This is a genomic window from Paenibacillus sp. PvR133 (assembly GCF_017833155.1).
GTDB classification, from domain to species: Bacteria; Bacillota; Bacilli; order Paenibacillales; family Paenibacillaceae; genus Paenibacillus; species Paenibacillus polymyxa_B.
The window spans coordinates 2,182,501-2,413,186 of sequence record NZ_JAFIBS010000001.1; the positions used below are offsets into that span (position 1 = coordinate 2,182,501).

Annotated in this window: 202 protein-coding genes, 2 rRNA genes, 3 pseudogenes and 3 riboswitches (2 of these 210 running past the window's edge); of the genes and pseudogenes, 160 read left to right on the forward strand and 47 right to left on the reverse strand. The window is 45.9% G+C overall.

Translation table 11 applies throughout. The features are described from left to right. From JOE49_RS09720 to JOE49_RS09740, 5 genes are all read left to right on the forward strand, one after another. Positions 1-1,700: ribosomal RNA gene (locus JOE49_RS09720) — 23S ribosomal RNA — on the forward strand; it begins 1,226 nt to the left of the window's first position. Between the two features lie 146 nt (positions 1,701-1,846). Further along, positions 1,847-1,963: ribosomal RNA gene (gene rrf, locus JOE49_RS09725) — 5S ribosomal RNA — on the forward strand. Positions 1,964-2,177: 214 nt separating this feature from the next. Further along, positions 2,178-3,170: a ketoacyl-ACP synthase III gene (locus JOE49_RS09730; RefSeq protein ID WP_075153732.1), complete on the forward strand. Its 993-nt coding sequence runs from the start codon at positions 2,178-2,180 to the stop codon at positions 3,168-3,170. 129 nt (positions 3,171-3,299) lie between these two features. Beyond that, on the forward strand, positions 3,300-5,435 hold the full coding sequence (locus JOE49_RS09735) for a DNA topoisomerase III (protein ID WP_209940983.1): 2,136 nt from the start codon (positions 3,300-3,302) through the stop codon (positions 5,433-5,435). 109 nt (positions 5,436-5,544) lie between these two features. Next, on the forward strand, positions 5,545-5,682 hold the full coding sequence (locus tag JOE49_RS09740; RefSeq protein ID WP_016819760.1) for a hypothetical protein: 138 nt from the start codon (positions 5,545-5,547) through the stop codon (positions 5,680-5,682). A 181-nt stretch (positions 5,683-5,863) separates the two neighbouring features. Here the strand turns inward: JOE49_RS09740 and JOE49_RS09745 are convergent, their stop codons facing one another. Together JOE49_RS09745 and JOE49_RS09750 are read right to left on the reverse strand one after the other, a co-directional pair. Continuing rightward, on the reverse strand, positions 5,864-7,030 hold the full coding sequence (locus tag JOE49_RS09745; RefSeq protein WP_103049934.1) for a type II asparaginase: 1,167 nt from the start codon (positions 7,028-7,030) through the stop codon (positions 5,864-5,866). 351 nt (positions 7,031-7,381) lie between these two features. Then, positions 7,382-7,510: a DUF4023 family protein gene (locus tag JOE49_RS09750; protein WP_081112528.1), complete on the reverse strand. Its 129-nt coding sequence runs from the start codon at positions 7,508-7,510 to the stop codon at positions 7,382-7,384. Between the two features lie 194 nt (positions 7,511-7,704). Here JOE49_RS09750 and JOE49_RS09755 point away from each other — a divergent pair, with 194 nt between their 5' ends. The 11 genes from JOE49_RS09755 to purF all read left to right on the forward strand — a co-directional run bounded on the left by JOE49_RS09755 (position 7,705) and on the right by purF (position 18,474). After that, positions 7,705-7,968, forward strand: a complete 264-nt coding sequence (locus JOE49_RS09755; protein ID WP_209940984.1) for a DUF1294 domain-containing protein — start codon at positions 7,705-7,707, stop codon at positions 7,966-7,968. A gap of 145 nt (positions 7,969-8,113) precedes the next feature. Then, positions 8,114-8,548: a universal stress protein gene (locus JOE49_RS09760; protein ID WP_061832065.1), complete on the forward strand. Its 435-nt coding sequence runs from the start codon at positions 8,114-8,116 to the stop codon at positions 8,546-8,548. 350 nt (positions 8,549-8,898) lie between these two features. Further along, a riboswitch (purine riboswitch) is annotated at positions 8,899-9,000 on the forward strand. 148 nt (positions 9,001-9,148) lie between these two features. After that, a complete protein-coding gene (gene purE / locus JOE49_RS09765) occupies positions 9,149-9,634 on the forward strand; it encodes a 5-(carboxyamino)imidazole ribonucleotide mutase (protein WP_160789755.1) in 486 nt (161 codons plus the stop codon). Next, positions 9,631-10,806, forward strand: a complete 1,176-nt coding sequence (purK, locus tag JOE49_RS09770; protein ID WP_209940985.1) for a 5-(carboxyamino)imidazole ribonucleotide synthase — start codon at positions 9,631-9,633, stop codon at positions 10,804-10,806. The genes purE and purK overlap by 4 nt, the downstream gene beginning before the upstream one ends. Before the next feature lie 2 nt (positions 10,807-10,808). Beyond that, positions 10,809-12,107, forward strand: a complete 1,299-nt coding sequence (gene purB / locus JOE49_RS09775) for an adenylosuccinate lyase (RefSeq protein ID WP_013308794.1) — start codon at positions 10,809-10,811, stop codon at positions 12,105-12,107. A gap of 39 nt (positions 12,108-12,146) precedes the next feature. Then, the gene (locus JOE49_RS09780; protein ID WP_209943721.1) at positions 12,147-12,419 is read left to right on the forward strand and encodes a hypothetical protein; all 273 of its coding nucleotides are present in this window, start codon (positions 12,147-12,149) and stop codon (positions 12,417-12,419) included. 488 nt (positions 12,420-12,907) lie between these two features. Then, positions 12,908-13,789: a phosphoribosylaminoimidazolesuccinocarboxamide synthase gene (locus JOE49_RS09785; RefSeq protein ID WP_025719826.1), complete on the forward strand. Its 882-nt coding sequence runs from the start codon at positions 12,908-12,910 to the stop codon at positions 13,787-13,789. A gap of 58 nt (positions 13,790-13,847) precedes the next feature. Then, positions 13,848-14,093 (forward strand): phosphoribosylformylglycinamidine synthase subunit PurS, encoded by a 246-nt coding sequence (gene purS, locus JOE49_RS09790; protein WP_013308797.1) that lies wholly within the window; start codon positions 13,848-13,850, stop codon positions 14,091-14,093. A gap of 4 nt (positions 14,094-14,097) precedes the next feature. Next, a complete protein-coding gene (gene purQ / locus JOE49_RS09795) occupies positions 14,098-14,787 on the forward strand; it encodes a phosphoribosylformylglycinamidine synthase subunit PurQ (protein ID WP_209940986.1) in 690 nt (229 codons plus the stop codon). Next, a complete protein-coding gene (gene purL, locus JOE49_RS09800; protein ID WP_160789190.1) occupies positions 14,765-17,008 on the forward strand; it encodes a phosphoribosylformylglycinamidine synthase subunit PurL in 2,244 nt (747 codons plus the stop codon). Before purQ ends, purL begins: the two co-directional genes overlap by 23 nt. Next, the gene (gene purF / locus JOE49_RS09805) at positions 16,993-18,474 is read left to right on the forward strand and encodes an amidophosphoribosyltransferase (protein ID WP_160789189.1); all 1,482 of its coding nucleotides are present in this window, start codon (positions 16,993-16,995) and stop codon (positions 18,472-18,474) included. Before purL ends, purF begins: the two co-directional genes overlap by 16 nt. Positions 18,475-18,886: 412 nt before the next feature. On the opposite strand, the gene JOE49_RS09810 is transcribed toward purF, so the two are convergent. Beyond that, entirely contained in the window at positions 18,887-19,072 is a 186-nt protein-coding gene (locus JOE49_RS09810) for a hypothetical protein (protein ID WP_139116758.1), read from the reverse strand. Positions 19,073-19,210: 138 nt separating this feature from the next. Here JOE49_RS09810 and purM point away from each other — a divergent pair, with 138 nt between their 5' ends. From purM to JOE49_RS09860, 10 genes are all read left to right on the forward strand, one after another. Continuing rightward, positions 19,211-20,251, forward strand: coding sequence for a phosphoribosylformylglycinamidine cyclo-ligase (gene purM / locus JOE49_RS09815; RefSeq protein WP_209940987.1), 1,041 nt, complete (start codon positions 19,211-19,213; stop codon positions 20,249-20,251). Next, positions 20,251-20,865, forward strand: a complete 615-nt coding sequence (gene purN / locus JOE49_RS09820) for a phosphoribosylglycinamide formyltransferase (protein WP_209940988.1) — start codon at positions 20,251-20,253, stop codon at positions 20,863-20,865. The genes purM and purN overlap by 1 nt, the downstream gene beginning before the upstream one ends. 130 nt (positions 20,866-20,995) lie before the next feature. Further along, a complete protein-coding gene (gene purH / locus JOE49_RS09825) occupies positions 20,996-22,543 on the forward strand; it encodes a bifunctional phosphoribosylaminoimidazolecarboxamide formyltransferase/IMP cyclohydrolase (RefSeq protein WP_209940989.1) in 1,548 nt (515 codons plus the stop codon). A gap of 70 nt (positions 22,544-22,613) precedes the next feature. Continuing rightward, entirely contained in the window at positions 22,614-23,879 is a 1,266-nt protein-coding gene (purD, locus tag JOE49_RS09830) for a phosphoribosylamine--glycine ligase (RefSeq protein ID WP_209940990.1), read from the forward strand. A gap of 124 nt (positions 23,880-24,003) precedes the next feature. Further along, positions 24,004-24,681 carry a TetR/AcrR family transcriptional regulator gene (locus JOE49_RS09835; RefSeq protein WP_209940991.1) on the forward strand — a complete coding sequence of 226 codons (678 nt, stop codon included), beginning with the start codon at positions 24,004-24,006 and terminating at the stop codon, positions 24,679-24,681. Between the two features lie 99 nt (positions 24,682-24,780). Then, a complete protein-coding gene (locus JOE49_RS09840; RefSeq protein ID WP_025723274.1) occupies positions 24,781-25,638 on the forward strand; it encodes a substrate-binding periplasmic protein in 858 nt (285 codons plus the stop codon). 85 nt (positions 25,639-25,723) lie between these two features. Continuing rightward, positions 25,724-26,371: an amino acid ABC transporter permease gene (locus JOE49_RS09845; protein WP_013308808.1), complete on the forward strand. Its 648-nt coding sequence runs from the start codon at positions 25,724-25,726 to the stop codon at positions 26,369-26,371. 14 nt (positions 26,372-26,385) lie between these two features. Further along, on the forward strand, positions 26,386-27,135 hold the full coding sequence (locus JOE49_RS09850; protein ID WP_081366795.1) for an amino acid ABC transporter ATP-binding protein: 750 nt from the start codon (positions 26,386-26,388) through the stop codon (positions 27,133-27,135). A 54-nt stretch (positions 27,136-27,189) separates the two neighbouring features. After that, positions 27,190-27,615: an OsmC family protein gene (locus JOE49_RS09855; protein WP_209940992.1), complete on the forward strand. Its 426-nt coding sequence runs from the start codon at positions 27,190-27,192 to the stop codon at positions 27,613-27,615. A gap of 183 nt (positions 27,616-27,798) precedes the next feature. Next, positions 27,799-29,052: a serine hydrolase gene (locus JOE49_RS09860; RefSeq protein WP_075153738.1), complete on the forward strand. Its 1,254-nt coding sequence runs from the start codon at positions 27,799-27,801 to the stop codon at positions 29,050-29,052. A gap of 40 nt (positions 29,053-29,092) precedes the next feature. Here JOE49_RS09860 and JOE49_RS09865 read toward each other — a convergent pair whose 3' ends face one another. The 5 genes from JOE49_RS09865 to JOE49_RS09885 all read right to left on the reverse strand — a co-directional run bounded on the left by JOE49_RS09865 (position 29,093) and on the right by JOE49_RS09885 (position 34,644). Next, the gene (locus JOE49_RS09865; RefSeq protein ID WP_053324655.1) at positions 29,093-30,070 is read right to left on the reverse strand and encodes a FecCD family ABC transporter permease; all 978 of its coding nucleotides are present in this window, start codon (positions 30,068-30,070) and stop codon (positions 29,093-29,095) included. Next, entirely contained in the window at positions 30,067-31,071 is a 1,005-nt protein-coding gene (locus JOE49_RS09870) for a FecCD family ABC transporter permease (protein WP_023987063.1), read from the reverse strand. Before JOE49_RS09870 ends, JOE49_RS09865 begins: the two co-directional genes overlap by 4 nt. After that, on the reverse strand, positions 31,068-32,048 hold the full coding sequence (locus tag JOE49_RS09875; protein WP_209940993.1) for an ABC transporter substrate-binding protein: 981 nt from the start codon (positions 32,046-32,048) through the stop codon (positions 31,068-31,070). Before JOE49_RS09875 ends, JOE49_RS09870 begins: the two co-directional genes overlap by 4 nt. A gap of 201 nt (positions 32,049-32,249) precedes the next feature. Then, positions 32,250-32,978: a response regulator gene (locus tag JOE49_RS09880; protein WP_075153742.1), complete on the reverse strand. Its 729-nt coding sequence runs from the start codon at positions 32,976-32,978 to the stop codon at positions 32,250-32,252. Continuing rightward, positions 32,971-34,644, reverse strand: coding sequence for an ATP-binding protein (locus JOE49_RS09885; RefSeq protein ID WP_023987066.1), 1,674 nt, complete (start codon positions 34,642-34,644; stop codon positions 32,971-32,973). The genes JOE49_RS09880 and JOE49_RS09885 overlap by 8 nt, the downstream gene beginning before the upstream one ends. Before the next feature lie 161 nt (positions 34,645-34,805). Here JOE49_RS09885 and JOE49_RS09890 point away from each other — a divergent pair, with 161 nt between their 5' ends. Both JOE49_RS09890 and JOE49_RS09895 read left to right on the forward strand, forming a co-directional pair. After that, on the forward strand, positions 34,806-35,099 hold the full coding sequence (locus tag JOE49_RS09890; RefSeq protein ID WP_013308817.1) for a putative quinol monooxygenase: 294 nt from the start codon (positions 34,806-34,808) through the stop codon (positions 35,097-35,099). A 44-nt stretch (positions 35,100-35,143) separates the two neighbouring features. After that, on the forward strand, positions 35,144-35,968 hold the full coding sequence (locus JOE49_RS09895) for an aldo/keto reductase (RefSeq protein WP_209940994.1): 825 nt from the start codon (positions 35,144-35,146) through the stop codon (positions 35,966-35,968). Positions 35,969-36,059: 91 nt separating this feature from the next. Here JOE49_RS09895 and JOE49_RS09900 read toward each other — a convergent pair whose 3' ends face one another. Together JOE49_RS09900 and JOE49_RS09905 are read right to left on the reverse strand one after the other, a co-directional pair. Beyond that, entirely contained in the window at positions 36,060-36,713 is a 654-nt protein-coding gene (locus tag JOE49_RS09900; RefSeq protein ID WP_076265192.1) for an SdpI family protein, read from the reverse strand. Continuing rightward, on the reverse strand, positions 36,710-37,021 hold the full coding sequence (locus JOE49_RS09905; protein WP_013308820.1) for an autorepressor SdpR family transcription factor: 312 nt from the start codon (positions 37,019-37,021) through the stop codon (positions 36,710-36,712). The genes JOE49_RS09900 and JOE49_RS09905 overlap by 4 nt, the downstream gene beginning before the upstream one ends. Positions 37,022-37,238: 217 nt before the next feature. Here JOE49_RS09905 and JOE49_RS09910 point away from each other — a divergent pair, with 217 nt between their 5' ends. The 10 genes from JOE49_RS09910 to JOE49_RS09955 all read left to right on the forward strand — a co-directional run bounded on the left by JOE49_RS09910 (position 37,239) and on the right by JOE49_RS09955 (position 47,710). Beyond that, on the forward strand, positions 37,239-37,850 hold the full coding sequence (locus JOE49_RS09910; RefSeq protein WP_053324659.1) for an alpha/beta hydrolase: 612 nt from the start codon (positions 37,239-37,241) through the stop codon (positions 37,848-37,850). Between the two features lie 73 nt (positions 37,851-37,923). Continuing rightward, positions 37,924-38,148 carry a small acid-soluble spore protein Tlp gene (tlp, locus tag JOE49_RS09915; RefSeq protein ID WP_013308822.1) on the forward strand — a complete coding sequence of 75 codons (225 nt, stop codon included), beginning with the start codon at positions 37,924-37,926 and terminating at the stop codon, positions 38,146-38,148. A gap of 240 nt (positions 38,149-38,388) precedes the next feature. Beyond that, on the forward strand, positions 38,389-39,681 hold the full coding sequence (locus JOE49_RS09920) for an ABC transporter substrate-binding protein (RefSeq protein WP_023987070.1): 1,293 nt from the start codon (positions 38,389-38,391) through the stop codon (positions 39,679-39,681). Positions 39,682-39,708: 27 nt separating this feature from the next. Further along, the gene (locus JOE49_RS09925) at positions 39,709-40,671 is read left to right on the forward strand and encodes a carbohydrate ABC transporter permease (protein WP_023987071.1); all 963 of its coding nucleotides are present in this window, start codon (positions 39,709-39,711) and stop codon (positions 40,669-40,671) included. Positions 40,672-40,674: 3 nt separating this feature from the next. Further along, a complete protein-coding gene (locus JOE49_RS09930) occupies positions 40,675-41,514 on the forward strand; it encodes a carbohydrate ABC transporter permease (protein WP_023987072.1) in 840 nt (279 codons plus the stop codon). Positions 41,515-41,848: 334 nt separating this feature from the next. Beyond that, positions 41,849-43,135 (forward strand): threonine ammonia-lyase IlvA, encoded by a 1,287-nt coding sequence (ilvA, locus tag JOE49_RS09935; protein WP_209943589.1) that lies wholly within the window; start codon positions 41,849-41,851, stop codon positions 43,133-43,135. Between the two features lie 220 nt (positions 43,136-43,355). Next, positions 43,356-44,330, forward strand: a complete 975-nt coding sequence (gene abnA, locus JOE49_RS09940) for an arabinan endo-1,5-alpha-L-arabinosidase AbnA (RefSeq protein ID WP_013308827.1) — start codon at positions 43,356-43,358, stop codon at positions 44,328-44,330. Between the two features lie 259 nt (positions 44,331-44,589). Then, entirely contained in the window at positions 44,590-45,609 is a 1,020-nt protein-coding gene (locus tag JOE49_RS09945) for a FecCD family ABC transporter permease (RefSeq protein ID WP_425325620.1), read from the forward strand. After that, positions 45,609-46,634, forward strand: a complete 1,026-nt coding sequence (locus tag JOE49_RS09950; protein ID WP_071559279.1) for a FecCD family ABC transporter permease — start codon at positions 45,609-45,611, stop codon at positions 46,632-46,634. Before JOE49_RS09945 ends, JOE49_RS09950 begins: the two co-directional genes overlap by 1 nt. Positions 46,635-46,762: 128 nt before the next feature. Next, positions 46,763-47,710, forward strand: a complete 948-nt coding sequence (locus JOE49_RS09955) for an ABC transporter substrate-binding protein (protein ID WP_053324662.1) — start codon at positions 46,763-46,765, stop codon at positions 47,708-47,710. Positions 47,711-47,871: 161 nt separating this feature from the next. On the opposite strand, the gene JOE49_RS09960 is transcribed toward JOE49_RS09955, so the two are convergent. Then, positions 47,872-48,303 carry a hypothetical protein gene (locus tag JOE49_RS09960; RefSeq protein WP_013308831.1) on the reverse strand — a complete coding sequence of 144 codons (432 nt, stop codon included), beginning with the start codon at positions 48,301-48,303 and terminating at the stop codon, positions 47,872-47,874. Between the two features lie 197 nt (positions 48,304-48,500). Here JOE49_RS09960 and JOE49_RS09965 point away from each other — a divergent pair, with 197 nt between their 5' ends. From JOE49_RS09965 to JOE49_RS09975, 3 genes are all read left to right on the forward strand, one after another. After that, positions 48,501-48,800, forward strand: coding sequence for a hypothetical protein (locus JOE49_RS09965; RefSeq protein WP_069080217.1), 300 nt, complete (start codon positions 48,501-48,503; stop codon positions 48,798-48,800). 271 nt (positions 48,801-49,071) lie between these two features. After that, positions 49,072-49,896 (forward strand): alpha/beta hydrolase, encoded by an 825-nt coding sequence (locus JOE49_RS09970; RefSeq protein ID WP_029517128.1) that lies wholly within the window; start codon positions 49,072-49,074, stop codon positions 49,894-49,896. Between the two features lie 92 nt (positions 49,897-49,988). Next, complete coding sequence (locus tag JOE49_RS09975; RefSeq protein ID WP_023987081.1) at positions 49,989-50,780, forward strand: dioxygenase family protein; 792 nt, start codon at positions 49,989-49,991, stop codon at positions 50,778-50,780. 73 nt (positions 50,781-50,853) lie between these two features. On the opposite strand, the gene JOE49_RS09980 is transcribed toward JOE49_RS09975, so the two are convergent. Both JOE49_RS09980 and JOE49_RS09985 read right to left on the reverse strand, forming a co-directional pair. Continuing rightward, positions 50,854-51,777 carry a hypothetical protein gene (locus tag JOE49_RS09980; protein ID WP_209940996.1) on the reverse strand — a complete coding sequence of 308 codons (924 nt, stop codon included), beginning with the start codon at positions 51,775-51,777 and terminating at the stop codon, positions 50,854-50,856. A 215-nt stretch (positions 51,778-51,992) separates the two neighbouring features. Beyond that, entirely contained in the window at positions 51,993-52,511 is a 519-nt protein-coding gene (locus JOE49_RS09985; protein WP_023987083.1) for a DoxX family membrane protein, read from the reverse strand. Positions 52,512-52,760: 249 nt separating this feature from the next. Between JOE49_RS09985 and JOE49_RS09990 the strand changes: the two genes are divergently transcribed. The 6 genes from JOE49_RS09990 to corA all read left to right on the forward strand — a co-directional run bounded on the left by JOE49_RS09990 (position 52,761) and on the right by corA (position 59,605). Continuing rightward, the gene (locus JOE49_RS09990; RefSeq protein WP_209940997.1) at positions 52,761-53,855 is read left to right on the forward strand and encodes a DUF3048 domain-containing protein; all 1,095 of its coding nucleotides are present in this window, start codon (positions 52,761-52,763) and stop codon (positions 53,853-53,855) included. A gap of 188 nt (positions 53,856-54,043) precedes the next feature. Further along, positions 54,044-54,658 (forward strand): DUF47 domain-containing protein, encoded by a 615-nt coding sequence (locus JOE49_RS09995; RefSeq protein ID WP_007428879.1) that lies wholly within the window; start codon positions 54,044-54,046, stop codon positions 54,656-54,658. 14 nt (positions 54,659-54,672) lie between these two features. Further along, complete coding sequence (locus JOE49_RS10000; RefSeq protein WP_023987085.1) at positions 54,673-55,662, forward strand: inorganic phosphate transporter; 990 nt, start codon at positions 54,673-54,675, stop codon at positions 55,660-55,662. A gap of 240 nt (positions 55,663-55,902) precedes the next feature. Beyond that, complete coding sequence (locus JOE49_RS10005) at positions 55,903-57,351, forward strand: amino acid ABC transporter substrate-binding protein/permease (protein WP_209940998.1); 1,449 nt, start codon at positions 55,903-55,905, stop codon at positions 57,349-57,351. After that, on the forward strand, positions 57,344-58,072 hold the full coding sequence (locus JOE49_RS10010; protein ID WP_023987087.1) for an amino acid ABC transporter ATP-binding protein: 729 nt from the start codon (positions 57,344-57,346) through the stop codon (positions 58,070-58,072). Before JOE49_RS10005 ends, JOE49_RS10010 begins: the two co-directional genes overlap by 8 nt. Positions 58,073-58,645: 573 nt before the next feature. Next, a complete protein-coding gene (gene corA, locus JOE49_RS10015; protein ID WP_160788977.1) occupies positions 58,646-59,605 on the forward strand; it encodes a magnesium/cobalt transporter CorA in 960 nt (319 codons plus the stop codon). Positions 59,606-59,611: 6 nt separating this feature from the next. Here corA and JOE49_RS10020 read toward each other — a convergent pair whose 3' ends face one another. Beyond that, the gene (locus JOE49_RS10020; protein WP_053324668.1) at positions 59,612-60,127 is read right to left on the reverse strand and encodes a hypothetical protein; all 516 of its coding nucleotides are present in this window, start codon (positions 60,125-60,127) and stop codon (positions 59,612-59,614) included. Between the two features lie 226 nt (positions 60,128-60,353). Here JOE49_RS10020 and JOE49_RS10025 point away from each other — a divergent pair, with 226 nt between their 5' ends. The 13 genes from JOE49_RS10025 to JOE49_RS10085 all read left to right on the forward strand — a co-directional run bounded on the left by JOE49_RS10025 (position 60,354) and on the right by JOE49_RS10085 (position 77,318). Further along, positions 60,354-60,644, forward strand: a complete 291-nt coding sequence (locus tag JOE49_RS10025) for a YerC/YecD family TrpR-related protein (RefSeq protein ID WP_007428885.1) — start codon at positions 60,354-60,356, stop codon at positions 60,642-60,644. Beyond that, a complete protein-coding gene (locus JOE49_RS10030) occupies positions 60,644-61,432 on the forward strand; it encodes a sirohydrochlorin chelatase (RefSeq protein ID WP_028542001.1) in 789 nt (262 codons plus the stop codon). The genes JOE49_RS10025 and JOE49_RS10030 overlap by 1 nt, the downstream gene beginning before the upstream one ends. A 173-nt stretch (positions 61,433-61,605) precedes the next feature. After that, entirely contained in the window at positions 61,606-62,487 is an 882-nt protein-coding gene (locus JOE49_RS10035) for a diacylglycerol kinase (RefSeq protein ID WP_013308843.1), read from the forward strand. Positions 62,488-62,705: 218 nt separating this feature from the next. Beyond that, positions 62,706-64,304: a 23S rRNA (uracil(1939)-C(5))-methyltransferase RlmD gene (gene rlmD / locus JOE49_RS10040; RefSeq protein ID WP_209940999.1), complete on the forward strand. Its 1,599-nt coding sequence runs from the start codon at positions 62,706-62,708 to the stop codon at positions 64,302-64,304. 1,011 nt (positions 64,305-65,315) lie between these two features. After that, positions 65,316-65,903: a restriction endonuclease subunit S gene (locus JOE49_RS10045; protein WP_348635851.1), complete on the forward strand. Its 588-nt coding sequence runs from the start codon at positions 65,316-65,318 to the stop codon at positions 65,901-65,903. A 4-nt stretch (positions 65,904-65,907) separates the two neighbouring features. Beyond that, entirely contained in the window at positions 65,908-68,964 is a 3,057-nt protein-coding gene (locus tag JOE49_RS10050) for a type I restriction endonuclease subunit R (protein WP_209941001.1), read from the forward strand. A 42-nt stretch (positions 68,965-69,006) separates the two neighbouring features. After that, complete coding sequence (locus tag JOE49_RS10055) at positions 69,007-70,203, forward strand: restriction endonuclease subunit S (protein ID WP_209941002.1); 1,197 nt, start codon at positions 69,007-69,009, stop codon at positions 70,201-70,203. Between the two features lie 18 nt (positions 70,204-70,221). Continuing rightward, entirely contained in the window at positions 70,222-71,838 is a 1,617-nt protein-coding gene (locus tag JOE49_RS10060; RefSeq protein WP_209941003.1) for a type I restriction-modification system subunit M, read from the forward strand. Positions 71,839-72,742: 904 nt separating this feature from the next. Beyond that, positions 72,743-72,991 (forward strand): N-6 DNA methylase, encoded by a 249-nt coding sequence (locus JOE49_RS10065; protein WP_348635897.1) that lies wholly within the window; start codon positions 72,743-72,745, stop codon positions 72,989-72,991. A gap of 360 nt (positions 72,992-73,351) precedes the next feature. Continuing rightward, positions 73,352-74,341, forward strand: a complete 990-nt coding sequence (locus JOE49_RS10070) for a tRNA dihydrouridine synthase (protein ID WP_209941004.1) — start codon at positions 73,352-73,354, stop codon at positions 74,339-74,341. Positions 74,342-74,395: 54 nt separating this feature from the next. Next, positions 74,396-74,965 (forward strand): SF0329 family protein, encoded by a 570-nt coding sequence (locus JOE49_RS10075; RefSeq protein WP_209941005.1) that lies wholly within the window; start codon positions 74,396-74,398, stop codon positions 74,963-74,965. A 306-nt stretch (positions 74,966-75,271) separates the two neighbouring features. Continuing rightward, positions 75,272-75,859, forward strand: a complete 588-nt coding sequence (locus JOE49_RS10080; protein ID WP_348635852.1) for a TetR/AcrR family transcriptional regulator — start codon at positions 75,272-75,274, stop codon at positions 75,857-75,859. A 136-nt stretch (positions 75,860-75,995) separates the two neighbouring features. After that, complete coding sequence (locus JOE49_RS10085) at positions 75,996-77,318, forward strand: metal-dependent hydrolase family protein (RefSeq protein ID WP_209941007.1); 1,323 nt, start codon at positions 75,996-75,998, stop codon at positions 77,316-77,318. Between the two features lie 2 nt (positions 77,319-77,320). Here JOE49_RS10085 and JOE49_RS10090 read toward each other — a convergent pair whose 3' ends face one another. Further along, positions 77,321-78,262 (reverse strand): AraC family transcriptional regulator, encoded by a 942-nt coding sequence (locus JOE49_RS10090; RefSeq protein ID WP_160789630.1) that lies wholly within the window; start codon positions 78,260-78,262, stop codon positions 77,321-77,323. 317 nt (positions 78,263-78,579) lie between these two features. Between JOE49_RS10090 and JOE49_RS10095 the strand changes: the two genes are divergently transcribed. The 3 genes from JOE49_RS10095 (at position 78,580) to JOE49_RS10105 (ending at position 82,317) form a co-directional block, all read left to right on the forward strand. Beyond that, entirely contained in the window at positions 78,580-79,599 is a 1,020-nt protein-coding gene (locus JOE49_RS10095) for a glycoside hydrolase family 88/105 protein (protein ID WP_160789631.1), read from the forward strand. Positions 79,600-79,611: 12 nt separating this feature from the next. After that, entirely contained in the window at positions 79,612-81,786 is a 2,175-nt protein-coding gene (gene gnpA / locus JOE49_RS10100) for a 1,3-beta-galactosyl-N-acetylhexosamine phosphorylase (RefSeq protein WP_160789632.1), read from the forward strand. A gap of 159 nt (positions 81,787-81,945) precedes the next feature. Continuing rightward, positions 81,946-82,317 (forward strand): hypothetical protein, encoded by a 372-nt coding sequence (locus tag JOE49_RS10105; RefSeq protein ID WP_226887842.1) that lies wholly within the window; start codon positions 81,946-81,948, stop codon positions 82,315-82,317. Positions 82,318-82,409: 92 nt separating this feature from the next. On the opposite strand, the gene JOE49_RS10110 is transcribed toward JOE49_RS10105, so the two are convergent. Next, positions 82,410-83,348, reverse strand: a complete 939-nt coding sequence (locus JOE49_RS10110) for a helix-turn-helix transcriptional regulator (RefSeq protein ID WP_160789633.1) — start codon at positions 83,346-83,348, stop codon at positions 82,410-82,412. A 112-nt stretch (positions 83,349-83,460) separates the two neighbouring features. Between JOE49_RS10110 and JOE49_RS10115 the strand changes: the two genes are divergently transcribed. Together JOE49_RS10115 and JOE49_RS10120 are read left to right on the forward strand one after the other, a co-directional pair. Beyond that, positions 83,461-83,907, forward strand: coding sequence for a VOC family protein (locus JOE49_RS10115; RefSeq protein ID WP_160789634.1), 447 nt, complete (start codon positions 83,461-83,463; stop codon positions 83,905-83,907). 107 nt (positions 83,908-84,014) lie between these two features. Then, positions 84,015-85,493 carry a protein adenylyltransferase SelO gene (locus JOE49_RS10120; RefSeq protein ID WP_160789635.1) on the forward strand — a complete coding sequence of 493 codons (1,479 nt, stop codon included), beginning with the start codon at positions 84,015-84,017 and terminating at the stop codon, positions 85,491-85,493. A gap of 104 nt (positions 85,494-85,597) precedes the next feature. Here JOE49_RS10120 and JOE49_RS10125 read toward each other — a convergent pair whose 3' ends face one another. From JOE49_RS10125 to JOE49_RS10150, 6 genes are all read right to left on the reverse strand, one after another. Continuing rightward, positions 85,598-86,014 carry a DUF4280 domain-containing protein gene (locus JOE49_RS10125; RefSeq protein ID WP_209941008.1) on the reverse strand — a complete coding sequence of 139 codons (417 nt, stop codon included), beginning with the start codon at positions 86,012-86,014 and terminating at the stop codon, positions 85,598-85,600. Positions 86,015-86,019: 5 nt separating this feature from the next. Further along, the gene (locus JOE49_RS10130; RefSeq protein WP_023987107.1) at positions 86,020-86,550 is read right to left on the reverse strand and encodes a hypothetical protein; all 531 of its coding nucleotides are present in this window, start codon (positions 86,548-86,550) and stop codon (positions 86,020-86,022) included. After that, positions 86,547-87,809, reverse strand: a complete 1,263-nt coding sequence (locus tag JOE49_RS10135) for a pentapeptide repeat-containing protein (protein WP_160789104.1) — start codon at positions 87,807-87,809, stop codon at positions 86,547-86,549. The genes JOE49_RS10130 and JOE49_RS10135 overlap by 4 nt, the downstream gene beginning before the upstream one ends. A gap of 12 nt (positions 87,810-87,821) precedes the next feature. Further along, a complete protein-coding gene (locus JOE49_RS10140; RefSeq protein ID WP_023987109.1) occupies positions 87,822-89,237 on the reverse strand; it encodes a phage baseplate assembly protein V in 1,416 nt (471 codons plus the stop codon). Further along, positions 89,234-89,914, reverse strand: coding sequence for a hypothetical protein (locus tag JOE49_RS10145; protein ID WP_209941009.1), 681 nt, complete (start codon positions 89,912-89,914; stop codon positions 89,234-89,236). The genes JOE49_RS10140 and JOE49_RS10145 overlap by 4 nt, the downstream gene beginning before the upstream one ends. 164 nt (positions 89,915-90,078) lie before the next feature. Beyond that, positions 90,079-90,954 carry an SDR family NAD(P)-dependent oxidoreductase gene (locus tag JOE49_RS10150; RefSeq protein WP_068938565.1) on the reverse strand — a complete coding sequence of 292 codons (876 nt, stop codon included), beginning with the start codon at positions 90,952-90,954 and terminating at the stop codon, positions 90,079-90,081. 197 nt (positions 90,955-91,151) lie between these two features. Here JOE49_RS10150 and JOE49_RS10155 point away from each other — a divergent pair, with 197 nt between their 5' ends. The 3 genes from JOE49_RS10155 to JOE49_RS10165 all read left to right on the forward strand — a co-directional run bounded on the left by JOE49_RS10155 (position 91,152) and on the right by JOE49_RS10165 (position 94,012). After that, positions 91,152-91,619 (forward strand): MarR family winged helix-turn-helix transcriptional regulator, encoded by a 468-nt coding sequence (locus JOE49_RS10155; RefSeq protein WP_068938566.1) that lies wholly within the window; start codon positions 91,152-91,154, stop codon positions 91,617-91,619. A 50-nt stretch (positions 91,620-91,669) separates the two neighbouring features. Then, positions 91,670-92,116 carry a GNAT family N-acetyltransferase gene (locus JOE49_RS10160; protein WP_028542025.1) on the forward strand — a complete coding sequence of 149 codons (447 nt, stop codon included), beginning with the start codon at positions 91,670-91,672 and terminating at the stop codon, positions 92,114-92,116. Between the two features lie 516 nt (positions 92,117-92,632). Beyond that, positions 92,633-94,012, forward strand: a complete 1,380-nt coding sequence (locus JOE49_RS10165) for an amino acid permease (protein ID WP_053324682.1) — start codon at positions 92,633-92,635, stop codon at positions 94,010-94,012. A 125-nt stretch (positions 94,013-94,137) separates the two neighbouring features. Here JOE49_RS10165 and JOE49_RS10170 read toward each other — a convergent pair whose 3' ends face one another. Both JOE49_RS10170 and JOE49_RS10175 read right to left on the reverse strand, forming a co-directional pair. After that, entirely contained in the window at positions 94,138-94,401 is a 264-nt protein-coding gene (locus tag JOE49_RS10170) for a DUF3953 domain-containing protein (RefSeq protein WP_049828455.1), read from the reverse strand. 193 nt (positions 94,402-94,594) lie between these two features. Further along, positions 94,595-95,635 carry an NAD(P)-dependent alcohol dehydrogenase gene (locus tag JOE49_RS10175; RefSeq protein ID WP_209941010.1) on the reverse strand — a complete coding sequence of 347 codons (1,041 nt, stop codon included), beginning with the start codon at positions 95,633-95,635 and terminating at the stop codon, positions 94,595-94,597. A 356-nt stretch (positions 95,636-95,991) separates the two neighbouring features. Between JOE49_RS10175 and JOE49_RS10180 the strand changes: the two genes are divergently transcribed. The 4 genes from JOE49_RS10180 to JOE49_RS10195 all read left to right on the forward strand — a co-directional run bounded on the left by JOE49_RS10180 (position 95,992) and on the right by JOE49_RS10195 (position 102,052). Continuing rightward, complete coding sequence (locus JOE49_RS10180; RefSeq protein WP_028542028.1) at positions 95,992-96,408, forward strand: MerR family transcriptional regulator; 417 nt, start codon at positions 95,992-95,994, stop codon at positions 96,406-96,408. A gap of 392 nt (positions 96,409-96,800) precedes the next feature. Then, positions 96,801-97,736 carry a hypothetical protein gene (locus JOE49_RS10185; RefSeq protein WP_209941011.1) on the forward strand — a complete coding sequence of 312 codons (936 nt, stop codon included), beginning with the start codon at positions 96,801-96,803 and terminating at the stop codon, positions 97,734-97,736. Between the two features lie 299 nt (positions 97,737-98,035). Beyond that, positions 98,036-98,758 (forward strand): hypothetical protein, encoded by a 723-nt coding sequence (locus JOE49_RS10190; protein WP_209941012.1) that lies wholly within the window; start codon positions 98,036-98,038, stop codon positions 98,756-98,758. Positions 98,759-99,139: 381 nt separating this feature from the next. Further along, on the forward strand, positions 99,140-102,052 hold the full coding sequence (locus tag JOE49_RS10195) for an S-layer homology domain-containing protein (protein ID WP_209941013.1): 2,913 nt from the start codon (positions 99,140-99,142) through the stop codon (positions 102,050-102,052). Between the two features lie 107 nt (positions 102,053-102,159). Here JOE49_RS10195 and JOE49_RS10200 read toward each other — a convergent pair whose 3' ends face one another. After that, the gene (locus tag JOE49_RS10200; protein ID WP_023987121.1) at positions 102,160-102,834 is read right to left on the reverse strand and encodes an NAD(P)H-dependent oxidoreductase; all 675 of its coding nucleotides are present in this window, start codon (positions 102,832-102,834) and stop codon (positions 102,160-102,162) included. Between the two features lie 144 nt (positions 102,835-102,978). Between JOE49_RS10200 and JOE49_RS10205 the strand changes: the two genes are divergently transcribed. Both JOE49_RS10205 and JOE49_RS10210 read left to right on the forward strand, forming a co-directional pair. Then, positions 102,979-103,377, forward strand: a complete 399-nt coding sequence (locus JOE49_RS10205) for a winged helix-turn-helix transcriptional regulator (RefSeq protein WP_053324687.1) — start codon at positions 102,979-102,981, stop codon at positions 103,375-103,377. A gap of 191 nt (positions 103,378-103,568) precedes the next feature. Then, positions 103,569-104,561 (forward strand): ABC transporter substrate-binding protein, encoded by a 993-nt coding sequence (locus JOE49_RS10210; RefSeq protein ID WP_209941014.1) that lies wholly within the window; start codon positions 103,569-103,571, stop codon positions 104,559-104,561. A 219-nt stretch (positions 104,562-104,780) separates the two neighbouring features. On the opposite strand, the gene JOE49_RS10215 is transcribed toward JOE49_RS10210, so the two are convergent. Next, positions 104,781-105,416 carry a cyclodeaminase/cyclohydrolase family protein gene (locus tag JOE49_RS10215; RefSeq protein ID WP_023987124.1) on the reverse strand — a complete coding sequence of 212 codons (636 nt, stop codon included), beginning with the start codon at positions 105,414-105,416 and terminating at the stop codon, positions 104,781-104,783. Next, on the reverse strand, positions 105,413-106,279 hold the full coding sequence (locus JOE49_RS10220; protein WP_023987125.1) for a bifunctional 5,10-methylenetetrahydrofolate dehydrogenase/5,10-methenyltetrahydrofolate cyclohydrolase: 867 nt from the start codon (positions 106,277-106,279) through the stop codon (positions 105,413-105,415). The genes JOE49_RS10215 and JOE49_RS10220 overlap by 4 nt, the downstream gene beginning before the upstream one ends. Positions 106,280-106,389: 110 nt before the next feature. After that, positions 106,390-106,473: riboswitch (ZMP/ZTP riboswitch) on the reverse strand. 213 nt (positions 106,474-106,686) lie between these two features. On the opposite strand from JOE49_RS10220, the gene desA reads away from it, so the two are divergent. The 15 genes from desA (at position 106,687) to JOE49_RS10290 (ending at position 120,974) form a co-directional block, all read left to right on the forward strand. Continuing rightward, positions 106,687-107,748, forward strand: a complete 1,062-nt coding sequence (gene desA, locus JOE49_RS10225) for a Delta(5) desaturase DesA (protein ID WP_209941015.1) — start codon at positions 106,687-106,689, stop codon at positions 107,746-107,748. Positions 107,749-108,039: 291 nt separating this feature from the next. Continuing rightward, positions 108,040-108,585 carry a PadR family transcriptional regulator gene (locus JOE49_RS10230; protein WP_068938576.1) on the forward strand — a complete coding sequence of 182 codons (546 nt, stop codon included), beginning with the start codon at positions 108,040-108,042 and terminating at the stop codon, positions 108,583-108,585. Then, positions 108,563-109,060 carry a hypothetical protein gene (locus JOE49_RS10235; protein WP_209941016.1) on the forward strand — a complete coding sequence of 166 codons (498 nt, stop codon included), beginning with the start codon at positions 108,563-108,565 and terminating at the stop codon, positions 109,058-109,060. Before JOE49_RS10230 ends, JOE49_RS10235 begins: the two co-directional genes overlap by 23 nt. Before the next feature lie 3 nt (positions 109,061-109,063). Further along, positions 109,064-109,186 (forward strand): hypothetical protein, encoded by a 123-nt coding sequence (locus tag JOE49_RS26665; RefSeq protein WP_256026584.1) that lies wholly within the window; start codon positions 109,064-109,066, stop codon positions 109,184-109,186. Positions 109,187-109,305: 119 nt separating this feature from the next. Continuing rightward, positions 109,306-110,439 carry a sensor histidine kinase gene (locus tag JOE49_RS10240; protein ID WP_023987129.1) on the forward strand — a complete coding sequence of 378 codons (1,134 nt, stop codon included), beginning with the start codon at positions 109,306-109,308 and terminating at the stop codon, positions 110,437-110,439. After that, a complete protein-coding gene (locus tag JOE49_RS10245) occupies positions 110,436-111,035 on the forward strand; it encodes a response regulator transcription factor (protein WP_013308918.1) in 600 nt (199 codons plus the stop codon). Before JOE49_RS10240 ends, JOE49_RS10245 begins: the two co-directional genes overlap by 4 nt. Positions 111,036-111,180: 145 nt before the next feature. Continuing rightward, positions 111,181-111,801, forward strand: coding sequence for a deoxynucleoside kinase (locus tag JOE49_RS10250; RefSeq protein ID WP_023987130.1), 621 nt, complete (start codon positions 111,181-111,183; stop codon positions 111,799-111,801). After that, positions 111,801-112,442, forward strand: a complete 642-nt coding sequence (locus JOE49_RS10255) for a deoxynucleoside kinase (protein WP_013308920.1) — start codon at positions 111,801-111,803, stop codon at positions 112,440-112,442. The genes JOE49_RS10250 and JOE49_RS10255 overlap by 1 nt, the downstream gene beginning before the upstream one ends. A gap of 197 nt (positions 112,443-112,639) precedes the next feature. Further along, positions 112,640-113,641 carry a Gfo/Idh/MocA family protein gene (locus JOE49_RS10260; protein ID WP_075153781.1) on the forward strand — a complete coding sequence of 334 codons (1,002 nt, stop codon included), beginning with the start codon at positions 112,640-112,642 and terminating at the stop codon, positions 113,639-113,641. A gap of 324 nt (positions 113,642-113,965) precedes the next feature. Then, positions 113,966-114,991 carry a methionine ABC transporter ATP-binding protein gene (locus JOE49_RS10265; protein ID WP_209941017.1) on the forward strand — a complete coding sequence of 342 codons (1,026 nt, stop codon included), beginning with the start codon at positions 113,966-113,968 and terminating at the stop codon, positions 114,989-114,991. After that, complete coding sequence (locus JOE49_RS10270) at positions 114,981-115,643, forward strand: methionine ABC transporter permease (protein ID WP_209941018.1); 663 nt, start codon at positions 114,981-114,983, stop codon at positions 115,641-115,643. The genes JOE49_RS10265 and JOE49_RS10270 overlap by 11 nt, the downstream gene beginning before the upstream one ends. A 43-nt stretch (positions 115,644-115,686) precedes the next feature. Beyond that, a complete protein-coding gene (locus tag JOE49_RS10275) occupies positions 115,687-116,574 on the forward strand; it encodes a MetQ/NlpA family ABC transporter substrate-binding protein (RefSeq protein WP_209941019.1) in 888 nt (295 codons plus the stop codon). A gap of 64 nt (positions 116,575-116,638) precedes the next feature. Further along, complete coding sequence (locus JOE49_RS10280) at positions 116,639-117,847, forward strand: M20 family metallopeptidase (RefSeq protein WP_068938578.1); 1,209 nt, start codon at positions 116,639-116,641, stop codon at positions 117,845-117,847. Positions 117,848-118,102: 255 nt separating this feature from the next. After that, positions 118,103-119,536 carry a purple acid phosphatase family protein gene (locus tag JOE49_RS10285; protein WP_209941020.1) on the forward strand — a complete coding sequence of 478 codons (1,434 nt, stop codon included), beginning with the start codon at positions 118,103-118,105 and terminating at the stop codon, positions 119,534-119,536. A 211-nt stretch (positions 119,537-119,747) separates the two neighbouring features. Next, complete coding sequence (locus tag JOE49_RS10290; RefSeq protein ID WP_209941021.1) at positions 119,748-120,974, forward strand: RtcB family protein; 1,227 nt, start codon at positions 119,748-119,750, stop codon at positions 120,972-120,974. 116 nt (positions 120,975-121,090) lie between these two features. Here JOE49_RS10290 and JOE49_RS10295 read toward each other — a convergent pair whose 3' ends face one another. Both JOE49_RS10295 and JOE49_RS10300 read right to left on the reverse strand, forming a co-directional pair. Beyond that, entirely contained in the window at positions 121,091-121,981 is an 891-nt protein-coding gene (locus tag JOE49_RS10295) for a shikimate dehydrogenase (RefSeq protein WP_209941022.1), read from the reverse strand. Between the two features lie 29 nt (positions 121,982-122,010). Further along, positions 122,011-123,201, reverse strand: coding sequence for an MFS transporter (locus JOE49_RS10300; protein ID WP_209941023.1), 1,191 nt, complete (start codon positions 123,199-123,201; stop codon positions 122,011-122,013). 216 nt (positions 123,202-123,417) lie between these two features. Between JOE49_RS10300 and JOE49_RS10305 the strand changes: the two genes are divergently transcribed. From JOE49_RS10305 to aroD, 3 genes are all read left to right on the forward strand, one after another. After that, the gene (locus JOE49_RS10305; protein ID WP_025721302.1) at positions 123,418-124,329 is read left to right on the forward strand and encodes a LysR family transcriptional regulator; all 912 of its coding nucleotides are present in this window, start codon (positions 123,418-123,420) and stop codon (positions 124,327-124,329) included. Positions 124,330-124,460: 131 nt separating this feature from the next. Next, a complete protein-coding gene (locus tag JOE49_RS10310; RefSeq protein ID WP_209941024.1) occupies positions 124,461-125,723 on the forward strand; it encodes an MFS transporter in 1,263 nt (420 codons plus the stop codon). A gap of 103 nt (positions 125,724-125,826) precedes the next feature. Further along, the gene (gene aroD, locus JOE49_RS10315) at positions 125,827-126,591 is read left to right on the forward strand and encodes a type I 3-dehydroquinate dehydratase (protein ID WP_023987142.1); all 765 of its coding nucleotides are present in this window, start codon (positions 125,827-125,829) and stop codon (positions 126,589-126,591) included. 103 nt (positions 126,592-126,694) lie between these two features. Here aroD and JOE49_RS10320 read toward each other — a convergent pair whose 3' ends face one another. Beyond that, positions 126,695-127,267 carry a shikimate kinase gene (locus JOE49_RS10320; protein ID WP_023987143.1) on the reverse strand — a complete coding sequence of 191 codons (573 nt, stop codon included), beginning with the start codon at positions 127,265-127,267 and terminating at the stop codon, positions 126,695-126,697. A 554-nt stretch (positions 127,268-127,821) separates the two neighbouring features. Between JOE49_RS10320 and JOE49_RS10325 the strand changes: the two genes are divergently transcribed. The 3 genes from JOE49_RS10325 to JOE49_RS10335 all read left to right on the forward strand — a co-directional run bounded on the left by JOE49_RS10325 (position 127,822) and on the right by JOE49_RS10335 (position 130,753). Beyond that, positions 127,822-128,514 (forward strand): pectate lyase, encoded by a 693-nt coding sequence (locus tag JOE49_RS10325; RefSeq protein WP_209941025.1) that lies wholly within the window; start codon positions 127,822-127,824, stop codon positions 128,512-128,514. Between the two features lie 189 nt (positions 128,515-128,703). Then, the gene (locus JOE49_RS10330) at positions 128,704-129,699 is read left to right on the forward strand and encodes an aminoglycoside phosphotransferase family protein (protein ID WP_209941026.1); all 996 of its coding nucleotides are present in this window, start codon (positions 128,704-128,706) and stop codon (positions 129,697-129,699) included. Between the two features lie 55 nt (positions 129,700-129,754). Then, positions 129,755-130,753, forward strand: a complete 999-nt coding sequence (locus JOE49_RS10335; RefSeq protein ID WP_209941027.1) for a glycosyltransferase — start codon at positions 129,755-129,757, stop codon at positions 130,751-130,753. A gap of 121 nt (positions 130,754-130,874) precedes the next feature. Here the strand turns inward: JOE49_RS10335 and JOE49_RS10340 are convergent, their stop codons facing one another. Beyond that, the gene (locus JOE49_RS10340; RefSeq protein WP_209941028.1) at positions 130,875-131,366 is read right to left on the reverse strand and encodes a DUF1036 domain-containing protein; all 492 of its coding nucleotides are present in this window, start codon (positions 131,364-131,366) and stop codon (positions 130,875-130,877) included. Between the two features lie 128 nt (positions 131,367-131,494). Beyond that, complete coding sequence (locus JOE49_RS10345; RefSeq protein WP_160789093.1) at positions 131,495-132,703, reverse strand: MFS transporter; 1,209 nt, start codon at positions 132,701-132,703, stop codon at positions 131,495-131,497. Positions 132,704-132,919: 216 nt separating this feature from the next. On the opposite strand from JOE49_RS10345, the gene cysK reads away from it, so the two are divergent. Then, positions 132,920-133,843, forward strand: a complete 924-nt coding sequence (gene cysK / locus JOE49_RS10350) for a cysteine synthase A (RefSeq protein WP_023987148.1) — start codon at positions 132,920-132,922, stop codon at positions 133,841-133,843. Positions 133,844-133,975: 132 nt separating this feature from the next. Next, the gene (locus tag JOE49_RS10355) at positions 133,976-134,953 is read left to right on the forward strand and encodes an aldo/keto reductase (protein ID WP_160789092.1); all 978 of its coding nucleotides are present in this window, start codon (positions 133,976-133,978) and stop codon (positions 134,951-134,953) included. A gap of 155 nt (positions 134,954-135,108) precedes the next feature. Here the strand turns inward: JOE49_RS10355 and JOE49_RS10360 are convergent, their stop codons facing one another. Further along, entirely contained in the window at positions 135,109-135,909 is an 801-nt protein-coding gene (locus tag JOE49_RS10360) for a WYL domain-containing protein (RefSeq protein ID WP_160789091.1), read from the reverse strand. Further along, on the reverse strand, positions 135,884-137,209 hold the full coding sequence (locus tag JOE49_RS10365; RefSeq protein ID WP_160789090.1) for a helix-turn-helix transcriptional regulator: 1,326 nt from the start codon (positions 137,207-137,209) through the stop codon (positions 135,884-135,886). The genes JOE49_RS10360 and JOE49_RS10365 overlap by 26 nt, the downstream gene beginning before the upstream one ends. 199 nt (positions 137,210-137,408) lie before the next feature. Here JOE49_RS10365 and JOE49_RS10370 point away from each other — a divergent pair, with 199 nt between their 5' ends. The 37 genes from JOE49_RS10370 (at position 137,409) to JOE49_RS10550 (ending at position 190,493) form a co-directional block, all read left to right on the forward strand. Continuing rightward, positions 137,409-138,974 (forward strand): limonene hydroxylase, encoded by a 1,566-nt coding sequence (locus JOE49_RS10370; protein WP_209941029.1) that lies wholly within the window; start codon positions 137,409-137,411, stop codon positions 138,972-138,974. Between the two features lie 19 nt (positions 138,975-138,993). Then, positions 138,994-139,812, forward strand: a complete 819-nt coding sequence (locus JOE49_RS10375; RefSeq protein WP_160789401.1) for a nucleotidyltransferase domain-containing protein — start codon at positions 138,994-138,996, stop codon at positions 139,810-139,812. A gap of 21 nt (positions 139,813-139,833) precedes the next feature. Beyond that, a complete protein-coding gene (locus tag JOE49_RS10380; RefSeq protein ID WP_160789400.1) occupies positions 139,834-141,303 on the forward strand; it encodes a 3' terminal RNA ribose 2'-O-methyltransferase Hen1 in 1,470 nt (489 codons plus the stop codon). Then, entirely contained in the window at positions 141,300-143,909 is a 2,610-nt protein-coding gene (locus JOE49_RS10385) for a polynucleotide kinase-phosphatase (RefSeq protein WP_209941030.1), read from the forward strand. The genes JOE49_RS10380 and JOE49_RS10385 overlap by 4 nt, the downstream gene beginning before the upstream one ends. A 20-nt stretch (positions 143,910-143,929) precedes the next feature. Then, the gene (locus JOE49_RS10390) at positions 143,930-144,727 is read left to right on the forward strand and encodes a TatD family hydrolase (protein ID WP_028542048.1); all 798 of its coding nucleotides are present in this window, start codon (positions 143,930-143,932) and stop codon (positions 144,725-144,727) included. Positions 144,728-144,771: 44 nt separating this feature from the next. Continuing rightward, positions 144,772-144,881: riboswitch (TPP riboswitch) on the forward strand. 250 nt (positions 144,882-145,131) lie between these two features. Further along, positions 145,132-145,728: an ECF transporter S component gene (locus JOE49_RS10395; RefSeq protein ID WP_209941031.1), complete on the forward strand. Its 597-nt coding sequence runs from the start codon at positions 145,132-145,134 to the stop codon at positions 145,726-145,728. Next, positions 145,728-147,191: an ABC transporter ATP-binding protein gene (locus JOE49_RS10400; protein ID WP_209941032.1), complete on the forward strand. Its 1,464-nt coding sequence runs from the start codon at positions 145,728-145,730 to the stop codon at positions 147,189-147,191. The genes JOE49_RS10395 and JOE49_RS10400 overlap by 1 nt, the downstream gene beginning before the upstream one ends. Further along, a complete protein-coding gene (locus tag JOE49_RS10405) occupies positions 147,166-147,957 on the forward strand; it encodes an energy-coupling factor transporter transmembrane component T family protein (RefSeq protein ID WP_025721333.1) in 792 nt (263 codons plus the stop codon). The genes JOE49_RS10400 and JOE49_RS10405 overlap by 26 nt, the downstream gene beginning before the upstream one ends. A 139-nt stretch (positions 147,958-148,096) precedes the next feature. After that, a complete protein-coding gene (locus JOE49_RS10410) occupies positions 148,097-148,822 on the forward strand; it encodes a methionine ABC transporter ATP-binding protein (protein ID WP_103744807.1) in 726 nt (241 codons plus the stop codon). Continuing rightward, positions 148,815-149,486, forward strand: coding sequence for a methionine ABC transporter permease (locus tag JOE49_RS10415; RefSeq protein ID WP_013308947.1), 672 nt, complete (start codon positions 148,815-148,817; stop codon positions 149,484-149,486). Before JOE49_RS10410 ends, JOE49_RS10415 begins: the two co-directional genes overlap by 8 nt. A gap of 271 nt (positions 149,487-149,757) precedes the next feature. Next, positions 149,758-150,615 (forward strand): MetQ/NlpA family ABC transporter substrate-binding protein, encoded by an 858-nt coding sequence (locus JOE49_RS10420; protein ID WP_160789396.1) that lies wholly within the window; start codon positions 149,758-149,760, stop codon positions 150,613-150,615. Positions 150,616-151,082: 467 nt separating this feature from the next. Then, positions 151,083-151,502 carry a hypothetical protein gene (locus tag JOE49_RS10425; RefSeq protein ID WP_023987163.1) on the forward strand — a complete coding sequence of 140 codons (420 nt, stop codon included), beginning with the start codon at positions 151,083-151,085 and terminating at the stop codon, positions 151,500-151,502. Between the two features lie 15 nt (positions 151,503-151,517). Next, positions 151,518-156,485, forward strand: coding sequence for a DUF4132 domain-containing protein (locus JOE49_RS10430; RefSeq protein WP_209941033.1), 4,968 nt, complete (start codon positions 151,518-151,520; stop codon positions 156,483-156,485). Between the two features lie 230 nt (positions 156,486-156,715). After that, positions 156,716-157,210 carry a GNAT family N-acetyltransferase gene (locus JOE49_RS10435; RefSeq protein ID WP_103744805.1) on the forward strand — a complete coding sequence of 165 codons (495 nt, stop codon included), beginning with the start codon at positions 156,716-156,718 and terminating at the stop codon, positions 157,208-157,210. Between the two features lie 140 nt (positions 157,211-157,350). Beyond that, a complete protein-coding gene (locus JOE49_RS10440; RefSeq protein WP_075153793.1) occupies positions 157,351-158,334 on the forward strand; it encodes a Gfo/Idh/MocA family protein in 984 nt (327 codons plus the stop codon). 512 nt (positions 158,335-158,846) lie between these two features. After that, a complete protein-coding gene (locus JOE49_RS10445) occupies positions 158,847-161,576 on the forward strand; it encodes a glycoside hydrolase family 3 C-terminal domain-containing protein (protein ID WP_209941034.1) in 2,730 nt (909 codons plus the stop codon). A 175-nt stretch (positions 161,577-161,751) separates the two neighbouring features. Further along, a complete protein-coding gene (locus JOE49_RS10450) occupies positions 161,752-163,269 on the forward strand; it encodes a glycoside hydrolase family 30 protein (protein ID WP_209941035.1) in 1,518 nt (505 codons plus the stop codon). 195 nt (positions 163,270-163,464) lie between these two features. Next, positions 163,465-166,383 (forward strand): S-layer homology domain-containing protein, encoded by a 2,919-nt coding sequence (locus JOE49_RS10455; RefSeq protein ID WP_209941036.1) that lies wholly within the window; start codon positions 163,465-163,467, stop codon positions 166,381-166,383. A 63-nt stretch (positions 166,384-166,446) separates the two neighbouring features. Further along, entirely contained in the window at positions 166,447-170,499 is a 4,053-nt protein-coding gene (locus JOE49_RS10460; protein WP_209941037.1) for an S-layer homology domain-containing protein, read from the forward strand. Between the two features lie 136 nt (positions 170,500-170,635). Beyond that, positions 170,636-171,124, forward strand: coding sequence for an RTX toxin (locus tag JOE49_RS10465; protein ID WP_069081283.1), 489 nt, complete (start codon positions 170,636-170,638; stop codon positions 171,122-171,124). A gap of 282 nt (positions 171,125-171,406) precedes the next feature. Next, complete coding sequence (locus tag JOE49_RS10470) at positions 171,407-172,408, forward strand: ABC transporter substrate-binding protein (RefSeq protein WP_209941038.1); 1,002 nt, start codon at positions 171,407-171,409, stop codon at positions 172,406-172,408. A 92-nt stretch (positions 172,409-172,500) separates the two neighbouring features. Beyond that, positions 172,501-173,514 (forward strand): FecCD family ABC transporter permease, encoded by a 1,014-nt coding sequence (locus JOE49_RS10475; protein WP_069081281.1) that lies wholly within the window; start codon positions 172,501-172,503, stop codon positions 173,512-173,514. Next, a complete protein-coding gene (locus tag JOE49_RS10480) occupies positions 173,511-174,554 on the forward strand; it encodes a FecCD family ABC transporter permease (RefSeq protein WP_023987174.1) in 1,044 nt (347 codons plus the stop codon). Before JOE49_RS10475 ends, JOE49_RS10480 begins: the two co-directional genes overlap by 4 nt. 13 nt (positions 174,555-174,567) lie before the next feature. Beyond that, positions 174,568-175,389: an ABC transporter ATP-binding protein gene (locus JOE49_RS10485; RefSeq protein WP_023987175.1), complete on the forward strand. Its 822-nt coding sequence runs from the start codon at positions 174,568-174,570 to the stop codon at positions 175,387-175,389. Beyond that, positions 175,358-176,140 carry an IucA/IucC family C-terminal-domain containing protein gene (locus tag JOE49_RS10490; RefSeq protein WP_053324715.1) on the forward strand — a complete coding sequence of 261 codons (783 nt, stop codon included), beginning with the start codon at positions 175,358-175,360 and terminating at the stop codon, positions 176,138-176,140. The genes JOE49_RS10485 and JOE49_RS10490 overlap by 32 nt, the downstream gene beginning before the upstream one ends. Before the next feature lie 332 nt (positions 176,141-176,472). Continuing rightward, the gene (locus JOE49_RS10495; RefSeq protein WP_209941039.1) at positions 176,473-177,462 is read left to right on the forward strand and encodes an ATP-grasp domain-containing protein; all 990 of its coding nucleotides are present in this window, start codon (positions 176,473-176,475) and stop codon (positions 177,460-177,462) included. Positions 177,463-177,818: 356 nt separating this feature from the next. After that, positions 177,819-179,534, forward strand: a complete 1,716-nt coding sequence (locus JOE49_RS10500; protein ID WP_245248613.1) for an IucA/IucC family protein — start codon at positions 177,819-177,821, stop codon at positions 179,532-179,534. Continuing rightward, complete coding sequence (locus JOE49_RS10505; protein ID WP_209941041.1) at positions 179,522-181,306, forward strand: IucA/IucC family protein; 1,785 nt, start codon at positions 179,522-179,524, stop codon at positions 181,304-181,306. The genes JOE49_RS10500 and JOE49_RS10505 overlap by 13 nt, the downstream gene beginning before the upstream one ends. Beyond that, complete coding sequence (locus JOE49_RS10510; protein ID WP_209941042.1) at positions 181,303-182,079, forward strand: HpcH/HpaI aldolase family protein; 777 nt, start codon at positions 181,303-181,305, stop codon at positions 182,077-182,079. Before JOE49_RS10505 ends, JOE49_RS10510 begins: the two co-directional genes overlap by 4 nt. Beyond that, on the forward strand, positions 182,076-183,329 hold the full coding sequence (locus JOE49_RS10515) for a type III PLP-dependent enzyme (RefSeq protein ID WP_209941043.1): 1,254 nt from the start codon (positions 182,076-182,078) through the stop codon (positions 183,327-183,329). The genes JOE49_RS10510 and JOE49_RS10515 overlap by 4 nt, the downstream gene beginning before the upstream one ends. Continuing rightward, on the forward strand, positions 183,289-185,211 hold the full coding sequence (locus JOE49_RS10520) for an IucA/IucC family protein (RefSeq protein ID WP_160789141.1): 1,923 nt from the start codon (positions 183,289-183,291) through the stop codon (positions 185,209-185,211). Before JOE49_RS10515 ends, JOE49_RS10520 begins: the two co-directional genes overlap by 41 nt. Before the next feature lie 218 nt (positions 185,212-185,429). Next, entirely contained in the window at positions 185,430-185,771 is a 342-nt protein-coding gene (locus JOE49_RS10525; RefSeq protein ID WP_023987184.1) for an iron-sulfur cluster biosynthesis family protein, read from the forward strand. Between the two features lie 415 nt (positions 185,772-186,186). Next, on the forward strand, positions 186,187-186,744 hold the full coding sequence (locus JOE49_RS10530) for an SLOG family protein (RefSeq protein WP_071559229.1): 558 nt from the start codon (positions 186,187-186,189) through the stop codon (positions 186,742-186,744). A 157-nt stretch (positions 186,745-186,901) separates the two neighbouring features. Further along, entirely contained in the window at positions 186,902-188,767 is a 1,866-nt protein-coding gene (locus JOE49_RS10535) for a rhamnogalacturonan lyase (protein WP_028542068.1), read from the forward strand. Between the two features lie 175 nt (positions 188,768-188,942). Then, on the forward strand, positions 188,943-189,176 hold the full coding sequence (locus JOE49_RS10540) for a hypothetical protein (protein ID WP_023987187.1): 234 nt from the start codon (positions 188,943-188,945) through the stop codon (positions 189,174-189,176). 111 nt (positions 189,177-189,287) lie between these two features. Further along, positions 189,288-190,157, forward strand: a complete 870-nt coding sequence (locus JOE49_RS10545; protein ID WP_023987188.1) for a DL-endopeptidase inhibitor IseA family protein — start codon at positions 189,288-189,290, stop codon at positions 190,155-190,157. 90 nt (positions 190,158-190,247) lie between these two features. Beyond that, complete coding sequence (locus JOE49_RS10550; RefSeq protein ID WP_023987189.1) at positions 190,248-190,493, forward strand: HPr family phosphocarrier protein; 246 nt, start codon at positions 190,248-190,250, stop codon at positions 190,491-190,493. 77 nt (positions 190,494-190,570) lie between these two features. Here the strand turns inward: JOE49_RS10550 and JOE49_RS10555 are convergent, their stop codons facing one another. Both JOE49_RS10555 and JOE49_RS10560 read right to left on the reverse strand, forming a co-directional pair. Further along, positions 190,571-191,359 (reverse strand): formate/nitrite transporter family protein, encoded by a 789-nt coding sequence (locus JOE49_RS10555; RefSeq protein WP_013308962.1) that lies wholly within the window; start codon positions 191,357-191,359, stop codon positions 190,571-190,573. 89 nt (positions 191,360-191,448) lie between these two features. Beyond that, the gene (locus JOE49_RS10560) at positions 191,449-192,231 is read right to left on the reverse strand and encodes a Cof-type HAD-IIB family hydrolase (RefSeq protein WP_165179406.1); all 783 of its coding nucleotides are present in this window, start codon (positions 192,229-192,231) and stop codon (positions 191,449-191,451) included. A gap of 198 nt (positions 192,232-192,429) precedes the next feature. Between JOE49_RS10560 and JOE49_RS10565 the strand changes: the two genes are divergently transcribed. From JOE49_RS10565 to JOE49_RS10635, 15 genes are all read left to right on the forward strand, one after another. Beyond that, positions 192,430-193,461, forward strand: a complete 1,032-nt coding sequence (locus JOE49_RS10565; protein WP_075153803.1) for a WXG100 family type VII secretion target — start codon at positions 192,430-192,432, stop codon at positions 193,459-193,461. Positions 193,462-193,978: 517 nt separating this feature from the next. Continuing rightward, positions 193,979-194,425 carry a tellurite resistance TerB family protein gene (locus JOE49_RS10570; RefSeq protein ID WP_209941044.1) on the forward strand — a complete coding sequence of 149 codons (447 nt, stop codon included), beginning with the start codon at positions 193,979-193,981 and terminating at the stop codon, positions 194,423-194,425. A 28-nt stretch (positions 194,426-194,453) separates the two neighbouring features. After that, complete coding sequence (locus JOE49_RS10575) at positions 194,454-195,047, forward strand: TerD family protein (protein ID WP_013308969.1); 594 nt, start codon at positions 194,454-194,456, stop codon at positions 195,045-195,047. 47 nt (positions 195,048-195,094) lie between these two features. Further along, a complete protein-coding gene (locus tag JOE49_RS10580; protein ID WP_013308970.1) occupies positions 195,095-195,670 on the forward strand; it encodes a TerD family protein in 576 nt (191 codons plus the stop codon). Between the two features lie 31 nt (positions 195,671-195,701). Then, positions 195,702-196,283: a TerD family protein gene (locus JOE49_RS10585; RefSeq protein WP_023987194.1), complete on the forward strand. Its 582-nt coding sequence runs from the start codon at positions 195,702-195,704 to the stop codon at positions 196,281-196,283. A gap of 102 nt (positions 196,284-196,385) precedes the next feature. Continuing rightward, the gene (locus JOE49_RS10590) at positions 196,386-197,654 is read left to right on the forward strand and encodes a TerD family protein (protein ID WP_023987195.1); all 1,269 of its coding nucleotides are present in this window, start codon (positions 196,386-196,388) and stop codon (positions 197,652-197,654) included. A gap of 26 nt (positions 197,655-197,680) precedes the next feature. Beyond that, positions 197,681-198,415: a TerC family protein gene (locus JOE49_RS10595; RefSeq protein WP_023987196.1), complete on the forward strand. Its 735-nt coding sequence runs from the start codon at positions 197,681-197,683 to the stop codon at positions 198,413-198,415. A 167-nt stretch (positions 198,416-198,582) separates the two neighbouring features. Further along, positions 198,583-199,770 carry an HpcH/HpaI aldolase/citrate lyase family protein gene (locus JOE49_RS10600; RefSeq protein ID WP_028542072.1) on the forward strand — a complete coding sequence of 396 codons (1,188 nt, stop codon included), beginning with the start codon at positions 198,583-198,585 and terminating at the stop codon, positions 199,768-199,770. A 52-nt stretch (positions 199,771-199,822) separates the two neighbouring features. Beyond that, positions 199,823-201,169 carry a phosphoribosyltransferase family protein gene (locus JOE49_RS10605; protein ID WP_209943591.1) on the forward strand — a complete coding sequence of 449 codons (1,347 nt, stop codon included), beginning with the start codon at positions 199,823-199,825 and terminating at the stop codon, positions 201,167-201,169. Continuing rightward, positions 201,166-202,317, forward strand: a complete 1,152-nt coding sequence (locus JOE49_RS10610) for a cysteine protease StiP family protein (RefSeq protein WP_209941045.1) — start codon at positions 201,166-201,168, stop codon at positions 202,315-202,317. The genes JOE49_RS10605 and JOE49_RS10610 overlap by 4 nt, the downstream gene beginning before the upstream one ends. Further along, positions 202,314-203,150 carry an HAD family hydrolase gene (locus JOE49_RS10615; protein WP_068938759.1) on the forward strand — a complete coding sequence of 279 codons (837 nt, stop codon included), beginning with the start codon at positions 202,314-202,316 and terminating at the stop codon, positions 203,148-203,150. The genes JOE49_RS10610 and JOE49_RS10615 overlap by 4 nt, the downstream gene beginning before the upstream one ends. A gap of 17 nt (positions 203,151-203,167) precedes the next feature. Further along, positions 203,168-204,199: an ATP-grasp domain-containing protein gene (locus tag JOE49_RS10620; protein ID WP_068938758.1), complete on the forward strand. Its 1,032-nt coding sequence runs from the start codon at positions 203,168-203,170 to the stop codon at positions 204,197-204,199. 58 nt (positions 204,200-204,257) lie between these two features. Continuing rightward, positions 204,258-204,938 (forward strand): hypothetical protein, encoded by a 681-nt coding sequence (locus JOE49_RS10625; RefSeq protein WP_068938757.1) that lies wholly within the window; start codon positions 204,258-204,260, stop codon positions 204,936-204,938. A 97-nt stretch (positions 204,939-205,035) separates the two neighbouring features. Further along, on the forward strand, positions 205,036-206,136 hold the full coding sequence (locus tag JOE49_RS10630) for a toxic anion resistance protein (protein WP_209941046.1): 1,101 nt from the start codon (positions 205,036-205,038) through the stop codon (positions 206,134-206,136). Positions 206,137-206,471: 335 nt separating this feature from the next. After that, positions 206,472-207,017 (forward strand): hypothetical protein, encoded by a 546-nt coding sequence (locus tag JOE49_RS10635; protein ID WP_023987205.1) that lies wholly within the window; start codon positions 206,472-206,474, stop codon positions 207,015-207,017. Between the two features lie 254 nt (positions 207,018-207,271). On the opposite strand, the gene JOE49_RS10640 is transcribed toward JOE49_RS10635, so the two are convergent. The 4 genes from JOE49_RS10640 to JOE49_RS10655 form a co-directional block, all read right to left on the reverse strand. Beyond that, a complete protein-coding gene (locus tag JOE49_RS10640; protein ID WP_160788892.1) occupies positions 207,272-207,652 on the reverse strand; it encodes a DUF3899 domain-containing protein in 381 nt (126 codons plus the stop codon). Beyond that, on the reverse strand, positions 207,652-209,295 hold the full coding sequence (locus JOE49_RS10645) for a peptide ABC transporter substrate-binding protein (RefSeq protein ID WP_160788891.1): 1,644 nt from the start codon (positions 209,293-209,295) through the stop codon (positions 207,652-207,654). Before JOE49_RS10645 ends, JOE49_RS10640 begins: the two co-directional genes overlap by 1 nt. Positions 209,296-209,491: 196 nt before the next feature. Beyond that, positions 209,492-210,442 (reverse strand): ABC transporter permease, encoded by a 951-nt coding sequence (locus JOE49_RS10650; RefSeq protein ID WP_023987209.1) that lies wholly within the window; start codon positions 210,440-210,442, stop codon positions 209,492-209,494. Between the two features lies 1 nt (position 210,443). After that, positions 210,444-211,370, reverse strand: a complete 927-nt coding sequence (locus JOE49_RS10655) for an ABC transporter permease (RefSeq protein ID WP_160788890.1) — start codon at positions 211,368-211,370, stop codon at positions 210,444-210,446. 318 nt (positions 211,371-211,688) lie between these two features. On the opposite strand from JOE49_RS10655, the gene JOE49_RS10660 reads away from it, so the two are divergent. The 5 genes from JOE49_RS10660 (at position 211,689) to JOE49_RS10680 (ending at position 215,602) form a co-directional block, all read left to right on the forward strand. Then, positions 211,689-212,456, forward strand: a complete 768-nt coding sequence (locus tag JOE49_RS10660) for an amino acid ABC transporter substrate-binding protein (protein ID WP_209941047.1) — start codon at positions 211,689-211,691, stop codon at positions 212,454-212,456. 40 nt (positions 212,457-212,496) lie between these two features. After that, entirely contained in the window at positions 212,497-213,156 is a 660-nt protein-coding gene (locus JOE49_RS10665) for an amino acid ABC transporter permease (protein ID WP_023987212.1), read from the forward strand. 15 nt (positions 213,157-213,171) lie between these two features. After that, complete coding sequence (locus JOE49_RS10670; protein WP_028542079.1) at positions 213,172-213,924, forward strand: amino acid ABC transporter ATP-binding protein; 753 nt, start codon at positions 213,172-213,174, stop codon at positions 213,922-213,924. A gap of 457 nt (positions 213,925-214,381) precedes the next feature. Then, positions 214,382-214,987, forward strand: a complete 606-nt coding sequence (locus tag JOE49_RS10675; RefSeq protein ID WP_209941048.1) for a VC0807 family protein — start codon at positions 214,382-214,384, stop codon at positions 214,985-214,987. Positions 214,988-214,993: 6 nt separating this feature from the next. Then, complete coding sequence (locus tag JOE49_RS10680) at positions 214,994-215,602, forward strand: TetR/AcrR family transcriptional regulator (protein WP_209941049.1); 609 nt, start codon at positions 214,994-214,996, stop codon at positions 215,600-215,602. Positions 215,603-215,732: 130 nt separating this feature from the next. Here the strand turns inward: JOE49_RS10680 and JOE49_RS10685 are convergent, their stop codons facing one another. Further along, on the reverse strand, positions 215,733-216,020 hold the full coding sequence (locus JOE49_RS10685) for a DUF6809 family protein (protein WP_209941050.1): 288 nt from the start codon (positions 216,018-216,020) through the stop codon (positions 215,733-215,735). A gap of 492 nt (positions 216,021-216,512) precedes the next feature. Between JOE49_RS10685 and JOE49_RS10690 the strand changes: the two genes are divergently transcribed. Then, complete coding sequence (locus tag JOE49_RS10690; RefSeq protein ID WP_209941051.1) at positions 216,513-217,151, forward strand: glycoside hydrolase family 11 protein; 639 nt, start codon at positions 216,513-216,515, stop codon at positions 217,149-217,151. A gap of 291 nt (positions 217,152-217,442) precedes the next feature. Further along, positions 217,443-218,135, forward strand: a pseudogene (locus JOE49_RS10695) (formylglycine-generating enzyme family protein). A 162-nt stretch (positions 218,136-218,297) separates the two neighbouring features. On the opposite strand, the pseudogene JOE49_RS10700 reads toward JOE49_RS10695, so the two are convergent. The 4 genes and pseudogenes from JOE49_RS10700 to JOE49_RS10715 all read right to left on the reverse strand — a co-directional run. Next, positions 218,298-219,507, reverse strand: a pseudogene (locus tag JOE49_RS10700) (IS110 family RNA-guided transposase). Between the two features lie 308 nt (positions 219,508-219,815). Then, on the reverse strand, positions 219,816-220,901 hold the full coding sequence (locus JOE49_RS10705) for a DUF3626 domain-containing protein (protein WP_209941052.1): 1,086 nt from the start codon (positions 220,899-220,901) through the stop codon (positions 219,816-219,818). 583 nt (positions 220,902-221,484) lie between these two features. Next, positions 221,485-221,937 carry a VOC family protein gene (locus tag JOE49_RS10710; RefSeq protein ID WP_160788887.1) on the reverse strand — a complete coding sequence of 151 codons (453 nt, stop codon included), beginning with the start codon at positions 221,935-221,937 and terminating at the stop codon, positions 221,485-221,487. Positions 221,938-222,001: 64 nt separating this feature from the next. Further along, positions 222,002-222,145: pseudogene (locus JOE49_RS10715) on the reverse strand (IS1595 family transposase); the annotation flags it as partial. A gap of 602 nt (positions 222,146-222,747) precedes the next feature. Between JOE49_RS10715 and JOE49_RS10720 the strand changes: the two are divergent. Then, positions 222,748-224,046, forward strand: coding sequence for a collagen-like protein (locus tag JOE49_RS10720; RefSeq protein ID WP_245248367.1), 1,299 nt, complete (start codon positions 222,748-222,750; stop codon positions 224,044-224,046). Positions 224,047-224,408: 362 nt separating this feature from the next. On the opposite strand, the gene JOE49_RS10725 is transcribed toward JOE49_RS10720, so the two are convergent. Together JOE49_RS10725 and JOE49_RS10730 are read right to left on the reverse strand one after the other, a co-directional pair. Then, a complete protein-coding gene (locus tag JOE49_RS10725) occupies positions 224,409-225,260 on the reverse strand; it encodes an aldo/keto reductase (RefSeq protein WP_209941053.1) in 852 nt (283 codons plus the stop codon). Between the two features lie 346 nt (positions 225,261-225,606). Further along, on the reverse strand, positions 225,607-226,089 hold the full coding sequence (locus tag JOE49_RS10730) for a MerR family transcriptional regulator (RefSeq protein WP_023987240.1): 483 nt from the start codon (positions 226,087-226,089) through the stop codon (positions 225,607-225,609). A gap of 176 nt (positions 226,090-226,265) precedes the next feature. On the opposite strand from JOE49_RS10730, the gene JOE49_RS10735 reads away from it, so the two are divergent. The 3 genes from JOE49_RS10735 to JOE49_RS10745 all read left to right on the forward strand — a co-directional run. Then, complete coding sequence (locus tag JOE49_RS10735) at positions 226,266-227,399, forward strand: NADH-dependent flavin oxidoreductase (protein ID WP_209941054.1); 1,134 nt, start codon at positions 226,266-226,268, stop codon at positions 227,397-227,399. A 55-nt stretch (positions 227,400-227,454) separates the two neighbouring features. Continuing rightward, entirely contained in the window at positions 227,455-228,186 is a 732-nt protein-coding gene (locus JOE49_RS10740; RefSeq protein ID WP_348635898.1) for an SDR family oxidoreductase, read from the forward strand. Positions 228,187-228,855: 669 nt separating this feature from the next. Then, a protein-coding gene (locus tag JOE49_RS10745) for a DUF5695 domain-containing protein (protein ID WP_209941055.1) crosses the window boundary here: on the forward strand, positions 228,856-230,686 show its 5' end (the start). It continues 2,195 nt past the right edge of the window; only the first 1,831 of its 4,026 coding nucleotides appear in the window; the start codon lies at positions 228,856-228,858; its stop codon lies beyond the right edge, outside the window.

The following is a 230,686-nucleotide window of genomic DNA, read 5'->3' on the forward strand; positions in this document are numbered from 1 at the left end:
AGGGGTAGGGGAGCGTTGAATGCGGGTTGAAGGTGTACCGTAAGGAGCGCTGGACTGCATTCAAGTGAGAATGCCGGTATGAGTAACGAAAAGATCTGTGAGAATCAGATCCGCCGAAAGCCTAAGGGTTCCTGAGGAAGGTTCGTCCGCTCAGGGTAAGTCGGGACCTAAGGCGAGGCCGATAGGCGTAGTCGAAGGACAACAGGTCGAAATTCCTGTACCACCGTAATCCGCTATGAGCAATGGGGTGACGCAGTAGGGTAGTGACGCGGACTGATGGATGTCCGTCTAAGCAGTGAGGCTGGTGTGTAGGCAAATCCGCACATCGTTAAGGCTGGGCTGTGATGGGGAGCGAAAATTACAGTAGCGAAGGTCATGATCTCAGACTGCCAAGAAAAGCCTCTAGCCAGGAGAAGGTGCCCGTACCGCAAACCGACACAGGTAGGCGAGAAGAGAATTCTAAGGCGCGCGGAAGAACTCTCGTTAAGGAACTCGGCAAAATGACCCCGTAACTTCGGGAGAAGGGGTGCCTCGGTAGGGTGAATAGCCCGAGGGGGCCGCAGTGAAAAGGCCCAAGCGACTGTTTAGCAAAAACACAGGTCTGTGCGAAGCCGCAAGGCGAAGTATACGGGCTGACGCCTGCCCGGTGCTGGAAGGTTAAGGGGAGTGGTAAGCCTTCGGGCGAAGCTATGAACCGAAGCCCCAGTAAACGGCGGCCGTAACTATAACGGTCCTAAGGTAGCGAAATTCCTTGTCAGGTAAATTCTGACCCGCACGAATGGCGTAACGACTTGGGCGCTGTCTCAACGAGAGATCCGGTGAAATTTTAATACCTGTGAAGATGCAGGTTACCCGCGACAAGACGGAAAGACCCCATGGAGCTTTACTGCAGCTTGATATTGAATTTGGGTACGATCTGTACAGGATAGGTGGGAGCCGTAGAACTTTGAGCGCCAGCTTGAAGGGAGGCATCCTTGGGATACCACCCTGATCGTATCTAGGTTCTAACTTGGTACCGTAATCCGGTGCGAGGACAGTGTCAGGTGGGCAGTTTGACTGGGGCGGTCGCCTCCTAAAGAGTAACGGAGGCGCCCCAAGGTTCCCTCAGAATGGTTGGAAATCATTCGAAGAGTGCAAAGGCAGAAGGGAGCTTGACTGCGAGACCTACAAGTCGAGCAGGGACGAAAGTCGGGCTTAGTGATCCGGTGGTACCGCATGGAAGGGCCATCGCTCAACGGATAAAAGCTACCCTGGGGATAACAGGCTTATCTCCCCCAAGAGTCCACATCGACGGGGAGGTTTGGCACCTCGATGTCGGCTCATCGCATCCTGGGGCTGAAGTAGGTCCCAAGGGTTGGGCTGTTCGCCCATTAAAGCGGTACGCGAGCTGGGTTCAGAACGTCGTGAGACAGTTCGGTCCCTATCTGTCGTGGGCGTAGGAAATTTGAGAGGAGCTGTCCTTAGTACGAGAGGACCGGGATGGACGTACCGCTGGTGTACCAGTTGTTCCGCCAGGAGCACCGCTGGGTAGCTATGTACGGAAGGGATAAGCGCTGAAAGCATCTAAGCGTGAAGCCCCCCTCAAGATGAGATTTCCCAATTAGTAAGACCCCTTGAAGACGACGAGGTAGATAGGTTGGGGGTGGAAGTGCAGTAATGCATGGAGCTGACCAATACTAATCGGTCGAGGGCTTATCCTAAGAATAAAACGCAAATGAGTTTCGGATCCAGTTTTCAGGGTGTAAGTTTTGTATTGTATAAGCTCAAGTGGCTTATATGAAACAAGCGAACACACAGCATTTGGCGATGCTGATTCCTGAAAAAGAATTTACGATGTAAATTCATGTTTGGTGGCGATAGCGGAGGGGTTCCACACGTACCCATCCCGAACACGACCGTTAAGCCCTCCAGCGCCGATGGTACTTGGACCGCAGGGTCCTGGGAGAGTAGGACGTCGCCAAGCAACAAACAAAAGAGACCATGATCTTCTGAAGATCATGGTCTCTTTTTTGCGTTAAAAGGCAGAGGGATTTTATTTAAAGTGAGTTTGTTATAAGTTCAACTGGATAAGTGGATATTAACTAGTAAATAAGAAGACGTTTTTAAAATAATTTAGTACCAGGTATTAGTATCTGGTGTTATAATGTGAATAAGGATTACAAAGGAGAGTGATCAGATTGTTGAATTCAAAAGCTAAGCTTACGGCCTTTGGCACTTATGTGCCTGAACGCATTTTGACAAACACCGATTTGGAGAAGCTTGTGGACACTAGTGACGAGTGGATTGTACAAAGAACGGGTATGCGTGAAAGACGAATTGCGGCTGAAGATCAATATGTATCTGATTTATGTATACAAGCTATTACACGTATGATTAACCTATACGACGTAAATATAAACGATGTTGAGATGATCATTGTAGCGACTAGTACACCTGATTACTACTTTCCAAGCACGGCTTCACGTATTCAGGCTCATTTTGATATTCCGAACACGGGGTCAATGGATATTAGTGCAGCATGTGCAGGTTTTTCCTATGGACTTCATTTGGCAAATGGCCTTATTACGAGTGGTCTGCATCGTAAGGTGCTAGTAGTGGGAGCCGAAACGTTGTCCAAAATTACAGATTATACGGATCGGACGACGTGTATACTTTTTGGAGATGGTGCAGGAGTTGCCCTTGTTGAATATGACGAGGATGAAGGATCATTTTTAACTTCTGATATAGGTACTTATGGGCAAGGAGGAGCACATCTTTACCGTGTGGGATTATCTGATCATTTGGATGGAGAGAAGCTGCAAGACCATGGATTTATTGCTCAAAATGGACGTGAGGTTTATAAATGGGCTGTTCGCTCTGTTCCAACGGGAATCGAACGATTATTGGATAAGGCAAATATGAAGAAGGAGGATCTTGACTGGTTTGTCCCTCATAGCGCTAATTTGAGAATGATCGAGTCCATATGTGAAAGAAGTACAGTACCTTTGGAAAAAACGCTGACCAGCGTAGAGTTGTATGGTAATACATCGGCGGCATCCATCCCGTTGGCTTTGCAGTGTGGTTTGGATGATGGACGTTTACGGTATGGACAACATGTGTTGTTATATGGATTTGGGGGAGGCCTCACCTATGCGGGTCTGCTATTAAAATGGAGTGTGCCTGATTTGTAAGTTATCCTAACCGATGTAGAAGCAATAGCAATAGTATGTACGATCATGTTAATAAGAGCCGTTGGCATTAGAATTTATCGTAAGATGGCAGGATGGTATAATTAACACTATGAGAGAAAGGAGCGTAACATGAAGGTATTGGTATTGGCAGAAAAACCGTCCGTGGCCAGAGAGATTGCACGTGTGATGGGTAGCCGCGAGAAGCATAAAAGCTATATAGAAGGACCCCAGTACGTGGTGACGTGGGCACTGGGACATTTGGTCGGCTTAGCAGAGCCGGAGGATTACGATTCTAAGTATGCGACCTGGAATTTGGAGGACCTGCCTATTCTTCCGAAGAGTTCAAAGTTAAAGGTGCTGCGCGAAAGTAACCATCAGTTCAAAGCTGTGCAGCAGCTCATGAAGCGGCAGGACATTGGAGAGCTTATCGTGGCAACAGATGCTGCTCGTGAAGGAGAATTGTTGGCACGCTGGATCATCCAAATGGCAAACTGGAAAAAGCCATTCCGGCGCTTATGGATCTCCTCGCAGACGGACAAGGCGATTAAGGCAGGTTTTGCAAAGCTATTGCCTGGTCAGCAGTTTGATCGTTTATATGAATCGGCTCGCTGTAGAGCTGAAGCAGACTGGATGATTGGTCTCAATGTAACTCGCGCGTTGACTTGTCGTTATAACGCCCAACTTTCGGCTGGAAGAGTGCAGACGCCAACGCTGGGGATGATTATGGAGCGTGAGAAAGAAATTACCGAATTCCGTTCTCAGGAATATGATACTTTGACGGCGGATTTCGGCGATTTTCAGGCAACTTGGCGGGCAGAGAGCGGGGATTCACGCATGTTTGACCGCACTCAAGCAGAGGCTTTGCGCCGCAGGCTTGAGGGGGCCAAAGGCACAGTTGCGAGTGTTAAAAAGAGCGAAAAGAACGAGCCTCATCCGCTAGCGTATGATCTAACAGAGCTGCAAAGAGATGCTAATCAGCGCTATGGCTTTTCGGCTAAACAGACGTCTAATCTGCTTCAGCGTCTGTATGAACAGCATAAGCTGGTGACCTATCCACGTACGGACAGCCGTTATCTGACATCCGATATGGTGGACACACTTAAGGAAAGGCTCAGTAGTGTAGCAGTAGGTCCATATGCTTCCTTGGCACGTCCGCTATTGCGTAACAACCTACCAATCACAAAGCGAATTGTGGATGACAGTAAAGTCACGGATCATCATGCGATTATTCCTACTGAGCAGACATTATTGCTTAATCAGTTGAGCCCAGAGGAACGTAAACTGTATGATCTGATTGCACGACGTTTTATCAGTCTATTCTATCCACCTGCACGTTATGATGCTGTAGCCGTATCAGTAACGGTGGAGCAGGAGACGTTTCAGGTAAAAGGCACAACGGTAAAAGATAGCGGATGGCGTGCTGTATATGACGCGAACCATTATGATATGGATGATGAAGAAGCAGAGGATCGGGAAAACAATGGACAAGGCGTTATTTTACCTGAGCTGCAAAAAGGAGATTCTGTTCGGTTACAGCGTTGTCTTGTACGAGCTGGGCGAACAATGCCGCCGAAGCGGTATACAGAAGCGGCCCTGCTCGCTCAGATGGAAAAACATGGACTGGGTACTCCTGCTACCCGTGCCGATCTGATTGAGAAGCTTGTCAGCTCGGATACGATTGAGCGTCAGGGGAACGTGATGCATCCAACCGGGAAAGGTAAGCAACTGATTGAACTGGCGGCTCCACAGCTTCGAACGCCCGAATTGACGGCACGTTGGGAAGCGGAGCTAGAACGGATTGCTCGTGGTCAAGGACAACCGGAACCGTTTTTGAATTCTATTCGTGCTATGGCGAAAGAGCTGGTTTCCACTGTGAAAAATAGCAGTGCGGAGTACAAGCCTCATAATGTGACGAATAGTCATTGTCCAGATTGTGGTACAAAGCTATTGGAGAAGAAGGGCAAGAAAGGCAAGTTCCTTGTATGTCCAAGTGCGGATTGCGGTTACCGTCGTTCAGGGGAAAAACGTTTGTCCAATCGACGTTGCCCGCAGTGTCATAAGAAAATGGAAATGAAAGAGGGCAAAGCAGGATTGTATGTAAGATGCCTGCCCTGTGGCATTACCGAGACGTTGGATAAGGACAAGCAACGGGTAAACAAACGGGAACAGCAAAAGCTAGTAAGACAATTTGAAAAGCAGGAATCTTTTGGCTCCAGTTTGGGTGATTTGCTTAAAGCAGCGATGGAACAAAAGCAGGGCAAATAGCAGGGCAAATAACGGATGACCAAAAGTGCTACAGTCACATAATCAGCAGGTATACGTCGGTATAAAAACGATCACTCCTTGGCATGGTAAGCCGAGGAGGTGAGTATTTATGCCCAAACATAAACCGCTTAAAATCAATAATCAGCAAAATAAATCAAGCATACTGGAGGAGGAAATTGCTGCTCATCCAGAGAAGCAAGCGAAATATCCTCCAAGCTTGAATGGGATTCCCAAACAGCAGTCTTGATGCTGCGTGGGAGGGACAACGAATTACTGTATAGAACCAAGACGATTGGACGTCAGATGAAGTAGTTACTATGCTAGACCTGTCTCGCAAAAAAAAGAAGCAGCAGTTACGGTGGTCAACCGTTACTGCTGCTTCTTTTGCATAATAAGGATGATGTTTTATTTGATTTGGATGACTACTTTTAGTATTCATTGAAAAAGGATTGAATTTGGTTAACATCGTGTGTTTGGGTCAAAGCAAGCATGAGCAAAATCCGTGCTTTTTGCGGATTAAGCGAATCGGTCGATACAAAGTTCGATGCCGCGTCTTTTGTTGACGGGGACACCACTCCACTTCCCACGCGGCTGGAGCGGGCAATGATCACTCCTTTTTTACCTGCGGCCTCTGCGCCTTCTGAGGAGGTCTTGGACAAGGAGCCATTACCGGAACCAGCTACGACAATTCCCTTGGCACCAGCTGCTACGGCTGCATCATACAGATAGCGACCATTGTTTTGATATTCGTATAAAATATCTACTTGTGGCAGTTGAGTCAGGTTAGAGATGTCGAATACAGAAGAAGTCGTATGCTTGTGTGTGGATTTGTTGTAGTAGTACACTTGATCGCCCACAACAGCTCCAAGGTATCCCTGCTCCACAGACTTGAACGTATCAACTGCTGTTGTGTTCGTTTTGGTGATGTATCTTGCTGCACCGATACGGTCGTTCAACAGGACGAGTACACCCTGACCTTTAGAGGCCGAAGCCCCGGCGACTTTCACTGCATTATAAAGGTTGAAGGGACCATCAGCACTGATGGCAGTAGCTGGACGCATAGAGCCAACGACAACTACTGGCTTATCGCTTTTGATAACAAGATTGAGGAAATAAGCTGTTTCTTCTAATGTATCTGTACCATGTGTAATGACAATGCCATCTACATCGTCTCTGGCAAGCAGTTCATTGGTACGTTTGGCAAGTTTTAAGAGGATCTCATTATTAACGTCGGGGCTACCTACATTAACAACTTGCTCACCACTGACATTTGCAATACTTTTCATCTCAGGAACGGCATTGATCAGAGTTTCCACACCCAACGCGCCTGCTTTGTAGCCGGTTGTATCCGTATTGACGGAAGATGATCCTGCGATGGTCCCTCCTGTGGCAAGTATTTTAATATTGGGTAAATGATTGGTTTGAGGATTTTCGGATTTGTCCGACGTTGTAGTGGTAGAAGCAGGTGCAGTTGTGCTGGTTGTAGCTGCTGCCGCAGCCGCAGCGTTGGCGGTAAATCCACCACTCCATAAAGTACTACCGAGAATAAAGCTAGCCAACAGGGGAATCATCGTCATTTTTTTCATGTTAGTCATATAAAGCTCCTCTCCAATCTTAAACCTCAAATATAAATGATAGATTAACTGACAAATATTTTGTCGAATTACGTTAATATCACGAATTATAGGGTGTAAAATTGCTTTTAGTCAACACTTATGTTAGGAAATATGACTTTAGAACTTATTTATTATAAATGTAATCGATTTCAAAAAAGACATTTGCAAAACAAAACAACAAGCAGATATCTCATAAGGAGTCTGCTTGCTGTTATTGTGGAAGCTAAACAACAGATTTTACCCTGTAATCAATTCGCATAAAAGGCTGCAGGGTTAAGTTGATACTTTAGGTTAATAACGCGGCTATACAGCTTAATGCAGATTCGTTGATCAAGGATTGTTGGAATGCTGTTTTGTCGGCAAGCTGGCGCTGGGAGTTCCTTTTCCTCGTTTACGGTTGCGTTCTGCCTTTTTTGCATTTTCTCGCAGCTTTTCAACGTATTCATGGGTGCTTTCCATCGCAGTTCCTCCTTTAAGACGAAATAGATGCACTCGGGGATCGCCCTTATGCCACCTTACTATTTCCGCAAAAGCGCTATCCAAGTCAGAAGAGGCGTTGTTTCTGTAAAAGGGGTGGGGTTATAATGAGGGGGAGAGCGCTATATAAGGCCTAATACCTGAACTTGGTACGGTGTGCAAAAGGAGGAGAGACATTGCAGACAGGCTTGTTGGTATGGCTGCTGTTTATCAATGCAGTAGGCTATCTGGTAATGTCGGAGGATAAAAAGAGAGCACGTAAACATTGCGATCGTGTACCTGAACGGACGTTGTTTTTCCTGGCCCTGATCGGGGGAGCATTAGGCGTTCTAATTGCCATGTACCGTAAACGCCATAAAACACGGCATATGAGCTTCAGACTAGGTATTCCTGCGTTGCTATTCATGAACGCATTGCTGTATGGGTATTTTTTACGGTAAAGGGGAGGAGTTTAGGTTCTCATAGGGAAGTTTAATGATGAGTGAGAAGACTATTCCAGCCATTCGGTGACATGGAATGAACAACCACAGGAATACATATTTCAGGCTTTGAATCAATAAACTGAATGAGGAAGAGGTGCATATTATGATATTTTCAAAAGTATTGCTTGCTTATGATGGTTCGGATGCATCCAACAAGGCTTTGTTAAAGGCGGCTGAATTGGTCAAGGCATCACCGTCCTCGAAGCTTGAGGTGGTAACGGCATTCGATTTTCCTCGGATCTTTATGGGCGAAGGTTTGGCTCCAATTCCGGCTTCAATAAATAAAGAATATTACGATTTGGCCGAACAAACTACGGATGAAGTTAAAAAACGACTTGCTGAGCAGGGTGTAGATGCCAAGGTGGAACTGATTCAAGGTTCTCCAGCCGAAGTCATTTTGGATTATGCCAATGAGAATGGCTTCGATGCGATTGTGATCGGCAGCCGAGGTTTAGGTGGTATCCGTGAATTTGTATTGGGAAGCGTAAGTCACAATGTGGTGCAGCATGCGCGTATTCCTGTGCTGGTCGTAAAATAACTGAATAAAAAAGTAAAAGTCGGTTTACTGCCTGTATAGGGAGTGCCGACTTTTATTTTTTTCAGTGGGATGCGTTGCGGTCGCTGTTATCAGGGGAGGGGAGCGATAGCTAAATATAATACAATAGTCCTGACCTGTGGGTATATAAGGGTACTGATTTCACTAAACACGAACATTCTATTGTATGATTATTCTAATGTTCGTTTTCAAGTTGACATAAGGTGTAGGGAATTGTTAAACTAGGAAGTGTATTGTCGATAAAAAATGAACTTTAGGTACAATTTAATAAGGTACACATGTTTGAGCCGAAACTGACCATGATCATACTTGTAAAGAATATCGTTGGGTATGGAATAGGCACAATGCTAACTCGTATAATGCCGGGGATATGGCCCGGAAGTTTCTACCTGGAAACCTTAAATTTCCGGACTACGGGAGACATACGGCTGAAGCCGCATTGGATGCGGTGGAAGAGGCTTGCTTTTGGCATGCCTTTAAGAGGCTCTGTCGTTTGTTTTTTCGTAGTCCGGTGTCTTGAAAATAACGTTATTTTCGAGTGCCGGATTTTTGGCGCTTATTGATAAACAGGGAGTGAAGGACATGTCAGTGCAGGTCGCTGTCATTATGGGCAGCACATCAGACTGGGACACCATGCAGCATGCATGTGCTGTGCTGGACGAGCTTGAAATCGGATATGAGAAAAAAGTAGTTTCAGCCCATCGTACACCGGATTTAATGTTTCGTTTTGCAGAAGAGGCCGCCGGGCGTGGACTAAAGGTCATTATTGCTGGAGCGGGTGGGGCTGCGCATCTGCCAGGGATGGTGGCTGCGAAGACATCCTTGCCGGTCATTGGTGTGCCTGTTCAGTCGAAGGCTCTGAACGGTCTGGACTCCCTGCTCTCCATTGTGCAGATGCCGGGTGGTATTCCGGTTGCCACTGTGGCAATCGGTAAGGCAGGTGCTACGAATGCAGGGCTGCTGGCAACACAAATATTAGGCGCTTTTGACGAAAAGATAAGCCAGCGGGTTTTGGCGAGACGCGACCGTATCCGTGATGAGGTGCTGGAAGGCAGTGACTCGCTATGAATGGGGCATGTGAACCCACAGGCCGTATCAGACCTCCTGGTACAACGATTGGACTTTTGGGAGGCGGGCAATTAGGAAGAATGCTTGTACTGGCGGGAACCAGTCTAGGATATCGCTTTGTGACACTGGACCCTACACCGGATAGCCCATGTGGACAGGTGTCAGAACAAATCCGCGCTGCCTATGATGATGAGCATGCAGCCAGAGAGCTGGCTGAGCGGTGCGATGTGATCACGTATGAGTTTGAAAATGTGGACGCGGGTGTGGCTGCACTTTTGGAACAGGAATCCAGCGTTCCGCAAGGCAGCAGTCTTTTGTACACAACCCAGCATCGTCTGAGAGAGAAGCGTTCTATTGAAGCTGCTGGTGTCCCTGTCGCTCCGTATCGTGAAATCAGTAGTCCTGCGGATATGGTTCAAGCGGTAGCTGAACTGGGTGTACCGTGTGTGCTCAAGACAGCAGTCGGTGGTTATGATGGCAAGGGACAAGTGGTCATTCGCCAACCGGAGGAAGCCACGGCTGCCTACGAACAACTGGCAGGAGGCGGTGCAGAACTGGTATTGGAACAGTTCATCCGTTTTCGCTGCGAAATCTCGGTGATTGTAGCTCGCAGCACGAACGGTGAAGCCAAAGCCTTTCCACCTGCCGAAAACATTCACGTGAACAATATTTTGCACACGTCGATTGTGCCTGCGCGTGTGCCAGAACCTGTCCAGGAGGAAGCGCGAAAGTTAGCGCTGGCTGTGGCAGAGTCGCTGGGTGCGGTGGGACTGCTCGCTGTGGAGATGTTTGTCACCGAAGATGGACAATTGTACGTTAATGAGTTGGCACCACGACCGCATAACTCCGGCCATTACACGATGGAGGGATGCGCGACGTCGCAATTCGAGCAGCACATACGTGCGATTTGCGGTTTACCCTTGGGCAGCACGAAGCTGCTGACTTCCGTCGTGATGGTCAATGTGTTAGGTGAGCATTTGGAGGGCGTGATTCGGCGGTTTGCGCAATCGGATGTTGAAGCTGAAAGATTGGATGTTGTACCCAAGCTGCATTTGTATGGAAAAAGTGAAGCCAAGCCAGGCCGAAAGATGGGACATATTAATCTATTGTGCCAGGATGCGGAACAAGCGCTGGAATGGATTGAACAAACCAATATTTGGGGGAATAAATAGTCATGATCGAACGCTATAGCAGACCGGAAATGAGAGCGATTTGGACGGAAGAAAATAAATTTAAAGCGTGGCTGGAAGTAGAGCTGTGTGCCTGTGAAGCTTGGGCGGAATTAGGGGTTATCCCAAAAGAGGATACTGTGGCTCTGCGTAAGAATGCAAGTTTTGATATTGAACGGATCTATGAAATTGAGCAGGAGACAAGACATGATGTCATTGCTTTTACCCGCACGGTGTCCGAAAGTCTTGGAGACGAGCGCAAATGGGTACATTATGGCTTGACCTCCACAGACGTAGTTGATACGGCACTGGGCTACCTGTTAAAGCAGGCGAATGAAATCCTGGAGCGCGATATCTTGAATTTTATTGAAATTTTGAAGGAAAAGGCATTGGCTTACAAGCACACACCGATGATGGGACGTACACACGGAGTACATGCTGAGCCAACAACGTTTGGACTGAAGATGGGATTGTGGTACGAGGAAATGAAGCGCAATCTGGAACGCTTTCGTTTTGCGGCTGACCAAGTACAATACGGTAAAATGTCCGGTGCAGTTGGGACATATGCCAACATTGACCCGGCCGTAGAAGAATTTGTATGCCGCAAGCTGGGCACCAAGCCTGCACCAATTTCTACACAGACGCTTCAGCGCGACCGTCATGCCGAATACATGGCAACATTAGCGTTGATCGCCACATCGTTGGACAAATTTGCTACAGAAGTCCGTGCTCTGCAAAAGAGTGAGTTCCGTGAGGTGGAAGAAGCTTTTGCCAAAGGTCAAAAAGGTTCTTCTGCGATGCCGCATAAACGCAATCCGATCGGCAGTGAAAACATCTCTGGCCTGGCACGCGTGATTCGTGGGCATATGGTATCTGCGTATGAGAACGTAACCCTGTGGCATGAACGCGACATTTCGCATTCTTCCGTAGAACGCATCATTCTGCCGGATGCAACGATGCTGTTGAACTACATGCTGAACCGTTTTGGTAATATCGTAAAAAATCTGACGGTCTTCCCTGAAAATATGAAGCGCAATATGGCCCGTACGTACGGCGTACCGTTCTCCGGTCGTATTATGACCAAGCTGATCGACAAAGGCTTTAGTCGTGAAAAAGCTTACGATACTGTGCAGCCGCGTGCTATGCAGGCGTGGGAAGAGCAACGCCAATTCCGCGAAATCGTCGAGGCGACCCCGGAAATTACTGCCGTGCTCAGCGCAGACGAAATCGAGGACGCGTTCAACCCAGCCTGGCATCTGAAGAACGTGGATACGATCTTCAAAAAGCTGGGATTAGGGGAGTAGGAGGGAAGGTTGGTTGGCGCTTGGGAGGGTATAAAGAGCGTGATGAGGCCGCTGCGCGAACGGATCATTCTTCCGATTGCTGTTGCCCCTGGATTCCTGGATTGGAATAAACCTGTAAAGGTTGGTATCCAGAGGCAAAGGCAAGCGCTAACGCTTCTCCAGAACGATTCCGTCCGCTCCGCTGCTTCCAGCACCAACCTTCATGAGGGAGCAGAACTAGGGGTGGTGCGGCACATAAGATGCCGCACCACCCCGAAGAACGATAGAAAAGCGTGTTCCACTGCTTTTCTATCGCAGGCAACGTGCTCGTGAGGGCTACCTAATTTGCGTAGCAAACAGCCCGCGGTCCTCACGAGCACGCGCAGGCTCAAGAAGCGAAGCCTTGAGCCACCGTATCCGTGCGCATGCGTAGCATATGCGCACAACAGGCGAAGCCCAATGCTCGCTGCATGGCATGCCGTGCTACGGCCACGGGCCGAATGGTTTGGCGGTATGTAGACGCTGAATCACGGTCGAGCTGTAAGCGGCATAAAACTTGTCGCTTAGAGTCGGAAGCGTTAATACATTGTTAATACGTAAAAACGTCGATCTGTACTAACGTAAAAGCGTTGCTGGATGAGGGCTTGTGCCAACAAGCCTTCATCCAGCGGAACGCGCTCACTCCACCGTAGCTCCAGTAACCCGCCATCCCCTGCTCACTAGCTAACCCTTGCGGGAGTCCCGAGGGCAGCAGCCCTGGGGGTCCTCCCTGAGGGGAGGATTTAGGAGGGGGAATACTCTTTTGAAAGAGGTGTAATGAAATGTCATTGTCTACTGCCGAAGGTCTGATCCATGCGCCGCTCTTGTACAAAGGCAAGGTGCGTGAACTGTATGATCTCGGAGAGCATTTTCTGATTGTCGTGACGGACCGAATTTCGGCTTTTGATTATGTGTTAGAGCCGCCCGTGCCCGAAAAGGGGAACGTGCTGAATAAGCTCAGCGCTTTCTGGTTTGAGCAGACGAAAGACTTGTTGGAAAACCATGTCGTGCACACCGATGTGAACAAGCTCGGGCATGTGATCGACGAACAGAATAAAGAGTTGCTGAAGGACCGTATCATGGTCACGCTGAAGGCTGAACGCATCGACATTGAGTGTGTGGTGCGCGGATATATTACCGGAGGCGGCTGGCGTCAGTATGAGCAGAACGGTGAGGTGAACGGCATTCCATTGCCAGAGGGGCTGCGTAAAAATGAGCGCTTTCCCAAGCCTTTATTTACACCGGCTGCAAAAAATGATGTTGGACACGACGAGGACATTTCTCTCCATCAGATGAAAGAGCTGGTCGGGGTTGAATTGACAGGCGAGCTTGAAGAAAAAAGCCTGGCGTTGTACGAATTTGCACGTGCTTTCTGTGAGAAGCGGGGGATTATTTTAGCCGATTGCAAGTTTGAGTTTGGTCTTGTTAACGGTAAGGTGATTTTGATTGACGAAATTTTCACTCCAGATTCATCCCGTTTTTGGGCGCAGGAAAAGTATGAGCTGGATGTTGAGATTGACAGCATGGACAAGGAGCCGGTACGAAGCTATTTGGCATCATCCGGTTGGGACAAGAATAGCAAGCCCGATCCGTTGCCTGCTGAGGTCGTAGAAGAAACAACTGCAAGATATACGGATATTTGGCGGCGTCTGACGGCACAGTAAATAGTAATCATAATTCAACCAATAGGATTCACTCATTCGGAGGAGGAACTGAAGGAACATGATGAAAGCAACAGTCTATGTCACGATTAAGCAAAGCGTTTTGGACCCGCAGGGGGTCGCGGTGCAAGGCGCACTGCATTCTATGGGTTTCGGAGAAGTGGACAGCGTCAGAATTGGTAAGTATATGGAATTGAATCTGGATACAACAGACCGCGAGAGTGCTGAAAAGCGCATCATTGAGATGTGCGAAAAGCTGTTGGCCAACACGGTCATTGAAGACTACCGCTACGAACTGGAGGGCTGATTCCATGAAATTTGCAGTTCTGGTTTTTCCGGGCTCCAACTGTGATATTGACTGCTATAAGGCGGTAGAGGACACGGTCGGTGAACCTGTCGATTATGTTTGGCATACTGCGACGGATCTGTCGCCTTATGATTGTATTCTTGTTCCAGGAGGCTTCTCCTACGGGGATTACCTGCGTTGCGGCGCGATTTCCCGGTTTGCTCCGGTGATGAAGGAAGTAGCCAAAGCGGCTGCCGAGGGGAAATACATTTTAGGTATCTGTAACGGTTTTCAAATTCTGACTGAAGCTGGGCTGCTGCCAGGCGCTTTGCGCCGTAATCTGTCGATGAAGTTCCGTTGCCATGATACGGTGTTGAAGGTTGCGAATAACCAAACACCTTTTACAAAAGATTACGCTGCTGGTGAAGAGATCGTCATTCCGATCGCCCACGGCGAAGGCAACTATTACTGTGATGATGAGACGCTGGCTCGCTTGCAGGCGAATAACCAGATCATATTTACGTATAGAGATAATCCAAACGGTTCCGTGACGGATATCGCAGGGATTTGTAATGAACAAGGAAACGTGCTGGGCATGATGCCTCATCCGGAACGCGCGGTGGACGCATTGCTCGGAACGGATGACGGCAAACGTATGTTTACATCTATTTTGAATGCTTGGAGGGATCGACATGGCGCAGCAAGTGTCCGCTAAGGAACCGACGGCAGAGCAGGTTGCCGAACATAAACTGTATCAGCAGATGGGTGTATCGGACAGTGAATATGCGTTGATCTGTGAATTCATGGGACGTCAGCCGAATTATACGGAGATTGGCGTATTCAGTGTCATGTGGTCAGAGCATTGTGCTTACAAAAACTCTAAGCCGCTGCTGCGTCGTTTTCCAACGAGCGGTCCGCGAGTTCTGATGGGACCCGGCGAGGGCGCAGGCATTGTAGATATCGGTGACAACCAAGCGGTTGTATTTAAAATAGAAAGTCATAACCATCCGTCGGCTGTGGAGCCTTTTCAAGGGGCAGCGACTGGGGTAGGCGGTATCATCCGTGATATTTTCTCCATGGGTGCAAGACCTGTCGCGGTGTTGAACTCTCTGCGTTTTGGGAAGCTGGAGAGCGACCGTGTGAAATATTTGTTCGAGCATGTGGTATCTGGTATTGCGGGATATGGGAACTGTATCGGTATTCCGACTGTAGGTGGCGAGGTTGTATTTGATGAAAGCTACGAAGGCAATCCGCTCGTTAATGCAATGTGTGTCGGACTGATTGACCATGATAAAATCCAGCGTGGTGTTGCTAAAGGGGTCGGTAACCCGGTGTTCTATGTGGGCCCGCCGACAGGTCGTGATGGGATTCACGGAGCGACATTCGCATCGGTTGAGCTGACAGAGGAATCTGAAGCGAACCGGACTGCGGTTCAAGTAGGAGATCCTTTTATGGAGAAGCTGGTTATGGAATCATGTCTGGAACTGATCGACAGCGGTATTGTGCTGGGTATTCAGGATATGGGTGCCGCAGGACTTACCTGCTCCAGCGCGGAGATGGCGAGTAAGGCTGGCAACGGCCTGGAGCTGTATCTGGATCAGGTACCGCAGCGTGAAGAGGGCATGACACCTTATGAAATGATGCTGTCCGAATCACAGGAACGGATGCTGTTCGTAGTAGAGCCTAAGGATGAAGCACAGGCACTGGAAATTTTCGAGCGTTGGGGTGTTATTTGTGCCAAGGTCGGTAAAGTGACGGATGACGGTCGTTTGCGTTTGTTCCATCACAATGAAGTGGTCGGAGATATGCCAGTGACGGCGCTGGTTGACGAGTGTCCGATTTATGACAAGCCTTCCGAAGTCCCTGCTTATTATGAGCAAAATGCTGCTATTGACACACTGCGTTACGCTGAAGTGACGGATTTGAACGGTGCGTTGAAAAAGGTGCTGTCTTCACCAAGTGTAGCCAGTAAGAAATGGGTATACGAGCAGTATGACTACATGGTTCGCACGAGTACAGCCGTTCGTCCGGGATCGGATGCAGCTGTTGTGACTGTGCGCGGAACTCGTAAGGGGCTCGCCATGACGACAGATTGTAACGGACGTTATGTATACCTTGATCCAGAGGTGGGCGGACGGATTGCAGTCAGCGAAGCAGCGCGTAACATTGTATGCTCCGGCGGCGAGCCGTTGGCGATTACGGATAACCTGAACTTCGGTAACCCTGAAAAGCCGGATATTTTCTGGCAAATGGAAAAAGCCGTGGACGGTATGGCAGAAGCTTGCCGTGTACTGGATACACCTGTTATCGGGGGCAATGTCAGCTTGTACAATGAAAATGCCAAAGGCTCCATCTATCCGACGCCTGTTGTCGGTATGGTAGGACTGGTTCATGATACAGATCATATTACGACACAAGGCTTCAAAGCCGAAGGCGATGTAATTTTCCTAGTGGGGGAAACAAAGGCCGAGCTGGGAGGCAGTGAGTTCCAAGCTGTCGTACACGGTGTATCCGAGGGACGCCCGCCTGAGCTGGATTTGAACGTAGAGAAAAAACTGCTGACTGCGGTACTGGGAGCGATTCAAGGCGGATTGGTACAATCTGCGCATGATTTGGCAGAGGGCGGATTGGCTGTAGCGCTTGCGGAATCCGGGATTAGCGGCGGATTGGGAGCACAGGTCAACGTAGAAACGAGCTTGCGTCCTGACCATGCTTTGTTTAGCGAAAGCCAATCCCGTATTTTGTTATCTGCATCGCCGGATAAAGCGTCTGCTCTGGAAGCACATCTGCGTGGTTTGGAAGTGCCAGTTACTGTATTAGGAAAAGTTGAAGGATCACAATTGACAGTTGAGGTGAACGGACAACCCGCTTTGAACGAGGCAGTCGCCAGTTTGAAGCAAATCTGGGAGGATGTCATTCCATGTCTGATGAAATAACAGCACGGACGTTGTGGACTGGAGATTATTATAATGAAGGCTCTGGTAAAGAGGGGCTGTTTGATAAATTAAAAGAGGAATGCGGCGTATTCGGTGTGTATAGACACTCCGATGCCGCTTCTCTAGCCTATTACGGATTGCATGCACTCCAGCATCGCGGGGAGGAAAGTGCAGGCATCTGTGTGAGCAGTGGCGACGAGTTCCATTATCATCGTGGAATGGGGCTTGTAAAAGAAGTATTCAATAAAGATTTGATGGCTTCGCTGACAGGCGATATTGCCATAGGACATGTGCGCTACTCGACAAGTGGAGACAGTAAGCTAACGAATGCACAGCCTTTGGTGTTCAAGTATCGTGATGGCGACCTAGCGGTAGCTACGAACGGGAATATCGTGAATGCTTTGCAAATTCGGCATGAGCTGGAGCAAGGCGGGTCTATTTTTCAAACGACCAGCGATACCGAAGTAGTTGCGCATTTGATCGCAAGGTCGTCCAAGGATTTGGTGGAGGCCGCGAAAGATGCATTGAAGCGTATTGTCGGCGGATTTGCTTTTCTCATTATGACCAACGATAAACTGCTGGTTGCTTCTGATCCCAACGGCTTGCGCCCGTTGACGATGGGCAGATTAGGTGATGCATACTTGTTTGCATCCGAGTCCTGTGCTTTGGAAACGATTGGGGCAGAGTTGCTGCGCGATATCGAGCCAGGTGAGCTGTTGGTGTTGGACAAAAATGGACTGCATGAAGATCGTTACACGGAAGAAAAGCACCGTAAAGCGCTATGTGCAATGGAATATATTTATTTTGCCCGACCTGACAGTGACTTGAATGGTTCTAATCTTCATGCTGCACGCAAAAGAATGGGTAGCCAGATGGCGCTGGAAGCTTTTGTTGATGCAGATTTGGTTACCGGTGTACCGGACTCCAGTATTTCGGCTGCGATTGGTTATGCAGAGCAGACAGGTATTCCTTATGAACTGGGCATGATTAAAAATAAATACACTGGACGTACCTTCATTCAGCCGAGCCAGGAGCTGCGCGAGCAGGGTGTGAAAATGAAGCTGAGCGCTGTACGCCGTGTTGTTGAAGGTAAACGGGTCATTATGATCGACGATTCTATCGTCCGGGGTACTACGTCCCGTCGAATCGTAAATATGCTGCGGGATGCGGGGGCGTTGGAGGTACATGTTCGTATTACCTCACCGCCTTTCAAAAACCCGTGCTTCTACGGTATCGACACACCGGATCGTCGGGAGCTAATCGCTTCGTCCAAAACCGTCGAGGAAATTCGTGAGGAAATTAACGCCGATTCGCTTTATTTTATGAGCGCCGAGGGTTTGATTGCCGCTGTAGGCGGATATAACGAACAGGATTACAAAGGCGGCTTGTGCCTAGCCTGTTTCGATAATGATTACCCGACTCAGGTAGATTTCAAAGGTGAAGAAAAGTTCGGATGTAGTTGTTGAGAAAAGGGAACAAAAGAGATACAGGTGGTGTATGGTACTAGTACGAATTGAAGGCGGTTCTGAGGGGGCCACTCCGCGTGTGGAAGGTTCTTCCGATCGCTGTTGCCGCTGGATTCCTGGATTGGAATAACCCATTACAGGGTTAGAATCCAGCGGCAAAGGCGAACGCTTTCGCTTCTCCAGAATCCTTCCACCCGCTCCGTTCCTCAGGTGTGCAGCATTTTGCAGCAGTGACTGTACCTCTTCTGTTCCCACGGGGAAGAGGATAGGTAAGGCAGTTAAAAACTCATGGCATAACTATTTCATGCCATGAGTTTTTAACGGAGCGGTGACTCACAAAAAGTCACCCTGCTCTTATAAGGTTGAGCCAGCGAAGCGAAGCTCAACAGCAGGCAAGGCGAAGCTGCCTGCCTCAATGGTCAAATAAGTAAGCCGCCCGTTGGCGCTGCTCACTTATTTGACCGGCACGTCCCCGCCTTTGCGAAGCAAACAGCCCGGGACGTGCCCCGCCGCCACTGCATAGGCGGCCTCGCACTAAAGCGTGTCCTTTGTATTCGCGGGTATAGCCCACGAATACAAAGGACAACACGCGACTCACAGCACGAACCAACCACCAAGCAGCACCCAACCTTACACATCTGACCGACTCTTGAGGGGTCCAGGGGGAGCAGCCCCATGGAATCCTCCCTGTTAGGGAGGACTTAGGAGGGTCAATCATTTGAAGGAGTGTTCATGAATGTCCGAAGCATACAAAAACGCAGGGGTAGATATCGCTGCCGGTAATGAAGCAGTAGAACGGATGAAAAAGCACGTTAAACGTACCTTCCGTCCCGAAGTGCTGACGGACTTGGGCGGATTCGGTGCGTTGTTCGGCCTGAATAAGGATAAGTACGATGAGCCTGTACTCGTTTCCGGTACCGATGGTGTCGGCACGAAGCTGAAGCTTGCTTTCGCAATGGATCGTCATGACACCATTGGTATTGACGCGGTTGCGATGTGTGTAAACGACATTATCGTCGGGGGCGCGGAGCCACTCTTTTTTCTGGATTACCTCGCTTGTGACAAGGTTGTGCCCGAGAAAATCGAAGCTATAGTCGCTGGAATTGCAGAGGGTTGCCATCAATCGGGCTGTGCGCTGGTCGGCGGTGAAACCGCAGAAATGCCAGGGATGTACAGCGAGGGTGAATATGATATTGCCGGATTCACGGTAGGGATTGTAGATAAAAGCAAAATCATCAACGGTAGCTCTATTGCTCCCGGAGATACCGTTATCGGACTGGCCTCCAGTGGAGTTCACAGTAACGGCTTCTCACTGGTTCGCAAGCTGTTATTGGAACAGCTGGGCTATGATTTGCATGACGAAATCGAAGGCTTGAACGGCAAACTGGGCGATGTACTGCTGGAGCCGACGAAAATTTACGTGAAATCCGTTTTGGCATTGCTGGACAAGGTAAAAGTAAAAGGCATGGCGCATATCACAGGTGGCGGTTTTATTGAAAATATCCCTAGAGTGTTACCGGATCACGTCAATGTGGATATAGAATACGGCACTTGGCCGATTTTGCCAATCTTCCAGCTCATGCAGGAAAAAGGCGCAATCTCCAACAAAGACATGTTCACAACCTTTAATATGGGAATTGGAATGGTAATCGTTGTAGGCGAAGAGCATGCACAGACTGCACTGGAAGTTCTGAAGAAACAGGGCGAAGCCGCATATGTGATCGGAAAAGTAACGGAAGGCAGTTCTATCGTGACCTTTACGGGAGCCGAGGTGTAATGAACGAGTACCGGATTGCTGTTTTTGCATCAGGCGAGGGGACGAATTTTCAGTCATTGGTGGATGCGGCTGCACGAGGAGAACTGGGCGGCGCCTCGGTAGAACTGCTCATCTGTGACAAGCCTGCGGCTCCTGCCGTAGCTAGAGCACAGAAAGCTGGAATTGCGTGCCATACTTTTCGACCCAAGGAATATCCTTCTCGAGAAGACTATGAGCGTGAACTGGTGACTTTACTGGAGCAGAAATCAATTGATCTCATCGTGTTAGCTGGCTATATGCGTTTGCTATCCAGTGTCATGGTTGATGCCTACGCAGGAAAAATCATTAATATTCATCCGTCACTACTTCCGGCATTTCCAGGGAAAGATGCTGTTGGACAGGCATTGACCTATGGGGTCAAGGTAAGTGGCGTCACCGTTCATTTTGTGGACGGGGGCATGGATACGGGTGCCATTATTGCCCAGCGTGTCGTGGAAGTTGACGACCATGATACAGCGGAATCCTTATCCGCAGCCATTCAATCTGTGGAACGTCAGCTATATCCAGAGGTAGTTGGAAAATTGGCCCAAGGTAAAATCCAATTAAATGGTCGCAAAGTGATTTCACTTCTCTAAGAATGATTGTAATTTGTCATATCATTGTCATATCAAGGATGCTGTACAGGCATTTTCCGATATTTCTCGGGAAATAAAATGATAAAAGAGAATTTTGCAAAATTCTGAAAGAGCTAAAGGAGGAGACAGGGTGAGTATTAAAAGAGCGCTCGTCAGCGTATCGGATAAGCGGGGGATCGTGGAATTTTGCCGCGAGTTGTCCAAATTGGGTGTGGAGATCGTTTCGACAGGGGGAACGAGCAGCTTGTTGTCGAAGGAGGGCATTCCCGTCATCGGCATTTCAGAGGTAACGGGTTTTCCTGAAATTATGGATGGACGTGTTAAAACACTCCACCCTGCGGTACACAGCGGCTTGCTGGCTGTTCGGGATAATGAAGAGCATCAGCGTCAGATGAAAGAACTTGGATTGGGTTATATAGATCTGGTCGTTGTGAATCTGTATCCTTTTGCGGAAACGATTGCCAAACCCGGTGTAACTTATGAGGACGCGATTGAAAATATCGACATCGGCGGTCCAACGATGCTGCGTTCTGCGGCAAAAAATCATGCTTTTGTCAGTGTGGTGGTCGATGCTGATGACTATAGCACTGTGTTGGAGGAAATCCGTAAGGATGGCGATACGGAACTGAATACCCGTAAGCGTTTGGCCGCAAAAGTTTTCCGTCATACGGCGTCATACGACGCTTTGATATCCGATTATTTGTCGAATGTGACAGGCGAGCCGTTGCCTGAGCGATACACCGTAACCTATGAAAAAATTCAGGATTTGCGTTATGGCGAAAATCCGCATCAGCAGGCGGCATTTTACCGTGAGCCATTGGCGGCAAAGGGTACACTGACAACAGCGAAACAACTTCACGGCAAAGAGCTGTCTTACAATAACATCAATGATGCTAATGCTGCTTTGCAAATCGTTAAAGAATTCAGCGAACCAACAGTAGTAGCAGTTAAGCATATGAATCCTTGCGGTGTGGGAATCGGCGGCAGTATTTATGAAGCGTACAGCAAGGCGTATGCAGCTGATCCAACCTCGATTTTTGGTGGCATCGTAGCGGCTAACCGGATTATTGATGGTGATACAGCGAATAAGCTGAGTGAGATCTTTTTGGAAATTGTACTGGCACCGGGATTTACGAAAGAAGCATTGGAGATTTTAACGAAAAAGAAAAATATTCGTTTGCTTGATCTGGGTGAGCTTTCCCGGTCTGAACAAGCAGAGAGCCGTTTCGTCGTGACTTCCATTGAAGGCGGCATGGTAGTTCAGCAAAATGACATTCACACTGTAGACTCGGATGCACTTACAGTTGTAACGGAGCGGGCACCATCCGAGGAAGAACTGAAACAGCTTTTGTTTAGCTGGAAAGTTGTTAAGCATGTGAAATCCAACGCCATCGTACTGGCGGCAGATAATATGACCATTGGCGTAGGCGCAGGACAAATGAACCGTGTCGGTGCGGCCAAGATTGCTATCGAGCAGGCCGGTGACAAAGCAAAAGGTGCCGTACTGGCATCCGATGCATTTTTCCCGATGGGCGATACGTTGGAGTTGGCAGCTAAAGCAGGCATCACAGCAGTTATTCAGCCGGGCGGCTCCATCAAAGACGAAGAGTCCATCAAGGTTGCTAACGAATACGGCATTGCCATGGTCTTTACAGGCGTACGTCATTTCAAGCACTAACTTGTATGAGTTGAGGATGCAGCAGCATTTTCACCTGAACAATCTAATGGGAGCGGGAGGAAACACCTGAATGGATATTTTGGTTATCGGAGGGGGCGGCCGCGAACATGCAATTGTGTGGGCGCTGAAGAAAAGCCCCAAGGCCGGGCAAATCTATTGCGCACCAGGCAATGCTGGTATCGGACAGTTAGCGGAGTGCGTGCCGATTCCGGTGAGTGACTTTGACGCGCTGACAGAGCTGGCGGAATCCAAAAAGGTAGGACTTGTCGTGGTTGGTCCCGATGATCCGCTGGCAGATGGCATTGTGGATGCTTTTGAAGCGAAAGGCATTCCAGTCTTCGGACCGCGTAAAAATGCAGCGGAAATTGAAGGCAGCAAAATCTTCATGAAGGATTTGCTCCATAAATATCATATTCCGACAGCAACCTATCGCAAGTTTTATACTTACGAGGAAGCACATGCATACTTGAAGGAGCAACCGATCCCAGTCGTCATCAAGGCAGACGGACTGGCGGCAGGCAAAGGGGTAACGGTCGCGTACTCAATGGAGGAAGCGGAAAAGGCTCTCTCTGACATTATGGTGGCCAAGGTGTTTGGTGAAGCCGGGGCACAAGTCGTGATCGAGGAGTTTCTGGCTGGTCAGGAAATGTCGATTCTCTCCTTTGTCGACGGTGAAACGGTTCGTCCGATGGCTGCGGCGCAAGACCACAAGCCAATTTTTGATGGTGACAAAGGGCCGAATACAGGTGGCATGGGTACGTATTCTCCGTTGCCTCACATAGCCAATTCCATTATTGAGGAAGCTATTGAGACGATTATTAAGCCGACGGCCAAGGCCATGGTTGCTGAAGGGCGCCCGTTCCGAGGTGTATTATTTGCTGGATTGATGATTTCGCCGGACGGCAAGCCGAAGACCATTGAGTTTAATGCACGTTTCGGTGATCCGGAAACTCAAGTGGTTCTGCCTCGTTTAAAATCCGATCTGCTCGATATATTTCTCGCTGCTGTAAATGGCACGCTGGATCAGATGGAGATTGAGTGGAAGGATGAAGCGGCGGTGTGCGTGGTGCTGGCATCCGGAGGTTATCCTGCAGCTTACGCCAAAGGCGTACCTATCCACGGATTGGAACAGGTAGACGAAGCCATTGTGTTCCATGCTGGAACAGGCATCAACGAACAGGGTGAGTGGGTAACGAACGGCGGACGTGTATTAGGTGTGGTCGGCTTGGGACGTGATATTGCCGGGGCACGGAACAAAGCTTACGAACAGGCGGATCGTATTACCTTTGAAGGTAAACAAAACCGTACGGATATTGCGGCAAAAGCATTGCTGTAGCAGTAATATATAGGATAAAGAGGACCTCTGAGGAGGTTCTCTTTTTCGTTTGACAAAAGTATACTTATCCTATAGGATTAAAAATACAAAACTGACTGACTGATCAATCGGGAGGAGGGAACCCATGCAGCCACGGAAGGCGAAGCAGTCCGAGACCGTCTCAAATGACCAACCTGCTGAGCACGCGGGAGAAGAAACAGACCGCAGAACACAGCTTCTTCACATTGCTTTGAAGCGGTTCGCCGAGCAGGGTTACCATCAAACGAAGATTTCAGATATCGTGGTAGAGGCGGGAGTAGCCCAAGGCACGTTTTATTGGTATTTTAAAAGCAAAGAGGCACTGGCGCTGGAGATTATCGCTACTGGTCGTGAACAACTACTGTCAGCGATCGGACAGGGATATCGCCGTGACGCGGGAACGCTGGCTGATATGGTTAAGGCATCAGAGGCGCTGTTTGTTCGGTTATTTGATTTTGCATTGGAGAACCGCTATCTGATGGGTTTGCTGCTGATCGGCAGCGGTGTCGATGAACCGGTGCGCCAGAGTATCCGAGAGACAAGGGCCGCGATGGAGCTGGCATTCCGGCGCAATATGGAAAGAGCGATCGAGCTGAACATGTTGCCTGCTGAATTGGATGTCGAATTAAGGGCGGCACTACTCATGAGTATGATCGAAGGTGTCATTACACGCTGGCTATTCGGTTCAGAGGGAACACATGACCACATCACGCAGATAACTGCTAAAAGATTGGCAGCAGAGGCGGCTAATTTTGAGTTTTATGGACTATTAGGTCAAAGCTAGATGTGCAACATCGCATGAATGGGGCGTTGGCAACAAATAATATAGCCAAATCACATAGAAGAACTCAATCATTTACATCCAGACAGGAGAGAACGATACATGAAAACACGTAAAAAAGGGTTCTTGGTAACTACACTCATGGCTCTGGCATTGTTCAGCCTTGTGCTGAGCGCTTGCGGTACTAAGCCAGAAGCTTCTAATACTAGTAATGGAGCGGGTAGCAGTAATGTGGCAGCGAGTAACCAGCTCGAAGCAATCAAGAAGGCTGGTGTAATTAAGGTAGGCATGATGGGCACCTATCCGCCGTACAATTTTTTGAACGACAACAAGGAATTGGACGGATTTGATGTGGATATCGCCAAAGAATTGGCGAAGCGGATTGGAGTGAAACCGGAGTTCACGGCACAAGAATTCTCGGGACTGGTTCCAAGTTTGCAAAAGAAAAAATTCGATGCAGTGATTAGCCAGGTTACGATCACAGAGGATCGTAAGAAGGCCATTGACTTCACTGAGCCTTATATCACAAACAATGTAAACATTATCGTAAACAGCAAAACAAATGATATTACCAAGCTTGAGGACTTCAAAGGCAAAACTATTGGTGTCGGCTTGGGAACGAATGATGAATCTTATCTGCGGAATGAAGTACTGCCGAAGGTAGGCGATTTTGAGATTAAAACGTATGATGATGTCATTACTTCCTTAAAGGATTTAAACTCTGGCCGTATTGACGCAACCATTAACAATCTGTATGCTCTCAAGCCCATTATTGATAAAAACGGGTTCCAAATTAAAGCCGTAGGCGAGCCGATTAAATCGGACCAAGCGGGTGTAGCTATTAACCAGAAAACTCCTGAGCTCAAAGAAGCCTTGAACAAGGCTTTGAAGGAAATGAAGGAAGACGGCACTTACAAAACAATTTTCAAAAAATGGTTTGGCGAGGAGCCAAAAGAATAACGTAAGCCTGTTAGAGGCGTCTGGCTCCAGTCTTGGCTTTTATGCTGACATGGGGCCACTCGTCTGAAAGAAGGGAATATAACCGATGCTTGAATTAATGTGGGAGAACGTCCCTTTTTTATTAAAGGGTGCTTATTATACGCTTTATATTACGATTGTCTCTATGTTTTTTGGCCTAATTATTGGTTTGGTTGTTGCTGTGGCCCGGTTGAAGGGGAATCGACCCGTTCGATGGCTGGCGCGCATGTATGTATCGATCATTCGGGGGACGCCGGTTTTGGTGCAGATTGCGGTCATTTATTATGGACTGGATGATTATGGCATATCATTCGGATCGCTGACGGCTGCTTGTCTGGCACTCAGTATTAATACAGGGGCGTACTTATCGGAGACGTTCCGTGGAGCTATTTTAGCCGTACCCCAGGGACAGACCGAGGCAGCTTATGCGACGGGAATGTCGCCCGGTCAAACGATGTGGCGCATTATTCTTCCTCAGGCGGTACGCATTGCAATTGCACCGATGGGGAATACATTTGTAGGTATGCTTAAAGAAACGTCGCTGGTGTCGGTTATCGGGGTCAGTGAATTGATGCGACAGGCACAGCTTTTACAGGCACAGTATTTGCTCTACATGCCGTTTCTGCTCGAAATTGGCCTGATGTACTGGATTATGAGCATTGGATTCTCCGCTATACTGGAGCGGGTGGAAAAGCGTCTGGCTCGAGCTTATTAAGGTGGAGATGATAGATGATGATAACAACAAACGGATTAGGTAAACGATTCGGACAGGTAGAGGTTCTGAAAAGCATTGATTTTCAGGTTGCCGCTCGTGAAATCGTCGTATTACTCGGCCCGAGCGGCTCAGGTAAAAGTACCTTGCTGCGCTGCCTGAACGGTCTGGAAGAGCTGTCTTCCGGCAAGTTTGAGGTGAATGGGATTGAGGTAGATGCTACGGCTCCCGTTCGTGTCCGCCAAGCAGCCATTCGTGATATTCGCAAACAGACGGGGATGGTGTTTCAGCAATTCAATCTGTATCCGCACAAAACCGCAATCGGCAATGTCATTGAAGGACTGCTGACAGTAAAAAAAATGCCGCGCGACAAGGCTATGTCCATCGGACAACGGTTGTTGGAGCGGGTGGGGTTATCGGATAAGCAGGATGTACATCCTTCACGTCTGTCCGGTGGACAGCAGCAGCGGGTAGCCATTGCACGTGCGCTGGCGATGGACCCGGCGATTATGCTGTTCGACGAGCCGACATCGGCGCTTGATCCCGAGCTGGTAGGGGAGGTGCTGGGTGTTATGCGAGAGTTGGCTCAAGACGGAATGACGATGGTCGTCGTTACTCATGAGATGAAATTTGCTCGCGAGGTGGCAGACAAGGTTATATTTATGGCAGATGGTATCATTTTGGAGGAGGCAGCGCCACAGGCATTTTTTGACACTCCCCAGCATGAGAGAACACAGAAATTTTTACGCCAAATCAGCGAATTTTAAAGTAAGATCGAGGATAAATCATAGATTATTAAGATGGAAAGAAGGCCTTTGAACATGAAAGTATCTACAACTTGGCACGGCAAACGCGCGTTTACTTCGGAGGGAACATCCGGTTATTCTGTAGGGATGGATGCTACGGCGGCTTATGGCGGTGATGGTAAAGGGATGACTCCCATGGAACTACTGTTGGCAGGTCTGGCAGGATGTATGGGGATCGATATCACAATGATTTTGGATCGTTTCTTGTCGGACATTACTCGTATTGATATTGACGCAGAAGGTACGCGCAAGGAAGAAATGCCGACAGGCTTTACAGCGATTGATCTGACATTCCACGTAGATGGAGATATTCCAGATTACCGCGTATGGAAAGCGATTCAGATGGGTAAGGAAAAATATTGTGCAGTATCCGACTCCTTAAAAGCGGAAATTCGGATGCACCTCATATTGAATGGAACCGAAGTACCCTATCCAGCATAAGTGTCGAAGGGTAATGAAAGAGAGTCAGCCTGTGTTATGTACAGGAGGCTCTCTTTTTTATGTTATTTGAAAATATGACACGTAATGAAACTTTTTGTACTGTGTTTTCGTTTAAAATAGAAATTGAAATATAAAAATGGGAAAATAAACCTGTGTATGAAGTGTATACAGGGGGAGGTTATAGTGAAACGAAAGCGCCTTATCATAGTAGCAACTATTTTGGCTACAGTGCTCATCGTTATGGGAGTGGCAACAGGATTACTATCTTTCATGCAGAATCAAGTGGCTAATCCCCCGAATACCGTCCGGCCCACAACTGCGATTGCAGCCGAGGTTGAGGGTGAAACAAAGGAACAGGATGCTGCCACGCGTTTACTTCATTTTGTGGAGGAGAATGCAGAAAAAGTTTCGATTACGATTCTGAGAGATGAAAAAAAGCTGGCAGGCCAAGAGGAAAACCGGATGATGCCTTTGGCGAGCACCGTCAAAACAATCATTGCGATCGAATATGCCAAGCAAGCGGCGGTGGATCAGATCAACCCGGATGACAGAGTGAAGCTGATTTCGCTGGAAAGGTTTTATTTGCCGGGTTTGGATGGTGGTGCTCATACGGCGTGGCTACAGAATATGGAGGCTAAAGGGCGGATACAGAATGAAACTGTATCTGTACGAGACGTCGCCAAGGGGATGATTCAATTTAGTTCCAACGCCAATGCGGAGTATTTAATGGACAAACTGGGGGTGGATGCGATCAATCGGACGAGAGCCAAAATGGGGCTGCAAAATCATGATCCCATTTATCCGTTTGTATCCTCCATTTTGATTCCCTACGAATGGATGAAGGAGAGACAAGGTGAGAATTGGAATAATACAAAGAATAATATTTCTGCCAAAGAAGCCATTCAGGCGATGTCGGACACGGAGTTTCGCCGATATGCCCGCGTGATTCATAACAAGCTGCGCCGTGATGTGAGTGGTTCTTACAAGAAAAACGCAGATATTGAGACCTGGTATGATCAGGATTATGACCGTATTAATACGGATCGTTTTATAGCTTCAACGACGGCCGATTATGCCTCTTTAATGAGTAAGCTGAACCGCCGTCAAGGGTTCACAAAAGCTGAGCAAAAGTTATTGTCCGAGGTCATGGAGGAACCATTTATGGTTCTTCCTGAAAACCAGCAATTCCTGAAACATACTGGGCAAAAAGGAGGCTCCACGGCTTACGTTTTGACACTGGCAATGTATGCGACAGATAAGGAAGGGCATTCGACAGAGCTAGCTGTCTTTTTTAACGATTTGGACCCTAGCACAAATGCCAGCTTTCCTGAAATGATAAATGTTTTTAAAAAGAGGTTACTACATGATGAATCGTTTAGAAAAGAAGTTAATCGGCGTATCGGTGTACAGGTAGCGCTGCTAAACGCTAGGGTATAGTGCAGCGCTTAGCTGCGCTGCGCAACTTCTTATCCTACTCCTATCCGCTGCCTTTCTGTTTGCGTTCCCGCAGCAATAGATACAGAAAATATGGCGCGCCAATGACGGCTGTCACGATGCCAGCGGGAATTTCTAGCGGCGGCCTCAGCCCCCGTCCCAACGCATCGGCGAGGACGAGAATCAGGGCGCCGATCATCGCCGAGCCGGGCAATAGATAGCGGTGGCGATTCCCAAATAACCGCCGTGCCAGATGCGGTGCCAGCAGTCCGATAAAGCCGATGGAGCCGATGGCGGCAACACAGGAGGCAGCCAAGGCGACTGACACGGCTAGCAGTCCTGTACGCACGCGTTTCACGCTAAGTCCCAGCCCAGCAGAGCTTTCTTCATCTAGGCTCATAATGTCGAGCTTACGCTGTAGGGTATAGGCGAGAGGCAGCAACACGATTAACCACGGCAGTAGCCCATACACTTCGTCCCAGCCTTTTCCCCACAGACTTCCAGCTAGCCAAGTGAGCGTGTCGCTGGCTTCGAGTGGATACTTGACCAGTATATAATCGGTCGCAGCCTGAAAAATAGCGCCCACCGCCAGTCCGGTCAAGGCTAGCATATTGGGACGCATGCCTCCCTTCATCGAAAGCTGTACGAGCAACAGTGCAGCTAGTCCGGCACCGACAAAGGCCGCTACAGGCAACAGCGCCACTGGGGATGAGGGTAGCAGTACGATGACGAGAACCGCCGCAAAGCCGGCCCCCTTGGATACACCTACCACATCTGGCGAGGCTAGCGGGTTGCGGATCATGCCTTGTAGCAGAACACCGGCTACTGCCAGCCCAGCTCCGGCCATGATGGCCAGCAGACCACGTGGCAGCCGATAGTGGTGAACGATGAACCAGGAAGAGGCATTCTGGTCAGTCAGAGCTGTGATCAGCTCAGAGGGCGTAATGTAGGTGCTGCCCACGCCTATAGCTATAAAAGCAACACCCAGCATTAGTGCGAGTAAAATCCACAGTTTTTTCATCGTGAAGTCCTCCCGTTCTTATGCGCCAGATATAAAAAGAAGGGCGCACCCACCAGCGCCGTTACAATACCAACGGGCGACTCATAAGGAAATGCAATGAATCGTCCAAGCACGTCTGCATATGTCAGCAGCAGAGCTCCGCAGATTGCAGACAGGGGAATGACCCGCTTGTAATTGTCGCCTGTAAACATCTTGATGATATTCGGCACCATCAGGCCTACAAAGCCGATGGACCCGGCTACCGCTATGGCAGAGCCTGCCAGCATAATCACTGAGGCCGAGGCCAGTAGACGGACAAGACGTACGTTTTGTCCCAATCCCTGTGCGACTTCCGTCCCGAGGCTCAGCACAGAGAGCGAGGGGGCCAACGCCAGCGCGAGGATCATACCCACGGCGAACCATGGCAGCACCAGACGCGTGTCGGCCCAAGTGGAACCATCGATGGCTCCGGCGAGCCAATACAGCACATCGGATATTTGCTCGTTGAACACGAGCAGTCCCTGGGTGATGGAGGCCAGCAACAGATGCACGGCCATCCCGGCAAGGGCCAGCTTGACCGGCGTCATGCCCGCCGTTCCGGCCAGCGCATATACGAAGGAGCCGCCTGCGATGGCCCCGGCAAAAGCAAAATAAATGCTGCCGGACGATCCGATATTCGGCAGCAGCACGACGGACAGCACGACAGCCAGCGAAGCGCCTGAGCTGACCCCGAATACCTGCGGCGAGGCCAGCGGGTTGCGTGTGATGGCCTGCATCAGGGCTCCAGCCACGGCGAGCCCCGCCCCGACGATTAGGCCAATAACGGCACGCGGTAGGCGTACCGTCAAGACAATGAGCTGATCCTTGGACGGATGCTCGGTGAACAGCGCAGTCAGCATGGTGGGGATGTCCATCCTGACTGGGCCAATCGCCACGCTGAGCAGCAATCCAGCCAGCAACGCAGCGATAAGTGCAAAGAAGACCGGCTTATTCAGCCGGTCGCGTGAGACTTGTCCGATCAACGGGAGCCGTCTCCTTTACTTTGCGCGGGATACAGAAGCGAAATGGCTTGCTCCAGTATTTTCTCGGCTGAGCCGAGTCCACGGTACCGGGTCCATAGTGCCCGGTTCACTTCGTAAACTTCCCCTTTTTTGACGGCCGTAATGTTTTGCCAAAGCGGGTTTTGCTTCCATTCCGCAATCAGCTTCTCATCGGCTTCCACCAAAAAGATCACATCAGGATCCGCTTGTGCAATCTGTTCCAGCGTCAGCTTGACGGTAGGCTCGCTTGTATTTTGAAGGGCATTGTGAATACCCGCTTGCTCCAGCAGTTGTCCATCAAAGGATGAAGCACCGTGAGCCGATAGTGAATCAGAGCGGAATACCCCTAGCAATACGCTACGTGACTCGCCAGCTTTGATGCCTTCTTTTAACTTTTCCATGGTAGCTTTATGCGCAGCGAGAATTTGCTCGCCTTTTTCCTTCTCACCCAACGCATCGGCGATGACATCGAAGGATGCCAGGTTTTGTTCATAGGAGGAATTGCGGCTCTTTAGAACAATGGTCGGAGCAATCTCGCTTAGTTCTTTGTATATGCTTTTATGACGATTCAGATCGGCAATAATCAAATCCGGCTTTAGGGAGCTAATCGTTTCCAGGTTTGGCTGTTTGCGCGTGCCTACTGGTGTGAAGTTGATTTTCTTACCGAGCAGCCCATCAATATCATCGTCATTTTCCTGAGCTATGCCGACAGGAGTAACGCCCAGTTGGGTTGTGGCATCGACAAAAGAGAATTCCAGGGTTACGATTCTTTTGGGTGTACCTGTAACCTTGGTTTCTCCCATCTCATGTTTAATCATTCGAGTGTCGCCTGTTGCTTGAGGTGCTGCTGCGCTGTTATCTTGTGACTGGCTTCCACATCCCGCCATAATGACCGTCAGTAGTGCCAGGATCGCTGCAAGCAGCATGCCTGTGCGCAGTGGTTGTTTCGGTGTTGCCATACGTTATCCCCCGTTCCAGTATGATTATCAGAGAAACTGATAATCATTATCAATCAACTAACTGTTGATCATTCTAGCAATCGGGAAGGAGGACGTAAATAATGTGGTCATTTAAACCGTTTTGATCGATTAAGTGAATTAAATTCAATAAAATTATGAATAGGAAGAGGGGGAAGTAACAGGACATCAGAGTTGGGCGGTTTATGCATCCCTCCGCTGTCGCCGATAGATACGCTCCGGTCTGCCGACGGTTCCGTACACCTGATCGTGGTGCGCGTCGCCACTTTCCACTAAATACTCCAGATACCTTCTGGCTGTAGAACGGCTCATACCCAGCTCAATTCCCACTGTACCTGTAGTCACCTCACCCCGTCGATTCAGGAGATCTAGCACTTTGTCGCAAGTTACTTTATCGATGCCTTTGGCCCATAATTCTCCGACTCCGTTCCCCGCCATCCGACCGGTGCCCGCGCTTTGAATCAAACTGTCAATTTCCGATTGCTCCACTGTGGATTGTTCCTCTTGCCATGTTGTAACTTGTCGCCGAAACCGGGCATATTCCTCCAAGGTCGCACGCAATCTCTCGAATATAAGCGGCTTCACGATAAAATCAAACACGCCTGCTCGAACGGCTTGTACCACTGTTTCAGCTTCTTTGGCGGCAGTCAGCATAATAACATCTGTACCCGGATAGTGTTGCTTAATGAACGATAGCAGGGTTAGACCATCCGTATCAGGAAAATAAACATCCAGCACGACTAGAGGAGGACGGAGCACGTCCAGTTGAAGTTTTGCCTCAAATTCGTTCGTTGCGATTGCACATACGGTGAACCCATCCACCTTTTCAATAAATCGGCGGTTAATCTCCGCAATTCGCGGATCGTCTTCAATAATAAGAACCTCAATTTCCGATAAAACCCGCTCATTCATGGGCATAACCTCCTTTTGCATCATTACTCATATCTGTCCTATGTAAAGGAATGTATACCTCAAAAATACTTCCACCACCAGGCCGTTCATGCACTTCAATAGAGCCGCCCATTCGTTCAGTGTACTCCAGCACGAGAGCAAGGCCATATCCATGTCCTGCATCTGCTTTGGTCGAAGCTCCCCTGACAAACAGCTTTTCTTGGATATCGTCCGAAATTCCCGATCCGTTATCCGCAACTTCGACGATGATGGCTTCAGTCGTTTCTTCAAGCCGGAACCAGACCTGTCCGTCAGAGATGGAGGACATCGCAACAGCTTCCATGGCATTGTCCAGCAGGTTTCCGGCTATGGAAGCGAGAAAGGACCACTCCAACGTAGGAGACTGGGTTGAGAATGCTCCTTTAATATCAAAATGGAGTAAAACCCCTTTTTCCAGCGCCTGTTTCTTCTTACCGATCAGTAGGCTGGCGATGATTGAATCGGTTAGGAGAGCTGTGCCAATCGGCCTGTGTACACGATATTCCTCTGATTCCTGGGTGATAAAGTCCACCGCTTCGTCATAACACTCCAACTGAATCAGGCCGGATATGAGATACAGCCGATTGGCGTATTCGTGTGTTTGTGATCGAAGTACTTCCGCGTAATCTTTGACCTCTGTCAACTGTTGTGTCATGTGGAGCAGTTCGGTCTTGTCACGCAGACTGGCAACTGTGCCCATGATGCGACCGGAACGATCCTGGATCGGCACACGGCTGACGACTACAATTCGCTGCTGGACCTCAATTTCCTTATTCCATATGTCCTGTCCCTGATCTGGCCCCATCGTTGAATGCTCTACTGTGTAATCGGCAACAAGCATATCAACCAGTACATCTGGAACACCTGTCAAGTGACGAAGGTCGCATCCGTAGATAGAGGTTTCCGCGGGGAGTCCGATCAAGCGAGCTGCCTGTGGATTGGCAAGTGTGATTTGTCCGTTACTATTAACCGCGATAATTCCTTCGCCGATGGACTCAATAATGGCTTGCTTTTCCTGGTACAGCCGTCCGATCTCCACTGGCTCCAGTCCATGCAGTGCGCGTCGAACCCGTTGCGCTATAACCAGGCTTCCCAATATGCCGATCATCAGCGCGCCCACCATAAACCAGAGCCATGCATATGTGTATGTACGAATATTTTGCTGCACATCTGTCATTAAAAAACCTACAGAGACGAGCCCGATGGCCTTACCTTGCGTATCATAAACGGCTGTTTTGGCGCGTATTGACGGTCCGAGAGAACCCGTCGATTCAGTGATAAAGGACTGCCCTTGCAGTACCTTATCATTCATGGGGTCTATCATAGGCGTGCCGATGCGCTCCGGGTTTACATGCCACTGCCGGATGAGATGACGATCAGCAATAGTAATAAAATCAGCGCCGCTGCTGGCTTGGACAGGCTTTATGACCTCGTTGATACGCGAACGCAATTGCGTCGTCTCAGTCTGCTCCAGAGCGTCTCTGACCTGCGCATCTACGGCGAGGGTATTGGCGACGGTGAGCGCCCTTTCTCCGATTTCATCATATAGAGCGGAGGTGATCATATATCGAAAGGATAATCCCAACAGCCCGGTAACTACCAGTACTAAAAGAGATATAAATACCATTAGCTTTGTCTGAAAACGCACATGCCTTCACCGCCGTTAAACAAAATATAGGAGGAACGGATCAGCTGATCTTCTCCCCCATACGATCTATTTTACTGTATTACAGAAACGCCCGCACTTTTATTCTGTCGAAAGAATGGTCTATAATAGAAATAGTTACATAATACGAGGAGGAACATAATATGATTATTATTCATGCCGATATGAAAGTTTTACCTGAAAAAAGAGAGACTTTTCTGCAACAAACCCAAGGGCTGATCAGCGCATCTCAAGCTGAAGAAGGTAATGTACGTTACACGTTAATGCAGGATCTGAATGATCCCAACGCATTTACGATGGTTGAAGAGTGGAAAGATGCTGCTGCTGTAGATTTCCATAATAATTCTGCCCATTTCCAGGCATTTGTTGCCGCGGCTAAAGAATTGTTGGCTGCTCCACTTCAAGTGAATGCTTTTCAGGATGCAACTAAACTGTAATCATCCCGTTGAATAATTCATAATCAGGAACAGGAGGAATAGACATGGGGAACATTGCGGATACAACTGTACTGAATAACGGAGTTCAGATGCCTTGGCTCGGTTTCGGTACTTACAAGGCGGAAGGCAATGAGGTCTACGAAGCGGTCAAAACAGCTATTGAGGTCGGTTACCGTCACGTTGATACAGCGGCGATCTACGGTAACGAGGAACTGGTTGGACAAGCCATTCGTGATAGTGGGACGCCTAGAGAAAATCTGTTTGTAACCACCAAGTTATGGAATCAGGATCAGGGCTACGATTCAACACTGCGTGCCTTTGAGGAAAGCCGTAAGCGGCTAGGTCTGGATATCATTGATCTGTATCTCATTCATTGGCCTGGCAAGGATAAGTACAAGGAAACCTGGAAGGCATTCGAACGACTGTATGAAGAAGGAAGCGTACGCGCTATCGGAGTTAGTAACTTCCAAGTTCACCATCTCGAAGACCTCCTCAAAGACAGCAACATGGTTCCTGTCATCAACCAAGTGGAGCTTCACCCTCGTCTGACTCAACAAGAGTTGCATCAATACTGCCGGGAGCACCAGATTCAGCTTGAATCGTGGAGTCCGCTGATGAAGGGGAAATTAACCGAGCAAGCGGACATCGTTGAGATTGCTGCCAAATACGGTAAAACCTCTTCGCAGGTTATTTTGCGTTGGCATCTGGATCGGGGGATTGTGACGATTCCCAAATCTGTAACCGCGCATCGTATTCGCGAAAATGCTGATTTATTCGACTTTGAATTGACGGCTGAGGATATTGAACGAATCAATGGTCTTCATCTTGATGAGCGTGTAGGCACGCATCCCGATAAGCTGGTGTTCTAATATTAAGATTAAATGTACAAAGAACCTCCTAATTCTACGTTTACGTGGATTGGGAGGTTCCTTTTTTAGGTTCAGGTTTGGCTTTGTCTGCTTACTGGTTTAGCTTACGATACAACAAGAGAGAATAGAGTATGGGAGAGATGACGGATATGATCAGCATGGATAGAAAAATGACCGTTCCCGCCACTCCATCGACCCATGCCGCCACCAAACCCGAAGCACCACCGAGCATCATCATAGGTCCACCGAAACGGTGCGTTTTACGCCATACCTCGGGGTTAGACAGAGTCCACGGAGTGCGGATACCGAAGGTATAGTTCGGCTGCACCTGAGTCATATAATTACCCATCACCAGCAGCAGCAGGCCTATTACCCCCAAAATTATAGTATTCATTTGCAGTCGTATGTTCAGGTTATACAGCAGCATCCCCCATCCAGCTACAGCCAGAACCAAAGAAATACCTGCACGCGTAACTTCATAGGCTTTTGAAAATTTCTCATAATTAGCTCTGTTGGGGTCCATGTAGCGTGCCAATCGAATGACCAGCGGTACTAGACCCAACAGCACGAGCATGATAATAGAACCACTTTTGCTCATATACCCGTCTGCTGTATTGTCAAAGCCAAAATGCGAGGCTAGAACATTGGGAAGTCGGTCGTACATCAATATAGCTCCTATAGCAGGTGATAAGGCAATCAAAGTCGTCAAAACATCTGTAAAGCTCCAATGTATTCGAAATTTCATTCAGATCCCTCCGTATCCTTGATATGATTCACATTTTTCTGGGCAGGGGTATCGGAGTGGGCGATGCTGAACATCCAACCGATGACATCCGCCACAACCGTTGTATGCAGGGTGTAGATAATGTTTTGCCCCTGTCGTTCATCCAGCACCAGCCCAGCCTGCTTCAGGATATTGAGATGGTGGGAGATGCTGGGCTTACTAATTTGAAAATGTTCAGCCACTTCACCTGCGCTCATACTTTTCTCCTTTAAAAGCTGTAAGATTGTACGCCGGGTCGGATCAGCCAAAGCTTTGAAGGCATCGTTCAAAATACATTTCCTCCTTTAGATATTTAGATAATATTCTAAATATCTAACACCATAGTAAAGTAGAGCTATACTACATGTCAATGGAACAAGGCATCATTTTAGAAAAAAGATGTAGATCAGGCTAATTAGGTTTGTAAAAGGCAGCGAAGTTGGCTATAATTAATTTATACTAAAAATAAGAATCTTAATTTAAAGAAAAAATGAGGAGGAAATATAAATGAAACACGTATTTCGTAAAGGAAATCATCCGCAAGCCCCGGTTATTTTGCTGTTGCATGGTACAGGCGGGAACGAACAAGACCTGATACCTTTGGCTGAGATGGTAGCACCGGGAGCTTCTGTATTAGGCGTGAGAGGAAATGTGCTGGAAAATGGGATGCCGCGTTTCTTTCGCCGTTTGGCAGAAGGAGTGTTCGACATTGAGGATCTCGTATTTCGCACCAAAGAACTGAGCGAATTTGTGGACACAGCTGCAGAGCAATACGATTTTGATCGTAATAACGTGGTGGCTCTTGGCTACTCCAATGGTGCAAACATAGCCGCCAGCATGCTCTTTCACGATGCAAAAGCGTTACGTGGAGCTATTTTGCACCATGCAATGGTGCCGTTGCGTGGCCTGGATTTGCCAGCTTTGAATGGTATCCCTGTATTTTTGTCTTCCGGTGAGAATGATCCCATTGTTCCGATTTCGGAATCTCAGGAGCTGCAAGCATTATTGGAAGGGGCCGGAGCGCAGGTGGAAGCATATTGGGAACGCAATGGTCATCAATTGACTCGGACTGAAGCCGAAGCCGCAGGAAAGTGGTTTGGTGAGCATTTTAATGCATAAAATGCTCCGATAGCGATCAAGCTACGGATTAGCGCTCTACTGAGCGACCCCATAATTAGGAGGCGACAAACGAATGGCAAAACCAGATAATCGAGCCGATAATGTTGAACATTTGCAACAAAGTATTCAGAACACACAGCAGAACCTGCATGAAGCTGAAGGATATCTAAACGAATTTTCCTCTGAAATCAGCAACGAGGAGCGTAAGCAGATCGAAGAAAAAAATAATCGTCGTAAAGAAAGTATTAGATCATTTCGGGAAGAAGTAAAGGACGAAGCAGCCCATTCCCAAGAGTAGTTAAAAAAGCGAGGCCCAACTTCGAGTTTCAATTCGAGTGGGGCCTCTTTTTTATGCAAAAATCATCATAGCCTCATTCAATTCATTTTCCCCCTATAATGCAAAGGAGACGCTAATCTGCGTTGAAAATAAATATTTTATAAATAATGTTGTTGTAAACTAATTTGTGTTGATGTTAAATAATAAAAGAAAGCGCAATCATTTACGAATTAGGATTTCATCATGCGAAGGGGGAAGGATATGCTGCTGCGAAGAAAACGCATGGCTTTGATGCTTATGGCGGTGGTTTTGATGGCTGGACTGCTGCAAGGCTGTTCTTTCAAGACCGATGAAAAGGATGGGCCGGGAACAGAACTTGTATTATGGACGTTCAATGAACTGCATGAGAAGTTTTTTCTGCAAATGGCTGACCAATGGAACCAACAGCACCCTGATGAATTGATTAATTTGAAAGCGAATACATTTCCTTATGATAACCATCACAGTAAGCTGTCGATTGCGCTGCAATCGGGGGTGGGAGCGCCGGATATCGCGGATATCGAGGTGAACAAGATCGGTAATTTCCTCAAAGGCATACCGCAGCTGGTCCCGCTCAATCCGGTGATTGACCCCGAGATCAATAACATTGTGCCTTCCAGAGTACAGATTTACGGCAAAGACGGTAAATATTACGGCATTGACTTCCACGTTGGGGCCGAAGTGATGTACTACAATAAAGAGATTATGGACCAGGCGGGGGTAAACCCGGATTCCATCGTCACCTGGGCAGACTATGCTGCTGCAGGCAAGCAAGTACTGGCGAAAACAGGCAAGCCCATGGCGACCTTAGAAACGAATGACCTATGGAGCTATTGGCCGATGATCTCCCAGCAAAATTCAGATTTTCTGGATGACAAGGGCGAGTTGACGTTGGATAACGAAACCAATATTAAAACACTCGAGTTTCTTCAACAGATGATAAAAGACAAAATCGCTATTCCCGCACCGGGCGGCGGGCATCACATGGAGGAATACTACGGATTTATGAACAAAGGTGGGGCCGCTTCGGTATGGATGCCGATGTGGTATATGGGACGTTTTACGGATTACATGCCTGACCTAAAAGGTAAAATTATCATCAGACCCATGCCAGCGTGGGAAAAAGGTGGTTTTCGCTCAGCGGGTATGGGTGGAACCGGAACAGTAGTCACGAACCAATCAGAGCACCAGGATCTGGCGATGCGCTTTCTGGCCTTTGCCAAGCTATCCAAGCAAGGGAATGTGGAGATCTGGAAGCAGCTTGGTTTTGATCCCATCCGTAGTGAAGTGTGGACCATGCCGGAAGCCAAAGCCAAGAATAAATTTACGGAGTATTTCGGAACGAATATTTTTGACACGCTCATCGAAGTCAAAGATGAAATCAATGCGGTGCATATCGGTCCGAAAACGCCTGATATCGCCAGTGCTGTGCGCAATAAAATACTTTATCGGACACTACAGAATGGCGAAGATCCAGCCACGGTGCTACATGAGCTGGCAGATGAACTGAGATAGACCCCAACAGGAAAGGGAGTGAGATTCATGGCAACGCCCGTTCATACGAACGCTAATGTACCGACAGGTCAGCCGCCACAGCCTCAGCGTCCGACCAGAAGCCGATGGAGTCGCTTTATTCATTCCAGCCGTACGGCACCGTATGTGTTTGTCCTTCCATTTTTACTGTCCTTTGCGCTATTTTTTGCCTATCCGGTCATATCGACGGTCATTATGAGCTTTCAGGAAGTCCTGCCAGGGATAACAACTTATGTTGGACTGGAAAATTATAAGGACTTAATCAATCCTACGTTTGGAAAGGCGATATTGAATAGCGTCCTGTACACGCTCCTTACCCTGGTCGTGCTGATTCCTCTGCCGCTGGTATTGGCGGTATTGCTGAATTCGCCTAAAATGCCGGGCAGAGGGTTGTTTCGCTCCGTGATGTTTATCCCTGCACTAACCTCAGTGGTGGTAGCAGGAACGATCTTCCGCCTCATGTTCGGGGAATTGGATGGTTCGCTGATGAACTCCCTGTTGGGGGTATTCGGTCTGGAGCCTTACAAATGGCTAATGAACGCGAACACCGGCTTTTTAGCGTTGATCGTGCTGGCCTTGTGGAGATGGTTAGGCGTGAACATGCTGTATTACATGTCGGGACTCCAGAACATTCCTCCTGAGTTGTATGAGGCTGCGCAAATTGATGGAGCCAGTCGTTTCGATTCATTTTGGCGGATTACGATTCCTATGCTGAAACCAGTAACGATCTACGTATTTACGATTAGCATTTATGCGGGGTTATCCATGTTCACGGAGAGCTACATGCTGTGGAACGGAAATAACTCCCCGAACGATATTGGTTTAACGATTGTTGGCTATCTCTATCGCCAAGGTCTGGAGCAGAACAGTATGGGCTTTGGAGCTGCGGTAGGCATTGTATTGCTTGTATTTACACTCGTGCTGAACCTGATCCAGCTCAAATTTTTCGGTATGTTCCGGAAGGAGGATTAAGCGATGGCTCAGAAACAAAAAGGCTCGTTATCCGCATTGCTCGTTGTCCTGTTCATTCTGTTTGCCGGGTTTGCCTTGTTTCCGCTATTTGCCGTGACGCTTGCCTCGTTCAAGCCATCGACGGAGCTGCTGCGCTACGGCTTGAATCTTAAGCTGGAGTGGGGCATCATGTCCTTGAAAAACTATGCGTTCATCTTTCAGGGGACGACGGATTATTTTCAATGGTACTGGAACAGTATTGTCATTACCGTCTTGTTTACGGTGTTATGTCTGATATTGTCCGCGATGGTTGGCTACGGTCTGGAGATGTACCGTTTTAGATTGAAAAATGTGATTTTCACACTGGTGCTGGTCGTGATGATGATCCCGGTAGAAATTATCATGCTGCCGCTCTACAAGCTAATGATTGGCATGAAGCTAATTAATACAGTATGGGGCGTAATTCTACCCTTCGTCGTCGCGCCGATCCCGATCTTTTTCTTCCGTCAATATTTGAGTGGTGTTCCCAAGGACTTCATGGATGCTGCGCGGGTTGACGGCTGTTCAGAATATGGCATTTTCGTGCGGATTATGATGCCTCTGATGGCGCCTGCATTTGCGGCAATGGCTATTTTGCAGGCGATGAACAGTTGGAATAACTTCCTGTGGCCGATGATTGTATTACGTACGAACGACATGCTGACACTGCCAATTGGACTGTCCAGTCTGCTGACGCCGTATGGCAACAATTATGATGTGCTGATCGCGGGATCCGTTTTGGCTATTTTACCGATTCTCGTCGTGTTCCTGTTCTTCCAGCGTTACTTTATTGAAGGGATGACGGCAGGCGGAGTAAAAGGATAATCGGAAAGGTATTAAATAGAGCAATGGAATACAAGAAATGTGCAACGTCAGAAAAGGCTGATCGGGCATTGTCCTGGTCTGCCTTTTTTTAGATTCGATTGATTTTCATTCTCATTTTCATGACTATCATCTGCACAAGCTATGGGTAAACGTGGTATGATATTTGAAAGATTTCAAATACAGTACTTTGCATAATTCGATTCCTAACGCTCAAAAGTACAATATATAGACGAACTAAACCGTTTCGATCTGTATATTGCTGATTTGAAATCGCTCTTGGGATTTATGCAAAATGCTCAAATACAGAAATATTCAGGCGGAGCGTGGAGAACCTATGGAACCAACAGAAACCCAGAAAACTGACCCGACCATGGCGTCAACCGTTGGCATGGAGGATATTGTACGAGCGCATCATATGCTGCGTGAGGTGATTGTACGTACACCTTTACAGAGGGATGCCGTCCTATCGGCCAAATATAACTGTAATGTGTATCTGAAAAGAGAGGATCTCCAAGTCGTGCGGTCCTTTAAAATCCGTGGAGCTTACAACATGATCCGTAGCTTGACCCCTGAGCAAATGGAAAAAGGAATCGTGTGTGCGAGTGCGGGGAATCATGCGCAAGGTGTGGCTTTTTCATGTAATGCACTTGGTATCCATGGTAAAATATTTATGCCGAGTACAACGCCCAATCAGAAGGTCAAGCAGGTTCGTCGCTTTGGCGGTAACAGTGTAGAGGTCATTCTGACCGGAGACACGTTTGACGATGCCTATGACGAGGCCATGAAGGTGTGCAGCGAGCAGGCAATGACCTTCATCCATCCGTTCGATCAGCCGAAAATTATTGCGGGCAATGGTACGATTGCGATGGAAGTGATGGAGAGCCTAGATACACCTATGGACTATGTGTTCGTAACGATTGGCGGCGGCGGTTTGGCGGCAGGCGTAGGTACGTATGTTAAAACCGTGAGTCCGTCCACCAAGGTAATTGGCGTGGAACCCCTCGGCGCGGCGTCGATGACGGAAGCGATGCGTTTGCACAAGGTGGTTACACTGGATCAAATAGACAAGTTTGTTGACGGAGCTGCAGTGAAGCGTGTGGGTCAGCTGACATACGATATTTGTAAACATACCTTGGACGATATTGTAAAGGTACCGGAAGGCAAAGCATGTACCGCGATTCTGGAGCTGTATAATGAAAATGCGATTGTTGTGGAGCCTGCGGGTTCACTGCCTGTTGCAGCACTTGATCTGTATCGCGAGCAGATTCAAGGCAAAACGGTGGTCTGTATCGTCAGCGGTGGTAACAACGATATAGATCGTATGCAGGAGATTAAGGAACGGTCCCTCATTTACGAAGGACTGAAGCATTATTTTATGGTGAATTTCCCGCAAAGAGCTGGGGCACTGCGTGAGTTTCTACAGGATGTGCTTGGACCAGACGACGATATTACTAGGTTTGAATATACGAAAAAGAATGATAAGGAAAATGGACCCGCTCTGGTCGGCATTGAACTGTTCCACAAGGAAGACTATCTTCCTTTAATTGAACGAATGAACCGCAAGGGGCTTAAATACACGGAACTGAACAAAAACGAAAATCTATTTAATATGTTAATTTGAAAAGGAGCCTATGGGCTCCTTTTTTGTATCAGGATTTTGCAAAATCCTCGTATGTATATTGTTATGCGTAGTTTATGAATTTCTTTTTATTTGAAATAAAGCGTTTACAAAACTGAATGTGATAGGTTAATATATGGGTAACTTCATAAGTATAAACACTAATGTAATAGGTGTGTCACCTGAATTTCATTATAAGATACTCATTCGGAGGTGCGAAAGAATGTTGAAAGCATGGAAAAAATCAGTACAGAGTAAATTGACCCGAACGGCGTTTGCTGCCGTAACCTCGGCTGCTTTAATGCTGTCAGTGATGCCATCTGCATCCGCAGAGCATTGGGCGTTAACTGGCGATGTGGCAGTGCATGATCCGTCCATTACGAAGGAAGGCAACGCATGGTATATTTTCTCTACAGGGCAGGGGATACAGGTTCAAAGATCGGACGACGGACGCAATTTTTACAGATTGCCGCAAATATTCCTGTCGCCGCCATCATGGTGGAAAACGTATGTACCTAAGCAAAAGACTAACGATGTATGGGCACCGGATGCTCAAAAGTATAATGGACGGGTATGGCTGTACTATTCCATTTCTACTTTTGGTGCCCGGACCTCGGCTATCGGACTAGCTTCCGCAACGAGCATTGGCGCGGGGAGCTGGAGAGATGATGGACTAGTGCTGCGTACGACGGATGCTAACGATTATAATGCTATTGACCCGAATCTCGTCATTGACGCTTCCGGTAACCCGTGGCTTTCCTTTGGTTCATGGAATTCAGGCTTGAAAGTGACTCGACTGGATAAAAATACGATGAAGCCTACGGGCCAGATCTATTCTATCGCCAAGCGTACGGCTGGTGGTTTGGAAGCGCCACATGTTACATACCGCGACGGCTATTATTATCTGTTTGCTTCCATTGATAACTGCTGCAAAGGCGTAGACAGTAATTATAAGATTATTTACGGTCGCTCTACTAGTATTACCGGACCGTATGTGGACAAGAGCGGCAAAAGCCTGATGGATGGCGGTGGAACGATACTGGATGCAGGGAATGACCGTTGGAAGGGACCGGGTGGACAATCTGTCTATAACAACAGTGTGATTGCACGTCATGCCTATGATGCCACTGATGGTGGAAATCCAAAGCTTCTGATTAGTGATTTGAAATGGGATTCGGCAGGCTGGCCTACGTACTAAAGAGAGGACCGTTTGGAGTCATTTGTGCAGTAAAATCATATAGATATATTCAAAAACTGTTCCTCCTAAGGGGAACAGTTTTTGGCTTGCAATGTCATAGAAACATGCTATTATGTATCAAGTTGATAATAATTATCATTATCGTTATAAGAAACGTGATGATTTTCAGGTATGGAGGGAGTGACCTCACCAAATGCAGTCCAAAGACAGCATGGACAAACATACAGCTCTGACAGAGAGGGCAGTTCCTGAAGTAGACATAACAGCACGTCCAGTGCTTCGAGCGGGTAGGGTTCGGCAGGCGTTGTTGTTCACAGCTTCGGCTGTATTGTTGGCTTTGGCCATATTCGCCGCCATTTCTCTCGGAGCCAAGGATTTGACCGTAAGCACCGTGTGGTCGGCAGTATTTCACTATGATCGTTCGCTAATGACCCATCAGATCATTCACGAGCTGAGATTACCGCGTGTACTCGGTGCAGCTGTTATTGGAGCTGCGCTGGCGGTGGCAGGCTCTCTGATTCAGGGTATTACACGCAACCCGCTGGGAGATACAGGTGTGCTGGGCATTAACGCAGGAGCGATGTTTGTAGTTGCAGTGAGTTTTGCCTTTTTCCCCAATCTACCTTATGGGACGTTAATTGTATTGTCGTTCCTTGGTGCGCTGATGAGTACCTTACTAGTATTTGGTCTGGGAGCATCTGCACCGGGAGGATTGACACCTATGAGATTGACGGTGTCTGGAGCTGTGACGGCTGCCTTGTTAGGTTCCATGACTTCGGGGATTGCGATTTATTTTGATCTAAGTCAGGATTTAGCCTTCTGGTATGCGGGTGGTGTAGCCGGGATTAAATGGTCGCAGCTTGAGATTCTTGCACCGATTTTGCTTATTGTGATCGTCTGGTCTATGGGGCTGGCACGTTCCATTTCGCTGATTTCGATGGGCGATGAGGTGGCGTTAAACCTTGGGTTGAATCTCAGGCGTATCCGGCTTTTGGGTCTGCTGACTGTAGTGGTACTGGCCGGCCTATCTGTATCGGCTGCCGGAGCCATCGGCTTTGTAGGTTTGGTTATCCCACATATCGCTCGCAAGCTAATCGGTGTGGATTATCGCCAGATCGTGCCGCTGTCTGCGTTATTGGGAGCCGTATTGCTGGTGCTGGCAGATTTGGGAGCGAGAATGGCAAATCCGCCAGAGGAGCTAGCTATTGGGATTATGGTGTCTTTTATCGGAGTACCCTTTTTCCTCTTTCTCGCCCGTAAGGAAAGGAGGGATTTATAGTGAGTCGCTCTTTAGGGATTGGGGACACAAGAACGAAAAAGGCTTGGCTCGTTTGTTTGGTATTGGCGGGGATCAGCTTTGCTGTCCTTGTTTTGGGTTTGAATACCGGAACAATTCGTATTCCACCGCTACGCGTGCTGGATACGTTGTTTGGCGGTGGCAGCGGACGTGATCACATCGTTCTGTTCGAATATCGTCTGCCACGTATTGCTGTAACGGTGCTAGCTGGAGCGGGACTAGGCGCAGCCGGAGCGGTCATGCAAGGCTTGTCACGGAACGCACTTGCTGATCCCGGAGTTCTGGGACTTCACGCAGGGGCTGCGTTGGGGCTGGTAATGTTCGTTAGCTTTTTTCGCGACCTGGACGGATCAGCCGCCGTTCTGATCCCCTTGTTTACCTTTGCAGGAGGTGTCATTGCGGCGGTGCTAATTGTTTTGTTGTCCTATAACCGCAGCAGAGGAATCGTGCCGGTGCGTCTGATTTTGTCCGGCATCGGTGTAGCCTCGGGTCTTAGCGCCATAACGCTGTATTGGTCGTTGCGGCTGGATGAGGATACGTACGCATTTACTGCACGTTGGTTGGCTGGCAGCGTTTGGGGCCGGGATTGGATACACGCAGCGGCTTTGTTGCCTTGGATAGTCATTGTATTACCCTACGTTCTGTCGCAGACGCGCAGTCTGAACAATCTGTCGTTGGGCGACGAGACCGCAGCTGGAATCGGCACAAATGTGAAGCGCCAGCGTCTATTACTGCTGGGCGCAGCCGTGGCTCTATCCAGTGCCAGCGTATCCATGGCTGGAGGCATCGGTTTTATTGGGCTGATTGCGCCTCATCTGGCTCGCCGTCTGGTTGGGCCGATGTACCAGCATTTGCTGCCAGTAGCCTGTTTGGTCGGGGTCGTTATTCTGGTCACCGCAGACACGATTGGGCGTTCGGTGTTTCAGCCGAATGCGATTCCCGCAGGTGTGGTGGTTGCTGTGGTAGGAGCTCCGTATTTTTTATTCCTGTTGTCCCGAACAAAATGACAGAAGGAATAGGTACATATGAAATCATATGATGCAAATGATGCAACCCGTTGAAATTAATAACTAAGCAGAAGCCTTCTATATTGATCATTATAATGTAGAGTTTCTGTAGCATAGGAGAGAGTAACATGAGAAAGCACAAATTTAAGGGTTCTGATTTTAAACGTTCATGGGTAGTCACAACTCTTGTTGTATGCATGATCATGCTGTCCGCTTGCGGACAAGCAGCCGACAAACAGGCTACCGATACGAAAGCGGCTGGCAGTGCGCAGACAACCATTAGTGCGGATTCGCGCATTGCTTCGATGTCTATTCATTTGACAAACAACCTGCTGGCATTGGGCATTACTCCGGCTGGTTCGGTCATTGGTGGAGATGTGAAGGATTTTCTGCCCCATGTAAAAGATCGTCTTCAAACTACACGTAAGCTAGGTGTTGTCACAGACCCGGATATGGAAGCGGTATTGGAACTTCAACCTGATCATATTTTTTTGGACAAAAAATATTCGGGAACCGATGTGGCCAAGTTTGAAAAAATTGCGCCGACCGAAGTTTTTGATCTGGATGAAGGCACATGGAAGGATCAATTGAAAAAAATAGCTGCTATGGTCAAACATGAAGCACAGGCAGACGCATTTCTAAAAGATTATGATACACAGAAGGAACGAGTCAAAAAGCTGATTCATTCAAAAATTGGGGACGGAACGGTTATGGCTGTACGTGTGACGGCGAAAGAGGTTCGTGTTATGGGGATGAAGCGTCCCGTAGGACCGCTGTTGTATCAGGACTTGGGCTTGAAGCCAGCCAAGGGTGTAGAAAAGATCAACAAGGCTTATCAAGTTGTTTCCCAAGAGGTTTTACCGGATTATGATGCCGATGCGATCCTTGTTATCATCAGTAAAGGCGCGGATGCCCAAAAGGTATACAAACAGCTGGAAGGAAATACAGTATGGCAAGGTCTCAAAGCGGTGAAGCAAGGGCATGTCTACATGTTGGACGGACAGCCTTGGCTGGACTATTCCGCGATGGGACATAAAATTGCTCTGGATAATGCAGAACAACTATTTTCCAAATAAGTTTTAAAGTATATCAAGCCGTATTCCCCCATGCAGCTTCTTGCAGGCCAGGAATACGGCTTTTTGGCGCACGCTCAAGCTGTAAGTCGGTTGCCTGATCGAAATGAAAAGGAGCTGCTATGATCCAAAATGAGGCAGCTCCATATAATGAGAATTGCGGGCTATGAACGCTTTTTACGCAGAAAAATCGGTTTGAGTCCAATAAAGCCGATGGCGGCGAGAATTAAATTTACCCAAGGTGAGATCCTGAATACCGGCAGTACACTGCGCAGCGCTAGTCCGGCGACAAGAATCACGACAACTAACACAACATACATCAAGATGGATTTAAGATTCATCTGGGGCTTTACAGGGGCATGGTCTGGCTGTTGTGTCTCCTCGCCTTCTTCGGGACGGTCCATAAAATTCATCAGGGCTTCAACGAGTAGAATGGCTCCTGCGGCGATGATGATAAGGGTGGATAGGCTGATTTTTTCAAAGGGTTTGATATCCCCACCTGTAAAGGTGACAAACCATCCGATAATTGCCTGTGTCAAAAAAAACATAGACAAGGCAATCCATGCAATAAGCGTATAATTTTTTGCTTTATTCATTTCTTCCTCCTGCTTTATGAGCGTATTCCGGGGTGATGGAACCGCCATTTCGTAACAAAGACAGTATACGTGAGGAAGCGTCGGATGGCAAAAGACTTTATCTATAAAATGTATATTACCGCTGCATTCTCCTCAAACTGGATACAGGGTGAGCACATAGAGCAACCTGAATATAAACGTTAAGAGGGTGTGGCATCATGAAACTGGAGAACCAGGCAGATTATTCAGTCCAAAAACGATTAGCAAACGCTTCGAACGGGAATAGCGGGGTGGCCTCGTCTACAAATGTGAGTCACCGGAGTGTTCAAGGAACTTCTCCAACCTACCGTATACTGGACGATATTGAAGTGGCTGAGGATACAGAATTTGCAGGTGAACTAGGTGCACAGAACTACCGCAGCCTGTGGCATGAGGATGAACATAACGGCGCCTCTTGTAAGCTGGAGTGGGAGGGACGAACGGAGACCCACCAAATGTTTAGGAACAGCTACGAATAACGAATGTCTACTTTAATGTAGTGGATTCACTCTAATAAGTGTAGTATAGCGTTCTCCGGAATCGCACCGGGGAGCGCTATTTGTTTACTTTTTTAACGATGTGAACTGACAGGTTGACAAGGAAGCAGGGCGATGATAGACTGACTTTACTATAAAACTTATTAAACTTATCGGAATTAAAGTGAATGAATATCCTGGATGGATATTCCACGTTACTATATGAGCTTGAATTCATAAATGTGTAGTGAAGCTTGAAACAGGGGGAATCAGGATGGAACGGCAAATTGGAATTCGCTTTGAACATGAAGAGCTGGCCGCAACAATTCATTATCCAAACCGTACAAATGAGGGAGAGCGTCAGAGACGAGTTCCCCTCGTTGTTATATGTCACGGTTTTGTGGGCAATCGTATCGGAGTAGATCGATTATTCGTCAAGACTGCGCGTGAACTGGCCGAAGGGGGATACTTTGTCCTGCGCTTTGATTTTGCCGGTTGTGGGGAAAGCACAGGTGAATACGGCAAGCAGGGGCTCGAATCCATGATTAATCAGACACGTACCGTGTTGGATTACGCCGTCAATTGTGCGGACATTGACCCAACCAAGGTGACGCTGATCGGTCACAGTCTGGGGGGCGCGGTTGCCCTTCTCACAGCCGTACGGGATAAGAGAGTACAAAATCTGGTTCTTTGGTCAGCAGTGGGCTATCCATTCAACGACATCGTCAAAATTACGGAGCGAAGCGTGTACGATGAGTCTGTTAAAACCGGTCATGCCGACTATTTGGGCTATAAATTTACGCCTGCTTATTTTGAGTCGTTAGCTCAATTTCAGCCGTTTCAGGAGGCCGTTAAATTTAACGGAGATGTGCTCGTTATTCATGGCACCTCGGATGATATTATTCCTGTGGATTATGCATTTCTGTTTCAAAAGATATTCTGGATGCGTCCAGAGGGGCGCTGTGATAAAGAGATTATTTTCCAGGGGGATCACACTTTCTCGTCAGGTAAAGAGCGGCAACGGCTCATTGATCGGACACTTGAATGGCTGGATGAACAGGAAAATATTCAACGGGATTGGCAGCACTGGATGATCTGATTTCAGTGTGTAACGGATTGTATTGGAAATTGCGCCTCCGCCGGAGTAAAATGGAAGAGTAACACTATACTGGCGTGTGGAGGTTGGCAGCGATGACATTACCCTCAATTTTTGTTGCGCATGGTTCACCGACACTGGCTGTAGAAAATAACGCATATACCAGCTTTCTTGCAAAGCTGGGCGCGAGCCTGCCCCGACCCAAAGGAATTGTCATTTTTTCCGCGCATTGGGATAGCCCCGATCAATGTATCGGCGCGGATGATCAGCATGCAGCGTTGCACGATTTCTATGGCTTTCCCGAAGAAATGTACTCAATCGATTACCCTGCACCAGGCGATCCGAAGCTGTATGAGGAGATAGAGCATCTGTTCAGTCAGCATAACCTGTTCCACCAGCCGGTTCGGAACCGAGGACTGGATCATGGAGCATGGGTGGTTTTGCGGCATATATATCCTGATGCGGACATACCGGTCGTACCCTTATCCATTGATTCTCGGCGCGCTCCCCAGGAGCAATACGAGATTGGACGGATGCTGGCGCCGTTGCGAGAACAAGGGATTTTGATTATCGGTAGCGGCGGATTGGTCCACAACTTGCGGACACTCAAGCAGACGAGTGAGCCAGCCGATTGGGCCGTTCAATATGATGACTGGATTGCACAGCAGCTTCAAGACTGGAATTTGCGCCACCTATTCCAATATGACAAAAAGGCTCCATATGCCAAACAGGCGGTACCTTCTTATGGAATAGAGCATTTTTCACCTTTGTTTTATGCGATGGGGGCTGCGGATCATGAGCGCTCTGCGCATAAGCTTTTTCAATCGTATGTCCTTGGCTCGTTGAGTCTCAATTGTTGGGCTTTTGGTCAAGAAAGTGATACGTAAATGTAAAAAAAGAACTTCCGAATCCACATGGTGTGTGGGAATGGAAGTTCTTTTGTGTATTTTGCGTTTTTGATTAATTAGAAGGCACGTTCTTTTTAAGCCAAGTGGATACCTGCGTGGTACGCTGATCTGCATTTTGATCCAACAGTGTCATAAATGCTTTCAGCTTTTGAATGTAGGTACTCTTCGAATCCATATTACGTTGAACGACGAATTGATACCCTTTTTTCGCATTCGGATGAATCTTCCCGGTATCATAATCGAATAATGGCGTATTGTTCGTGCCATAGAAAGTATAGAAGAAGTACAGATCGTGCAATTTTTTTATAGCTTGTGTACGGTTGGAATGTGGATATTGGTTTAAAAATGCCTCCTGTGCCAGCACTCGTCCGGCTAACTGTTGGTAGCCGATACGGAGCGCGGCATCCTTGGTAGCCGCCTGTCCGGATTCCATCGCCATGATGTCAATATAGCTGCGGATATCTGTCGTGGTGTGCTTCCCGAAGACTTTATATTTTTCATAGTTGATGACTGGGTAGTACATGCCTTCTGCAGTTTCAAGTTTGTAGCCGGCATCTCTTGTTTGAGTTAGCAACTTTTTCAGGTTCACATCGCTTGAACGGCTGATTACATTTGTGAACGAATCACCGGGTTTATAGATTTCATTTATCTTGGTTTGAACAGAGGCCGGGTATAAGGTCTTTGCATAGGAATCCAATTGCTGGTTCTGTGCATTTTCCAGATGAAGCACCATGATGGTAGCTTGAGAGGCTGGAATGGATTGAATATGCTTTTGCAAATAAGTGAATGCCTGAGGTAGCTTGCCGGGTTGGCGTAGTAGCTGCTCGAAGGTCTTGGAGATATGTTGTACACTTTCTGCCTGAGATGTCATAGTAGACGTCGCCGCTTTGGCTGATGTCGTATATCCCAATCCCATAGTTTGCACTGTGAAAGTTACGGCTGCGAGCATGAGATAGGCTTTGGTAATTTTTTTCATGATATAACCCTCCATTACGTTCTTTGATGTAACTGTAGTGTATAGGGTAAATGTATCGTGAGGATTCCATGTTGTATCCAACTTGTAAACGTTTGGAGGGGATGATGAATCCGATAAAAGAGTCCGAGTTAGAAGGAGCTGAAAGACCTCTTGTGAGCATAACAGCACAAAAAAAATAACCATTACCCCGGAGGATAACGGTTATTTTGGGATGTTTAAGCTATTTTTCGGCTAGGGTCCGCTGGAAAGGTATCTTTATTTTTACGAAACAGTCCACGCAGGAAGGGCAGTACCCAACGGTCAAAGCCAATTCTTCCGGCATTTGCACCAGCAACTACAAGGAAGATTTCAAACAGCAGGTAGATTGCATTGGTGCTTACTGTACCCGAGAACAGGAACGAGAAGTTCATAACCATAGCCATCAAAGCAGCCAGTGTAGTCAATGTACCGAGAAGCAGGCCAACCCCTACCAAGAACTCACCCAATGGGATCAGGACGTTGAACAAACCTACATTCGGCAGGGCAAAGGCTTCTAGGAACGATCCCCACCAGCCTTGTACAGCGGGATGGTCTCCACCTGTTTTAGCAATGGCCCCCGAGATAAATCCGCCTGCATCAAATCCACCTGTCAGCTTCTCAAGTCCGTGGGTCATCCATTCATACCCTAGATAAACCCGTACTACAGTCAGCAACCACATTGCGACTTTGTTCTCACGTAACCAGCTGTTAAACATTCAAACCACTCCTCTTTCTTAATCTATAATGTTGGTTGTATTTCATTTTGTTGGGGATGATCATCTTTGCTACACCTTTATTGTAGTAGGTTCAGTTACAGTTATTTGTGATAAAAATCACAAAGTCTAAATATTTTTTAAATTTTAATGTCTTCAGATAAGTATTCTATAGATTGGTCATGCTTCAATCAAGACAAAAACAGGAAATAAAGCTTATAATGAGAAAAATAACTAAGTGGAGGGATGAACTTGTCCGGGCCCATTTCCCAACGAAATCATTGGTTGCGTGTGATGGCCTCAGCTCTGTTATGCATGACGCTGATGTCTTGTTCTGCTATGTCCAATACGGGTGAATCTGAATCCGTTCCCCAACTGACCAAGCAAGAAACAGAGAAGGAGGTACTTGAACCGCCGAAGGAGCAGTCTATTCCGGCATTTACAGCTCCGCTCACCGGTCTTCCGGTGGAGCAGCCAGTTTTGGAGCGACCGCTCGCTGTCATGATCAACAATGCTCCGGCTGCACGTCCACAGGCAGGACTTAGCCAGGCAGACATGGTATATGAAGTTCTTGCAGAAGGTGGGATTACCCGTCTGGTCGCTTTTTTCCAAAGTCATGGCGGAGATGTAAAGATCGGACCGGTCCGTAGCATTCGACCGTATTTGATTGAGCTGGGCGAAACCTATGGTGCGTTGCCGATACACGCAGGGGGAAGCACAGATGCCTATGCGATTTTACAGCAGCAGCGGAAGGAACATCTGGATGAGATTTCAAATGGAGGGGCTTACTTCTGGCGAAGCAAAGATCGTCGTCCTCCACATAATTTATACACAGACGTGAACAGACTGCGCAAAGGAAGCGATAGTAAAGGGTATGCCAAGCAGACGGACGTTCCAGTATATTCTTATCTCAAATCCGGTGAAACCCCAGTTATGGTGGACGAGACTGCATCATCTTTACAAATCCGATTTTTGCTTAAAAGCTATCGGGTATCTTATACCTATGATCCAGCGGATCAACAATATAAGCGTTTTGTGAACGAAAAGTCACATGTGGATCAAAATAATAACCAACAGCTCTCAGCAGCCAATGTCATTGTGATGAGCGCTAGACATCGAACGTTGGATGATGTAGGCAGATTAAGTGTTGAGTTGGACGGTAGCGGAGAGGCCATGGTGTTTCAACAAGGACGGTTAATACAGGCTGAGTGGCAACATACACCAGGTGATGCGATTCGTTTTATGAAAAATGGGGTTGAAATCCCGTTAACACCAGGTACATCCTATATACATGTGGTACCTGCAGATACTTCACTAAAGGAACATGTAACGATAGAAGCAAATTAGAAAACGAAATACACCTTTTTAGGGAAAAAATGTCGGATAATGACCTTCCATGTCGGGCAATGTATACGTATATCATTAAATTTGCTTTTACAAACATTACAAAAACATTGATGAGTGTGATAAGATAGCAAAGGTTGTCTATTGCAGTCGAAACAGGTTGCGGATATTTTCGTAAAGGGGTAATCGTTATGAGATTGAAGAAAAAGGATATATTCTTCGAGACGTTGGAAAATATGGCAGATACGATCGTGCAAGCAGCCGATTATTTTGCCCAACATACTTCAAATCTTCAGGATGTAACTTTGTTTACAAATGAAATGAAGAAGTATGAAAATAAGTGTGATGATTACACACACACGATTATTACTGAGCTGAACAAGACCTTCATTACGCCGTTGGAACGCGACGACATCATGGAACTGACAACAACCATGGATGATGTGTTGGACGGTCTTGAAGCGACGGCTTCTCGTTTTTATATGTACAATATTACGGAGCCGGACGAGTATATTGTGCAGTTCGCTGATATTTTGCGTCAATCAGCTTACGAAATTCAGAAAGCTGTGCATTTGCTTTCACAGAAAAAATTGCTGGCCATTCGTGAATACACTATTCGCCTGAATGATTTGGAAAATCAGGGGGATGAATTGTTGCGTATTTGCATTAAAAACCTGTTTGCAACTGTAACTGACCCTATTGAACTGATTAAACGCAAAGAATTGTACGAACGCCTTGAAACGACAACGGATTCATGCGAGGATGTTGCAAATATGCTGGAATCCATCATTATGCGTAACTCGTAAGGGAGTCCTTTTACATGGATACAAGTTTATTGGTATTGGGTATTGTTATTTTTCTTGCTCTGGCATTTGATTTTATTAATGGTTTTCATGATACGGCGAACGCGATTGCAACTTCGGTATCGACCCGTGCATTGACCCCGCGACGTGCGATTATTATGGCTGCGGTCATGAACTTTCTCGGGGCAATATTGTTTACAGGGGTTGCGAAGACCATTGGTGGAAGTGTCGCTGATCCAACCAAGCTTACGAATGGAATTGATATCGTCATTGCGACGCTGATCGCTGCGATTATCTGGAACCTCTTAACCTGGTGGTTCGGTATTCCTTCATCCTCTTCTCATGCATTGATTGGTGCATTGGCTGGAGCGGTGTATGTAGGTGCGGGATCGGATAAATTAAACTGGAGCGGCTTCATCGGGATTGTTGAAGGACTTATTTTCTCCCCGTTGATTGCTTTTGTTGTCGGTTACATCGTGATGATGATTTTAAAATATATCTTCGCTCATCGTAGTCCGCATACGGTGAACAAAGGGTTTCGTACAATGCAGGTCATTACAGCAGCGCTTCAGTCGTTCACGCATGGTACGAATGATGCTCAAAAGGCGATGGGGATTATTACATTCGCACTCGTTTCGGCGGGGTATCAGGACCATTTGGAAGTACCCATGTGGGTAAAAATTTCAGCCGCAACAGCCATGGCGCTGGGTACGTCTATCGGGGGCTGGAAAATCATCAAGACGATGGGAACCAAGATTTTTAAAATCGAGCCAATTAACGGATTCGCAGCTGACATTTCGGGAGCCTCTGTTATTTTCACAGCTACATTGCTTCATTTGCCCGTAAGTACTACTCATGCCATTACTTCGGCTATTTTGGGTGTGGGTTCTGCGAAGCGCTTTTCCGCTGTGCGTTGGTCGCTGGCCGGTCGAATTATTATTACTTGGGTGATAACCATACCGATTGCTGCACTGTTATCTGGATTGATTTTCAAAATTCTTTTTTAGTTCATTATTATTTCTTGAAAAAAAGGTACACACTATAGAATACACAATAAGCTTCCGTCCGCTTTTTGCGGCAGGGGCTTATTGGCATTCTAGGATAAAACTGCTTCTTCAAAGTTCACACATCCAGATAGTTCCATGAAACGTTTTTCAAAAAATACCTGACATCAAAGTAGTCAATTTTTAATAACTCCTGTAGAATAAACAGAAAACTTTGAACCGTTCAACTGACTGGAGGAAATTATGCAAAAATCTAGAAAACTAATAGCACTCATGATTTGTTTGTTTTTTGTGGTTGCCCTGGCCGGTAATTTCGGTGTAGTGGCACATGCAGAAAATAAAACAAAGTATGATATCGGCACGGATACAACGTTCGCGCCTTTTGAGTTTGAAGATGTAGATGGTAAATTTGTCGGTATCGACATGGATTTGCTGGCAGCTATTGCCAAGGATCAGAATTTTGAATATACCATTAAGCCTCTTGGCTTTAACGCGGCAGTGCAGGCCCTTGAAACGAATCAAGTGGATGGTGTCATTGCCGGGATGAGTATTACCGATGAACGCAAGCGGAAATTTGATTTTTCCGAGCCTTATTTTGATTCAGGCGTCGTCATGGCGGTCCGCAAGGATAATGATACGGTTAAACGCTATGAGGACTTGAAAGGACAGCGTGTCGCTGTCAAAACAGGAACGGAAGGTTACACATTCGCAGAATCCATTAAGGCCAAATACGGCTTTACTACAGTACCGTTCGACGATTCTTCTCAAATGTATGATGAAGTTAAAACAGGTAATTCGGTTGCCTGCTTTGATGACTATCCGGTACTGGCATACGGTGTAAACCAGAATAACGGCCTTAAGTTGGTAACAGATAAGGAAAAAGGTGCTTCTTACGGGTTTGCTGTTAACCAAGGCAAGAACCAAGAGTTGCTGGAGAAATTTAATGCAGGGCTTGTTAATCTGCGCAATAGCGGGGAATACGATAAAATTTTGGCTAAATACCTTGGCGAATCGGGCAAAGGTGTGGCGCCTGTAGAAACCAGCCGCTGGGGCCTGATTTCCGCTTCGCTGCCTTCGCTGATTAAGGGCATGGGAAATACGTTGCTGTACACACTTGTATCTTTACTCGTAGCCTTTATCCTAGGATTGGTGTTTGGCTTTATGAAGGTAAGCCATAACAAGGTGTCCCGTGGTATTGCAACTGTTTTCGTTGATATATTCCGCGGTATTCCGCTGATCGTGCTTGCTTTCTTTATTTACTTTGGTATTCCACAGGCACTGGATTTCAAAATGCCGCTTTTTGTTGCGGCTGTATTGACGTTATCCCTGAATGCGGGTGCGTATGTAACTGAGATCATCCGTGGTGGTATTCAATCCATTGATCCGGGACAAATGGAAGCAGCTCGTTCGCTTGGTCTACCCTATCGGACGGCTATGCTTAAAATCATTTTGCCACAAGCTGTGAAAATCATGATCCCGTCGTTTATCAATCAGTTGGTTATTACGTTGAAGGATACGTCCATTTTGTCTGTTATCGGTTTGGTCGAATTGACCCAATCGGGTAAGATCATTATTGCGCGGACATTCCAATCCTTTGATATTTGGCTGGTAGTAGCGGTGATGTATCTTATCGTCATTACAGTCCTGACCAAAATTTCCAACCGTCTTGAAGGGAGAGTTCGCCGTGGGTAAAATTATCGTTAAAAACCTGAAAAAAAGCTATGGTAGTAATCAAGTGCTAAAGGGCATCGACATGCAAGTACGTGAAGGCGAAGTTGTGTGTGTCATTGGCCCGTCTGGTTCGGGGAAAAGTACGTTTTTGCGTTGTATGAACATGCTTGAAGAAATTACAGCAGGTGAGGTCATTGTCGATGACTACAACTTGAGTGACAAAAACGTGGACATTAACAAAGTCCGTGAAAATATAGGTATGGTATTTCAACATTTCAATCTGTTTCCGCATATGACCGTGCTCAAGAACATTATGTTCGCGCCGACTGAACTGGGCAAACAGTCCAAGGCAGAGGCCCGGGAAACGGCTATGAAGCTGCTGGATCGTGTAGGTTTGGTCGATAAGGCAGATGCATTGCCAGGACAGCTTTCCGGCGGTCAGAAGCAGCGTGTGGCGATTGCACGTGCGCTGGCAATGAACCCAGACATTATGCTGTTTGACGAGCCTACCTCGGCGCTCGATCCTGAAATGGTGGGCGAAGTGCTCGGCGTAATGAAAGATCTGGCGCGTGAAGGCATGACGATGATGATCGTAACGCATGAGATGGGTTTTGCACGCGAAGTAAGCGACCGTGTTGTGTTTATGGACGGTGGTTACATCGTAGAAGAAGGAACGCCACAAGAGGTATTTGGTAATCCGAAAAATGAGCGGACCATTAGTTTCTTGGAGAAGGTATTGTAAGTGGGCAAGGTTTGCCGTGAGTGCAGGTAAGGACGTAGTGTGCGATCGCTCCGCAGTCCATTTGATCTTTCGATCGCTGTTGCCCCTGGATTTTTTTGGATTATATAAGATCTTATAAGGTGAAAATTCAGGGGCAAAGGCGAACGCTCCGCTTCTCCAGATTCAAATGGAGCGCTCCGCTACTACTTGCTGAGCGCTCCTTTCTTCGCAAAAGCCTGCCCCATTTTAAATGGGTGGGTATAGGCAGAAGGAATTGGCGCAGCGCTTTGCTTGCTGCGCCGAGGGGGATATAGCGAGGTAAGCATCCGACCGCTTAGTGGCTTTTCGTGTGCATCTTTAATGAACGTGAGTGATTTTTCTTTTATGATGCTTATTTTCGTAAGTGGAAGGCTTGCTTTGAAGATAAGAACTACTCTGCACGAGGATAAAGGATATCTTGGGAGGCATGTTGGCCCGGAGATATCCTTTTCTTTATTAAAAGGAATTTAGAACTTGAGATTTGTATAATGTTAATTGGCTTATATAAAATATAAATAACATATCAGACGGAAGTGTAAGCGAGGGGGACGTACGGTGATACGTACATTGGCTATAGGTCATGATCATCAGGTAACAGTGGGAAAACCACTGGATCAGATCGTCATGGAGGATTATATATGGATGTGGGTAGATTTTAGCGAGCCTACAGATCGCGAGACGGAGCTGCTGACGAGTTATTTTCATTTTCACCCATTGGCTGTGGAGGATTGTATGCATGTTCTGCAACGTCCCAAATTGGATTATTACGAGGATGTGCAGTTTCTGGTCGTGCATGCGCTTGATGTAGATACGTTAGCTGCGGAAGAAGTGGATATGTTTATTAGCAGTCGTTTTTTGGTTACATATCACCATCATGAGTTAGAGGAGCTGGATCAAGCCTGGGAGCGGATTGTCCAGCATGCGAATGAACGCAAAATATGGTCGCGAGGACCGCTGGCTGCAGCCTACACGGTGATGGACAAGCTGGTAGATAACTATTTTCCGAGCCTTTTTATGATTGAGGATGAATTAGCTGAGCTGGAGGGCTTGGGCGGTCGCGAATCCGTAGAGGAATTAATGAAGCAGGTGTTTGACCTGCGTGGCAGGCTGCTCAAGCTGCGCCGTACCATCGTACCCATGCGTGATCTAATGTACCGAGTTTTGAATTCGCAGCATGTGCAGGGCCAAGGAGATCATATGGCTTATTTTACCGATATATATGATCATTTATTGAAGCTGACAGACATGCTGGAGGCCGACCGCGAGATGACAGCCGACCTGAGGGACAGTTATATATCGCTCAATTCCAATCGCATGAATTCAATTATGAAGACGCTGACCGTAATTACGACCGTTTTTATGCCCTTGACGCTGATTGCAGGAATCTATGGTATGAATTTTTCGAATATGCCCGAGTTGGGCTGGAAATATGGATATTTTGGTGTACTGTTCTTCATGTTTTTGTTGAGTGTTGCAATGGTGATCTGGTTTATGCGCCGAGGCTGGTTCAAATAGTATAGTCTACTTTCTTTTGCGTTTGCGCGGACGTCTGCGCGTGGTGGTGGTGCTTTTGCGCTGTGTCTTTTTCCGACGTGGGCGTGGTGGTGTGTATTCATCCAATTCCTCGGTGATATCTGTTGCAGAATTTTTGCTCGCGGATTTGCCGAATGCTGGGAGAGAGCCCATAATCAGCTTCGCCATTGGAGCAAATTGCTGCACACTGGACATGACCTTTTGCACCTTGCCGACCGTAGCAACAATTCCATCAATACCACCCATACGGTCAATGAAGCCTTTGATTTCGTTGAGATTACTGAGGTTGCCAAGCCCCCCAAGCAGTCCTCCTTTGGCTGGAACCGGGTCTGGTGTGACCACGGCAGAATCCGTAATACTCGCTGGCGCCTCGTAAGGAACCAGCCCGGAAGAACCGGCTTGCGGAACCTCGTTGTATGGATCGAGTCCGGGATAAGGAGATGAACTATACGGATCGGAAAGGGAGCGCTGTAGCGGCCTCCGATGATAGTAGTGTCCAGGCATGAGATCACATTCCTTTGCAGGTTGATACTCTACTGTATGTTACAAACGCACAGTGGGTTTAGGCGCGTGTCCCGAAATCGGGTATAAAAGCGGATTTGGGCATTCGTACGGTACGTTTCTATGGTCATAATGTTGTTCTGTAATGCGTGAAACCGTTAATGCTTGAAAAAGCGACTATTCCTCGGGTACAATGAGGAGAGATCGTAACCTTGGGAGATGATAATCCATGCAGCTTAAGAAGCTTAATGATAAAAGTATTGATCAATTGTTCGAAGCTATTTTAACTCTTAAAAATTTGGAAGAGTGCTATGTATTTTTTGATGATCTGTGCACGATTAATGAAATTCAATCCCTCTCCCAACGTCTAGAGGTTGCCCGTATGCTAGGCAAAGGCAGCACATATAATCAGATTGAAGCAGAGACAGGGGCCAGTACAGCCACCATTTCACGTGTTAAACGTTGTCTGAACTATGGTAATGATGGGTATAAAATGACTCTGGAACGTCTGGGACGCTAATGCGGAGCCCTGGGATACTGGTAATCAGCCACGGCTCTAGGGAGCCGTATTGGGTGGAACAGGTGGATCAGGCAGTTGCAAAGCTCCATTTGCCGGAAGAAATACCGGTAGAGGTTTCATTTTTGGAAACGGTTAAAGAAAGATTGATTCAAAATGGTATTGACCGTCTGGAAGCCTTGGGTGTAACAGATATATTGGTTATACCTTTGTTTGTGTCATCAGGCAGTACGCATGTAGATGAGATTAGCTATGCACTGGGTGTCAAAGATGCGCCGGACAAAGAAACAGATTTGAAGCCGTTTCGAATGAAGGCGCGAGTGCATTTTGGCAGCCCGCTGGATGACGGAGAAGATGTTGCCCGCATGGTGTGGGACAAGGTTCGCCCGCTATCGGCCGACCCTGCGAGAGAGGTTATTTTACTCGTAGGTCACGGCAGTGTGCACAACGGCTTTTTTCAGCGCTGGGAGCAGGGGATTTCTTCGTTGGCCCGTACGGTGCAAAGCGTGAGCGGTATCATCACGGACCACGCTTTGCTAAATCCCGAGAGTGTGTACGACAAGGCAGCGTATTGGAATCAGGAGCGGGGTCATGATGTTATTGTGGCACCGCTATTTTTGAGTTCTGGATATTTTACAAGTCACATAATTCCTAAACGCTTGCAGGGGCTCGAATACCGTTATTCAGGAGATCCTTTATTGCCGCATCCTTTGCTCACAAGCTGGATGGATAGACAAGTTCGTGAATTATTGCAAAGTGTGCAGAAGCAAGCAAGGTCAAGTCATAGGTAGTCTGGTTCGGCTATAGCGTCATATTAGCCTTAAATTTCCTTATTTGGTCAAAGTCTGGCTTCTTTTATTGTAAAAGAGGTCTTTTTCCAGTATGATGATATTTTGTACAGACTGAATGTGATGAACTGCAATGTGAATATAAATATCATTAAATATACGGGTGGCGTAACGGAATGAAAAGAGCTAGATTAATCTATAATCCGACCTCTGGGCGTGAGGAAATGAAGCGTCGTCTTGCGGATGTTTTGCAGCGCCTGGATGAAGGTGGTATTGAAGCCTCTTGCCATGCAACCACGGGTGAAGGGGACGCAACGCGTGCCGCAATAGAGGCCATTGAGCGTGGGTATGACATGATTATCGCCGCTGGTGGCGACGGTACATTGTATGAGGTCATTAACGGGATGGCTGAAAGAGAGAACCGCCCGCCCCTAGGTGTGTTTCCTCTGGGGACGACGAATGATTTCGCCAGGGCACTGGGCATCCCCAAGCACTGGGAGGATTATTGCGACCTAGTTATTCGTCAAAATCCGAAGCCACTGGATATCGGAAAAGCGAACGACCGCTACTTTATCAACATTGCAGGCGGGGGAACTTTAACCGAGCTTACGTATGAAGTTCCGAGCAAGCTAAAAACGATGATTGGCCAGTTGGCGTATTATTTTAAAGGCATGGAGAAAATGGTCAGCCTTGCTCCACAGGAGCTGATCATCAAGGCATCGGGTCAGGAAGTGATCCACGACGAGTTTATGCTCTTCCTGATTGCGAATACGAATTCGGTGGGCGGGTTTGAAAAGCTTGCTCCTGGGGCGACAATAGATGATGGGCTGCTTGACGTCATCGCTGTACGGAAATGCAATCTGGCGGAAATGATCCGATTGGTAACCCTTGCGCTGCGTGGTGAGCATTTGCAGGACAAGAAGATTGTTTATTTTAAAACAGATTACATGGAAGTGACCTCACCTGGCTATGTGCAGCTTAATCTGGATGGCGAACTGGGCGGTACCTTGCCAGCGACCTTCCGGAATTTACCTCATCATTTGAATGTTTTCCGGTGAGAAATAAGTAGGAAATGCTTCTGTTTCCGAGCGGCAACGCAATATAGTATACGGAATGCAGAGCAGGTAGTTGTTTTTGTGAACATATTGGTTCTTGCCGTTCTCCGTGGGGAGTAACGGCATTTTCGAGTTGATGTTTGTATGTTTAGATGACCATTCTAATTAGACGTCCGAATGAAAATACCGCATAAAAAGAAGATCAGAAAGAAGTGACAATCATGACGAATAACCGTAGCGGACGTGGAAAAAGCCGCCGGAATGCAGCAACAGCAACTCCATCCAATCGTTTTCGATCCAGTGTAGAGCGTAGCGATCTGCCTGTGCAAAAGAACGATGAGGCCGTGATAGACATCATCGGCATGAACCATGACGGCGAGGGTGTAGGACGTGTTGAGGGTTTTACGCTGTTCGTTCCAGGTGCGTTACCGGGGGAAAAGGTACGGGTCAAGGTGCTGAAAACAAAAAAACAATATGGCTATGCCAAGCTGCTGGATATCGCGCAGGCTAGCCCAGACCGAATTGCAGCTCCGTGCGCCATCTACGATCAATGCGGTGGTTGCCAGATCCAGCATATGAGCTACGAAGCGCAGCTGGGCTGGAAACGCCAGCATGTCGTGGATGTGCTGGAGCGTATCGGGAAGCTGAGTGTGGCTACAGAGCCCAGTGAGCATACTGCACAGGTTTTGGCTGCTTCTGCGGATACAGATGGTGAGGCCGATACAGTCACGACTTCTGATTCGGCCATGAATACGGATGGAAATGCCGACAGCATGTCGCGTGTACATGGCGTAGTCGTGCATCCTACACTCGGTATGAGTGAGCCTTGGCGATACCGCAACAAAGCCCAGGTGCCGATTGGTGTCACCGAAGGCGGGCTTGTCGGCGGCTTCTACGCACGCGGCAGCCATCGAATTGTGGATATGAACACCTGTCTCATTCAGGACGAGCGCAATGATGAAGTTGTGGCACGTGTGAAAGAGATTGGCCGAATGCTGGGCATCAGTGCATATAATGAAGAAACCGGACGCGGGCTGCTGCGTCATGTCGTTGTAAAGACCGCTTTTCGCACGGGGGAAATGATGCTGGTGCTCGTGACGAATGGGCGAGATATTCCGCACGCAGATGCGTGGATCGGCAGTATCCGTGAGCATATCCCACACGTGGCAAGCATTTGCCAGAACGTGAATACGAAGCGAACGAACGTTATTTTTGGCGACGAGACTCGTGTACTGTGGGGACGTGATGTGATCTACGATTACATTGGAAACGTACAGTTTGCGATTTCCGCGCGATCCTTTTATCAGGTGAATCCCGTACAAACAGAAGTGCTGTATAGCAAAACCGTCGAATATGCCGGGCTCACGGGCAAAGAAACGGTAATTGATGCGTATTGCGGCATCGGCACGATCTCTTTGTTCCTCGCTCAGCATGCGGATCAGGTGTATGGGGTCGAGATCGTCAAAGAAGCCATCGACGATGCACGGAGTAATGCGCTGTTGAATGAAATGCGCAATGTGAAGTTTGAGGTAGGCGCGTCCGAGGACGTCATTCCTGCATGGAAAGAGCAAGGCATCACCGCCGACGTTATCGTCGTCGATCCGCCTCGCAAGGGCTGCGATCCACGCTTGCTCGACACCATTCTGGAGATGAAGCCAGAGCGTGTGGTGTATGTATCCTGTAATCCAAGCACACTGGCGCGGGATTTAAGGATACTGGAGGACGGCGGGTATAGTACAGTGGAAGTGCAACCCGTAGATATGTTTCCGCATACGGTGCATGTGGAGTCAGTAATATTGATGGTTCGAAATGAGAAGTGACAGATTTGCTTAAGAAAGTAGTAAGACAAGCAAACCATACATGTTGAGAGTGTAGAATGGATATCTAGGGTAAAAGAGTAAGGGCTTAAAAGTCTTATAGGTAAGGTGTTTTGAGGTTTACGGGTTGGAATCCAGTGGCTCTAACATCCCTTTATAGTTACCGTAGAAGCATGTCCAAGTTGCAGGGGGAAGCGGCGTACAGAGCGAATTAGATGTCAGTTGTTAGTGAGAAAGCAGTTTAGATATCAGTCCTTAAATGAGAGAGCAGATATATGGAGAAGCGGGCATGATAAGCTAGATAGCAATGCGGAATCCTACCTATCATAGCTTTCGTGGGGCCTCATGTCCGCAAAGACTCCGTGTTAAATCGGGCTATTAGCCTAATTATTGTTAATCCTCCCATATTGTATTAGCGAAGAGCCACTACGAAGAAGAGTAAAACCATTTGGAAAAGTATAGGGGACTTGTGGCTGAAATCTTGCGTCTTAACTTCAATAGATGAGTCGCGTTATGGAAGTGCCTTATATTTCTTTTACAAGTGACAAGAAAGCCCTAAACAATCATCACTTTTGCCGCATCCCCAACATGAAAGTGGAGTTTAGTGCGGCACGTTCTCCTACATAATGCATTGCTAGAGTTAATATATGAATTAGAGCCTTGAAAATCTCCCAATATGGTGGTTTCAAGGTTTTTTCTCGTTTAAAGACTGTTGGATTTGATTGAGATGGGCATGTTTTTTTGTTATTGAAGCCGTCTCTAGAAACAGAATGACATTAAGAGGGAGTGGAGTGTTGCGGAGATGGTTTAGTGACTTGACGGGAGGAGAATCTTTTTGCGGCAGAGTGAAATAAAAACTTGGCTTGTAGATTAGTTCTGTAGGACTTTATTGAATTAATTATGAAATATATGAGTATTTCATATTATCGTTGACAAAATAAATACAAAGTGATTTAATTTGTAATATATAAATATTTCGAAAAATTATATCCGAAGTTTGGAGATGATTTAGAGGTGATTTATTTGGAGAAAAGAGGATTAAAGGAGTTCGTAACATTCGTTCCAGGCATAAATCCAACAAGGGCGCAAAAACAGTTTGGAATCCAAGCAATAAATTATTATGACCAGTCGTCTTTTGAAGCTGATTATAATCATAAGGACGTATTTGTTAAGGATGCGGAAAAATCTTTATCTCAAAATAACCCATCGTTAAATGAAGGTGATGTTGTTATCAGTAACTCATTACAACTTGCAACGATGGTCGGTAAAAATAATGTTGGTAAAGTGTTGTCTCTCAATTTCATAAAAATAGAGTTTGATAAAGAACAACTTGATAAAAGATATTTCCTTTTCTTATTTAATGCTTATAAAGATGTGAGGCGACAAAAAGAAAGGGAGTTGCAGGGGAGTGGCCCTGTTCTAAGAATTCCACTTCGTTCTCTAGAGGAGATTATTATTCCCGTCGTTCCTCTTGAGGAGCAGCACAAAGTAGGTGCTATTTACGTAGAAACATTGAAGCTACAAAGTAGGCTAAACAAATACGCAGACTTGATCGGACAGTTTACGAGCTCAATCATAGAAGAAACTTTAGAGGGGAAATAATCAAATGAAAAGCCAATCGGAATTAGCATTTGAAAATGAAGTCGTCGATTATTTGACCAAAATCGGTGGAGTAAAACAATGGGAATACAAAAAAGACATAAGAACAACCGAACAACTCTGGGATAACTTTAAAATGATCCTAGAACAAAACAATCGTGCTCGTTTAGATGAACCATTGTCTGTTACTGAATTTAACCAGGTGAAGAAAATCATCACTAGTATTGAATCACCTTACCATGCTGGACAATTTTTGTATGGTATTAACGGAGTTTCTGAAATTGAAGTTGACCTTGACAATGGTAAGCATGTTTTTCTGACAGTATTCGACCAAGCTCAAGTCGGTGGTGGGAACACTGTTTATCAAGTGGTAAATCAAATTAAACGGCCAAAAGTAATTGATGGTAAGCCAAATCGTCGATTTGATGTGACGTTGCTTATTAATGGTTTACCAATTATTCAAATCGAATTAAAGAAAGCACTTCACAGTACTACAGAATCCTTGAACCAGATGGAACAGTATATTGCTGAAAAACAATTCAGTGGTATCTTTTCAACCTTGCAAATTCTAATCGCGATGACGCAGTATGATATTCGTTACATGGCAAATACCCCGCTCAAAAGCTTTAACCGAGCTTTTGCATTCAACTGGCAAAATGAAGATGATGCTCGCCCTATTCGTTCGTGGAAGGTGTTTGCGGATAAAGTATTGTCAATTCCAATGGCTCATGATTTGGCAACACGCTACATGGTACTTGATGGTACTAAAAACAAAGAAAGTATCAAAGTCATGCGTCCTTATCAAGTCTATGCCACAAAGCGTGTGCTTGATAAAGTTAGAAAATTTGACTTCAAATATGATGATGGAAAATTAGGATACATTTGGCACACTACAGGTTCAGGTAAGACAATCACAAGTTTCAAGACAGCATGGCTTGCAAGTCGTCTAACTAATGTAGATAAAGTTGTCTTTTTGGTTGACCGAATTGCGCTCACGAACCAAACATCTGATGCATATAAAGCCTATGATCCTGTTGCGGGATTTGAAGGGAAAACGGGTGTGGTGGGTGACACTGCAAATATTTCAGACCTTCATCGCAAATTAACGAAGAAGAGTGATAAGAACATCATCGTCACAAGTATTCAAAAGATGTCGCGTTATGTAGCGCGAGATAGCTTCGAGCCATTGAATGAAAGTATTCTTTTTATTGTTGATGAAGCCCACCGTTCAACTGGAGACGGCACTGAAAATGATGGTATGCTTGAAACGATCCGAAAAGCTATTCCTAATTCTGCCTGGGTTGGTTATACAGGGACACCAAAATTCCCTGAAACACGGGAGATCTTTGGTGATATTCTACATGCTTACACCATCAAAGAAGCAATTGCGGATAAAAACGTCTTAGGGTTTAACGTTGAATTTAAGGAAACAATCGAGGCTCCCGTAGATCCAACCGAAGATGATATCGATGATAATGTTCGTGGTAGTGTTTACGACTATAGCCCAGAACATGTAGACTTGGTGGTTAATGACATCTTCGATAACTGGAAGAAACGTTCAAATGACCGCAAATATAATGCCTTGTTTACAGTCCACGTTGGCGGTAACAAAGCAAGTACACCAAGAGCGATGGAATACTTCGATAAATTTGCTGAAGAAAATGCGAATCGTCCCGTAGAGCAACGATTAAAAGTTGCGGTGAGTTTCTCAGCAGATACATCTAATAGTATTCATCAACTAAAAACGAACGAGAACTTGCATAGAGCCATTAAAGTCTATAACACATTGTTTGGCACAGCTTTTGATATGACGACAGTTAAAGCTTACACAGAAGACTTAGCACGACGTTTGAACAAGGCAGCTGATGATGGGAAGTATTTGGACTTGGTTATCGTTGTTGACCAACTTTTGACTGGTTTTGATGCTCCTGAGATGAATACGCTCTATATTGATCGAACACTTAAAGGTGGGAACCTGATTCAGGCGTACTCACGTACAAACCGAATGCATAACCTTGTTGATAAGCCTTGGGGAAATGTCGTTAATTATCGTTGGCCAGAGCAAAACGAGTATGAAATGAATAAGGCATTTGCTATCTATTCAAATCGTGCATCGGCTGCTGAACAGCTTTCACTTGAAGATTTGAAAGAAGGTAATGAAGAGTCTGGTATTATTTCGAAACCATTTAGTAAGGTTCAAGCTGAGATGCAAGAAGTCATCAAGAAGCTTGGGTCGCTTACAGATGATTTTGTACAATTACCACCGAGTGAAAAAGCACAGGATGAAGTCTTTGAAAATTTGAAAGAGTATAATCGTTTGCTTAGTCAGTTGAAACAATATACCGAAGATGATGACAAAAATCCTGTTTCTGCTTATGATCATCCTGAAGAGTTCTATGAACGTTTAGGGATTACTGAGGAGCAGGAAGTCATTTTAACAACTGTCATCGCCGGTGAGTTGAAAGAACGACGTGCTAAGCGAGAAAACATCGATATTTCGCAAGTCAATCTCTCTATGATTCATATTCACGACGTTACCATCAACTATGACTACTTGATTGATTTAATTGCTCGAATGGCTGACGAAGTTCATGCGAACTTTATGTCTAAAGCAGAAAAGACACGTGATGAAATCCATATTGAAATTGCCAAGTCAGATAATGAAAGAGAAAAATCTAAGATGCGCAACTTTGTATCTAAAATTTTCTCGAAAGAGTTTGAATTTGATCAATATCCAGCACCTCGAAGTGTTGAAAAAATGAACCAAGCGATGGATAGAGCACAAAAGGATACGAATATTCTACTTGTAACGAACTTCATCCGTACTTGGGGACTTGATAACAGCACAAAACCTAAGGAACTTGAAAGCTTGATTATGAGACACCGTTTAGGTCAAGAGGATATGGATAAACAAGGTGAGTTAACAGCAATCATGAATGACGCAAGAGCTGATTATAAAGAAATTGCAGATAAAAAGATTGCAGAATTATCTTGGGTACGATATCGCATTGAATTCCGTAAGGCATTTTACGAAATGGCTGACGAAATTAAAAAGGGAGAATAGTCAAGTGTTAAAATTAAGCAGACTACAAAGAGGAGTGCAGAAATGAGCGATAAAATAACAAAGTCACCTCAAATCAGATTTGCTGGATTTACAGATGCTTGGGAACAGTGGAAGTTGGGAGATATGCTAAAAGAATTTAGTATTAAGACAAAGACTGAAAATGAATATCCTGTTCTATCAAGTACAAATTCTGGGATGGAAATTAGAAATGGTCGAGTCTCGGGGACATCAAACCTAGGATATAAAATTATTGAAGATGGTGATTTAGTACTGTCACCACAGAATCTTTGGCTTGGAAATATTAACGTTAATGACATTGGTAAAGGACTTGTATCACCTAGCTATAAGACGTTTAAGTTTGTAGATTTAGATAGCCAGTTCATCGAACCACAACTTAGACTTCCAAGAATGATGGAAGAGTACAAAAATGCTTCGACACAAGGAGCGAGTGTTGTTCGTCGAAATCTTGAATTAGAGTCGTTTTATCAAATCCCTATACGAGTACCTAGTTGGAAAGAACAAAAGAAAATAGGTTCATTTTCCAAACAACTGGACGATACCATTACCCTTCATCAGCGTGAGTTGGAACTGTTGAAGGATACGAAAAAGAGTCTTCTTCAAAAAATGTTTCCGAAAGATGGATCCAATGTTCCTGAAATTAGATTTGCAGGATTTACTGATGCTTGGGAACAGCGTAGGTTGGGGGAGTTATATATAGAGAGGAAAGAACGAGGGGACGATTCTTTACAGATTCTTTCCGTTTCCATTCATCATGGTGTTTCAAATGAAGAATTAGATAGTAATACCTTAGGAAAAAAAGTGCGTAGAAGCGAAGATAAGTCCCTGTATAAACATGTTTATTACGGTGATCTAGTTCTTAACATGATGCGTGCGTGGCAAGGATCAATCGGAGTCGTAAAGTCAGAAGGGATGGTAAGTCCTGCATATATAACTGCTACCCCCAGTTCGGAACTGTATCCGCTATTTATGGATTATTGTTTACGCCGAGTTGAGACAATTAGTCAGATTGATAATCTCTCTTATGGAGTCACCGACTTCAGAAAAAGACTTTACTGGGACTCCTTTATAAATGTTATTTGTGAGATACCTTCTATTCCAGAGCAGAAGATGATTACGGACTTTTTTACTCATTTAGACAACCTCATCACCCTTCATCAGCGTGAGCTAAATTCGCTTAAAAATTTGAAGAAATCACTGCTTCAACAAATGTTTATATAAGAAAAGGAGATTACACAAATGAGTAATGCAACAGATATTACATCGAAGCTATGGGGAATGGCTAACAAACTGCGCGGGACAATGGATGCAAGTGAGTATAAAAACTATATTTTGCCATTTATGTTCTATCGCTACTTATCAGAAAATCAAGATGAATACTTGAAAGCCAATGATCTAGAAGAGTTCTACGAAGTAACAGATGACACTGACAAAGAAGATTACCTTGAAGAAATCAGTAAAGGTATCGGATATGCGATTGACCCAGCCTACACCTGGGATAAAATCGTATCAAAAATTGAAAATCACAGAATCAAAGCTAGTGATTTTCAAGATATGTTTGACTCGTTCAATACGAATGCCAAACGTAACGCAGTCGCAGAAGCGGACTTTGCTAACGTATTCTCAGATGTTAACCTCGGGGACACACGTCTTGGCTCAAATACAAATGAACGTGCGAAGGCTTTGAATGATATCGTTTTGATGATTAACGAATTTGCTTTCAAAGATGATTCAGGACGTGACATTTTGGGTGACGTGTACGAGTATTTGATAGGGCAATTTGCTGCCAATGCTGGTAAAAAAGGCGGGGAATTCTATACACCTCATGAGGTTAGTCAACTACTGGCAAGAATCGTCACGGTTGATGCAGCTGATAGTGACAATCAATTCCGTGTATATGACCCTACAATGGGATCAGGTTCACTTCTTTTGACAGTTCAAAAAGAATTGCCAAATGGTAATGAAGAAGGAAGCGTTGAGTTTTACGGTCAAGAGTTAAATACGACAACTTATAACTTGGCTCGCATGAACTTGATGATGCATGGGGTAAATTATCGCAATATGGAGTTGAAACGCGCAGACACTCTTGATGCTGACTGGCCATTCGCAGAAAAAGATGGCACACAAATTCCTTTGAAGTTCGACGCTGTCGTATCAAACCCCCCATATTCTCAGAATTGGGATACAAAAGACGTTGATCGAGAAAAAGATACACGTTTCAAGGGTTATGGTGTAGCACCTGCATCTAAGGCAGATTATGCCTTTGTTCTTCATGGACTGTACCATTTAGATAAAGCTGGAACAATGGCTATCGTGTTACCGCATGGGGTACTCTTCCGCGGTGCATCTGAACGTAAAATTCGTAAAAATATTATCGACAACAATCTGTTAGATGCTGTTATTGGGTTGCCAGCTAACTTGTTCTATGGCGCAAGCATCCCAACATGTGTGCTGGTGTTCAAAGGTCGTGAAGCTCGGAAAAGTAAAGATATTTTGTTTATCGATGCTTCAAATGAGTTCGAAAAAGGTAAGAACCAAAACAAACTCTCTGCTGAGAATATTAACAAAATTACTAAAACTTACTGTGACCGTGAAAATGTTGAGAAATATGCTCATGTAGCATCTTTGGAAGAAATCAAAGAAAATGATTACAATTTAAACATTTCACGTTATGTCGACACGTTTGAAGAAGAAGTAGGTATTTCACTTTCACAAGTGGCTCAAGAGTTGGCAGAAGTTAGAGCAGAAATTGTGAATTCATATGATATCTTGAATGGGTTATTGAATGAGTTGCAGGGGACAACTGATGAATCCAATAAAGAACTGAGCAAATTTATCAGTCTTTTAGGTAAATAATAGTAATAGAAAAGAGCTAAGGAGAATTTAAACCTTGGCTCTTTTCACGAGCGCGTGGGAACAGTGTATGAAAATAAACATTGCTTCTTCACCGTAAATAGGTTGCAGATCAACCGCTCCCCATTCGTATGCGGCTCTCTACTGGGAGCCGCTTTTGATTTTTACTAGGGAAGTGGAACAAATCGGTCGGGAAGTGGCATCGGCTGACTGCTAAAAATAGCGATAGAACGCTAAATTTCCTTCTTCTGTTTGGGGCTAATAAAATAAATAGGTATACCTATAAAAAGGAGCACTCGCTTCTCTTTAGATTGGCTGAATAAGAAAGGGCATTTAATAAATCAATAGCTGTACTTCAAGACTGAGAGTGTACTGATTGGAAGTAGTGCTAGCCCGCACATTGTATTGTAGAGTTGGAACTTCGCGCCGGAAGTCGCTTGCATGCGGAAAGCCTTGATGGATAAGGTTTTTCTCTGTTTCTGCTCCGTAGTCGTTCAGTCGCAGTTGCGCTAAAACTCCGCTCTCTTCTTCCCTCGCGCCAAGGCTTCTATCATATATCAGGTGTTGAACTTTTGATTTTTTTGTCATACAATTTTGGAAGTCCGAGAAGGAAAAAGGTCTGAAGTGGCAAGGTTTAGCGGCATTATGGTGTATATTTTGATGTGCAGTACCCCGTGGTTGTCAATCGTAGAGAGAAAACACGAGTTAATTGTAATCGGCAGGATCGTAAATGACCACGACTCACATCAGTTGATGTTTGAAGGGCAAAAACAAGCAAATGTCTCATATTTTCATGGAGCCTGCCCCAAAATGCCGGTTCAGAAGCCTGAATTCCCTATGAAAACAGCTTTTCCCGACGGGTATTTTTAGTTGCAAAAATCGCCCCCGATTCGGAACTGATAAAAACATCAATAAGATTATCGAAACGTACCGAAATCGTGTAGATGTTGATAAATATGCTCACGTGGCACCACTTGAAGAAATCAAAGCAAATGAGTTTAACTTAAATATTCCTCGCTACGTGGATACGTTTGAAGAAGAGCAAGTCATTGACCTTGCCGAAGTGAGTAAGCTTTTAGAACAAGATAAACAAGAAATCGCTGAACTTGAAGCCAAAATCAATGAACAGCTGAAAATTTTGGGTATTCATGTGTAGAAATTGATGAAAAGGGTCAAGGATATTATTCCTCGGCTCTTTTTTTAAGCCATTCGCTTGGGAACGGCGTAGGCTGGGGGAAGTTATGCCGTGCAGTATTTCTATGAACTGCGGTGCAGTACGTTATAGAAGATGGCAAGGAGGGGCGGCGCTCTTCCTTTTTTTGCGAGTCTTTTGGGGAGTATGCTCCTCTATTGAGTATGATATACTCATTTAGATGTCTATGCTTAACATATACGGCCGTCTGAACTACGTTGCTTAAACATGTTATATATGAAGAAGAAGCAAGGACATGAACAGGTTAGCTTTACCATTTTGGGACCAAAGATTTGTCCTGGTATTTATAGAGGAGTTTTTGATATGACGAATAATTTTTGGTGTGATTTGCCACGACCTTTTTTTATACTGGCACCGATGGAAGATGTGACGGATGTTGTGTTTCGCCATGTCGTAAGTGAAGCAGCCAGACCAGATGTGTTTTTTACGGAGTTTGCGAATACAGAGAGTTATTTTCACCCGGAGGGGAACAAAAGTGTACGCGGGCGTTTGACTTTTACAGCGGATGAACAGCCCATGGTGGCCCATATCTGGGGAGATAAGCCAGAATACTTTCGTGAAATGAGCATTGGTATGGCGAAAGAAGGCTTCAAAGGCATCGATATTAATATGGGTTGTCCCGTAGCGAATGTAGCCCAGAATGGGAAGGGAAGCGGCCTGATCTGCCGTCCCGAAATCGCAGCGGATATTATCCAAGCCGCGAAAGCCGGGGGATTGCCCGTGAGTGTAAAAACAAGGCTCGGTTTCACTGCCGTAGACGAATGGCGCGACTGGTTGACCCATATTTTGAAACAAGACATTGTAAATTTATCCATTCATCTGCGGACAAGAGAGGAAATGAGCAAAGTAGACGCTCACTGGGAACTGATTCCGGAGATTAAGAAACTTCGTGATGAGGTAGCACCAGATACACTGCTGACCATTAACGGAGATATTCCGGACCGTCTGACCGGCTTGAAGCTTGCTGAGCAATATGGAGTGGATGGCATTATGATTGGGCGTGGTATTTTCCAGAATCCATTTGCGTTTGAGAAGGAGCCGAAGGAACACAGCAGTGAGGAATTGCTTGAACTGCTGCGGCTTCATCTAGATCTCCATGATCATTATTCAGCGCAGGAGCCACGTTCGTTCAGCCCTCTTGCCCGCTTCTTCAAAATATATGTCCGTGGATTCCGAGGGGCAAGTGAACTCAGAAACAGCTTAATGAACGCCAAATCAACAAGTGAAGTGCGTACATTGCTTGATGAGTTTGGAAGCAAGGATCATGATGAGGTAGAGGAACGTGGAAATTAAATTGCCAAGTTGAGGGGCGGGCTGTTAGTAGGCATTGAAAACATAGGAGGGTATATGTCCTGGAGTAAATTGAAGCAACAACTGGAGAGCTTCCGCTGTCCTGTGTTAGATGGAAGAGTCGAATACCGAGCTACCAGTTACCGTTATTTACCTGATAAGTCTGGAATTTGTTATATAACTGTAGATAAGAAGAACATACTCAATATGAATGATATCACTAGTCCAATCAAATGGTATCAGACGGAGTTGGAGATCAAGAATGATCCAGATATCCAAGTTCCTATCAGCAATGAAGAAATTGAAGCGGTCAGAAAAGATACTAATGGGAACGTTCCGGAGGATCGTCTACAAGTAATTGCAAGAAGTAGAAAAATATCAGAGCATGCAAAGGAGCTTTTGTCAGCACAGGCCTCATTAAGCAAGTCTAATTTTAATGTTGTAGCTAATAAGTTTTTAACTACTTCTATAGAGGACAGCTTAGAGAGTAATGATATCTTATTGAATATTCTAGCTTTAGTGGACAGACGAGTTGGAAAAAAGCGAATATTAAACATGACCGAGAAGATGAAGTTAAAGCATCCCATTGTTCAGTATTTTTATGAGTTACGGCGCAGTACGTTATGAAAATAAATAACTTTCAATGATGAGGACACATCGTGTCAGGGTTGTTCTCACTGAAAACATGAATAAGGACTTGAAAGAAATCGGGGAAAAAAGTTGAGTGGAAAACGGGACAAACCCGCTTCCGTCATGTCTTTTCCCTGTTTTTTTATATTGGGCTATGCAATGGAATTATCACCTATCGTAACTGTCAAAGTTTCTGTTGTTTTGCTCCGGTTTGACAATTCTAAGCCACCCAACTACACTAAAAATGAATGATTTATTCATTATTGAATGAGGGTGTTCATCATACAGGCGAAAAAAGATGAAGTGAAAAAAGAAATTGAATCCGCCGCTTTAAAGGTATTTTTTCGAAAAGGCTTTGTAGATGCCAAAATGAGCGATATTGCGGACGAAATCCAAATTTCTGTCGGAAATATTTATACTTATTTTAAAAATAAAAAGGAGTTATTTTATTCGGTTGTTCCGCCGTCTTTAGTAGATTATTTGAAGAATGTGTTAGTGGAAAGCATTTATATCGATAACCAGACTTTTTTTGAAGAAACCCATAACGAAAAAAAATCGGCCATTGTTCAGGAGCAAATCAACCTACTAACTCAATATAGCATGCAGATCGTCATTATTTTCGAAAAAAATAAAGGCACGATTTACAGCAATGCAAAAAACGAACTGGTCGATCTGATGATTGAAACCAAGAAGCCCTATTTGAAAAACACTTATAAAAGGTATGAAATCGGAACTGATGAGAATATGATTTTGCTGAACATCATCGCCAATAATGTCATCCATATGACTTTGGATTTATTGAAGAGGGATATGAGTGCCGATAGCCGGAAACGGATTTTTGAGGCACTTAGCCTATACAGGCTGCATGGACTAAAAGGCTTGAATGAATAATGTCGACAAGTAGGAGGATATTTTCGGGACGGTCCATCATTTTTCTGGCATTAAGGCTGTCCCTATATTTTTTTATTCCAAAAATGAATAGATAATTCATTATTAAACAGCATGAGCGCAGCAGGAGGGAGAAACGATGGGAACAGGTTATGCACTTAAGAACTGCAATGTGATTTATGGAGACGCGAAAAAAGACGTTGAAAAAATGATGACGATTTTAATTCACGAAGACGGGCTGATTCAGGAGATCGGGAAGACAAGCGATTTGTCTATCCCCAGCCATTATCAAACGATCGATGTAGCGGGGAAATATGTGATGCCTGGCCTCATTAATGCGCACGTCCATCTTTTTGCAGATGGAAAGCCATTTACGCTGTCTGCAAGCGAAGGGCTGCTGAATTTTGCATTCCATCATATTTTGGATACGAGGCTGGGCCGAAGTGTGTTAAAAAAACGGGTGAAGAAAAATGCACTGACGGCACTGCATTCCGGTGTAACCACGATGCGCAGCGTCGGCGAGTTTTTTTATACTGATGTACAGCTTCGAGATGAAATTAATACAAACCGGTTTGTTGGCCCCAATCTTTTGGTGTCCGGGTATTTCCTGAGCGTAACGGGTGGTCATGGGGCACCCTATTTGGCTTTGATCGGCGATTCGCCATGGGAAGCGAGAAAAAATGTAAGGCTCAATGTGAAAAACGGAGTAGATATAATCAAAATATGCGTGACTGGCGGGGTTACCGATGCCAACATGGTCGGTGAAGCAGGCCGCTTGCAAATGACGGAGGAAGAGGTTGCCGCCATCTGCGAGGAAGCCCATAAAATCGGTATGCGTGTAGCGGCCCATGTGGAAAGTACCGAAGGCGTAAGAATCGCGCTAAAGGGCGGGGTGGATACCATTGAACACGGTGCGGAGATGGATGAGGAGATCATAAGTCTGTACAAAAACAATCCTAGGGCATTAAAGGGCTATACCGCCTTGATTCCTACGATGCAGGCTGCGTATCCCACTGCGAAGTTGGACACGAGCCTAACGAAGGTGAATGAGACTGTTAAGGAAAATTCCCGGCTTGTGTACGATTCTATGCTGAAGGGGCTACGACAGGCTGTGGAACATCATATCAAAATTGGGGTTGGAACGGATGCCGCAATGTCCTACGTCACCCACTATGATATTTGGCGGGAACTGGACCACTTTATGAGACAAACGAAACTGAACGCGAGTCAGGCCATCGAACGGGTAACAAAATCTAATGCGGAGATCTTAGGCATTGATCACCTTACAGGGAGCATTGATATCGGAAAACAGGCGGATTTAATCGTGATGGAGCAAAACCCTTTGGACAACATAAAAGCTTTGTCGGATGTAGCTATGGTCATGGTCAAAGGCAACCTTATACAAACACCATCGGTGGCCAGAATTCGAGAAGTGGACGAGCTGCTTGATTCCGTTTGGTAAAATCAAACCCACCCCGTAAACTCCAGTATAGACGCTTTCGCGGATTGGGCTTCGGATTGCGCCCCTTTACGCCATTCTTTTGGCGGCTTTCCCATAAGCCTGGAGAAGCAACGGTTGAAGCTGGAAATGGAATGAAAACCGACTTGTTCGGAGATCGAAAGAATAGAATCTTCCGTGCTTTTTAACTGCTTGCAAGCCTCTTCGATTCGGGTGCTGTTTAGGAAATCGAGAGGCGACGTCCCCATAATTTCATGGAATTTTCTTCGAAAATGAGTTGTACTTAAATGGCACAGGTCGGCCAAAAAATCCATAGTAATGGGGTTCATATAGTTTTTCGTGATGTACTCCAGAACCGGAGAAATGACAAAATCGCTTTTCAGGCTATGCTCTGTTTCTTGATCTGCCAACAGTTCATTCCTGGAATGAATTCTAAGGAGTTCTATGTAAAGGGATAGCAATAAGCCGTAGGCACTTTCCTGATAGTAAGGATTCTGCTGTTTTAATTCCTCTACGATTGAAGTCGCAAGTGTATAAACCTTGGGATGTTGCTCCTTATTCAATATACAGTTCGTTCCCTTCACCACCCACAAATTTGGCTCGAAGTTGCTGTAAGCACTTTTAAATGAATGTTGAAAGAGGTCCTCTGGCGAAAAAAAGATATAAGACCAAAGACTGGCTGTATTTGGCGAACTATACGTGGTATGAGGAAGATACCTGGGGATGAAGGTCACATCGCCCGCTTTGAAGGGTACAGATTCTCCTTTGATCTCCATGGTACCGCTATCTGAATAGCATATACCAATCTCCAAATGGTTATGGAAATGGAGATGCTCACTTTTAATATCTGAAATCTTCCAACGCTCACCGCTTAATAGCAAGACAGGGAAATTTATAGGCAAGCTGTAGTGCCGATATTCTATAACGGGCTTCTTTTTTCTGGGCATATTCAATACCCCCATGACTTTGATTTTAACCAGCAGATATACATCAGGATTTTGCAAAATTCGATTCCAATCGCTCCAAGGTGCAATATATAGACGAACTAGACCATTTCGATCTATATACTGTTTATTGGAAGTCGCTTATTGGATTTTTGCAAAATCATCACATAAATGATTGGAATTGCACAGTTTTGTTGCGAATATGCTTAGATGGAGACTATTTTACTGCGTACAATGGAGTAAGTAAAGCGTTTTCAAAACGGCGACAAACAGCTCTCAAGCGCCTTTGGGGGCGTGTGCGCTAGGAGAGGGGAATAAAGATGCTTCAATTGAATTGTGACAAGGAAGAGATATTAAAAGTTATCGACAAAGTCGTCAGAAAAACAATGGCGATGGATTTGACGTGGGACTGGCCTTGCGGTGTGGCTTATTATGGTGTATCCACGGCCTATACAAAAACAGGAAATAAAGACTATTTGAATATGCTTGTGCAATGGGCAGATGAATATATCGAGCTGGGGCTGCCGCACTGGACGGTAAACACATGTGCCATGGGTCATATGCTGATCACATTGTATGAAGAAACAGGGGACCAAAAATATTGGGATATTGCGATGAGCAAGGTGGATTATATTCGGAACCATGCTCTTAGGTTCGGAGGCAATGTTCTGCAACATACGGTATCCGTTGCTAATGATTTTCCAGAACAGGCATGGGCGGACACATTGTTTATGGCGGCATTTTTTCTGCTCCGTGTAGGAACCAAATTAAAGGATGAGGAAATGATCCAGGACGCCTTAAATCAATATTACTGGCATATCAAATACCTGCAAGACCCTAGTAGCGGTTTCTGGTACCATGGCTACAATAATGTCAAGCAGGATCACATGTCCGGATTTTTCTGGGGGAGAGCGAATGCTTGGGGAGCCTATACCATGTCGCAAGTTAAAATTCATTTGAAGGACTGGTATTTATATCCGCAGTGCATGGACGTAGAGTGTTCGCTTCGGGATCAACTGGCGGCACTAAAGGGTGTTCAAACGGAGAACGGCCTATGGCGGACGGTACTGGATGACGAGGAGTCCTACGAGGAGGTGTCTGCATCTTGCGGAATCGCGGCAGCCATGATCAATAACGGCAATCCGCTGCATACCAAATACGTGCAAAAGACATTGGACGGCATCTTGAACCATATTAGCGAGGACGGACGGGTACTAGGTGTGTCGGGCGGCACAGCGGTTATGAAAGATCGGGATGGGTATCGCAATATTCCAAAAGACTGGATTCAGGGCTGGGGACAAGGCTTGGCGTTGGCTTTTCTATCCGATATGTTGAATTAGGAGGGATCGAAGTTGTCTAAACAAACAACGGGGGCCTTTACACTACCGGGAGAATCTGGTTATGAGGCGCTGACCCTAAAATTAGCTGAACGGTGGGGTGCCGATGTCATTCGTGATAGTGACGGCACGCAATTGTCCGACGAGATTATTAACGCTGGGTACGGCATATATTCGACAATCTGTATCATCAGAGATCATAACGAGTGGGCGTCCCACAATCTTGACAAGCTGCAGCAGTGTTTTTTAATTACAAATCCGAAGGTAGCTGTACAAGATTATATATCCATCTATCTGATGGAGGATTTTTTTGCTGAACAATTCAAAGTGAATGATTCCAAAGAGGCATTTAACTACTGGCAGGTTTTTGACAGAACGACTGGGGAGGAAGTTCCAAGAGAACAGTGGAATTATGAAAGGGAATCCGGAAATGTGGTCATTACCGGAATTGTTCCTTGGCATAAATACACGGTAAGCTTCATGGCCTACCGGATCTGGGAAGAGATTTCCATGTACAATCACACAACGAATCATTGGGACAAAGAGCATTTGATGCAGATAGATCCCATCTATGTAGAAACGCAAAAGTATCTGCTGGATTGGATGGAAAATTGGTGTCTCCATCATAAGGAAACCACGGTTGTTCGGTTTACCTCCTTATTTTATAATTTCGCCTGGATCTGGGGTAGTAATGAGCGCAATCGCCATCTGTTCTCTGACTGGGGTTCATATGATTTTACGGTAAGTTCAAGAGCGCTTGATCTGTTTGCCAAGAAATACGGGTATTCGATGACTGCCGAGGATTTTGTGAATGGCGGGAAATACCGCGTCAGTCATATCCCGGCTGAGCAGCGCAAGCTGGATTGGATGGAATTTATCAATGATTTTGTAATCGAATTTGGCAAGAAATTAATTGACATTGTGCATAGGCACGACAAGCTGGCCTATGTTTTCTATGATGACAGTTGGGTTGGTATGGAGCCTTACAATGACCGTTTTCAAGAGTTTGGATTTGACGGGTTGATTAAATGTGTGTTCTCAGGTTACGAGGCGAGACTTTGCTCAGGTGTAAAAGTGAATACACATGAGATTCGGCTGCATCCATACTTATTTCCGGTTGGTTTAGGCGGGCTTCCTACCTTTATGGAAGGGGGGAACCCCACGCTGGATGCCAAAAAGTATTGGATTAATATTCGGCGCGCCTTGCTGCGGGAGCCTATTGACCGAATTGGACTGGGCGGATATTTGCACCTTGTAGAGCCTTACCCGGATTTTTGCGATTACATCGAAAAGATTGCCAATGAATTCAGAGAAATTAAGGAACTGCACCATGAAGGCAAGCCCTATCACATGAAGACGAAGGTAGCTATTCTGCATAGTTGGGGAAAATTGAGATCGTGGACATTGTCCGGACATTTCCATGAAACATATATGCATGATTTGGTTCATGTCAATGAGGCTTTATCCGGATTGCCGATTGAAGTGAAATTCATTGATTTTGAAGATATCCGTCAGGGAATTCTACAGGATTGTGATGTAGTGATCAATGCCGGCTCTGCTGGTTCAGCATGGAGTGGTGGGGAGTACTGGAATGACAACAAGTGTGTGGACTTACTGACCCAATGGGTTTATGAGGGGGGGACCTTTATTGGCATCAACCAGCCTTCTGCGGTCGAAGGCCACGACAGCTTTTTCAGAATGGCACATGTTCTTGGACTGGATGAGGATACAGGTTCCAGAGTAGGTCATGGAAGATGGGCATACGAGGTTAGGGATGAGCATGGTTTGGTGCCTGAAGGAGCCAGTATAACGCCAAAGAATAGCATTTATCTTACCGATGGGTCAGCTGCGGTAGTGGAAGAAACGAGTGGTATGATAACACTGTCTACTCATGCCTTCGGTAAAGGAAAGGGGATATACCTTCCTTCTTTCGAATTCAGCTGGGAAAACACAAGGTTGCTGCTGAATTTGATTCGCTTTGCAGGCAATGAGTTACATGAAACGAAGTACATTACGGATAACCTATATACAGAGTGTGCTTATTATCCAGAAAGTAAAATGTTGGTTGTTATTAACAATAGCGATCAACTTCAAAGAACGACGATTGATACGGAATATGGCAAACAAACCATGGAATTAGAACCGTATGACACCATGATCACCCATATCGGCTTAACAAAATCGGTATAGGAACGGAAAATATGAGAAGTAGCGGTATCAAGCCCTCCTTTATTTTAAGGAAGGGCTTTTTGTTTCAGCACCTCCAGAAAATCAAGCCAATTTACCGGGGATTTTGTCCATTCAAAAGTATCTACTCCATCATTAACTATAAGTAAAACAATTAAGGAGATGATTTCTTTGAGAAAGGCAACCTTAATGAAAATTAAAAAAACAGAAGCAAAGTTGGGAAAAAAACTGAAAAAAAATAGTCACGTGATTATGAATCTTAAAAAAGCCATTCGTGTAACTCAACTTGGAGATGGGTTCGCACGATTCACTTTCGCACCGATCACTATTTCTCCTAATAGCTTTAGAAGCACTACGATTAACGGTAACGCCTACAATCTGATTAGCGGTGCATGGACTTTCTCTGGAAATGAACAAGGGTTTCTTCTCAATAATTATTCCGCGGCCGAAGACAGATGGGTATTTACTGCATGGAATCCAACTGGATTCACAAGAACGGTATCCTATGCTGTTATCGCCAAACGGAAGCCATGATTCAAATGTCATAGCTAGTAAAGAAAAGGAGCTTGCAGGTTCCTTTTCTTTACTAGAATGTAGAGAAAATTTTGAACAAACCTTCGATGATCTTATAATTTTTGATAGTGGTTTAAGAGGTGCTCAACTCTATCTTTAATAATCTGTTTTAAAGATTCAGGCTTCACTGATCGTACATAATGACCATATCTCATAAAATATTGAGCTATAAATTCTTCTTCTCCTGGATTATAAAATCCCTTAATGACTGTCTTATCACCATTTTCTATTTTCATAGAAGGATAATGTTCTTTATAAAAAATATCCTTGGCTTGTTCTACAATCTCTACTTCAAAGTCAATGCTCTTCTCAGCTTGATACATTTCTAATGAACGACTAAGGAGTTCATCTATAGAAAAGCGAGAATTGTTCTCCTCTTCTTCTACAAAGGTGATTCGATCACATCTGAAAACTCTATATTTATTCGTATGTAACTCTATTCCAGTAGCATACCATTGACCAAACTTAGCAGAAATTTTGAAAAATTGAACATAGTAACTTTTTTTCTGATTATTTTTTACATATTTAACTTTACAGGTGCTCTCATTAAGAATGCTTGTTAGAATTTTATCTAAATAACGACTAACATGATTATGCTGATATATTTCAAATTGTAAAACCTTTTTCATTTTATGAATCTGGTTTAGTTGTATTTTAGAAAGACAGTGTTCAAACTTTTCATTGAGTTTATTAACACTTAAATGAAAGGGGGTGGATTGATAAGCTTCTAACGTCAACATTGCAAAGTACAGAGCATATACCTCATCCATTGTAAAAATAATGGGGGATAACAATCTATTTTTTAAGATACCATATCGTCCATGTCTGCCATGTTCCGAAAAAATAGGCATACCTAATTGTTCTAATGAATTAATATCACGTAGAGCTGTACTTTTTGAAATATGGTATTTATCCATTAGGTCATTTAAATTAAAGAACTCTCGACTGTTTAAGTATCTGATCATGTCATTTAATCTTTCCGATTTCTTCATCTAAATCTCCTTATAAAGGTGTCATGTTTTGATACCTTTTTATATGATAATAAGTTCAAGGGAATATTTCAAATTCATAAGATATCTACACATATAAAAGGAGATTGATACCATGAGTACAACACTGGAAGTAGCTATTTTCTTATCCATGAACGGAAAGGCAAAAGAAGCTATACATTTTTACAAAAAACACTTCAACGCAAAGGAATTGTTTCTTGTTACCTATCAAGACATGGCCCAACGTGACAGCTCCATACAGCTTACTGATGAAAATAAAAATTATATTTCTCATTCTGTCTTAACCATCGGAAAAACAAAGATAATGATAGCAGAAGATACAATGAATCCCGGTGAAAAATATACAGTAGGGAATAATACTTCATTATGTATTCAAAGTGCTGACCTAGAAGAAATTAAACGTTTTTATAATAGCTTAATTACAGATGATCGAGTGAAAATTATTGTGCCATTATCTAATAATATGTTTAGCCAAGCCTACGGTATTATTGAAGACCCATTCGGTATTCAAATACAATTAATGTTTGATAATCGATTATAATAAAAAAGCATATTCTATGTTCCATGTTTCATAATTGGATAATAAATGGGCAGAAGTAAAAACTAAAATGGGAAAACCTAAGATACCGCAGCAGAAAAGGAGACACTATGACGGAGAAAAAAGAAATAGCAGATAAAATAGGGTGGAACTTCGACAACAGTTACTCTCGTTTGCCGGAATCATTGTTTACAAAGCTCAACCTAACTCCTGTCCGCTCACCAAAGCTGATCATTCTTAATCATCCGTTGGCAGCATCACTGGGGTTGAACGGCACGGCGCTGCAAGGGAATGATGGCGTAGCGGAGCTGGCCGGCAACCAGGTTCCTGAAGGGGCTATGCCTCTTGCTCAAGCTTACGCAGGGCATCAATTCGGGCATTTTAACATGTTAGGAGACGGACGTGCTCTGCTGCTTGGCGAACAGATCAATCCCTTGGGTGAACGGGTTGATATTCAGCTCAAGGGCTCAGGCAGAACGCCATACTCCCGTGGTGGTGACGGTCGTGCGGCACTTGGTCCGATGCTTCGCGAATACATCATCAGTGAGGCGATGCATGCGCTAGGTATTGCTACCACCCGCAGCTTGGCGGTCGTATCCACGGGTGAGTCGATCATCCGGGAAACCGAGCAGCCCGGAGCCATTCTGACCCGTGTGGCTGCCAGTCATCTTCGCGTCGGAACCTTTCAATACGTCTCAGCATGGGGCACGTCTCAAGATCTCCGTGCTCTGGCTGATTATACATTGGAAAGACACTACCCGGAAGTTGCCAATGACGAAAACCGTTACCTTTCACTGCTTCAGGAAGTGATTAAGCGTCAGGCCGAGCTGATTGCCAAATGGCAGCTAGTTGGTTTTATTCACGGGGTGATGAACACCGACAATATGACCCTTAGCGGAGAAACCATTGATTATGGTCCTTGCGCCTTCATGGATACCTATAATCCTGAGACGGTGTTCAGTTCCATCGATAGGCAGGGCCGCTATGCTTATGCCAATCAGCCGCATATTGCTGCGTGGAATCTCGCGAGATTTGCTGAGACGCTCTTGCCACTGCTGCATGACAACAGGGAGCAGGCTGTCACACTGGCTGAGGATGCAATTTCAGATTTTGTAAAAATGTTCCATCATCATTGGCTTGCAGGAATGCGGGCGAAGCTAGGGATCTTTAACGAAGAGCAGGAGGATGAATCTCTTATTGAGGAGCTTCTGAGTATCATGCAGAAGCATCGTGCCGACTACACCAATACCTTCCGTGCCCTAACTTTGAACAAGCTGGAAGATACGGTTCTGTTCAGCGCTGCGGAATTCACCCAGTGGTACGAGCAGTGGCAGGCGAGGCTGGGCAGACAGCAGGAATCACAAGCCTCCTCGTATCAGCTGATGCGCAGCAGCAATCCTGCAATTATTCCACGCAACCACCGGGTAGAAGAAGCACTGGAAGCTGCGGTGGAACGAGAAGACTACCGTGTGATGGAGCGGCTTCTTGAAGTTCTTTCGAACCCTTATGCCTACTCTACCGAACAGGAAATTTACTCTACATTGCCTGAGGAATCCACCCGTCCTTACCGAACCTTTTGCGGTACCTGATGTGGAGCGAACGATTTGAAGATAACCTATATCATGCGTTGGTGGAGAAGATAGCCAATCTCTCACCAACGCATTTTGTTTTTATAGTGGTAGGTTGCGACTGATTAATCCAGTTCCTGACCGTCATTTTCGATCTGTATGTGTCCGCAATAAAGACATTGATGCGTACAGTTCTGCGTAAGAGCAGGCTGGCCTTCGATGCGCATGTCGCTTTTTCCGTTCAGCCAAGGCATCGTAAGGACAGGAATACACGGTGCCTTTTTCACCCCATAAATATCGACCATCTCACTGGCTTGCACAGCCGGATTCAGCGGACTGGAGCAATTCCCAAAAGATTTTATGTTCACTCCGGGCACATAATCTCCAATATTCATCTGAGCTTTATTTTTGACAAACACCCCATGGCTAAAAGGGCGCTTCAAACGCGTGGGCTGTGTACCGTAACTACAGCTTAAAATCGCACCTGCCACGACATAGCTTTTTTTCGCACCTGTTCCAGGCTGCACAATTGCTTCTTCCATACGGATTATTCCTCCTTTGTGGCCATCTCCACTTTTTGCACACGAACACCTGTAAATGGACGACGCAGCAGACTTTCCGCTACCGCGAGATTGATATAGATATGTGCTTCCAACAAGCCGGCAATCCGAAATATAGAGGATTCGATTTTCCCGTGTTTAAGTACCAGCTGCTTCAAGGTGTGGTCGGGATACCACTCGGTTTGTGAGGAAAGACAATCCACCACAGGTGGACGCAGTATCCAGTACACATCCTGCCTGGCTTTCTGAAAATCGGTAAGTATAGCGGCCTTCCATTCCAGCTCCGGCATATATTTTTCCAACAGGGCTTTCATGGAGTCTGAAACCAGTGGCAAAGGGAACTCCAGAAAATCCGGATATACGGTTCGTGGATCTGTATGTACTGCTAAAAACAGGGGAGTGTCCTCCGCCTGAAGGGTATGACCCGAAAGGATATCCTCCACCTGCAAGGGAGACAGGGGCGCAGTCTCCACCCGATGCTTTACGCGCTCGTCCACCATGAGTCGGTAATACCTCATGACATCCACTCTCCTTTACTCACTGCATCTGTTATCTGTGTAGCCAGGGGCGCTTCTATAGCAGCAAGGCCAATGGCTTCACTTAGTTGGTCATCTGTAAAGCTTACCCGGTGTAGTTTTGCTCCTGTAAAATTAGCGTTTACTAAACATGCACCTATAAACGAAGCGTCAGTAACATCGGCTCCTACAAAGCAGGCACCTGTTAGATCCGCGCTGTTAAATAAAGCTCTTTGCAGCGCGGCATCTTGGAAAGTAGCTCCTTGAAGCTGTGCATGTTGAAAACTAGCTCCCTGTAAATTAGCTCTTGTAAAATTCACTCCATCCAATCCTAACGGTTCCCAATCCAGCCAAGCATCCGATCCATATTCGCTATTGCTTATCACTTCGTCCAGTACAGCCTCTTGCAGGGAACAGCCACTGAAATCGGCTCCATGAAGCAGGCTGTGCGAAAGGTCGGTTCCATCTAGCTGAGCTTCTTGCCATACCGTGCCTACGAGGATACAGTGATGCAATTGACTTTGTTGCATCCCGATCTGGCGAAAGACTGTATAGCGAAAATCCAAGGAACTGTAATTTCCATCCGACAGTTGAACTTGAGACAGTGCTTGGTAGCTGTAGGCCGATTCTTCTTTTTCCTCCAGCCAAGACTTTATTATGTTTGCATCCACGGGTCTTCGATCTTCCCGATACACGGAGACACTATGATCCATATACTCTCCGACGCGAATCTCAAAAGCTTCTTCACGATCCAACGCCTCAAACTCTGGTAGGTGGACTGCTTGCTTCATAGCCTGACGAACTAGACTAACGATCATCGTATGAAGATATCCCGCTGCTTCCAGCATGATCTGTTCCAATTCAAGTTCGGAAAGGGAGACTTGTTGCTTCAAAGTTTCAGCCCCAAGTTGTTCACGTAATTGAGTCCAATAGAGAAAAATCCAACTTGCATCGTACTCCAACTGAACGGGCTCAGCATCAAGCATCCATAAGGCATCCGTAGCTTCAACAAGATAAACGGGCTTCTGTTCAAGCCATGTGGTGCGCAGCATAGAGTAGGTGATGTAACCGATATGACCTTTACGACCTGTGAGTTGTTTTTGCCGAACCAGCTCACAAAAGGCGCGAAAATGTTCTACTATATGCTGTAATCTTTGTGTTTGTGTTGATTTACATTTCAACGCCCATTCTTTGCGAATGAAAGACCAAGCCTGATGAAGAGCCGTTTGTTGTTGATCTAACACATCTGTTTGCTTTTCCATGTCTAATCATCCTTAATTCGACTTCACTTCGCTGCCTTTCATATCCGCCGATCCGCTTAATTCAATATGACTACCATTACAATCCATACGGAGCTGACTACCTGCGGACAGACTCATCGTCTTCCCCGCAGACAGGCTGAGATTGCCTCCCGCCGTAATATTCACCTGTTTGCTGCTCGCAATATGAATGCCTTCTTTATCGTCCAGTTTGATATAAATAGCGCCGTCCTTACCTGTAACGACCAGTTCATCCGGTCCCAGTCGAATTTCCTTGCCATGCGGGGTACGCCATATTTTCATTTGCGGATTGGAAAAATGGTTATGCGTACTCTTGCGATCTGCCCTTCTCACGGCACTACCTGCAACGCCGTCTTCTTCCCGACTACCGGGGAAATAGAGGGAAACTGAATCGCCTTTTTCTGGCATGACATACCAGCCGGTATGGCCACCGCCACTGTACACAGTAGAATAGTTGAACCAGTGTGCTTGGTTTGTGTCCTGTTGTTCATCACAATCCAGATGAATGCGCACCTGATCCTGACGTACGTCCAGCACAATACCGCTTAATGAGGCTCCTGCCAGCTTATCCTGGTAGTAGCTTTTTTGCCGAAATCCTTGGTAAGAACCCAACACATACTGATGCCGCAGCAGTCCCTGACTCATGGCGGTGTAGGCTTCCATCACATATAGGTTATGCCCCTGAAAATTCAACTGAGCGCCCAAGTCGAGTACCTCATCCGTTTCTACCTCATAAAAAATAAAATCGTGTTCACTCAGCTTGGTTTGCTCATTCTCCTGAAAATAACGAAAAGGAAGCAATTGCTTACGTACGGTATAACGGGTATGATCCAGTATCGCCTGTGCAGGGCTGTCCTCAATACCAAAATAAAATTTGGGACTATCAAAACGGGCTACAGGCATCAGACTCGTATGATAACGAGAGGCTATGCGTCTTAAAAACGCCCAGTCTGTCTCCTGATACTGAATGGCAAGCCGTCCGATGGCTTCTCCGCTGGTAGCCCCGTCGATCACATCCAGTCCTTCATAGTCCTTACCTATGTGCTCCAGCATTTGAGGAATCGTCATTTTCGTATACTGAAAAGAACGAGTACGCTGCTTCATGTCCATCCGGTAAGTATGGGAAATAGCTTCCACCTCCAGATAGTACACACCTCGCACGACTTTTACCTCGACCGAGAGGGCAATCCCACTAAATAGCGGTTTGCTTGCGCCAGATTCATCTTGTTGACTGACTTCAATGATGGTATTTTTTTCTGTCGTTTCCACATAACTGTCTTGCAAGTCTTCGGGGATAATACCTGTAAAATAAAGCCGAGTATGCTCGTTAATTTTTTTCGTTAAGGTAAGCTCCTCCAGATCAATTTGTTCATAAGGGTGAATTTGAATTTGATCGTATCCCAGACTCATGTTGTAGTCATTCCTTTCTCATTTGTACAATAGGCAGGGGGTGGAAGGACAGAAAGGGATTGAGCCCAGTATTCTGCTACAGGTAACCAGACTTCAAGATCTGCCTCCAGACAGCTAAAGGAACCTATGACAACTCGTCCATTGTGGATGAAGAGCAGCATTTCGTTGTATAGATTACCGTCGATCCCCGCCGCCACAAAACGAATCTGCCCAACTGAAAGTCCAGAACAGTTGGTGACCATTTCGGTACCTAACCAGTTGCGAATCGGTTGTACAGACCGTAAAATATCCGCCATTTGCTCTACAAAATCAGGCAGTTCTTCCGCTTCCAGAGCGGTATCTGTAGGATTAAAAGTGATATTGATGGTCTCCTCAGATGAGGTATAAATGACCTTTGGTCGATGCTCTGAAGGATATTTGATTATAGCTTGCTCCATTGGCATAGGAGTGAAGGACTTGGGGATGTAGAAACCAATCTCTCCGTGTAGTATTGTAATGGGCTCCAACGTGAGATAATCATTTTCAACATGAAGTAGCTTTGTTTCTTCAAACATGGAACCGTCCAGTTCCGATTTCTGGGTTTGAGCTTGGATGGATTTCACATTATCGTTATTAGCTGTCTTCTGATCCACCATTTTAGCTTTGAGGCTAAGTATATGCTCGTCTAGATAGTTCATAGAAAGCCCCCTTTTAGAAAAATACACGTTTGTACTTGAATATGTAAAGATGGGAGGAGATATTTAAGTACAGAACCAACATATGTATTTATCGGTTAAAAGAGAGATTTAGTTTACAAAATGAACCATTCGTTGGGGGACATTGTTCGATTTTAGATTCTATTTCATTCCATAACGCCTTTTTGCCGTAATAATTCGGTTGTAGTACTCCAAAGTAGGCGTTGCATCTTGATATCCCCACCAGGATATGCCGGCACAATCAGCTTACCAGTACCAACATTAAAATACCCGCCTGTCACTTCTTGATATTGGGATTCTGTTGCTAAACGAATAATAATTTCTGCTCCTCTCCGTGGGTCTCCGATATGCAAAGCGTTCAATATTTTTGCAAGTACCGAAGAAAATCCTAACTCACGGCCAAGGCCGGTAACGTTAAAGCCTGGATTAAGTGCGTTAACTACGATTCCGGTTCCATCCAATTGACGTCCAAGTTCTTCTGTAAACATGATATTAAGAAGTTTAGTCTTTCCGTATATCTTAGATGAACCTCTTGCGGTAAATGCAGATGTATCTATTAAATCCTCCGGTAATTTTAATTCACCATGGTTGCGTGACGCTTCAGAAGCTACATTGACGATCCTAGCATTTGTGGATTCCATTAGTGAATTGAGTAGTGTATGCGTTAACAGCCACGGGGCAAGATAGTTTACGGCTATCATTTCTGCCAAACCCTCTGAGGTTATTCGCTGTTCAAATCCATGTAATCCAGCATTGTTCACTAATACATCAATCTTTGGATAATTAGCTTTAATTTCATCCCCAATACGTTTGACATCTTTCATAAGAGACAGGTCCCCGAAAAAAAAGTCTACCTTTGTACTTGGCGCCAAGTCTCTCAGAATATTTCTAGTCGTTTCAGCACGCTTTTCATTTCTGGCTGTTAAGACTAGATGTGCTCCGCGTTGGGCTAATTCAATTGCTACCCATTGTCCAAGACCGTTAGTAGCACCAGTGATTACAATAATCGGGTATGTCGACATATAAATCATCCTCCAAATTCTCGATCTAATTACATTCTTATTCATGTCCACGCTTTACGGTTGTGGATGCTTTATACTGTAGATCTTCTGCTTGACACTTACCAAAGTTGAAAATATGATTGACATATATCAAGTATATGTATTTTGATTGATATATGTCAAATATATTCGTACTAATTTGAATAAGGTGGAGACATATGGATAATAAAAATCAACATCCAAATTCTACAAGAGAGCAATTAGAACTGAATCTTGGTGAACAACTTAATGCACTTATAAGCGCGTCACATGCACTCAATGTAAGAACTGCGGCACTTTTCGATCCATCATTACAACCTGCGGCTTTTCTGATCGTACGCTGTCTTCTTTCATACGGCCCGGTAAGCGCTACATTTTTGGCAGAATCCACCGCTATGGATCGAAGCTCTGTCAGCCGTCTTGTTACTCAGCTTAAGCAATTGGAATATGTAAAAAGTGAAACTCACCCTGAGGATCGCCGGGGTGTGTTGATATCCCTGACAGCTAATGGTCGTGGAAAAGCCTTGGAAGCTTTAAAAGAAAAAGAAAAAGAGTTTTATCAACGTATTTCAACATGGGAGGATTCCAAACTTGAAGCATTTATTGGGATGCTGAATTGTTTTAACGGTCAAGATTGTGAGGATTAATGAGTTTAGACATAAAGCATCGTATGATGAAAATAGGGGGTATTTCAAAAGTGAAAGAAAAAAATGTTAGGGAAATTAGGGTATCTGATTATCATGATATTTATTTGTTGAACCAAGATTTTAACCCCAATCTATATCTATTTCCTGAAGAAAAAGTAAAAGAGAAGATTGAATTGATTACAAAGGAATCAAAAGATATGATCTTTGTTTATGAAGAAAATAACGAGGTGTTAGGATATATTCATGGAAGCCCATATGAATTACTTTTTTCTGAATCTTTGGTAAATGTACTAGGATTTGTTGTTAAAGAAAAGTATAGAAATCAAGGTGTAGGTAGCATGTTGATTGAGCGTCTTGAACAGTGGGGAAAGTCCCATGGATTTTCTGGGATCAAACTATTATCTCACCCAAGTCGGATACAGGCTCACAGGTTCTATGAACGACGTGGCTATATGTTTACCAAGGATCAGAAAAATTTTATAAAAAATCTCAAATAAATACATATTCATTCATCATTGAATAAGCGGGTTCAAAAGCCTGATCTTTAGCTAGGCTTTGAACCCTTCAATTTTATAGATGAGATCCGCCACTTGCATCAATCCATTGACCAGTTATATCTTCATCTCGGATTTCAAATAGACTTAATATCGTGATATTTATCATTGAAGAAATATGTTTGTTTAGCACTCTAATGCATTACATTAAATTGACCATTGTTCAGAAAATATGAATAGCCTTCCTTTCCATTTCATGCATAAAAATGTCTGCTAATTAGCAGTTGTATTTAGGCGTTTTTTGTCATACAATGCATCTAATGCTACGGACTCGGTCTTAGAAACAGTAAGGTTTGGACGGTAAATAGGACGTGGTTTTCTGGTATATTTACGAATCGTGGAACTACTTTGTTGTCGTTCACTCACGACCACGTCAGTCTGAAAAGTTAATAATGTTTGGGGACAGTTTTCCGGATCATTAGCGTTTGATGATGAACATATACGAAGGGGAGCGTTCTTTTGGAATCGAAACAATTAACGAGAGGGCTAAAGCCACGGCACGTTGAGTTGATTGCGCTTGGAGGTACGATTGGCGTCGGTTTGTTTATGGGATCGGCAAGTACGATAAAATGGGCAGGTCCCTCAGTGCTGCTGGCTTATCTCTTAGCTGGGATTATTATGTTTTTTGTCATGCGGATCATGGGGGAAATGCTGATTCTTGAACCGGTGACAGGCTCATTCGCTACATTTGCTCATAAATATATCAGCCCTTTAGCCGGTTTCTTGACCGCCTGGAGCTATTGGTTTTTATGGGTTACCGTAGGGATGGCGGAAGTTACTGCGATTGGGGTATATGTGGGCTACTGGTTCCCAGATATCCCGCAATGGTTGCCGGCTTTGGCAGGTGTAATTATTATTGCATTGGCCAATTTGGCGGCTGTGAAATTTTATGGGGAATTTGAGTTTTGGTTTGCGATGATTAAAATTGTCGCCATTATCTTCATGTTAGTAGTTGGTACGGGGATGATCTTCTTTGGACTCGGTAACGGTGGACAACCGATAGGTCTATCCAATCTGTACAGCCATGGCGGCTTCTTTGCAGGTGGTTTGAAAGGGTTTCTGTTTGCACTCTGTATTGTAACAGCGGCTTACCAAGGGATAGAAATGGTGGGTATTACGGCAGGTGAAGCTGAAAATCCAAAAACGACACTGCGAAAAGCCATTAAAAACATCATCTGGCGTATTCTGATTTTCTACGTGGGTGCAATCTTTGTCATTGTTACGATTTATCCTTGGAACCAAATAGGCGAGATCGGTAGTCCATTTGTTCTGACTTTTGCCAAGGTAGGAATTGTGGCTGCTGCGGGTATCATTAACTTTGTTGTACTTACAGCTGCGATGTCTGGTTGTAACAGTGGTATTTACAGTGCGGGAAGAATGTTATACACGTTGGCTAAGAACGGACAAGCTCCCAAGTTTTTCGGGAAAGTTTCTCCAAGCGGCGTCCCTAGAAATAGTATAATAACGACCATTTCCTTGCTGCTGGTAGGGGTGTTATTTAACTATTTAATGCCTGATTCCAAACTGTTTCTGTATATTTACAGCGCCAGTGTTCTTCCAGGCATGGTACCGTGGTTTGCATTAGCCATCAGTCAATTTAAATTCAGGAAAAAGTGGAAAGACGAAATGAAGGATCACACCTTTAAATCTCGTTTTTTTCCGATCAGTAATTACATTACCATTATCTTTTTGTTGCTTGTGATCGTTGGAATGTGGTTTAATCCAGACACACGCTTGTCGTTGATTGTCGGGGCATCATTCATGGCGATCGTCATTGTTGGATATTTTGTCTTTGGCATAGGAAAGCGGCAGAGAATTGAAGAATTAGAGGAAAACTAAAAGATTGCTAAATACGTAACATTTGCCGAGCGCAATTCAGATGATCCTGAGTTCGCTCGGCTTTTCTTTTACATGACGAGGGAGGAGCTATGGAAGGGTTGTTACTGAGGTATAGAACCGTGTGGTTATCCTGTTCGCACTACAAGTGTAAATATAGAGACAAAAAAAGTGAGAAGGGAAACTGAGAAGTTGATAATTGCAATACTCTTACGGTTAGCCTTAAACTCTGTAATTCCAGAAAATAAAAATATAAACCCTAGAAAAAATTGCGCGATTTTGTATGAGTCCCTATAGGTGTCTGGGTATGCGAGTGATAAAGAGGAAGAGATCATAACAACTACAGCAAATATTAAAGTGAGGATTCTGTAAATATCCATTTTCTTGAACATAGATAAGTTCCCCCTTCCTATTTATTCCTAATGTATTATATTCTAAGGGTAGAATCTTTGAATTACAAATAAATACAAAAAAGAGGAAATGGACGATAAGATGGTACACAGAATAAAGTGAAGGTGTCCCAAGTAATACTTTGGGGACACCTTCAAAATTAAAATCACTTGTACAACTTATGATTTACATAGCTTACATTGTGCTAATGTCAATCACGAATCTATACTTCACATCAGAAGCTAACACTCGTTTGTAGGCTTCGTCAATCTGGTCGGCCGATATCACTTCAATTTTAGGAACAATATTGTGTTTTGCACAAAAATCCAACATTTCCTGTGTCTCACGGATGCCTCCTATCATTGAACCAGCAAATGAACGGCGATGTCCGATAAGGGACATCACATTTAGTGACAACGGCTCCCCAGGGGCACCGACATTCACCAAAGTTCCATCTAGATTGAGTAGTGCAAAATAAGCATCCATATCGATGGCAGCACTTACCGTGTTAATAATCAAATCAAAGTGCCCAGCAAGTTTTTCAAATGTTTCTGGTTCGCTTGTAGCATAATAGTGATCCGCACCAAATTGCAAGCCATCATCTTTTTTCTTTAATGTTTGTGATAGAACGGTTACCTCAGCACCCATAGCATGTGCAATCTTGATAGCCATATGGCCAAGGCCTCCCATTCCCACAACGGCCACTTTCTTATCTGGACCAGCACCCCAGCGGTTCAACGGTGAATAAGTCGTAATACCTGCACAAAGTAATGGAGCAGCCACGTCTAGCTCAATGTTATCTGGAATTTTCACTACAAAATCCTCAGTTACGACAATGTGGGTAGAATATCCGCCTTGTGTAGGCTCGCCGTATTTGTCAACACCAGCATAGGTAGGGACATTTCCTTTAAGGCAGTATTGTTCCTCTCCTTTACAACAGTTCTCACATTCTCCACAGGAATCGACCATACAGCCAACCCCTACCCGGTCACCAACTCTGTACTTTGTAACCTTAGATCCTACCTCCGTGACAATCCCTGCAATTTCATGTCCAGGTACGAGAGGGTAGTTCACTGGTCCCCATTCACCGTGAGCAGTGTGGATGTCAGAATGGCATATTCCGGCATATTTAATTTCAATCAGAACATCGTATGAATCAAGATCCCGTCGTTTAATTTCAGCCGATCGAAACGGTTTGTCTGGGCCATCGACAGCGCGTGCTTTAGCAGTTATCATAAATAGCCTCCTATTATTTGTATTTTTCAAGAGAATGCAGTTATATCGGTATAAATTGAAAACTAGCTGAAGTCGGTTGAAGTTACCCTTCATTCATTTCCATTTATACTTTTTCTCTTGCAAATCAATGTTAATCCTTATAGTTAACTCTAAGTCAAGCGCAAGTTTATATTCCTTTTGGGAATTTCTGCTCGTACAGGTTCAGGTTCATTACAGCTAATTATATTTCGTTAGATAGCATCTGATTCTACTTTTCCTATAAGGGGACTTTGACATTCAACAAATAACTTGATAGAATTCCCCTTACACCCTAGAGTTAACTCGAAGTCTATGTCATTAAAAATAGGAGATACATGATGAAGACATATTCTATCAGCGAAGTTGCAAAAGAATTGAATCTTACAGCATATACCTTACGTTACTACGATAAGGAAGGACTTATGCCTTTTGTAGAACGGACATCTAGCGGAACAAGATTATTTAAAGAATCCGATATCGACGCTTTAACAATAATTGAATGTCTAAAATCCACCGGGATGCCGATCAAAGAAATTAAAAATTTTATTGATTGGTGTTCTGGTGGGGATTCCACACTACAACAAAGATATGACATGTTTATGGAACGAAAAGCTACTGTAGAAGTACAAATGGAAGAACTTAAAAAAACAATGGAAGTAATTGAACATAAATGCTCATATTACAAAACTGCGTTGGAAGCCGGAACGGAAAATATTCATAAAAACAATAAAATTGGGAGTCTCTTTACTAACTAATAGAAAAGCATCTGTAATTCATCCATTTCTATATGAATTACAGGTGCTTTCGTTTGTAATATTCGATTTACTACAACCTACTGATTTAAAACAGAACGATCGGCTTTTGAAAACTAGGAACCAACTATAATGTAACTTGAACAGGCAGGAGTAGCACCGAGGATCAAGTATTCCGAAAGTCAACGGGCAATTTGCCCATTATATAGGTTGAGAGCCACGACTTTAGTTCAGAAAACAACGAATTACTATAGAATCATCGAAGATAATCAGGAGTATGGTCCAGTATTCCCTCATTTTTATTTTTTGATAAGATTAATTCCATATTATTGAAGGTTACAATCAGACCGCGAAGGTATAAAGAATGATACATAAGGAAATGAGGAAGATACTGAATGAAGGCAAAAGCGTATATTATTTTGTTGACTGCTGTAATAAGTTTAACTGCTATGCTGAACGCATGCGGTGACTCCAAAAAGCAAATTGAAGGTGAATCTACGACTGGAGCAGCAACGACTACGACTACACAGAATACCAAGGCGGACAATGCGGAACAGGCTGGTGTGGATGGTATTGTGAGCAATACTACAGACCAAGCTGCAAAAAGTAATGGGAAGACGTACTCAGATGTGGCTAAAGAAGCAACGAAACCCGAGCAGCCAGCAGGACAAATAGGGTTAAATACGACGCAGGAGCAGCTTCTTACCTTTGCGGATCGTTATGGACTGGTACGAGTACCGGATCATCCGATTCGGCGGGTTTCCGATCCAACCGGGAAACAGGTAAACATTGCAAATTACAGTGATTCTGTCGTGAATTTATATACAGAAGAGCCCATCCACCTGAATACAGATGAATTTATTCATGAAGCTTATACTTTTTTTACAGAGGGAGTTGCTCCAGGTGAGTCCTACAAGAAGTGGGAGGAAACCTCTAATACAGAAAGAGGACTCGTCAAAATGCTCTATTTGTCACGCGAGGGACTTCATATTTTAGAAGAAGCGATGAAGATGCATGATTACTCTAGTCCATCTGTCCAAAACGCGCTGGGCTTCTTTAAGGTTGCCTCGGAATTTGAATCTGTACTGCCTGTTGCACAAACCCCCACAGACATCAGCTTGTACAATATGTATGATCAACGAGTCAAACCGGAGTGGAAGAAACTGAGCGATCTTAAAAATCCTGCTGCAAATGAAAAAGTCTTCACTGCTGCCTATCGAAAAGCAAGAGATGAGACAAATAATCTCATGGGTCTGTTAAACATTATGGTGTCTACGGAAATGGAAAAACGTCTCAAAGCAGCAACCGATCAGCAGAATACAGGGAAATAGCTTATTCAATGCATGTTTTAACTTGATACCAATACGTATAAATTTCCGAAAATCCTAGCTTGGAAGAAAGCCGTTATAGACCCCAGTATTCTCTCTCCATAATGCCTTTATTATGTTCTGCTACCCATCCATCATAAAGTAAAGTGGACAGGGGCTGCCAGTTGTTCAAGGAAATTTTGTAGCTCATAGGTGACAAAAATCATCCACACTTTTTTCTAATATTTAACTGTTAATAGAACTGTTGAAAAGCTATAATGCTAATAATGATTTGAGTGTACTTTGAGAAAGAGGTTGAGGGTATGGTGTTGAAAAAATGGCCATTATTATTGATGATAGGTGTTCTCATGGTGGCATCTGTGAGCTGGAACAGTGGAGTATCTTATGCAGCTACAGAATATACTTGGGATAAGTACAAGGGCACTGAGGTCAAGACATATAGATTGACTGCGGTACCTGGAAGAGTCGAATATATGGATCAGGAAAGGTTTTTTGCAGCTTTAAGTCAAACCCCAAATGTGTATGGAGATTTCAGTGGCTATAAAACAGGGAAAACAACTGGAGTTGTAACCGAGAGTATAACGGATGATGTGTACAAATTTACAGTTACTGATTTTCTTCGCGATCAGGAGCCTGAGGTTGTAGAGTATATCAATCCCAGAGGCGGAATTCCTCATAGATGGAATGGAACTAGTGATATTCAAATTTTTATGAGAGGGTCAGAAGCGGCTTCTTTGTCTGAGCTGTTTTATGAGGGGACACCCAGTGAAGGACGCTTTCAATTTAATGCTAACGATATATATTTAGTTACATTCTGGTCCAGTACCGTAAGACTTATCAGTGGGATGTCTGCTGAGGCGCTAATAGAGGAAGGTCCTCACACGTTTAAGAATCGGGAGCTTGTAGGTCAAGTAACCAGCGAAGATCCTGCAGCTTATCCGCAAGACGGGATTTCAGAAGGTTATTATTATGTTTTTAAGGGTGCTGGCAACAAAGAGTCAACAGCTGATGGAGATAGCCAATAAAAACAAAAGAAGAGATAACATTGTGTATGGTGCTTTATACATGATGTTATCTTTTTTATTGTGATGCTCGCATTAGAAAATTTAGTAATGAAAAAATGCTGGAAATTTAATTCCCAATGAAAACCATTTTAAAAGATCGGGATATATGCCTTTAAAATAATGACAATTTTACGGATGGAACCGTAATCTATAACTACTTTTTTTGCTGTCTTTATTCAATCCTAGGGATATTATTCCGATAATTCAAGTATATACAGTTTGGTGTTAATTGAAATGAAATCCGTTTGAAAACAAAAGAGATAATTTTCAGAGTTGAAACAGAAGTGCAGGTGGAAGTGACCTGATGCTATATCGTAAAGGAGGTGCAAGGATCCAAATAATATGAAATGTGAAAAAAAGTTAAAACAAATTAGGCAGTACATCGCTGCTTTACTGGCTGTTTGGTTGTTCTGTATACATACTGTGCCTGTTTTTGCAGACAGGGTCTTTAACGATATCGAACATTCCTACGCAGCTGATGCAATTGAAGCCATGGCTGCTCAAGGGTATGTTACGGGTTATCAGGATGGTAGTTTTCGACCTGTGCATTTTATTTCGAGGCAGGAATGGGCGAGCATTTTCGTTAAAACCTTAAAACGAACTTCGGTTAACAAAAGCGTTGCTTCTTTTAGTGATGTGTCACCGTGGGCTCTACCCTATGTGCAGACCTTGCAAGCAGAGAACATTACCAAAGGAGTTAGTGATCAGTTATTCGGTGCAAAGCATAATATGACCCGTCAGGATATGGCGGTGTGGTATGCCAGGTATTTCGGCGTTTCTGAAGATACCCGCGCTTCCGATAGATCTAGTTTTGTGGATCAGGCTGATATATCAGACTATGCACAAACGAGCGTATGGCTGATGGAACGGTTGGAGCTGATCGAGGGGGATACGAATCATTATTTCCATCCCAAAGAGTCTGTGAGACGGCAGGATGCTACACTGGTAGCATATCGGATATGGCTAGGCGGTGACGGTCTGAGAGAACGTGCTAAGCGTTTGCTGGAATCATTAGGAAATGGAACTGCAATGACGAATCAGCCAGCCAGTCCAACGGAATCGAAGAAGATCGTGGTCGACCTGGCGCCGGAAATCAGTCACCAGCGTGCGAATCCGGAGATCGAAGAGCCTAAAAGCCATAGTCCAAGACCCGATCCACCGGTATCTCCGGTAACACCAACAGAGCCGAAGCCGGAACCGCCAATTATACGACCAGAACCTAGTCCCAAACCACCGGTGATACCACCAGTGACACCGCCAGTGATACCACCAATCATACCGCCAGTGACTCCGTCAGAACCACCGGATCATTCGTCGGATTTCGTGGTGGATGAGGTAGTAATCAAGGCGCCCGAGTTGGTCAATCAACCGGAAACGTATCCTTCGTATCAGCTGTCCTTTGATCTCTACAATAAAGGGCACTTGGTAAGCATTCCCGCTGTTAGCGTCACAAGTGTCACCTACACATTTAGTGATACATTAGGTGTATTTGATGAACATGGGAAAATTGCGCATTCCGAAAATATACCTGCTGCTGATGGTTATATTCCTGTAGAGATGGAAGTCACCATTGCTAAACCTTATCGGGTACTTAAAGCACAGACCAAGCTGATCGTGAGAGGGAAGACTCCTCCGGTAGAGGACCCGACTGTAATCAGGTCCGTATACTTGGCGACGTACACCATTTCACAGGCCACTACTCTAGACCCTACAGCCTGGAGCATGCCCTATGTATTTCAAAATGCAAAGGGAGAGGTCATACCGTCCGGTCTATTGCCGTCAGACTTGAAGCTTCGTATAGAGGATTCCAGAGGGATATTTGACGAGGATGGACATATTGCCAACCTGCATCTGATTCCTGCATTGAACTCTGTCATTCCATTCAAGATTGAGGTTGAATCACCCTCTCAGGGAATTCACTTCATATCCGATGCCGAGTTAACTGTAGTACCAGGAGCACGCAAAAAGCAATATTTTGCTATCTCCATGATGCTACAGGGAAAAGATGCGGGCAGTACGACCACGGTAGAGCAAATTGAGCAGTCGCGTCAATTGCTGATGGATCACTTTGGTACCAACTTAAAAGTGACGTGGGCCATGGAAAATAGATTTATTTTTGTGGAATCAAATCGTCCGCAGCTTAAAAAGGTTTTGGAATACGTGGATCAGTATGGCGATGAAGTCGGGATTTTGGATGGGTATCCGAATAATCTGTTTGATCTTCCTGAATGGGAAGCACAGATGAACGAGTGGTTGTATATGTATCGTTATAATGCCCTCAATGAGCTGCACCAATCTGGTTCGTTGGGATCACCTTCGGTGTTTGAAAGTATGGATACAGACCAATATCGGAAGTATCTGCCTAAATCATTGACCGGCTTTACGGTGAATCCTGAGCAGGCCCAATGGCTTAAGGATCATTTTAAGATTACCTCAGCGATGGGATGGTCGGCTACACAGTATAATGTGAACAACATGTATGGTGAGGGTTCACCTTTGATGCCTTACTGGTCCCATAAGGATAATCCGATTGTTCCGGCACAGGGGCTTACAAATAATAGCGGTATCGTATTTATGAACTCGATTACGATTGATCCCATCGGGTCGCGCTATACCAAAGATTCTTCACGCTGGACTCTCCATCCAGGTGATCCATATGTGACGGAAACGGATGCGGCACCACAACTGTATATAGCACAGCAATATTTAGATAACCCGTATCAACGTTTGAATACAGTAAACTACATGTCCATTATTTTGGATGTCAACTGGCTTGCCAAAAACCATAACATGTCTCAAATATGGGAAAACTTTGTGAAGCACTTCCCTGTTGACCGTGAGGTTGAGATTGTGGGCGTGGACGGGCTGAAACAGATTTATGAATCGATAGCTGGATTGAGTAATGATCATACGGAGTTTTCACTCATGTTTAGAGGCTCAGGTTTTAAGGCAGTTATGGACTCCAATAATTCACCAGCCAATCTGCGTTACTTGTGGACTGAAAACGCCTCACAGCGGATTATTTTATCCAAGGAGGATGGAGATGCGGCATGGTCCATTATTGACTTTACTGACTATACCCGAAATCCGATTCCGAAGATGGCCTACAATCTGGGTAAGAACACAGATGTAAGCTATGTCACTGGAAGGAACTTTAAGCTGCATCCTACAGCTCCGTTAACAGCAGATGAAATTCAGCGCGTAAAGGATCGTTTAAAGGAAATCTATTTCGCGGAAGAAGTAACTTATAAGTAAGGGTTTGGAATGACAGAATTTTTAAGACTTGAGGTTTTATGAAAAGGGGGTGTCCCAACAGCCATGGAAATGGTTGCGGGACGCCCCTTTGTTTTAGAAAAAAGGTTTTACACCCATTCAATAACCTGATCTACAGATCGCCGAGTTTTGCCACGCGGTTCGTTGAGACGGTATCCAAATGCCACCATACAAGAAATACCGAAATGCTCGGCATCCATAATGCCTTCCTCGGAGAGGATGCGTTCGATTTCCTGTTTATTAAAACCTTCGATAGGGCAGGAATCAATGCCGATTTGAGCTGCGGCAGTCATCATGTTGCCCAGTGCGATGTAGGTTTGTCGGCAGCCCCACTCGAACAAGGCTCTTTTATTTTCCTCCAGCCCAAAATCTGATTTTAGAAAGGCATCATACACTTTCTCTCTGCCTTGAATCACTTCAGCGGGTAATTGCTGCACGTTCTCCATCATACTCTTGATATAATCGGAGGAGGCTACCATATCTTCAGGAAGTCTAGAGAGGATGAGTACAAAATGGCTGGCTGTTGGCAGTTGTTTTTGGGCCCCCCAAGAGTAAGGCAGCAGCTTCTCACGCATAGCATTACTCTGAACGACAACAAATTTCCAGGGTTCAAAGCCAAACGAACTCGGGGATAAACGGCCTGTTTCAAGAATAAAATCGAAGTCAGAATCGCTAATTTTCTTATGGCTATCAAATTCCTTCGTTGCATGTCTGAACTCGTATGCAGATAAGATTTGATCTTTAGTAGTAGTTAAGGTTTCCATCGTTATTCCACTCCTTATGGATGTTGATTAAAATTGACGCTTACCAAGTGACATGCTTAATATTAGAATATACATGACCGTTTTTGAAGTACGCACATTAATGTGCTGTAGTATATAAAATGATACTAAGGAGGAGAAAAGCCTATGCGTAATCGGAAAGGCGGCTTTGGGGAATGTACCGCTGGAAATGATCAGGCGTGTCCAGTTGAGTTCACGCTGGACGTGATTGGGGGCAAATGGAAAGGGATTATTTTATATCATCTCATGTATGGGACTAAGCGATTTAGCGATTTTCGGCGGATCTGTCCGGGAATTACTCAGCGTATGCTGACACTCCAATTGCGTGAGCTGGAAGAGGACGGAGTCGTTCACCGTGAAGTCTACCAACAGGTTCCTCCTAAGGTCGAATACTCTCTCACCGAATTCGGAAAAACGCTCATCCCGATTATTAACTTGATGAAGGATTGGGGAGAAGAATATAAAACAAAACAGCGATCACCAGAAAGCAGCCTTCAACAACCTAGCCCCAATGGTAGGTTTTGAGACGGCTCCACAAAGAAGACCTGGCCATCATTTTGGCAGGTCTTTTCATTTTTAAAGTGAAATGATGCAAAGTTCGTTTTTCAGTTGACAGTAAGGACGACGCTTGATATATTTCTTACGATATTGATAATCATTATCATTATCATGTGTATCGGGAAGATCATCTTCACAATATATAGGGGGCTAATCAGTTGAAAAGAAAATCGTATTTTATGATGACAGCTATGTTACTTGTATTGTCTGTACTCATCAGCGCTTGCGGCGGAAATAATAATGGAAGTAATCCGGCTTCATCTTCAGGAGATAAGCAAGAGTCGGCTACTACTGGAGAGACTAGAAGCTTTAAAACGGTTAAGGGGGATATTCAAATTCCTGCTAAGCCCCAGCGTATTGTAACGGATTTTTACGGTGGAGAATTGCTGTCCGTGGGTGCTAACGTGGTGGGTGTGGAGCCGACTGCGTTTCAAAATCCTTTTCTGACCGATTTGCTGAAGGAAAAAGGAACCAAAGAGGTGGGTGATCCGACCAATTTGGAAAAGACGCTGGAACTCAAACCCGATCTGATCGTGGTTATGAAGGATACGAATTATGAGGCTTTGTCTAAAATCGCACCTACCCTATACATTCCGTACGGTACGACGACTAATATCTATGATACGGTCAAGCTGTTCGGAGATATCACCGGGGAAAAGGAGAAGGCTGAGCAATTTATTGCTGCATTTGATAAAAAGGCCGCTGAAGGTCGCGCACGTCTTAAAGGCGTGATTGACGAAAAGGCAACTTTCGGTCTGTATGAGCTGACGGACAAGCACGCACTTTGGATCTTTGGCGACAATGCGGGGCGGGGCGGACAAGCCGTGTACAATGCGCTTAAACTGAATATGCCAAAGAAAACAGCTAACTCCAAGGAACAAACGGTGCAGCTTTCGATGGAGGTATTGCCACAGTATGACGCAGATTATATGTTCCTGACTACGTATGACCCGGAGAAAAAGGGTGACGCGCTCAAGCAACTGAAATCGTCTGCTGTGTGGGGGAATCTTCCTGCGGTGAAGAACAATAGAGTGTTCTTTAACGATTTTGATACGTATTATCGCTATGATCCAATCGCTATTACCGGGCAAATTGATATGATCGTAGATATGCTGGTCGAAAGAGAAAAAGAGAATAAAGTTAAACAATAGGTGTGAGATTCTGCGTTGTGACGAATTGTCCAAAACAGATGGGAAGTCGCATAATACACGCAGTATATAGCATAAAAAACCAGTCCAACATGAATCATGTTTGGACTGGTTTTTTATTTACTATTTCGTCGTAATTTCGATAGTATCTTCTTTTTGTATCCAATCAGTTATTTTTTTGAAGAAATGTTTTAGAACAGGTTAAACACGGTTATGAGCAGACTAATTCGCTATTCGACTGCGCACCATCAACAAGGTTTGGTCTTTGATTTGTCCGATTTCACGGATGAGTGCGGCTGTCTTGGTCTCATAGGAGTATTTGACATCCAAGTCTTTCAGCGAAGCAAGGTTAATGTCGACGGTAAGCAGGGCAGATTGAGCTGCTGCTTCGAACAGGATCGCGCCGATGCCAAGATCTGAAATCACATTTTTATTGGACATTTCCACAATGTTATAGGCTTGCGACAATCCGTCCCGGCATACTTCCAGCAGGCGCATGGGTACCTCAATGGCAGCGATCACCGCTGTCTGTAAGGAATGGGTACGATAGCGCTTTTCTTCATCTGTTTCCTTGGGCAAACGCAGCGCGGTCATGTACTGTTCAAAGGATTGGATGTCTGCGACCATTAGTTCCTCACAATGTGTAGACAATCTTTCCATGCTGCTAATGACGTCCGTGATTTGTTCATGGATGTGCGCATATTTTTCTCCTTGTGAAAGGTTGGCGGTCATGGAGGTCATAGCCGCGCCTAGTGCCGCAGCTAGTGCGGATACACTTCCTCCGCCGGGGGTAGGCGCTGCACTTGCAGCCTCTTTCAGAAAATGTCCGATGGAATTGTTCCACGACAGTTCACTCATGAATAGACCACCTCTCTGGAGTAGTGTTGCAGATGTATCGCTTTGAGCAGATTTTTGTACAAAATCGCAGTCGTTAAGGTGCCAACACCGCCGGGAACCGGAGAAATGGCATGTACCTTTTCACCCACGTTTGAAGCAGCGTCACCCACGATTTTTCCTTCCAGCGTCTCGTTAATTCCTGCATCCACGAGAATCAGACCAGGATGGACCATATCCTGCGTAATCACATCAGGGCATCCGACTGCGACGAAGGCAATGTCTGCATGGCTCAGATGCTCTGCAATATCACGCGTACCTGCATGACAGGCGGTAACGGTGGCATTTTCTCTTTGCAACATGTGGAAAAGGGGAAGTCCCACTGTCTGCCCGATGCCCACGAGCGTGACATTTTTGCCTGCCAAGGTGTGACCGTAATGCTTGAGCAGCTCGATACAGGCTTGAGGTGTTGCGGGATATAGTCCGGCGTCACCTGTTACGGTAGCCAGCTTGTTATCAGGTGTTATTCCATCAATATCCTTGTAGGGGGCGATGGATTGTTTAATAACGGAGGCAGAAAGATGTTGGGGAAGCGGCAGTTCCAGCATAATGCCATGTACATGGGATGCATCGTTCAGACTGCCGATCAGGTGCAGTAGCTCGGCTTCGCTAACATGACGGTCAAAAGTATGGAGATGAAATGAGATGCCCAGCTTCTCCGCTATTTTTTGCTTGGTCCGTGCATAGTATGCAGATGCCGGATCGCCTTCTACCAATAGGGTCGCCAGATGGGGACGGTGTCCTTGCTGCTTCATTTTTTCTACCTGTGAACGGATCGTTGCATATACTTGCTCAGCTGCTTCTTTGGATTTCATGATTATAGCCATCGTCCGTGCCTCCTCTGAATTTATCGCATGATTTATCAACAGGGTGTCATGGTCTTAAAACGAAAAAAAGTATTTGCACAAGGTCGTCAAGACAGACGAATCCTCTGCAAATACTTCTCCCAGGCGAACGGTACGCTTTTTTGTATGCTCCCTCGTGGTTCATTCCACTGACTTCGCCAGTCACATACAGCGTTATTATACCTTATATTTTAACAAATAATCATCAGAAAAGAAACCCGCGAACATTTGGAAAACGGGTTGTGTTACTTGTCTATATGACAAATGTCATATACCCGAGCTGACGTTTATGACTACAGCGCCTAGAGGCTTTACCTTATACTGAGATTAGATCAACATGTACGCCTAACAGGATCAAGGTATAGGCGTCATTTTAAAGGAGGATCATAATGAGTATGACACAACTCCCATTAGCCCAATTGAAAAAAAATATGGCTCCCTACGAGAAAATAAACACAAAATCCAGCGTTCTGCAACTCATCAATACCTTGGGTCCACTGATCCTATTGTGGTATGCTGCTTATCTTAGTCTGTCGGTTTCGTACTGGCTGACACTTCCAATTGCCATTGTTGCATCGGGGTTTGTGGTACGGACGTTTATTATTTTTCATGATTGTGGTCATCAATCCTTCTTCAAAAGCCGCAAGCTGAACGACATTGTGGGAACGATTACAGGTGTTATTACGCTCTGTCCTTATCACCAATGGAAAAATAGTCACGCAATCCACCATGCAACCAGCAGTAATCTGGATAAAAGAGGCACAGGTGACATGTGGGTGCTTACGGTAGAAGAGTACACAGAGGCTTCCACATGGACACGGCTGGCCTATCGCATATATCGAAATCCTTGGGTTATGTTTGGACTAGGTCCGATCTATACTTTTTTGATTTCCTATCGGTTTAATATCAAGACAGCCAAACGCAAGGAAAAAATGAACACCTATGTGACGAATATATCCATCGTTGTATTGTACGCACTGTTGTCATGGGCTATTGGATGGCAGGCCTTCCTTCTCGTACAGGCACCTATCTTTTTTGTATCTGGTATGTTGGGAATCTGGCTGTTCTATGTACAACATCAATTTGAGGATTCGTATTTTGAGCACGATGAAGAGTGGAGCTATATTAATGCGGCCGTAGAAGGCAGTTCTTACTACAAGCTTCCTAAAGTATTGCAATGGATTACGGGCAATATCGGATTTCATCACGTTCATCACTTGAGCCCAAAAGTGCCAAATTATAATTTGGAAAAAGCACATGAAGCGACACCGTTACTTCAAAAGGCGACCACGATCACAGTAAGTAGCAGTCTGCAATCTTTGAAGTTCCGACTTTGGGATGAAAATACGAAAACCTTTTTGACCTTTAAACAAGTGAGGCCGCTTCTCAGCAAACGTGTTGCAGTTACGAAACCCATCCCTACACCTGTTGTAAGCACAGAAAGAAAATAACTTTGTACAAAACTCTTCTGAAGAGATGTTGAAAAATTGCAGTTTACTTTGAGAAATCTAAAGGGATAACATCCTTTTAGATTTTTTTTGTTTATATTGAAAATGCAGTACTTTCATTCTTTGTTTTAGCAAGCGCTATTGACAAATCGATTTTCAACCTTTACATTCTATATATCGAAACGATATATCTCGATTATATATATATATAAATTAGCTACATGTAAACAGAGATAAGTTCCCTTTGATTTCAGAAGGATAATTCACTATGCCAGGAAAGAAGGAATAGATTTTATGTTGATTTATGTAATACTTGGGTTCCTCTGCGAAAAGGATATGACAGGATATGAAATCAAGCAGAAGATGACGATAAGCACTTCCAACTTTATTGATGCCAGCTTCGGAAGCATATATCCTATGCTGAAAAAAATGGAAAAGGGGGAGCTTATCAAGTATGAAGAAGTGGTAGAGGAAGGCAGATTCAAAAAATCATATGGTATTACGGAAAAAGGGAAGAGTGAATTTATAGAATGGTTAAAAACACCATGTACTTTTTCCCCTTTTAATTATGAGTATTTGAGTAAGCTTTTCTTCTATAAATATCTTGACGACATTGAGGTTGTTCGTTTGATTGCCAGCTTTCAAACTACTGTCGCCTGTGAATATAACAAGCTTGCCTTGATAGAAGAGAAGCACGTTCATGAGATGGGTGTATATGAGCACGCGACGTTGATGTTTGGCAAAGAATATTTTCAAATGATTATGAATTGGCACGATGAACTCACAAGAAAAATTACAGGAAAGAAGGATAATGAAGATGAGAATGACAAAGAAATTTAAATTGCAGATTGCAGCTAAAAATGTGGATTTGTACAAATGGGTAACTGAGATGACTCCAGCTGAATATGAATCATTTTCAAAAGCTCACAAGGCAATGGGCAGTTATTTTGAAGATGGTGAATTCTATATGGTTAATGTTGAAAATATGGGGAATGAGATGATTGTTCAGCACTATCAATTAAAAGAGCACACAAAGGATCATTTGCGTTTCTACTCTGACAAGACAGAAGCATATATATGGCGATGGATACCCGCCATCGTTGGAGTTCCATGGGAAATGAAGGTCACGCCTGTTGCTAACAACTCTTGCGAATTTAGTTGTACGATTGGAGCGGACTTTCCATCTCGGCTACTGGCTTTTGCAGCATGGATAAATGGTTTTGGTGGATTCTTTATGAGAAAACATTTAGCCGATGAGGGCGGAAAATTTGCTAAAGATATAGAAAAGAAATTTAATAACGTTAGGTATGTATAATTCATGAACGAGCTGATCAGAAATATAGACCAGTCCCATTTCAAAGCACGATCTGGTGCAGTGGGTGGAGTGTACAGCGAATGGCTTAAGTTTGAGATCAGTTCCCGCAAAATGGACGGCTTCTAATCAAAGTGTTCATTTGCGGTTCACAGGAAAGGCTTTACCTTTGGTGCTTTCGAGCAGAGGAAACAGTGGTATGATAAGATAAGGGATATAAGTCATGTGAAGTAGAAGAGGGTGGCAGAATGCAAAAGTGGTATCAGATTTTCCAAAGAAATACAGGGCTTAGTCCTTATGTGTGGGTCGTCTTTTATATCCTGCCCTTTTACTACTTTAGCTCTTCATCTACAAGTCATATTATTCTGGGTACTGCTATTATTTTGGTATTCTTTGCATGTTATGTACTGGCTTTTGTCTCAAAAGGCTGGCTCATATACTTTTGGACCAGTGTACAGATTGCCATATCGATTACCATGACACTGCTGTTTAGCTATATGTATTTTTCCATATTTATCGCCTATCTGATCGGTAATATTAAAAGTAAGGCTGCATTTACGACGCTGTATATCATTTTAATGGTTATTACGATTGGATTGATCAATTACGGTTTTGTATCTCAGAATCCCGTTTTTATTAAACAGATTCCTTTTATCCTGCTCAATCTGATCGGTGTGATTCTCCTTCCGATTACGAATTTTAATCGCAACAAAAGCGATCGGCTCCAAGTCCAATTAGAGGATGCCAATAAGAAAATATCGGAATTGATTAAGCTGGAGGAACGGCAAAGAATTGCGCGTGACCTGCACGATACCTTAGGTCAGAAGCTGTCACTCATCGGGCTGAAGAGCGATTTGGCGGGCAAACTGATGGATCAGTACCCGGAGCGTGCTCATGCTGAAATTAACGATGTTCGTCTCACGGCGAGAAGCGCGTTAAAAGAGGTGCGGGAAATGGTTACTCAAATGCGAGGTATGCGACTAGAGGATGAGCTGTTACGTATTCGGCAGATATTAAAGGCTGCTCACATTGAATTGACCTTGGAGGGCGACCCGAAGCTGGAGCATACATCATTAATGAATGAAAATGTACTTAGTATGTGTATGAAGGAAGCAGTGACAAATGTGGTTAAGCACAGTGGAGCCACCGCTTGCTCCATCACTATTGAGCCGTCTCGTAAGGAACTAACTCTTCGGATTCAGGATAATGGAGTCGGTGCTACGAGAGAAAATGGTACCCTTCGTGGAAATGGCCTACAAGGAATGAAGGAAAGGCTCGAATTCGTGAACGGATGTATGGAGCTGCGCTCAGATCAGGGAACGACCTTGGTCATTAAAGTGCCCAATATCCCTGAAAAGCCGAATGAGGAGGTGGGGCCATGATTCGAATTGTTATTGCAGAAGACCAGCGTATGCTGCTGGGTGCTCTAGCCTCCCTGCTAGACTTGGAAGAGGACATGAAAGTAGTCGGAAAAGCAAGCAACGGGGAAGAAGCTATAGAACTGGTGAAGCTGCACCAGCCGGATATATGCATTATGGACATCGAAATGCCGATTAAGAGCGGATTGGATGCGGCTGAGGAACTCAAAGCCTTGAACTGCAAGGTACTGATTTTAACTACGTTTGCTCGCCCCGGGTATTTTGAACGAGCGATCAAGGCGGGGACACACGGTTATCTGCTCAAGGACAGTCCCAGTGAAGAGCTGGCTTCCTCCATTCGAAGTATTATGGCAGGTCGACGTATTTACGCTCCAGAACTGGTCGATGATGCTTATGCCGAAGTCAACCCGCTAACAGAGCGTGAAAAGACCGTTTTGGCGCTTATTGCTGACGGAAAGAATACAAAAGAGATTGCTGGTGAACTGTATTTAACGACAGGGACGGTGCGCAATTATATTTCAGTCATTCTCGATAAGCTGGGTGTCAGTAACCGGATCGAGGCGATTACACGTTTTAATGAAAAAGGTTGGTTTAAGTGAGAAACAGGGACGCTATGAAGCAAAATGTAGCGCTCTGTTTTTTTTGTTTATCCATAGATTTGGTATGCCTTTAGCGTACTACCTTGTGATACAATAGGATAGTTGTCCACAGGATGGACTGGAGTACAAGGAGGAGCAGAACTGCATGAAACAAGCCCCATTTATAGCCGTTGAAGGGCCAATCGGAGCAGGTAAAACGACGTTGGCTTCGATGCTTTCAACCGAGCTACATTTGCCGATAATCAAAGAGATTGTCGAGGAGAACCCATTTCTCGATAAATTTTATCAAAATATAGATGAGTGGAGTTTTCAGCTGGAAATGTTCTTTCTCTGCAATCGGTATAAGCAGCTGGAGGATACTGGTCTGCAATATATCGAGAAAGCTCAGCCCGTTATTTCTGATTATCATATCTACAAGAATTTGATTTTTGCTGAACGTACGCTTAAGGGTGTGAAGCTCGAAAAATATCGTCAAATCTATCATCTGCTCACAGATGATATGCCTAAGCCAGACATTATCATTTATATTAAAGCAGATTTGGATACCTTGCTGGGGAGAATTCGCAAGCGTGCACGCTCTTTTGAACAGGAGATGGACCCCGCCTATCTGGAGCAATTAATAATAGATTATGATAAAGGCATTCAGTTTCTCGCTGAACAGTCCCCTTCCCCTCGTATATTGACCGTGAACGGGAATGAAATTGATTTTGTAGAAAACCAGGCACAATTTAAACAAATTGTTTCCGATGTAAAGGAGCTTATATAGTGAATAATTACAACATTCCTGCGAATGCCCTGATTACGGTAGCGGGTACAGTGGGTGTAGGTAAATCCACGCTGACTGGTGCTTTGGCCGGACGCCTTGGTTTTAAAACCTCTTTGGAGCAGGTCGATCATAATCCCTATCTGGAGAAATTTTATCACGATTTCGAAAGATGGAGCTTTCATTTGCAAATTTATTTTCTCGCGGAACGCTTCAAGGAACAAAAGAATATTTTCTTGTCTGGTGGAGGTTTTGTGCAGGATCGTTCTATTTATGAGGACACAGGCATTTTTGCGAAAATGCATGCCGATCAGGGAACGATGAACCCTACCGATTATGAAACGTATACTAGCCTGTTTGAGGCGATGGTGATGACACCGTTTTTCCCGCACCCTGATGTGTTGATCTATTTGGAAGGCAGTTTGCCCTCCATACTGAGTCGGATTGAGGAGCGCGGTCGCGAGATGGAGATCCAGACCGAGCGTTCTTATTGGGAGCAAATGCATCGCAGATATTCCAATTGGATCAACGAATTTGATGCCTGCCCTGTACTGCGTCTGAACATTGATGAATATGATGTACACGACCCAGCTTCCATGGATGCCATTTTGGAAGAAGTAGGAAAAGTAATATCAAAAAAATAGAGATATAACCCCAAATAAATAACAGGGACTGTGGTACAATCAGTATAAATTATGCTGATAGACTACAGTCTTTTTTTGTCGAATGAACATGTTAAAGCATGAGATATGACTAACGGTATAGTGGACAAGTTTAGGCTGGAATGCGAGAATAGGTACATATGAATTGTAATGACTCACGGGAAGGATGGGATACTGTGATGCGTTTTGGTATTGTTGGAACCAACTGGATAACAGAGAGGTTTATTCAAGCTGCGATGGAGACGGACGAATTTTCCCTGACGGCGGTGTACTCACGCACAGAGGATAAGGGCAAAGCTTTTGCTGACAAATATAACAGCCAGCCGGAGGTTTTTACAGACCTGGCGCAAATGGCCGCAAGTGATCAGGTCGATGCCGTATATATTGCCAGCCCCAATTCCTTACATGCGGAGCAGGCGATCTTATGTATGAATCACGGAAAGCACGTGTTGTGTGAGAAACCTTTTGCGTCTAATACAGCAGAGGTGAAGAGCATGATCGAAGCCGCGCGCAACAACGATGTTCTGCTGATGGAGGCCGTTAAATCCACACTTATGCCTAACTTTAAAATAATAAAGGATCATATGTATAAAATAGGCCGGGTTCGGCGTTATTTTGCAAGCTACTGTCAATACTCCTCACGCTTTGATGCTTTTAAGCAAGGTAAGGTATTGAATGCGTTTAATCCAGCCTTTTCCAATGGTTCCTTGATGGACCTTGGAGTGTATTGTTTGTATCCTATGGTGACTTTGTTCGGCAAACCTGAGGAGGTTCGGGCGGTTGGTGTACTTTTATCCTCTGGTGTCGATGGCGAGGGCAGTATCGTGATGAAGTATCCTGATATGGATGCTACGGTCATGTATTCCAAAATTACAGATTCCTATCTGCCTGCTGAAATTCAGGGTGAGAATGGAACGATGGTGATCGACAAAATCAGTCAGCCCTATGAGGTGAAAATTCATTATCGGGACGGCACGATTGAAGATCTGACCAAAGCTCAGACGCGTGAGCCCATGTATTATGAAATTCAGGAATTTATTGATTTGATCAAGAGTGGTGAACGCAACAGTTCCATTAACTCCTTGGAGTGTTCACTTACAGTCGCTGAAGTGATGGAGGAGGCAAGACAACAATTCGGCCTTCGTTATGAAGCAGATTTGAAAAATACTTCTGCACATTAATCAGTGGAATGATCAAGATTACAATGCACAAAGGGCTGCCGATTTTGCAAACTTTGCAAATATACGGTTAGCCTTATTTGGCTTTGTAGCCCTAAAAGTGTAAGCAATTGTAATGACAGGAGTCAGAAGGCTATATTCATTTTTTATTGACAGATTCTCCTTCTTGTCTTAAGGTGTTAACAATGCAATATACAGTTAAATAATCCCACCTTCGTTCAAACGAAGATTAGGGAATTTTTTTAGGGTATAAATCCGATTAAATCCACCGGATTACTAAAATAGGATGGAGGAATACATACATTGTAGACGTAAGGAGGAAGCAGTTTGATAAAGTTTGAACAAGTTAGCAAAATATTTACCTTACCCAATCGTAAGGTAAATGCACTCGAAAAGGTTTCGTTATCGGTTAAAAAAGGAGAAATTTTCGGCGTGATTGGCTTTAGCGGTGCAGGTAAAAGTACGCTGCTGCGGCTTGTCAATTTACTTGAACGCCCCTCAGAGGGACGAATTGTCGTTAATGATCAGGATGTTACTCAGATACGTCCTAAGGAACTAAGGAATTTAAGAAGACGGATCGGGATGGTATTCCAAACCTTTAATTTGTTTAACTCTCGTACTGTATATGGGAATCTGGCTTATCCTCTAAAACTGGCTAAACTGCCCAAGGCACAGATAGATGCTCATGTTAAGGAACTGCTGCAATTTGTTGGATTGGAGGATAAAGCGGATTCCTATCCGGAGCAGTTATCTGGCGGGCAAAAGCAACGGGTCGGCATTGCCAGAGCACTAGCGAATTCGCCCGATATTCTCATCTGTGATGAAGCGACCTCGGCCCTCGACCCGGAAACGACAGAAGATATATTGAGGCTGCTGAAAAAAGTAAATGAAGAGTACCAGATTACGATCTTGCTCATTACCCATGAAATGAATGTGATTCGCAGTATTTGTGACCGTGTGGCGGTGATGGAGAATGGGAGGGTGATTGAGCAGGGCAGTGTGTTCGATGTATTTGCCAATCCACAGACGAAGACGACGAAAAATTTTATTCGCTCTGTACTGAATGATCAGCTCTCACCCAAACTGCTAAGCAAGATTCGGGAGCATCACGCTGGCCGATTGTACAGACTTGTTTTTCGGGATGGAACGACCAGTGAACCGGTGCTTTCTAGAGCGACACGGAAGCATAATCTGGATTACAACATTGTATATGGAAGCATTAGTGAGCTACAGGGAGCGCTGTTCGGAAGCTTAATTGTCGAGTTAATCGGTGCAGACGATGAAGTTAACAAAGTCGTGGAGGAACTACGAACGACGGTGGAAGTCAGGGAGGTCGTCGATCATGAGAGTTAATTGGGATACATTTTGGCTCAAGGTAGTGGAGGCTACAGGGGAAACGCTTTTGATGGTTGTTGTCACGCTGATTTTTGCCAGTATTCTGGGGCTTATGATTGGTTTAGTACTGTATGTGACACGTAAAGGGAGCTTGTTTGAAAACAAATTTGTGTTTATGTTTCTGAATTTGCTGATTAATATCATTCGCCCAATTCCGTTTATCATTTTTTTAGTGGCGATTAGCCCGTTTACGCGTTTACTCATGGGAACCACGATTGGAACCTCGGCGGCTATTTTCCCAATGACTATTGTAGCGGCCTTTGCTGTAGCGAGAATTGTGGAAAATAATCTGGTCTCCATAGATCCGGGCATGATAGAAGCTGCCAAGGCACTGGGTGCGACTCCATTTCAGATCATCACGGGTGTGTTGATTCGGGAAGCGCTGGGACCTTTGATTCTTGGGTTGACGTTTATTACCGTGGCCTTGATTGATTTCTCTGCCATGGCTGGTACGGTGGGCGGAGGAGGCCTTGGGAATCTGGCAATGACCTATGGTTATCAACGATTCGATACCTCGGTCATGATTGTCACGATTGTTTTGCTGATTATTTTTGTACAGGTCGCCCAATATGCGGGGAACTACTTGTCTCGTAAATTTCTACGGCGCTAATGGAAACAGAGTATTATACATAACGATTAAAGGGGAAATGAAAATGAAAAAAATATTTCGCTTGGGTTTACTGGCTATTCTTAGTGTAGCGGTTCTATCTGCTTGCTCAGCTAACGGTTCGGGCTCAAATGCAAATGAAAAAGTACATGTTAAAATCGGGGTTTCAGGATCTGAGGACACGTATTGGGATGTGCTCAAGAAGAAAGCAGAGGCCAAAAATATTGAAATTGAGCTGATCAGTTTCTCGGATTATACATTACCCAATAAGGCGCTCGCCAATAAAGAGGTAGATTTGAACTCCTTTCAACATTTGGCCTTTCTCAGTCAGTTTAATGTAGAAGATGATGTGAATATCGTCCCTATTGGTGCAACGATTATCGCTCCGATGGCACTGTACTCTGAAAAATTCAAAAACGTATCGGATATTCCTGACGGCTCCAAAATTGCTATACCGGATGATCCGTCCAATCAGGGACGGGCTTTAAAACTTCTCCAGTCTGCAGGGCTGATTAAGTTGAAGCAGGATGCGGGCCTGTATCCGACCACGGATGAAATCGAAGGGAATCCTAAAAAGCTGGAGATTGTCCCAGTTGTCGCCCAGCAGACGCCGCGCGTCTTGTCTGATGTAGCCGCTTCAGCTGTGAACAGCGGTGTTGCTACAGATGCCGGGCTCAAGCTGGATGGAGCCATCTACAAAGATGATGCAAGCAGCGAAGAAGCGATGCCATATGTGAACGTGTTTGCTGCCCGTGCGGAGGATAAGGATAATGCGACTTACAAAACGATCGTGGATTTGTACCATGATGCTGATGTAGCCGAGGCGGTAAAACAGGATTCCAAAGGAGCTAACGTCGTGGTAGACCAGTCTGCCGAAGAGCTACAGGCCACATTGGATAAGCTGGTAGCAGATGTTAAAGCGCAAAAGAAATAAGAATGTTGAACAGAAGTAGGGTTGGAAGCATACTAATCTATTTTCGAAACGAGGAGAGATTGCGATGAGTACAACGAACACGGTCGATACACATAGACAGCGGATTATTGAGGAAATTGAGGATTCTCGTCAGCTTTACACGGAAACGAGCCGGTTTATTCATGCTAATCCCGAAATCGGCAATCAAGAATTTCAGGCTTCCCAGGCACTGACGGGCATTTTGGAGCAAGCGGGGTTTGAGGTAACTCGGAATGTAGCGGGACACGAAACCGGATTTGTTGCCCGTAAGGCTTCTGCTAGACCAGGTCCGAAAATCGGATACTTGGCTGAATATGATGCATTGCCCGGTCTGGGCCATGCTTGTGGCCACAATATTATCGGAACCGCAAGCACGGCAGCAGCCATCGCCTTAGCGCAGGTGATCGACGAAACGGGAGGTGAGGTGTATGTGTTCGGTACACCAGCGGAAGAAGGCGGTCCTAATGGCAGTGCAAAAGGCAGCTTCGTGAAGCACGGGCTGTTCGAAGGGATTGATGCTGCACTGATGGTTCATCCATCTGGTGTGACCCGGCTGACCTCACCAAGTCTGGCAGTTGATCCGCTAGATTTTCATTTTTACGGCAAAGCGGCTCACGCCGCAGGATCACCAGAGCAGGGAATCAATGCGCTCGATGCGGTGCTGCAGTTGTTCAGCGGTATCAATGCTTTGCGTCAGCAACTGCCGACCGATGTGCGTATTCATGGCATCATTACGCATGGAGGAGACGCGCCCAATATCATTCCGGACTATGCGTCGGCACGCTTTTTCATTCGGGCAAGTACTTGGCAGCGCACAGAGGAGGTTTCCACGAAAGTTCGCCATATCGCAGATGCTGCTGCTTTGGCAACAGGAGCCACTGTGAAAATCGAACGTTTTCAAAATGAAGTGCGTGATTTCATTCTGAACGATACCCTGGATGAGGTAGTAGGTCGTGAACTGGAAGCGCTGGGAGAACAGCTGGATCGTGGCCCTCGTGCCGGACTGGGTTCGACGGATGCGGGAAATGTAAGCCATGTTATCCCGACTGCACATGCTTACATTAAGATCGGTCCGGATGATCTCATCGCTCATACGGTGGAATTCAGGGAAGCGGCTGGCTCTGAGAAGGGTGAGGAAGCCTTAGTGATTGGAGCCAAGGCGTTAGCCTTGTCAGGCTTGGAGCTACTGGTGAATGAAACACTACTGGTTGCGGTGAAGGAAGATTTTAAGCGTACGCATTCAGCGGCACAGTAAGCCAAGTCCACACATGGCATAGCAGAGCCGTCTAATATGAGTGTTATAGTTGAAGAGGATATCCTACAGTCTGTTTGGCTGCATGGATATCCTTTTTCATTTTCTTATAAGCTGCTATCATTGCTCCTCAATCGCTAGGTCACTCATAACCTCATTTTTACAAAGTACTATATTTCCAAAAACAACGTATTAACATTTGATTGTTATGATTATAGTTATAACTTTTACATATTAACTGCAAAGAGGAGTGTACACATGTTTAAGAAGTTTCAAAAGTGGTCAGCAACATCTATGTCTGTTGCTCTTGCACTAGGTTTGATTACTGGCATGTCAGCCTTACCTGTCCATGCTGAGTCACCAGGGAACACAGTTCAAGGGATTAGTAAAGTTACAGCTACATTTTATGGAGACACAAAAGTCTCCAAAGGATTTACTTGGTATACTTCAAAACTTTTCACGAACAGCACTGTTCAAGTAATCAAGAAAACGGCTTCTGAAGCTGATTATACGAGTGCTCTTACATTTGAAGGCACTTCCTCTCCATCGACCAATTCTGCAGAAGAGCTTGTCCATAAAGCTGTAGCTACAGGTCTTCAAGCGGACACAGCTTATTATTATCGTGTGGGTGATGCAGCGCGCGGGATATGGAGCGAAACAGGTACGTTTCAAACGGCTCCTAAGAGCGGTGAATTTACCTTCATCGATCTAGCTGATACACAAGCAAAAAGCGAAGATGAAGCCATATTGTCTTCACAGACGCTCGAAAAAGCACTTCAAACCGTAGAAAATGCTCAGTTTGTAGTCCACAACGGAGATATCGTAGATACGGGTACCAAAGAAGAGCAGTGGAACTGGCTGCTGGGGCATTCACAAAAAAGCCTTTTGAATACAACCATTGTTCCTTCAGCGGGTAATCACGAGGATGAGAACTACGCTTTTTATGATCACTTTAATATTAACGAACCTTCTGGTTCCGCTACTAAAACAGGAGCGTACTACTCTTATGATTACAGCAATGCTCACTTTATCGTACTGAACTCCAATGAGGACTCAGAGAAATATGCCAATTTTTCTGAAGCTCAAGTCGAATGGTTAAAGAAAGATGCGGCAGCAGCAAAAAGGGCAGGTGCAAAGTGGATCATTGTTAACATTCATAAAGGTCCTTACACTACCTCTAATCATGCAACAGATTCTGACATCATGGATAAGAATGGAGTTCGTAACCAAATCGCTCCACTAATGGCCGAACTTGATATCGACTTTGTCGTGCAAGGGCACGATCATATTTACGCTCGTACGAAACCAATCAACCAAGAGGGTAAAGCAACAACGCCAACAAAATTAAAAGATACATTAAATGATAAGACGATTGAATATAGTGTGAATCCAGATGGAAGTATCTATGTCATCCCAGCAACCGCTGGCCCCAAAGTCTACTACAAAAACCCAAGTGAAAAACTTGGAGATAAGTACTATAATCTCTTTGAACTAGCTGAAGAGAATCATGCGGCAGTATATGGCCCAGATCCGAGTGACAATCGTAGACCAACACGTGGACAGGTACAGAATTTTGTTGGCATTACTGTAGACGGAAATAAACTTACAGCCGTAACGTATGAAATTGATCAAAACAAAAATGATGCCAAGCCTTTTATTGTGGATCAATTCGGAATCATCAAAAAAGATTAGTATAATTGATTTAATAGTTTCTAAATGATCATAAAAGGATATCCTACAGTCTGGTTGGCTGCATGGGTATCCTTTTTCATTTTCTTAGGGGATATCTACTATTGTACTTGTAATACTTACGCCCTGTTCGGAAGCTGGTAAAACGTACATAATGCAATTAACGACTTTACAAGTTTAAACATGGAGTGACTTACAGGAGGATGAAACGACGATGGCTTATCAAGAAATCAATGGAGTACGCGTATGGGGAGCACCTGATCCAGGGGCATTATCTCAAGCTCATACATGTGCCGAAAACGGTAATGTGATTCAAGCGCTGCTGATGGCAGATCATCATAAAGGCTACAGCCAGCCGATTGGCGGTGTGATGGTGTATGACGGACAAATTTCGCCTTCAGGTGTCGGGTATGATATCGGTTGCGGAAATAAGGCGGTAAGAACCAAGCTGTTTGCAGCAGATATTATGCCGCGTATTTCAGCCGTGATGGATGAGGTTGCACGTCATATTTCGTTTGGCGTAGGTCGTGTGAATGCAATTCAGATAGACCATGAGCTGTTCGATGACCCGGATTGGGCAGTATATGCGGCGATTGGGAAACAAGAACATGACAAACTGAAGTCCTTGGCGAGAGAACAGCTGGGTACAGTAGGGAGTGGTAATCATTTTGTTGATGTATTCGTCGAGGAAGCGACAGGACAGGTCTGGATTGCCAATCATTTCGGCAGCCGGGGCTTTGGACACAAAACAGCAAGTGGGTTTCTAAATTTGGCCGCTGGACGAGAGTTTCTCGGAAAGGCGCCGGGAGAGCATATGGATCAGCCGCCTGTGCTGCTGGATATGAACAGTGAGTTGGGGGATATGTACTACCGTGCGATGCGCCTTGCCGGACGCTATGCGTATGCGGGACGTGACTATGTGATAGAACAAGTGCTTGGTATTATGGGGACCGAAGCGGACTTTACTGTGCATAACCACCATAATTACGCATGGAAAGAACAGCATGATGGGCGTGACACCATTGTGGTCCGTAAAGGCGCTACTCCCTCGGCACCTGGCCAGATGGGCTTTATTGGAGGAAGCATGGGCGATATTTCGGTGATTGTACGCGGAAAAGATTCGGTAGAAAATCGGGATTCCTACTATAGTACAGTTCATGGGGCAGGTCGTATTATGAGTCGTACCCAGGCAGCTGGTAAAATGAATTGGAAAACCCGCACACGGAGTGGTGGACAAATCACGGACGTACAGATGAAGGAGGCCGTTCGGAACTATAGTGTCGAGCTGCGCGGAGCCGGTACAGATGAAAGCCCGTTCGTCTACCGTAAACTGCGCGAGGTACTGGATGCTCATTCCGAGACCGTGGAAGTTATGCATGAACTGAAGCCCATTGGGGTATGCATGGCTGGGGCTAATGAATTTGACCCTTATAAGGATTAATAAAAAGACTATGCCAGGCAGAAGTGTTCATTCGCCGAGCATAGTCTTTTGAGTACATAAATGAGTATATAATAGAAGGAATTCATTGCTTGATGCGTTTGTTAGTAGCTTTATGTTTACAGCTTGTCAGCAAAAAGCTGTTCTTTAATATAAGCGACTGGCATTTCTTGGCCTGTCCACAGTTCGAACGCCAATGCACCCTGCCACAGCATCATGCCCAGACCGTTAATGGCAGTTGCACCTACGGATTCGGCTTGTTCCATCAGCTTGGATTTAGCTGGGCTGTACACTACATCGGTTACGATCAGATCGGAACGAAGCATGGACACATCTTCAATCACACTTTTGCCTTCTAACGGTTTCATACCAACCCCTGTACCGTTAGCGAGAATATGACTTGTGCGGATCTCTTCACGTAGCTGTTCTTGATTTTCCAATGGATAGATATTCGCCTTAACTTGGGCGTGTTTCATATCTTCATTAATAATACGGACATTCTCTTCTGCACGAGCAAAGAACTGATCGTTACGGGCAAAAATTGAAATTTCAGCCAGACCTGCTTGAGCCGCTTCAATAGCAATCGGTGTAGCTGCGCCGCCAGAGCCGACAAGTGTCATTTTCTTACCTTTCAGGTCAATGCCGTGTTCACGCAAGTTACGAACATAACCAGATCCATCTGTACTGTAGCCTTTCAGTTTACCATCTGTGTTCACGACGGTGTTGACGGCACCTGTAAATTTAGCGCTGTCGTCCAGCTCGTCAAGATACTGTAGAATAGCTGTTTTATTAGGCATAGACACGTTATAACCGCGTATGTTCAGAGCGCGCATCCCCCGTACCACTTCTTCAAGTTGTTCATTTCCTACTTCAAAGGCCATATACGCATTATTCAGGCCCAGCTTTTCAAACGCAAGATTATGCATAGCCGGGGACAAAGAGTGTCCGATTGGTGTAGCAAGCAGTCCGATTAGTTGTGTTCTTCCGTCAATACGTCCAGCATTTTTCATGATATAAGCCTCCAAGTAATCTGTGTAGTTTAATGAAATACTTTTTTATATCGATAAGCAACAAACACGGCCAGCAAAATACTGACTACAGCAATCGCAATATCCAGAATGAATACCGAGGTAATTCCCAAACTTTTGGACATGCCCCCGGTAGCCAAAGGCATCAGGATGAACGAAAGACTGGCTGCTATGTTCACGAGAGAAGTCGTAGTGCCTTTGTTCTTGCGGAAAAATTCCGTCATAACCGTGAGGGCAATTTGGAATATGCCTGCGGTAGACAAGCCGATCAAGAATGAACTGATCAAAGTAGCGACAGGATTGTGCCATGTAATTAAAGCCAACAAAGAAAGCAGGGCAATAAACGGATATACAATCATGACGGTAATCGGTTTAATGAATCTACCAAGTACCACAGCTAACAGAATAACGGAAACCAATGAACCTATACTATAGTAGCTCAGCAGTTTAATGGCACTGGCTTTGTCCATGCCCAGGGCCTCTTGTCCAAAGGTAGGAAGCCATAGCTGCACGATCATGAACAATACAGTAGAAGTAAAACCGATAATAATTAGAGATAAACCTTCTTGCCAAAACCTAGGCTCGCTGCGGAAAATATCTGTGGATTGGGCAGCCTCGGTTGGAGCCTTTTGTTCCTCAGCTTTGTGGTTGGGGAAAGCTGTCATCGATAAGAAGATACCGTTCAGCAGATAAATCCCTGCTGGAATAAAGAAGGAATATCCATAGAACATATCGTGATTAATAAAGAATGCAATCATGAACGGAATCACAATAGCACCGATAGAGATGGATGCTTTGACCAGTACCGTTGCAGATCCGGCTTTTTTTCCAAAGCCTTCAATTAATGCAGGATACGTTCCTGAATCCATCATAGAGTTGCAAAGCCCTGCGATAATGGCAAACACGAATGCCAGCGAATAGTTAGGTGCAAGCGGAATGCCAATCAGAAAGATTAAATAAGCAAATGATGCAATAACAATGAGTGGTTTTCTTCCGTATTTGTCTGACATTTTTCCGGCTACCCCGAGAGCGAGCAGCTTACCGATCCCAATCGCGGACACCAGATAGCCGATGGCTGCTTTATCCGTGTTCAATTGGACGGTCAGGAAGCTCATATTCGACGAGAGAATAACATTGATCATACCCAGAAGAAAATAGTTGATGTAAAGCCCTGCTGCCATTCTGATATAAGGATTTTTCATAAGTGTAACTCCCAACTTAAATTTTAGATCAATGGCCTAGGTAGGCATCGTCCAGCTGTATTAAATTACGCCTACAGATAAGTGAAATTATTCACATTCTTTCTATGTCATTATTATATAAGGAGTGTTATTATAAATCCAATGCATATTTCTATCGTTTTTCATAGTTTGGGTCTATAATTTAAAATATGAATTAAAGAAGGAGATTACATAATTATGAACCTGAAGCACTTACAATATTTTCGTGTACTTGCAGAGATGGAGCATTTTACCCAGGCAGCTATGCGACTATGTATTACTCAGCCCAGTTTAAGTCATGCGATTTCAGAATTAGAAAAAGATTTGGGAGTTCATCTGTTTGAGAAGCAGGGGAGAAATATTCGGTTAAACAAATACGGACGATTTTTCCTGAAGTATGTGGAGCACGCGATGGATGAATTAGAAAAGGGAGAACACAATTTACGGGAGCTAGTGAGTCCAAGCCATGGAAATATAGATTTGGCGTTCATTTACACGTTAGGCTCACACTTCATTCCAGCGATCATTCAAGCCTTTTCAGCTCTGGATGCCCGTAAAGATATCTCCTTTTCGTTTCACCAAGGGAATACGAACGATATTATCCAGGGGCTGAAGCAGGAACATTATGATGTGGCGTTCTGCTCTCACATGGAAAATGAACCGGATGTGGAGTTTATTCCGTTGGCTCAGCAGGAACTGGTTGTCATTGTTTCGCCTGATCATCCACTGGCGACTCTAGACCAAATTGATCTCAAGGATACAGCGGATTATCCGGTGATCTTCTTTAACAAAAAGAGTGGGGTTCGGCCCATTATTGAGAATTTGTTTGTCAAAGCGGGCGTTACGCCACAGATTATTTGCGAGATTGAAGAGGATACAGCAATGGCAGGACTGGTGTCTGTCAATTACGGAATTGGGGTTATGCCTCGAATTTCATCGTTAGATTATTTTAACGTCAAAACATTGCCTATTGTAAATCCAGAATACGAGCGTTTTATCTATCTGGCCAGCATCAAAAATAGATATTTATCCCCGGCAGTAGTGGACTTTCGGAACTTTGCACTAAGCTACGGCAAGGAGTTTTATCTGAAAACGCATCAGCGCGTCTAGGCCGGGGTCCCGCAATATTTAAACTTGATAAATCTTAAAATGTGTTCTATACTTCATCATCGACACAAGGTAATGTGAAATGATTCACATTTTTAATACTACAAGACTTACTTACAAAAGCAGGTGAATTCATGATGAAACGTTCTTCTTTTCCAGTGGCGACAGGCCTTTATGTAAACTATCTTTTGTTCGGCATGTTTAATATTATGCTGGCGTCCCACATGTCCTTTTTAACAGAGCATTTGCATACAGATCAGGCGGGCATCAGTCTCTTGGTTTCTGCGATGGGATTTGGCAGGCTGTTTACCCTGTACATATCCGGGGTGCTCTCCGACCGTTATGGTCGTAAGCCGTTTATTGTGGTAGCAGGGCTACTAATGGCTGTATTCTTGGTCGGTATACCGCTAAGTCCCAGCTTTGAGATGGCGATCGTACTGGCTGTGCTGGCAGGCGTAGCGAATTCTTTTCTTGATTCAGGTACTTATCCAGCGCTGATCGAAGCTTTTCCCCAATCCTCTGGTTCGGCTACAGTGTTGGTAAGAGGTTTTATATCCATCGGGGCGGCATTTTTACCGTTAATGATTATCTTTTTTATGAATCACGGCATTTTCTACGGATTCTCTTTCTTTTTACCAGCCCTCATATTTGCTTTGAATGCAATTTACTTGTTCAAGATGAAGTTCCCAGACATGCGGGTTCAGTCACCCAAGGAGCCAGTTGGTGATACTTCTGTATCGAGCGTTGAGCAAGCGGGAAAATTGGAGGCAAATGATCGGAGTAAGCCGCGGTTTTGGCAGGAAGGGGTATGCCTTATCTTGCTCGGATTTACCGGACCGACTTTGCTTTATATTGTGCAATTATGGCTGCCTACTTTTGGACAACAGTTTATCGGTATGACCCAATCAGAGTCTCTCAGATTATTAGTTTATTACAATGTCGGTTCACTGATTTCCGTGTTTGTATTGGTAATTGTGTTAAGAAAATGGGTTAAACCTGTTCACATTATTCTTATTTATCCATGTATTTCCCTGTTGGCTTTTGGAGCGCTTCTCTTATTCAAGTCAGGGGCTGCGGCCATTATTTGTGCGAGCGTCATTGGGTTTTCAATATCAGGTGTACTTCAGCTGACATTAACCGTAATGAGTGAATTTTTTAGTCAACGAAAAGGACAGATTACCGGGTTTGTGTATACAGCAACCTCGCTGTCATACACGGTCATTCCCGTGTTTACAGGCTTTCTTTTGAAACATTCTCAGATATCGAGTGTTTTTATGCTAGCTATTATTGTGAATGTGCTAGGGATCGTACTGGCGGTGTTTGTTAATTTTCGGTACAGTTTAGTTTTTCCAGCAAGTCGCAAATTGTCCCCTAAAATCGTACTTGATACCAAATAAATGACGACTGGACCTAATCATCTGCATGCTTATTCAGAATGCGTTATACTATGAATTATTGTACATGTTCGACTTGAAACTGTAATTTGGGAGTGAGATAGAGATGGCTAAAATCGTAAAGGTGAAAGATGTTCTGATCGGTGAAGGAGCGCCAAAAATTTGTGTGCCCATGGTGGGAGAAACGTTGGAGCAGTTGAAGGAAGAGGCCACTTATTTACGTACGCTCGACCTGGATATCGTGGAGTGGAGAGTCGATTTTTTCGAGCATGTGGAGGATCTGGAAAAGGTTAAAGCTGCCTTACATGAAATTCGGTCTATTTTAGCAAATGTTCCGCTCGTATTTACGTTCCGTAGCGCTCGGGAAGGCGGAGAAAAGGAAATCAGTGCAGCGAGTTATGTGGAATTGAACCGTACAGTAGCCGAAACGGGGCAAGTCGAACTTATTGATGTAGAGCTTTTTAATGAGGAAGCTGATGTGAAGACGCTGGTAGAAGCAGCACATAAGCATAACGTATATGTGATTATATCTAATCATGATTTTCATAAGACGCCGTCGAAGGAGGAGATTGTGTCCCGGTTACGTAAGGCGCAGGAATTGGGAGGCGATCTGCCTAAGATAGCAGTGATGCCAACCAATACAGCCGATGTGCTCACTTTGCTGGATGCCACGCGTACCATGGCAGAAGAGCATGCAGATCGGCCGATTATTACGATGTCGATGGCGGGGAAAGGTGTCGTGAGCCGCCTGACCGGAGAACTGTTTGGTTCGGCTCTGACCTTTGGTGCTGCTAAGAAAGCTTCCGCACCGGGGCAGATTCCTGTCACTGAACTGAGAGAGATATTGACGGTGCTGCATAACCATTCTTAAAAGATGGATAGGCATTACTCGCTAGTCAGTAATATATCCGCAGTGAACCAAAAAGGAAGGCCCCCATGCGGTAAGCATGCGAGCCCTCCTTTTTGTGTAACTCTTAATTCAATCCCCGAGTAGGTTCATACAACTCCCAACCTAGATTCAGCGTTTGAATAATATAGTCTGCGACTTCTTCCGCATCCAACTGATCCGTATCGATCTTGGAGTGATTCACCGCGTAAATGTCCTGTCTGGAACGGAAGAGATCCTCAATTTCCCCTAAAGTCTTGTTTTGTAGATTGGGACGGGTGTCAATCAGCATCTTGAGCCGATCTTTCCAGGAATCCCAATTTAAATCCAAGAAGAAAACAATCGATGAAGCCAAACAAGCTTGCTTCACCTCTTCCTGTAAAAATGCACCACCGCCAACGGAAATGATTTTGAGGCGTGTGTTGCTGCATAGCTTCAAAATATGCTCTTTTTCAATCTCACGGAAACGCTTCTCTCCATAAGTTTTGAAAATCTCTGTTGTTGGCATGTTGTATTCTCGTTCAATCTCCTGGTCAATATCCACGAAATCGCGATACAGCTTGCGCGCTAGATGGGAACCGATCGTTGTTTTGCCTACACCCATAAAGCCGATGAGCACAATATTTTGTTCTTTTAATGGAATCTCACTATTGTTTTGCACGATAACCACTCTTTTCTCACCAGTAATGTTGAGATGTAACGCTTCAAAGCACTAAATACATTATACGTTCATCAAACGTGTCATTCAATAGTATAGATCACATCAAAAATGAGGTATAGAACGAAATAAGGTTCTGATTACCATTGTAGTGACATAGAGCACGCATTAGAGACTAGATACTCAGTAATTTGATGCGTAAATTGTCAAAAAATAAACTTGTACAAGTATAAAAGAGGCAATATTGTGTACTTAATTGAAAAAAAGGACATATTTTGGCGGAAAATATATTGAAATTACTGGAAGTATGATTATAATAGAGTTATGCAAATTGTAAATGTAATCGCTCTCTTTACAATTTGTGCTTTGTATTATTTATAAGACAAGATTGCTTTGAACCAAAAACCAAGTATACATATGCAAATAGTTAAATAGTGCTTTATAGACATGTATCGGTTAATGGGTTCATTGTGCGAAGGTGGTGATACGGTCTACGCGTTCTAGTCAACGAAGAATTGGAACAATAAAAAAATTATCTACGAGAGGGATGAATTGAAATGAAAACAAACACAGCTAAAGTATTGAAAAAGGGAATCAGTATCGCTTTATCAGGAATGTTGGTCGCTTTATTTGTCGGCAATTATTCTGCTCATGCAGCTCCAGAAGTCGTTCATAAGACCATACTTGTTAAAGCTGGAGAAGTATACGATGGTAAAGGCAAGACTGTAGTGGCTGATCCTGATACCTTGGGAGACGGAAGCCAGAAAGAGGCTCAAAAGCCTATTTTCAAGCTTGAAAATAATGCAACACTGAAAAATGTGACCATCGCTGCACCTGCTGCGGATGGTGTGCATGTATATGGCAATGGAACTATCTCCAACGTAACGTGGGAGGATGTAGGTGAAGATGCATTGACGCTTAAAGAACCAGGCACGGTAAACATTACGGGCGGTGGAGCGTTCCATGCGTACGATAAAGTATTCCAAATTAATGCCGAAGGCACGATTAACATTAAGAACTTTAGAGCCGATGATATCGGAAAACTGGTTCGCCAGCTGGGGGACTCTACTTTTAGAGTGAATATGACTTTGGATAACTCGGATATTTCCAACGTGAAGGATTCGATCCTGAGATCGGACGGTCCTAACAGCAAAGCTAAAATTACAAATACTCGTTATCACAATGTGAAACAATTGTTCAAAGGTTTTAAATCTGGTAATACGAGCGAGTCCGGCAATACTCAATATTAATCGGTATAGAATAGAGTAAGGATAGGAGTACGGATGTGATAAGGGGCTGCCTAACAGGTCGTATGATCTGCTTGGACAAGCCCCTTTTTGGGTGCAATGAGTTACCCCTAGATGATCTGGGCTTCGTTCGGAACGAGGACTGTGATATGATCGTGCTATTACATTTTATACAAAAAAAGTTGGGTAGCTATGAATCCTTTTCATCAATATGTGAATGTTGACGGCACTTTGAATGATATGCTGGTGCAGAATCGTGAAATTTTATATACAGGTACGAATGGTCGGCATGTGGAACGTTTTTACGTGTCTTCCTCTGAAAGTTATATATTCAAACCGCTAACCAACGATGATCAGGAGGGGCGGGAAAGATGGGTGTATGAGCATGTGCTTCCTACGTTATCGCCGATCTATCCTCGATTGCTAGCCTGGTCTGATGCAGGTGCGGATGGCGGAGGAGAATGGATGGTTTTTGAGGACCTTGGTCCGTTACATCATCTACACGCAGACGAAACTTTATTGCGAGCTATTGGACTTGTAGCATGGTGGCATGCTTTGCCGACGGATCGTTTTGCTGGAATGCCGCTGCGGGGACCGAAGCCACTCATTCAGGAGATGGTTTCCGAGCTATACACGCGCAAGCCGGATGTGTTAAAGCTTTGCAGCTCACTGGGATTATCTAAGCAACAGATGCAGCGTATATATGTACAGCTGGAGCATTTATCTTTTTCACAGCAGCTAGTACTGTCTCATGGTGATCTTCATCCGGGGAACTATGCGCTGAGCGGGGAACGGCTTATGGTATTGGATTGGGAGCATGCTCATCTGAACACACCGCTGTGGGATGTATATCACCTGATCGACATGTCCCATCCGTTGTTTCCCCGACGGATGACGTCCGAATTGCGTATTCGTATACTGGACACATACGTGGAGCAGCTGGAGCTGTTGGGGATAAGAGTGGATCGAACGGCATTTATGCTGGAATATGGCATGTTTGCGGTGGTATTTTCGCTCTGGATGCTGTTGTTAATCACAAGTGATTTGCAAAGGATTGGAACGAACCTGCATAGAAACGGCGATAAATGGTCAAAAGAGCAATTAGAGTCCCAGTTGGATGAAACGTTAGCCTGTTTGAACCAATGTGCAGCGATGATGGATTGGGGACAAGCCCAACAATGTAGATAGTAGCTTAAGACATAGACTGTATTTAGTTAGTAAAAGAAGGTGGGGAAATAAATCCATGAAAAAAGTCGGTTTGGTCATGAGAAAAATACAATTTGCTGAAGCGCAGGGTCCTCGTATTTTTGCAGAGCGTCTGAAGCAGATTGGGGCGGAATTGGGCGTAGATATTGTATTTGTATCACCGGAGCGTCATGTGAGCAGCCATGACTGGCTTCCGGGTTATGAGCATGAAAAGGGTGACCTGGTTAATTATGATATCGTACTGGACCAGCTCCATGAGCAGCAGATTGAGCACGTTATTTATACGGTATCCGGCTTTACCTATTTGAACATGTTTTTTAAAAACAGCGTGCTTTTTCCGCATAGTTTTCCTGATCCGGCGCTTACAGGCTATGAGATGATGAAGCCTTTTTATCAGATCGTGAACAAGGCTATCGTACAGACTGCCTTTCTCAAGCAGGAGATGGCTTCGAAGTTTGGCGTAACCGATGTGACAGTCATCCCGATCGGATTTAATGAGCGGCTGGTGGAAAAGCATTTTGATCCCTCGCAAGTGGTAGAGAACCGGGTGATGTGGATTGGTAGAGATGAGGAGAACCGACGTCCAGATTTGGTGCTGGAGTATGCGAGGCATAATCCTGACAAGGATGTCTATATGGTATTTGGCGGTGAACGCTACAAGGAAAGTATGAAAAAGTACGATATCCCGGACAATGTTAAACTTCAATTTGCGTTGACGCAAGATGAGGTGTTTGCACTGATGAACACGGCAAAGGTGTATTGGAGCTGCTCCAAATTCGATACGTTCGCGATGCCACTGACCGAAGCGCTGGCTATGGGTAAAATCGTCGTGAAACCAGAGCATCCTTGCTATGGACATATCAGCTCTACTCATTCTTTTTCAGGGAATGAGAAAAACTGGTTCGAGCTGGTCAATATGGCTGCCGCCTCACCGCGTCGGGTTTCTACAGAAAATCAGGCATACGCTATGGAACAGTTTTCAAGTCAGGTGATGAAGCAGGGCTATCGGGACTTTTTTGATCATTGGTTAAGCTGAACGGCGAGGCAAAATACTGTGGCTGCAACAAGCGTCTGAATGTCCAGAGTGAAATAAAAATAACCCGCAAGGTGGTCACTTATTTTCAAAATATCCATCATGCGGGTTACGGTTCTTTGACTTATCGTTTGGACTTCACTGGAACCGGGGTTCCTTTTTTAAAGCGAGCCGGTCTTCTCGGAATTCTGCGAATGCCGGAGTCCTCCGATTTAGAAGGTAATGCTTTATGAGTTGTCTTTGTTGACAGTAAGCTTTGGCTTGTTCTGCCGAACTCGACAGTGTAACTGTCTACAGATGAGTCAATGGAAAGTCTACGCATCCCCACTTGTCTGGATGATCCGCTGCTATAGTTCCAACACCAATGAAAATCACTGCTAGTGCTTCTCGGAAGCCGTGTGCGGTACGTACCACGCCACGAATTGGAGTGATCTTCAGCATAATAGTAGAATGTGGTTCCTCCTACAGAACCGCTCCATACTTCTCTCGTATCACCAGGTTCTATCCGATACCAGCCCATTTTAGAATAATTGGTGGGATGACAGTCGGAACTAGGATAAGCATAGGCGGCATAGATGGTATTACTCGTGTTGTTTGTAAAAAAAAGGCTCATCATACACACTTCTTTCCTCATAAATTTGTATTACAATGTCATACTATGAGGAATGAGAAGAAGAGAGTGGACAATATCTCTCAATCTATGAAAAATGAACCATTAGTTTACTTCCAACCTACTAAATGATTCTATGACTGTATCTCGGCTATCGCTTCAGTATGAGCCGTCTTGCGATCCTCAATGTAGCTAACTATCATGAGTAGCAGACCGCCGACAGTGATTAGCGATGCAACCCATGGAATAGCGGCTAGCCCCATTTGATTAATAACAACTCCCCCGATAAAAGCACCGCCTGCGTTGCCCAGATTTAATGCGGAATGGCTGGAGGTAGAGGCAAGTAAAGGAGCCTCATATGCCAGATTCATGATGCGAACCTGAATACCTGGCATGATGCCGAACGCAGCAATGCCCCAGATAAAGACCGTGATGACGGCCAATACCTTGCTTTGAAGCGTAAATGTCAGAATGGCCAAAATAATAGCCAGCACAGCATAGTTTGCGATCAGGGATGGAAGTAGTTTCCAATCTGCGAGCTTGCCGCCAACGATGTTGCCGATCGTTACCCCTAGGCCAAACAGGACGAGAATCCAGGTAATGCTATGCTCGGCAAAGCCACTAATATCCGTAAGCAAAGGCGTAATGTACGTAAAGACAGTGAACAGGCTACCACAACCGACTGCACCTGTGAGCAGCATCAGTAGCACTTTTGGATTAAACAGGCTTTTGACTTCTTGTTTGAGACTGGAAGGCTTGTCCTGATGAATCACCGGAATGTAGCGAATGATACCAAAGAGAGAAATCAAGCCGATGACCACAATGGCTCCAAAGGAAGCACGCCAGCCGAGCTGTTGTCCGATAAAGGTACCAAAAGGCACGCCAATAATGTTCGCCACGGTCAAACCGGTCAGCACCATAGAAATAGCACCCGCGCGTTTGTCAGGACGAACCAGTCGGGCAGCGATCAGGGAACCGGCTCCCAAAAAGGTTCCGTGCGATAATGCAGTAGCCATACGGGCCGCAATCAGAAGTTCGTAATTGGGAGCAATGACGGAAAAAAGATTGCCTAAAATGAATATGATCATTAGCAGACATAGCAGCTTTTTCTGCGGTACCTTATGGGTTAATACAGTAAGCACAGGTGCGCCAATGGCCACACCAAGCGCGTAACTGGTGATTAACTGCCCGGCTTGAGGAATTGTAACATGAAGATCATGGGCTACATTGGGTAGAAGTCCCATAATGACGAATTCGGTCATGCCAATGGCGAAGGCACCAAGGGTCAACCATAGCAAGGAGGGGGGGAAGCGATTTGCTGTCATATTTTCTTGAGTACTCATAAGTGTCTTGTATCCTCCTGAAAAAATAGTAATGCGAGTATATCATTACAGGCGATATCTGGCGACCCATTTTGCAAGAATTTCACATACTAAGTTGATGAGTTTTATGTAATTTACAAAAGCGACAGGTAGGAAGGAGCCAAGTATGTTATTTTGGTAGTATGATATGAAGATCGTAAATAACGCTGTAAGAAACAATCTAAGGAGGATACAACGATGGCACCTAAAGTGGTACATAGTATTACAGATTTAATAGGAGATACACCTTGTGTAAGACTCCAACGGCTCACAAGGCCGCAGGATGCGGAAGTGTATGTGAAGCTGGAGTATTTTAATCCAAGCGGCAGTGTTAAAGATCGAGCGGCGGGCAACCTGATTGCCGAGGCGGAAAAGGCAGGACATCTAAAGCCGGGAGGCACCATTATTGAGCCGACGAGTGGCAACACGGGAATTGGTCTTGCGATGAATGCGGCAGCCCGAGGTTACCGTGCAATTTTGGTGATGCCTTCGAATATGACGAAGGAACGGATCAATATTTTGAAAGCCTACGGGGCTGAGGTCGTACTGACACCAGCGGAAGAACGGATGCCAGGAGCGATTCGCAAGGCACTCGAACTGGGGGCTGAAATTGAAGGGAGTTTTATCCCGCATCAATTTGAAAATGAGGCAAATCCGGATATCCACCGTACGACGACGGCACTTGAGATTTTGGAACAGACAGAAGGGAAGCTGGATGTGTTCGTCGCTTCTTCGGGAACGGGCGGTACCATTACGGGAACAGGTGAAGTGCTGCGTCAGCATTTGCCGGATCTGCGGATTGTTGTAGTTGAGCCTAAGGGCTCGCCAGTGCTATCTGGAGGAAAACCCGGTCCACATAAGCTGGTTGGCACCAGTCCAGGCTTTGTTCCCACCGTGCTGAATACGGAAGTGTATGACGAAATCGTGCAGGTTTCCGATGAGGATGCGATTGCAATGACACGGGCGATTGCTGCCCAGGAAGGGATTCTGGTTGGCCCCTCTAGCGGAGCTACGATATGGACGGCGATTCAGGAAGCTCGGCGTTTGGGAGCAGGCAAACGGGTACTTTGCATTGCCCCGGATACCGGAGAGCGTTATCTGAGCATGGGGATATTCGGATAAAAAGATGTGGATTGGGGCCAAAGTAATACACGACCGTAAGTAAGTGGTAAAATAGGTATGTGATAGCGGTTCCACGAACTATTCATATGTGGATGAAGCAGGGAATATTTTGAGGGTTGAAGGAGGAGCAGCATGAAGATTATGCCTTTACAGAAACGTGGAATCTCGGATAGTCGGCTGGCGCTCGGTTGTATGCCTTTTGGTGGAGAATGGAGCCATGCACCGTTTACGCAGGAACATGTCGTTGAAGCGGAAAGAGCTGTAGAAGCTGCACAATCCATTGGGATTACGATGTTCGATCATGCGGATATCTATCGTATGGGGAAAGCGGAAGAAATTTTCGGTCAGGTTTTAAAGGGACAGCCGGGCTTGCGTGAACAAATCGTTATTCAGTCCAAATGTGGCATTTTTCTGCCGGATGGTACGCTCCCCGGCCGTTTTGATTTCTCATATGCACATATTATGGAGTCCGTGGATGGTATTCTGAAGCGTCTGGGTACGGAATATTTGGACATCCTGCTGCTGCATCGCCCTGATCCGCTGGTAGAGCCGGAAGAAGTAGCGAAGGCGTTCAGCGAGCTTAAGACGTCTGGCAAAGTACGGCATTTTGGCGTTTCCAATATGAATGTAAGCCAAATTCGTTTTCTGGAGCGGAGCCTAACGGAGCCGCTGATCGCTAATCAGCTGGAAATGAGCCTGGCGCATCTGCATTTTGTAGATCAGACAGTACATGTGAACCAGCAGGCGGGAACGAATGTACATTTTGGCGAAGGTTTGCTGGAATATTGCCAAACCGAGGATATTCAGCTCCAAGCCTGGGGACCGCTGGCGCAGGGACGTTTTAGCGGAGGTTCTTTGAAAGGGGAGCCTGAGCATGTCGTTAAGACGGCAGAGCTGGTGCAGAAGCTGGCTTCTGAAAAGGAAACGACACGTGAAGCGATCGTCCTTGGCTGGCTTATGAAACATCCGGCACGGATTCAGCCTGTCATTGGCAGCGCCAATTCTGAACGAATTAAGGCATGTCAGGATGCGGAACGCCAGAGCGAGCTGATGACCCGTGAGGAATGGTACGAATTGTACGTCAGTGCGCGCGGACAAGCCTTGCCATAACTCGTATAGCGGACCAGCTTGTTACAACAGGCGTATGTGGATGTAAGTGTATGACTTCGTTTATACGAACCGTAGTTTAATAGCCCCTCCCTTCGTCTCATTAAAGACGGAGGGAGGGGCTATTTACATGGCTGCATCTCATATTGTCTCAGCAGCTATTCCTCTTCGTAGCGTGCAAGGGCCTTGGCCGTTGTTTCCTTCATTCGTGAAATCAGCCGGGAGCCTTGGACGACCTTGACACGTTTGCCAAGGAAACGGATTTTAGATAGTACATATTCACATTCGTCTGCCTGGAAAGTGAGCGTAATACGATAGGTATCTGCTTGCTGAACATATTCGACCTCTTTTTCAAAGCAGGAAAAAGCATATAAAATACGAGACATTTCCCCGTTGTATACAGGGATAATTTCGATGATGCCCTGTTCTTTTCGCGACTCCAGTATACCGAGTATACGTTGGGTGAATTTTTCGGCCTCTTCAGGCAGAAGCTCATCTTCCGTGACGTTCACGATATTAGACAGCTTGGTAGACATGAGCGCGCGGTGTCTGCGGTTATACCACAGCAGGCTCCAATCTTTTTTGACCATGGAGAACTCCAGCTTATATGGAAAACCGGATATCCGTTCATGCATACGCCCGTTGCGCAACCTGTAGCTCAGGCAGATGCCTGAACGGGAGCGTAGGATCGGACGCAATGTGAGTAGAAGCGGATGATATACGGAGACAGCAGGGATACCTGCTTTTTCCCGCAAACTTCCATCGGCCTCCAGAGGCTCGTCGTCTGCGAGCATCTGCCGAAGCTTATCAAGCGTAGACGGGGTGAAAGCCTCTATTGCTGCCGAGTCTGTCAGCATAGATTGGAGCCAGACTCTTTCCTGCGATGTGGTAGCAAAAGCGCCCGATTCATCCAGCCGAGAGACGATCTGGTAGTTAAATATTTTCTCGAACAGGCTCATAATAGGCTTGCAGCTCCTTCCATTCCTGTCTGAATTCCTTGCGCAGCCGCTGAGGCTCCAATACCTCACAGCTTGATCCGAAGCTGCGAATCCACGGTTTAATCTCGGTGATCCCATTCACTGTGATTTCATAGATAAAGGATTCACTTTCTTCCTCCGCGATCGTACCCCATTGTCCCTGTGACAGTACACGTTCCCGAATAAAGTTGCGCTTCGCGCCCTCAGGATTAAAAAAACGTACCCGTACCTTCACAGGACGACCGGTATCAACAAGCCAGCTGTACCGCATTTTTTCTTCCAACACCGCTAGCAGGTCGGCATGAAACTGCTCTGGTACAGGCTTGCCCTCCACCAATTGAGTCATGCCTTCCATACGAAACTTCATGATTCCTTTACCGCCTACATGACCCAGAACATACCAACGTCCATATTGATGATCATAGATGACTTGCAGGGGCAGAATGGTATGTTCACGGCCCTCCGTCTCTTTTTCAAACAGCGGGTTTGTGTTCTGTGACCCGTACATGCTTCGTTTGGACGTCGAAAAATATAAAAAAGCTACACAGCGACGTTGCCGAATCGCGTGTAGAAGCGGATGAATATGCGCTTCGTCCAGAATGCGTGAATAATAGTGGTATTTATATAAAAAAGGTTCGATTATATCCCGATCTCCGGCTTGACGGCGCATGGCCTTTTTAAGATGATCTCGCAACAGATATCCCTGCACAGAGGGAAGCTGGGTGTTGGCCATAATGTCTACAAAATCATATAAGTCCAGTAATTCCTCGTCCGTCAGTCCTGTCACCAGATCGTTGCGGACAGCATAGCGATAAGGTCTGCCGCCGGGTTCCTTGCGAACCACGCCGACTTCGACCAGATATTTCAGATCGGAACGAATCGTTTTCTCATCCGGCAGCGAACTGTCGGAAGGCAGCCCGTTGCAGCAAGCATCCAGCAATTCCATAGTGGTCAGAGGCTGTGACTGTAGCGCTGTCAGCAGAAGAGATAAGCGGACGCTTTCTGATTCCTTGAGCGATTTGGCCCGAAACAAGAATAGTAGTAATGGATCAGCGGATTCATAATAATTAAAGCGCAGCATTTCATTAAAATCATGTCCCTGGTCCTCAGGCAACTGCTGTTGTACGGATTGGACGATTTCCTTGAGACGCCGGATTGTTTTATCAAAGGTATGCACTGAAATGCCCAGTCTGTCTGCAAATTGCTGCCGATTATAAGCGCCGCTGGTCAGTGTGAGCATGCGCAGGAATTGAATTTCTTTATCAAAACTCTCTCTCGCCATGATGCATTCCCCGTTTCTGTTGCCGTTCTCCGAAAGCAATTATCCCTTTATTCTAACAGGGAAGGGATGCTGGAAAAAGGGAAATTATTCTTCTTTGTAATACTTTCACCATGTTCACGACTTCCAAAATAAAGCATCATAGAAATATAAGATAGCACGATGAAATAAGAAGCAATACATAACAGAAGGGTGATGCAACATGTTTGGACGACGCAAAAATGAAGTGTTATATCCATGGGTAGGCAAGCTTTCGATTTATGAAACGATTATGCAGGGAATGGATACTCAGGGCAGGCTTACTGATGATCAATTACCGGACGATGAAGAATATTGGGCAGGTCACACGATGCGTTGGGTGGCAGGAGGATTAGATGGAGCATTTGGGCATCATGGTGCTGGCGAGCATGTAGCCGATAAAATCAAGGATCTGGTGCAGCTGTTGTCCAGACAATGTCGTAAGCCAGGAATGAAGACGAGACGTGAGACGTATGTACGCTTGATGGAGGAAAATGCGCTCAGTCTGATTGATCCGTTGCTGGATGCGGTGCGCCAGCATCCAGCAATTCAGCCGGACCGATTGTATGAGGAAGCGCGTTGGCTGGCTGAACACGGAGCACACCGCAATGTGGTGAAGATAGGCATTGCGTTGCTTGGATTGCTGGAGACAGAGCAGCATCACGAGCTTATTTTAACGCTGGCAAAGCATGATGAATTCACGCTATATGCGGCTGTAGCTATCTGTAATATTTCGGAGCAAGCCAACGAACAGTTGTATACGTTAGCCCGCCAGGTACATGGCTGGGGACGTATTCACGTAGTGGAACGGCTGGAACCTACGCGTCAGGAAATACGTGATTGGCTACTGCGGGAAGGATTCCGCAATAATGTCATGTATGAATATCTTGCTTATGAGTGCGCTCATAAAGGCGAGCTGCATACAGCCATCGCCGTTCCGCAGATTGATCAGGAGTTGTTTGACGGAGCAGGCGAAATTCTGTCGGCTTTGCTGGCAGCAGGCGGACCTGCGGAAAGTATAGACGATTATGAGCATGCCGCTATGGTTATAGGTAACTACCTTCGTCATGCCAAGGCCATGTGCACGACGGTGCAGCATTTTACGATCATCATGGATATTGCAGACTTTCTGGATGAAGAGGACGATTCATGGGAGACTCGTTATGAGCATGAATGGACACCGGAATTGCGTAGACGTTACGCGTCGCTGTGCCAGCAGATGATGGACGATCCGCAGTGGGTGAAGCTGGTAGAGCAGGAGCTGCAGCATGCAGATTCACCGCATCTCCACTGTGCCATTCGCGCAGCTCAAATGCTAACACTAGATGTATGGCCCATGCTATTTGATCAATTAAGCAGATACCCAGTCAAGCCTAATCTGTACTTTGAACTCATCAAGACAGAGGATGAACAGCGGGTGCGCAAGTTGGTGGCTTTTGCAGAACAGCACTTGCCCTTGGGAGAGATTGCTTCCGGCCCTGCTAATCTACCTGGGTATGGACTGGAGTATGAAGCGCATCAATGTCTGGGTATGCTGTTGCAACTATTGTCTTCTCACGAAGGAATGGGACAAGAGCTAGTTGCTGCTGGGCTTTGGAGTCCGGTGACCTCCAATCGCCGTGCAGCGCTTCATGTACTCAAGGTATGGTCTTCTGAGATGTGGGGAGAGAAAACGACAGAGCGCCTTCGCCGCTTATCGGTAGCTGAAACGGAGGAGTCGATTAGAGAACAGATTCGGGAAATACTTTAATGATAAGGGAGGGAACAACATGACAGATGTGAAGCATGGGCAGGGTTTCATTCAACCGGACATGTGCGAGACGATTTTGCGTGAGCTGCGCGCGTTGGAGCAGGCGGAGCAGGTGCGCATTGTATACGCTTGTGAATCAGGCAGTCGGGCATGGGGGTTTCCTTCACAGGACAGTGACTATGATGTACGATTTATCTATGTAAGACCCGTAGAATGGTATTTATCTATCTTTGATAAGCGGGATGTGATTGAGCGACCCATCAGCAATTTGCTGGATATGAACGGCTGGGATTTGAAAAAGGCACTCCATTTGTTTCGCAAGTCCAATCCGCCTTTGCTGGAATGGCTGCAATCTCCGATTCCCTATCTGGAGCAGTATTCAGTGGCTGACCAGATTCGTGCGATATCGCCGTTAACTTTCTCTCCGAAGTCCTGTGTGTACCATTACCTGAATATGGCGCGGGGGAACTATCGGGATTATTTGCAAGGAGAACAGGTGAAGATTAAAAAGTATTTTTATGTACTGCGCCCACTGCTGGCCTGTGGCTGGATTGAACGTTACAACAGCATGCCTCCGATGGAATTCGTAGACTTGCTAGAGGAATTAATTCCGACCGATACAGAACTTTATCAGGTGATCGGGCATTTGCTACAACGTAAAAAAGCGGGCGAGGAACTGGATATGGAGCCACGGCTTTCGGTGGTGAATGATTTTATCCAGCAGCAAATTGCTTATTTTGAACAAAAGGCGCCCTTGCTTCAGCATGTGGAGAGTGGACGGGATCAGCAGTTGGATGATTTGTTCCGCACTGCGGTGAATGAAGTATGGAAAGCATAAGCTGGGAAGGAGAAGTGGAGTATGCACATCACGCTAAAAGCAACTGGAACCCATGCAGGGATGATTTCGCATTTGCTTGCTAAGAATCCTTACAATACGTATGATCGCACGGAAAAAGGCGCACGTGTACGCATGGTGTACACTGTTTTTACCGAGGAAGAGGCTGAGATCGTCATTCAGGCTTCGCCAGATTCGATTGATTTGGTCAAAAACAGTCCGGACAGCTATGACATTACACAATATATTAATGACCGGGAGTTTGTAACTAGCAGCTTATTTTGCACCTATATTCGTGGCTCGCTTGGCACAGCCCTGAACGGCAAACCCAAGGAAGACTATGCAGGATGGGTGACGCACCCTTTTGCGCTGGAGTTATCGTTTGGGCCCGTTGCTTCGGATTTACCGGATTCTGTGGTGGAGGGGCTATTCGCTCCGCTGGGCTATCAAGTGGCCATAGAACGAGGGGAAGCGGATTATTCTTTTCAGCTGAAAAATCGAAGCACCGTCAGATATGTCACGTTAAGTGGCCACCAGACGGTACAGTATGCGCTGCGTCAGTTATTGCTGTTGATTCCGGTGCTGGATAATTATAAGCATTACTATATTAGTGAAGAAGAGTTCGACAAGCTGAGACGTTACGGTGAGGGCTGGCTGCCAGAGCATCCACTACGCGAGCTGATCATTCGACGCACGCTTCGTTTTACCAATCTGATTGAGCAATTTGAGCAATCTGAGCAATCTGCTTCTGCTTCTGCTGAAACAACAGGTACAAAAAAACACATTGAAAAGGATACTGTCCAAGCTCAAAAGGATAAGCACGAACAGGTTCAACAGCCAGAACAGCCACAGGAGGAAGGGAAGCAGCAGCCTACTGTACGGCTGAATGAACTGCGATATCAAGCCATTATGGACGTGATTCGCAAGCTGCCTCGCAGACAGAAAATCGTAGATTTTGGTTCAGGGGAAGGGAAGCTATCGGCTCGGATGGCCCGAATGACGGGCATTGAAGAAATTTGGGCGGTGGAGCCGTCTGCGTATGCACAGGTGAGAGCCATGGAGCGTTTTGCCAAGCTGGAAAGGCATACCGACGCGATCATTCCTACACCCATGATGGGCTCACTCTTTTATTATGATGAACAATTGCGGGGCAAAGATGTGATGATCCTATGTGAGGTCATTGAGCATGTGGACGAGCATCGTCTGAACCGGGTGATGAAGACGATTGTGACGGAGTATCAGCCGGGCGTGCTGATCGTGACGACTCCCAATCGTGAATATAATGAAGTGTATCGTATAAATCAGCAAGAGCTACGGCATGGCGATCACCGTTTTGAATGGAGTAGAAGCGAGTTTCAGGAACGATGTGAGCAGTGGATTGCGGAAGCTCCTTATTCGGTAGCGCTGAAGGGGATCGGAGAAGAGGTCGAAGGCTTTGGACAACCGACCCAAATGGCTATATTTACGTGCAGAAAGGAGCAGAAGGAAGCATGAGCAATTCATCCAAACGTACGATTCATTTACCGCATGCTGGACTGGTTGTGTTGGTGGGGGCCTCCAACAGTGGCAAAACCACATTATTGGACAGGCTGGTGAGCGAAGGGATTCTACTGGAGACAGAAGTGGTATCCTCGGATCATTTTCGCAAGCTGGTCGGAGATACGGAATTTATAGACTGGAGTGGACTTCCAAGGCTGGAATCGGACGTACTGTTCTATGAGTATCAGCAAATGTCAGCCAAGGCGTTTGAGGCGATGGATACGATTCTGGCCATGCGCTGTCGCTTGAATAAGCTGACGGTTGTGGATGCCACCCATTTGTATGCTGAGGATCGCCAGAAATATGTACAGCTGGCAGCCAAGGCGCATGTTCCTGTTATGGCCTTGGTACTGGATGTACCCGAAGCTGTGCTGCTGGAACGTGATTTAGGCAGGGAGCATCCGCGTGGCCGCCAACGGGTCAAACAGCAGGCACAGCTGTTAAAGCGGAACCTGCGTGGTATCCGTGAGGAAGGCTTTAACGCTTGCTATGTTCTTAAGGATGTAGAAGAAATGAACTTTGTTCGCCGTGTGCAGCCACTGTTTCATGAGATTGGCTCAGGTATTGACATCATTGGTGATATCCATGGGTGCTACCGTGAGATGCTGGAAGTGATAGAGCAGCTAGGATATACGGAAGATACGGAAGGACTATACCATCATCCAGATGGTAGAAGACTAGTATCTGTCGGGGATGTGATGAGCCGTGGCCCAGAATCGTTACAAGCGGTGCAGTTCTGGAAAAAGCACGTGGATGCCGGACTAGCGTATATGATTGACAGCAATCATGGCTGGAAAATCGGCCGTTACCTCGATGGGAGAAAGGTGACTCTCAGTCATGGCGATGAACGATTTGCAGAGGAACTGGCCCAATATGAACAAAAAGCGGGCAAGACAGCGGCGGAACAGCTTAGAAGCGAGTTGAGAGATTTTCTGCTACATGCACCCTCTCATCTTATTTTTGGCAGAAATGGATTGCGACACGTGGTTGTGGCTCATGCCGGGATTAAGGATCATTTTATTGGCAAACAATCGGCACGTATTTCTGATTATTGCCGCTATGGAGATACGGAGGGGCAGGATGCGAACGGAAAACCGATCCGCAAGGATTGGTTCGTAGACCATGAATCGGGAGAAATAGTAGTATGGGGACATGATCCGAGACCGCAGCCTACCCTTGTGAACCAGACGGTGAATATTGATCAGGGTGTGGTATTTGGCGGTATGCTGACCGCTTATCGTTATCCGGAAAAGGAATTTGTTAGCGTTCCGGCACATGAGAATTATGCGAATGATCCCGATAGCCCACTTGTCCGGTGGCAGAGAAAACGGTTTTCCCCGCCGAATTTACGCAAGCTAATCGCTGGTTACAGTGTGCTGACGGAATCGTATGGCGAAGTGCGCGTACAAGGAGAATGGATCAAATCCGCTATAGATGCCGTGTCACATGTGACTGTACCCATGGAGGAGCTGGTGTATATTCCACCGACGATGAGTCCTGCTCCAGCGGTGTCTGCAGAGGAAGGATATCTGGAGCATCCACGTGAGGCGCTGGCTTATTATCGCGGGCAAGGAGTACAAACGATGGTGGCCGAGAAAAAACATATGGGTAGCCGGGCTATTTTGCTATTATTCAAAAACGAACAGGCCGCTGTTCAATATGTAGGCTACCCGACATTGGGCACGATCTATAGTCGGAGTGGGAGAGCTTTCTTTGAACAAAGCCTTGGGAAGCAAGTGATGGTGAAGCTGAATGTGGATCTACGGACTGCTGGATATTTTGAACGGAACCAGACGGATTTTGTATTGCTGGATGCGGAAATTGTACCGTGGAATCTCAAGGCTCGGGAACTGATTGCTGCACAGTATGCGCATGTGGGGGAGGCAGCTCTATTGGATCGCAGTAAGCTGGTAGACAAGCTGAAGCAGGCGAAGGTTGCAGGTCGAGAGGTTGGAGACTGGTTGGAGGAAATGGAACAGAAGTACGCGAATGCCGTAACGTTTCAAGAGGCTTTTCAAAAATATTGCTGGGATGTGGACGGTCTGGATGAAATTCGTATTGCACCGTTCCATACACTGGCACACAGCGGAAAGACTTTTTTCGACCATTCTCATATTTGGCATATGGAGCAAAACCGGGAGCTGGCTGGGCTGTCTTCCCTGTTTATGGAGACAGAGTACCGCGTTATCACGGACGAAGCAAGCGAGGAAGAGGTCATTCGCTGGTGGAACGAGATGACAGAGGATGGTCATGAAGGGATTGTGATCAAGCCGGAACGCTTTTTGATGAAAAATCGGGACAAGATGATTCAGCCTGCAATCAAGGTGAGAGGCCGGAAGTATTTGCACATCATTTACGGTATGGATTATCTTGCCCCTGAGAATTTAAAGCGTCTGAAGCAGCGTCGAACGAACAAAAAGGAGCGTCATGCCCTGATGGAAGGAGCGCTTGGTATGGAAGGCGTGGAACGTTTTGTCCGCAAGGATACGGTAGATCGTATTCATGAATGCGTCCTTGCCGCGCTATCTCTGGAATCGGAGCCGATTGATCCGAGATTGTAGTTTGCGAAGGAGGGAATGAGATGGAAAGGGGTACACCGTTAATTGATATTGGCGTGAACTTGATGCACCGTTCGTTTCATGCGGATCGGGAACAGGTGGTAGAGAGAGCCGCAGCTGTAGGGATTTCACCCCTGATTATTACCGGGACCAGTGTCCGCAGCAGTCGGGAGGCTTCTCAGTATGCAGCACGTTATCCGGGCAAGCTGTATGCGACAGCTGGCGTGCATCCCCATGATGCCAAAGACTGCAGCGCAGAGACGGTTCAGCAGCTCCGTCAGCTGGCGAGTCAGCCGCAGGTCGTATCCATAGGGGAATGCGGATTGGACTATAACCGAGATTTTTCGCCGCGTGATGTGCAGCGCCGATGGTTTGGGGAGCAAATCCAACTGGCGGGTGAGCTGAATATGCCGTTATTTTTGCATGAACGAGATGCACATGAGGATTTTGCCGCTATGCTGCGGGAGTATCAAGGGCTTGTCGATAAAGCAGTGGTGCATTGTTTTACAGGCACGGAACAAGAATTGCATACGTATGTAGAGATGGGACTGTATATCGGGATCACCGGCTGGATTTGCGACGAACGGCGTGGCAAACATCTGCGTGAACTGGTCAGAGATATTCCCTTGGACCGTCTGATGATTGAAACGGATGCTCCATTTTTGACCCCGCGTAATTTGCCCGTGAAGCCCAAAGAAGGGCGTAATGAGTCGATGTATCTCGCTCACATTGCTGCTACGATAGCCGAATGTACAGGCCGAAGCATGATGGAGATCGAAATCGCCACGACGGAGACAGCCAAACGTTTCTTCGGATTATAGGATTGTCAAAGCCATAGATGTGGTATATATTATAGTGAATTAAAAAAGCATTGTCGGGAGCTTGAGAAAGTCAGGCTGAGAGGGTGGCCCTTGCCACTGACCGTGAAATCTGATCTGGGTAATGCCAGCGTAGAGAAACCAAGAACACTATACAGGAATGCCGCTTGTTTCGCGGTTGTCGATAGATACAATGTATGTCCTAGCATTTTACCTTGACCCTGACTTTGGCTTGGTATCAGTGTAGTAGCTTAGACTACTGGTTATATAAGGCATATCGACGAATGATGTTTTGTATGGTGCTTCACCTTTTACTGCGCATAAAGCTTGCCTGGAGATTCAGCTCCAGACAAGCTTTTTTTTTATGGCCAAGAGGCCAATTATAAGGATAAGGGGAGCATGCAATAATGAATACTGCTGTAAGAGCGTCCAAAGGGTTGAAGCTGACTGATATTTTGGTCACGATTGTGATCGCTGTTGTGTTCGGGTTAGTCTACAAAATATGGGGACCTGCCTATGATTTGATGAAACCATTCGGTCTACACGCCGAGCAACTGATGTATGGCATGTGGTTTATGGCAGGCACGTTTGCTTATCTCATCATTCGCAAGCCGGGTGTTGCAATTTTGGCAGAGGTGGCAGCGGCAACGGTCAGTGCTTTTTTGGGAAGCGAATGGGGGATGTCCACCTTGTACTATGGCCTGCTGCAAGGCTTGGGAGCGGAGCTGTTTTTTGCGGCTTTTCTGTATCGGAACGCAAACCTGTGGGTTGCTTCGCTAGCTGCGGCCGGGGCGGCTGTCGCTTCTCTCATTTTAGACTTCAGCTACGGGTATATTGATCAGCTTTCGACCTGGAACTATGTTTTGTTTATTGGTTTTCGCATGATTGGCAGCATTGTGATTGCCGGGGTATTCGCGTTCTATCTGGCTAGGGCATTGGAGGTAACCGGAGTCACGCGAAGTTTGAGACCCGCAACGGAACAAGATTATAAGGGGCTGGATTGATGAGCCAGGCAACCGAAGATGTGGTGGCTTCGATCACCCGTCTTCGGTTGAAATTCCCCGGTGAGCAGGAGCTGCTTTTTCACAATATGTCTTTGTCTGTCCGCAAGGGGGAAAAGCTGCTGTTGCTGGGACCGAGTGGATGCGGTAAATCAACGCTGCTCCAAGTGTTAAGCGGTCTGATTCCACGCACGATAGAAGTGCCTATGAAATGCGATGCTGCTGTAATCCCAAGTGTCTCAGGTATTGTATTTCAAGATCCTGATACGCAGTTTTGTATGTCATATGCAGACGAGGAACTGGCTTTTGTGTTGGAAAATAATCAGGTTCCTCGTGAGCAGATGCGATCCCGTATTCGCGAGCTGCTGATACAGGTTGGTCTATCAACGGATGATATACACATGCCCATTGGCAGCATGTCACAGGGAATGAAACAGCGGCTGGCGATTGCGTCTGTGCTGGCTATGGAGCCAGAAGTGCTTTTTCTGGATGAGCCCACGGCTTTGTTGGACGAGGAAGGCACTACACAGGTGTGGGATACCATTCGAAACATTTCGGTAGACCAGACACTGGTGATCGTGGAGCATAAAATTAATGAAATTGTCCATGATGTGGACCGGATTGTGGTGCTTTCTGCTCAAGGGGAGATCATTGCGGATGGAAGGGCGGAAGAAGTATTTCATGGGCAGCGGCAGGCATTGTCCGAGTATGGCGTGTGGTACCCGGGAGTATGGAGTGAATCGTCTTCGCCGCGTTGGAGTGAATCAGTGACACAGCAGAATGGTACGGGGAATGGTACAGGGATTGATTTGCTGGAGCTGGAACATTTTAGTGGCCTCCGCGGTTTAAGTTCAGTGATTTATGTGGAGCATGCGCAGGTGAAGCCTGGCGACTGGATTGGCGTGGTCGGTGAAAACGGGGCTGGCAAAAGCTCACTGCTGTTCTCCATGATGCGCTTACTTCGCACACAGGGACGTTATAGCGTGCGCGGAATTGAGGCAGGCAGTACGGAACAACTGGCAGAGCGTATCGGGTTCGCGTTTCAAAATCCCGAGCTGCAATTCGTAGCACACACCGTACGAAAGGAACTAGAGTATTCGTTACCTAAGAGCTTGTTCACCGTTGAACAGTGTCGGGAACGGGTCGATCGGATGCTCGTACAGTTCGGACTGGAGCGGCTGGACGAGCGTCATCCGTATCAGCTTTCATTAGGCCAAAAAAGGCGGTTGAGTATTGCTACGGCTATGATCCGTGAGCCGGAAGTGCTGCTGCTGGATGAACCGACTTTTGGGCAGGATGCGCGTAATACCTTTGTCATGCTGGATATGTTGGAGCAGCTGAGAGCGGCAGGCACGGCCATTGTGATGGTCACGCATGACCCAGAAATTGTCCATCGATATTGTACCGATATATGGCGGATTCAGAAAGGGGAACTACAGTATGAACCTGTCCTTTCCCCATCATAAAACATGGCTGCATCGTGTGAATCCGGGCCTAAAGCTCGTTATGTTTTCCATACTGTTTGTGGTCGTTATAGTCATTCATGATCCGAATGTCATGTTTAATGTTGCGTGTGCTATGCTGCTGCTGCTTGTCTGGTCAGGCCATCCATGGAAGCGGCTGCTGCTGTATGGATCTCCCTTTATATTGGTGTTTATTTCAACCTCAACGGGCATGATGATGTTCGGCAAAGGGGTGACGACCTGGTGGACATGGGGCCTGATCCATATAACGCAGGAAAGCTTTTATCGGGGTATGCATCTGGGCTTTCGTGCGCTGAGTATGGCTGCGGTAGGGTTGCTGTTTGGTTTAACGACTCGTCCGGTGGACCTTTTTTATTCACTGATGCAGCAGTGGAGGCTCTCTCCAAAGTATGCGTATAGCTTTTTGGCAGCCATGCGATTGATGCCCATGATGGTGGAGGAATTCCAGGCATTGAGACAAGCCCATCGTATTCGAGGTTTACATCAGCATGTGTCCAAATGGAATATGTATGCCACGCTTCGCAGGTATGCAATTCCGCTGCTCGCTCAAAGTATCCGGCGTGCACAGCGAATTGCTATTGCCATGGAAGCCAAGGGTTTTACTAATGAAACCAAACGCACGTATTATTATGCGATTGGCTATTCGGCTGTAGATATTGTGTTCATATTCTATTTTGTCATCATGCTTACGCTGGCTTGGGGACTCGGTATCTGCTTTCCTTACGTGGGGGTGTGGGATGTACGTTAATTGTTGTCAAAAGGCTTTGCCCGTTTTCTGCTCTGTGGTATATTAATGCAATGGGAATTGACGGCTCGTACAGACCCGCCTGGGCTGGCGGGCTTATTACATTTTCCCTGAGAAATGGATCATCAGGAGGCCAGGTTTCATGATTACGCTGCATCAGGTAAGCAAGCATTATACCACCTCAAGCGGCCAATTTCATGCGGTTCAATCCGTGTCCCTTCAAGTGGAGGAGGGGGAAATTCACGGTATCATAGGTGCCAGCGGTGCCGGTAAGTCTACGTTGCTCCGGTTGATGAATGTATTGGAAAGGCCGGATGAGGGAAACGTGGTTGTAAACGGGGAAGATTTGACTCGCATGCCGGAAAAACGTCTCCGTGAAGCGCGGCGATCGATAGGGATGATTTTTCAGCATTATCATCTTGTTCACAATCGGACGGTCAGTGGAAATGTGGCAATGTCGTTGGAGCTGGCAGGTGTCGCGAAAAAAGAGAGAGCGGAACGTGTGCGCGAATGCCTGCAATTCGTCGGTTTAGCTGATAAAGCAGAACAGTATCCGGCACAACTGAGCGGAGGCCAAAAGCAACGTGTGGCGATAGCCAGAGCGCTGGCGAATCGACCTGCGGTGCTGCTGTGTGATGAGCCGACCTCGGCGCTTGATCCGCAGACGACCGCGGATATTCTGGGCGTGTTACGGGAGATCAACCGGGAACTGGGAGTTACCATTGTAATCGTAACGCACGATATGGACGTGGTACGCAATATTTGTACCCGTGTATCAGAAATGCGGGATGGGCAGCTGCTTTCAACGCAACGTGTAGCTGACGCTGCAGTAGGTTCAACAGCGGAAGCAGGTGAAGCTGATGAATGAAATGCTGAGCATCATTGCGCAATACCAGTCTGAGATATGGAAAGCCATCGGGGAGACGTTTATCATGGTGGGGATTTCTATCGCAGCAGCTGTACTGTTAGGGCTTCCGGCAGGAACGATTTTGTATTTGTGCGGCAAAGGACAAAAATATGAAAATCGACTGCTGTTCACCTTATTGAACAGTGTGGTCAATGTCATCCGCTCGTTCCCGTTTTTGCTGCTCGTCGTGTTTATGATTCCATTTACACGTCTGGTCGTAGGGACGGCGCTGGGCACGATGGCTGCAACGGTTCCCTTGTCAGTGGTGGCCATCGCCTATTATTCGAGGCTGGTGGAGCAATCATTGCTTGAGGTGCCCAAGGGTGTAATTGAAGCCGCTACTTCTATGGGGGCATCCACCCTCCAGCTTATTTTTAAATTTCTGTACGTGGAAGCTCGTTCCGGGCTTGTACTGGGTTTGACCACGTCCACCATTAGCTTCATCTCCTACTCCACGGTGATGGGCATTGTGGGCGGCGGCGGGGTAGGCGATTTTGCCATCCGCTACGGTTACCAGCGTTTTGAAACAGGCTTGATGGCGTTCACCATCGTCGTCATGATTATTTTCGTACAAACGATCCAGTTCACCGGAAGCACCATATCCCGCCGGATCGACAAGCGGTAAGAGGTTAATGAATCTCTTCATTAACAATTGCACCACCCACTATGGGAAATAAAAATGACTTTACAGTACCTCAAAAGCGGAGCGGGCAGAATTGTCTGGAGAAGCGTCAGCGTTCGCCTTTGAAATGGGATTCTAACCTATAAATTGTGTTACAAATCAGAGAGAATCCCATTTCAACAGCGATCAGAAGAACAATCTGCACGTGAAGCGGCTGTACTGTAACTCATTTTTTATCTTCCCAATTACAATTTACTTGGAGGTTCCTCATCAAATGAGTCGGAAAAACAACATGAAAACGAACTTGAAACTACTCACACTATTTGCTGTCGTTATGCTACTGGTTGCCGGATGCGGTGGTCAAAAGCAGGCTGCTCCAGAAACACAGTCTAAAGAAGCAACTTCCCAAAAAGAAGTGACCTTGAAAGTAGCAACGCTAATCCCACCGATGACAGATGTGCTGGATATCGTGAAGCCGCTGCTTAAACAGGACGGAGTCAATCTGGAAATCGTCGTGCTTTCAGATAATATCCAACCGAATAACGCATTGGCAAGCCATGAAGTGGATGCTAACTTCTTTCAGCATGCTCCTTTTATGCAACAATATAATGAAAGCAACAAGTCCAATTTGGTAGCGGTAAAACCAATTTACAATGCCATTTATGGCGCGTACTCCAAAAAATACAAGAACATTAAAGACCTGCCCGAAGGTGCGACCATTGCTATTGCCAATGACCCGGCCAATACCGGACGCTCTTTAGTAATGATGGAGCAAAACGGTTTGATCAAGCTTAAAGAAGGCGTAGGCTATAATGCTACACAGGCTGATATTATTGAGAATAAGAAAAAATTCGTGTTTAAAGAAGTGGATTTGTTGATGCTGGCGCGTTCACTGGATGATGTGGACATGGCTGCCATGTATCCCGCATATGCCAAGCCGCTCGGTCTGACACCGAAGAAAGACGCGCTGATTACCGAAAAAGACGATACGCACTTTGCCATTAATCTGGTAGCGCGTAAGGATAATGCAGATTCCGATGCTATTCAAAAGCTGGCAAAGCGAATGACTGGACCGGAAGTACGTAAATTTTTTGAGGATAATTACAAGGACAGCGTTGTTCCAGCATTTTAAATAAATGAGGATTTTGCAAAAATCCAATAAGCGACTTCCAATGAATAGGATATAGATCGAAATGGTTTAGTTCGTTTATATCTTGCACGTTGGAGCGACTGGAATCGAATTTTGCAAAATCCTGAAATAAGTATGTTGAAACATCGTTTTATGATGAAATACGACCTGTATAATGGAAGGAAGTCTGTGAAGAACAGATGGTCTCCCTTGTGCAGGTCTTTTTTTCATCCTTAATATGGAAAGGAATGATCGAAAACAGGGTATAAAGTCTTATTTTTTAAGATTTTAGGGTGTTACACCGCTGCAAATTTTGGTCATAAAGGGCGATGGAGTAATGATAAGGAACATATTAAAATAAATATACGAACAAACATTCGTTTTCGATTTCGTTAACGGTGTTTTTAAACGGGTCAAAAAATTCAGCTGACAACGGGCCAAAAGCGTGAATAAAAAGGAAGGGGAACGACATGAAGCTGTTTGTAACTGTAAAAAGTTTGGGAAAGCGCAAGCCCGCACTCGCACGACAGGAATTAGAACTGAGTCCTGCTCCAGAAACATTGCGAGATTTGATTACTGCAACCGTTGCTTTGAATGTTCAAAAGCTACGGGAAAAGCAGGAGAGTGTCGCGCTGATTCCGTTCCTCACGGGAGAGGAAGTTCAGGCACAAGGCGAGATAGGCAAAGTAGGATTCGGTTCCATATATAATGAGGGTGTCCCGGATATTAAGGATGCTGTGAATACGGCGATGCAGGCTTTTGAAGATGGTTTATACAGAGTTTTTGTATGTGACGAGGAAATTATTGAACTGGATGCTCCTTTGTCACTTAAGGATGGGAATGAGATTGTATTTATACGCTTCACAATGCTGGCTGGAGGCCTATGGTAGAGGGGGAAACGAAATATGCATCAAGAGAACAATGAGCAAGAATATTTCACCACACTGAAGGAGCGCGCGGCGCAACTGGATGGACAACAACAGGAGTTGGCTCAGTATGTTGTGGAACTGGGTAAGCTTCATTACATACAGGAGAACGAGGAGCCATTTAACGAATGTCAGCGAATATTAAAAGAACGGGCGACAGAAAGCGGAGAACCGCTGTTTAAGCCACTGACAGAGGTATTACGTGCTCTAATTGGACAAACAGCGGGCGATGTATTCGCCCATCTAACAGAGCATGTGACTGAATATCCATACAGCACAGGGTATGCGCGAAAACCGTTTCGCACTTCGGATATTACGGCCCATACTTCCCGGATTTATAAAAGAATGGTGCAGTTGATCCGAATGGACTGTATCGGGTTCTCTGTAATGGATTATTTAACAAAAAAGGATTATGAACCAGGCAGGGATTACCGGATTCAGGAAACGATTGGTGACTGGATTGCTTATGAGCTGGATAACGGTAATTCGCAGGTGCTTGAGGCGTTAAAAGCTATTATTTATGGGGATAATCAGGCTGCGTTACTTACGCGCAATATGATTAAAGGCATGCTCCTGAGTCATCAGGAGGAGAATTATCGCATGATCGGCGAGCTCTTGGCAGCCGCCAAGCTCCAGGAGGGATTGCGCCAAAGTATCGTGGAACAAATGGATGAAGGAACCCCGGAGGCTCTAATATATCTGTTAAAGGTGATCATCGACCAAGGCTTCATTCGTTACAGCTCGGTAGTGCGGGCGCTTGCAGTATGGACAGGCATGGGGCTGGAGTCCGCCAACCAGCGGGTCGTTCGTCAACTGATCGAGCAGGCATATGAAGCATTGACTCGTAGTGAACTGCGCCAAGAATGGCTGACCAGCTCAAATGCTAATGAAGTATATATGAGTTTGTGGGCTACCGCAGTACATGAGGAACGTGATTTGTATGGACAGGTTCAGAAACTCATGGAGCAGGGAGCACCTTACCAGAAGATCGTAGCGCTTTATGTACTGTCTAACAGTGAAAACAAGGATGTGCGCCTCGGAATCGCGAGAGAATATTTGGATGAAACGGACCCGGAGCTTCAATATTGGATATTGACGAACTATACAAGCAATTATTTTTATGAATGGATAGAAGGCGGGACGGTCGCGGATCGGATTGTTAAAGTGGTGCGCACTCCTTTGCTGGAGAGCAAAGAGGAGCGGCGTAAAGATTTTGAACGACTTCATAACCTGTTTGTACATATGAAAAAGGGTGAGTCCACCGAGCCTTCCAAGGTGCTGGATTTTGTTAATCTGTATCACCGCTCAGATGCACCTATTCAAAAAATGCTGTATCTCGCTGGTTATGATATGGACGCTTCCTGGATTGGGGAAATCATAGCCTTAAAGGAACAGATTAGCCCTAATCTGCGTGGCGAACTGTTGAACCATTTTGTGCAAAACCCTGAGGATACGGTACAGCGTGATTTTATTTTTTCCAGTTTGTCTGACAAAAGTATGAGTATCCGTGAGTTCGCTGTGGCCAAGGCGCGTAAGCTGACGCTGTCGGAACCAGAAATGCAACAAATGGAAGCCTTATTAAAGCTCAAGACGGGATCGTTGCGACAAAGTGTCATTGGTGTGTTGCTCTCACAATCGGAAGGGCCGCTGGCTGGCTCATTGGAACGCTTGCTTCGTGCTAAGGCGGAGCTGCAACGATTGGGTGGACTGGAAGTATTGACGAAGATATATGCAGACCCGGATCGTGCCGAACAGTATGAAAGCCTGCGGCCTTTGGCGGATATCATTCAGCAACCCACAGCCAAAGAGGAGCAACTGCTGTCCAAGCTGGGACAGGAGGATGCTTATACAGGGGCTAACGGTTTTGGCCTGTACGATCCGAATGTCAAGGAAGCTTGGTTGGAAGAGAAAGTTGATCTGGGTGATTTTCGATTGTCCGATGTTTTTGTTAGTCCATTGGAGAAGCTCAAGCAGTTCTTGAGCGGACTGGATGAGCTTGTTCATCATCATCGTGATGTGGAATATACTGCGGAGTATTATTCGGGCTACAAAGATACATTGCTTATTGGGACGAACCTTCGTCCTCTACGGCTGGTTCAGGTCGATGAAGAAGTAGATTCTAGACTGTCTTTATATCCTCTCTATGAGGAGTGGGACCGTTATTTGCAGGAAAGCGGCATGGAAGCGCGTGAACTGCTGGAGCTTGTTTTTTATGACCGATTGGAGCCTATGGACCGAACGCTGGATCGCTACTATCGATACTTTTCTTTTAACATGAACTATTCAGAACAAAGCAAGCACAAGCTGCTGGAAGGATGGCGTAAAGACTTCGCTGAGCAAATGTATCCTTTGGATCGGATTAACGAGGTTCAGAAGTGGATGGCAGAGCTGACCTATTCCGATCAGGTAAGCACATTAGTTAATGCTTATTTTATGGACACATCCGGTGACCAAACATTTGACGTAATTGACCTTGCTTTAAATTCACTAATGCAGGGCGTGCCTAAGGACAGACCTGCTGAGGATATGGGAATGCTCCATCTATTGTCCGGCCCGTGGGTGGCACTGGAGAAGGGGCAGGTTCATGATGGTGAGTCCTTTAAGCGCTTTTTCCATACCTTTGTGAACTACGCAGAACTGCCAGGAGCGGAAAATCGTTTTTATTCTCCGCTGGATCTGGAGGATTATTTCAAAGCATATGAAAAAGGGTTGATCGGTGTAGGGGAAGTCTATCGGGAACTGCTGGCCGGTAGTGAAAGCAGAAGACATATGAGTTCCTTAACCAATGCCCGCAATACATGGATTTCTAGCAAACATGAATTTTTGGAAATACGTCGCACGGTTATTGATCGACTGTTAGAGGTTGAATTGGTTCGAGGAGATTTGCCTACCGAGGCTACGCCAAAGGTTATGGGATTGAGCCAATTTGAAGGTATGGATTATTTCATCCGTATTCTGGAGGGTCTCGACAAGGAAACGTTTGTGCGTGGTTATGTGTACGGCTACGGTGATCGTATTACCAAAAAAGAATCGTTCAGCCACTTGCTCAAAGCATGTTATCCGAGTGATGGCGAGGATGCCACATTGCTCAAGGAAAAGCTGAAAAACACTAAAATTACGGATAAACGTCTGCTGGAGGCTGCTATGTATGCTCCACAGTGGATTGAGATTGTAGCAGACTATCTCGGTTGGGAAGGGCTTCGCAGTGCCGCATGGTATTTCCATGCACATATCAATGAAGGTTTTTCGGCCGAGAAGGAAACGATTGTAGCCCATTATTCGCCGATTGCTCCGCAAGATTTTAATGATGGTGCCTTCGATATTCACTGGTTCCATGAGGCCTATGAGACGTTGGGCGAGGAACGTTTTGATCTGCTGTACGATTGTGCCAAGTATATTTCGGCTGGAGCCAATCATCGTCGATCCCAGTTGTTTGCAGATGCGACGCTGGGTAAGCTCAAACGGAGTGAAATGGAAAAATCAGTGGAGGACAAGCGAAACAAAGACCATTTGCTGACCTACAGTCTGATTCCACTTGCTCAGCCGCCTGAACCAGATGTACGCGAACGTTATGATTTTATCCAGAGGTTTCTGGAACAAAGCAAAAAATTCGGAGCACAGCGTAAGGCCAGTGAGGCACTCGTTTCACGGATTGCACTCGGGAATTTGGCACGTAACGCAGGTTATGATGATGTAACCCGTCTCGTATGGGACATGGAAGCTCGTAAGCTGGATGATCTCCGGTCTTATTTTGAGCCACATGCTTTGGACGAGGCTACAACGGTGCAGCTCGTCATTGATGCTGAAGGAGCGGCAGATATTGAAATTGTCAGTAAAGGCAAAACGCTGAAATCCATTCCGGCTCGTTTCAAGAAGGATGAGTATGTTACGTCGCTGAAGGAGCTTAAAGGAGATCTAGTGGATCAGTACCGCAGAGCTCGCAAAGAATTGGAACGCTCTATGGAGTCTGGTACGACCTTTATGGTGAAGGAATTGAGAGGACTGCTGGGTAATCCTGTGCTTGCTCCGTTGGTGCGAACACTGGTTTTCAAGGCCGATGATCACCTCGGATATTTTAATGAGGAAACGTTGGTATTGACGGCTCCTTTTGCTGAACAGCATACTATAGGAGAAGAGGACAAGCTGATTATTGCTCATCCCCTTCATTTGTTCGAAAGTGGTCGTTGGAGCGACTTCCAGAAGGACTTATTCGACCGCCAGATACGCCAGCCATTTAAGCAGGTGTTCCGTGAGCTGTACTTGCTGAATGCTGATGAACGTGCAAATGCGACAGTTTCCCGTCGATATTCAGGACACCAGGTACAGCCGAATAAAACGGTATCCCTATTGAAAGGTCGCCAATGGACAGTCAGCTATGAGGACGGACTCCAGAAGGTGTACTATGCCGAGAATCTGATTGCGAACCTGTATGCCATGGCAGACTGGTTCTCACCAGCGGATACCGAGGCTCCTACGCTGGAGACAGTACAGTTCTTTGATAGGACAACGTATAAGAGCGTACCGTTGGACGAAGTTCCTCCTGTTCTGTTCTCCGAAGTTATGCGGGACGTGGATCTGGTCGTCAGTGTTGCCCATGTAGGCGGCGTTGATCCAGAGGCCAGTCTGACGACCATTGAAATGCGTAGGGTGATTGTGCAGGAATCACTTCGCCTGCTGAAAATTAGCAATGTACGCTTGGATGGGAATTATGCACGTGTAGATGGGACTCTTGGCGAATATGCTGTGCATCTGGGAAGCGGGGGTGTCTATAAGCAAGCGAAGGGAGCACTGCATATTATTCCGGTGCATTCGCAGCATCGTGGACGTATCTTCCTGCCGTTTCTGGACGAAGACCCAAGAACAGCGGAGATTCTATCCAAAATTGTGTTGTTGGCCGAGGATCAGAAGATCAAGGACCCGCAAATTCTTACACAGCTTCAAGCGTAGAATAGAATTCTGATATATAGAGATTCATAATTAACTCAACGTTCGCACCTAGACAATGGTTTCAAATCCTCTACTGTGTAGGTGGAAACTTAGTCTAGTTGCGGAGGTTGAATTATTTAATATTGAGCGTGTATCGAGCGCGAATAAGGAGATATGGGTAATATTTTAGGCTCTGTGGTTTGATGAGAATCTAACAGTATAACAATTGACGATAATAGGAGAACACAACGATGATTAATAGTATCTTTCTAAAAGAGTACTCAACCGAGTATCAATCACAAGTTGTCGATTTAATTTTACATATTCAAAAAGATGAATATAATATCGCCATAACCAAAGAAGATCAGCCAGATTTGCTTGATATTGAAAACTTTTATCAGCGTGGTAACGGCAACTTCTGGGTAGCTCTTAGTGAAGAAACCGTAGTAGGGACTATAGCTTTGTTAGATATTGGGAACCGTAAGACAGCACTCAGAAAAATGTTTGTAAAACAAAACTATAGAGGTAAAACATTCAATGTTTCGAATCAATTATTGCATCATGCCATAGGATGGGCCAGGGTAAGGTCTATTGAAGAAATCTATCTTGGAACAACACCACAATTCGTAGCAGCTCATCGTTTCTATGAGAAGAACGGCTTTGTTAGTATAGCTCCAGGAGAATTGCCGATTGGTTTTCCAGTCATGAAAGTGGATAAAAAGTTTTACAGATACGTCATTCAATAATGGGTATAAATGAAGATGCTGCTGGGTCACAAAAGAAACCGTCGTCTAGCAAATGTTTCTTTTGTTTAGGACAGGCGTTTGCTAGAATAAAAGGGTATGTTGCAAGTAACGTTAACCAAATTGCTGGGAGGGACACAAGTATGAGCAAAAAGATCAAATGGGGAATTGTCGGCACAGGCTGGATCTCAGATCAATTTGTGGCGGATTTGGCGCATGTTTCGAATGGAGAAGGGTATGCTGTTGGATCACGCACTATTGAAAGCGCTACCGAATTTGCAGCTAAGCATCAAATATCAAGGGCTTACGGGAGCTATGAGGAATTAGCACAAGATCCCGAGGTAGATGCTATTTACGTAGGGACTCCCCATCCTTTTCATAAAGAAAATGTTCTGACGGCTCTTCGGGCGGGCAAAGCAGTCTTGTGTGAGAAACCCTTCACCGTCAACAGCAAAGAATTGGAGGAAATGATCGGCTTTGCACGTGAGCGTAAGCTATTCCTGATGGAAGCAATGTGGACACGTTTTTTGCCTCCGATTCGCCAAGTGCGGGAGTGGATACATGCGGGACACATTGGCGAGGTAAAGCTGGTTAAGGCGGAATTTGGTTTTCGAATAGATTGGAACCCGGAGGGGCGGCTTTTGAACCCTGAGCTGGGCGGAGGTGCTCTATTAGATGCAGGAATTTATCCGGTTTCTTTTGCTTCAATGGTCTTCGGTCCTGAACCTGAGCATGTATGGAGCACAGCTCATATCGGGGAGACAGGCGTTGACGAGACATTTTCGATCTTGCTGGATTATGGAAAAGGACGCACGGCTATGCTTAACGGGGCAGTCCGCCTCGGATTGACGAATGAGGCATACATCCATGGAACAAAGGGCTATATCCACATTCCGTCATTCCTGAACAGCACATCGGCTACTTTAGTTGTGGACGGTAAAGAGGCACAAAACTTTCAGGATGACCGATCCTCTACAGGCTATGCCTTTGAAGCAGAAGAAGTCGGGCGTTGCTTGAACGAAGGTTTGCTCGAAAGTTCTACTATTTCTTTAGATGAATCGTTAGGAATTATGAAACTGATGGATCAGATTCGTTCACAGTGGGGGCTTCGGTATCCGTTTGAATAATTACATTAATTCCAGGAACCTTTCAGGTTCTCTGGAATTTTTTTGTTTATGAGCGTTATTTTTTATACCAGGATTTTGCAAAATCCTTATACATAAGTATTTCCAATTCTCAAATAGCGACTTTGGTCGCACGCTAGGTAACGCCATATGAGTAAGTCAAGAGTGGGACATATGAATCATTTTTTGTGATTAAAATTAGTTAAAGACCTGTCATTAAAAAGTTACAAAAGTGTAATTTTATTATCGGTTAACTGAATTGTTAACGCTCTCTTTTCATGAAAAAGAATGAAGGTCCTAGTGTTGTACTTCCAAAAACTTTCAATGAAATTTTCGAAAATGTACGGTAGGGTGGTAAACGTGTCACTTGAGCCATTGCGGCTTTTGCTGACTTGCTTGCTTATCCCGTGGCTCTGGATTCTTGTCGGAGCTCGCAGGATCGAGAGCCTTTGCAAGCCTGTGAGAGTTGAATAGGCATTCACCTCATGACCTAACATCAAGGAGGAATTACAAACGTGAAAGTGAAATCAACATGGTTGTTCCGTATGGTGATGATGACAGTTATCGCGGCTGTTGTGATCGGACCTATGAATATTGCAGGAGCGGCAGGAAGCCAGACAGATCGGCCTTGGATGAACACGGCCCTGTCGGCTGAGAAACGGACAGCGTTGCTGCTGCAGGAAATGACGCTGGAAGAAAAAATAGATTTGGTGACTGGCAAGGTCAACAATTACTATGGATTCTATAATAATTCGATGGAGCGGTTGGGCATTCCGGCGCTGACGATGGCAGATGGACCAGCGGGTGTGCGTATCGCTAATCCAGATGTGCAGGACCAGCAATCTACTGCGTTGCCTGCTCCAATTGCGTTGGCTGCAACGTGGGATACCCAAGCTGCCAAACAGTATGGTGATTTGATTGGAGACGAGGCTTTTAATACAACTCATAATGTTGCGCTTGGACCGGGGATGGATATTGCCCGTATTCCATGGGGATCGCGAAACTTTGAATCTATGGGTGAGGACCCGCTACTGCAATCGCAAATGGCGACCGCTTATGTCAAAGGTATACAAAGCCACCCTGTTTTGGCGACTGCGAAACATTATCTTATGAATAATCAGGAAACAGAGCGCTTCACGACGAATGTCAAAGTCAGTGACCGTGCGTTGCATGAGATTTACATACGCCCGTTCCAAGAAGTCATCGCCGAGGCAGATTTGGGAGGGGCAATGTGCTCCTTTAACAAGGTCAACGGTGAGTCTGCTTGTGAGAACAAAACTCTTTTGACGGACCTCTTGAAGAAGGAATTGCAATTCAAGGGCTTTGTGATGAGTGATTACGGTGCGAACCTGAGTACAGTCGAATCGGCAAATAGCGGATTGGACCTGGAAACACCGGGGACCCCTTATGGTAAATGGGGAGATCAGCTGCTGACGGCTGTCAAAAATGGTAAGGTAAGTGAAAAAACGATTGATGATAAGGCTGGGCGCATTCTGGTGCAAATGTTCAGCAAAGGTTTATTTGACCACCCGGCTCAAAATAATCAAATTGATGCCCGTGACCATGGCAAGACAGCCCGTCAATTGGCTGAGGAAAGTATGGTACTGCTTCAAAATAAAAATAATGCATTACCGTTGTCTAAAGATAAACTCAAGTCCATTGCTGTGATTGGCCCCGATGCAGATAACGGCACTGTGGCAGGCGGAGGCAGTTCGTTGGTGAACCCGACGTATACCGTGAGTCCGTTAGAGGGCATCCGCAATCGTGTCGGCAAAGGTGTTACCGTCCAATATGCACCGGGTACAGACCCGATCTCTGCAGGAGACATTATGCCTGGCCCATCGGCTGTTCCGTCTTCACTGTTGACTACATCTGATCAGAAAGAGGATATCAGTGTTGGATATGCGACTTATGGAGATGGCGAACAGGGGCTTCGAGGCGAATACTGGAAGAATAACAAGATGGAAGGAAATCCGATTCTTGTACGCAATGATGACCAAGTCAATATGAACCTTGGATTTTATAATTATCAGGGCTTCAATGCGAAGTCCCCTAAAGTTCCAAATACACCAACGACACTGAACGGCTTGATATCTGCACGCTGGACAGGGGCAATTGCAGCTCCCAAGGATGGTGACTATGCATTGTCATTAACCAGTTTGGGATCAAGCAAGCTGTATCTCGACGATAAGCTTTTCGTGGACAATCAAGGTGAAAAGCTGGGCACTACGAAGAAAAGCATCTCCCTTAAAGCGGGTGAAAAGCACAAGATACGTATTGAATACCGCGCTGATTATCCGACAAATGGTCGTGATTCCGGTGGTATGGTTCGTCTGGGCTGGGAACCTCCGGCAGATACGTCAGATAAGTTGATTGACAACGCTGTGAAATTGGCGAAAAAATCGGATGTTGCGATTGTTGTTACGCGTACGTATGAGAGCGAAGGATATGTTGAGCGTTCCGATATGGAGCTGCCAAACAATCAGGATCGGCTGATCCGTGCGGTTGCGGCTGCAAATCCGAAAACTATAGTCGTACAAATGAGCGGCAGAGCCGTGCAAATGGATACCTGGCAGGACAAAGTCCCTTCCATCGTACAAGCATGGTTTGCTGGACAAGAGCAAGGGAATGCTATAGCACGCGTCTTATTCGGGGATGTGAATCCTTCGGGTAAGTTGCCAGTAACCTTCCCGGTTAACGAGCAGTCTACACCCGTGTCCTCACCAGAGAAGTTTCCGGGTGTGAATGGTATAGGTGACTATTCAGATGGTATTTTTGTAGGCTATCGTGGGTATGAGAAATCGGGTATTCAACCGGCGTTCTCCTTTGGACACGGTTTATCCTATACGACATTCGGATATAGCGATCTGAAAACAAAACAGCATGCGAGTGGAAAAAAATCCGATCGTACGAGTTCCGTCGAAGTTTCGCTAAAATTGAAGAACACGGGCAAAACAGCCGGAGCTGAGGTTGTACAGGTGTACAACGGTAAGCTTCCGACAAACGTAGAGACTCCATCCCGTCAACTGGCAGGCTGGTCCAAGGTAGAATTAAAGCCGGGTCAAGAGAAGAAGGTTCGCATTGAGCTCGACCCGAAAGCTTTCTCATATTGGGATGAAAAGTCCAAAGCATGGGTTATGCCAGCGGGTGAAGTGCCCATTTATGTGGGCAGTTCCTCTCAGGATTTACGACTGACAGGAAGTGTTACGATTCCGGCAACCTCTACAGAAAAGGCAAAAAAGTAATCCCGTTACATTTGTTTTAAAATGGTTATATTCAAGAGAGCGCGGGCACAAGCACCGGCTCTCTTTTTGCTATCGGTATGTAAACGTCCAACAGGTATGCAAAGGGAAACCCAAGTGAAAGCTGAAATAGTAGGGAGGATGGGGACAGGATAATGATGGGGAGAGGAGGATATAGATGAAAAAACTCCAAAAGCAACGACGTACTGACATCTGGCTGCTTATAGCTGCAGTAGCCATTTTGATCTGTGCGGTCCTGGCCAGTATGGCTATACGGAATGTTCCGGGGCCGAAAGCAGAAAATAACGTCAACATGTGGCTAACAACACCCGATCCGGCGAATCGCCTAACCCAACAAACCCCGATCCGTTGGGATAAGGATAACAGTAAAGAAAATGCAGCGAATGCGGATACACTGACGATTGAGATTAAGCCAGATATTCGTTACCAGACGATGGAAGGGTTTGGAGCAGCGGTGTCCGGTTCGTCCGCATACCTGATGAATTATGGCATGTCTGCCAATCAGCGTGATCAGCTGCTAAATGATTTGTTTACAGCCAGTGGCATTCAACTGAGTTATATTCGCCATACCATTGGAGCCTCAGATTATTCCGTAGATGAGCAGGGACAGTCTGGCAGCTATACCTATGACGATGTGGCAACAGGCAAGGACTATGAGCTGAATCATTTCTCCATCGCCAAGGATCGGGATGTGATCGATGTGCTGAAGCAAATCCTGAGAAGAAACCAGGATTTAAAGATTATGGGAACCCCATGGACAGCTCCGCCCTGGATGAAATATGGGGAGCAGATTTATAACGGCTGGTATTTGGACTATACCGATCCGCGTGTCTACCAGGCGTATGCTGACTATTTTGTTCGTTATCTACAGGCGTATGCGAACGAGGGAATTCCGATTCAGGCGATTTCCATTCAAAATGAGCCAGAATTCACTACGCCCAAGTATCCCAGCATGAGTATGGGAGCAGCAGAACAGGCGAATTTTATTAAACAATATCTGGGCCCGACCCTAAATCGAAACCATTTATCTACTCACATTATTGCCTTTGACCATAACTGGGATACAGGGAGCGAATATGCCAAGACCGTGTTAGGAGATGAACAGGCTCGAAGCTATACGCACGGAACGGCCTTTCATTGCTACAAAGGAGAGCCCACAGCGATGACAGATGTGCATAATGCTTTTCCTGATAAGCCTGTATATATGACAGAATGTAGTGGGGGGGCGTGGAGTCCGGGCTTTGGAGATGATTTGAGCTGGGATATGTCCAAGTTGATCATTGGTGCACCCCGAAACTGGTCGCAAAATGTCCTCTTTTGGAATATCGCACTTGACCCGTCCGGGGGTCCGACCAATGGGGGTTGCGCCAACTGTAGAGGTGTAGTGACCATCGACCCGTTAAGCGGTGCAGTTACGAAAAATGTGGAGTACTATGCGATTGGGCACGCCAGCAAATTTGTCCGTCCAGGTGCAGTACGTATTGATTCTACACATTATAGTGGAAGTATCGAAACGGTCGCTTATCGCAACCCCGACGGTACGCTTGTCCTGATTGCCGCCAATACGGGAGAGAACACAAAGACATTTAAGGTTCGGCAGGGAAATAAAGTTTTCAAATCTACCCTTCCCTCCAAGTCCGCAGCTACCTTTCAATGGAATCCTACGGTTTCCTGACAAGGCATGTACATCAACGTTTTATAGAAGTTTTAGAGCGCTTAGCCCATCTGGCTGAGCGCTCTTTTTTCATTTGCTACAAAGTCCAGACTGTGAAAAAGATAAAATTTTAATATTGTTCAGAATTGGTTCAGAGGCGGATGATAAGATCTTTTCACTAATAACAAGAATGAACCGTTCACGGGGGAGAGTCTGATGAATCAAGAAACGAATAAAGAATGGCAAAAAGTGCTGATGGTGACGTTGCTGGCAGGTATGGCATGGGGGCCCCAGCTTGTTCATGCGGAAACGAAAGGGGAGACGTCAGCGATTGTGACTAAAGCCAGTACAGTATCTTTTACAGATCAGTCCACTATGTCATCCCAGGCATTACAGGCGGTACAGGAGGCTGTGAAGCAAGGACTGATCACGGGTTATCCAGATGGTTCTTTCCGTCCAGATCAACCGTTAACGCGTAAGGAAATGGCAGCTTTGCTGGCTAATGCACTTAAGCTTGACGCAACGGAGAAAGCAGTAACTTTTAAGGATACGCAGGGGAGTTGGGCAGCTTCTTATATAGAAGCTGTACGTGCGGCAGGTCTAATGACCGGAGATGAATCAGGTGCTTTCCGCCCGGATGCTGCAGTGAGTCGTGAGGAATTGGCAGCCATTCTGGTGAGAGCGATTGGAGGAACCCATGTTCAAGGCGGAGATGTTCAGGACATTTCTGATGGGGATCAGGTGAGCGCATGGGCCAAAAGCAACGTAGAGGCAGCTCTCAAACTGGGATTAATGGATACGCCGGATAATCGGTTTGACTCTAAAGTACAGGTAAAACGTCAGGATATCGCATCCTTTTTGGTGAATGTATTCCAATCGGGTGAACGGACGGGAATCCTATCTCGTATCGACGGGGATATCGCCTATATGGATGGAAAGCCCTATTTGATCGGACAGCAATTGAAGCAACTGTTTGGAGCAGACAATGTGCCGGCGCTTCAAGGGGCTACCCTGACCTATCAGGCATCGAACCGAAACGTAGCTGATCTGTCAGCACTTCAAATTGTGCAAAGTGGTACAGCCCAACAACCGGTGACTTTGTATAGCAAAGGGACAGAATTTAAAGGCAAGTTAGCTATTGCAGCAGATTATGTGCGTATTCAAGGTGATACGTTACCTCAGGTAACCCTGATGCGGGGTGCCAAAAATGTAGAGATTCATGCAGACGTAAACGAAATGATCGTGGATACGCATGAGCCTATTCAGATTCAGGGAAGTGGTATATGGCAGCAGCTTAAACTGAATTTTGCCGATACACAGGTACGTCTCGCCAATGGGATACAGACTGTACAGACCCGTCTTGCGGAGCGGGGAACAGAGACTCAAATTATACGTGATACCACGTTGGGTGCATCTTCGGATACATCCTCAACAAGCACTAAAAAAAGTTCATCTGGTGGTGGCGGTGGCAGTTCTACAACGAATCCAACGCCAACATCTAATCATGTACCTGTCTCAGCTATCGTTCCTGCCGATCAATATGCCATTTTGGGTTCTGGAGATACGCTAGTGGATTTGAAAAATGTGTTTTACGATGCCGATCAGGATGAACTGTCGTACCATGCGGTCACTTCGGATGTATACATAGCAGAAGCAGAAGTGGCAAATCAACAGCTTACACTAAAACCTAAATCAGTAGGAAGCACACAGGTATTTGTTACGGCAGAGGATGGAAAAGGCGGTAAAGCGAGCGTGTTTTTCAGCTATACAGTGACCAGTTCTACTTATGAGGAGGACATTAATCACAGTCCTGTCGCGAGCAACAGCCTAAATGACATTCCTTTGCTCTTAAATGAAGGTGGCAAGCAGATTAGCCTGTCTGACTTGTTTAACGATGAGGATGGCGATGCACTGACCTACACGGTGGAATCGGCTTCGCGAGAAGTGGCCACAGGAGAAGTAACAGGCGATCAGCTTATGCTTACGCCGCTTCAAGCCGGCATTAGTCTAATGACGATAACAGCCCATGACGGCAAGGGAGGTACAGCCTCGCTTCAGTTTGCTGCTATGGTGAATGCGCCTTTGCCTGATCCGCAGCCTGAGAATCACATACCTGTGGCTTTACCTCATTTACCTATCGTAGTTGCTAATGTGTTGCAGGACAAGCTGATGCTGTATCCGGGCTCGTTATTTATGGATCAGGATGGCGACACCTTGACGTATACCATAACTTCCTCCAACCCCCTAGTAGGCAGTGTGGCGGAGAATGGAGAAGATTCATTTGTAACACTGCATAATGCTGGTATTACGATGATTGGAATTACGGCGAATGATGGCCGTGGGGGCGTTTCTTTCACTTCATTTATGCTGCAAGTTGAAGCTCCTCAACCAGTAAATCATCGTCCGGTAGTGACCCGTGTGCCTGAACCTCAATATTTGGACCCGGGAGATGGTCAGCAAATATTGCAGCTGAATGATATGTTCTCTGATGAGGATGGAGACACGCTGACCTATACTGTGGTGTCTTCTGATCCATTGGTGGCAGGGGGGCAGGTAGAAGGGAATGCACTTTTCATACAACCTTTGCGTAATGGTCTGACGTTCCTTACGATTACAGCAAATGATAATCGGGGTGAAACGACATCTTTTACGATTCCAGTGATTGTTGAGAAAAGAGACTTGTTCATTTCCGAAGTCGTGTGGCAAGGCGAACCGGATTATCTGGACCAGGCGATTGAATTGTATAACCCTACAAACAGACCGTTGGAGAAAAATAGAATATGGATTGAGCGATCCGACCAACCAGACCCGATTATTATAAATGCCAATGACGGAGATGTAATTATGCCTGGGCAAACATTTGTTATTGCGGATGATCTGAGTTCATTCGTATCGGAGGAGTGGTATTTTACCTTCCTGCAGTTACAAAATAACAATTCGGAACCTGTTACGCTTAAGCTGTATTACAACAACACGCTTATAGATATCGCAGTTATTGGTCAAGGGCAGGCTTTGGGACGGAATAGCGGTACGGTCATTGGTAATCCAGACCATTATCAATCTGGTGAATGGAATGTGGAAGGGACGAACTACCCTGTTAATTTAGGAGACTTTATCGGTCGTCCTCGGCCGTAAAACATACGTATCCTAAGATTTTGAATACATGATTACATTTATCGGTGGGGAGAGAATTGCACCATGAAAAATAAGAAGTTAACCGCTCAGCTGGCAGCTGCTTTGCTGCTGCTGACCCCCTCGTTTCCTGCCGGAGCAGAGCAAGCTACCGTGATAGATACGGCTTCCGTATCCAAGGGGTCCACACGGAACAATACTGCCACCTGGACGGATGTACAGAAGCTTACAGCACAGCAATTGGAACAACTACAAAAAGCCCGTGAACTCGGGATTATCCAAGGCGATCCCGCCGGAACGCTCAGACCTGAGCAGAAGCTCACACGTCAGGAGCTAGCCGTGCTGCTAGTCAAAGCGTTGCAGCTTCCGACGGGCAACTTGGACGGCGCTGCCTCCTTCACGGACGTGCCCGCCGATAGCTGGGGGCGCCCGGCTATAGAGGCAGCCCGTAAGGCCGGGCTGATGCAGGGCGACGCCAACGGACACTTCCGTCCGAATGACCTGATCAGCGCCCAAGAACTGGTCGCGCTGTTGGTCAGGTCCGCTGGGACGGGTACGTCTGCGGGCACGCCCGCCAGCACAACCGACTCGCCGTCGGCGCAGACGCTGCCGACGGCGTGGAAGGACGCCAGCCCGTGGGCGACCCCGATGATTCGGGCGGCGCTGAATGACGGGCTGATGAGTGAATTTGGCGGAAATCTGCACGCCAAAGACTCGGTAAGCCGCGTAGATGCGGCCAGCCTGCTCGTATCTGCTTTGTTTCCACAGGAGCGTGCTTCGCAGCTCCAGGAAATGGACGGCAAGCAGATACGGATCAATGGCATCGCTTATGACGTTGCAGAGCCGCTGCGCGGCATTTTTCACGCGGATAATCAGGCCGCGCTGCGCAACGCAGGCATTCGTTTCCATGCCATAGGCCGGACGGTGGATAAGGTCACTTGGCTGGAGCTTCGCAGCAGCGGGAGTTCGGCTCGTGACGGCGAAGCGGAGTTCAGCGGCAACGTTGTGCTGGACGGACACGGCTCTACGTTAAACGGAGATTTGGTGATTGCCGGGGATTTTACATCGGTGCTGCATTTGAAAGTGGAACAGCAGTTAACGGTGGATGCCCGGGTGCAGCAGGATTTTTATGCACAGGATGTACAGGTACAGGGACAGACCCATATTAACGGCGGAGATAACAATACAGTTGTATTTGATAGCTCAACGTTGACACAAATGGATGTCACAAAACCGGACGTTCACGTTGTACTCAGTGGTACCGCAAGCGCGACAGTCATGAACGTGCAATCCAACGCAAGCATTGAGGTTAGCGTCGATGCATCCTTGCCGCAGCTGAATGTTAATGAAGGGGCGAACAAAGTCAATCTTCAGGGAACGGTTCAGACCGTTCAGGTAAATGGCAGCCAGTCCGTCGAAATGACAGGTAATAGCACGATCCAGCAGCTGACCGTCACAGGGACGGGTGCCTTGGAATTGAAAAATACAGGTAGTATTGAAAATATTCAAGTCAGCAACCCGGCAGCAAGGGTGAATGTGAGTGGAAATGTACAGGTATCTGCGGTCACACTGGGTACAGGAGTAGCTTCCAACGCTGTTACGGGTCTAGCTGTGGCAAGTGTAACAGGTACGTCCTCATCTTCTGGAAGCTCATCCGGTTCATCTAGCAGCGCTAACCGTTCACCGGAAGTCGTGAATGCTTCTGTAGAGCGTGTAATTACAGAAAGCGCTGGTGAACAATTGTATGATTTACGCCAATTCTTTACCGATCCTGATGGGGATATCTTGACCTTCTCGGCAGCTTCTCTTCAATCCGGCATCGTACGGGCGTCCGTATCGGGCAATACATTAAAGCTTACGCCGGTCAGTGTCGGAAAAGCATCCATCAGTGTATCGGCTAATGATGGACGGGGAAAAAGGGTGTCGTCTACCTTCAAAATTATCGTGAATGGCAATCCTGTATCTGCAGATATACCAGATCAGGCGCTTACTGTGGGACAGTCCGACTCGGTACTGCATTTGAACGACTATGTTCAGGACCCGGAAAATGCTAGCTTAACGTATCAGGTTACTGTTGATAATCCTGCTGTAGCGTCGGTGGTGCTTACAGGAGATGAATTGCGTTTGAGTCCGCTTCGCGCGGGCAGTACGATCGTTCATGTCACTGCCAATGACGGACAGCAAGGAGAAGATGGCAGCACAGGACAAAAGCAGATTGAATTCAAGCTAATGGTTCAGGGCACTCCTAACCATGCGCCGCATGGACAAGCTCCTCAGCCATTAACCGTCACTTTGGGCCAGCCTAATACAACGCTGGATCTTTCAACGATATTTACGGATGTAGATGGTGACCCGCTGGTGTTCACAGCGACCAGTTCGGATGCTTCTATCGTGCAGACTGCCATAACGAGCGATCAGCTATCTTTGCAGTCGCTGCAAGCGGGGAGCGCAAGTATTACCCTGACGGCAGACGATAGCAAGGGTGGAACAGATACAGTTACCTTGATTGTAACGGTTTTGCCTATACCGAACAGTAGCCCGGTGGTTACCCGTGCACCAGACGCGGTACATCTGATTTTAGGCAAGGCTGACGGAACCGTGGATCTGTCCACTATCTTTGCCGACCCGGATCATGATCCGATTCGTTATGAAATCAGTTCGTCTGATCCAGCCGTGGCAGATGCTACAGTTCAAAATGATCAGCTTGTCATTCATGGGCTGACTAGCGGCAATACCGTGATTACCATCACGGCTAAAGACGATAGAGGCGGAGAGATTAGCACAGACCTACAGGTCCATCTATTGGAAAATGCGGTTATTACAGCGATCCCTGAGCAGTTGCTTCAATGGGGAGATGCTGCCTCAGAACTGGATCTCTCGCCGTTCCTGTTGAACTGGGATCTAGCATCCCTGTCAGTGACAGCAGACACGTATGATCCAGGAATTGCTACGGCCCATATGAATGGTCAGAAACTACAGCTAAACCCAGTGAGTGTAGGGACCACAAGTGTAACACTCAGTGTGTATGATCAGTACGGACGTGCAGAGGGAGCGACGTTCCCGGTTACCGTCAGCATGCCTCAGCTTAATCAAGCTCCTCAAGTCATAGCGGCTATAAACGAGCAGGTATTGACTCCCGGAGTTACACAGCAAAGGGATTATGATCTGCAACAACTGTTCTACGACGAGGATGGGGATGAGCTGCGATTTACAGTCAGCTCCAGTGATCCGACGTTGGTGAGTGCATCGCTTAATGGCAGCATTTTATCACTGGCTTCGGGTACAGGCAGCGGCCTTGCTGAAATTACTATTACGGCTGCGGATGATCGGGGTGGCTCAGTTCAATATACGTTGAATACACGCAACGCGGAGCTGGTTTCCGGCGGTATCACTCCGATTGGGGTTAAATATGGCTTGCCGCACAGAACCGTGGATCTGTCCAGTTATTTCCCAGGACAATCTAAATTCCTGGTATATAGAGGAACACCATCATCGACATTCCTCGGTCCTGTAGAACTCATGGGCACCTCCATCCCCCTTTCCCCCGAACCTTTACTGGTATGGGTAGTAGGAGCAGATGGAAGGGCTGCTGTGTTTCAGGTCCAACAGGAACCACAGCAAGCGCCTGCAGTATATTTCTCGCAATATGTGGATGGCGGGGATGGAAGAATTGTTTTGCAATTGCATTATAACGGGAATGGAGACCCTTCCCATCGGGCAGACGGTTACTCACTTGAGTTTCATCAATGGATGAAGAAAACAAACCAAATGAAAGTTACCACTTTACCGATTAATCCGCTTTATCCTGCCATGCCATATATAATCATCGACAGTATCTTTTATGATTTCATGGATATTACGAATGCTTGGTATTTCAATGATGAGGGCGATTTCTACAACCCGAGCGAATTTAATACCGTTGCATATGTTTTAAAATACCAAGGACAAGTGGTAGATGTATTAGGAAATCCAAATTCGCATGAGCAGTTTGCACCGCAAGGAGGAACGTTCGTCCGCAAGCCAGGAATATCCTACGGATCGTCTGCCTATAATCAGCCAGATGAGTGGAATGCGTTTCCGAAAGGGACCTATCAATATGTCGGCACTCATACACCATAAACGGTATGCTTTGCAGCACCAAGGAGACTCCTGTCCCCTCGAGAATTTTTTAAGAGTCCAGCTTAAGTAGGTCGTAGGAGTTGCTGGCAGAGCGGCTATATTTCAGGTTCATCAGGAACCACAGGAGGCATTTCTTTTGTTTTTTTCACAATATGTCGATGGTGGAGACGGTCGCATCGTGCTGCAATTGTTTTACAACCGAGAATGTGACTTCTCTCATAAAATCGAAGGATATGAGCTGGAGGTTCACCAATTCATGAAAAACAAGAACCGTATGAACGTATCCAGCATAGCGCTATATCCGGTTAATCCAGTAATCCCGTATCTGATCATAAACAGCATCTTTTACGATTTCATGGATGTCACGAATGTTGCCTATTTTAATCAAGAGGGTCATTTCTACAACCCAAGTGAATTTAATACGGTCGCATATGTACTGAAATATCATGAAACTGTGGTAGATGTGATTGGAGAGCCTCATTCGCAGAATCAATTGTTTCCTCAAGGTGGGACATTTGTTCGTAGACAAGGTATATCATGTGGCTCACCCGTTTTTAATCAGCAGGATGAGTGGATTGCATACCCGAAAGGTACTTATCAATATGTAGGCAGACATACACCTTAATTGGTATGTTTGTCTGCGATCGCTGTCTGTTGAAGACAGGTCATGAATTACTTATAAAGGTGTAACCCAACAACTATGGAGGGTTACACCTTTTTGTATACTGAGCATTTTGTATTCATCCAAGCCTTTACTGTACAAGGAGATTTTCAACATGAAACTAGAGGCACGGGGAGTTCTTCCACAGCAGTATCAATATGCTTGAACAATGTACTCAACTGAATTACAATACAATTGATAATGATTTTTAATATCAATTAGGATGAGAAGGGGGAGTTGAACTACATGTTTGGATTGACCAAAAAGCTACATATTTATATAGCACTTATTCTGATGATATCGGTGCTGGCTGGTTGTGCCTCGGGTGGAACTAGCGGGACAACTGACCCTTCAAGCAAGTCTGCAAGTGGTAATAAGAGCAATACAGTAGGCAGTGGTGCGGACGAGCAGACCAGAGTTATCAAACATGCCATGGGTGAAACGACAATTAAGGGAACTCCGAAGAGGATTGTAACCTTGTTTCAGGGTGCCAATGATGTTGTTGTTGCACTTGGTGTGAAGCCAACGGGTGTTGTGGAATCCTGGGTTCAGCAACCCGTATATAAATATTTGAAAGCGGATCTGGATGGCGTGACGCAGGTAGGTCAGGAATCACAGCCGAATCTGGAAGAGATCAACAAGTTGAAGCCGGATCTAATCATTGCCACCAAAACAAGACATGAGGATATCTATGATCAACTGTCCCAGATTGCTCCAACGGTAGTTACCGAGACGTTGTTTGACTGGAAAGAGACGGTAAAGACGACTGGTGAAGCGATGAATATGAAGGAACAGTCGGACAAGTTGCTTGCCGATTGGGATGCAAGGGTAGCGGATTTCAAAGGCAAAATGGGTGACCGTCTTCCCATTGAAGCGACTATTACGAATTTCAGAGCCGATCAGGTTCGCATTTTCTATATGGGATACGCCGGGAAAATTTTGAAAGAGCTTGGATTTACCAGACCGCCTGGACATGATGAAGACACCTGGGGTGTGGAGTTGACTTCGAAAGAGAACATCCCGGATATGAACGCAGATATGATCTTCAACTTCAATTCAGGTACGGAAACAGAAGCTATTGAGAAAAATTATAAGGATTGGACCAGCAGTCCGCTCTGGAAAAATCTCGATGCGGTAAAGAATAACCAGCTGGTACAGGTTGATGAAGTGGCCTGGAACATGGGAGGCGGATACACATCGGCCAACATGATGCTGGACGACCTATACAAGCAGTTCAATCTGAATTAATGGGAGCAAGACCTGCCATGCACCAGGACATCGTATACGAAGTGTATGGGCAGGCAGGTCTTTTTGCATTTCACGAATGAAAGAGTGAGAATATGTTTCCCCTTTTTACGAAGGCAAGTACGAAGATGTATGGACTATCCGGCTTATTCATTTTACTATTACTCGCCTGTGTAGCCAGCATGATACTGGGACGCACACACATAACATTTCAAATAGCAGTGGATGCACTACAACACTATGACGAAAGCTCAGTGGAGCATGTCGTACTTCTGACAGAACGTTTACCACGCACAATTATTGCCGCTGTTGTTGGTGCAAGTTTGGCGGTGGCGGGAGGACTCATGCAAGCGCTAACTCGTAATCCGCTCGCTTCACCAAGTGTGTTTGGGATCAATGCGGGCGCCATCTTTTTTATCGTTATTGCCATCGTTGTGCTGTCGGTGTCCTCGCTCAGTACGATGATGTGGTTTGGTTTTGCCGGGGCAACCATTGCAACAGTGATTGTGTACGCGCTTGGGTCCATCGGTCGTGATGGTCTGACTCCCATCAAGATTGTGCTGGCGGGTACCGCCATCTCTGCACTTTTTGCTTCGTTCACGCAGGCAATCCTGGTGCTGGATGGAACGGGATTACAGGACGTGTTGTTCTGGCTTGCAGGTTCAGTGAGCGGTCGGACACTCGACATGCTGTATCCTGTACTGCCATATATGACGGTTGCCACTGTAGTATCCCTGTTTATGGGCCGGGCGATCAATCTGCTCCTGACCGGTGATGATATCGCCAAAGGCATGGGACAGAACGTGCTACTGGTTAAGCTGCTTATGGGAGTCGTTACGGTATTGCTAGCCGGTGGTTCTGTTGCGGTGGCCGGTTCAATTGGTCTGGTAGGATTAGTTGTACCGCATATCATGCGGGCGTTTGTTGGCAACGACTACCGCTGGCTTGTTCCCTACTGCATTCTGGGCGGCGCCATTTTGTTATTGGCGGCGGATGTTGTTGCACGGCTGATCATCATGCCGCAGGAGGTTCCACTTGGCGTTATGACAGCACTCATTGGTGGTCCCTTCTTCGTCTATATTGCCCGCAAGGGGGGGACGAAGATATGAGGAAGATGATTACTTTTCGCAATAAAAAAGATACGTTATCCTTGCAAATGGAGCGCAAATCGCTGTTCATCATCGGAATCTGTATGGTTTTGGTATTGATTGCATCCATTCTAGGAACCAGTGTGGGTAATGATTTCATATCTCCGCTGAATGTGCTGCAGACGATTTTCGGTCTGGGCGCAGGCGATCATGACTTTGTCGTGTTGACGCTAAGGCTGCCGCGTGTGCTGTTATCGTTGCTTGTTGGTGCAGCACTGGGCATGTCCGGTGCCCTATTGCAGGGGATTATCCGTAATCCGCTCGCTTCACCAGATGTGATCGGGATAACGGGAGGAGCTGCCGTTGCCGCTGTAGGTTTTGTCACCCTGCTGGGTGGAACCATCAGTATCAAGCTGTTGCCGCTGTTTGCCATTATGGGAGCGATGATTACCACAATCATCATATATCTTCTTGCCTGGAAAAAAGGAGTAAGCCCGATTCGACTGGTGTTGATCGGAATCGGAGTGTCAGCCATTACGGGGGCCGGGACGACCTTCATGCTGATTCTTAGTCCATTCTATACGGCTGGTCAGGCGTATATCTGGCTGACGGGGAGTGTGTATGGCGCATCGTGGACCGATGTCAGAACGATCATCCCGGTGATTGTAATCGTGCTTCCGTTGGCGATCTGGTTTGCCCGTAGTCTGAACGCACAGGAATTCGGGGATGATCTAGCCACCGGGCTGGGGGTCACTGTACAGCGTCATCGTTCAGCACTGCTACTGTGCAGTGTACTGCTGGCCGGGGGTGCTGTAGCTGTCGCGGGGACGATTGGTTTTGTCGGTCTGATTGCGCCGCATATTGCCCGGAAGCTGGTAGGGCGTATGTTTGGCAGCATGCTCATCGTTTCGGGACTGGTCGGTGCCCTGCTTGTATTTGCTGCTGATCTGATTGCCCGTACGGTATTTCTGCCGCTCGATGTTCCGGCAGGGGTATTTACCGCCGGGGTAGGAGCACCGTTTTTCCTGTATCTGTTGTTCAAGAATCGAAATCAGTTTTGAGGAGGAGAATGCTGTGAGTATTCTGGAAGCCAAGGACCTTACGATCGCCTATGGCGCAGAGCCTATTATTGAGAATCTGAACCTGACTATTCCCAAGGGGAAAACTACTGTCCTGATTGGCAGCAACGGTTGCGGGAAGTCCACCTTGCTGCGAACGATGGCGCGACTGCTGAAGTCCAGTTCAGGCTCGGTGCTGCTGGATGGCGAGGAGATTGCGAAGTTGCCTACCAAGGAAATTTCAAGACGTATGTCCATTCTGCCGCAAGGCCCTTCTGCTCCAGAGGGACTGACAGTGAACCAACTAGTTCGGCAAGGACGGTACCCACACCAGACCTGGCTGAAACAGTGGTCCGGTGAGGACGAACGCATGGTCAGGCTCGCGCTGGAATCCACACATCTGACTGCTCTGGCTGATCGGCCCATGGACGCATTATCCGGCGGACAACGCCAGCGTGCCTGGATTGCGATGACACTCGCACAGGGAACAGAGACCTTGCTGCTGGATGAACCAACGACTTATCTGGATATGACCCATCAGATTGATATTCTGGATCTGCTGTTCGATTTGAATGAACGGGAGGGGCGCACCATAGTGATGGTTCTTCATGATCTGAATCTTGCGTGTCGCTATGCTCACCATATCGTGGCTGTCCACAACAAGTCCATCTACGCGGAAGGAAAACCGGAAGACATTGTTACGCAGGACATGGTCCGCGCGGTCTTCCAGATGGAGTGCGACATTGCGGTTGATCCGCTGTTTGGCACACCAATGTGCATTCCGCACGGGAAGGGAAGGAAGTTAAATGAAACCACACGCTACAGCCACTTGGCTTGATGATCAAGAGATGCAGGCCTTGGCTGCCGAATACCGTTTGACCTGGGAGCCTTCGACAGATCGTACATTTTCGATGCCATTTACGGACTTGCTGGACCCGTCCAAAAGCCTGAACTATTTGCAAGGGGTGAGTAGCATCTTTGAGACGGATTCTGAAACGGCTACTGTATCTCTCTTTGCTAAACGGTATGCTTACTTGATTTTGGCTTCGGGTCTCTATGCCATGTCACGCTTCAACAAAGGCCTAAATTATGAGATTGCCAACGGCACGATCGAATCCAGTTATCAGGGGGAGGCATGGCTCCCCAAGGCTCGTCTGACTAATTGGCAGACGACCTCACCGGAGGCGGATCAGCGTGGCGTATGGAGAGATCAGGTGATTGAACAGATGTTCGCCGGTAATCTGGCCAAGGTGTGGCAATCGCTGTCCAAGGCAACGCGGGTTTCACGTTCAGTCCTGTGGGAGAACACGGCCATTTACGTATACTGGCTCTATGAGAACAAGTTTGCTGAAGGAGCCACGCCTGAAGAAAAGCAGCGTGTCGAAGAGGACTTCCATTATCTAATTCGTGATGCACCTGCACATCTCTTTGGTGAATCCCGTAATCCGCTCAAGCAGTTTAACACGCCCAAGCGGGCAACAGCTGTCTCAGATACACCCATTCGTGTGCGCAAAACCTGTTGTTTCTATTATCTCGCTGCAGATGATCCAGAAGATTACTGCCCAACCTGCCCCAAATTAAAGCATTAATGCCGATGATCATCATCCACATCCCCAGCCTATACTTCATTGCATCTCAATACAGCGAATAGCACAGGCAAGCTTATGACATAACGAAATTCAGAGCTTGCCTTATTTGTTGTGCCCATTGTTCCATGAACACTCCTTCATTTGGGGATTCTCCCCCTGCAAAAACCATCTTATTTTTCCTAAAAAGCTTATTATTGACAAGGTGACTGAAATTGCCATAAAATAGATTTTGTTTGAAACTGATAATCATTATCAATATTATTTCCATCAAATCAATCCGATGAAAGCACAACCAGGAGCGAACGCCTTCATTCGGTCGGGGAGGATTTTCATTGTTTCCGAAAGGAATTCATAATCTGCAAAACCGACTCATCATAAGCAAAGCAAGAGAAATGGGAATGACCTGCGAGCCACTTCTCGCAGAATGTGAAGATTTTTTGGAATTATCCTATGGGGATAAGCGCAGAGTCATTAATAAAACCAGATCGCATCGTCTACCCTTGATCGCTGGACTGCTCGCCAAGAACAAGCAGGTTTGTAATATGCTACTGCATGAGCGGGGAATGCCTGTGCCGCCGTTTATCGTTATCGAGGCAATGGGTGACAAGGCAACGCAGTTTCTGAAACTGCATCGTTCCGTTGTAGTGAAGCCGCTGGACGCAAGCGGCAGTGCAGGTGTGACACTGGACGTTCGAACAAACGAGGAACTGGAAGCGGCTATTGCCCGGGCGGGTACCCATAGTAACAGCATCATGCTGCAGCAATTCGTAACGGGTGTGGATTACAGGGTACTGGTCATTAACGGGGAAGTGGCGGCAGTAAATGAGTATCGACCTGTCTATGTAGAAGGGGACGGCACCTCAACCATACGGGCGTTGATTCGAATGTTGAATCAGCAGCGAATCCAGCATACCAGTATAGGGAAGTTCGAGGCCTTTCCCAAGATTGATGAAGACGCAGAGCCTTTGCGAAAGGTTCTGCTTGGACAGGGAATCACGCTGGAGGAGGTACCTGCGGCAGGAAGAGAGATCGAGCTATATGATCTTCGCAATTCGGACGCCGGGAACATCAGTGAATTTTATATGGACTGTACGGAAGCGATTCTTCCTGACAATGCACAAATGGCAATTGAGGCCGCAGGAGTCCTCCGGATTGATGTGGCTGGCATTGATATCCGTTGTGAGGATATCCGCCAGCCGCTGACAAGAGATCAGGGAGGCATTCTGGAAGTCAACGCATTGCCGGACCTGACCCACCATGTCTTTCCTTTTGGGGGGACCACACGTGATGTTGTCCGGTTGTACCTGGAGTATCTTTTTTAGATGGAACATCATTTCGAAAAGTCGATTGCAGAATAAGGGCAAATCATTGCTTGTTCTGGCTGAAAGGCCCGCTTGCGTTTTGCGTTGTTCTTGCTCCTATGGTGTGATCGGTATATTCGAATGTACGTGCCTGCCCGCCGCAAGCGGTGGCATCCATCCAGCATTCCGCTGCTGGTCAGCAGTGTAGGTACTCTAGATGGATTGGTCTGCTAATGGTTCAACGGGTCAAAACACCAGCAGATACGGCCAGATGGGCGGCACTGAAAGAGATTAGTATGGGTCTCGGCTGTGCCATCCTGTGACCTTGTCCCTTGTTTTATTTATAACCCGAAAGAAGGTTGGCAACATTGTTCGAGATGGAAAACAGGCTCAGGTCTGAAGCAGAGCAGCAGGCGAATATACACTCTTGCAAGCTGCTGCTCAATTGTTATATCCGAGAGCTTTCGGTGGAGAAGGAGGGCGACATTCAGATTGATCCGAATGCGATGACGTACGCAGTTGCTTTTCAGGCCAGCGGGGTGACGATAACCGGACAATTAGCGTATTACTCGGCTATGGGAGAGCATGAGTACCGAAGCGTACAACAGCGCGGGCAAGCAGTGCATTATCAGGACCTGGTTCGCTGGATCACACGGGAGTTGAGTGAAGACACGGCGTATGGAAACAGCCGGCATGAGCAAGGCAGGTTGACCCATGCGGCTGATGTGCGTGATTTTGCGGAAAAGGTAGATAACAGCGTGAATAATCTTGCGCTGTATATCGAGCAGGCTGCTGGACTTGGCATATATGATTACTGTACTTCTGAACAGTCTCTGGTATATGGTCATCCCTTTCACCCGTTTCCGAAAAACTCCAAAGGCTTCACCGAACACGACGTACGGATGTACAGCCCAGAACTGCGTACCTCGTTCCAACTCTGTTACGTTGCTGTGAGGAAGGATGTGTACATGCAGGAATGGGTGGATGATTACACTAGGATCAATCTGCATGCCAGCCTGCACGGGCATGTGGAACAAGCTTGGGAAGCAGAGTGGGGTGAGCATGGGGATGAGTATGAACTACTGCCTATCCATCCCTGGCAGTATGCGTACGTGTTGGGCTTGTCCGAGGTCCAGCAGTATATTCTGGATAAGAAACTCATTCCGATGGGCAGCGGCGGGCCGAAGGCCTACCCGACCTCCTCGGTACGCACCGTCTATATTCCAGAGCTGAATTGCAATATCAAGCTGTCGCTAAACATGCAGATTACCAACATGATTCGCACCAATAGTGCGGAGCAGATGCGAAGGACGCTGGACGCCTCCAGGTACGTCAGGCAGCAGAATTGCTTCGGTGCAGATCAGCATACGCAGATTGCCTATGAGACAGGTGTAGCTACTTGTGACTTTCAGGAGGGAGAATTAACGAGTCTGTTTACCGTCGCATACAGACCGATTGAGTTTGACCCGGAATGTACATATGTCCTGTCGAGTCTGGTAGAAGCCCCCTTGCCGGGAATGCAATCACGACTTATGACGATGCTGGGTGGCGTACGTGCTGAAGCCGAGCGCTGGTTTGCACGTTATCTGACCTTGTCTTTGCTGCCCATTGTACGAGCGGCCGGAGAGCGCGGCATTCACTTTGAAGCTCACTTGCAAAATACTCTCGTGACGCTAAGGGACGGAATGCCTGAGGCATTTATCGTGCGTGACTTGGAAGGAGTCAGTGTCGATGAGGAGCTGATCCATGAAGTGGATACCGATCCCTCCAGATTGTTGTTTTATCCACGGGACAAGGCTTGGGCGAGGACATCCTATTACTTTATCATCAACCATCTGGGTTCCCTCATTCATGCAATGGCAAGGGATGTGAACGTACCGGAGGAGCATTTCTGGGCAAAGGTCCGCGAAGTGCTTGTGAAGGAACTGGATCGAACTGGAAACGTGTATGTGCAGCATTTGCTGACCGCGGACAGTTTTCTGGCGAAACAAAATCTGGTGAGCTGTCTCAGGGGGATCAGTCAGACCCCGGCGTATGTGCCGGTGAGCAATATAATGAACCGAATAGGGAGTGAAGTGGCGTGGGGTTCATAGGGTACAGGGCTGAGAAAGGTCACAAGACGGCAGTATACACGGATGTACAGGAACGGATCATGCGGCAGGCACTGGAAGCCATGTGGTTCGAGGGTATCCTTGACTGTAAGGTGGATGGGAACGAATGGCGCACTGTGGGGCGGAATACGTCAGGGCAGGCTGTGACATACAGCTGTGAGGCGGAACAGAAATTTTCATTTGGCCGAGTGAAGGTGGCGAAGGGTTCGATTCGAAGAGAGGGTGCGCCCTGCACCGATCTGGATCTGTTTCTGGAGGAAATGGTACTGAACCTTCTGGAGGGTGCGAATGTGACGGCCTTCATTCAGGAATTGCTGGAGACGATGGCGAAGGACAGTCAGTGCCGGGCTTTGCTGTCTGAGAAGATTCCGGATGAAGACCTGCACTATGATGCCCTCGAAAGCCATATGAGCGATGGTCATCTCTACCATCCAAGCTACAAATCGAGGCTTGGCTTCACCCTAAAAGACAATCTTGCCTATGGTCCAGAGTTTAACTCGGATGTGACCGTATACTGGATTGCCGTGAAAGAAGGACTTGTGCAAACGTCTCTTTCCACAGGCTACACGTCAGAACAGTTGGTGAGACAACATCTCACAGAGGAGGATATCAGCCGATTTAATCGGATACTTCAGTCGGAAGACACGGAGGGTAACCGCTATATATTCATTCCTGTTCATCCGTGGCAGTGGGAACACCAGCTGGAATCGGTGTTTGCCCGGCAACGAATGGACAGAGATATCGTTTTTCTCGGCCCTTCGGACTCAACCTATCGCGCCCAGCAGTCCATTCGTTCCCTGTCGAACCGGATGAATTCGAAGGCACCGTATCTCAAGCTGTCGCTGAGTATTACCAATACATCGAGCATACGCATTTTGGCACAGCACACGACCCAGAATGCACCGCTAATCAGCGACTGGCTGGAAGCACTCATTCGAGAGGATGAGTTGTTGCAACGGGAAGAGTTTTCCATTCTGAAAGAGATCATGGGACTCTCGCTCCGGTACGAGAATTTGCCTGCAATCCAGTATGGACGGGCGTATGGCACAACAGGGGCGATCTGGCGTGAAAATGTATCTGTTCATCTGCAAGAAGGCGAGACTGCCTGGCCCTTAAATGCACTTATGCTGGTACAGTCGAACGGGGTACCGTTTATCCATGGTGCAGTTGAGCATCATGGCATTCAGAAGTGGAGTGAAGCGCTCGTTAGAACGGTATCGCTGCCTATTATTCATCTGCTCTATGCACACGGCATCGCGCTGGAATCGCATGCCCAGAATATCATTTTGGTGCTGGAAAATGATCTGCCGAAACGGATCATCATCAAGGACCTTCATGATGGTGTCCGCTATGTACCCGAGAAGCTGCTGAATCCAGAACGAGCCCCGAAGCTGCACCCCGAACCGGAGACCCACCGCAAGTTCAATCGGTATTCCTTTATCTACGCGGGTGACGTGTCGGAAGTCCGGGACTATACGTATGATGCGTTCTTTTTTATTTGCATGACGGATATTGCGCTGACGCTGGAGAATTTCGGTCTGACGGAAGAAGCGTTCTGGCAGCTGTGCGCGGCCACGATTGTGGACTATCAGCGAGAGCACCCGGAGTACGAGGAACGGTTCGAGTGGTTTGATCTTTTTGCCGAGGATGCGCTGATTGAAGAGATGACCAAGCGCCGCCTGTATGGGGATGGGGAACTGTATTTCCGTAAGGCCAGCAATCCGCTGAAGTTGGCGAAGGACGTTCTCGGATGAGAACCAACACGCTGAAGGAGAAAATTGAACGTAAACAGCCGGTGTTTGGCCTCTTTGTCTCTATCCCACATCCGGTCATCATTGAGATGATTGGACATGCGGAGTATGATTTTGTAATTATCGACCTGGAACATGCCGCAACGAATATGGAATCGGTGGAAGAGCTGGTTCGTGCTACGGAGCTGGCAGGAATGACCCCGCTGGTACGCATCTCGAAGGTAGAGCGAACAGAGATTCTAAAGGTATTGGACTGCGGCGCACAAGGCATCGTCATACCTCATGTGGAACAGCGGAAGCAGGTGGAGGAAGTGGTTCGTCATGCGTATTATCATCCGCTTGGCATGCGGAGTCTGAACAGTGGGCGTCCGGGGGTATTCGGCAAGTATCCACTCACCGGGTATATTCGGGAAGCGAATGAACAAGTGATGGTTGTACCGATGATCGAAAGTGTGGAGGGCATCCGGCAAAGTGCGAGCATTCTGTCTCATCCCCAGGTGAGCTGGGTACTAGAGGGGGCGGCAGACCTGTCGCAATCACTTGGTGTACCGTGGCAGACGGAACATCCAGACGTGCAGCGTGCGCTAGGCGCATTATACGAAGCCACGAAGCAGTGCCAGGTACCGTATGCAACGGTGGCCAGAAGCAAGAAAGGCATGGCGCTGTGGGCCGAACGAGGGGTATACATATACGTGTTGGGCGATGACCGGAATACGGCTTTTCGGGCATACGAACAGAAACGGAATGACTATGGAAATGCGGGTGGACTGACATGAAATCAAGCGTATGGAATATGATTCATGAACTGCAAAGGGATAGTGAAGACCCGGTATGTGCTTATGTCTACGATCTGGCTGGTATTCAGGAGCAGGTCCGTCACATGCTGCACACGCTGCCCAGAGGCACACGGCTGTTCTATGCCATAAAGGCCAATCCGGATTCCCGAATTATTGAGGCTTTGCTGCCCTGGGTTCACGGGTTCGAGGTAGCTTCCATTGGCGAGTTGCTCAAGGTGAGGAGCGTAAGTAGCGAGGTTCCAATCCTGTTTGGCGGTCCAGGGAAAAAGGAGAATGAGTTGAAGCAGGCTATCGAGCATCAGGTGAGTTTCATTCATGTGGAGAGCCTGCTGGAACTGCGGCGTGTCATCGCCATTGCTACAAGGAGAGGAGAGGAAGTCCGCATTCTGTTGCGGATCAATCTGAGAAGCAGCACATTGCCACGGACCCGGATTGTAATGGGCGGTGGTCCGAGTCCATTCGGCATGGATGAGGAGAGCGTGGAAGAAGCAGTCCGGGTCATTCGTGAGGAAGGCGCGGGTTCGGTGCGTTTATGCGGATTTCATTTTCACTCGTTATCGAACAATGTAGACGCAAGACTGCATGCCGAGATGATCGAGCTGTATTTGCAAAAGGTGGAGATGTGGCAGCAGGCATATGACCTGCATCTTGAAGTAATTAACGCCGGAGGCGGGTTTGGTGTCACATATGATGGTAGCCCCGGGTTCGACTGGTCCCTGTTCACATCCCTGATTGAGCGAAGTGAGGCCAGAGGGCGCCTTGCTTCATGCGGCATACAGTTGTATTTTGAGCCGGGTCGCATGCTTGTCGCTGACCACGGTTATTATGCGGCAGAGGTTACGGACATCAAAACATCGCATGGTCAGCATTTTGCCGTGTTAAGAGGGGGTACACATCATAATCGTTTGCCCGCATCATGGGGACACAACCATCCGTTTCACATTATGTCTACGGACCGTTGGGGGCATTCGTTTGCAAGACCAGAGGTACGGGACAACAAAGTTCACGTGGTCGGAGAACTGTGCACACCCAAGGATCGTATGCATTCAGATGCGGAAGTAGAGCGGCTGCGGGTAGGCGATATTGTTGTATTCGAAAAGTCGGGAGCCTATTGCTGGACCATCTCGCATCATGATTTTCTGGGTCATCCGCACCCGGCATTCCATTATTTGACGGAGGACAATAACCATGTCAACAGTGATGAAGCGTGCCAGTCTGCAAGACGCTGAGCGCCGGATTATGGAGGATCTGATCAATGCATTTCTGGCCGAGCAATTGCTTCCGCTGGAAGGGCATCCGTTCATTGAACTCTCTACTTCACCAGAACCGTTCCGCCGAATGTTTCTGGGGGATGGTAATGGAGGTCCTTCGCAGAGCAGATGGGGAACGGGGAACGGAACCGACGGCAATGTCGCAGGTAAGGATAAGCAGGATGAGAATGGGGCAGGTAGACATAGTGGACAGCTTATGCTGCATCAGAAAGGGATTTTGTTTCTGGTGAAAGCAGGCAAAAGGCAGGGATATCAATGGGTACAAGGTTCACCCGTCTATGGAGAGACACCGGATGGAGGCTGGAAGCTTCTTGAATCTCCAGCAGTCGTAGGACAGGCTGTGCTTCGGATGACGCTTTCGGATGAAGCATACGCGCATCCCGGGGTTGCGGAATTCTTCGCAGGCGTGAAAATAGCCACCGAGCAATTGGCACTGGGACTCCAGCAGGTACAACGTCTGAGAGAACAAGTTCCGTTCAATGCCTACGATTGGTTTATCAAGGGAGAGCAGGTTGCAGCGCTGCGAGATCGTCCATTTCACCCCACCTCCAAGGCCAAGGTGGGGTTCACAGAAGCGGATGTGACCCGGTATGCAGCGGAATTCAGGAAGGAGATCCCGCTGCGATGGGTGGCGGTGCGTTGGGATGCCGTACAACAGGGATGTGAGGAAGGGCTGTCCACACTGGATGTACTGGATGAAGAACAGCGGAGCAGGCTGGAAGCAGAATTGGCCCGGAAGGGCCTGAATCTGCAAGAATACATGCCCATGCCAGTACATCCATGGCAGATGGAACATATCATCTTGCCACGTTTCAACGGAGAGATCGCGGACGGTACCATCGTTGTACTGGATATTGAATTGGGAGAGGTTCAGGCGACATCGTCCCTGCGCTCGATGGCCCCGATGGAAGAATCCACACAGATGCTCAAGCTTCCGGTCAGTGTGTTATCTCTTGGGGCCGCCCGCTATCTCCCGGTAGTGAAGCTGCTGAATGGTCTGGCTGGGGAGAAGATGTTACGACAGGCGGTGGCCTGCGATGAATCGCTTACAGGTAAAGTGTGGCTCTGCGAGGAACGGAACTGGTGGGGATACATGCCGGAATCCATGGGATTGTTCGATGATCATCCTCGCCATCTGGCCGCCCAGATTCGCATCTATCCGCCAAAGTTGCTGGAAGAAGGTATGCAGGTCATTCCCATGGCTGCGCTTGGGGTGACGCTGGAAGGTCGCCATATGTTATCCGACCTGCTGGGCAGAGAGTTAACCAGTGAAGAGGTTATAGGATTCTACACCGATCTGACGGCGTTATTCTATGATGTGGTGATGCGGCTGTTCAAGGTAGGCGTTGTACCCGAAATTCACGGTCAGAACTGCTGTGTGGTCCTGCGGGACGGACGGGTGAACGGCCTGTTATTCCGTGACCACGACTCCGTACGTTTGCATCAGCCGTATCTGGACAAACACGGCATTGCGGACCCAGGTTATCATATCCGGCCGGGATACTCGAACAGCTTGTATAATGAGACGATCCGCAAGCTGATCTTCTACGTGCAGTCGCTGGGCACGCAGGTGAACCTAGCTGCGATTATGGAAGCGCTAAGCGAGGTGTATCCTATCCCGGAAGCGAAATTATGGGATATCACCGAGCAGGCGTGGAAGGAAGCGCTACGGGTGGTGCCGCTTCCTGAAGCTGACCGGGCCGAGCTGTTCCAAGCGGTATTCGAGAGCAGGGAATGGCCGGTGAAGCTCATTGTCCGTCCGCTGCTTGAAGCGGACGGGGTGCCTGGGGCGATGCCATCGGGCAAAGGCACAGGTCATAATCCTTTTTACAAAGGATAGAAGTTGTGACTAGAATGTTGGTTTAGATAAGATGAGAGATGACGGAGGTGACCCGGTGTAATCGGGTTGCCTTTTTATGTAAGAGTTCATTGATAGCAGTGAGTGCAGTCACATAGACACATTCGAAAACATGACTATAATGAACACATAGTTAAAATTTAGTCTTTATGGAGCTGACGGTTCCAAACATCTCATTTACAAAGGAGAGAATTCATCTCATGAGCATACATTTAGAATTGGATTCCTTGTCCGTTGAAAGACTAGAATTGGCTCTTTCAGGACGACCGGGAATGTTCAAGTTGTTTTATGACACCGAGGATTGTGGATGCAATGGCGTACTCGTCATCTTGGTTGTCACTACACCGAATACAACTGATAAAGTAGTTCAGTCTGAGCCTTATTCTTTTTGGGTAGATCAGCAGCAGGAGCAGCAGTTCGATAGCAGAATGCGGCTTGAGGCAGACCCTAGTTACCCGTCATTCAAGCTAAGTAGTGATGCCGGTTTATTTAGTAGCAACATTAGAATTAAAGATGTCCGCATAAAATCGTCTGAGGAGTGATAGGGAATGGAAAAAAATAATCTTACCCAATTTCAATAATATCAGGAGAACAAATTCACCAAACGTATTATTCGTAAGGAAGCGGCGGTAGTCAAAGGGGATATCATTCATATCACTGGGGACGAGCATTTTGCTTATCGCAACGGCGCAGATACCACGTCCAGCCTGTATGTCGTTTTAAAGAAAATACCAAGTGAGGATTATGCTCAGAAGAGATAATAGGAATTCATTAGGCACCCAAAAAGCAGTTCTGAATGACACCAAACTCCAAAAGACGAACCTGATCCAGCCCAATTGGAAGAGGTTCGTCTTTTGCGTTATATTCAATTCGTTCCTCCAAAAAATGAAGTGTTTAGTGGTCTGCTCTGAAGTGGTACAATAACCTTTATGATAATCGGAGAAGGACGTTGAGAAGATGAAAAACTTGCTTGTTTCGGGCTATCGTGCCCATGAACTGAATATTTTCAGTCAGAAGCACGAAGGCATTCCATATATTAAAAAGGCGATTGCAGGCAGGCTTATTCCCCTGGTCGAAGAAGGGTTGGAATGGGTGATTACCCCCGGCCAATACGGGGTGGACTTGTGGGCCTGTGAGGTCGTTACTGCACTAAAACAGCAATATCCCCACCTCAAATGCTCTATTATGATGGCTTATCAAAATATGGAAGAAAAATGGAAAGAGGACAAAAAGGAATATTTTGAGCAGATTTGTGCCGAAGTTGACTATGTGGGAGTAGTCAGCCGCCAGCCTTATCAGGGAATATGGCAACTTAAGGCACGGGATGAACTCCTTTTCCGCAAAACAGACGGTTTATTGCTTGTTTACGATGAGGATGCGGGAGAGGGCAGCCCACGTTTTATGAAGGAACTTGCATTGAAAAAACAACAGGCAGAGGGCTATCAGTATATCAGCATCAGTTCGGAGGATATCCAGAGCATTGCGGATGAAGAACGATTATTCATGGACCTCTGATTTTTAAAGCATTAGCCCGGATTTTTGAACAAAAAGGACGTATTCGTCCCTTTACATTTATGTAAGCGCTATCATAAAATTTAAATAACAATAACTTATCAGTCACATAAAATAAATCTATTGAAAATACAAACCATGAAAGGAGCTAATGATTCAGATGAACAAAAGGTTTCGGTATACTGCGTTGCTCTGTCTCGGTGTAATGTTGAGTGGAGTGGTCACCCCGATGGATAGCCAGGTCTCTGCTGCCTCTACGAGGCAAATGGAAAAGCTAAGCCGGGGAGCTGTCGCTGTAAAGGTGCCTGAGGGTGTACTGGTGAGCTGGCGCTTGCTGGGCACGGAAGCGGATTCGGTCGGCTTTAATTTGTACAGAGGGACAAGCAAGGTAAACGATGCGCCGATTACATCGAGAACCAACTTTTTGGACAAGGCAGGTACGACCTCATCTTCGTATACCGTTCGTGCCGTGGTCAATGGAGCAGAGCAGGCTGCTTCTCCTGCGGTGAAGGTATGGAACAACAACTACCTGGATGTTCCGATCCAGCAGCCCGCGGGAGGCACAACTCCGGATAATGTGAACTACACATACCATGCCAATGATGCCAGCGTAGGGGATCTGGATGGGGATGGCGAGTATGAGATTGTGTTAAAATGGGACCCTTCCAATGCCAAGGATAATTCGCAATCCGGTTATACGGGAAATGTATTTTTGGATGGCTACGAGCTGGATGGAACACGCAAATGGCGGATCGACCTGGGACGGAACATACGGGCTGGAGCTCACTACACGCAATTTCTCGTCTACGATTTTGATGGAGATGGTAAAGCAGAGATCGTATGTAAAACAGCAGACGGCACGGTAGATGGTGTAGGTGTAAAGATTGGGGACGCTTCGGCTGATCATCGAAACACGAGCGGATATATTTTGCAAGGTCCTGAGTTTCTAACTGTGTTCTCAGGTGATACAGGCAAGGCTCTTAGTACGATTGACTACGTGCCACCGCGCGGAACGGTATCGAGCTGGGGAGATAATTATGGTAACCGTGTGGATCGTTTTCTCGCCGGGGTTGCTTATCTGGATGGCGTGAGACCCAGCATAGTGATGGCACGTGGTTATTACACCCGCACCGTTCTGGTCGCATATGATTGGCGGAACGGTAACCTGAGCCGACGCTGGACCTTTGACAGCAACAGCTCCACCAATGCCGGGACGGCTGGACAGGGGAACCACAGTTTGAGCGTGGCGGATGTGGATGGAGATGATAAGGATGAGATCGTGTATGGCTCGCTGGTTGTAGACGATAACGGAGCGAAGCTGGCTAACACGGGGATGGGACATGGAGATGCACTTCATGTTGGCGATCTGGACCCCGACCGTTCAGGTTATGAAGTGTTCAAGGTGAACGAGGACAAAAATGCCACCTACGGAGCTGCCATGTACGACCCGCGTAATGGAAATATTTTATGGGGCGTAAATACAGGCAAGGATACCGGAAGAGGCATGTCGGCAGACATTGACCCGCGGACCAAAGGGAACGAGCAGTGGGCACCGGGTATTGGTTTGCGTTCAGCCAAGGGGCAGCTCATCACCAACACGCTACCGTCTTCCATTAATTTTGGCATCTGGTGGGATGGGGATCTCCTCCGTGAACTGCTGGATCATACCTCATCAAGCGCTGGAAAGATAGACAAGTGGAACTATACGAACTCGACTACTTCCAACTTGCTTACGGCAACAGGAACGAGTTCCAATAACGGAACCAAAGGAACACCGTCCTTGCAGGCCGATCTCTTCGGTGACTGGCGTGAGGAAGTCATTTGGCGCAAAAGTGATAATTCGGCGCTGCGGATCTACACAACACCATACGAGTCAGAACATCGATTCTATACGCTTATGCATGATCCAGTGTATCGCCTGAGTGTTGCCTGGCAGAACGTAGCTTATAATCAGCCGCCGCACACCGGGTTTTATCTCGGAGAAGGGATGTCCAAGCCCCAGCAACCGAATATATATACTCCTTGATATGTCGTTCGAAAGTGGTCTGAAAGCAGGTAGAATGAACAAAAACAGAGAGGGCTCCTAGCTAATTGGAGCTCTTTTTGTCATGAGAGCCCAAAAGATAACGTATGATTTCCATAAAAATGGGAACATTAGTTCTTATTGATGGAACATATGTATGAAAAAGGAGGCGGAATCTGTGAGTTCTTTAACGACAGAAGGCATGATCGAGCTCGTAACTAATGTCGGATTCCCTGCTGCATTGAGTCTGATTCTGTTAAAATACATCCTCGTCACTTTGAGTCGCAGATTGGAGGAGCTGGACCGATCTGTTAAGCAACTGTCACTATCCTTGGAAGAGATGGAGGCAAAGCAGTTGAAACAATCAGAACAGCCGTCCCCGGCAAATACGGACAAACTTCGTGCAGAATGAACAAAAAAAGGCAAATAGAAACAATTTAGCAACCCAATCGAGAAGCGAAATTCTTATAATAGAAACGTGTGCAGTTTATGCAGACATATGATTATGGAGGTGTATATGAGTATGAAAATAAATACGAAGCTATCCGCGCTGTGCATTGCGGCCACACTAATGAGCGTGGCACAGGCCGCCGCTGCCGCGCCCGCCGTGACCGCTCCAGCGGAAGCGACGCAACCGAGCGTGGCCAATCCGGCTGCATCCGTCCCAGCCCAGGTGCCAGCACCAGCAGCGTCTGCATCGGCTACGATGCCAGCCCCGGCGCAAGCGCCATCGGTTCCAGCCGCCTCGACCCCGGCTGCAGCCGCAGGTTCTGCCAAAGCCGCTACACCAGTAGCTCCGTCTGCACCAGCACAGCGTCCATCTACATCGGTAGCACCAGCGGCTGCTCCGTCCGTACCGTCGACTGTGAAGCCGTCTAAGCCGCAACAGCCGTCCACTTCGGCGCCAGCAGCCGCGGCTACCAGCGTGAAACCGACGCAGCTGGACAAGCTGAACCACGAGAGTGCGGTTCCGCTAGTGCTGGAGGCGCAGTCTCGTTATCAGTATGCGATTAGTGGTGGCAGCCCGGTAGGTGAGTCGTTCCAGTTGAACGGTAAAAGCTACCGCTATCTGTCCGAGGACATCGGCACGAAGACCAAATTGATCAGCTATCTGACGCAGGCTTACACAAAGCAGGCCAGTGAGCAATTTGTCGGTAAATTTTTCGTTGAAGTTAACGGCAGGTTAGCTCAGTTGAACGCAGATGGTGGCAATTTGCTAGAGTTCAGCCGGGCTACGGCGAAAATGGTAACCATGACTCCGGTGAAGCGCAGCTACCTGCTAACCGTGCCTTATCCGGCAGAAACCAAGCAGCCGAATGCGAAAATCACCGTGAATTTTGAAAAGGTCGGCAGCTACTGGAAAATCAGCTCCGCGCCGCATGTCATTTTCTAAATTAAGATTTTGCAACAGGCTTCATATGGGGTAAAGTGATGTTAAGGCTTGTTTCGTAAGCCCCAATTCAATACAGGGGAGTGCTGTGCAATGATGACACCCATCAAGGTAAAAGACGTGAAGGATATTGAAAAAATCAATCAAATCGTTTCGAATTATACCTATGACATCTGGATTCATGGCAAAAGCGGCATGGCAGATGCCAAATCCATTTTAGGCATGTATGTGCTGAAGCTGGATGAGCCGCTAACTCTGGTTGTACCTGACAATGTTAATCCCAAGAAGCTGTTCAAGGAGTTGGAGGAGTTTATCCATTTTCCTGCTCAAGAAGGATAAAAGGCAAGAAAGCACCTGCTCTATTACTAAAATAAAGCAAAGAAGCCGTGGAACCAAAGTCCCACGGCTTCTTTTTTTTAGTGTTCTTCCTCGTCCAAAAACGGGAGATTCACCGAATAGTACATAACCCCCATAAGCAACACGCCACCAACCAGATTTCCGAGCGTAACCGGAACGAGATTATGGATCACGCCAGCGACAGAAACCGTACCCGGATGATCCAGCACGAGCGCAATGGCGAAAGTACACATATTAGCCACGCTATGCTCATATCCCGAAATGAAAAAGCAGAATACAAACAGCATCATGGCAAACATCTTTGCACCATTTTCCTTCATAAACATTGGAACAAAAAAGGCAAGACAGACCAGCCAATTACACAAAATAGCTCGGAAGAATAGCTGCATTGCAGGCGCTTCCATTTTATGCTCAACCACGTTCAGTAGAAAGCTGTTCACGCTGGAGGAGTCAAACAGCCCGGTCAAGTAAATAAGGAGTGCAAATACCCCTGCACCCAGCAAATTACCGCCATAGCTAGCAGCCCATAATCGAAGCACCTGCCCCCAGCGCAGCTTTTTACGGAGCGCAGCATACGTGTAATAGAAGGTGTTACCTGTAAACAAATCCCCGCCGCCGTAAGCGATTAGAATGATGGCCGCTCCGAATGTGAGCGCCGCCATGGGATAAGTGAATGGAGAATGCTCCATGTAAAAAAAGTTGCCCGTCTTGAAGGCTACAATAACGCCGAACCCGATGAACATACTCGCCAGCATGGAACGTGCCAAATACCGGAGTAGGCTCTGCTTGTAAATTTTGTACTTCTTCATGGCTAGCTGTTCGACATTGCGTAAGCCTTCCGTCTCCATATTTAAGGACAACCTCCTATTTTCTCATATGTAAGTCTTTAAACAGACTTTATTTTTCCCGAAACATGCCCAGTCTATCAGCAATCCTGTTAGCTTAACAAACCAAGCTTTTGCAGTCCGTACAAAATACCGTCTTCATCTGCGCGTTTTGTGACCATTTTAGCTGCGGCTTTGGCTTCATCACAGCCGTTGCCCATCGCGACGCTGTTATGTATAGCTGTCAGCATCTCCACATCATTTAAGCCATCGCCAAAGGCGTATTGATTTTCATCGGCAATGCCCAGTCTGGACGTAATTTCGCGGATGCCCTTCGCTTTGGAGCCAGAATGAGGAACAACGTCCACAGAACTCGGATGCCAGCGCACAAAGTCAAACGCCTTGAATACCGCTTCATAGAAAGGCTCTTCTTCTGCTGTACACATCAACAGCGTCTGATAAATATCTCTTCCTTGGAAATAGAGTGGATCGTATCCAACTGAAATCTTGGCCTTAAGCGTTTGGACCGATCTCTCCACAAGCTCATCGTTAGGGATATTGGCCTTCATATCCATATGATCCATATATACGAGAGCATGATTATGCGTGAGAGCCAGATCGGTCATCGCTTGCAACGCTTCTCTGTTCAGCGGATTGGTAGCGACCACTTCCCCGCGAAGCACGACATATTGCCCATTAAAGCTAACGTAGGAATCAATTTCTAACTGCTCGCGAATATCTTTGAACATAAAAGGCGCACGGCCTGTTGCGATGGCCACCTCATGTCCCAGATCTTTCAAAGCAAAGACGGCCTTTTCTGCCGTTAACGGCATTTTCTTGTCATCGTCCAGTAATGTACCGTCGATATCGAAAAAGATAATTTTTTTGTCTGACATGTCCCTACACCTGACTTTCAATAATGTATTGTCGAAATAAACTCATATGGATTCATTATATCAAAGGAACTGCTTCTGAATACACAAATACGTATAAATCCTCATGAATGTCCGACCTCTATAGCTTACAATATGAAATAAGGATTACTGTAAAATATAATTTCTATCTCCTATTTTCATAGATGGGATGTGATCACCATGACAAAAATCCAAGTCACACCGGAGCAGCTGGACAGCGTGGCCTCCCAATTTGCCAATGCCCACGGCACACTGTATAACCAGTTAAACGGCCTGGATAGCACAATGAACCGCCTTCACAGCCAGTGGGATGGTATGGAGAGGAATCGTTTTTATAATGACTATCGTACGGCTAAATATACACTTTCTTCTGTATTAAATAAGGTTCAATCCATTGAAATTGAGCTGAAAAGCATCGCTTCGAAGTTTAGAAATGCGGATGGTGAAAGCACACGTGGCTTCTGGACAGCCCTAGCAGCGGCAATGAACGCTAGCGCAGCGCTGGCAGGCAGTGGAGAGGCTGGAGATGCTGGTGGAGAAATTGCCAAGCAGCCAAAAAATATAGACGAATGGGATCAGGCAGACGCGGATAAATATCATCAATATGAGGAATTACTGAAAAACGCCGAGGCCATCGGCGACAAGCAGGTTATGCAGAAAATTCACGACCAGATGAATGTCCTGCGGCTGCAATATGAGGACTCAGTTCCCCGTACAGATTACAATACAGGAGAGACCTCCAAGATCACATCCGATTCCCTTGTCGCCGTCACCGAACTGACAGGTAAAGACGGAAGCAAAACGGATATATCTATCGATAAAAAAGGGAATGTTGTGAGTTATGAGCAAAATACGGATAAATACGATTACTGGGTCCAAAAGCATACCCAATCAGCCGGAGAGCACGCTCTAGGTAAAACGGCCCAGACCGTCACCGGATATGGAATAGGTCTTATTTTGTCGCGCGGGGCTGGAGTTAGTGGGGCAGGTTCGGGCATCGGTTCTGGCGCAGCCTCCGGGTGGGGGGAACACGTCGTCGGCATTGGTGGCGGCATGCTCAGTGACAAAGTACTCTTCTCTGTACCCGATGAGGGCGAAACTCGTACCATGATCTACCGAACGAATAAAGAAACCGGACATATTGAAAATATGATCATCGTCACCAAAGGTGAGAATGAAATGGAGTATCGCTATTGGGAGGATTATAACTAGGTCTTGAGCTGTGAACGATAATAGCGTGAATAGGAGTATCTATAAAATCTACAGTCTTTTTTTCTGGAACAGGTGAGCAGCAGGTGGAAACTGTAAACTCGCTAGCTGGAGAAGTCTGTAGATTTTTTGGTTTACCAATTTTTTCGGAAAACCGATATATTAAATAGATAGAATACATATCCAAAGAGGAGTGCAAATTTAGTAGAACTAAATTTATAGATGGATAAACCGTGGATTATGATCAAAGGCACAGTGCTTCTGTTGAAATTGGAAGGCTGTGCCTTTCTATCAACTCTACCATTTCACAGACTTGCAATTGGGGTACCAAATGATGGATGATGGAAGAGAGGGTTTTATGTAGAAATAGGGCTAAAGATAGAGAGGATACCAATAATAAATAGATCGGATTTACCGTATTTTTGTATATTATTGTAGAAAAAGATCGTAATTCAGGTTATAGTAAAGGAAGAAATTAACTAGGATACCTTTACCCAAATACGTAATTGTGGAGGGAAACATGAGTACATTTAAAAATTGGTTGAATACAACTAAAAAAGGACTTGGAGACCAAGTTAAGAAGTTTAAGAATAAAGATTTTATGGAAGCTGTTGTTGCAGGCTGTGCGTTAGTAGCATTTGCTGACGGTACGATTAGTCCGGAAGAGAAAACAAAAATGGCCGGATACATAAATATCAGTGAAGAATTGAAAGTGTTTGATATGGGTGAGGTCATCAACCGTTTCAATCACTATGTAGCGAACTTTGAATTTTCACCTGAAATCGGTAAACAGGAAGCACTGAAGGCGATTGGTAAATTGAAAGGTAAGCCTGAAGTAGGCCGACTTGTCGTTGGTGTATGTAGCGCTATTGGCGCAGCTGATGGTGACTTTGATGCCAATGAGCAGCGAGTTGTGGCTGAGATTTGCGGCGCGCTTGGTTTGAATCCGTCTGAATTTAGTCTGTAAATTTTACGGAAGGGAGGTGTGTTAATCAGTGGCTGTAATTAATCTGGTCAAGGGCCAGAAAATTGATTTGACCAAGGGAAACACAGGACTAACCAAGGTTATAGCAGGATTGGGATGGGACCCTGTACAGTCCAAAGGATTTTTTGGCTTCAAGAAGCAACCCAATATTGATTGTGACGCTTCTGCCATTTTGCTGGACGCCAACGGAAAACTGACTCAGTCAGATAACGTAGTGTGTTTCCACAATAAAAAAAGTCCATGTGGCTCTGTCGTGCATTCCGGTGATAATCTGACCGGACAAGGCGACGGTGATGATGAACAAATTGCGATTGACCTGGCACGTATTCCTGCCAATGTCGACAAAGTGCTTGTTGTTGTGAATATATATGATTGCGTAAACCGGAAACAGGACTTCGGCATGATCGAGAAAGCGTATATCCGCATTCTGGATGGTGCTAATTCCAAGGAACTGGTGACGTTTAATTTATCTGATAATTATGAAGGGCTGACCGCACTGGTCTGTGGAGAACTCTATCGTCATAACAACGAATGGAAGTTTGCTGCAATCGGTGAAGGAACCCATGCCGTACATATTGATGTGCTGGCTCAGCGTTATATGTAATTTTAGGTTGCTCATACAAAACTTAATGTGAAAAGGGGTTCTTACTCATGGCAATTAACTTATCCAAAGGTCAAAAAATCGATTTGACGAAAACAAATCCAGGTTTGTCCAAAATCACAGTTGGTCTCGGTTGGGACACAAACAAATACGATGGCGGTAAAGATTTTGACCTGGACGTATCCGTATTTTTGGCTAATGCGGAAGGTAAAGTAGAATCCGATAAGAACTTTGTCTTTTTTAATAACCCACAAAATGAGAACGGCTCTGTCGTTCATACAGGGGATAACCGCACAGGTGATGGCGACGGAGATGACGAGCAAATTAAAATTGATCTGGGTAGCGTGCCAGCTAACGTTGAAAAGATCGCTTTTACGATTACAATCTATGAAGCACAAGAACGCAGCCAAAACTTTGGACAAGTGTCCCGTGCTTACGCTCGTATCGTAAACGAAGCAAACAATGAAGAATTGGTCCGCTTTGATCTGGGAGAAGATTTCTCGATCGAAACAGGCGTTGTTGTAGGCGAACTGTATCGTCATAGCGGTGAGTGGAAGTTCAATGCCATTGGCAGCGGTTACCAAGATGGTCTTGCAGGATTGACGCGCGATTACGGTTTGGCGTAAAAAATCTATACAAAGAAAGCAGGTATGCGGAATGACCATTAGCCTTTCCAAAGGACAACGTATTGATCTGACCAAAACGAATCCCGGCTTGACTCGTGTCGTTGTAGGTCTTGGATGGGATACGAATAAATACAGTGGTGGCGCGGACTTTGACCTGGATGCTTCGGCTTTCCTACTTTATGAAGACGGTAAAGCCAAAGCTGCGGATGATTTTGTATTTTACAACAACCCGACAGGCGGAGCAGGATCGGTTACTCATACAGGCGATAACCGCACAGGTGAGGGCGATGGGGATGACGAGCAAATCATCGTTGATTTCTCGAAGATTCCTGCGAACATCCACCGTATCGGGATCACGGTTACCATTTATGATTACGAGGCACGCGCGCAAAACTTTGGTCAAGTGTCCAATGCTTTTGTACGTGTGGTAGATGCGGCAACGGATCGTGAAGTGCTGCGCTACGATTTGGGAGAAGATTTTTCTACCGAAACGGCCGTCGTATTCTGTGAATTTTACCGTCAGAATGCGGACTGGAAATTCCAGGCTATCGGTAGTGGCTTTGCTGGTGGATTGGGTGCGCTTGCTAAAAACTATGGCTTGGACGCTCAATAATATCCACTTGGGGTGGTGTCCATAGGGCGCTACCCTTTCTTTTTAAGCTATTACATTAGCGTACGCTGACACATGACAAACGGACAGAAAGGTGACACAATCATGGCTGTTATCGTAGTAAAGGGACAGAAGGCGGATTTGACGAAAACAAATCCGGGCCTGACCCATGTCAACGTAGGGATTGGCTGGGAGTCCCCAGCGTCTCTGGAGCTGGATACTTCGGCATTTTTGCTGGGTCCTGGAGGAAAAGTATCGGGCGATGAGGACTTAATTTTTTATAACAATCCGACCACGCCCTTTATCACCTATTCAGACGGACAACAGTCCGGTGACAAAAAGCAATTTGCCCTTGATCTGACGCGAATTCCTGCAAACATCGAGAAGATTGCGTTTACGCTAACGATTTATGATGCGGATCAGAAACGGCAAAATTTTGGACAGGTTCAAGGTGGGTTCATTCGTTTTGCTCATCCGGTTAGCGGAGAGGTTTTGCGGTTTAATTTGGACAGTGGATTTACAGTGGAAACGGCGATTGTCATTGGTGAACTGTATCGTCATAACGGGGAATGGAAATTCAACGCGATTGGCGCAGGTTTTTCCGGTGGATTGGATGCGTTGTGCGTTAATTTTGGGATTGAAGTGGAAAACAGTCCGGCTCCTCCCACGCCAGTGCCTACACCTCCGTCTCCAGCGCCTCGACCAGCACCAACGCCGCCACCAGTACCACCTGCTCCGAAGCCAGAGCCATCTGCAACACCGGTGAATCTGAATCTGCGGAAAATTGAGCTGAAGAAGAAGGGCGACACCATCAACCTGAAAAAAGGCTCAGGCGGATTGGGTGAAATCCTGATCAATCTGAACTGGAATCAGGTGCAGCAAAGCAAGGGCTTTTTCAATCGCGGCTCCAAGGGTGTCGATCTGGATCTGGGCTGCTTGTATGAGATGAAGAACGGAGATAAAGGCGTTGTGCAGGCGCTCGGGGAAGTTTTCGGTTCTCTAAATCGCTTCCCGTACATTGCTCTGGATGGCGACGACCGTACAGGCTCTGTGAAAACAGGGGAAAATCTTCGCATTAATGGTGCTAAAATTTCTGAAATTAAGCGAATTTTGGTGTTCACCTTCATCTATGAAGGAGTCACGAACTGGTCACAAGCGGACGGGGTAGTCACGCTGTACCAGAAGGATGGGCCGGACATTATCGTTCACATGAATGAACATGACAATCGCAAAGGGATGTGTGCGATTGCCATGATTCAAAATGTAAACGATGAAACGTTCAGCATTGAAAGACTCGTGCAGTTCTATGGCGGTCATCGTGAGTTGGATCGGGCCTATAACTGGGGCATGCGCTGGTCGCAGGGTAGCAAATAAATTGAATTATCGGAGGCACTCTTTTCATGTTGAATGATTTGTTTAAAAATATCAGCGAAAACTATGGCCATTTCTTTTCATGGAGTGATGTTGTAGCTACGCTTACTGATCCAGTGAGTTGGGGGATTATAGGAACTCTCATTTTGCTGGAAGGACTTTTATCGGCGGATAACGCCTTGGTTCTCGCAGTTATGGTTAAACACTTACCCAAGGAACAACAGAAGAGAGCCTTATTTTACGGGATTTTGGGTGCGTATATATTCAGGTTCCTGGCTATCGGCTTGGGTACATTCCTGATTAAGTTTACGCTGATTAAGGTACTGGGTGCGGCTTATCTGCTCTATATCGCTTATAAGGGCTTATTCAAGTCCGAAGGTGATGGAGAAGTGAAAAACAAACCTACTTCTTTTTGGAAAACCGTATTAATGGTCGAACTGATGGATATTGCCTTCAGTATTGACAGCGTCATTGCCGCTTTCGGTGTGAGCGAGAAAGTATGGGTTCTGTTCCTGGGTGGTATTCTCGGCGTTCTGATGATGCGTGGTGTTGCTCAAGTGTTCCTCAAGCTCATTGATAAATTTCCGGAACTGGAACAGACAGCCTTTATTATGATCGCCATTATCGGGGGTAAAATGCTGGCTGCTGCTTTTGGCTTTCATATGTCGCAGGTTTTATTCTTCGGCATTTTGATTGCTGTCTTTGTAGGCACAATGGTTATCAGCTCGGCGAAAAGAAAGAAAAAGGCCGACAAAGAGGCTTAATGTACAAAGTATAGCGAAATCCCTCCTGAAACTAAGGGGGGATTTCTTTTATACCCGAAGCACAGGGCTTCAGTCAGGCAAGAAAGAGCAAGAGGAGGGGAAGGGCCCTGAAATATTTTAATGATTTAACCTCTGAGGAAGTAGAAGCGATCTTTTATACTCCACCGTTGGAGTTTCATAACCGTTCTCCCAAAAGTATATTGGCTTATGCAATAGGAGCTGCTTTGTACATGCCAGCGACCCGCTCGGAAGTAGCAGAAGAGATCAAAAATGGAAAACATGAAGGACTAACAACGGTCATTTTGGATTTGGAGGATGCTATAGGGGATCACCAAGTCGGACAGGCAGAACAATCGCTGGCACAGCAGCTGCTTCAACTATTATCCTATGTACGGACGGGGATGATGAGTGAACAGCAATTACCTTTGTTATTTGTGCGTGTGCGCTCTGTAGAGCAGTTGGAACGACTACTGAACGGTTTGGGTGAATCTTTGTCGCTGCTCACGGGCTTTGTCTTACCTAAGTTCTCTTCTGATAATGGACGGGCGTATTTTGCACTCATTTCCGAATATAACCGGAATATGCATACAGGGGCAGGAAACGCAAGCGACATGCCTGTGCTGTACGGATTACCGATTCTTGAAAGCTCCAAAATCATATATCGGGAAACCCGCTGGAAAGAGCTGCTGTCAATTAAGGAAATTTTAGACGAGTACCAGGAATATGTGCTCAATGTACGAATTGGGGCAACCGATTTCTCCAGTCTGTATGGCTTGAGACGCAGCCCGGATATTACGATTTATGAAATTGCCGTCATTCGGGATTGCATCGCAGATATTATTAACTTGTTTGGACGCGTGGGCTCAAATTATGTCATTTCCGGTCCTGTATGGGAATATTTCTCTCACCGAGAACGTGTCTTTAAACCTCAATTAAGAGTGTCCCCTTTCGAAGATGCACTTGGAAAGCCGGGAAGACACTTGCGGATGGACTTCATCTCAGATGCCGTAGACGGACTGATTCGAGAAGTCATGATGGACAAAGAGAATGGGATTATCGGCAAAACAATTATTCATCCCTCCCATATTAAACCGGTACAGGCCATGTATGCGGTGACACATGAAGAGTATATGGATGCACTTGAAATTGTTGAGCGTAACGACGGCAGTCTGGGTGTATTCAAAAGTACCTATGCCAACAAAATGAATGAAATTAAGCCGCATTTGAATTGGGCTCATCGAATTATCAATAGATCAAAAGTATACGGGGTGTTACATGAACAACAACATTTTGTCAGTCTCTTACCCAACCACGAAAACACATCTGCTGCCAATCCTGGAGCAGTTCAGCGTTAAAATTACGGAGACGCATAATCCATTCCGCCTTCCTGTGGACAAGCTGTTTGCGATGGCGGCACGGGTCAATAAAAAGCGTTCGTTTTTGTTTGTCAGCAAGGTGCTGGGTAAGCATATTCCGGTAAACCCATACACTTCTCTGCTCAGTGGTGCGGCGCTGGCGATTCTACTATATAAGGAGCTTGTCCCACAGGCAGGACAACAAATGGATGAACTGATTGGAGAGGCTGTGAGAGGACTTCTTGACCCGGACTATGCGAAAGAGGCCTACCGAAAGCTGATGGATGAACGTTTAGCTTTTGCTTTTACGGAGCCGATCAAGTTTGTTGGTTTTGCCGAGACGGCTACAGCACTGGGACACAGCATGTATCGGTTGTTTGACGACGGAGCCTCGTATATTCATACGACGCGCGAGGATATTCCGGGCCTTCGGCCTATTATTCGGTTTGAAGAAGAGCATTCGCACGCTGTTGACCATCGTTGCTATGCACTGGATGAAGATGCTTTTGCGGGAGATGGCCCGATTGTGCTGGTAGATGATGAAATTACGACGGGAAAAACAACGCTTAATATCATACGGGATATTCAGGAGCATTTTCCGCGTAAGCAGTATGTGATTGCTTCATTATTGGATTGGCGGACAGACAGCGATGAGCAGGCTTTCACTGATCTGGAGGCAGAGCTAGGCATTACGATTACGCCTTTAAGCTTGCTCAAAGGAAAGATTGAGGTACAGGGAGTACCCATACTGGATCACGCAGAATATGCTGCACAGGTTGGGCACCCAGAACATGCAGCCACTAGCATGGCAGAGGTTAATAAAGACGCTTCTGGGATAATTGACCACCGTTTTGAAAAGGATACTTCCGGTTTTGAGCGGGTAGTACACAGTTCCATGTCAACGGACGGATACGCCAATACAGCTCCTTATCTAAAATATACAGGCCGTTTTGGTCTACAATCCGCTGACAATTCAGCGTTGGATGAAGAAATCACGCGTACAGCTGAACGACTGAACGAACTTCGTTCTGGGCAACGCACGCTGGTTATGGGCACAGGCGAATTCATGTACATTCCAATGCGGATTGCAGCAGAGTTAGGTCTGAATGTTTATTTTCAATCGACGACACGCAGCCCGGTGTATCCCCATCGCGAAGAAGGGTATGGAGTCGCCTGTGGCGTGACATATCCATCACCTGAAGACAGTACGATACGCAATTTTATTTATAATGTAGACCCCGGTCAGTATGACGAAATATTCGTTTTGATGGAAAGGGAGTCGGACCCAGAGCGGATGAACCCCTTGCTGGAGGCTTTGACCCGTCTGGGCTGCGATAAAGTGCATGTCGTTTATTTTAACGGTTTAACTAGTCAGGAGAGTAAAGGAGCGCGGATATGAAGCAAGCACTCATGGAGCAAATACAGCAGAAGAACATTCATCCGCCCGAACCGCTGGGCAGTTATCCTGCCTCGGATGTCACTTTTTTATTGAAGGATTTGAGCCGGGTTACGTTGGAAAAAGGGACGGAGGATCGTGAAGAGGCGATTCAGTCGGGAGTCCATTATTCAGAAATGCTGCCAGTGGAATACGAGCCCACAGCAGAGTATATTGCACTGTTTCACGAAACGCTTGCCCAATCTGCCAAAAAGGTTGCATTAGCGGCAGCTTCTGTGGCTGAGATGATTGTGAGAAAAAGAGGCCTGAACACGGCGATTGTTTCTCTTGCCAGAGCAGGGACGCCCATTGGTATCCTGATCAAGCGTTATATTGACTGGAAGTATGGCGTATCCTTGCCGCATTACAGCATTTCTATTATTCGTGGCAAAGGCATTGACCGGAATGCGATTTTATACATTTTACAGCAGCATGGACTGGAGATTGAACTTCAGTTTGTCGATGGCTGGACGGGGAAAGGGGCGATTCGCCAGGTATTGATTGAGGCCTGTCGTGAGATGAACGCGGATTACGGGTTGCGTCTAAATGATGATCTGGCGGTGCTGGCCGATCCGGGCAGATGTTCAGAAACCTTTGGTACACGAGAAGATTATTTGATTCCAAGTGCTTGTCTGAATTCGACTGTATCAGGTTTGATGAGTCGGACGGTATTACGTGACGATCTCATAGGCCCTGACGATTTCCATGGGGCCAAATTTTATGAATCCTGGCGGTCAGTGGATCAGTCCAATACGTTTGTGGATACGGTATCCGGGTACTTTCAAGACGTGGCTGAAACGGCCGTTGCATATGCTGAACAAATGACATTGAATCCGCCTGCGGTGACATGGCAGGGCTTACGGGATATTGAAGCGATTCAGCAGGCATTTGGTATTCGGGATATCAATTTGGTCAAGCCCGGAGTGGGGGAGACGACTCGTGTACTGCTGCGCAGAGTGCCGTGGAAAATTCTGATTGACCGCGAAGATAATCCGAATCTTCAGCATATTATGCTGCTGGCAAAGGATCGTGGAGTGTCTGTAGAGGTATTTGAAGGATTGACTTATTCCTGCTGCGGAATTATCAAGCCGCTCAAGGGGGGACAAGAATGATCTTCGCAAGTGACTTAGATCAGACACTGATTTACTCCAAACGTTCGCTTGGCGTACCGCTGGAGTCCCCTGGTCTGTTGCCTGCGGAACAGATAGACGGGGCAACGTCGGCTTTTATTTCTGAACAAGCCCTGCAATTGCTAAGGACACTGCCTGAAGATGTGATGTTTATGCCCGTGACGACTCGGACGATAGAACAGTATAGACGAATCACTGTGTTTCAGACGGAGTTGGTTCCCGCATATGCCGTGACGAGTAATGGTGGAAACATCATCGTCGGAGGCGAGGTGGATCGAGAGTGGAATCGGCGTATTCATGAACAAGTACGCCGTGATGGTGCTCATGCGGAAGAAGCTCGTCAGGTGTTCGGACAGGTGCTGGATGAAGACTGGGTCGTAAACGAACGCTTTTGCGACGAGTTATTTTATGCTTTCATGATTGAACGGGATCGTATGCCGCTGGAACAGGTGCTGGAGAAGGCGCGAATCATGCGTGAAATGGGCTGGGAGGTATCCATTCAAGGTCGTAAGATATATCTGGTGCCTGCGGCTGTGAATAAACAGGCAGCCGTGGAGCATATCCGTAATCTCACGAATGGAGGGGCTGTGGTTGCGTCCGGTGACTCTTTGCTGGACCGTTGTCTGCTGGACTATGCCGATTATGCGATTGCTCCCCGTCATGGTGAATTGTATCGGGAACAGCTGCGAGATAAGCTGGAGGTCAATTACCGTTTTACAGAAGTGTCGGGGGTGTATGCAGCGGACGAAATCATGGCGTATGTTCATGCAATACACCGGAGTGTATTCGCAGTTCAGACTTCATTTTCAGAATAGATAGGGGACGTGGCTCTGTGAAGAAGGTTAAGGTGTATTTTAACCGCTGGTTTTCAGTGGCGTATCATTATATGAATGCTATTCGTAACAATGAGGACGGTATTCCGTTCGAGATCTATGCGACGCACTCAGATCCGCAGCACATGGCGCTACAGGCCAGTGATATAGCTGAAGTAGAGCCTCGCACCAGTGGTGTGGAGTACGCACGGTTTTGCGCTGATTTTTGCAGGCGGCACGGAATTGATGTCTTTATCCCCCGGTGGAATATGCTCGATATTAGCAAGCATCTTTATTTGTTCAATGATATTGGGACAAAAGTGATGGTATGCCAAGATACCGAACTGCTGGAGCAACTGATGGAAAAGGATTTGTTTTATGAATCCATTCGTCAAAAGGACATTGTCACGATTCCCGATTATGCCATTGCCAGCAATGCCGAGCAATTTAAACAGGCATATGAGTCGTTAATAGCACTTGGACATAAGGTATGCTTCAAGCCATGTAATGCAGAAGGCGGAATGGGCTTTCGTATCATCGACAATGAACGTAATCCGCTGGAGGAACTGTTCGGCCATGCGCTGAATCATATTTCGTTCGAGGAAGCACACCGCGTATTGTCATCCACAGAATCATTTCCCAATCTGATGGTGATGGAGCTGCTGGAGGGATACGAATACAGTATTGACTGCCTGGCTGACCGGAACGGAAAGCTGCTAGCGGCGGTTCCGCGTAGGAAGGCAGGAGGACGATTACGGCTGCTGGAGCAGCATCCCGAGCTGTTGGAGGTGGCACAGAAGGTCGCTGAGGCGTATCACATTCCGTACAATTATAACATTCAGGTAAAATATAACGGCGAGCATGCCAAGCTGCTAGAGATCAATCCGCGGATGTCCGGAGGACTTCATGTATCATGTTTGTCCGGTATCAATTTTCCTTATCTAGCGGTGAAATCGGCTTTGGGTCATGAGATCGGTTCACTTCATCCGCAATACGACATTTTAGCCAGTCATATCGAGCAGCCAATCACCATACGTAAATCCGTACATTGACACACACAAATATTGTTTTCTACAATATGGTAAGGGTTTACGTCAGGAGGTACAAGCTATGACGTCAAAAATGTGGGGTGCCACGATTGCTGTGGTTAGCTACCTGATTGCGCTTTTACTAAGTTTTTGGTTGCCACTGTTTGTGTGTTTGGCGATTCCGATCATTGGTTTGGGAGGATACAGCGCCATCATGGCTGTTCGCCATCCTCGCCCCAATCTGACCGGTTCCGTGATTCCGGTGGTGCAGGAGCAGGTCGCTGAGACACATCAGCATGAAAAGGAAGCTGCCGTTCGACCGGAGTCTATGACAGGACAAGTACGTCAACCAGATCAGGTGAGCAGTGAATTTGCTCAGGTGATGGAGTATTTGGAGGTACTGGAGGATATGGTGATCTCCGAGGGACAGAAGGATGCGCTTGATAACGAGATCGTCGAGAAGGCGCTGGCTCTATTTGCACGTTTGCAGCGGGTCATTCCACTTTTGCATGAACTGAACAACAGCGAAGTGAATCATACGGTTCGGAGATTGATTTTGAAGGATTTGAACGGACTGATTAATCCATTTCTTCGGCTCAGCGGCGATGCGAAGCGGACCAACCGGAGGACATTATTAAACGGATTACGGGATGTGGACAGTAAAATATCAGTAATTGTATCTACGGTGGAGCATAAGGATCTGTTGGAATTACAGAGCAAAGCGGAGCTTATTCACCAGCGATATAGCAGTTCCGAATTGTAGGCGATTTTTTGAGAAAATAAAAAAGTAGCAGTATAGCTGCTCTGAATAACAACGATTAGACTTGGGTAACAGTTGTTTTCAGAATAGGAGGTAGCGTATGGCGACCCCATGGGCTGAATTGAAAAAAGAAGATGAACAAAAGGTGACTGAGGAGGCTTCACAGCTGATTCAGAAGGTATCACAAAGCGATGTCATGAGCCTGGATACCTTAATGGATGATATCGGTAAGCTGGGGGTTAAAACGCAGGAACGTGCGGGGCAAACCCTTAAAATGCTGGATCGTCCGGTAAACGACCTCATGTCCGGTGATCGGGCTGAGGTATCCAATATGATCTTAAAGCTGCGTGATGAATGCGAAACGCTCCAGCAGAGCAAAAATGTGAGCTTTTTTGGCAAGCTCCTGCGTAAAAGCCCGTTAAAGAACTACATTTACAAGTATCAGTCGGTGAAGACGAACATCGAGAAAATCATTACTGCCTTGAGAGATGGTAAGGATAATCTGGAAGAAAACATCGTCAGCATGAGACAGTTGAAGAAGGCTTCCATTGAAGAAATCTACAATTTACAGACGAAGATTGCCTTTGGTAATCGCTTGAAAGAACTGTTTGAGACCGAGATTGCCAAGCCGGAAAACGAAAACCGTAAGCCACATCTGGAGCGGGGATTGCGCAAGGTGGTTACTCGTACACAGTCGATGACAGAAATGATTTTGTTATACAATCAGGCGATTGCAGCAACAGATATTATTAATGATAACAATGATAAACTGATTGATTCTGTAAATAATGCGATTGATAAAACATCGAATCTGATCACTGTATCGGCTATGATCGCGATGGCGCTGGCGGATCAGGATAAAATCATTTCAGCCGTCGATGCGACCAACCGTACGATTGAAGATCAATTCAAGGAAAATGCAAAGCTTCTCAAAACGACGACCGAGAGAACGACAGATCTGCTTAGCAAGCCTTCTATGTCACTGGAGGCTGTGAATCAGGCGATTGGTGATTTGGTATCTGCTTTGGATCTGTCTGAAAAATCGAATCGCCAAATTATTGAAAGCTGCCATGAATACACAAGTAAAATGACAGCAATCAATGCCAACCTTAGCCAACGCTTGGGGATCGAAGGGAAAGAACCATCCAAAACACTGAAGGATAGCAATTCTTCTGAGGGTTTAAGCTCGTTTTTGAACTGATGACAATGTAGAATAATAGACCCAATCTATTAAAAGACGCCGGATGACTCCGAAAGGCGTCTTTTTTGGTTTGGCAGCAGCTAATAAAGGACATGATGAACATACATAGCATTCTCGTGCATAAACTCTTAAAAAGCGAATGACAAAAGGAGAGAGCGAGCGTATGATGTCCTTTATTTTAGGGTGTGTGATTGTCTATTTACTCGTGGCTGCCAGTAGCGAAAAAGCAGATTCAATTGTGGAGTTAAATGATTCTGTGAAATAAAATTTTTTATTGAAAATCATGTATTTTCTGATAGGATAGAGTTAAATATTGGAATCCCAAAGGAGAATGCATGCTGGAATTTTCATTTGAAATCATCGACGAATCGAAAATCAACATTGTATATCAGTATGGAAGCAGCAACTTCAATTTTAATTTATTTTTTAACTACGGTGTGTGGACGCTGCATCCATTTGACGGGATTCTGCTCCAGAACAAGGAAATGTGCCGTCTGATCGTTACGGATCTGTTTAAGAACAAAGATTTTCATGTCATGCTGGCGCGTGAAAATATTTTATTGTCAACCTTGCGTACCTCTATTGATCTCAATCCTGAAACTCGGGGAGAGCGATATCAGGAACAGGAGTTTGATGAGCTGTCTGATTTTGCTGAGACACACAGCTTTGAAGAGGTACTGCAAATCGAGCAGGATTCCGTCCGCGAACGTATGGATTTCTTCCAAAACATCATTCAAAAAATGTATATGGAAGGATTCGGCCCGGAAGACAATGATTTTAACAAGGTACAAGCTATTCTTCGCATTTATAAGGCTGCACATGACCAACTCGGAGAATTGAGCGACTTTCCCCTGAGAGGCGACGAACGACGCAGATGGTAGATTTATTGAAACAAAAAAGGGAGAGTCCCACGAACTAGCTCCGCGGAACTCTCTCTTTTTTGTATTGTCTAGGGGTTAGGCCAAGTTAAATCACTTGGCCCACTAATCTTTCCACTCCTGCACACCTCTAAAACGTATAGAAGCTCTACGGCGGTTGCCAGCGGAGCGGGCAGAATTGTTCTGAAGAAGCGTAGCGTTCGCGATCGGAAGAACAATCTGCACGTGCAGCGCCCACCAACCGCGAAAAAGCCTAACTAGCTTATCCCCATTAATATCATCGAGCAAAGGATAAGCCCTGTCCCGCACCCCGAAGTATATACCTTGAGGTGGCGGAACATGGATGTTTTCCAGGCTGACAGAGATTCATCGGAACGCAAACGCTCATTTTCCTCCCGTAATGCCTTGGATTGACGAATGAACAACTGTCTGATGTCGGCAAATCCCCGCAGGAAGAGGGTTAGAAAACCGCTTTGCAGAACGTGGAAGATTGCACCGATCACCAAGCCCAGCAACCCCAACAGGAATAACAGATTTGCAGTAGCCATGTTTTCACGACCATACAAGAGATGGGGGATGGCGTACAGAAATCCTAAGGTACCGACAATCAGGGCAGTGATCCCGAAACGTAAAACCATTATTTTTCGACCCGTTTCGCAAAGCGCAGGTCTGGGTTCGAACGAGCATCAAATACGATACCTTGAATCTTAGGACTGATTAATGCCGTGTCCGCAGAGAACTGGATCGGAATAATCGGCAGATCTTCCATCAATACGTCTTCTGCCTGATGGAGCTGTTCAAAGCGTTTTGCCGGATCAAGCTCAAAGGTTGAGGATTCGATCAGTTTGTCATACTCCGGGTTGCTCCAGTTGGTAAAGTTGTTCGAATTTTTGGAAGTGTAATGCCCCAATACGCCAAGTGGATCCAGGAAGTTTCCTTCCCAGCCCATACGGGCGATCTGGAAGTTCTTCTGTTTAAAGGTATCAATGTACGTTTTCCATTCCTGATTCTCCAGCGTCACTGCAACGCCCAGGTTCGTTTTCAGCATTTCCTGAATCGCTTCAGCTACTTTTTTATGCTTGTCCGAAGTGTTGTATTTGAAGGTAATCGGTGGCAGCTTGGTCAAACCTTCTTCTTTCAGACCTTCGGCCAGCAATTGTTTCGCTTTTGCAGCGTCAAACTCATAGTATTTTTTCGGTGCTTCATCACGGAAGTCTTTGCCGGATGGCGTTGTTGTTCCGTATGGAACATAACCGTAAGCCGGAGTTTCGCCACCTTTGGTTACGCTGGTAGCCAGTGCTTCGCGGTCAATCGCGTAGGCGATGGCCTGTCTGATTTTTTTATTGTCAAACGGCTTTTGTTTTACGTTAAAAGAATAGGTGTACACACTGAAAGATGGATGCGACAGGAATTCCTTGTTGCTCTTTTCCTGATCCAGTGTATCCACGGGAAGGCTCAAAATCAGATCCAGATCGCCCGTTTTATACATTTGATAATAAGTTGTGGAGTCTTGAACCATTTTAAAATTAATCGTTGCCATCGTAATGGCATCTTTGTTCCAGAATTGATCGTTTTTAGCCAGCGTAATTTGCTCGTTATGTTTCCATTCCTTGGCTACATACGCACCGTTGCCGACAATTGTGCCCGCTTCAGCTGCCCATTTGTCATTTTTCTCAACAACCGATTGGTTTACTGGCAGATAGGCATGACCCACTGCGATCGTTGGGAAGAAGCTCAGCGGTGATTTCAGCTCAACTACAAGAGTTTTATCATCTTTGGCTGTAACACCCACGTCTTCAATTTTACCTTTGCCTGTGTTGTACGCTTCGGCACCTTTGATGTAGTAGAGGGCAGAAGGATCGTAGGCAGCTGTTTTCGGATTCAGTACCCGTTTCCAGGAGTATTCAAAATCCTTAGCTGTCAGTGGGTCACCATTCGACCATTTTGCACCATCACGGATAGTAAAGGTGTAGGTTTTGCCGTCAGGAGATACATCTACTTTGCTGGCAGCGCCTTCTACGATTTTACCGGCCTTATCGTATGTATACAGCCCTTCATACAAGTTATCAATCACAAAGTAGGACGTTGTATCTGATGCGAAAGCAGGGTCTAGCGTATAAGGCTCCCCACCTGCCAGATTGGCAGTAATTTCTTGCGGGATATCTGCTTGAGGCGTAGCGGACGGGTCGTTGCTTGCTGTTTTGTCCGAAGTACCCGAGCATCCAGCTAAAGCCGTTACGGCCAAAAGTAAGATGATCGTCATCCAATGCATTTTTTTCATCGTGGTTTTCCTCCATTACTGTGATTAGTTATGCCAAAAATAAGGTACACCGTACCGGGATTTATTCATCCTCCTTTCCCGCAGGTATGCCGCGTGTGCGCACTTCGATAAAGGAACTGCCGTTTTTCCTGCGGTTAGGCGAGAAGCTGCGGATCATGGTGACACCCCTCCTTGTCCAATTTGGATCTCTCTGTTGTTAATGTTGTGAGCGCGGGTCAAGTGCATCCTGAAGTCCATCTCCAAGTGTATTGAACGCCAGCATGGTGAGCGATATCATCAGTCCGGGGAAAAATAGGCGCCACCATTGACCGCTTAAAATAACGCCAAGTGAATCGTTAGCCATCGTCCCCCAGCTGGCCGAAGGAGACTGAATCCCCAGACCGAGAAAGCTCAGGAACGATTCGGCAAAAATAGCCGACGGAATAGTGAACGTCAAATTTACAATAATGATTGCCGCTGCGTTCGGTAGCAAATGTCTGAAGATAATACGCGAATGAGATGTCCCCAAGCTACGGGCTGCTAACACATATTCTTGCTGCTTCAGCTGTAAGATTTGCCCACGCACTACACGGGCCATACCGACCCAGCCAGTAATAGATAATGCAATAATCATCGTGAGTAGGCCTGGCTTCATAATGACGAGCAGCAGAATGATGACCAGCAGATAAGGAATACTATACAAAATTTCAATAATACGCATGAGAATGCTGTCGATCCGGTCGCCCGTTTTACCGTGCCCAGCACAATAGCCAGCAACACAGCCGACGAGAATGCCAAGCACCAAATCAATGGCGGCAGCGGCAAAGCCGATCATGAGTGAAATTCTAGCCCCGGCCCATGTCCGTGCCCATACGTCCCTCCCCAGATCATCCGTGCCAAACCAGTGCTCTCCCGAAGGAGAAAGATTCGTCTTCAAAAGGGATTGATCACTGGGTGCATAAGGAACCATGGAAGGTCCAATAATCGCCAGCACAATAATAATAATAAGTAGAGAAAGCCCCAACAGAGCAAGCTTGTTGTTAAAAAGTCTGCGTAGCCGATCCCGCCAGGGTGATTCTTTGGGTCTGGTCAACGTGGGGGTGGGGATCTGGCTACGGTCTACAAGACTGAACAGGCTGTCCTTTTCGACAGTAGGTGCTGCTTTCATGTTAATCTCCTTTGCTGTCTAATTTGATTCGCGGATCGACAAGGCGATAGGATATATCAATTAAAAATAAAGTAACGACCAGAATGGCACTGTAGAAAATGGTCGTCCCCATAATCACTGGATAATCCCGGTTAAAGATACTGTCTACGAAGTATTTACCGATGCCGGGAATGGCGAATATTTTTTCAACGACAAAGGTACCTGTAATAACGGAAGCGAAAAGCGGTCCGATAAAGGAAAGCACCGGAATCAACGCATTACGTAATCCGTGACGAATGACTACTGCCCAAGAGGACAACCCTTTTGCTTTGGCAGTGCGTATGTACTCCTCATGCATGACTTCCAGCATGCTCGTCCGCATAAAGCGGGCGATAACGGCAAGCGGTGAAACAGCGAGAGCCAGCGAAGGAAGCACCGTATGCTGCCAGGTTCCCCATGAGGCGACCGGAAGCAGGTGCCATTGGACAGCAACATACTTGATTAACAGCGGTGCCAATATGAAGCTGGGTACGGAAATACCAACAATGGCGATAAACATCGAGATATAATCCAGTGGTCGATTATGGTGTAAGGCAGCCAGTGTTCCGAGCGAAATACCGGCAATAATCGCGACCACGATGGATTGAATACCCAGCAATGCAGAAGGTGGAAAACCTCGGGCGATGAGCACATTGACGTCCGTCGTTTTCGATTGAATAGACGGGCCCATATCCAGCACTAGCAGATTTTTTAGATACAGCACATACTGCACAGCGAGCGGCTTGTCCAGATTGTACCTGGCACGCATGTTTTGCAATACCGCTTCCGGAATGGTTTTGGAATCGTTCGAAAATGGATCACCCGGAATGATGTGCATGATGATAAACGTTAAAGTGACGATAATCCACAACGTTATGAACATCGTAAAAAGACGCTTTAAAATGTACATGGGGCTTTATTTCTCCTGTCTATCAAGCTGATTTACATACTATTGCTGCTGAAATTTTAAAATAAATAAAAGTATATAAGAATACTAGGAAATAATAAGACGGTTTAGGTGACATGTCAAGGTAAGGTTTTACATTATAGAACACAGGTCAAATTTTCGTCACAGGTTTTCCATTTATATAAGGCTAAGATTCCGCTCATTCCTCTCGACGAGTATCCTGCGGTGTGTTATGATGATACTCTGATAACGTGTTAACGAACTAAAGCGTTTGCCACCTGTTCTTGGATACGGGGGTCACCATTGTTGGAGGGGAATAAGATGAGAAAAGCAGCCATGTTTACGATGTTAATTGGATTGATGATGATCGTGTTGGCCGGATGTTCCGGCGGTAAGGATAACAGTAAATTGATTATTGGAATTGATGATAAATTCGCCCCGATGGGCTTTAGAGATGAAAATAACGAGCTGACCGGCTTTGATATTGATTATGCAAAAGCGGCCGGGGAACAAATGGGTAAACAGGTGGAATTTCAGCCGATTGACTGGTCTGCCAAGGAATCCGAGCTGAACAGCGGACGTATTGATCTCATTTGGAATGGATACACCATTACGGATGAGCGTAAGGAAAAAGTGCTGTTCACGAAGCCATATCTGAAAAACAGTCAGGTGATTGTCATTCCGGCTACTTCCAGTCTTTCCAAGCTGGCTGATCTGGCGGGCAAAACGGTGGGACTCCAGACGCTGTCTTCAGCAGCCGATGCATTGGATGCAAATCCGATCAAAAGTAAATTGAAGCAAGTGTTCGAGTTCCCGGATAATGTTCTCGCTTTGACAGACTTGAAAACCGGACGTCTGGATGCGGTTGTCATTGATGAAGTTGTTGCCAAGTATTATATGTCGAAGGAACAAGGGACGTATAAGCTGCTTGATGAATCACTGGCCCCTGAGGAATACGGCATCGGCGTGAAAAAAGGAAATGAAGAGCTGTTGACGCAGCTGCAATCCGCTTTGGATGAGCTGCACAAGAACGGAAAAGCTGCTGAAATTTCGAAAAAGTGGTTTGGTGAAGATAAAGTATTAAATTAATACGTAGTGTATTGAACTAAGGGTTTAGGAGTCGAAGGTCATGAGTATGGAATATATTTTGCGAATTATGAAGCCTATGCTTGAAGGGGCACAGATGACGGTTATTTTATTTTTCATCACGCTCATCTTGTCTATTCCATTGGGTTTTATCGTTACGTTGCTGGCCAAAAGCCGGATTAAGCCAATCGCCTGGCTGATGCATACGTACATTTATGTTATACGCGGTACGCCGCTATTGCTGCAATTATTGTTCTTTTGTTTTGGTCTGCCGATGTTGCCTGTCATTGGGGAGTATCTGGTCTTGGACCGGACAACGGCTGCGGTACTGGCATTTGTACTGAATTATGCAGCTTATTTTGCAGAAATTTTCAGAGGCGGGATGTTGTCGATTGATAAAGGGCAATACGAGGCTTCGCAAGTGCTGGGCTTGAGCAAGTCGCAGACGCTGATTAGAGTCATTGTGCCGCAAATGGTACGGATCGCTTTGCCTGCGGTAACCAATGAAGCGACAACACTGGTAAAAGATACGGCACTACTGTATGCAGTAGCGGTACCGGAACTGCTACATTTTGCGAATACGGCTGTAAACCGTGATTTCTCGATTGTACCTTATGTTGTAGCGGCGGTTATTTATTTGTTGTTAGCTTTGGTGCTGACGCTATTCTTCAGGGCGCTGGAAAAACGTTTTAAATTCGAGTAAAAGGAATGTCGGGATATGAATACTAATGCAATAGAAGTAACCGATTTGAAAAAATCGTTCGGCAAGCTCGACGTTCTGAAAAGAGTGAGCTTTAACGTTAAAGCAGGCGAGGTTGTAGCCGTCATCGGTCCTTCAGGTTCAGGAAAAAGTACCATGCTCCGTAGTTTGGTGCACCTGGAAGATGTGACAGGCGGGACGATCCGCATTCATGATAAAGCACTGGTGGAAAACGGTCAGTACGCTCCGGCAGGTGATATTAAGGGCATTACCACCGGTATGGGCATGGTGTTTCAGCATTTTAATCTGTTCCCTCACTTGACGGTGCAGGATAATCTGGAGCTGGCTCCGAAGCTGGTGAAAAAGGTGAGTAAGGCTGAACTGCGTCGCCAAAGCGCTGAGTTGCTGGCTAAAGTCGGATTGGCAGATAAAGCAGATGCGTATCCATCCCGACTGTCGGGGGGACAGAAGCAGCGTGTGGCGATTGCCCGGGCAATGATGATGAATCCCGACATTTTGCTGTTTGACGAGCCGACCTCGGCCCTTGATCCTGAGCTGACAGGCGAGGTGCTGCGAGTTATCAAAAAGCTGGCTGAGGAACATATGACGATGGTCATTGTGACCCACGAGATGAACTTTGCGAGAGATGTGGCGGATCGTGTCATTTTTATGGATAATGGAGAAATTGCAGAATCCGGTACACCAGAGCAGATTTTCAACAATCCGCAGCTGGAACGGACGAAGGTGTTTTTGAATCGGGTGGGGGATTAAAAATAGTTACTGGTGGTGCGGGGAGGCGCTGCGCGTGCAGATTGTTCTTCCGATCGCTGTTATCCCCGGATTTTTTCATGGAATAGAAATTTAAAGGTGAAAATCCGGGGATAAAGGCGAACGCTCCGCATCTTCAGAACAATTCTGCCCGCTCCGCTCACTGACCATCTGGCAAGTAATATGTTTTTAAGCAAGTAATGTGGAGTTAGAATAAGAGAGGGAGATGGCCAGCGCCATCTCCCTTTTTGTAGTTGCAGGGATGTGAACTGTGTAACCACATTTGGGCAATATGTAGATTTAAGCGCGAGTACAGCTAACTTAGTGAGGGGGAGAAATCCTTAACTGGTATATAGGATAGAGATTAATATTTTTTAATCTTTACACACCTACCGAAGGTATGTAAAATAAAAGATACCTACCGAAGGTATGTTTTAAATGATGAGAGGATGAGTCGATCATGAATAAATCTCGCAACGAAATCATCTTTACGTTAATCATCAACCTCGTATTGCCTTATTTGACTTATCGTCTATTAATTCCACACACAAGCAGTCTGATAGCTCTGTCCATCGCTGCACTTGTACCGCTATGCGACTCAATCTACAGCCTTATACGGACCCGTAAAGCAGATGCTTTCTCCGGATTCATTTTTCTCGGCCTAATTCTTAGTGTTGTTGCTGTTCTCTTGGGCGGTGATGAACGCTTCATTTTGCTGCGCGAGTCTTATGTGACTGGTATTATGGGGGTGGTGTTTCTAGGTTCGCTGTTTTTTAGCAGACCATTAATTTATTATTTTGCCGAAAGATTCACAGGCCATAATCCTCAGATGAACGATAAATGGGGGAAACTTCCGCGCTATCGCTTTAATTTCCGCCTGATAACGGCGGTGTGGGGACTCAGCCTGTTGCTGGAAGCCTTCATCAAAGTAGTGCTGGTATATTCGCTGTCCATATCGACCTTTCTGGTCGTATCGCCGTTCTTCACCTACGGGCTTATTGGTTTGACGATCTGGTGGAATATAGGTTTCATTAAACGAATAAAAAGACAGACAAACGGGAGGTAAAAGATTATGCAAGACAAAGCGATGAACGACAGTCTAAAAAAGCTGCTTGAGATTGCCGAAAAGATGATTATGGAGAAAGGCTGTCGGGCGACGACACTACAGGATATTGCGGACCGCAGCGGACTGACTAAAGGAGCCATTTACCATTATGTCAAAAGCAAAGATGAATTGTTCGGTATGATTCTGGAGGCGGGAATGGAGAAAACCAATCAGCGCTTTTTTGAATCTGTCGCCCGGACTCCCGCAGGACCAGAAGGAATCAAGTCCCCGCTTAACACCTTAACTGAACGGCTTCGTAACATTGGTAGTGGGGACAGCGCTGCCAGCCTGATTTTTATTTATCTACTCAGCCAACAGGATAAGCCCGCCGTGGCTGGCATTCTGAAACGTTATCATGAAGCATCTATCCTCACTGCCAAAACGTGGATCGAAGTCGGACAGCAGAATGGAGCTATCCCTATTTCAATCGATGCGGACAGGACAGCTCGGATGTTCACCGTGTTCAAGAACGGACTGCAAGTTCAGCATAACATAGTGACCGATGGCGATAAAATCAACGAACTGGAAATTTACGAGTTCTTGATGAATGCGCTGGGGGGCGTAGGCAGAGGCTAGGGAGCCCCTCCATTCGTTTTGTTATCCCCGGATTTTTAATTTTATTTACTGAGGAAAAATCTAGGGATAACAGCGATCGGAAGAACAATCTGCATGCGTAACGGGCTCACCACCATAACTCCTCCATCATCTATCTATTACGATCAACAATTTCTTTGTCCTCGCTAAATACTTCAATCATCGTTAATGCCCCCGCCCGGTACCCGTGAATGAATGCTGCTGCGGAGTGCAGGGAAGTTGACTCGCTTAATAAATCAAACATGACTTCAATTGACTCAAAATCGACTGCTGGTAATTTGCTTTTCAACATCTCCATGAGATCACTAATTTTTTGATTCACTTTTTGAGATTCAGGGTCGGTTGAATGTATCTGTTCACTGGGACGCCATTTCCCATAGTACATATCCTCCAAAATCATTTTTATCATACCTCCTTATGAAAAGTTAAGTGTTTGTCCTCACGTGAATCGGGGATTCATTTATGCGCTGCTAATCACCCAAGCACATTTTACAGCATGCGATGGATGTATATTGATATTTATGCGTTATTTGCATAAAGTTTTTTTAGTATATAAGTTGAGTTGAAAATGTACCTGAGGCGCCACTACGCGTTTGAGTGGTGCTTTCCCTCGCTGTAATGCTGGAATTATTCGTTGAATCGTCCCATCATAACCGTATTGTGGAGCTTACTTTCCTCGACAGCTTCTATAAATTTTAAAGAAAGCTAAACATAATAGAGTTAAAGCTTTAATTTGCTAGGTTTTTATGCAAACGCTATCATTCTATAATTTACTCAGAAAGGAGGTAAAAGTAAAAAAACGGGATATGACACGGATAAGCAATGTACTGCAAAGAGAACCAACTAACAAGCAGGTGTATGGGACAAACACAAAAATTTTAGGAGGGAAAGTATGTTTAAGTTTAGTAAGAAAATGATGACGGTAGTTCTTGCAGCTTCCATGAGTTTTGGGTTGTTTGCAACAACCTCAAGTGCAGCGACAGACTATTGGCAAAATTGGACCGATGGCGGTGGGACGGTCAATGCTGTTAATGGATCAGGCGGTAATTACAGCGTAACATGGAAGGATACCGGGAATTTTGTTGTCGGCAAAGGCTGGACTACTGGATCGCCAAACAGAACGATTAACTACAATGCCGGTGTCTGGGCGCCGTCCGGTAATGGATATTTGGCTCTCTACGGGTGGACGAGAAACTCACTCATCGAATATTACGTCGTTGATAGCTGGGGGACTTATCGACCTACCGGAACGTATAAAGGTACGGTGACCAGTGATGGGGGCACATATGACATCTACACAACAATGCGATACGACGCACCTTCCATTGAAGGCCAAAAAACGACGTTTATTCAGTACTGGAGTGTTCGACAGTCGAAGAGACCGACGGGGGGTAACTCCACGATCACTTTCAGCAACCACGTGAAAGCATGGGCGAGCAAAGGAATGAATCTGGGAAGTAACTGGTCTTACCAGGTGTTAGCAACAGAGGGGTATCAGAGTAGTGGGAGCTCTGACGTAACGGTGTGGTAACCACTCAACTGCAAGCTGTTCAACGAACAGGCGCGGTTGGGACTGTCTCACGGGATAAGCGGGTTTTGAGAGCTGTCTGATAGATAGGGTTTAAATGAATCGATCATGGAGGACTCACCGAGTCCTAAGTATTGTAGGCAGGCCGATGGCCGTTCTCCTCCAGTCTATCCGTCAGTGCGGATGCGTTGCAGGCCGTTACCTGCTAGACGAACGGCCTTCGACGCTGCTGGAGGAGAATTGCGGGCCGTCATGGCCTATGATTTTCCCTACCAGCTTAAAGGAGATATATCAATGAGAAAGCTATTAATTTTCCTTTTAATAGCACCAATGGTTGTGATCAGCGCATGTTCGTAAGATAAGCCTGAAAAAAAGGATAACCTTGTATACGTGGAAGGTGGAACCTTTCAGAACAACAAGTCCAACAACTCTGGAAAAAGCGTGACCCTAGCGAACTTTTATATCGGCAAATACGAGGTAACTCAAAAAGAGTGGGTTGAAGTCATGGGAAGTAATTCCTCGGTATTTGTAGTCGACAATATGCCGGTAGAAAACCGTATTACAACATAAATAAGGATAAAAAAGACCCGAATAATAAGAATGATAACGATAATATAAAATGGACAGTAACGATTAATGAGGAAGCTAACGGTTACCGTTTGCCCACAGAAGTGGAGTGGAAATATGCTGCAGGCGGAGGTCAGGCGAGCAAGGGCTACACATACAGCGGAAGCAATAATGCCGACGAGGTCGCATGGTATTGGAAAAATGCCGGAGACAAGTACTTATCTGGAGACTGGAACTGGCCTATCATAGAGAGCAACAATAATAAAACAAAATCGATCGGTACCCGGAAACCCAACGAGTTAGGAATTTACGATATGTCTGGCAACGTAAGAGAATGGTGTTGGGACTGGTATAGAGACCAGGTTTGATGCGAATGGCTTTGGACCCGATCAAGGGTTTCGTGTAGCTCGTAGAGATTAGTCGGAATAAGGCACAACAAACGAAGGTAAAACTATACCAGCTAATAGCTTGTCAAGATTACCAGTAAAGTGATTCTAAATCATGTGGTATAGTTAAAATGAGCATGCCAAATAACCCTCCAATTTCTATTTTGTCTTGGAAGGTTATGCCAATAATAATCTTTTAAATTCGACGGAATTCCTTTTTGTTTTTCAAGATTGCATAGAGCCAATGGACGAGCTTATTTGCACATGCGATTAGAGCTACTTTATGTGGTTTTCCTTCTGCTCTCTTGCGATCATAGAACGCTTTGATTCGTATATTTCGGGAGCGTATAAGTCCACACTGGACAGCCATTACCAGTGCGTAACGCAACTGCCTGGAACCACGTTTCGTGATTCGGTTTCGAGTTGCTGTAAATTTACCGGAAGCAAAGACACTCGGGTCAATGCCTGCAAAAGCCACTAGCTTTTTAGGATGATCAAATCGGTCGACTTCTCCAATTTCAGATAAAATTGTTGCAGCAATTCTATGCCCAATACCGGGAATCAATTGAATTAATTCATACTCTTCAATTTCTTCAGCCAGAGCATCTATGTTCTGTTCCAGTTCAGCAAGATGCTCTTGGTACTGAAGAATAAGGGTAATAAGAACTTTCAAATTGAATTAAGTGGCTTGCATACATGGTTTGCTGAAATGGGTTTTGCTTTGCCGCGTCTAGCAGTCGCTGAACCCGTTGGTTAATCCAGCCCTCTGAACGCCCCCGTTTCGAAGAAAGTAATTCTTTCATCTTAGCTTTGAGTGTAATTTCATCCGTCTGCAAAACTGAATATGAGGTTGGAAATTCACTTAAAAACCGTAGTGAAATACGGGAATACATAGCTCCAAAGACGCCTTTGTAAGCTGGGAAAACCTGATCTAAAACGGCTTGGAATTGCAGCTTCGTCTGTACACACATCTTTGAAAGGGACTCATACTGTCTTGTAAGATAGCGCAGATTGAGAAGTTGCATACCTCTTTTCTTAAAAGGTTCAAACTCTTCCTTGTAGTACAACTCTCCCAATAGGTAAGCGTCCGCAGCATCCGTCTTTACTTTACGAAGTTGAGACTTTCTAAGCCGATTTGAGATGAGCGGATTAATGACAATGTAAATGTAGTGATATTCTTCTAGGAACTGAACAACGGGACTTTGGTAATGGCCGGTTGCTTCTAGAATAAGCAGAGGACGTAGTTTGGATGCAGTCTCAACATCCTTCAAAACTTGATGTAAATTTGCTAAGCCATCACGAGTGTGTTCGAAGTGGAATGTCCCTCTGAAGGGCTTTCCGCGCGCTAAAAAGGCTTGTCCATGACTTTCTTCTTTTGAAATATCTAGACCGACAACTGGATTCATTTCATCTCTCCCTGTAAGTTTAGATTCACCGGTATCCCTATGGTTTTTCTTGTCGCTCCATAGCATCGCTTGTTATACGGGATCTTACGTCCCAACCAGCCTCAATCATGGTCATGACAAATAGGGCGAACACTATAGCGCTCGGGATCAAGTCCCACGGGCAGGTACGTTCGACCAGGCTACCTTAATCCTCTGTGCAAATGAAAGAAGGATCAACCAGAAAGAACTGGTTGATCCCATAATACGATGGGCAGGTTAGTGAATGAAGGAGAAGGGTACAGAATTGCTCCATCTTCACAGAAAATTGTTCACTTTTCCATTGGCTTTCCATATCTCACTAAAACATGCCAGAGTAATTTTAATTCTTGTAGAACTTCTTTGTAGGTTCCTCTATCGCTCCAATTACTTGGATTTCGTTTCAAGTCGATAGCTGCAGAGCCAATCATATTTGCATCAATAAAATTACTTTGCGCAATTCTTTTGGCTAGTGAAGGCATGGAAGGACCTCTAAAATCCATAGGAACCTCATCAACCAAAAGTGTAAAGCCCATGTGCCAGTAAAGATCAACTGAATACTTTAAACATATCTGCTCTAAGATTCGTCCAGTATGGGTGCCTTTAAATGATGGGTCGGCAACAAGCATCTTTACGTCTTCTTTAAGAAAAATGTCACCATGAACCTGAGCTTCGATATAGTGGTCAAGATTTCGGTTTGGCTCTTTGTTTGATGGATTTTGGAATGGTTTCTCAAGATTGACGAGCATATGGTCGATTAACTTTCGAACCGTCAGATTTCTTTCACCAATGGCAAAATCACTATAGAACGCATCCCTCATGAGAGCAGCCAAAATGAGGTCAAATTCCTCATACGTCCCCTTTTCCTTGGGGTCTTGGTGAGAATCCAAATAAGTATAAGTGCAACGATGAGAGACCTCTGTGGATAAAAGGAAATAGCATGATCCAAAACGTGGAGCAGGTCCATCGGGATGTAACATGACATTGAGTGCCCCATACTTGGGCCGTTCGCTATTGGTTGAGCCATTTATTTGGTACGCTCCGCCAAACATTTTATTCTCCCAAACGTCACGTTCACCACCTGAAAATGCTGATACACTTCCATTCGATAGGAAAGTCTCAAACTGACTTTTGTAAATTCCCTGCTCAAGTAGTCCTTCAGCAACGCTTTTCATGGTCGGATCTAATCGATCTGGGTGAAAGTGTAGCGCAATACTTGCATGAGATTTTAGTTTAGTGATAGCGTCTTCAAATGTCTTTAGCTCGATGTTGGACATACGAAGGATTTCCCTAATTGTTTGCTCTGCCTCATTTTTGCGGCTTCTTGCATAATTTGTTACATACTCTTGAGCTAATTGCTGAGACCTCGATAATTCCATGGGCAGAAGAGTCCCTTCCCTTTTTATAGAATTATAATACATGATGGTCAGTAAGGGAACTTGCATATAGAGTTATTAAATTAACGGGAAACGATAGTTCAACTAACACAAGGAGAGGGCAGACGATAAAGTGGCATATCCACGACAATATCCTTATCCCTTCTGTACAATAATGGGGGGAGGTATATTTTTTTAAAGGCTATGTTACATTCTAATGTTGATATTTGACCGTAAGAAAACCGCCTTGGTGAAAAGGCGGTTTATTGAGTATCGTTCCCTTTAGTTGAGTCCCTTTAATTTGGTTTTGCATTGATTTCCGTTAAAGTTCATGCATCACGATGTCCCACCGAGTTAAGGTAGCTTGCTGTCGGCCGCGATGCGGTTAGTCGGTGCGAATGTGTCCCTGCAATTACTTCCTCGTTCCTAGTTTTCGGGACCGAGGGTCGCCCAGACCCCGAGTGTGAATGCGGTGTTTATATGATTGATGCACCCGACTTCTTCGAAATACTTTCACACTGCTTTTTTGTTTCTATTTTTTACTCTAGCAATGTATATTTCAGTTAAGTCTTCTTTTAAACGTCACTTATTTATTACCGAGTTGTTCCGCCAAACCGATTAGAAGTCCTTCAATTCCACGAATGTAGCAGAGCCGATACGAGTCCTCGTACTGAACCACTTCGCCAACGATCTGAGCACCATACTTTGTGAGTCTGGATACCATTTCGTCAATGTCTTCAACGGTGAACATGACGCGTAGATAACCGAGGGCATTTACAGGAGCAGTTCGGTGATCGGATATAGTAGGTGGGGTGAGAAATCGCGAAAGTTCAAGTCGGCTGTGGCCATCTGGGGTAACCATCATAGCAATCTCTACACACTGTGAACCCAGCCCGGTTACACGACCAGCCCATTCACCTTCGACAGTAGCTCGCCCTTCGAGCTTCAAGCCAATCTCCTCGAAGAAAGAGATTGCGTCATCAAGGAATTCTACAACGATGCCAACATTGTCCATTCTTAGTAATTTGTTTTTTGCCATAATTTTTATCTCCTTATGTGTACAAATTTATTATCTGATCATCTTCATACTTTATACTTTATGCTTTATGCTTCTGCTCTTGAATTTCATCAATCGCACAAACTGGAACCGCCACACCCTTGGTTCGAGACTGTAAAAAGTAGATAAGCTCTCGCTTACCGTCATCGTCCAATGTATCAGTATGCCTCTTCAGTTCCTTTAAATCCATGGGCAAATCATCTCCGAACAGTGATATTACCCTTATTATAGAACGCTAGTTCGTAAGTATCAAATATCAACAATAACATTTGTCGGCGGTGAAATTCCCGCTCACGCGGACATTGAGATGGCTTGTCAGGTCATTACTTCAATGGCTTCCTTTCGCGGACTCATCCAGCGCAAACCGTTCGACAAGCCTTTCTTCACAGCGCTAATCGATGGCATTCTACTGCCTGCACTCAAAAACCCGCAAACAGCTCCAAATATCATGGACAGATGATGACCAGGCGCTTACCAGAAGAATCTACAAGGTGGATCAATCACAGAAATGATTCAACTAACGGGAAACGATATTTGAATTTAGAACAGGGAGCACACTGCCACTGTGAGGTACAAAAAGAGACCCAAATGTGATTTTGGTTGACGCAGTGAAGGATGATTAAATTTTGTAATCATACTGAAAGAGTGTTGTGGTTTGTGAAATAACAGCACCCTACTAAACACCCAATATTCTAAAAATGGTTTTTAGTCTAGCCAATAACCGGCTATTCGTCCATGCCTAAAATAAATAACTTACGTACACTAAACTATCTTTATAGGGAGGTGTCGTTGTTGAGTTGTCCGGATAAAAAAAATCGCGCAAAAAGAAAACCACAATTGTTTGCCATCCAAAAGAAAAGAAAAAAGAAACGGTTGAGTTTTCTGTATAAAAAAAAATCGTGCAAAAAGAAAACCGCAATTGTTTGCCATCCAAAAGGGGAAAAAAAGAAACGACGTCTTCTAGTTATTAAAAAAATAGTGCGGGTACCGTGTCCCCCACCTAAAGGTCAGCAATTACTTCAAGAACTTGCGGGAGCAATTGCAGAAGCAGGACCTCAAGGACTTGCAGGAGCACTTGGCCCCCAAGGATTGGCAGGACTTGCAGGAGCGATAGGAGCACTTGGTCCCGAAGGACTTGCAGGAGCACTTGGCCCCCAAGGATTGGCAGGGATTGCAGGAGCGATAGGCGCACTTGGCCCCGAAGGACTTGCAGGAGCACTTGGCCCCCAAGGATTGGCAGGGATTGCAGGAGCGATAGGCGCACTTGGCCCCGAAGGACTTGCAGGAGCACTTGGTCCCCAAGGACTGGCAGGGATTGCAGGAGCACTTGGGGCGCTTGGCCCTCAAGGACTTGCAGGAGCACTTGGTCCCCAAGGACTGGCAGGGATTGCAGGAGCGATAGGTGCACTTGGCCCCGAAGGACTTGCAGGAGCACTTGGCCCACAGGGACTTGCAGGGATTGCAGGAGCAATTGGCGCAGCTGGATTGGCAGGACCAGCAGGACCAGCAGGACCAGCAGGGCCAGCAGGAGCAGCAGGACCAGCAGGGCCAGCGGGACCAGCAGGAGCAACAGGAGCAACAGGAGCAGCAGGAGCAACAGGTCCAGCAGGAGCAACAGGAGCAGCAGGTCCAGCAGGAGCAACAGGAGCAGCAGGACCAGCAGGTGGAGTATTAGGCTTTGCAGATTTCTTTGCCTTGATGCCTCCTGATAATGCAGCAACTGTTGCTCCCGACACGGACGTGAGTTTTCCGCAAGATGGTCCAATCAGTGGGACTGCAATTACCCGTATAAATGCGAGTTCTTTTAACTTGGCTACAATTGGCACTTATCAGGTTTTGTTTCAGGTAGGTGTAAACGAACCGGGTCAACTCATTTTAACACTCAACGGCGCTGACCTGGCTTATACGGTGGTCGGGCGTGCAACAGGTACTTCTCAAATAGTAGGAATGGCTCTTGTACAAACAACGGTCATTAATTCAGTACTCACAGTGCGAAATCCTGCTGGCAATGCCGCGGCACTCACGATCACTCCATTAGCTGGAGGAACAAGACCAGTTTCCGCGCACCTTGTTATTACGCAGGTTGCATAGAGGGAAAGAAATGCAGTATTTTTCGATAATAATGCCAATATCAAATAGAGGCCGCCCTCAATATTTCTGCGGTGCAATAATTTGGTAAGGGGACATTGTGCTCCTACGACATAAATGTATTGCTTTGTAGCGATCACCGCCGACAGGGGCGTTTCTCCAGACATCTGTGATGGGGGACGTCCCTTCTTTGATAAATGTATTAAACTAACGGGGAACGATAGTTCAATAAATACATTGATACCGCAAACGAAAAAGAGGAGTAGATTTCCTTAGGGCATCTACTCCATACTTCTAACGGTTATTGTTAAATTGTTGGTTCTTTTGGCGTAATCAAAACCTACGGGTGATCTTTTGAAAGAGGGTTAGATATCGAGTTTACGGCTACCGATCCATTTCACCATGTCAGGATCGCGATGTGAAAAGAACAGGCTCTGTTTCGTATCTAACGTAGTAATCGACTCCATATCCTCTTGGCTTAACTCAAAGTCAAAGATATCGAAGTTTTCGATAATTCTTTCTTTACGAACGGACTTTGGAATCACAACAACTTCTCTTTGTGTCAACCAGCGTAAAACCACCTGAGCAACGGATTTATTATACTTTTCAGCTATGGCTGCCAATATCTCATGCTGGAACAAGTTTTTTTTCCCTTCAGCAAAAGGCGCCCAGGATTCGATCTGAACGTTATTCTCTTTCATGAATTTTGCATTTTCAATTTGCTGATTGAATGGGTGCGTTTCAACCTGGTTTACGGCAGGAACTACTTCATTATGAATAATCAAATCGATCAGGCGATCCTCATGGAAGTTACTAACGCCGATTGCACGGACCTTTCCTTCACGATACAATTCCTCCATAGCGCGCCAAGAACCAAACACATCTCCATATGGCTGGTGAATTAAATACAAATCCAAATAATCCAACTGCAATCTTTCCAGTGATTTTTCAAATGCCTTTTTTGTACGCTCATAACCAGTATCCTGAACCCAAAGTTTCGTAGTGATAAATAACTCCTCTCTTGTCACGCCACTTCGATTAATCGCTCTGCCAACTGCTTCTTCATTTAAATAAGAGGCAGCGGTATCTATCAACCGATAGCCTGCCATAATAGCGTCATAAACACTTTGTTCACATTCATTTGCATCTTGGATCTGATAAACACCAAAACCGAGTATAGGCATCTCAACACCATTGTTCAAAGTTACTTTTTGCATATAAAATCCTCCAGTATTTTTAATTATTATGTGTAAATCAACTACAATCCATATTCATAACAGACACCCACTTCACATCCTTATTATGCACCAGATGACAAAGCGATCGTTATCCCGTTCGTGCCAAATGTTTGCCTAATCCTCTCACTACCACCTACAACTTAATTTAATTCGGGGTTCAACTAACGGAAAACGATAGTTGAATTTAGAACAGGGAGCACACTGCCGCGGCAAATGCTCCCTCTTTCATTGAAGTAACAGGCAGATTGGTGCAATATCCGTCAAAATTAAATACACAAAAAAATTGACTTCGAGTGTACTCGAAGCCGTAGACTATCTTCTAAGATCAAGCATGAACTTTTGACGCTGATTTGATATGTTCCGGTATATCGTACTTTTCTCCACATTCTGGGTTATTGTTAACTGGATTCCAGGTATCGTCTAATTGACCAGCCAAAACACTTTCGTAGTAAGCCTTCTTCTCTTTTATGTGCATTAATTGAAGGTTGTACTCATGGATCTTCGCTTCTAGTTCTTTTTCTTGTTTTACAACAAGCTCAGCCCTTTCAGGAATCGTCTCATCACCTTGCAAACACATAGCAATGTAATGTTTGACTTCTGAAATCGGCAATCCTGAAATACGAAAGCAATGCACCATTCGCAACCAATCCAGATCATGTTCAGAGAATAAGCGATTGTTTCTGCCGTCTCTCGAAACGAAAGGTATTAATTGTTGGTCATCATAGTAACGGATCGTATGTTTTGTAAGGCCAGTTATTTCAGATACATCTTTTACCGTATATTTTGGTTCATGTAATGTCTGATTCAAAATTTCGAACCTCCTTGCTATTGACTTCGAGTTACTCGAATACTTTATGATGTCATTGTACCAATGTTGTGAGCGCTCATCAACTGGTAATCTCCTCTGGGAATGCGAATAAATGCTTTAACTTAAGACAACAATTACTACAGTTTATAAATGAATAACTAGAAAGAGGTTAGAAAATGAACGCAAAATATAACAAACTATTTGAATCCTTTACACTCAAAAATGGAATCGACCTTAGAAATCGAGTCATTATGGCGCCTATGACAACTTGGGCCAGTAATGAAGATTACACGATTTCAGATGAAGAAGTAAATTATTATAAAAAAAGAGTGAACGGTGTAGGTTTGGTTATAACAGGCTGTACGCATGTCCAACCAAACGGTATAGGTTTTACGCATGAATTTGCAGGCTATGACGATACATTTATTCCAAGTTTACGAAAATTAGCCGATGCGGCGAAAAGTGGAGGAGCTCCTGCGGTACTTCAAGTTTTCCACGCAGGCAACAAAGCACTTCCGACCTTAACTCCAAATGGAGATGTGGTAAGTTCCAGTGCTGTACAGACTGAAGCTACGGAATTTGCTCCTTCTGTTTTGCCGAGAGCACTTTCACATGATGAGATCATGGAAGTAATTCGTGCATTTGGAGAAACAACAAGACGAGCCATTGAAGCAGGATTTGATGGCGTTGAAATTCATGGTGCACATGGATTTTTGCTGCAAAACTTCTTTTCTCCATTCTTCAACAGACGTGAGGATCAATGGGGAGGTTCTTTAGAAAATCGCTTGCGCTTTCCGTTGGCGGTTATTCAAGAAATGAAAAATGTGATTCGAAAATTTGCAACAAAACCGTTTATATTGGGTTACAGGCTTTCTCCTGATGAACCAATTGAAGGTGGTCTGCGAATGAAAGATACCTATACATTAATTGATCACCTGATTGAAGAAGGTGTCGATTATGTGCATGCTTCACTCGTAAATGCGCTCTCGTTAAAGCCGTTCGATAGTCAGGATGAAAAAACATATCTTGAATTAATTATAGAACATGTAAATGGCAGATTGTCTGTAATGGCAGCTGGTGCTATGGACACTCGGGATGACGTTGTAACGGCTTTAGATAAGGGGCTGTCCTTAGCGGCTATTGGTCATACGTTAATCATGAATCCAGACTGGGTAGAAAAGGTTCAAAGTGGACAAGAGTCTGAAATCCAAACAGCGATAAAGGCTTCAAAAGTTGGTAAGCTTGAGCTTCCGGAAAAACTTTGGGGTGTCATCCAAGCTTCAGGTCGATGGTTTCATATCGAAGAATAACATTTTTATTGTTATCACGTTTTCATCAAGAAAGGATGTGAATTATATGTAAAATATTCAAGATAAGGTTGTCATTATTACAGGTGCCTCAAGTGGAATTGGAGAAGCGACTGCAAAAGAACTTGCCTCTAAAGGTGCGAAGCTGGTACTGGCCGCTCGTCGTGAAGCTCGTTTGCAAAAGCTGCAAGAAGCAATTCAAAATAATGGCGGGCAAGCTGTTTATAAAGTGACGGATGTTTCCTCACATGAGCAGATGGAAGAGTTAGCGGATTATGCGCTTAAAGAGTTTGGAAAAATAGACGTAATGGTCAATAATGCAGGAGTCATGCCGTTATCCCCTGTTCATGAAAAGAAAATCAAAGAATGGGATTTGATGGTGGATGTTAACATAAAGGGTGTACTTTATGGTATTGCTGCCGTTCTTCCAACCATGAGAGAAAGAAGAGAAGGGCATATCATTAACGTTTCCTCTATAGCAGGGCACTTAGTATTCCCTGCTAGTTCAGTTTATAGTGGTACAAAGTTTGCTGTGCGTGCCATTACAGAAGGCCTTCGTAGAGAAGAGTGTATCAACAATATTCGAACGACTATTGTCTCGCCAGGATCGATTGATACAGAATTAACAGCAGCAATTTCAAACTCAGAGTTAAAAACAGCAATTAATGAGGATATGAGAATTGCTATCGAGCCTTCTAACATTGCTCGTGCCATAGCATTTGCAATTGAACAGCCAGCCGATGTAGCAATTAATGAGATGATTATTCGTCCAACAATTCAAGAACTATAAAAATAGAAAAATAATGAGATATGTTGATACTGCCCTAAAAATAGATTTTGGGGCAGTATTTATATTTGTACGGTTTACATGCCCCTTGCTATTGCTATGGGATAGATATGATTTGTTAGCTCTATAAAATGGGGGTTGACCAATACAAAGCATACCATTGGAATCAGCCCAGTTTATAGATGCTTTCAGCAGATTTTCCCCATACCCTATCCCCAAAATTCTTTACATACGCAGACTCCAAATTCTACCTTAGGAGCGAAACTATCTTAATAAATACCCTCGCATCTGAAAACCCAACGTATCGATTCCCCACTACAGCAGCTCAAAATAAATTCTCGATTTTATAGTGTCCGTTTGTATGATTTGTTCAAACCCGATGTATCTAAAAATGCCTCCTTGCTCTCTATCTAAATTTCTTTCTCTCAATCATCTGTAATCTTAATTCAGATAAATCTGTCGTAGCTTGGTTGATTGCCGATCTAACAGTATCCCTCTATTAGGTTGAAATCCTATATAAATCGGTTGAAAATGTTGATTTTACCAATGGACAAGGATTTGTACAATAGAGTTGTAACGCTTACATTTCCAAGGAGGTTGCGGCGAAATGAAGAGACTTCAGGTGATTGGCAAGCAAATCAGGACCCCGAGATCCAAAAGGAGGCCGTGTTGATGAAATTTAAGGGAATATTGGCGGCATTTTTGTTTTTAACCACAGCGTCTGTGTTGTTTGGGACGCATACGGCAGAGGCCCATGAACTATCCAATGACAAGCTGACGATTCAGACAGGTGAGCACGGTGAAATTTCATCCATACGTATCAAGGGAGATGCTTTCCCGACAGAGTACGTGATGAACGCAACGGTTACACCTGAGCAGAACACCGCAGATCATCAGTGGCTAGGAGAGCTGATGTTCACGTACCGCTTGGATGGAGGCAGCTGGACGAAGGCATGGACGAACAAGTCGGCAGACGCACGTAAGATCACAACCAGTGGTAACCGTGTCACTGTCACGTACGAGAACTCTACTAACGCAGAAGGCATACGCAATTTTAAAGTCATTGAAACGTATTCGGCAGAGTCGAATGGTTCGGTGCTGTGGAATATACAGGTGCAGAATACAAGTGGAAAAAAATTGGAGATTGGCGATTTCGGTTTGCCTCTGCCTTTTAATGAGCAGTGGACCAACGGTGATGCGATCTACGAAACAAGAGTGGTGACGCATTCCTTTGTCGGCAATAACAGTTCCTATATTACAGCTGGGCGTCCCAGCGGCATTGGTTCTTCCCTGCTGCTGATTCCTGATTCCACAACAGGTGCGGGTTTTGAATATCAGGATCACTGGCGGGATGAGGAGCATCCGGGCAGCAAATGGGCCTGGAACCCGGCCAACGAAGGCAAATGGCTGGAAGGACTCAATGTATTTTATATTCATTCCAATGTCATCAAGTCCACGAATCGGGGGTATTTGCCCAATACAAGCCTGATCCTGAATCCTGGTCAAAGCAAAAACTATGGCTTCAAGTTTCTGGCGGTGAAGGACGAGCATGATGTAAAAGATACGTTGTACCAAGAAAACTTGGTGGATACAACAGTCGTACCCGGCATGATCGTGCCTACGAATCAAAAAGCGAAGGTGGACCTGCGCTCCAAGCAGGCGATCAGCAAAGTAACCTATCCAGACGGAACCGTTATTCCGCAGACAGATAGCAAGGCCGGAGGACATTACATTTATGAACTGAAATTTACTAAGCTGGGCCCGAACTTCATAACGGTAGAATACGGCAACGGCAACAAAACGGTGTTACAGTTCTATGCCATCGAGCCGATTGATCAGGCGTTGCAACGGCATGCTACATTTATGGTCGACAAAACCCAATGGAATGTACCGGGTGATCTGCGCGACAAGGTATTTGACGATTGGATGATGCATACCAAATCCAAACGCAACATTTTTAACGGCTATTGGGGTTGGGGAGACGATTGGGGTCTGACCCACGGACAGTTCCTGGCTGAGAAAAACACACTGTCTCCAGTCGCCAAAGAGGTGCGGGCAGTAGACGATTATTTGGAGACGGCGATCTGGACAAATCTGATGAACGGACATCATGAGGATTATTTAATTCATGATTTCTTGATGCCAGAGCCTAACGATACACCGACCTATCGAGGGTATGCGTATCCGCACGTATACAACACGTATTTCAGCATGTACAAGATTGCCAAGGAATACCCGGATCTTGTCACTTACAAGCATCCAAAGGAAACCTATTTGCTGCGGGGGTATAACATTTTCAAAGCATTGTATGAAGGGCCAGTCGCGTACAACTGGGAAACAGGTTTGATGGGCGAACTGACCACACCGGATATTATTCAGGCACTTCATGATGAAGGCTATGATGATGAAGCGAATGATCTCAAGGAAAAAATGGATCGTAAATATAACAATTTTAAAAATACAAAGTATCCTTACGGTTCTGAATATAGCTATGACAATACAG

Coding starts and splice junctions, on each gene's coding strand:
- JOE49_RS09735 (WP_209940983.1), top strand. CDS start 3,300: ATGAAGGTATTGGTATTGGCAGAAAAACCGTCCGTGGCCAGAGAGATT.
- JOE49_RS09740 (WP_016819760.1), top strand. CDS start 5,545: ATGCCCAAACATAAACCGCTTAAAATCAATAATCAGCAAAATAAATCA.
- JOE49_RS09745 (WP_103049934.1), bottom strand. CDS start 7,030: ATGACTAACATGAAAAAAATGACGATGATTCCCCTGTTGGCTAGCTTT.
- JOE49_RS09750 (WP_081112528.1), bottom strand. CDS start 7,510: ATGGAAAGCACCCATGAATACGTTGAAAAGCTGCGAGAAAATGCAAAA.
- JOE49_RS09760 (WP_061832065.1), top strand. CDS start 8,114: ATGATATTTTCAAAAGTATTGCTTGCTTATGATGGTTCGGATGCATCC.
- purE (WP_160789755.1), top strand. CDS start 9,149: ATGTCAGTGCAGGTCGCTGTCATTATGGGCAGCACATCAGACTGGGAC.
- purK (WP_209940985.1), top strand. CDS start 9,631: ATGAATGGGGCATGTGAACCCACAGGCCGTATCAGACCTCCTGGTACA.
- purB (WP_013308794.1), top strand. CDS start 10,809: ATGATCGAACGCTATAGCAGACCGGAAATGAGAGCGATTTGGACGGAA.
- JOE49_RS09785 (WP_025719826.1), top strand. CDS start 12,908: ATGTCATTGTCTACTGCCGAAGGTCTGATCCATGCGCCGCTCTTGTAC.
- purS (WP_013308797.1), top strand. CDS start 13,848: ATGATGAAAGCAACAGTCTATGTCACGATTAAGCAAAGCGTTTTGGAC.
- purQ (WP_209940986.1), top strand. CDS start 14,098: ATGAAATTTGCAGTTCTGGTTTTTCCGGGCTCCAACTGTGATATTGAC.
- purL (WP_160789190.1), top strand. CDS start 14,765: ATGGCGCAGCAAGTGTCCGCTAAGGAACCGACGGCAGAGCAGGTTGCC.
- purF (WP_160789189.1), top strand. CDS start 16,993: ATGTCTGATGAAATAACAGCACGGACGTTGTGGACTGGAGATTATTAT.
- purM (WP_209940987.1), top strand. CDS start 19,211: ATGTCCGAAGCATACAAAAACGCAGGGGTAGATATCGCTGCCGGTAAT.
- purN (WP_209940988.1), top strand. CDS start 20,251: ATGAACGAGTACCGGATTGCTGTTTTTGCATCAGGCGAGGGGACGAAT.
- purD (WP_209940990.1), top strand. CDS start 22,614: ATGGATATTTTGGTTATCGGAGGGGGCGGCCGCGAACATGCAATTGTG.
- JOE49_RS09835 (WP_209940991.1), top strand. CDS start 24,004: ATGCAGCCACGGAAGGCGAAGCAGTCCGAGACCGTCTCAAATGACCAA.
- JOE49_RS09840 (WP_025723274.1), top strand. CDS start 24,781: ATGAAAACACGTAAAAAAGGGTTCTTGGTAACTACACTCATGGCTCTG.
- JOE49_RS09845 (WP_013308808.1), top strand. CDS start 25,724: ATGCTTGAATTAATGTGGGAGAACGTCCCTTTTTTATTAAAGGGTGCT.
- JOE49_RS09850 (WP_081366795.1), top strand. CDS start 26,386: ATGATGATAACAACAAACGGATTAGGTAAACGATTCGGACAGGTAGAG.
- JOE49_RS09855 (WP_209940992.1), top strand. CDS start 27,190: ATGAAAGTATCTACAACTTGGCACGGCAAACGCGCGTTTACTTCGGAG.
- JOE49_RS09865 (WP_053324655.1), bottom strand. CDS start 30,070: ATGAAAAAACTGTGGATTTTACTCGCACTAATGCTGGGTGTTGCTTTT.
- JOE49_RS09875 (WP_209940993.1), bottom strand. CDS start 32,048: ATGGCAACACCGAAACAACCACTGCGCACAGGCATGCTGCTTGCAGCG.
- JOE49_RS09880 (WP_075153742.1), bottom strand. CDS start 32,978: ATGAATGAGCGGGTTTTATCGGAAATTGAGGTTCTTATTATTGAAGAC.
- JOE49_RS09890 (WP_013308817.1), top strand. CDS start 34,806: ATGATTATTATTCATGCCGATATGAAAGTTTTACCTGAAAAAAGAGAG.
- JOE49_RS09895 (WP_209940994.1), top strand. CDS start 35,144: ATGGGGAACATTGCGGATACAACTGTACTGAATAACGGAGTTCAGATG.
- JOE49_RS09900 (WP_076265192.1), bottom strand. CDS start 36,713: ATGAAATTTCGAATACATTGGAGCTTTACAGATGTTTTGACGACTTTG.
- JOE49_RS09910 (WP_053324659.1), top strand. CDS start 37,239: ATGAAACACGTATTTCGTAAAGGAAATCATCCGCAAGCCCCGGTTATT.
- tlp (WP_013308822.1), top strand. CDS start 37,924: ATGGCAAAACCAGATAATCGAGCCGATAATGTTGAACATTTGCAACAA.
- JOE49_RS09920 (WP_023987070.1), top strand. CDS start 38,389: ATGCTGCTGCGAAGAAAACGCATGGCTTTGATGCTTATGGCGGTGGTT.
- JOE49_RS09925 (WP_023987071.1), top strand. CDS start 39,709: ATGGCAACGCCCGTTCATACGAACGCTAATGTACCGACAGGTCAGCCG.
- JOE49_RS09930 (WP_023987072.1), top strand. CDS start 40,675: ATGGCTCAGAAACAAAAAGGCTCGTTATCCGCATTGCTCGTTGTCCTG.
- ilvA (WP_209943589.1), top strand. CDS start 41,849: ATGGAACCAACAGAAACCCAGAAAACTGACCCGACCATGGCGTCAACC.
- abnA (WP_013308827.1), top strand. CDS start 43,356: ATGTTGAAAGCATGGAAAAAATCAGTACAGAGTAAATTGACCCGAACG.
- JOE49_RS09955 (WP_053324662.1), top strand. CDS start 46,763: ATGAGAAAGCACAAATTTAAGGGTTCTGATTTTAAACGTTCATGGGTA.
- JOE49_RS09960 (WP_013308831.1), bottom strand. CDS start 48,303: ATGAATAAAGCAAAAAATTATACGCTTATTGCATGGATTGCCTTGTCT.
- JOE49_RS09965 (WP_069080217.1), top strand. CDS start 48,501: ATGAAACTGGAGAACCAGGCAGATTATTCAGTCCAAAAACGATTAGCA.
- JOE49_RS09970 (WP_029517128.1), top strand. CDS start 49,072: ATGGAACGGCAAATTGGAATTCGCTTTGAACATGAAGAGCTGGCCGCA.
- JOE49_RS09975 (WP_023987081.1), top strand. CDS start 49,989: ATGACATTACCCTCAATTTTTGTTGCGCATGGTTCACCGACACTGGCT.
- JOE49_RS09980 (WP_209940996.1), bottom strand. CDS start 51,777: ATGAAAAAAATTACCAAAGCCTATCTCATGCTCGCAGCCGTAACTTTC.
- JOE49_RS09985 (WP_023987083.1), bottom strand. CDS start 52,511: ATGTTTAACAGCTGGTTACGTGAGAACAAAGTCGCAATGTGGTTGCTG.
- JOE49_RS09995 (WP_007428879.1), top strand. CDS start 54,044: ATGAGATTGAAGAAAAAGGATATATTCTTCGAGACGTTGGAAAATATG.
- JOE49_RS10000 (WP_023987085.1), top strand. CDS start 54,673: ATGGATACAAGTTTATTGGTATTGGGTATTGTTATTTTTCTTGCTCTG.
- JOE49_RS10005 (WP_209940998.1), top strand. CDS start 55,903: ATGCAAAAATCTAGAAAACTAATAGCACTCATGATTTGTTTGTTTTTT.
- JOE49_RS10020 (WP_053324668.1), bottom strand. CDS start 60,127: ATGCCTGGACACTACTATCATCGGAGGCCGCTACAGCGCTCCCTTTCC.
- JOE49_RS10025 (WP_007428885.1), top strand. CDS start 60,354: ATGCAGCTTAAGAAGCTTAATGATAAAAGTATTGATCAATTGTTCGAA.
- JOE49_RS10030 (WP_028542001.1), top strand. CDS start 60,644: ATGCGGAGCCCTGGGATACTGGTAATCAGCCACGGCTCTAGGGAGCCG.
- JOE49_RS10035 (WP_013308843.1), top strand. CDS start 61,606: ATGAAAAGAGCTAGATTAATCTATAATCCGACCTCTGGGCGTGAGGAA.
- rlmD (WP_209940999.1), top strand. CDS start 62,706: ATGACGAATAACCGTAGCGGACGTGGAAAAAGCCGCCGGAATGCAGCA.
- JOE49_RS10050 (WP_209941001.1), top strand. CDS start 65,908: ATGAAAAGCCAATCGGAATTAGCATTTGAAAATGAAGTCGTCGATTAT.
- JOE49_RS10055 (WP_209941002.1), top strand. CDS start 69,007: ATGAGCGATAAAATAACAAAGTCACCTCAAATCAGATTTGCTGGATTT.
- JOE49_RS10060 (WP_209941003.1), top strand. CDS start 70,222: ATGAGTAATGCAACAGATATTACATCGAAGCTATGGGGAATGGCTAAC.
- JOE49_RS10070 (WP_209941004.1), top strand. CDS start 73,352: ATGACGAATAATTTTTGGTGTGATTTGCCACGACCTTTTTTTATACTG.
- JOE49_RS10075 (WP_209941005.1), top strand. CDS start 74,396: ATGTCCTGGAGTAAATTGAAGCAACAACTGGAGAGCTTCCGCTGTCCT.
- JOE49_RS10085 (WP_209941007.1), top strand. CDS start 75,996: ATGGGAACAGGTTATGCACTTAAGAACTGCAATGTGATTTATGGAGAC.
- JOE49_RS10090 (WP_160789630.1), bottom strand. CDS start 78,262: ATGCCCAGAAAAAAGAAGCCCGTTATAGAATATCGGCACTACAGCTTG.
- JOE49_RS10095 (WP_160789631.1), top strand. CDS start 78,580: ATGCTTCAATTGAATTGTGACAAGGAAGAGATATTAAAAGTTATCGAC.
- JOE49_RS10105 (WP_226887842.1), top strand. CDS start 81,946: ATGATTTCTTTGAGAAAGGCAACCTTAATGAAAATTAAAAAAACAGAA.
- JOE49_RS10110 (WP_160789633.1), bottom strand. CDS start 83,348: ATGAAGAAATCGGAAAGATTAAATGACATGATCAGATACTTAAACAGT.
- JOE49_RS10115 (WP_160789634.1), top strand. CDS start 83,461: ATGAGTACAACACTGGAAGTAGCTATTTTCTTATCCATGAACGGAAAG.
- JOE49_RS10120 (WP_160789635.1), top strand. CDS start 84,015: ATGACGGAGAAAAAAGAAATAGCAGATAAAATAGGGTGGAACTTCGAC.
- JOE49_RS10125 (WP_209941008.1), bottom strand. CDS start 86,014: ATGGAAGAAGCAATTGTGCAGCCTGGAACAGGTGCGAAAAAAAGCTAT.
- JOE49_RS10130 (WP_023987107.1), bottom strand. CDS start 86,550: ATGAGGTATTACCGACTCATGGTGGACGAGCGCGTAAAGCATCGGGTG.
- JOE49_RS10135 (WP_160789104.1), bottom strand. CDS start 87,809: ATGGAAAAGCAAACAGATGTGTTAGATCAACAACAAACGGCTCTTCAT.
- JOE49_RS10140 (WP_023987109.1), bottom strand. CDS start 89,237: ATGAGTCTGGGATACGATCAAATTCAAATTCACCCTTATGAACAAATT.
- JOE49_RS10145 (WP_209941009.1), bottom strand. CDS start 89,914: ATGAACTATCTAGACGAGCATATACTTAGCCTCAAAGCTAAAATGGTG.
- JOE49_RS10150 (WP_068938565.1), bottom strand. CDS start 90,954: ATGTCGACATACCCGATTATTGTAATCACTGGTGCTACTAACGGTCTT.
- JOE49_RS10155 (WP_068938566.1), top strand. CDS start 91,152: ATGGATAATAAAAATCAACATCCAAATTCTACAAGAGAGCAATTAGAA.
- JOE49_RS10170 (WP_049828455.1), bottom strand. CDS start 94,401: ATGTTCAAGAAAATGGATATTTACAGAATCCTCACTTTAATATTTGCT.
- JOE49_RS10175 (WP_209941010.1), bottom strand. CDS start 95,635: ATGATAACTGCTAAAGCACGCGCTGTCGATGGCCCAGACAAACCGTTT.
- JOE49_RS10180 (WP_028542028.1), top strand. CDS start 95,992: ATGAAGACATATTCTATCAGCGAAGTTGCAAAAGAATTGAATCTTACA.
- JOE49_RS10185 (WP_209941011.1), top strand. CDS start 96,801: ATGAAGGCAAAAGCGTATATTATTTTGTTGACTGCTGTAATAAGTTTA.
- JOE49_RS10190 (WP_209941012.1), top strand. CDS start 98,036: ATGGTGTTGAAAAAATGGCCATTATTATTGATGATAGGTGTTCTCATG.
- JOE49_RS10195 (WP_209941013.1), top strand. CDS start 99,140: ATGAAATGTGAAAAAAAGTTAAAACAAATTAGGCAGTACATCGCTGCT.
- JOE49_RS10200 (WP_023987121.1), bottom strand. CDS start 102,834: ATGGAAACCTTAACTACTACTAAAGATCAAATCTTATCTGCATACGAG.
- JOE49_RS10205 (WP_053324687.1), top strand. CDS start 102,979: ATGCGTAATCGGAAAGGCGGCTTTGGGGAATGTACCGCTGGAAATGAT.
- JOE49_RS10215 (WP_023987124.1), bottom strand. CDS start 105,416: ATGAGTGAACTGTCGTGGAACAATTCCATCGGACATTTTCTGAAAGAG.
- JOE49_RS10220 (WP_023987125.1), bottom strand. CDS start 106,279: ATGGCTATAATCATGAAATCCAAAGAAGCAGCTGAGCAAGTATATGCA.
- desA (WP_209941015.1), top strand. CDS start 106,687: ATGAGTATGACACAACTCCCATTAGCCCAATTGAAAAAAAATATGGCT.
- JOE49_RS10230 (WP_068938576.1), top strand. CDS start 108,040: ATGTTGATTTATGTAATACTTGGGTTCCTCTGCGAAAAGGATATGACA.
- JOE49_RS10235 (WP_209941016.1), top strand. CDS start 108,563: ATGAGAATGACAAAGAAATTTAAATTGCAGATTGCAGCTAAAAATGTG.
- JOE49_RS26665 (WP_256026584.1), top strand. CDS start 109,064: ATGAACGAGCTGATCAGAAATATAGACCAGTCCCATTTCAAAGCACGA.
- JOE49_RS10240 (WP_023987129.1), top strand. CDS start 109,306: ATGCAAAAGTGGTATCAGATTTTCCAAAGAAATACAGGGCTTAGTCCT.
- JOE49_RS10245 (WP_013308918.1), top strand. CDS start 110,436: ATGATTCGAATTGTTATTGCAGAAGACCAGCGTATGCTGCTGGGTGCT.
- JOE49_RS10250 (WP_023987130.1), top strand. CDS start 111,181: ATGAAACAAGCCCCATTTATAGCCGTTGAAGGGCCAATCGGAGCAGGT.
- JOE49_RS10260 (WP_075153781.1), top strand. CDS start 112,640: ATGCGTTTTGGTATTGTTGGAACCAACTGGATAACAGAGAGGTTTATT.
- JOE49_RS10270 (WP_209941018.1), top strand. CDS start 114,981: ATGAGAGTTAATTGGGATACATTTTGGCTCAAGGTAGTGGAGGCTACA.
- JOE49_RS10275 (WP_209941019.1), top strand. CDS start 115,687: ATGAAAAAAATATTTCGCTTGGGTTTACTGGCTATTCTTAGTGTAGCG.
- JOE49_RS10280 (WP_068938578.1), top strand. CDS start 116,639: ATGAGTACAACGAACACGGTCGATACACATAGACAGCGGATTATTGAG.
- JOE49_RS10285 (WP_209941020.1), top strand. CDS start 118,103: ATGTTTAAGAAGTTTCAAAAGTGGTCAGCAACATCTATGTCTGTTGCT.
- JOE49_RS10290 (WP_209941021.1), top strand. CDS start 119,748: ATGGCTTATCAAGAAATCAATGGAGTACGCGTATGGGGAGCACCTGAT.
- JOE49_RS10295 (WP_209941022.1), bottom strand. CDS start 121,981: ATGAAAAATGCTGGACGTATTGACGGAAGAACACAACTAATCGGACTG.
- JOE49_RS10300 (WP_209941023.1), bottom strand. CDS start 123,201: ATGAAAAATCCTTATATCAGAATGGCAGCAGGGCTTTACATCAACTAT.
- JOE49_RS10305 (WP_025721302.1), top strand. CDS start 123,418: ATGAACCTGAAGCACTTACAATATTTTCGTGTACTTGCAGAGATGGAG.
- JOE49_RS10310 (WP_209941024.1), top strand. CDS start 124,461: ATGATGAAACGTTCTTCTTTTCCAGTGGCGACAGGCCTTTATGTAAAC.
- aroD (WP_023987142.1), top strand. CDS start 125,827: ATGGCTAAAATCGTAAAGGTGAAAGATGTTCTGATCGGTGAAGGAGCG.
- JOE49_RS10325 (WP_209941025.1), top strand. CDS start 127,822: ATGAAAACAAACACAGCTAAAGTATTGAAAAAGGGAATCAGTATCGCT.
- JOE49_RS10330 (WP_209941026.1), top strand. CDS start 128,704: ATGAATCCTTTTCATCAATATGTGAATGTTGACGGCACTTTGAATGAT.
- JOE49_RS10335 (WP_209941027.1), top strand. CDS start 129,755: ATGAAAAAAGTCGGTTTGGTCATGAGAAAAATACAATTTGCTGAAGCG.
- JOE49_RS10340 (WP_209941028.1), bottom strand. CDS start 131,366: ATGATGAGCCTTTTTTTTACAAACAACACGAGTAATACCATCTATGCC.
- JOE49_RS10345 (WP_160789093.1), bottom strand. CDS start 132,703: ATGAGTACTCAAGAAAATATGACAGCAAATCGCTTCCCCCCCTCCTTG.
- cysK (WP_023987148.1), top strand. CDS start 132,920: ATGGCACCTAAAGTGGTACATAGTATTACAGATTTAATAGGAGATACA.
- JOE49_RS10355 (WP_160789092.1), top strand. CDS start 133,976: ATGAAGATTATGCCTTTACAGAAACGTGGAATCTCGGATAGTCGGCTG.
- JOE49_RS10360 (WP_160789091.1), bottom strand. CDS start 135,909: ATGAGCCTGTTCGAGAAAATATTTAACTACCAGATCGTCTCTCGGCTG.
- JOE49_RS10365 (WP_160789090.1), bottom strand. CDS start 137,209: ATGGCGAGAGAGAGTTTTGATAAAGAAATTCAATTCCTGCGCATGCTC.
- JOE49_RS10370 (WP_209941029.1), top strand. CDS start 137,409: ATGTTTGGACGACGCAAAAATGAAGTGTTATATCCATGGGTAGGCAAG.
- JOE49_RS10375 (WP_160789401.1), top strand. CDS start 138,994: ATGACAGATGTGAAGCATGGGCAGGGTTTCATTCAACCGGACATGTGC.
- JOE49_RS10380 (WP_160789400.1), top strand. CDS start 139,834: ATGCACATCACGCTAAAAGCAACTGGAACCCATGCAGGGATGATTTCG.
- JOE49_RS10385 (WP_209941030.1), top strand. CDS start 141,300: ATGAGCAATTCATCCAAACGTACGATTCATTTACCGCATGCTGGACTG.
- JOE49_RS10390 (WP_028542048.1), top strand. CDS start 143,930: ATGGAAAGGGGTACACCGTTAATTGATATTGGCGTGAACTTGATGCAC.
- JOE49_RS10395 (WP_209941031.1), top strand. CDS start 145,132: ATGAATACTGCTGTAAGAGCGTCCAAAGGGTTGAAGCTGACTGATATT.
- JOE49_RS10400 (WP_209941032.1), top strand. CDS start 145,728: ATGAGCCAGGCAACCGAAGATGTGGTGGCTTCGATCACCCGTCTTCGG.
- JOE49_RS10405 (WP_025721333.1), top strand. CDS start 147,166: ATGAACCTGTCCTTTCCCCATCATAAAACATGGCTGCATCGTGTGAAT.
- JOE49_RS10410 (WP_103744807.1), top strand. CDS start 148,097: ATGATTACGCTGCATCAGGTAAGCAAGCATTATACCACCTCAAGCGGC.
- JOE49_RS10415 (WP_013308947.1), top strand. CDS start 148,815: ATGAATGAAATGCTGAGCATCATTGCGCAATACCAGTCTGAGATATGG.
- JOE49_RS10420 (WP_160789396.1), top strand. CDS start 149,758: ATGAGTCGGAAAAACAACATGAAAACGAACTTGAAACTACTCACACTA.
- JOE49_RS10425 (WP_023987163.1), top strand. CDS start 151,083: ATGAAGCTGTTTGTAACTGTAAAAAGTTTGGGAAAGCGCAAGCCCGCA.
- JOE49_RS10430 (WP_209941033.1), top strand. CDS start 151,518: ATGCATCAAGAGAACAATGAGCAAGAATATTTCACCACACTGAAGGAG.
- JOE49_RS10435 (WP_103744805.1), top strand. CDS start 156,716: ATGATTAATAGTATCTTTCTAAAAGAGTACTCAACCGAGTATCAATCA.
- JOE49_RS10440 (WP_075153793.1), top strand. CDS start 157,351: ATGAGCAAAAAGATCAAATGGGGAATTGTCGGCACAGGCTGGATCTCA.
- JOE49_RS10450 (WP_209941035.1), top strand. CDS start 161,752: ATGAAAAAACTCCAAAAGCAACGACGTACTGACATCTGGCTGCTTATA.
- JOE49_RS10455 (WP_209941036.1), top strand. CDS start 163,465: ATGAATCAAGAAACGAATAAAGAATGGCAAAAAGTGCTGATGGTGACG.
- JOE49_RS10460 (WP_209941037.1), top strand. CDS start 166,447: ATGAAAAATAAGAAGTTAACCGCTCAGCTGGCAGCTGCTTTGCTGCTG.
- JOE49_RS10470 (WP_209941038.1), top strand. CDS start 171,407: ATGTTTGGATTGACCAAAAAGCTACATATTTATATAGCACTTATTCTG.
- JOE49_RS10475 (WP_069081281.1), top strand. CDS start 172,501: ATGTTTCCCCTTTTTACGAAGGCAAGTACGAAGATGTATGGACTATCC.
- JOE49_RS10480 (WP_023987174.1), top strand. CDS start 173,511: ATGAGGAAGATGATTACTTTTCGCAATAAAAAAGATACGTTATCCTTG.
- JOE49_RS10490 (WP_053324715.1), top strand. CDS start 175,358: ATGAAACCACACGCTACAGCCACTTGGCTTGATGATCAAGAGATGCAG.
- JOE49_RS10500 (WP_245248613.1), top strand. CDS start 177,819: ATGGAAAACAGGCTCAGGTCTGAAGCAGAGCAGCAGGCGAATATACAC.
- JOE49_RS10510 (WP_209941042.1), top strand. CDS start 181,303: ATGAGAACCAACACGCTGAAGGAGAAAATTGAACGTAAACAGCCGGTG.
- JOE49_RS10515 (WP_209941043.1), top strand. CDS start 182,076: ATGAAATCAAGCGTATGGAATATGATTCATGAACTGCAAAGGGATAGT.
- JOE49_RS10520 (WP_160789141.1), top strand. CDS start 183,289: ATGTCAACAGTGATGAAGCGTGCCAGTCTGCAAGACGCTGAGCGCCGG.
- JOE49_RS10525 (WP_023987184.1), top strand. CDS start 185,430: ATGAGCATACATTTAGAATTGGATTCCTTGTCCGTTGAAAGACTAGAA.
- JOE49_RS10530 (WP_071559229.1), top strand. CDS start 186,187: ATGAAAAACTTGCTTGTTTCGGGCTATCGTGCCCATGAACTGAATATT.
- JOE49_RS10535 (WP_028542068.1), top strand. CDS start 186,902: ATGAACAAAAGGTTTCGGTATACTGCGTTGCTCTGTCTCGGTGTAATG.
- JOE49_RS10545 (WP_023987188.1), top strand. CDS start 189,288: ATGAAAATAAATACGAAGCTATCCGCGCTGTGCATTGCGGCCACACTA.
- JOE49_RS10550 (WP_023987189.1), top strand. CDS start 190,248: ATGATGACACCCATCAAGGTAAAAGACGTGAAGGATATTGAAAAAATC.
- JOE49_RS10555 (WP_013308962.1), bottom strand. CDS start 191,359: ATGGAGACGGAAGGCTTACGCAATGTCGAACAGCTAGCCATGAAGAAG.
- JOE49_RS10560 (WP_165179406.1), bottom strand. CDS start 192,231: ATGTCAGACAAAAAAATTATCTTTTTCGATATCGACGGTACATTACTG.
- JOE49_RS10565 (WP_075153803.1), top strand. CDS start 192,430: ATGACAAAAATCCAAGTCACACCGGAGCAGCTGGACAGCGTGGCCTCC.
- JOE49_RS10570 (WP_209941044.1), top strand. CDS start 193,979: ATGAGTACATTTAAAAATTGGTTGAATACAACTAAAAAAGGACTTGGA.
- JOE49_RS10580 (WP_013308970.1), top strand. CDS start 195,095: ATGGCAATTAACTTATCCAAAGGTCAAAAAATCGATTTGACGAAAACA.
- JOE49_RS10585 (WP_023987194.1), top strand. CDS start 195,702: ATGACCATTAGCCTTTCCAAAGGACAACGTATTGATCTGACCAAAACG.
- JOE49_RS10590 (WP_023987195.1), top strand. CDS start 196,386: ATGGCTGTTATCGTAGTAAAGGGACAGAAGGCGGATTTGACGAAAACA.
- JOE49_RS10595 (WP_023987196.1), top strand. CDS start 197,681: ATGTTGAATGATTTGTTTAAAAATATCAGCGAAAACTATGGCCATTTC.
- JOE49_RS10605 (WP_209943591.1), top strand. CDS start 199,823: ATGGCGGCACGGGTCAATAAAAAGCGTTCGTTTTTGTTTGTCAGCAAG.
- JOE49_RS10610 (WP_209941045.1), top strand. CDS start 201,166: ATGAAGCAAGCACTCATGGAGCAAATACAGCAGAAGAACATTCATCCG.
- JOE49_RS10615 (WP_068938759.1), top strand. CDS start 202,314: ATGATCTTCGCAAGTGACTTAGATCAGACACTGATTTACTCCAAACGT.
- JOE49_RS10625 (WP_068938757.1), top strand. CDS start 204,258: ATGACGTCAAAAATGTGGGGTGCCACGATTGCTGTGGTTAGCTACCTG.
- JOE49_RS10630 (WP_209941046.1), top strand. CDS start 205,036: ATGGCGACCCCATGGGCTGAATTGAAAAAAGAAGATGAACAAAAGGTG.
- JOE49_RS10635 (WP_023987205.1), top strand. CDS start 206,472: ATGCTGGAATTTTCATTTGAAATCATCGACGAATCGAAAATCAACATT.
- JOE49_RS10640 (WP_160788892.1), bottom strand. CDS start 207,652: ATGGTTTTACGTTTCGGGATCACTGCCCTGATTGTCGGTACCTTAGGA.
- JOE49_RS10645 (WP_160788891.1), bottom strand. CDS start 209,295: ATGAAAAAAATGCATTGGATGACGATCATCTTACTTTTGGCCGTAACG.
- JOE49_RS10650 (WP_023987209.1), bottom strand. CDS start 210,442: ATGAAAGCAGCACCTACTGTCGAAAAGGACAGCCTGTTCAGTCTTGTA.
- JOE49_RS10655 (WP_160788890.1), bottom strand. CDS start 211,370: ATGTACATTTTAAAGCGTCTTTTTACGATGTTCATAACGTTGTGGATT.
- JOE49_RS10660 (WP_209941047.1), top strand. CDS start 211,689: ATGAGAAAAGCAGCCATGTTTACGATGTTAATTGGATTGATGATGATC.
- JOE49_RS10665 (WP_023987212.1), top strand. CDS start 212,497: ATGAGTATGGAATATATTTTGCGAATTATGAAGCCTATGCTTGAAGGG.
- JOE49_RS10670 (WP_028542079.1), top strand. CDS start 213,172: ATGAATACTAATGCAATAGAAGTAACCGATTTGAAAAAATCGTTCGGC.
- JOE49_RS10675 (WP_209941048.1), top strand. CDS start 214,382: ATGAATAAATCTCGCAACGAAATCATCTTTACGTTAATCATCAACCTC.
- JOE49_RS10680 (WP_209941049.1), top strand. CDS start 214,994: ATGCAAGACAAAGCGATGAACGACAGTCTAAAAAAGCTGCTTGAGATT.
- JOE49_RS10685 (WP_209941050.1), bottom strand. CDS start 216,020: ATGATTTTGGAGGATATGTACTATGGGAAATGGCGTCCCAGTGAACAG.
- JOE49_RS10690 (WP_209941051.1), top strand. CDS start 216,513: ATGTTTAAGTTTAGTAAGAAAATGATGACGGTAGTTCTTGCAGCTTCC.
- JOE49_RS10705 (WP_209941052.1), bottom strand. CDS start 220,901: ATGGAATTATCGAGGTCTCAGCAATTAGCTCAAGAGTATGTAACAAAT.
- JOE49_RS10710 (WP_160788887.1), bottom strand. CDS start 221,937: ATGGCAAAAAACAAATTACTAAGAATGGACAATGTTGGCATCGTTGTA.
- JOE49_RS10725 (WP_209941053.1), bottom strand. CDS start 225,260: ATGCAAAAAGTAACTTTGAACAATGGTGTTGAGATGCCTATACTCGGT.
- JOE49_RS10735 (WP_209941054.1), top strand. CDS start 226,266: ATGAACGCAAAATATAACAAACTATTTGAATCCTTTACACTCAAAAAT.